The organism is Proteus sp. G2669 (assembly GCF_009915245.1).
Taxonomy (GTDB): Bacteria; Pseudomonadota; Gammaproteobacteria; order Enterobacterales; family Enterobacteriaceae; genus Proteus.
Genome location: NZ_JAABLX010000050.1, coordinates 288,358 through 458,724 on the forward strand (window position 1 = coordinate 288,358; position 170,367 = coordinate 458,724).

Annotated in this window: 135 protein-coding genes, 1 tRNA gene, 1 other RNA gene, 1 pseudogene and 1 riboswitch (1 of these 139 only partly in view); of the genes and pseudogenes, 56 read left to right on the forward strand and 82 right to left on the reverse strand. The window is 37.1% G+C overall.

Going from position 1 to position 170,367, the window contains the following annotated elements; all coding sequences use genetic code 11:
* The 3 genes from galK to galE all read right to left on the reverse strand — a co-directional run.
* On the reverse strand, positions 1-840 hold the 5' portion of the coding sequence (galK, locus tag GWI68_RS15310; RefSeq protein WP_166540834.1) for a galactokinase. The gene continues 321 nt to the left of window position 1, outside the view; 840 of the gene's 1,161 nt are visible here — the first part of the coding sequence; it begins with the start codon at positions 838-840; its stop codon lies beyond the left edge, outside the window.
* 131 nt (positions 841-971) lie between these two features.
* Positions 972-2,027: a UDP-glucose--hexose-1-phosphate uridylyltransferase gene (locus GWI68_RS15315; RefSeq protein WP_166540835.1), complete on the reverse strand. Its 1,056-nt coding sequence runs from the start codon at positions 2,025-2,027 to the stop codon at positions 972-974.
* Positions 2,028-2,072: 45 nt separating this feature from the next.
* Positions 2,073-3,089 (reverse strand): UDP-glucose 4-epimerase GalE, encoded by a 1,017-nt coding sequence (gene galE, locus GWI68_RS15320; protein ID WP_166540836.1) that lies wholly within the window; start codon positions 3,087-3,089, stop codon positions 2,073-2,075.
* A 579-nt stretch (positions 3,090-3,668) separates the two neighbouring features.
* Between galE and ghrB the strand changes: the two genes are divergently transcribed.
* Entirely contained in the window at positions 3,669-4,628 is a 960-nt protein-coding gene (ghrB, locus tag GWI68_RS15325) for a glyoxylate/hydroxypyruvate reductase GhrB (protein WP_166540837.1), read from the forward strand.
* A 76-nt stretch (positions 4,629-4,704) separates the two neighbouring features.
* On the opposite strand, the gene GWI68_RS15330 is transcribed toward ghrB, so the two are convergent.
* Positions 4,705-5,619: a cation diffusion facilitator family transporter gene (locus GWI68_RS15330; protein ID WP_166540838.1), complete on the reverse strand. Its 915-nt coding sequence runs from the start codon at positions 5,617-5,619 to the stop codon at positions 4,705-4,707.
* Positions 5,620-6,154: 535 nt separating this feature from the next.
* On the opposite strand from GWI68_RS15330, the gene GWI68_RS15335 reads away from it, so the two are divergent.
* The gene (locus GWI68_RS15335) at positions 6,155-6,592 is read left to right on the forward strand and encodes a universal stress protein (protein WP_023581562.1); all 438 of its coding nucleotides are present in this window, start codon (positions 6,155-6,157) and stop codon (positions 6,590-6,592) included.
* An 86-nt stretch (positions 6,593-6,678) separates the two neighbouring features.
* Here GWI68_RS15335 and eco read toward each other — a convergent pair whose 3' ends face one another.
* Positions 6,679-7,170: a serine protease inhibitor ecotin gene (eco, locus tag GWI68_RS15340; RefSeq protein WP_109407406.1), complete on the reverse strand. Its 492-nt coding sequence runs from the start codon at positions 7,168-7,170 to the stop codon at positions 6,679-6,681.
* Positions 7,171-7,422: 252 nt separating this feature from the next.
* On the opposite strand from eco, the gene GWI68_RS15345 reads away from it, so the two are divergent.
* Together GWI68_RS15345 and GWI68_RS15350 are read left to right on the forward strand one after the other, a co-directional pair.
* Positions 7,423-7,638 carry a DUF465 domain-containing protein gene (locus tag GWI68_RS15345; RefSeq protein WP_166540840.1) on the forward strand — a complete coding sequence of 72 codons (216 nt, stop codon included), beginning with the start codon at positions 7,423-7,425 and terminating at the stop codon, positions 7,636-7,638.
* A 111-nt stretch (positions 7,639-7,749) separates the two neighbouring features.
* Positions 7,750-7,989 (forward strand): YecH family metal-binding protein, encoded by a 240-nt coding sequence (locus tag GWI68_RS15350; RefSeq protein ID WP_109407408.1) that lies wholly within the window; start codon positions 7,750-7,752, stop codon positions 7,987-7,989.
* A 119-nt stretch (positions 7,990-8,108) separates the two neighbouring features.
* Here the strand turns inward: GWI68_RS15350 and GWI68_RS15355 are convergent, their stop codons facing one another.
* Complete coding sequence (locus tag GWI68_RS15355; RefSeq protein ID WP_162556965.1) at positions 8,109-8,354, reverse strand: DinI-like family protein; 246 nt, start codon at positions 8,352-8,354, stop codon at positions 8,109-8,111.
* 178 nt (positions 8,355-8,532) lie between these two features.
* Between GWI68_RS15355 and GWI68_RS15360 the strand changes: the two genes are divergently transcribed.
* Entirely contained in the window at positions 8,533-8,883 is a 351-nt protein-coding gene (locus GWI68_RS15360) for a nitrous oxide-stimulated promoter family protein (protein WP_166540841.1), read from the forward strand.
* Here GWI68_RS15360 and GWI68_RS15365 read toward each other — a convergent pair.
* Both GWI68_RS15365 and GWI68_RS15370 read right to left on the reverse strand, forming a co-directional pair.
* A complete protein-coding gene (locus GWI68_RS15365) occupies positions 8,861-9,418 on the reverse strand; it encodes a GNAT family N-acetyltransferase (protein WP_166540842.1) in 558 nt (185 codons plus the stop codon). The genes GWI68_RS15360 and GWI68_RS15365 overlap by 23 nt on opposite strands.
* A 74-nt stretch (positions 9,419-9,492) precedes the next feature.
* Entirely contained in the window at positions 9,493-10,008 is a 516-nt protein-coding gene (locus GWI68_RS15370) for a polymer-forming cytoskeletal protein (protein WP_227335824.1), read from the reverse strand.
* Positions 10,009-11,185: 1,177 nt separating this feature from the next.
* On the opposite strand from GWI68_RS15370, the gene GWI68_RS15375 reads away from it, so the two are divergent.
* Both GWI68_RS15375 and GWI68_RS15380 read left to right on the forward strand, forming a co-directional pair.
* Positions 11,186-12,022: an AraC family transcriptional regulator gene (locus GWI68_RS15375; protein ID WP_166540843.1), complete on the forward strand. Its 837-nt coding sequence runs from the start codon at positions 11,186-11,188 to the stop codon at positions 12,020-12,022.
* Positions 12,023-12,106: 84 nt separating this feature from the next.
* The gene (locus GWI68_RS15380; RefSeq protein WP_227335825.1) at positions 12,107-12,982 is read left to right on the forward strand and encodes a T3SS regulon anti-activator ExsD domain-containing protein; all 876 of its coding nucleotides are present in this window, start codon (positions 12,107-12,109) and stop codon (positions 12,980-12,982) included.
* Positions 12,983-13,037: 55 nt separating this feature from the next.
* On the opposite strand, the gene GWI68_RS15385 is transcribed toward GWI68_RS15380, so the two are convergent.
* Positions 13,038-15,878 carry a sugar transporter gene (locus GWI68_RS15385; RefSeq protein WP_166540845.1) on the reverse strand — a complete coding sequence of 947 codons (2,841 nt, stop codon included), beginning with the start codon at positions 15,876-15,878 and terminating at the stop codon, positions 13,038-13,040.
* A gap of 5 nt (positions 15,879-15,883) precedes the next feature.
* A complete protein-coding gene (locus GWI68_RS15390; protein ID WP_227335827.1) occupies positions 15,884-16,381 on the reverse strand; it encodes a hypothetical protein in 498 nt (165 codons plus the stop codon).
* A gap of 439 nt (positions 16,382-16,820) precedes the next feature.
* Here GWI68_RS15390 and GWI68_RS15395 point away from each other — a divergent pair, with 439 nt between their 5' ends.
* The 3 genes from GWI68_RS15395 to GWI68_RS15405 all read left to right on the forward strand — a co-directional run bounded on the left by GWI68_RS15395 (position 16,821) and on the right by GWI68_RS15405 (position 18,587).
* Positions 16,821-17,369: an NAD(P)H-dependent oxidoreductase gene (locus GWI68_RS15395; protein ID WP_166540847.1), complete on the forward strand. Its 549-nt coding sequence runs from the start codon at positions 16,821-16,823 to the stop codon at positions 17,367-17,369.
* 508 nt (positions 17,370-17,877) lie between these two features.
* A complete protein-coding gene (locus GWI68_RS15400) occupies positions 17,878-18,087 on the forward strand; it encodes a sigma-S stabilization anti-adapter protein IraP (protein WP_072069219.1) in 210 nt (69 codons plus the stop codon).
* A gap of 296 nt (positions 18,088-18,383) precedes the next feature.
* Complete coding sequence (locus GWI68_RS15405; RefSeq protein ID WP_166540848.1) at positions 18,384-18,587, forward strand: hypothetical protein; 204 nt, start codon at positions 18,384-18,386, stop codon at positions 18,585-18,587.
* 417 nt (positions 18,588-19,004) lie between these two features.
* On the opposite strand, the gene GWI68_RS15410 is transcribed toward GWI68_RS15405, so the two are convergent.
* The 8 genes from GWI68_RS15410 to xerD all read right to left on the reverse strand — a co-directional run bounded on the left by GWI68_RS15410 (position 19,005) and on the right by xerD (position 30,002).
* Positions 19,005-20,555, reverse strand: a complete 1,551-nt coding sequence (locus GWI68_RS15410; protein ID WP_166540849.1) for a methyl-accepting chemotaxis protein — start codon at positions 20,553-20,555, stop codon at positions 19,005-19,007.
* A gap of 373 nt (positions 20,556-20,928) precedes the next feature.
* The gene (locus tag GWI68_RS15415; RefSeq protein ID WP_166540850.1) at positions 20,929-23,193 is read right to left on the reverse strand and encodes a TonB-dependent receptor; all 2,265 of its coding nucleotides are present in this window, start codon (positions 23,191-23,193) and stop codon (positions 20,929-20,931) included.
* A gap of 355 nt (positions 23,194-23,548) precedes the next feature.
* Positions 23,549-23,622 (reverse strand) — tRNA-Gly (locus tag GWI68_RS15420).
* Between the two features lie 164 nt (positions 23,623-23,786).
* A complete protein-coding gene (lysS, locus tag GWI68_RS15425) occupies positions 23,787-25,301 on the reverse strand; it encodes a lysine--tRNA ligase (RefSeq protein ID WP_166540851.1) in 1,515 nt (504 codons plus the stop codon).
* A gap of 8 nt (positions 25,302-25,309) precedes the next feature.
* Positions 25,310-26,408 (reverse strand): peptide chain release factor 2 gene (gene prfB / locus GWI68_RS15430; protein WP_166540852.1). Its coding sequence is split into 2 segments (ribosomal slippage): positions 25,310-26,332 and positions 26,334-26,408, totalling 1,098 coding nucleotides; the frame shifts between segments, so codons are not numbered across the junction.
* Positions 26,409-26,579: 171 nt separating this feature from the next.
* Positions 26,580-28,313, reverse strand: coding sequence for a single-stranded-DNA-specific exonuclease RecJ (gene recJ, locus GWI68_RS15435; protein WP_166540853.1), 1,734 nt, complete (start codon positions 28,311-28,313; stop codon positions 26,580-26,582).
* Positions 28,314-28,322: 9 nt separating this feature from the next.
* Positions 28,323-29,030 (reverse strand): bifunctional protein-disulfide isomerase/oxidoreductase DsbC, encoded by a 708-nt coding sequence (dsbC, locus tag GWI68_RS15440; RefSeq protein WP_166540854.1) that lies wholly within the window; start codon positions 29,028-29,030, stop codon positions 28,323-28,325.
* A gap of 33 nt (positions 29,031-29,063) precedes the next feature.
* On the reverse strand, positions 29,064-30,002 hold the full coding sequence (gene xerD / locus GWI68_RS15445) for a site-specific tyrosine recombinase XerD (protein ID WP_166540855.1): 939 nt from the start codon (positions 30,000-30,002) through the stop codon (positions 29,064-29,066).
* A gap of 108 nt (positions 30,003-30,110) precedes the next feature.
* Here xerD and fldB point away from each other — a divergent pair, with 108 nt between their 5' ends.
* On the forward strand, positions 30,111-30,629 hold the full coding sequence (fldB, locus tag GWI68_RS15450) for a flavodoxin FldB (protein WP_109407553.1): 519 nt from the start codon (positions 30,111-30,113) through the stop codon (positions 30,627-30,629).
* Positions 30,630-30,645: 16 nt separating this feature from the next.
* Here the strand turns inward: fldB and GWI68_RS15455 are convergent, their stop codons facing one another.
* Entirely contained in the window at positions 30,646-31,053 is a 408-nt protein-coding gene (locus GWI68_RS15455) for a protein YgfX (RefSeq protein ID WP_109407423.1), read from the reverse strand.
* 465 nt (positions 31,054-31,518) lie between these two features.
* Complete coding sequence (gene sdhE / locus GWI68_RS15460) at positions 31,519-31,794, reverse strand: FAD assembly factor SdhE (protein ID WP_036938885.1); 276 nt, start codon at positions 31,792-31,794, stop codon at positions 31,519-31,521.
* Positions 31,795-32,058: 264 nt separating this feature from the next.
* Between sdhE and ygfZ the strand changes: the two genes are divergently transcribed.
* Complete coding sequence (gene ygfZ / locus GWI68_RS15465; protein ID WP_109407424.1) at positions 32,059-33,045, forward strand: tRNA-modifying protein YgfZ; 987 nt, start codon at positions 32,059-32,061, stop codon at positions 33,043-33,045.
* A gap of 27 nt (positions 33,046-33,072) precedes the next feature.
* Entirely contained in the window at positions 33,073-33,675 is a 603-nt protein-coding gene (locus tag GWI68_RS15470; RefSeq protein ID WP_109407425.1) for an HD domain-containing protein, read from the forward strand.
* Positions 33,676-33,742: 67 nt separating this feature from the next.
* On the opposite strand, the gene gcvP is transcribed toward GWI68_RS15470, so the two are convergent.
* From gcvP to GWI68_RS15505, 7 genes are all read right to left on the reverse strand, one after another.
* Positions 33,743-36,619: an aminomethyl-transferring glycine dehydrogenase gene (gcvP, locus tag GWI68_RS15475; protein WP_166540856.1), complete on the reverse strand. Its 2,877-nt coding sequence runs from the start codon at positions 36,617-36,619 to the stop codon at positions 33,743-33,745.
* A 129-nt stretch (positions 36,620-36,748) separates the two neighbouring features.
* Entirely contained in the window at positions 36,749-37,141 is a 393-nt protein-coding gene (gene gcvH / locus GWI68_RS15480) for a glycine cleavage system protein GcvH (RefSeq protein WP_166540857.1), read from the reverse strand.
* Between the two features lie 34 nt (positions 37,142-37,175).
* Positions 37,176-38,270: a glycine cleavage system aminomethyltransferase GcvT gene (gcvT, locus tag GWI68_RS15485; protein WP_166540858.1), complete on the reverse strand. Its 1,095-nt coding sequence runs from the start codon at positions 38,268-38,270 to the stop codon at positions 37,176-37,178.
* 414 nt (positions 38,271-38,684) lie between these two features.
* Positions 38,685-39,920: an FAD-dependent 2-octaprenylphenol hydroxylase gene (gene ubiI, locus GWI68_RS15490; protein WP_166540859.1), complete on the reverse strand. Its 1,236-nt coding sequence runs from the start codon at positions 39,918-39,920 to the stop codon at positions 38,685-38,687.
* Between the two features lie 201 nt (positions 39,921-40,121).
* Positions 40,122-41,294, reverse strand: a complete 1,173-nt coding sequence (gene ubiH, locus GWI68_RS15495; protein WP_166540860.1) for a 2-octaprenyl-6-methoxyphenyl hydroxylase — start codon at positions 41,292-41,294, stop codon at positions 40,122-40,124.
* A gap of 13 nt (positions 41,295-41,307) precedes the next feature.
* Positions 41,308-42,618, reverse strand: coding sequence for a Xaa-Pro aminopeptidase (gene pepP, locus GWI68_RS15500; protein WP_109407432.1), 1,311 nt, complete (start codon positions 42,616-42,618; stop codon positions 41,308-41,310).
* 51 nt (positions 42,619-42,669) lie between these two features.
* Positions 42,670-43,248, reverse strand: a complete 579-nt coding sequence (locus GWI68_RS15505; RefSeq protein WP_109407433.1) for a YecA family protein — start codon at positions 43,246-43,248, stop codon at positions 42,670-42,672.
* 176 nt (positions 43,249-43,424) lie between these two features.
* On the opposite strand from GWI68_RS15505, the gene zapA reads away from it, so the two are divergent.
* From zapA to GWI68_RS15535, 7 genes are all read left to right on the forward strand, one after another.
* Positions 43,425-43,754, forward strand: a complete 330-nt coding sequence (gene zapA, locus GWI68_RS15510) for a cell division protein ZapA (protein WP_036934918.1) — start codon at positions 43,425-43,427, stop codon at positions 43,752-43,754.
* 110 nt (positions 43,755-43,864) lie between these two features.
* Positions 43,865-44,048: non-coding RNA, 6S RNA (gene ssrS / locus GWI68_RS15515), on the forward strand.
* 172 nt (positions 44,049-44,220) lie between these two features.
* On the forward strand, positions 44,221-44,814 hold the full coding sequence (locus tag GWI68_RS15520) for a 5-formyltetrahydrofolate cyclo-ligase (protein ID WP_166540861.1): 594 nt from the start codon (positions 44,221-44,223) through the stop codon (positions 44,812-44,814).
* A gap of 121 nt (positions 44,815-44,935) precedes the next feature.
* Positions 44,936-46,996: an ABC transporter transmembrane domain-containing protein gene (locus GWI68_RS15525; RefSeq protein ID WP_166540862.1), complete on the forward strand. Its 2,061-nt coding sequence runs from the start codon at positions 44,936-44,938 to the stop codon at positions 46,994-46,996.
* Positions 46,997-46,998: 2 nt separating this feature from the next.
* Positions 46,999-48,360, forward strand: a complete 1,362-nt coding sequence (locus tag GWI68_RS15530) for an HlyD family type I secretion periplasmic adaptor subunit (RefSeq protein ID WP_166540863.1) — start codon at positions 46,999-47,001, stop codon at positions 48,358-48,360.
* Positions 48,361-48,378: 18 nt separating this feature from the next.
* Positions 48,379-48,843 carry a hypothetical protein gene (locus GWI68_RS20505; RefSeq protein ID WP_243733414.1) on the forward strand — a complete coding sequence of 155 codons (465 nt, stop codon included), beginning with the start codon at positions 48,379-48,381 and terminating at the stop codon, positions 48,841-48,843.
* Positions 48,798-50,498: a type I secretion system permease/ATPase gene (locus GWI68_RS15535; RefSeq protein ID WP_243733415.1), complete on the forward strand. Its 1,701-nt coding sequence runs from the start codon at positions 48,798-48,800 to the stop codon at positions 50,496-50,498. Before GWI68_RS20505 ends, GWI68_RS15535 begins: the two co-directional genes overlap by 46 nt.
* Before the next feature lie 70 nt (positions 50,499-50,568).
* On the opposite strand, the gene serA is transcribed toward GWI68_RS15535, so the two are convergent.
* Positions 50,569-51,819, reverse strand: coding sequence for a phosphoglycerate dehydrogenase (gene serA / locus GWI68_RS15540; RefSeq protein WP_109407437.1), 1,251 nt, complete (start codon positions 51,817-51,819; stop codon positions 50,569-50,571).
* Positions 51,820-52,091: 272 nt separating this feature from the next.
* Entirely contained in the window at positions 52,092-52,748 is a 657-nt protein-coding gene (gene rpiA, locus GWI68_RS15545) for a ribose-5-phosphate isomerase RpiA (RefSeq protein ID WP_166540864.1), read from the reverse strand.
* Between the two features lie 162 nt (positions 52,749-52,910).
* Here rpiA and GWI68_RS15550 point away from each other — a divergent pair, with 162 nt between their 5' ends.
* A complete protein-coding gene (locus tag GWI68_RS15550) occupies positions 52,911-53,810 on the forward strand; it encodes a LysR family transcriptional regulator ArgP (protein WP_166540865.1) in 900 nt (299 codons plus the stop codon).
* Between the two features lie 71 nt (positions 53,811-53,881).
* Here GWI68_RS15550 and GWI68_RS15555 read toward each other — a convergent pair whose 3' ends face one another.
* From GWI68_RS15555 to ampD, 11 genes are all read right to left on the reverse strand, one after another.
* On the reverse strand, positions 53,882-54,616 hold the full coding sequence (locus GWI68_RS15555) for an oxidative stress defense protein (protein ID WP_166540866.1): 735 nt from the start codon (positions 54,614-54,616) through the stop codon (positions 53,882-53,884).
* Positions 54,617-54,703: 87 nt separating this feature from the next.
* A complete protein-coding gene (argO, locus tag GWI68_RS15560) occupies positions 54,704-55,327 on the reverse strand; it encodes an arginine exporter ArgO (RefSeq protein ID WP_166540867.1) in 624 nt (207 codons plus the stop codon).
* Positions 55,328-55,467: 140 nt separating this feature from the next.
* Positions 55,468-55,692, reverse strand: a complete 225-nt coding sequence (locus GWI68_RS15565) for a hypothetical protein (RefSeq protein WP_166540868.1) — start codon at positions 55,690-55,692, stop codon at positions 55,468-55,470.
* A gap of 118 nt (positions 55,693-55,810) precedes the next feature.
* Entirely contained in the window at positions 55,811-56,671 is an 861-nt protein-coding gene (mscS, locus tag GWI68_RS15570; RefSeq protein ID WP_166540869.1) for a small-conductance mechanosensitive channel MscS, read from the reverse strand.
* 92 nt (positions 56,672-56,763) lie between these two features.
* Positions 56,764-57,135 (reverse strand): YacL family protein, encoded by a 372-nt coding sequence (locus tag GWI68_RS15575; RefSeq protein WP_109407443.1) that lies wholly within the window; start codon positions 57,133-57,135, stop codon positions 56,764-56,766.
* Between the two features lie 138 nt (positions 57,136-57,273).
* Complete coding sequence (acnB, locus tag GWI68_RS15580; protein ID WP_166540870.1) at positions 57,274-59,871, reverse strand: bifunctional aconitate hydratase 2/2-methylisocitrate dehydratase; 2,598 nt, start codon at positions 59,869-59,871, stop codon at positions 57,274-57,276.
* A gap of 514 nt (positions 59,872-60,385) precedes the next feature.
* Positions 60,386-61,813, reverse strand: coding sequence for a dihydrolipoyl dehydrogenase (gene lpdA / locus GWI68_RS15585; RefSeq protein ID WP_072063363.1), 1,428 nt, complete (start codon positions 61,811-61,813; stop codon positions 60,386-60,388).
* Positions 61,814-62,014: 201 nt separating this feature from the next.
* Positions 62,015-63,877 carry a pyruvate dehydrogenase complex dihydrolipoyllysine-residue acetyltransferase gene (aceF, locus tag GWI68_RS15590; protein ID WP_166540871.1) on the reverse strand — a complete coding sequence of 621 codons (1,863 nt, stop codon included), beginning with the start codon at positions 63,875-63,877 and terminating at the stop codon, positions 62,015-62,017.
* A gap of 12 nt (positions 63,878-63,889) precedes the next feature.
* Positions 63,890-66,556, reverse strand: a complete 2,667-nt coding sequence (aceE, locus tag GWI68_RS15595) for a pyruvate dehydrogenase (acetyl-transferring), homodimeric type (protein WP_109407446.1) — start codon at positions 66,554-66,556, stop codon at positions 63,890-63,892.
* Positions 66,557-66,719: 163 nt separating this feature from the next.
* Entirely contained in the window at positions 66,720-67,490 is a 771-nt protein-coding gene (gene pdhR, locus GWI68_RS15600; RefSeq protein ID WP_166540924.1) for a pyruvate dehydrogenase complex transcriptional repressor PdhR, read from the reverse strand.
* Between the two features lie 325 nt (positions 67,491-67,815).
* Positions 67,816-68,358, reverse strand: a complete 543-nt coding sequence (gene ampD, locus GWI68_RS15605) for a 1,6-anhydro-N-acetylmuramyl-L-alanine amidase AmpD (protein WP_166540872.1) — start codon at positions 68,356-68,358, stop codon at positions 67,816-67,818.
* Positions 68,359-68,569: 211 nt separating this feature from the next.
* Between ampD and ppdD the strand changes: the two genes are divergently transcribed.
* The 6 genes from ppdD (at position 68,570) to yacG (ending at position 73,263) form a co-directional block, all read left to right on the forward strand.
* Complete coding sequence (ppdD, locus tag GWI68_RS15610) at positions 68,570-69,013, forward strand: prepilin peptidase-dependent pilin (protein ID WP_109407448.1); 444 nt, start codon at positions 68,570-68,572, stop codon at positions 69,011-69,013.
* Between the two features lie 84 nt (positions 69,014-69,097).
* Positions 69,098-70,198 (forward strand): ATPase, T2SS/T4P/T4SS family, encoded by a 1,101-nt coding sequence (locus GWI68_RS15615; protein WP_208105209.1) that lies wholly within the window; start codon positions 69,098-69,100, stop codon positions 70,196-70,198.
* On the forward strand, positions 70,195-71,394 hold the full coding sequence (locus tag GWI68_RS15620) for a type II secretion system F family protein (protein WP_166540873.1): 1,200 nt from the start codon (positions 70,195-70,197) through the stop codon (positions 71,392-71,394). The genes GWI68_RS15615 and GWI68_RS15620 overlap by 4 nt, the downstream gene beginning before the upstream one ends.
* Positions 71,395-71,627: 233 nt before the next feature.
* Positions 71,628-72,251 carry a dephospho-CoA kinase gene (gene coaE / locus GWI68_RS15625; protein WP_166540874.1) on the forward strand — a complete coding sequence of 208 codons (624 nt, stop codon included), beginning with the start codon at positions 71,628-71,630 and terminating at the stop codon, positions 72,249-72,251.
* Positions 72,244-72,996 (forward strand): cell division protein ZapD, encoded by a 753-nt coding sequence (zapD, locus tag GWI68_RS15630; protein WP_166540875.1) that lies wholly within the window; start codon positions 72,244-72,246, stop codon positions 72,994-72,996. The genes coaE and zapD overlap by 8 nt, the downstream gene beginning before the upstream one ends.
* Positions 72,997-73,050: 54 nt before the next feature.
* Complete coding sequence (yacG, locus tag GWI68_RS15635; protein ID WP_166540876.1) at positions 73,051-73,263, forward strand: DNA gyrase inhibitor YacG; 213 nt, start codon at positions 73,051-73,053, stop codon at positions 73,261-73,263.
* A gap of 77 nt (positions 73,264-73,340) precedes the next feature.
* Here yacG and mutT read toward each other — a convergent pair whose 3' ends face one another.
* From mutT to GWI68_RS15650, 3 genes and pseudogenes are all read right to left on the reverse strand, one after another.
* A complete protein-coding gene (mutT, locus tag GWI68_RS15640) occupies positions 73,341-73,733 on the reverse strand; it encodes an 8-oxo-dGTP diphosphatase MutT (RefSeq protein WP_166540877.1) in 393 nt (130 codons plus the stop codon).
* A gap of 106 nt (positions 73,734-73,839) precedes the next feature.
* Complete coding sequence (locus GWI68_RS15645; protein ID WP_166540878.1) at positions 73,840-75,090, reverse strand: aromatic amino acid transporter; 1,251 nt, start codon at positions 75,088-75,090, stop codon at positions 73,840-73,842.
* 72 nt (positions 75,091-75,162) lie between these two features.
* A pseudogene (locus GWI68_RS15650) lies at positions 75,163-76,567 on the reverse strand (tryptophanase).
* Between the two features lie 1,046 nt (positions 76,568-77,613).
* On the opposite strand from GWI68_RS15650, the gene GWI68_RS15660 reads away from it, so the two are divergent.
* From GWI68_RS15660 to cueR, 4 genes are all read left to right on the forward strand, one after another.
* Positions 77,614-79,299 (forward strand): ShlB/FhaC/HecB family hemolysin secretion/activation protein, encoded by a 1,686-nt coding sequence (locus tag GWI68_RS15660; protein ID WP_166540879.1) that lies wholly within the window; start codon positions 77,614-77,616, stop codon positions 79,297-79,299.
* A 33-nt stretch (positions 79,300-79,332) separates the two neighbouring features.
* Entirely contained in the window at positions 79,333-84,066 is a 4,734-nt protein-coding gene (gene hpmA, locus GWI68_RS15665) for a calcium-independent hemolysin HpmA (protein ID WP_166540880.1), read from the forward strand.
* Between the two features lie 333 nt (positions 84,067-84,399).
* Positions 84,400-84,474, forward strand: a complete 75-nt coding sequence (locus GWI68_RS15670; RefSeq protein WP_243733434.1) for a hypothetical protein — start codon at positions 84,400-84,402, stop codon at positions 84,472-84,474.
* Positions 84,475-84,585: 111 nt separating this feature from the next.
* On the forward strand, positions 84,586-85,035 hold the full coding sequence (gene cueR, locus GWI68_RS15675; protein ID WP_166540881.1) for a Cu(I)-responsive transcriptional regulator: 450 nt from the start codon (positions 84,586-84,588) through the stop codon (positions 85,033-85,035).
* Positions 85,036-85,125: 90 nt separating this feature from the next.
* Here the strand turns inward: cueR and secA are convergent, their stop codons facing one another.
* Both secA and secM read right to left on the reverse strand, forming a co-directional pair.
* Complete coding sequence (gene secA / locus GWI68_RS15680) at positions 85,126-87,834, reverse strand: preprotein translocase subunit SecA (RefSeq protein ID WP_166540882.1); 2,709 nt, start codon at positions 87,832-87,834, stop codon at positions 85,126-85,128.
* 99 nt (positions 87,835-87,933) lie between these two features.
* Complete coding sequence (secM, locus tag GWI68_RS15685; RefSeq protein WP_166540883.1) at positions 87,934-88,461, reverse strand: secA translation cis-regulator SecM; 528 nt, start codon at positions 88,459-88,461, stop codon at positions 87,934-87,936.
* A gap of 45 nt (positions 88,462-88,506) precedes the next feature.
* Between secM and GWI68_RS15690 the strand changes: the two genes are divergently transcribed.
* Positions 88,507-89,022 (forward strand): DciA family protein, encoded by a 516-nt coding sequence (locus GWI68_RS15690; RefSeq protein ID WP_166540884.1) that lies wholly within the window; start codon positions 88,507-88,509, stop codon positions 89,020-89,022.
* Positions 89,023-89,056: 34 nt separating this feature from the next.
* Here the strand turns inward: GWI68_RS15690 and lpxC are convergent, their stop codons facing one another.
* From lpxC to leuO, 19 genes are all read right to left on the reverse strand, one after another.
* Entirely contained in the window at positions 89,057-89,974 is a 918-nt protein-coding gene (gene lpxC / locus GWI68_RS15695) for a UDP-3-O-acyl-N-acetylglucosamine deacetylase (RefSeq protein WP_036913397.1), read from the reverse strand.
* A gap of 98 nt (positions 89,975-90,072) precedes the next feature.
* Positions 90,073-91,239, reverse strand: coding sequence for a cell division protein FtsZ (gene ftsZ / locus GWI68_RS15700; RefSeq protein WP_072069264.1), 1,167 nt, complete (start codon positions 91,237-91,239; stop codon positions 90,073-90,075).
* A 70-nt stretch (positions 91,240-91,309) separates the two neighbouring features.
* Positions 91,310-92,566: a cell division protein FtsA gene (gene ftsA, locus GWI68_RS15705; RefSeq protein WP_006533748.1), complete on the reverse strand. Its 1,257-nt coding sequence runs from the start codon at positions 92,564-92,566 to the stop codon at positions 91,310-91,312.
* 45 nt (positions 92,567-92,611) lie between these two features.
* Positions 92,612-93,397 (reverse strand): cell division protein FtsQ, encoded by a 786-nt coding sequence (ftsQ, locus tag GWI68_RS15710; RefSeq protein WP_036934971.1) that lies wholly within the window; start codon positions 93,395-93,397, stop codon positions 92,612-92,614.
* A gap of 1 nt (position 93,398) precedes the next feature.
* Complete coding sequence (locus GWI68_RS15715; protein WP_166540885.1) at positions 93,399-93,755, reverse strand: hypothetical protein; 357 nt, start codon at positions 93,753-93,755, stop codon at positions 93,399-93,401.
* Positions 93,756-93,760: 5 nt separating this feature from the next.
* Positions 93,761-95,224 (reverse strand): UDP-N-acetylmuramate--L-alanine ligase, encoded by a 1,464-nt coding sequence (gene murC, locus GWI68_RS15720; protein ID WP_072069267.1) that lies wholly within the window; start codon positions 95,222-95,224, stop codon positions 93,761-93,763.
* 41 nt (positions 95,225-95,265) lie between these two features.
* Positions 95,266-96,348, reverse strand: a complete 1,083-nt coding sequence (gene murG / locus GWI68_RS15725) for an undecaprenyldiphospho-muramoylpentapeptide beta-N-acetylglucosaminyltransferase (protein ID WP_166540886.1) — start codon at positions 96,346-96,348, stop codon at positions 95,266-95,268.
* Positions 96,345-97,538 carry a cell division protein FtsW gene (gene ftsW / locus GWI68_RS15730; protein ID WP_109407466.1) on the reverse strand — a complete coding sequence of 398 codons (1,194 nt, stop codon included), beginning with the start codon at positions 97,536-97,538 and terminating at the stop codon, positions 96,345-96,347. Before ftsW ends, murG begins: the two co-directional genes overlap by 4 nt.
* Positions 97,538-98,848, reverse strand: a complete 1,311-nt coding sequence (gene murD, locus GWI68_RS15735) for a UDP-N-acetylmuramoyl-L-alanine--D-glutamate ligase (RefSeq protein ID WP_166540887.1) — start codon at positions 98,846-98,848, stop codon at positions 97,538-97,540. Before murD ends, ftsW begins: the two co-directional genes overlap by 1 nt.
* 1 nt (position 98,849) lies before the next feature.
* Positions 98,850-99,932: a phospho-N-acetylmuramoyl-pentapeptide-transferase gene (mraY, locus tag GWI68_RS15740; RefSeq protein WP_023581493.1), complete on the reverse strand. Its 1,083-nt coding sequence runs from the start codon at positions 99,930-99,932 to the stop codon at positions 98,850-98,852.
* Positions 99,926-101,308, reverse strand: a complete 1,383-nt coding sequence (murF, locus tag GWI68_RS15745) for a UDP-N-acetylmuramoyl-tripeptide--D-alanyl-D-alanine ligase (protein WP_166540888.1) — start codon at positions 101,306-101,308, stop codon at positions 99,926-99,928. The genes mraY and murF overlap by 7 nt, the downstream gene beginning before the upstream one ends.
* On the reverse strand, positions 101,305-102,792 hold the full coding sequence (gene murE, locus GWI68_RS15750; RefSeq protein ID WP_166540889.1) for a UDP-N-acetylmuramoyl-L-alanyl-D-glutamate--2,6-diaminopimelate ligase: 1,488 nt from the start codon (positions 102,790-102,792) through the stop codon (positions 101,305-101,307). Before murE ends, murF begins: the two co-directional genes overlap by 4 nt.
* On the reverse strand, positions 102,779-104,575 hold the full coding sequence (ftsI, locus tag GWI68_RS15755) for a peptidoglycan glycosyltransferase FtsI (protein ID WP_166540890.1): 1,797 nt from the start codon (positions 104,573-104,575) through the stop codon (positions 102,779-102,781). Before ftsI ends, murE begins: the two co-directional genes overlap by 14 nt.
* A gap of 11 nt (positions 104,576-104,586) precedes the next feature.
* Positions 104,587-104,904 carry a cell division protein FtsL gene (gene ftsL / locus GWI68_RS15760; protein WP_082151795.1) on the reverse strand — a complete coding sequence of 106 codons (318 nt, stop codon included), beginning with the start codon at positions 104,902-104,904 and terminating at the stop codon, positions 104,587-104,589.
* Positions 104,905-105,852 (reverse strand): 16S rRNA (cytosine(1402)-N(4))-methyltransferase RsmH, encoded by a 948-nt coding sequence (gene rsmH / locus GWI68_RS15765; RefSeq protein WP_109407471.1) that lies wholly within the window; start codon positions 105,850-105,852, stop codon positions 104,905-104,907.
* A gap of 3 nt (positions 105,853-105,855) precedes the next feature.
* Positions 105,856-106,314: a division/cell wall cluster transcriptional repressor MraZ gene (gene mraZ / locus GWI68_RS15770; protein ID WP_072069274.1), complete on the reverse strand. Its 459-nt coding sequence runs from the start codon at positions 106,312-106,314 to the stop codon at positions 105,856-105,858.
* 684 nt (positions 106,315-106,998) lie between these two features.
* Positions 106,999-108,006 (reverse strand): catabolite repressor/activator, encoded by a 1,008-nt coding sequence (gene cra / locus GWI68_RS15775; RefSeq protein WP_072069275.1) that lies wholly within the window; start codon positions 108,004-108,006, stop codon positions 106,999-107,001.
* Positions 108,007-108,228: 222 nt separating this feature from the next.
* Entirely contained in the window at positions 108,229-110,034 is a 1,806-nt protein-coding gene (locus GWI68_RS15780; RefSeq protein ID WP_166540891.1) for a long-chain fatty acid--CoA ligase, read from the reverse strand.
* A 519-nt stretch (positions 110,035-110,553) separates the two neighbouring features.
* Positions 110,554-111,498, reverse strand: a complete 945-nt coding sequence (leuO, locus tag GWI68_RS15785) for a transcriptional regulator LeuO (RefSeq protein WP_166540892.1) — start codon at positions 111,496-111,498, stop codon at positions 110,554-110,556.
* An 869-nt stretch (positions 111,499-112,367) separates the two neighbouring features.
* Between leuO and leuA the strand changes: the two genes are divergently transcribed.
* The 6 genes from leuA (at position 112,368) to mutH (ending at position 120,306) form a co-directional block, all read left to right on the forward strand.
* Positions 112,368-113,927 (forward strand): 2-isopropylmalate synthase, encoded by a 1,560-nt coding sequence (leuA, locus tag GWI68_RS15790; RefSeq protein ID WP_166540893.1) that lies wholly within the window; start codon positions 112,368-112,370, stop codon positions 113,925-113,927.
* 2 nt (positions 113,928-113,929) lie between these two features.
* A complete protein-coding gene (leuB, locus tag GWI68_RS15795) occupies positions 113,930-115,021 on the forward strand; it encodes a 3-isopropylmalate dehydrogenase (RefSeq protein WP_109407475.1) in 1,092 nt (363 codons plus the stop codon).
* A 1-nt stretch (position 115,022) separates the two neighbouring features.
* Entirely contained in the window at positions 115,023-116,432 is a 1,410-nt protein-coding gene (leuC, locus tag GWI68_RS15800; RefSeq protein ID WP_109407476.1) for a 3-isopropylmalate dehydratase large subunit, read from the forward strand.
* Between the two features lie 8 nt (positions 116,433-116,440).
* The gene (gene leuD / locus GWI68_RS15805; protein ID WP_166540894.1) at positions 116,441-117,046 is read left to right on the forward strand and encodes a 3-isopropylmalate dehydratase small subunit; all 606 of its coding nucleotides are present in this window, start codon (positions 116,441-116,443) and stop codon (positions 117,044-117,046) included.
* Between the two features lie 278 nt (positions 117,047-117,324).
* Complete coding sequence (sgrR, locus tag GWI68_RS15810) at positions 117,325-118,995, forward strand: HTH-type transcriptional regulator SgrR (protein ID WP_166540895.1); 1,671 nt, start codon at positions 117,325-117,327, stop codon at positions 118,993-118,995.
* Positions 118,996-119,628: 633 nt separating this feature from the next.
* Positions 119,629-120,306: a DNA mismatch repair endonuclease MutH gene (mutH, locus tag GWI68_RS15815; RefSeq protein WP_166540896.1), complete on the forward strand. Its 678-nt coding sequence runs from the start codon at positions 119,629-119,631 to the stop codon at positions 120,304-120,306.
* Positions 120,307-120,394: 88 nt separating this feature from the next.
* Here mutH and GWI68_RS15820 read toward each other — a convergent pair whose 3' ends face one another.
* The 3 genes from GWI68_RS15820 to speA form a co-directional block, all read right to left on the reverse strand.
* A complete protein-coding gene (locus GWI68_RS15820; protein WP_166540897.1) occupies positions 120,395-121,174 on the reverse strand; it encodes an acetoin reductase in 780 nt (259 codons plus the stop codon).
* A 346-nt stretch (positions 121,175-121,520) separates the two neighbouring features.
* Positions 121,521-122,441: an agmatinase gene (speB, locus tag GWI68_RS15825; RefSeq protein WP_166540898.1), complete on the reverse strand. Its 921-nt coding sequence runs from the start codon at positions 122,439-122,441 to the stop codon at positions 121,521-121,523.
* A gap of 103 nt (positions 122,442-122,544) precedes the next feature.
* Complete coding sequence (gene speA, locus GWI68_RS15830; protein ID WP_109407481.1) at positions 122,545-124,452, reverse strand: biosynthetic arginine decarboxylase; 1,908 nt, start codon at positions 124,450-124,452, stop codon at positions 122,545-122,547.
* Between the two features lie 690 nt (positions 124,453-125,142).
* Here speA and metK point away from each other — a divergent pair.
* The gene (metK, locus tag GWI68_RS15835; RefSeq protein ID WP_109407482.1) at positions 125,143-126,297 is read left to right on the forward strand and encodes a methionine adenosyltransferase; all 1,155 of its coding nucleotides are present in this window, start codon (positions 125,143-125,145) and stop codon (positions 126,295-126,297) included.
* A gap of 181 nt (positions 126,298-126,478) precedes the next feature.
* On the opposite strand, the gene bcsG is transcribed toward metK, so the two are convergent.
* A complete protein-coding gene (gene bcsG / locus GWI68_RS15840; protein ID WP_166540899.1) occupies positions 126,479-128,233 on the reverse strand; it encodes a cellulose biosynthesis protein BcsG in 1,755 nt (584 codons plus the stop codon).
* 862 nt (positions 128,234-129,095) lie between these two features.
* On the opposite strand from bcsG, the gene bcsR reads away from it, so the two are divergent.
* Genes bcsR through bcsC form a run of 6 tightly spaced genes read left to right on the forward strand, consistent with a single transcriptional unit; the run spans position 129,096 to position 138,312 of the window.
* On the forward strand, positions 129,096-129,287 hold the full coding sequence (bcsR, locus tag GWI68_RS15845; RefSeq protein ID WP_166540900.1) for a cellulose biosynthesis protein BcsR: 192 nt from the start codon (positions 129,096-129,098) through the stop codon (positions 129,285-129,287).
* Between the two features lie 8 nt (positions 129,288-129,295).
* Positions 129,296-130,033 carry a cellulose synthase operon protein YhjQ/BcsQ gene (locus GWI68_RS15850; RefSeq protein ID WP_109407485.1) on the forward strand — a complete coding sequence of 246 codons (738 nt, stop codon included), beginning with the start codon at positions 129,296-129,298 and terminating at the stop codon, positions 130,031-130,033.
* Complete coding sequence (gene bcsA, locus GWI68_RS15855; RefSeq protein ID WP_166540901.1) at positions 130,033-132,618, forward strand: UDP-forming cellulose synthase catalytic subunit; 2,586 nt, start codon at positions 130,033-130,035, stop codon at positions 132,616-132,618. Before GWI68_RS15850 ends, bcsA begins: the two co-directional genes overlap by 1 nt.
* A gap of 59 nt (positions 132,619-132,677) precedes the next feature.
* Complete coding sequence (gene bcsB / locus GWI68_RS15860) at positions 132,678-134,999, forward strand: cellulose biosynthesis cyclic di-GMP-binding regulatory protein BcsB (RefSeq protein WP_166540902.1); 2,322 nt, start codon at positions 132,678-132,680, stop codon at positions 134,997-134,999.
* Positions 135,000-135,003: 4 nt separating this feature from the next.
* Positions 135,004-135,978: a hypothetical protein gene (locus tag GWI68_RS20510; protein ID WP_243733417.1), complete on the forward strand. Its 975-nt coding sequence runs from the start codon at positions 135,004-135,006 to the stop codon at positions 135,976-135,978.
* Between the two features lie 6 nt (positions 135,979-135,984).
* Positions 135,985-138,312, forward strand: coding sequence for a cellulose synthase complex outer membrane protein BcsC (gene bcsC, locus GWI68_RS15865; RefSeq protein ID WP_243733418.1), 2,328 nt, complete (start codon positions 135,985-135,987; stop codon positions 138,310-138,312).
* A gap of 81 nt (positions 138,313-138,393) precedes the next feature.
* On the opposite strand, the gene GWI68_RS15870 is transcribed toward bcsC, so the two are convergent.
* The 3 genes from GWI68_RS15870 to GWI68_RS15880 are packed head-to-tail and all read right to left on the reverse strand — an operon-like array spanning position 138,394 to position 139,573.
* On the reverse strand, positions 138,394-138,807 hold the full coding sequence (locus GWI68_RS15870; protein WP_166540903.1) for a DUF6691 family protein: 414 nt from the start codon (positions 138,805-138,807) through the stop codon (positions 138,394-138,396).
* A gap of 4 nt (positions 138,808-138,811) precedes the next feature.
* Positions 138,812-139,246, reverse strand: coding sequence for a YeeE/YedE thiosulfate transporter family protein (locus tag GWI68_RS15875; protein WP_006533791.1), 435 nt, complete (start codon positions 139,244-139,246; stop codon positions 138,812-138,814).
* A 3-nt stretch (positions 139,247-139,249) separates the two neighbouring features.
* Positions 139,250-139,573 (reverse strand): metalloregulator ArsR/SmtB family transcription factor, encoded by a 324-nt coding sequence (locus GWI68_RS15880; protein ID WP_036912417.1) that lies wholly within the window; start codon positions 139,571-139,573, stop codon positions 139,250-139,252.
* 105 nt (positions 139,574-139,678) lie between these two features.
* Between GWI68_RS15880 and GWI68_RS15885 the strand changes: the two genes are divergently transcribed.
* Positions 139,679-140,194, forward strand: coding sequence for a SprT family zinc-dependent metalloprotease (locus tag GWI68_RS15885; RefSeq protein ID WP_166540904.1), 516 nt, complete (start codon positions 139,679-139,681; stop codon positions 140,192-140,194).
* Positions 140,195-140,264: 70 nt separating this feature from the next.
* Here GWI68_RS15885 and mgtE read toward each other — a convergent pair whose 3' ends face one another.
* The 4 genes from mgtE to hcp form a co-directional block, all read right to left on the reverse strand.
* Positions 140,265-141,338, reverse strand: coding sequence for a magnesium transporter (gene mgtE, locus GWI68_RS15890; protein WP_109407492.1), 1,074 nt, complete (start codon positions 141,336-141,338; stop codon positions 140,265-140,267).
* A 76-nt stretch (positions 141,339-141,414) separates the two neighbouring features.
* Positions 141,415-141,586, reverse strand: a riboswitch (M-box (ykoK) riboswitch).
* A 216-nt stretch (positions 141,587-141,802) separates the two neighbouring features.
* Positions 141,803-142,138, reverse strand: coding sequence for a DUF6694 family lipoprotein (locus GWI68_RS15895; RefSeq protein ID WP_166540905.1), 336 nt, complete (start codon positions 142,136-142,138; stop codon positions 141,803-141,805).
* Between the two features lie 271 nt (positions 142,139-142,409).
* Positions 142,410-143,414: an NADH oxidoreductase gene (hcr, locus tag GWI68_RS15900; protein ID WP_166540906.1), complete on the reverse strand. Its 1,005-nt coding sequence runs from the start codon at positions 143,412-143,414 to the stop codon at positions 142,410-142,412.
* A 57-nt stretch (positions 143,415-143,471) separates the two neighbouring features.
* Complete coding sequence (gene hcp, locus GWI68_RS15905) at positions 143,472-145,124, reverse strand: hydroxylamine reductase (protein WP_072069297.1); 1,653 nt, start codon at positions 145,122-145,124, stop codon at positions 143,472-143,474.
* Positions 145,125-145,616: 492 nt separating this feature from the next.
* Between hcp and GWI68_RS15910 the strand changes: the two genes are divergently transcribed.
* Positions 145,617-147,098 (forward strand): aldehyde dehydrogenase family protein, encoded by a 1,482-nt coding sequence (locus GWI68_RS15910; protein ID WP_166540907.1) that lies wholly within the window; start codon positions 145,617-145,619, stop codon positions 147,096-147,098.
* Between the two features lie 187 nt (positions 147,099-147,285).
* On the opposite strand, the gene GWI68_RS15915 is transcribed toward GWI68_RS15910, so the two are convergent.
* A complete protein-coding gene (locus GWI68_RS15915) occupies positions 147,286-148,692 on the reverse strand; it encodes a sodium:alanine symporter family protein (RefSeq protein WP_109407496.1) in 1,407 nt (468 codons plus the stop codon).
* A 196-nt stretch (positions 148,693-148,888) separates the two neighbouring features.
* On the opposite strand from GWI68_RS15915, the gene clcA reads away from it, so the two are divergent.
* Positions 148,889-150,310, forward strand: coding sequence for a H(+)/Cl(-) exchange transporter ClcA (gene clcA / locus GWI68_RS15920; RefSeq protein ID WP_166540908.1), 1,422 nt, complete (start codon positions 148,889-148,891; stop codon positions 150,308-150,310).
* 69 nt (positions 150,311-150,379) lie between these two features.
* On the opposite strand, the gene tehB is transcribed toward clcA, so the two are convergent.
* The 6 genes from tehB to GWI68_RS15950 all read right to left on the reverse strand — a co-directional run bounded on the left by tehB (position 150,380) and on the right by GWI68_RS15950 (position 155,517).
* Positions 150,380-151,234 (reverse strand): SAM-dependent methyltransferase TehB, encoded by an 855-nt coding sequence (tehB, locus tag GWI68_RS15925; protein WP_109407498.1) that lies wholly within the window; start codon positions 151,232-151,234, stop codon positions 150,380-150,382.
* A 78-nt stretch (positions 151,235-151,312) separates the two neighbouring features.
* Positions 151,313-152,485 (reverse strand): NAD-binding protein, encoded by a 1,173-nt coding sequence (locus GWI68_RS15930; protein WP_166540909.1) that lies wholly within the window; start codon positions 152,483-152,485, stop codon positions 151,313-151,315.
* A gap of 22 nt (positions 152,486-152,507) precedes the next feature.
* The gene (locus GWI68_RS15935) at positions 152,508-153,593 is read right to left on the reverse strand and encodes a linear amide C-N hydrolase (protein ID WP_109407500.1); all 1,086 of its coding nucleotides are present in this window, start codon (positions 153,591-153,593) and stop codon (positions 152,508-152,510) included.
* 237 nt (positions 153,594-153,830) lie between these two features.
* Positions 153,831-154,409 (reverse strand): YceI family protein, encoded by a 579-nt coding sequence (locus tag GWI68_RS15940; protein WP_109407501.1) that lies wholly within the window; start codon positions 154,407-154,409, stop codon positions 153,831-153,833.
* Between the two features lie 33 nt (positions 154,410-154,442).
* Positions 154,443-154,997, reverse strand: coding sequence for a cytochrome b (locus GWI68_RS15945; protein ID WP_109407502.1), 555 nt, complete (start codon positions 154,995-154,997; stop codon positions 154,443-154,445).
* A 319-nt stretch (positions 154,998-155,316) separates the two neighbouring features.
* The gene (locus tag GWI68_RS15950) at positions 155,317-155,517 is read right to left on the reverse strand and encodes a hypothetical protein (RefSeq protein WP_109407503.1); all 201 of its coding nucleotides are present in this window, start codon (positions 155,515-155,517) and stop codon (positions 155,317-155,319) included.
* Between the two features lie 494 nt (positions 155,518-156,011).
* On the opposite strand from GWI68_RS15950, the gene GWI68_RS15955 reads away from it, so the two are divergent.
* From GWI68_RS15955 to GWI68_RS15990, 8 genes are all read left to right on the forward strand, one after another.
* Positions 156,012-156,839: a MurR/RpiR family transcriptional regulator gene (locus tag GWI68_RS15955; RefSeq protein WP_109407504.1), complete on the forward strand. Its 828-nt coding sequence runs from the start codon at positions 156,012-156,014 to the stop codon at positions 156,837-156,839.
* 222 nt (positions 156,840-157,061) lie between these two features.
* Entirely contained in the window at positions 157,062-157,811 is a 750-nt protein-coding gene (locus tag GWI68_RS15960) for a hemagglutinin (RefSeq protein ID WP_166540910.1), read from the forward strand.
* Positions 157,812-158,048: 237 nt separating this feature from the next.
* A complete protein-coding gene (locus GWI68_RS15965) occupies positions 158,049-158,540 on the forward strand; it encodes an N-acetyltransferase (protein ID WP_166540911.1) in 492 nt (163 codons plus the stop codon).
* Between the two features lie 326 nt (positions 158,541-158,866).
* Positions 158,867-160,426, forward strand: coding sequence for a sulfatase-like hydrolase/transferase (locus GWI68_RS15970; RefSeq protein ID WP_109407507.1), 1,560 nt, complete (start codon positions 158,867-158,869; stop codon positions 160,424-160,426).
* A gap of 145 nt (positions 160,427-160,571) precedes the next feature.
* Positions 160,572-161,456: an OmpG porin family protein gene (locus GWI68_RS15975; protein ID WP_072069308.1), complete on the forward strand. Its 885-nt coding sequence runs from the start codon at positions 160,572-160,574 to the stop codon at positions 161,454-161,456.
* A gap of 36 nt (positions 161,457-161,492) precedes the next feature.
* The gene (locus GWI68_RS15980) at positions 161,493-163,658 is read left to right on the forward strand and encodes an autotransporter outer membrane beta-barrel domain-containing protein (RefSeq protein WP_166540912.1); all 2,166 of its coding nucleotides are present in this window, start codon (positions 161,493-161,495) and stop codon (positions 163,656-163,658) included.
* Between the two features lie 12 nt (positions 163,659-163,670).
* Positions 163,671-166,736, forward strand: coding sequence for a chondroitinase family polysaccharide lyase (locus tag GWI68_RS15985; RefSeq protein WP_166540913.1), 3,066 nt, complete (start codon positions 163,671-163,673; stop codon positions 166,734-166,736).
* Between the two features lie 54 nt (positions 166,737-166,790).
* On the forward strand, positions 166,791-169,841 hold the full coding sequence (locus GWI68_RS15990; RefSeq protein WP_166540914.1) for a chondroitinase family polysaccharide lyase: 3,051 nt from the start codon (positions 166,791-166,793) through the stop codon (positions 169,839-169,841).
* Positions 169,842-170,367: the final 526 nt, after the last annotated feature.

A 170,367-nucleotide genomic window follows, 5' to 3' on the forward strand; every position in this document is an offset into this window, starting at 1 on the left:
TGCAGCATCTAATGTACGACTATTTTCAGTAATAACATGGCGTGCCCGACGATAAACCACATCACTCATTACTGCTTTTTTAGCGAGTAGATCCTCTAATGTGGCATCTCTTAATGCAGTCACATTTAAAATATGAGCAACCTCTTCACACTGTTGGCGACGGGTATTGTATTCGCTATCAACTAAGCCACGCTTTTTATTGGTATTGATAATCATCACAACCATATTTTCGGGCATCGTTACGGCTGACGTTTCTAGTGAACGACAATCGATTAATAGTGCATGATTTTCTTCACCACAAGCCGAAATAAGCTGATCCATAATGCCACAGTTACAGCCAACAAATTGGTTTTCTGCTTTTTGGCCATTTAATGCAATCTCTTTTTGGCTAATAGGTAATTGATAAAGTGTTTTAAGCGTTTGACCAATAGCCACTTCTAACGCAGCGGAGGAGCTTAATCCCGCGCCTTGAGGGACATTTCCTGATATTGCGATATCCATACCATGAAAAGAATAATTGTCTTTTTGTAGAAAATGAATAACACCCCGAACATAATTCGCCCACATTTTATTAGGTAAAAATTCAATGGTGTTATCGAGGCTAAATTCATCAACCTCATTTTGGTAATCAACTGCAATCACTCGAATAATGTTATCTTCTCGTTTTGCTGCGGCGACGACCATTTGATAATTAATAGCACAAGGTAAAACAAAACCATCATTATAATCAGTGTGTTCACCAATAAGATTTACTCTTCCTGGCGCTTGAATAAAATGTGTAGGCGCATAACCAAAAATAGATGTAAATGAACGAGTCACATTATTAATAAGTGCCTGCATAATAAATCCTTAGCTTAAAATTAAGTAATAAAATCCCACCACATCATTATGTAAATAATGAGATGTTTGGTTTAATTTATTTGGTGCGCAAAAAGCAGATTAACTAAAATACCTTGCCATATTGCAGGTTATTAACGTTGCTCTTTATAATGAATGTCACTTAATTGACGTAAATTATTTGCCGCTTGTTCTGGTGTTAGGTCTCTTTGCGATTCCGCCAGCATTTCATATCCCACCATATATTTACGCACAGTGGCTGAACGTAATAATGGCGGGTAATAAAGTGCATGTAATTGCCAATGATCGGTATTTCTGCTGTCTTTAAAAGATGGCGCAAAATGCCACCCCATTGAATAAGGGAAAGAGCAATGAAATAAATTGTCATAACGGCTGGTTAGTTTTTTCATTGCAATAGCCAGATCATCGCGTTGAGCGCTATTTAACTCATTCATTCGACGAATATGCGTTTTAGGTAATAACATTGTTTCATAAGGCCAAGCTGCCCAATAAGGCACTATTGCCAGCCAATGCTCAGTTTCAACAACGGTTCGGCTTGCGTCTTTACATTCAGCATCAACATAATCAATTAATAAATTACGCCCGTATTTTTCAAAATACGTTTTCAAATGTGTATTTTTTTTCGCTAGTTCATTAGGTAAGAAATCACTCGCCCAAATTTGCCCATGAGGATGCGGTTGGGAACATCCCATTGTTTCACCTTTATTCTCGAACACTTGAACCCAAAGGTATTCTTTACTGAGCTCTTCTATTTGGTTATCCCAAGTATCGACAATTTTACGTAAGCTACTTAAAGGCAATTCAGGTATTGTTTTTCCATGATCAGGCGAAAAACAGATAACGCGACTAATTCCTCTTACTGCTTGTGTTTGAAATAAAGGATTTGATGAAGGATCAACATCATATTCATCTTGTAATAACGCGGAGTGATCGTTATTAAAGACATACGTTCCGGTATAATCTGGATTTTGATCACCAGAAACACGTATATTATTTGGGCACAAATAACAATGCGGATCATAAGAGGGAAGGGTCGCAATCTGAGGTTTTTCATCTTTACCATTCCAAGGTCGTTTCGCTCTATGAGGTGAAACCAAAATCCACTGATCAGTGAGTGGATTATAGCGACGATGAGGATGTTCAACAGGATCAAAAATCAGTTTTGACATAACCTTCTCTCTTATTTATTCAAGATTATCTGAATACTGTAAATCTTATTTCAGATAACCATTTGGGTTTTGTGACTGCCAACGCCAAGCATCAGCAGCCATATCATCAATTGAACGAATGGCTTTCCAATGCAAATCTCTCTCTGCTTTTGCGGGGCTTGACCAACATTCAGCGATATCACCAGGGCGGCGAGCTTGTAGTTGATAAGGGATCGGTTTACCACTGGCTTTACGAAATGCTTCAATCATTTCTATCACGCTCGTGCCGTTGCCCGTTCCTAAATTATAAATATGAAGACCCGCTTTTTTACCTAATGCATTTAACGCAGCGATATGGCCATCCGCCAGATCCATAACATGAATGTAATCACGAACGCCTGTGCCGTCTTTTGTTGGGTAGTCATTACCAAACACAGCAACGTGTTCACGACGACCAATAGCGACTTGAGAAATATATGGCGTTAAATTGTTTGGAATACCTTTAGGATCTTCTCCCATCGTGCCTGATGGATGGGCACCAACAGGATTAAAGTAGCGCAGTAAACTGATAGACCAGCTCTCATCAGCAACATATAAATCAGATAAAATACGCTCAACCATATATTTACTGGTGCCATATGGATTGGTTGTACCACCAACAGGTGAATCTTCATTAATAGGTACAGATTGAGGATCTCCATAAACCGTTGCTGATGAGCTAAAAATAATACTTTTAACACCAGCATCTCGCATACAGCGCACTAACACCAATGTGCCATTAACATTGTTGTCATAATATTCAATCGGCTTTTGAACAGATTCACCTACTGCTTTCAATCCCGCAAAATGAATAACAGATTGAATTGTATGTTTAGCAAAAATTGATGCTAATAATTGATCATTACGAATATCACCATTGTAGAACAGTGGGCGTTTACCGGTTAATGCTTCAACGCGGTTAAGCACTTCTTCATTCGCATTGCTAAGGTTATCTAAAATAATTGGGGTCATACCAGCTTCAATCATTTGAACGCAAGTATGACTACCAATATATCCCATGCCACCTGTCACTAATATTTCCACATTCACCTCTTTTGATTCAATTCAACGGAAAAGAGCAAGACGGTTTCTGTTCACTGACACAGAGTTTAACAAGATCAACAAAATAATTTCGTGATCAAACCGACATTTAATGTAAACGTTTACACTCTTTTCGCACACGCTTATATTTTATAAAAACCTTAATTTAGAATTGTATTACAGCAAGTTAATAAAGCATGTAATACATCTCACCTCTTTATCACTAAAAACAACACCTAGTAAAAGTAAACGATTACATCCAAATTAATCTGTTAATTACATGATAAAACTGACATTCAATACGTTTTATCATACCTTATTAAGCTCCCCGCTAATATGTTTAAGCGGAGTAAGAACACTCCCCCTCTAGATAATTCGGGGAAAAACGAGTCAACGACTACATACAATAATCACCATTAATAAGCACATTGAATATATACTCTAAATAATTCAAGTCACAGCTAGGCGACAAGTAAATGAGTTGCTAGGAGCATGTATTAGTATGTGACTAGTACGAATAAACGCATGTAGTTTGAAGTATGACGAGTATTGAAGTATGACAAGTATTGAATGGAGAACATAATGAAACCGATTGTCTTGCTCTACCAAAACCTGCCCGAAACACTGTACAAAAAACTGTCTAACTTTGCTGATATCAAACAATTTAATACGCTTTCTTTAGACTCGAATGATTTTCGTTCAGCACTTGCCAATGCTTCTGGATTACTAGGCGCTGGTGGCAATATTGATAAAAATTTTATAGACCACGCCCCTCATTTAAAAGCGGTTTCAACCGTTTCGGTTGGCTATGATAATGTTGATGTTAACGCACTAACTAAACGCAATATAAAGCTAATGCACACGCCAACCGTACTAACAGACACCGTTGCTGACACTATGATGGCATTAGTGCTTGCTGTATCAAGACGTATCCCAGAGCTTGCAGATAATGTTAAACAAGGTTTATGGGTTAAAGGTATCACACCAGATTGGTACGGTACTGATGTTCATCATAAAACCATGGGTATTCTTGGTATGGGCCGAATTGGCAAAGCATTGGCACAACGCGCCCACTTTGGTTTTAATATGAATATTCTTTATCACTCAAGGACAGAGTATACTGATGCAAATGACCGTTTTGATGCTAAGTATTGTGATTTAGATACGCTACTACAGCAATCTGATTTTGTGTGTATCACCTTACCATTAACACCAGAAACACATCATTTAATAAGCCAAAATCAGTTTTCGATGATGAAGCCCGACGCTTATTTAATTAATGCAGGTAGAGGAGCTGTCGTTGATGAAAAAGCATTAATTAATGCGCTAGAACAAAAAGAAATTGCAGGTGCTGGGCTTGATGTTTTTGAAACAGAGCCACTGTCGCTGTCATCACCTTTATTGAGCATGAAAAATGTGGTTGCCGTTCCACATATTGGATCTGCGACAAAAGAAACTCGCTACGCAATGGCCGAATGTGCGGTAGATAATCTGATTGCGGCACTGAGTGATAACGTAAAAGAAAACTGCGTTAATTTCTAAAGTAGTAAATAGATCTTTTTGAGGTACAAAAAAAGGTAATGGAAATTTACCATTACCTTTTTATTATATTTTTAATTTAAGCGGGATCTACGTGAGCCATCACACTTAATATCTGCTTATTTTGCAAAACATTATTGCGAGCACTAACGACAATCTCATGGCTTTCGCTAACAGTGAGATCCCCTTTTATTTCAAGATGTACATCTACCAATAAATAATCACCTGAACGGCGGGTTTTTAAATCATGCACACCTTGCACACCTGGGGTTGTAATCAGCTTCTGTTTAATTTCTTCCAAGGTTTCTTCGTCTGCCCCTCTGTCCATTAAATCTTGCAAGGCTTGATAAGTAAAACGCCATCCCATACGGCCAACAAATAAACCTACAATTAATGCTGCAAGCGGATCGAAGAACTTAAATCCAGCAAGACTACCAAGAATACCAATAGCAACAACTAATGAAGAGGCGGCATCTGAGCGCGCATGCCATGCATTCGCGACCAGCATATTAGAATCTACTTTTTTAGCGACACCAAGCATGTAACGAAAAAGCCCTTCTTTGGCCGCTAACGCTAATAAAGCAACATACAATGCAACGCGATGGACTTCAGGAATAGTTGAGGGATCTAAAACTTTATGGATTGCAGAAACCACCATGCCTAAGCCGACAATTAATAAAATAGTTCCAAGGATAAGTGAAGCTGCGTTTTCATAACGCAGATGACCATAAGGGTGATCTGCATCAGGTTGTTTTTGACTGCCTTTATTAGCAATTAAAACAACAAAATCAGCAATAAGATCAGAAAGTGAGTGAATACCATCTGCAATTAAGCCTTGAGAGTGTGAGAAAAAACCTACGGTAATTTGCCAAATGGATAAAAAAACATTAACAAAAATACTCACTAACGTGCTTTTTTTAGCTGCTTTAAACTTTTCAGACTGCGTATTACTAGCCCGATCCAACTCAATATCATCAATGTGATTATGTGTCATAATAATAATCTTATTTGGTTTTAAATAGCCTACTCTATTTATAATAGCTAAATAGAGTTCCATAGGTTATTTCAGGTTCCATAACTCATTGGTGAGGATAAAGGACGACTCTGAATAACAATCCAGTTTAGGGACTAAGATTGCTGTCCAGACATCATATTGAGATGTCATTACCTATTAATATGCCATATTTAATTCTTTATGTCTCTTATTTTTACTAATAAAATCTTATAGATACAGAACAATAATATAATTGATAATCATTCTTTTATGCATTTTCTCTTTGAGAACAAGGTAAAGATTTTTTATTTTTAAGACGATATTATTAATTGCTTTTCTGTCAGTAAGTTAAGGTGTATAACTTATTTTAATTATATTTTTGATATTATTTCAGCCAGTATTTACTTTTTTATGATTTATAATGTAAAGCAGTAAATAATCATTCTCACTCTTATTTAAAACACAGATCACAGCTATTTTTCACTATTATGTAATAATAGTAAATATTTTAAACTAACGCTAAGTGAGGTTTGTAATGTATAAGAAAATCCTAGTTCCTATTGATATTTTAGAAGATGAACTTTCTCAGGAACTGATCGCTCACATTGAACAAATTGCAAAGGTGGGTAAACCTGAGATCCACTTCCTCACCGTTATCCCTAACGCCGAACTTTTCTTTGGTATTGAATTTGCGGCTATTCCTGAAAAATTCAAAGATTCATCAGAACGCACTCGTCTTGCTTTTGTCGCACTACAAGAAATGATCAAAGATGCGAAAATTCCTGATGAGCAAATTATATGTAATGTGGGTGTTGGTAATGCAAAAGATGAAATTTTAGAATATGCCCGCCACATTGACGCTGATTTAATTGCGATTGCTTCGCATCGACCTAATGTTTCATCCTACTTATTAGGTTCAACAGCATCATCTATTGTACGTCATGCAAAAATGTCAGTTTTAGTTATCCGTTAATCTGTCACTTCAATAATAACAAAGCCCTTTGTTTCAATAACAAAGGGCTTTTAGTAAATTAAGGTCGTTTTAAATAAAGCTAGCTGTTATTTTTTAACTGAATCTTGGACAGTATCAGCAGCAGACCAAATACGGTATTTCACATCAACGTCTTTTGGTGCATAAATAACAATAGGTAATTTGCTGTTATAACGAATGAAGGCATCAGAGCCCATATTGGCCTGAACAAAAGCATCTTTCTTCGTGTTATCCGCACAACCCATCATAGTAGACATTGGGCCATTTAAATCACTAACAACGTAATAGCTATAGCCCCAACCTTCTAAATTCTTTTCATCTAGTTCAGCACCAAACCACTGATGATTACAATCTACTTTTAGCTCTTTACCAACGATTAGCTCAACTTGGTAATTACCTTCATTATCTTTTTGTTCTAACTCGATAACATGACGAACTTGATTTTCTTGAGCTTTAGGATAAGGCGCAACTTTATCTAAACTGTCGGTAGCTTGTGCACACGCAGATAAAGACATAGCTGCTACTAAAGATAATATTACTTTGTTCATCACTTTCTCCATTTTTACAGCGAACACTTCGCTGTTAATAAAATTAGTCAGATGTTTTTATTGCTCATTATCTGAATACTAATATTTTTAGTGCTTGAATGCTAACATCTTAGTAAATATCACTATGAGAGGATAATTCTGAATGTTTTAAAAAGAAAAATCATGTTTTTTTATGAAATGTAAATTTGTGATACTCCACCATGCAGATATCCAATCTATGATTATACTGAAATAGAGACCCAATTTCTTTTCATAGGAGGTTATATGTTCTCAGATCAACAAACCCTTGTTTCTCAATTAAGAAACAGTGATCCTCGCTTTCAGGCTCTCTACGATAAACATCATCGACTCAATCAAGAAATTGCAAAATTAGAAGGCCCTAATGGAGCAGGCTATAATGATGAAGTGGTCAAACTAAAAAAAGAAAAACTTCATCTCAAAGATGAAATGCAAAAAATACTTCAGAGAAGTGAAAAATAATGTTCTTTTTAAAGCGATGATAGATGTCATCGCTTTTTATGATTAAAAGCAAAGATATCACCCCATAAAGATGCATAATTAATGTATCTTTTGTTTTTTTAGGGGTTCAACATGTCATCGATCCACGGTCATGAAGTTTTACAAATGATCCTTTCTTCAGATACCGCTTTTACCAAAGCGTCACTTATTGATGCTATTCATCAGCAATTTGGCAATGACTCTCGATTTCATACTTGTTCAGCTGAAAATATGACAGCAACTGAATTAGTTGATTTCTTAGAAAAAAAAGGGAAATTTATTCCTGCTGAAGGTGGTTTTACGACAAGTGAAAATAAAATTTGTCGCCATTGATAAATATACAATTTAAAACTCGATTGCCAGTGATTTCCTTTTCTAGTTAATGTGCTTTTAACTTTAAAAAATAAAAGACCATTATTTCTGGCAATCGTAAGGACTTTATTTATTGAACTTTAATCATCATCTGTTTGTAACCAAGAATCATCTTCCCAAACACTTTGAATAAGTTCCATAATATGTTCGTGCTTAGTTTCATCTTTTATGCCTGTAACTTGAATTGAGTTCATGCTACTAAAAGCGATACGAAACTGCATATCTGGGTATTCTGGAATAATCTTTTTTCTTAGTTCGTGTTCTAAAAGCGGAAATAATGAGTCGGTTATCTTAGATTGTTTATTAAATAAAATTTCCACACGCATTGGTTTCACCATTTAAAGGCAAATAAACTGTATATAAATACAGTATTATATTCTAGGAAAAAAGAAAAGCCTTTTTACTAAAATTTTTTCATCATTGTTCATTAAATAATTTTTTAGCGTCTCTATAGGCTTAATGATAAGATGCATAATAAATACAACATTGCTAAGAGAGAAAGATATGTCAGGAAAAAGAATTTCTCGTGAGAAACAAACCATTCAAAAAATGGTTTCTCTTTATGCAAAATCACACTCTGAAACCGACTCAGATTATTATCAAAAATTAATCGATTACGCCTACAACAGATTAGATAAATGTCGCTATGGTGAAGACAAACCCGCCTGTAAGCAGTGTCCTATCCATTGTTACCAACCTATAAAAAGAGAAACCATGAAACAAATCATGCGTTGGGCTGGTCCACGGATGCTGATTTATCATCCAATTTTGGCAATACGTCATCTTATTGATGATAAAAAACCGGTACCTCCGCTTCCTGAAAAAAAGCGTACTATTCGTTCAACTGAAAAATAAAGTCAGATTTATTCAATCGATATAAAACATGTTCCGCTAAAGGGTGAGTTTTATCTAATGCGGGATGAAAGAAGTTATCAAATTGATGCATACCTAATTTTTGCATCACACCTTGAGACGGAAGGTTTGGAACAGCAGTAAAAGCAACAACTTCATCTAGTTTCAACGTTTCAAAAGCAAATTTAAATACAGCTAAAGCGGCCTCATAAGTATATCCCTTACGCCAATGCTTTTGTCCTATACGCCAGCCAATTTCTACACAAGGACTAAAAGGTAAAGAGGCAGCTGGAATATTTAACCCAACAAAGCCAATAAATTCTTGGATTTTTTTTAATTCAACCGCCCACATTCCCCATCCATTTTGCTGAATAAATTTTTCACGGATAGTCTCAACCATTTTATCGCTTTCTAATTGAGATAAAGTGCAAGGAAAGTAACGCATCACTTCAGATGAGGAGTTAACTTCATAAAAAAATGGCGCTTTATCACTTTCACGCCATTCTCGTAAGTGTAGTCTAGGAGTCTCTAAATTCATCGTTATTCTCTATTTATACAGAGTTAAGGTAATATCGATAAAATAGGACAAGCAAAAAATAATGAAAAGAAGACTTATTTTTTATTTTCTTTTAGTTGGTTTTCTACAGGTGCCGTTACTTTATCTTTATTTACATTAGCACTTTCTTTGATTGAAACCACTCGTTGTTGAGCAACGGATTTAGCTTGATGTTCAACTTGCTCTGATTGCCCTGTAAAAATACCACCACGCTTAATAGACATACTTCCACAACGACTGGTACCACGTAACTCACCATGCTCTAAAATATCTAGATTATTTGCAGCACAAATGCCTTTAACAAAACCATCAATAATAATATCAGGCGCAGTTAATTCACCTTCAACTTGTCCTGCATGCATAACACGAATAACACCATCTTTGACATTAATATTTCCTGATACTTTACCCCAAATTTGGATATCGCCATCGACATTAATATCACCTTGGAATACCGTTCCTTTCGCAATAATAGTATACAGTTTCTGCTCTGGCATCGGTTTTTTCTCTTCTGTTATGACTGGTGTAACAGGTTCTGCTACTTTTGGTGTTTCAGTTTTACGACTAAACATAGCGGTTTTTTTTAACCTCAAAGTCATGGAATAAATAATAATGCTAAAAATTAGGATCAAGATAATCAAAAACTCTCCTGCCATTTTAGAACGCCAAAAGGCGATTAATGCAAGAGTCCAAATTATCCATATCCCACTAAATATAATATTTCGCAGTGTCCGCTTATTCTCCATAATTAGCTATACCCTACCTCCCTGACAATAAATACACTTATGCATTCACTATTTTAATAAATTTACGCTAAGCATGATGCCAGTAATAAGGCTATTATTACCTTTTAGTTTATTGATTTGTCCCTTAAGAGAAATTGCATAAATAGAATAAAGCTATAAAGCTATTTATTTAAATAACCCAAATTTAATGTAAGTAACTTGTGAAAACATCACTCTTTTTTAGATAAATATTTTTTAATACAAATTAACATCATATGTACATACTTATCTTTTTATTTAGAAAAAATATTTAAACTTAACAAACTCTTCTCTATTTGCTTCTACTGAAAATCTGAGACTATAGTCGCATAAATGAAAAGCAGTGAGAAAAAGAACTACCTCTTCTTAATAAGAACAAACTTATTTTTTATTAAATTTTTGTTTTCCATTTTATAGAACTTATAAAAACGCAAGTTATAATAACGGAACGTTATTTAAAATAAATGAATTTAATTTAATTTAATCTTAAGTTTTCTTACACACAAAAAACGCTCAATTAATCTAAAAAAACAGCAACAAATCGATATCAAATAAACTACAATTAAAAAACAAAGAATATAGTTACATTTTAAATACACTTACTATCTCTTTACACTGTAAAGAAAAACAATAAATCCAACTATTTGTTATACAATACATTTAATAATAAAAAAATAAAGTGTAAATTATTTATTACATAAATATGTTTAGCATCCTTTATTGTTACTGATTAAATTTTTTCTATCTTTAATTTTCTTTTGCAAATCATTAATAACATCTTAAAATCAACAATGCTCCTTATCTTAAATTAGCAATAGAAATTCAATGTCTAATATCTAAAAAAAAACCACATCAAATTAAAGAAAACATTCTTTTTTTTATTTTTAATAGCATTTAAATAATAAAGAAGTGTTTTTATAAATACTATTATATTTATTTTTATAAAAACACAGTGATACTTATATAATGATTTTTTGGGCGAAAAATGAATACCATACAATGTGATAATAAAAACCAATATGATTGCTTGATTCAAAAGAAATCTTATTTTTATCCACAATATCAAATACTAGAAAATGAACAAAAAGCACTCTTTATAATACGAAAAAACACACTTATTTTACAAAACTGCACTGATACAGTAACAGTTAATCAAGATCAGATTATTTTTTTACAGCAAGGTAATTACACAATAAAAACACCCGCTACAGAACCAGCAGAGATTATTTACATACCTCTCTCTGATGATTTTTTAAGAGATTTCACATCAAAATACAATGATATTCTGAGTCAAATAGAAAGAGATGAAGATTTTTCGAGTGCATTTATCTGTTTCCAAAATTCGCCTCTTATACAGTTTTGTAGTAATGGTTTTGAATATATTACTATTCACTCTTGCCCTGAAACATTTACACAGTTACGAATTGAAGAACTTTTAATCCTTTTGCTTTCAACAGAACAAGGCTCAGATTTAATGGCATTATTGCGCCAACTCAGTCACCGCCAAATCGATCGCTTAAAACTGTTTATGGAAAAAAATCACTTAAAAAATTGGAAACTCAAACAATTTGCTCGTGAATTTGGTATGGGATTAACAACATTTAAAGAGCTTTTTAACCATGTCTATGGAACGTCCCCAAGAACATGGATTTGTGAAAGAAGGATCATTTATGCACATCAGTTACTACTTACCACTGAAATGAGTATCGTTGATATATCAATGGAATCTGGTTTTTCAAGTCAATCTTACTTTACACAAAGCTACCATCGTCGTTTTAACATGACACCGAGCAAAGCGAGAAATCTTAGATTAAAATTATAAAAAATCCGGTCGATTATCATAATATAAAAAAGCCATTCATCGTTAGAATGCTTAGAATTTATTCTTATGAGTGAGTTGTATATCGTGATAAAAGAAAATAAATTTCCTCCCCAACCTCATTATTATGACTACTTAGCATTACTAAAAAAAATGATGGCTGGCAATGATAAAAAAACTGTAGATAGACTATTTAACCTACAGTTTTCTTTGCATATCAATGAAAATATTACTAACGAATACAATATAAACGAGCAACAGATAAAAATATTATCTCGCGTACTATGCCGTGAAAGTTTAGATAGCTTATTACAATCCACTTGGTTTTTACGGAAAAAACATTGCTTTATCGCTATTACTAAAGAGGATATTCGCGACATCATTGAGATTTCCCGTTCTTTTCATCCACCGCGGTTATATTCTGCTTTTACTGTAATGGATTGGGATCAGTCATTAAGAGCAACCGTTAATATCAATGAGCATATGCGCTTAATTCAAGCCATTATAAAACCACTTTTTATTTGGTGGGCTCAACATATTACACCTCAATTATTCACCCTTTATGAAACAAAAAAAGAGCTTGAGCTTCAAATTAAGCAATGTGAAAACATTAAGTCATTTGAAAAAAAACAATTATCAAATATAAAAGACTCTTTTCTATCTTTAGATGATATCAATATTAAACTTAGTACAGATAATGTTAGATTGATTGTCATTAATGACTTATTACAAAAAAGTATTCAGTTACTCTTAGAACATTGGGAGACCGAACCAGTCTTTAATATTGAAATAACTAATACATTAGATTATATACGTAATGTGACACCGAATTCTGAACTATTAAAACCTTTATGGGAGATTTTAAATAGTATTCCAGAGGCTCCTGAAAATTGTCATATACTAAAACATTGGTTATTAGAAAGGGATCTTTGTTTAAAGAATGATCTATTTTTATGGAAATAAATAAAAATCAGCTCTTCTTTTAAAGAAAAAAGAGCTGATACTATCATTTAATCATTTATTTAACGTCTAAAACTTCAATTGTCACAATAGACATTGATTCCGGTGGTACTTGTCCAGGAACACCATTTTTCCCATAGCCACCACCTGGTTTTATATAAATTTTAGCTTTACCATTGATACCAGCTTTAGCAATAAAGGTATTCAGTGGTAATGGTAGTTGGCGGTAAGGTAAAGTAAGTGGTTTAGCTTTATCATAATTAAGCGTTACAGTTCCGTCAGTTAACTCTTCATGCATCGTAAATATAACCGTTTTACCTGCAATTGAATCAACAGGTTTACCTGCAATTGAATCAACAGGTTTACCCTGTTTTAAAATTTTAAAATAGGTATTATCGTCATACTGTATATAATTTTGTTTTTGAATCTCAGATAGAATAGACTTATTGCGTTGAGCATTATCTTTACCAATAATTGAATAAGCATAAGCAAGTTGCCCTGCGATCATTTGCCCTTCACCTGCTATTTTCTCAAGCTGCTCTTTCAATGTTTTATTTTCTTTTAATACATTGCTTGTCTCAGTATTAGCTTTCGCTAATTCAGCTTCTTTTGCCTTAATTTTCTCGTTTAATTGCGTACTCTTTTCTTCTAAAGATTGAGTTAATGCACGTTGAGTTTCAAGCTGTTTAGTGATATCAAGCATCTCTTTTTGGGTGTCAGCTAATGTCTTTTCTTGCTGTTTTGATTGCCCAATTGCTTCTGTTTGCTGTTGCTTTAACACACTAATTTGCTGTGTGCTTTCTATATTTTGTTTTTCTAATTGTGCTTTTACATCAGCTAATTGATTACTTAATTTATCAACAGCATTTTGTTTTTCAGTAAGCTGCTTTTCCAATAATGCAGAGGCCTTGGCACTTTCTGTTTGACTCACTGTTAATTGTGCTAATGCAATATTACTTTCTTTAAATTGCGTATCTAATGCTTGATATTTAGCTGACAATTCATTTTGTGCTTTTTCTAATTTAGCAATTAAATTATTTTTATCTGTAATTAAATTATCAACCGCTTTTTCACCTGCAGATAAGTTTTTTTTCAGGTCAGCTAATTCTGTTATTTTACTCTCTAATTGTAATTTTAATTCTGGTATAGCTTTCAGCTTTTCATCAGCCTGCTCTTTTTGCTGTTGAACAGCTAAAAGTGATTTATTAAGTTGAGTTTGTTCTTGGTTATTCTTTTCAACTTGTGTTTTTAATTGTGCTATCTCTTGACGTTGTTCATCAACAAGTTTGTTATTAGCATCTTGTTGTTTTTCTGCATCTGCTACTTTTAATGCAAGCTCTTTAGATAAATCTTCACGTTCTGATGTAATTTTCAATAATGTACTTTGTAGTTTCTCTATCTCTTTTTTCGCAGTATTATCTTTTAATAAAGATTGTGCCTGCACAAACTGAGATTGAATATCTTCTTTTTCTTTTTTAATGGTTGCTAATTGGCTCTGTACATCAGCCAGTTGCTTGGCCAAATTAGTTTGTTCATTGGTTATTGTCGATAACGACTTTTCTAATGCTATTATTTCTTTATTTTTTACAGCTTCTAGCTTGGCTAATTCTTGTTCTTTTTGTTCACGACTACCTTGGAGTAATTGTTCAGCTTGTACATATTGAGCTTGGACATTTTCTTTTTCTTGCTCGATTTTAGTCAATAATGTTTGTTTTTCATTTAATTGACTTAATAGTTTTTCTTGTTCGGCTTTCGTACTCTCAAGTAACTTTTGTAACTTATCAATTTCTTTTTTAGCACTATCATCTTTTAGTAGCGCTTGAGCCTGCAAATACTGAGATTGTAATTGCTCTTTTTCTTGCTCAAGTTGAGTAAACTTCACTTCTAAATTTTTAAGTGTTTCTGATTGTTTTTCGAAATCTTGTTGTTGTTTTGCTAGCTCTGTGTTTTTTGCAGTTGTTGCACTTAACACGTTTTCTTTATCGGCTAATTGCTTAATTAATAAATCACGTCCTTCTTTTGTTTCTTTCAGGTCTGTTTGTAGCTTGGCAACAGCTTGTTTCAATGTATCATCATTGAGTAAGTTATTTGCAGTCGCTAATTTTTCTTCTGTTTCAGCCAGCGATAGTTCCAATTGCTTAATTTGGTTATTCGCATTTTGAAGTTTTTCTAAATGTTCCTTTAACGCTAGTGTTTGCTCTGTATATTTCTGATACAGAGTTTGATATTTATTTCTTGTGTCGGCTAAACGATTCAACAACGTTTTATTAAAAAGAGGTTGTTTATGATCGAGCACAGAGCGATTAAATTGATATACAAAATGGAAAGGAATTGCAGTCACAGAATAAAATGTGCCTGGAATAATATCTAATAATAAATTTTGATTTTGTTGAGGTTTTGAATAGCTTTCTTTCGAATAAAGCGCTAATGGATTATAGACCGTCGCATTATTTCTATACTGATATCGATTAAGATCTTCGGGTGTAAACTGAGGTTTAATCGGAACAAATGAGAGTAATGGGGTCAAATAACGAGTATTATCACTCTTAAATTTAGAATAATCTGAAGGTAAGACTGGGCAATTTTCAGCCAGCGTGATATCAGGTGTCTTTACAGGCTCGACAACCTGATTATCTATTTCTGCTGGTGTAGAAGGCTTAACTCGTTGCTCTGGCTTGTTTTGTTGAGATACCGTTGTTGTACGGTTTACTCCACGATTAGCCTGACCAGTTCTCGTTGACGATGAAATTGTAGCAGATGTTTTAGGCTCAATTTTAATTGGCTCTTGCGTTTCAAAATAACGATCAAAATCTTCAATAACAGAATTAAACTCATTATTGGCAAACGACAGTGTTGGAAACAGCATAAAAGCGAGACAAACACTCTGCTTTAATTTCATAGTAATTATTCACCTAGTTTTTTCAATGTCGAATTAACTGACATAATCGACAGATAGCGAACTTTTGCACACAAAACTTCTGTTTTTGATTCAATACTCATTTTTAGTAAATCTAAGCTATCTTTACTTGCAGTACCTTGAACACTACGGTACATCGCATTAATTTCACTAATTTCTTTAAATGAACTCATCATGGATTGATAGTCCGATGGAGAAAAAGTTTTTAGAGAATCAAGTTGTTTAATACAAGCGCTTTGTGGTGCTAATCCTAATTTTCTTGCATCTACGCCACTGTCAACAGCCCCTGCTGTAGGTGTCATAGAAATCGGTTGTGCTGTTGCTACTGGCTGAGTCACAGCAACGGGCTGTGTTGCTGGAGCTTGCGCCTGTGCTGGCGTCTCAACTGGACGTGTTTGATCTGACCAAACACACCCAGACAAAGCGAGAATGCTGGTTGTTATAAATACAGCAAGGACATTCTTTTTATTTTGTAATAAGGACATCATTTTTCCTTAATCCCGATCAGACTTAAATAAGAGCATATGAGTTGTCGCATTTTAAGCCATTTTATTATAATTTTCTATTACCTACTGCATACTAAATAAATAGGCTAACACTCAAGGTTGCAATGAGTGCTCCTATCATTTCATTTATTTTTTCTCAAAACACTACCTACATCACACTAAAGATGTCATTTTTTGAATATCGGATTTATTTAGTAAAAATGTTGTCATATAAACTGGTTATTTTTTATTTCAGTAAAATAATACCAGATAATAATAAAAATAATAATACTAATTTTATCATTTATTTACACCATTTACGTGTGAAAATTAAGCTTATATTTTGTTATCGTTCTTTAACGACTAAGATAAAATCAAGAAATGAATATCAGATATTGTCACTGATATTTTTTCTATCCTTCAATATAGGAGAACTAAAATGAATCATTTTAAAATAGGTATTGTTGTCGGAAGTTTAAGAAAAGATTCGTATAATAAACAAACAGCAAATGCATTAGTTAAGTTATTTCCTAAAGAGTTTAGTCACGAATTTATCGATATCGGTAATCTTCCTCTCTATAATCAAGATGATGACAATAATACACCTTCTGTTGTTATCAGTTTCAAGCAACACATAAAAGAGTGCCAAGGCATTATCTTTGTCACACCAGAATATAATCGTTCTATTCCTGGTGTCCTCAAAAATGCGCTTGATCAAGCATCTCGCCCCTATGGAATGAATGCTTGGGATAAAATTCCTGCGGGTATTATCGGAGTTTCAACCGGTAATATTAGTACAGCTATAGCACAACAGCATCTACGTAACTCGTTATCTTTCTTAAATATGCCGACCTTAAATCAGCCTGAGTGTTATCTGAAGTGGTATGATGGGATGGTTGAAGATGGAGAATTTTCTGAAAAAACAGCACATTTTATGCAAAATTGGGTTGATGCTTATGTCGCTTTTGTAAAACAAAATAATCAATAATCAATACCACTAAAAAGAGCTTTGTTTTTAATACATGGCTCTTTTTATTTTCATTTTTTGACCATTAAAAAAAATAAAGTGTTCTATTTCTCATCTATGAATAAATCACCACTGATAGAAGTTTTAATATTTACTGAATAATATAACCACCTCATTTTAATATTAAACAACACATCAAGACTAATTTAGACCATCCTGAAAAGACGCGCATTACAATTATAATGAAAATGCTTACTATATAAGCAAAAGTAAAGTAGTTTAAATAAAAACAGAGACAAGATCAAAATACACCACATCGCTCAGTCACATCAAAGTTCGAAAATATCAATAAACTTCTATCGATATTTATTGGTGGAATTTAGAATTTGATAATTATTTCTAATAATTTATATTAGATTAGAATATTAGGCATAATGTGCGATACATCTCTAAATAATATGCTTCCATAATTGTGATAAACAAAAAAATTACCTATATTACTCATCCATTAAATACTGGCAGGTAAACCATGGATAAAAATTTAAAAGAAATTGAGTGTGAAATTGCGGCACTGAAAATTGTTATCAAATCTTTACTTTCCACGCTAAGTGATAAACAACGAAGAGATATGCTCGGCAATATATCTATTGTAATTGAAGATACATCAAATCGATATCCTCAGCTTAATGAAGTTATTAACTTAACAGAGCAATATGTAAAAAAACTCACTCAAGCTTAGTAAAGAGAGTTATTCAAATTTATATTTCCCAAAATATTATAGGGTGCATATTGCATCCTACTTATTTTGTTAAATAGAATATGCTTTAATTTCTTCCTGTTAATATAGCATTAAGTGAAATTTATTAACTTATTGCTCCCTAGCTCAAATATTCCTAATTTTATTTTTCAGCAAAAACATCACAAAACCCTTGTTCTTTTTAACTGATTTATTTTTTCCTTGGTTTTACTTAAACAATTAATTAATATAAAAAATAATTAATCATACAGTAATATAGCATTGTTTTTGAGGGTCATATGGAAAAAAAAGTTATCAATATAGAGTATGAAATTGCAGCATTAAAAGTAGTATTAAAGGCATTGTTATTGACTTTAACAGACAAACAAAAAGAAATCGCAATTCAAGATATAAACAAAACCGTCAATGATGCCTATATCAATCATCCTCAATACAAAGATGTTATAACCAAGACAGAACAATATATAAAAAAAATGATCTAAAAAGTTGGCGCTATATCATCCATACACCTCTTTTTATTATTATTTATTTTGAGGTAAATTATATTAGCGCCTTTAAAAAATTAAAATCATCTTAAAGATAACGTAATCAATGATTGATTGATTGATTATAAAAAACAAAATAGAAAATATTCTGTAATTTATTAAAAATAAAATAAATGAATTAATTCCTTATAAATAGCCTATTTTATAAAATTTTTTTAACTTTCAGATGGATTGAGAAAAATTATCATCATATTGATACTTCATCAATGACTGATTGGTTAGCTGATTGAGTAAATATCTTATCAATATTGAATAAATATAGAATAATATATATACCTTTGTTTATTTCATCTATGCGCCTAACGAGTAAAAACTTACCACCTTAGACACATGATTTATGGACGTATTTTGATATTAATGATGCACTAGATTGAATTTTTTTACTGATAATTGTAGTTCTTCGGTCTGTCTTTCTAACGAAATGGCAGCTGCTGAGACCTGTTCAACCAAAGAGGCATTCTGTTGTGTTACGCCATCCATTTGAGTAATTGCTACACTCACTTGACCAATTCCTTTACTTTGTTCCTCTGATGCAATAGTGATTTCTTTCATTATTGAAGTGACCTGCTTTACTCCAGTCAAAATATCTTCCATTGTTTTTTCCATATCACTCACTAAACTGGCACCTTTTCTTACACGCGTTGTGGAATCAGCAATCAGGACTTCAATCTCTTTAGCGGCTTTTGCGCTATCTCCAGCTAAATTGCGCACTTCATTAGCGACAACCATAAATCCTCGCCCATGAGCTCCTGCTCTTGCAGCTTCAACTGACGCATTTAAAGCCAGTATATTTGTTTGAAATGCAATGTTATTAATGACAGTGATGATATCTGCTATTTTACTTGAACTGTCAGAGATCCCATCCATTGTTGTTACAACTAATTCAGCTAATTCATTACCTTTTTCAACAGTCACTGATGCGACTTCAGCCAATTCTCTCGCTTGATAAGCATGTTCCATATTTTGGTTAACGGCAGCTGTGATTTCTTCCATACTTGCGGCTGTTTGCTCTAGTGCCGTCGCTTGTTCTTCAGTACGAGACGCCAAATCATTATTCCCTTTGGCAATTTCAGATGCACCTCGATAAATACTGTCACTTCCCTGACGGATAGTGCTTACTGCCTCATGTAAACTATTTTGCATTCCATTCAATAATGGTATTAATCGCCCAGCACAGTTATTACCAAAAGGCTCGAGTGGCTGACTCAAATCACCTTCTGTAATTTTCACAAAATGTTGGCGAATACTTTCGAGTGGTTTTTGTAACATTGACACTAAATAACGATCAGTTAGGATCAGAATAATTCCTCCTAAAATAGCGCTAATGATAATAACGATTTGTGTCACTTCGATAAGCTCATCCACTTCTGCAATGGTTCTATCAATTTTTATATTTGCGGCATTATTAAAGTTTTCACTCACATTACCCAATTCACGGCTCAACGTAGGCGTTACATTTTTTGCATGGTGTTCATATTGCTCAATAGTGCCATTGAGCGCTAACTCCATTTGCTTTTTTACTCCTTGCTCAAAAAGCGTTTGCCATACATCCATTAGCTCTTTTGATACTTTTGCATCCATCGGCCCCGGAGAAACAGATTTCATATATTCAATCTGTTTTTCCATGTTCTCCATTGCGATTTGTGCTTGTGCAAAGTCAACTTCTTTACCCTCTGCTTTTTGTTCAACCAAACGATTAAGCCGCGAAGTAAAACGAAAGTATTGGTCATTTCCCTGACTGAGTGCGGCCATTTGCTTTATTATTTGATTATCAGCCCGATTGCCTTCAGATATTTGTGATAGTGACCATGCGCTATAAAGACTCACACTGCCAAATAACACACATAAAGCCCCCAGTATGATTATCATCATCAGACGAATAGTAATGTTACGAAGTTTCTGCATCGAATTTCTCAACTAACAAGATAAAGTAAGCCCAATAGGGCGTAATGTACTCTTATCGACACTTTTTCAATTTATTTTAATTTTTTACTAAAGTTTTTTATAAATTGGTTTTTTATTTTCTATACATAAAAAGAGTTAGTTAAGAGAAGCAAAAATGTTACTTATGTATCATTTTTTATAATTTAATATAAAAAACAAAAAACACCGTAAAATCAACTAACTATAAATTTAGTGACTTAAATAACAAATAAGAAGTGTTAAAGAAATAAAAAGATAATTTGGGGAGGAAATAAATTTTGGAATATTCTTAATTTAATCAATTAATAAAAAACACCTCAAGTTATACGTGACTTGAGGTGTTCGTATTTAATAGTTAGAAAGTGGTTTCTATCCCAAATCTAACAGTACGTCCTGGAATTGGCATATAAATAACCGTACCAGGATCAAATGTATAACGATCCGTTAAGTTATCAATATTAAATGTGAAGTTGATGTTTTTTCTTAATGCGTACTTACCAAAAAGATCGACAGTCGTTGATGAGTATAATTTCTGAACAGGAGCAGCCGCCGTTCCAACTAACCATTTTTGAGGATAATCTTTTCCTGAATTATAACGAACCCTAACACCTGTTTGTAATTTTTGATCAAACATTTTGATACCCGCAATTCCGGAGAAAATTTTCTCTGGTGGTATTCTTGATGGCGATAATCCCCATGCAAAGCCAACAGAATTACAGGCTGATTCAAGACGACCTAATTCCATTTCAGCTTTTGAACATAAATTAGCTTTATTATAGAAAGTCGCATCAACGGAACCGAAAAGATAATTTGAATCATATTTTAATTCAACTTCATAACCTGATAATTTAAATTTATCGTAATTCTTAGTAATAACGTAAGACTCAGGATAATATCCACCATTTGGATTTACCCCTTGAGAAAGATAATTCTTAATATCATTGTTGAAATAAGCAATACGTAATGACGTATTATCTTCATCAAAAATAAGATTATCTTTATCTAAATGGATACCGACTTCGAAAGATCGTGCATTTTCAGGTTTAATCGGATACTTAGGGTTATAAGAATATGTTTGATCTGATACAGAGCTTTCAAATAAACTTGGTTCTCTATAAGTATCTGAATATTTACTATAAAGATCTAAGTCTGGTGTCACATGGAAACGGATCTCACCAAAGAAATCATTTTTAGGCCCATATGTTGTTGTTTTTCCAGCGATATGATCTTCAACTTTAAATGAATGAATACGCCAACCGCCCAATGTATCAATCCATTCACCTTTATAAGCAATATTGGTAAACAATGAGCTCGTTATCCCTTTTGCATTCCGATTTGCAGGAGGAAGCTCTTTACCTGGCGTTGTACCCTCAGGACTCCAATTAGATTCATATCTTTTGGTTAATGGTTTTGTCGTTTGGGTCATATACTCAATACCATAAGTGATATCTATTGGCTGATTCGCAAACTGAGATGTATTTTCTATATTAAAACCAATACGTTCATCATTGTATTTATGTTTATATTGATTTCCATTATGAGCAGTAACATCATCCGTTAAGCCATTTCTTTGATTAAATCTCCCTTTTGTCCACCAAACACCGACATTCATATCCACTAGAATCGATTCTGGTTTATAAGAGTAATTTACAGATGTTGTATCTATTTTGGCGCTACCGAGTGTCCATTGAGACATTTTTCCATCATATTGATACCAATAAGCGGCAAGAACTTCACCCGCCTTTTGTTCATGGTGACGATAATTAATTTCTAGGCTGGAATCAGCATTAAAATAGATATTGGATTTCAATAAAGTTGACTGGCTTTCATAACTGGTATTAACGACTTCCTGACCTGGTTTAATCGGCGCATCCGTCTGTTTATATTTATCATACCCATGTTTACCCGCAATAAAGTTACCTTGCGTACGGTCACTATAAGCGATTAAAAAGTCGAATTTATCATTTCTATATGCCACACCAGCAGTATAAGAACCATTATTAAAATGTGTACTTTTTAAATCTGTTGATGGCTGATAACTACCTTCATTTTCTTCACTCGAACTCACTGTTGGTCGCACATTATTATTATAGAGACTGCCTTTAAACAGAAAGCCGACTTGATCCCCTTGAGGGATAATGCTATTTGCTGAAATCGTTTTTAACTTAACGGTTCCGCCTATCGCTCCCCCAGAGAATTTACTCATGGAAGCGCCTTTTTCTATTTCAATAGAATCAATTAAGTCTGAATCAATATATGTTCGGTCTGCACTTCCTTGATAACCTCGCCAAGTATTGGTTGATTGTAGACTTCCATCAATAATGATAGGAACACGGCCATTTCCTTGTAATCCGCGAATACCAATATCAAGTGCCCCAGCTTCATTTCTAGAGTTATTGCTTTGAAGCGATGTTTCATTAGCAAAGATATCTGAATTAGTCGTTCCTCTTATCGTACTAATGTCTTTTGTATTAATATGCTTAATATCTGTTTTAGTTTTATTTGCGGTAACAACAAGTTTGTCTTCTTGATTTGCTGGCGTATTTTGGCTGGCTAAAGATGACGTTGATGTGCATAAAATAACCAAGGTTATTATATTTTTCTTTGCTTGAAATATCATTTAAGTAATGCCTTTCACTTATCAACTATCAATCGTTTTATATCATCAAGTAATTTGATGAATGTTAAAAACCCATCTGTCATTTATCTAATAAATTTGAATAACTATTAGCTTTTTGAACAATGAATGAAAACAAAATAACTATATTATTTATAGGGTTATATTCCTTTAATGGCTTATTTTGGGAATAGAAATATACTCCAATGATAATAATTATCAATATAATAATAACTATTATTATCATCTAGTTAACATTTAGATTTTTATTCTGAACATTTGGCTTATTGGTTTGATAAAATAAATGAAAATAGGATTTTAATAGTGAGTATTGAGATGATATTGAGGGAAGATAAGTTGGAGCGGGCGAAGGGAATCGAACCCTCGTATAGAGCTTGGGAAGCTCTCGTTCTACCATTGAACTACGCCCGCAGTTGGTTTTTCCAATTATACGCTCACCTAATCGAACAGCAATCCCCTTCTTATTTAAGTGATTATTTAATCATCATGAAAAATATAAACTATTAATAATAAACATAAAAAAGCCACCTATTGGTGGCTTTAAATTAATTATTATTCTAATTAAGAAGTAACAATTATTTATTAGGACGCATTGCCGGGAATAAAATGACATCACGGATAGTATGACTATCAGTAAATAACATTACCATACGGTCAATACCAATACCTAAACCTGCTGTTGGCGGTAATCCATGTTCTAATGCCGTAATATAGTCATGGTCAAAGAACATAGCTTCTGCATCACCAGCTTCTTTTTGACGAACTTGATCTTCAAAACGTTCAGCTTGGTCTTGTGCATCATTAAGTTCTGAGAAACCATTACCAATTTCACGACCACCAATAAAGAATTCGAAGCGGTCAGTGATAAATGGATTATCGTCGTTACGACGAGCTAATGGTGAAACTTCTGCCGGGTATTCAATGATAAAAGTTGGTTGAATTAAGTGGCTTTCTGCAACTTCTTCAAAAATTTCACACTGAACACGGCCTAAGCCCCAGCTTTTCTCAATCTTAATACCAATAGATTGGGCAATAGCAACTGCTTTATCCATATCATCAAGATCAGCCATTACAGTTTCTGGACGATATTTGCAGATAGCTTCTTTCATGGTTAATTTGGCAAATGGCTTGCCAAAATCAAACTCTTGGTCGCCGTATTTCACTAACGAAGAACCCAGTACATTTTCAGTTAATGTACGGAATAATTCTTCCGTTAATTCAATTAAGTCACGGTAATCTGCATACGCCATATAGAGTTCCATCATAGTGAACTCTGGGTTATGACGCGGTGATACACCTTCATTACGGAAGTTACGGTTGATTTCGAATACGCGATCAAAACCACCGACAACTAAACGTTTTAAATATAACTCAGGTGCAATACGCAGATACATATCAATATCTAACGCATTATGGTGAGTAATAAACGGACGCGCACTTGCTCCACCAGGAATGGTTTGCATCATCGGTGTTTCAACTTCCATAAAGCCTTTGTTCACCATAAATTGACGAATACCCGCCATAACTTGTGAACGAATTTGGAAAGTTTTACGTGATCCGTCGTTAGAGATCAGATCTAAATAACGCTGACGATAACGCATTTCTTGGTCAGCTAAACCGTGGAATTTATCCGGTAAAGGGCGCAGTGCTTTAGTTAATAAACGCACTTCTGTACAGTGAACACTTAATTCACCTGTTTTCGTTTTAAAAACACGACCACGAGCACCTAAGATATCGCCAAGATCCCATTTTTTAAATTGCTCGTTGTAGATGCCTTCTGGCAAATCATCACGAGAAACATAAAGCTGAATGCGACCACCCATGTCTTGCAATGTAGCGAAAGATGCCTTGCCCATAATACGGCGAGTCATCATACGACCTGCAATAGCAACTTCCACATTCGCTGCTTCTAACTCTTCTGCACTCATTGCATCATACTTTTGATGTAATTCGTCAGACAGTGCATCTCTGCGGAAATCATTTGGGAATGCGTTACCATTATCACGTAAAGCGGATAATTTTTCGCGGCGTGTTTGCAGTTCGTTATTTAAATCAGGTGCCTGCTCCGCACCTTGTTGCTGTTGCGACATGTTTTTCCTCACAGGCCCGCTTTTAAGCTAGCTTCAATAAATTTATCAAGATCACCGTCTAACACTGCTTGTGTATTACGCGTTTCCACACCAGTGCGTAAATCTTTAATGCGTGAATCATCAAGAACATAAGAACGAATTTGACTACCCCAGCCAATATCGGACTTGTTATCTTCCATTACTTGCTTGTCTGCATTTTTCTTCTGCATTTCTAGCTCGTATAACTTCGCTTTCATCTGCTTCATTGCCTGATCTTTGTTCTTATGCTGAGAGCGATCGTTTTGGCATTGAGTGACAAGACCTGTAGGAACGTGGGTTATACGTACCGCAGATTCTGTTTTGTTAACGTGCTGTCCACCCGCACCTGAAGCACGATAAACGTCAATACGTAAATCAGCTGGATTGATTTCAATATCAATATTGTCATCAACTTCAGGGTAAATAAAGGCTGAGCTAAATGAGGTATGGCGGCGACCACCTGAATCAAATGGGCTTTTACGAACTAAGCGGTGAACACCTGTTTCTGTACGTAACCAACCATAAGCGTACTCACCAATAATTTTGATAGTCGCTGATTTTAATCCTGCAACATCACCGTCAGATTCTTCAATAATTTCAGTTTTAAAGCCTCTTGATTCAGCCCAACGTAAGTACATGCGCATCAGCATACTTGCCCAATCTTGCGCTTCTGTACCCCCAGAGCCGGCTTGTAAATCAAGGTAGCAAGCCGCACTGTCATATTCACCTGAGAACATGCGACGGAATTCTAATTGCTCAAGCTTTTTATTTAACACATCTAATTCAGCAATAGCTTCGTTAAATGTTTCTTCGTCATCAGCTTCAACCGCTAATTCAAGTAAACCAGAAACGTCTTCTAGTCCTTGGTCTAATTGGTCGATAGTTTCTACAATAGCCTCAAGAGATGAACGCTCTTTTCCCAATGCTTGCGCCCTTTCTGGCTCATTCCACACATCAGGTTGTTCTAATTCAGCGTTAACTTCTTCTAAACGCTCTTTCTTGGCATCATAGTCAAAGATACCCCCTGAGAACATTTGTTCTTTCAGAGACTTCTTCAATTTGGTGTTTTACTGGGTTGATTTCAAACATGCTTTTTCGTCTTTATGTTGTTTTCAAAAACAATTGGAATAAATTTTGAACCGCATATTGTAACGGATATATCCACGGGTTTATAGCATTTATATACAATTGTCTACTCAATAGTTGTTGCCATAACAACGTTTTACTTTATATCACAATAAATTGCTTAAATTATTCGTATTAACAAGGCCAAATGTGCTCAACAAGCAGTTGCGCATTTCTTTGCCCTCTAAATTCATTCACATCTAATCGATAAGCTAATTCAACGGTTTTAATACTGTTATCAGGCCAAATATTGATATCAACATTAAATGCAATAGCATCAATCATCAGATGACTATTTACAGGCTGAAGCATCATTTTTAAATGCTTACTACCGACAATACGTTGTTGCAACAACGTAAATTTGCCGTCAAATAATGGCTCAGGGAAAGCTTGCCCCCATGGGCCTGCTTCTCTTAGCATTTCAGCGATAGGTAGCGATAATTGATTTTCCGTTAGTTCACCATCAGATAAAATAACACCTTGCAACTGCTCGTCAGAAACCAATTCAGACATTAAAGACGAAAAATGACGCTGAAATAGCGGGAATTTATCTTCTTCAAGTGAAAGCCCAGCAGCCATTGCATGTCCACCAAACTTCAGCATCAAACCTGGGTTTAAAGTATTTAATCGTTCTAACGCATCCCTGAGATGTACACCACTGATTGAACGACCAGAACCTTTTAATAGACCGTCACCGCTAGGTGCAAAAGCAATAACAGGACGATGTAGTTTTTCTTTAATGCGAGACGCTAAAATACCCACAACACCTTGATGCCATTCTGGATGATAAATTGCTAAACCATTCGGCAAGTCATGTTGAGTGCCCATAAATTGACGGAAAATAGTGGAGGCTTCTTCTTGCATACCCGCTTCAATTTCACGGCGAGTTTGATTTAAACCATCAAGTTCATTAGCAATTTCACGGGCAGAACCAATATTATCCGTTAAAAGTAGAGCAACACCGACAGACATGTCATCAAGACGCCCTGCAGCATTTAAGCGTGGCCCTAAAGAAAAACCTAAGTCACTGCTTACCAGCTGAGATAGCTCTTTACGAGAAACCTCAGTAAGTGCTTTTATCCCTACACAACAGCGACCAGCTCGAATACGACGTAACCCCTCATAAACAAAAATACGGTTATTTTCATCAAGAGGAACAACATCCGCCACAGTTCCTAATGCAACTAAATCGAGAAAATCAGCCATATTAGGACGAGCTAAATTGTGTTGCTCAAACCAGCCTAATTTTTCTAATTCAGCTCGCAATGCCGTCATTAAATAGAAAGTAACACCAACGCCAGCTAATGATTTAGATAAGAAATCGCAATCAGCCAAATTAGGGTTAATAATCGCATCAGCAACAGGCAATGTTTGCCCCGGCAAATGGTGGTCTGTTACTAGGACTCGAATACCGTATTCATGGGCAGTCTCCACACCTTCAAAAGATGAAATACCATTATCAACTGTGATAATGAGATCAACCCCTTTTTTTGCAACATCATGAACAACTTGAGGGCTTAAGCCATAACCATCATCAAAGCGATTAGGAATATGATAGCTTACTTGCTTAAATCCCATTTGGCGTAATGCTTTGATAGCCAATGCTGTACTGGTTGCACCATCGGCATCAAAATCACCAACAATCACGATACGAGATTGCTGTTTTAAAGCCTCAATGAGCAATGAAAGTGCCGTTTCAATTCCTGTTAATGCTTGGTAATGAAGTAAGCCTTTTAACGATCGTTCTAGTTGAACTTCGGATGTTATTCCACGATTAGCATAAATCTGTCGTAATAAAGGATCTAAATTATTTGGCAATTGAGTTGCCTGCGCAATTCGACGACGTAGTGTCGGTTCAATAGTGACCATAAAACGTGATTACTTCTCTTTTTTATCTAATAATTCAATAAGGTTTTTAGCAGAAATATATCCACCATAAATACTCGCATTAGGTAACACAATAGCAGGCGTACCTTGAATTCCCATCATGGTGCCTAATTTAAAATGTTCATTAATATTGATTTTTTTACATTCATCAATGGGAATAATTTTGTCACCTTTAAATGCACTGTCTAACGATTTATTAGGGAAACCGCTACACCACACAGCATTCATTTCTTTACTCACAATATTATTGCCAACACCATTACGAGGAAATGCTAAATAGCGTACCGTTATTCCCTGTTTATTCAGTTCAGGTACTTCTTGGTGAAGTTTTTGACAGTAAGGACAACTAATATCAGTAAAAATGGTGATCACATGGCGTTCATTACGCGCTTTATAAACGATCATTTCATTTTTAAGTGAATCTACTTTTTTCATAATAACTTGATTGGCAATACTAACAGGCTCACCACTGCTGATATTATAAATAGGGCCTGCTGTTAGGTATTTACCATCGTCAGTAATGTAAAAAATACCTTTATCGGATAACACTGCATTTAATCCAACAATCGGAGTTGGTTGAATGCTTTCTGCTTTAATTTGCATTTTAGCCAGTTGCGCTTCAATAGAAGCATTGTCAGCAAGCACAGGCATTGACACCATGCTTAATAGTATTGGCAACCAGAGTAATTTCTTTTTCATTTAAATTCCTATTTAATGCCAGCGTGTTGGTGGCTATCCCCTTGGATGATGTTGCTGATGAAGCACTTTCAAGCGCTCTGTTGCAACATGGGTATAAATCTGTGTTGTAGAGAGGTCACTGTGCCCCAATAACATCTGTACAACACGCAAGTCTGCTCCATGATTTAAAAGATGTGTTGCAAATGCATGGCGCAACACATGGGGTGATAACTTTTCAGTATCAATTCCAGCAATCACAGCATAATGTTTTATCCGATGCCAGAAAGTTTGTCGTGTCATTTTCTGCCCTCTTAGGCTAGGAAAAACAATATCGTCTGTTTTTCCTTGCATTAAAGTGGGTCTTCCATATTGCAGATATTGCTCTAACCAGTAAATAGCCTCTTCCCCTAAAGGGACTAATCTTTCTTTATCGCCCTTACCGATCACTCTTAATACACCTTGCCGTAAGCTGATATCAGAAAGAGATAATCCCACTAATTCAGACACACGAAGCCCACAGGCATAAAGCACTTCAAGCATTGCTTTATCACGTAATTCTAATGGCTCATCAATACAAGGCGCATTGAGTAAATCATCCACTTGCCGTTCACTTAAATCTTTAGGTAAGCGTTTCGGCAATTTTGGGGTTGAGAGCAATGCACTAGGATCATCTAAACGTAATTTTTCACGATAAAGATATTGAAATAATCGACGCATTGTACTGAGCAAACGAGCAGCACTACTGGCTTTATAGCCTTCATCAAGACGCGTTGCGAGAAAAGATTGTAAATCCAAGGTGGTCACAGATAACCAATCCAATTGATGATGTATAAGCCATTGACCTAATGCTTGTAAATCTAAACGATAAGAACTGAGTGTATTGGCTGATAATCCTTGCTCTAACCAAATATTGTCGAGAAATTGCTCAATGATAATATCTGTATCTTCATGAGTCTGCGTTGTTTTTTTTGTCGATAATTTGGTTTGTGGCACAGTCTTACTCTCCTGCTCTTTAGTTTATTACCTTTACATTATGCCTTATAAAACTTTTTTTCTGATACAATAGTGACCTTTATTGGCAAAAATATCCTAAAAATCTTTATGAAAATTGGTCTATTTTACGGTTCTAGCACCTGTTACACCGAAATGGCAGCAGAAAAAATTCGTGATATTCTCGGTGAAGAGTTCGTTGATCTTCATAATGTTCAAGAGTGTGATATCACGCTTATGGAGCAATATGACATTCTTATTTTAGGTATTCCCACTTGGGATTTTGGCGAGATCCAAGAAGATTGGCTCAATATTTGGGAAACATTGCCAACATTAAATTTAAAAAACAAACTTATTGCAATGTATGGAATGGGCGACCAAATCGATTACAGCGAATGGTTTCTTGATGCACTAGGTATGCTTTACCATCATTTATTGCCAAGTGGCGTTAAATTTATTGGGTTCTGGCCTGTTGATGGATATGAGTTTGTCAGCCCAAAACCGTTGTCAGATGATGGTAAGTATTTTGTTGGTCTTGCATTAGATGACGTTAATCAATTTGAAGAAACTGATGAACGTTTATCACAATGGTGTATGCAAATTTTACGTGAAATAGAAGAAAATCTATAAATATAATGCCCAGAGATTAAATATCTGGGTATTGCATTAATAATTGCGAAAAATTACGCCATTCATTTTCAGTCATACTATCAAAAGCGACCCATAACGTGATTTGTTTTTTATTCAAAATAGAGGTCAGTGTTATTCGAGTACCAAATCGACTAATCCAAGGGCGCTTTGTTATTTGCCACTCATGAAGTTTCCATTGCACTCTATTGCCATTCAGTAAAGCAAAATCGCCTTTGATTCGACTAATGTTTTTTTGCGTAAAATACCAGCTTCCAATCAAAAATAGTAATAAAGGCACCCAAATATAAATAAAATCAGGAGGCCATGGATATAGCAATAAGCCTATTTCGAAAGCAACATAAATTGCCGTTGAAAAGAGTTGTGTAAACCATGACACTGTAAGATGCGATTTCCATAAGATCACGAGTTATATTAACTCCTGCTTTAGTTCTATACCGATATAAATAGCGTTAAAGAATAACCTATTTATAATGTAACTTCTTTTTTAACCTTGTAAATAGTTTACCTTATATTTTAGATTTAATTTTTTATTATTTTTGACTTTTTTATACTTAATCAAAAAAACACAATTTAATAATAAGTACGTAATTTTTATTCTTTTTTAATTACTGTTTTAATAAAATGAGCATACCTGATTGACTAAATATTCAGAAGATAATCGTGAAAAAAAAATCATTTAAACGGTAATTTATAGAGATAACACGCATTTTTATCGTAAACTTGTTCTTTATTTCATCACATTTTAGAACATGACTAATATTATTTTTTATATAAAAATAAAAAACGCCTTTATTGGATAATAAAAGCGCCATTTATAATCAACAAAAAATTATTATTTAGCCTATCGCTGATTTTATACGTTTTTTTATTAATATTTATCAACGATCTCTGCCATTCTCGCCCTATTACGCTCTTGGATTAACTTCACCATATAATAGAGCGATTCATCGTCAGGACGACCATGGTTCATTAACCAGTTAAATAAATCAGGATCTGCACATTCGAGTAAACGAACAAAAAGCGCTTTATCGTTATCAGATAACGTATCGTACTCATTTTCGAAAAAAGGCATGATAGAAATATCCAGCTCGCGCATTCCACGGCGACATGCCCAGTTAATTCGTGCTTTATTCTCTATATCGATAGTCATACTCTGCTCTTTACATTGTTCAAATCAAGAAATACTACGATTTCTTCCTGCTTCCGATGATAGTCTTATCACGAAATTTTTAACATCAAAATGATCACAGTTTGCAGGTTTCGTCTCATAGACACCATATTGAACACACATTTATTGATTATTTGTCAGGTTCATTTTCTGTGCGTTATAAATAATAATGACTTGCATTGTCTTGTGACTCTTTTACCATAACTGATGTATCTGATTAATTTAATCGCTGGTGACATCATGACTCAAAATTCGACTCAGGCTAAACGCCCTCATGCGGCAATCAATTTACCGTTAACACTGATTTCTTTAGATGAATGGTCACTGATAACAGCAACCGGTGCTGACAGTGAAAAATATCTACAAGGCCAATTAACTACCGATATTACAGCACTTCCTGCAACCACGCATACACTATCAGCACACTGTGAAGCAAAAGGAAAAATGTGGAGTACATTACGCTTTTTCCATATGCAAGACGGCTTTGCTTATATTTTGCGTAAAAATGTCGCACAAAAACAACTGACTGAATTAAAGAAATACGCAGTATTTTCAAAAATAACCTTAGCAGAAAATACACAAGCCGTATTATTAGGATTAGCAGGACAAGGCGCAGCTCAGGCTTTAGCTGACTATTTTCCTAATATTCCTCGCAAAGCGAACGAAGTCGTTAATCACGACAATACTTATATTCTTCAACTGCCTTTACCTACTGAACGTTTCTTAATTGTCACGGACGAAGAAACAGCAAAAAATCTAGCCACGACATTAAAAGCGCAAACAAGTGATAGTGAGCAATGGTTAGCTTTAGATATTGAAGCTGGATACCCTATTATTGATACCCCTAATATCGAACAGTTTTTACCTCAAGCAACAAACCTACAAGCATTGCCACTGAGCATCTGCTTTAAAAAAGGTTGTTATACAGGGCAAGAAATGGTCTCTCGTGCAAAATTCAGAGGTGCCAATAAACGTGCTATGTATCTATTATCTGGTGGTAGTACTGAGTTACCAGAAATTGGCGGTAGTATTGAGTGGCAATTGGGTGAAGATAAATGGCGTAAAACGGGCACTGTATTAAGTGCTGTACGTATGGCTGACAATACTATTCTTGCAGAAGTTATTATGAATAACGACATGGAAGCTGACAGCGTATTTCGTGTCCAAGGCGATAACATCAGTCGCTTATCCATTAAACCTCTTCCTTACTCTTTAGAAGAAGAGTAACGCTTATTTAAATCAGAATGGATTTTTATGACACAACAAACTAATGGGGCTTTTGGCCCCTTTTCAGAAACTATTAATTTCATTATGGAATTAGATAAACTTAAACGTGTTTATCGTAAAAATAATGTATTAGACAATAGCCGTTCTGAAAATACGGCAGAACATAGCTGGCATTTTGCGGTTGCTGCAATGAGTTTCCAACCTTATGCGGGCGATATTGATATGGGCCGTGCTATTCAATTAGCTTTAGTCCACGATATCGTTGAAATCGACGCTGGTGACGTTATGGTGTATGACGTTGCTGCTCGTGAAGCCATCAAAGAACACGAGCAAAAAGCGGCAAGACGCATTTTTGCTTTATTACCTTCTCCACAAAGTGAATATTTCCTCAATTTATGGCTGGAATATGATGCGGCTGAAACACCTGAATCTCAGTTTGCTAATATTCTTGATCGTGCCATGCCAATGCTGATGAACTTACATAATGAAGGTCAAAGTTGGGTAGAAAATAATATCCGCTTAGAACAAGTATTAGCGCGCAATCTGTTTATTGAAAAACAGTGGCCAGAGTTTTGGCAATATCTCTACCCTCAATTATTAGAGGCGCAGAAAAAAGGTTGGTTAAAATAACAACAAAAAATACCGATGGCTAACTTAACCATCGGTATTTTATTTAGGAATATTGTTAGATTAAAGCTTATTCGTAATCACTAATTGGCGCACATGAACAATGTAAATGGCGGTCGCCATACACATCATCAAGACGTTTAACCGCAGGCCAATATTTGCTTTGTTTCGTTGCTTCACTTGGGAATACAGCACATTCTCGGCTATAACTGTGTGGCCACTCTTGCACTAATTCATATTGTGTATGAGGTGCATTAACTAATGGATTGTCATCAATTGGCCATACACCTTTATCTACCTGTGCAATTTCAGCACGAATAGAAAGCAGAGCTTCAATAAAGCGGTCAATTTCTACTTTACTTTCTGATTCTGTCGGCTCAATCATCAATGTACCCGCAACAGGGAATGACATGGTTGGAGCGTGGAATCCATAGTCAATTAAACGCTTAGCCACATCCATTTCACTGATACCGTAATTCGCTTTTAATGGACGAATATCGATAATACATTCATGTGCGACATAACCATCAGCACCAGCATAAAGAATGTCATAGTCATTTTTCAGACGTTGCGCGATATAGTTCGCATTTAAGATTGCCACTTGGCTTGCTTGTTTAAGCCCTTGTGACCCCATCATACGAATATACATCCAACTAATTGGTAATATTGAAGCGCTACCGAACTGGGCCGCAGAAACGGCACCTTGTGTAGTGACATTCTCCATTTCAACAACAGAATGTCCTGGTACAAATGGCGCTAAGTGTGATTTCACACCAATAGGCCCCATACCTGGACCGCCGCCGCCATGAGGGATACAGAAGGTTTTATGTAAGTTTAAATGAGAAACATCAGAGCCAATAAAGCCTGGTGTAGTTATCCCTACTTGCGCATTCATATTGGCACCATCAAGATAAACTTGTCCGCCATATTGATGAATGATCTCGCAAACTTCACGAATACCTTCTTCGTAAACACCATGTGTTGATGGATATGTCACCATCACACAAGAGAGTTCAGCTTGATGTTTTTCTGCTTTGGCTTTTAAGTCTGCAATATCAATGTTGCCATTGTCATCACAACCAACAACCACCACAGTCATGCCTGCCATATGGGCAGACGCAGGGTTAGTACCGTGTGCAGAGCTTGGAATTAAACAAATATGACGTACATTTTCACCACGACTTTGGTGATAACGGCGGATTGCTAATAGACCCGCATATTCCCCTTGTGCCCCAGAGTTTGGTTGCATACACATTGCATCATAACCGGTTAATGCAGCAAGCCAATTAGCCAATTGCCCAATCATCACCTGATAGCCTTTCGCTTGATAGGCTGGGCAGAATGGATGTAGCTCTGTAAATTCAGGCCATGTAATTGGGATCATTTCAGCAGCTGCATTTAGTTTCATCGTACATGAACCTAATGGGATCATGGCTTGATTTAAAGCTAAGTCTTTATTTTCTAAACGATGCATATAACGCATCATTTCAGTTTCACTGTGATAATGATGAAAATTTTCATGTGTTAACACAGTGTCTTTACGTTGCATAGACACGGGAATAGATGCTGAAGATAAAGCGACTTGTTTATCAAGTGCATCAATATCACCCACCAATGCTTTACCACTGATGATCTCAATAAGCTTTGATACATCTTCACGAGTTGTAATCTCACTTAATGTGACACCAACGGCACCCACAATATCAGTACGCAAGTTAATTTCAGCGTCTTTTGCACGTTGTAATACAGCGGCTTTGTCTGCTGTTTCAACTGTTAAGGTATCAAACCAAGTTTGGTGGCGTAAGACCATACCATTTTGCTGTAAACCGGCAGCCAAAATATCTGTTAAACGATGAATACGTTGAGCGATGGTTCTTAACCCTTCTGGCCCATGATAAACCGCATACATAGCAGCAATGTTGGCAAGTAAAACTTGAGATGTACAGATATTGGAGTTGGCTTTTTCACGACGAATATGCTGTTCTCGAGTTTGCATTGCCATGCGTAATGCACGATTACCCGCGGCATCACGAGACACACCGATGATACGACCTGGCATTGCTCGCTTATATTCATCACGACAAGCAAAGAATGCCGCATGAGGGCCACCATATCCCATAGGTACACCAAAACGTTGTGCTGAACCTAATACGATATCAGCGCCTTGATGACCCGGTGCTGTTAATACCACCAGCGCCATTAAATCGGCAGCAACACTAGTAATGATTTTACGTTCTTTCAGTTCAGCCAATAACTTACTGTAATCATGAACTTCACCCGTTGTGCCAACTTGTTGTAATAGCACACCAAAAACACCTTCAAGCTCTAATACCTTTTCCGCTTTATCAACAACAACCTCAAAACCAAAGGTATCTGCCCGTGTTTTTACCACATCTAGGGTTTGGGGATGAATATCATCAGCGACAAAGAAACGATCTGCATTTTTTTGTTTGCTTACACGTTTTGCCATCGCCATTGCTTCAGCGGCAGCCGTTGCTTCATCAAGTAACGACGCAGAAGCAAGATCCATTCCCGTATAATCAATAGTGACTTGTTGGAAATTCAGCAGCGACTCAAGACGACCTTGAGACACTTCTGGCTGATACGGTGTATAAGCAGTATACCAGCCCGGATTTTCTAATAAATTACGCAAAATCACTGGAGGTAATACAGAAGGCGCATAACCCATACCAATATAAGAAGTAAATCGCTTATTTTGGCTGGCGATGGCTTTAAGTTCAGCCAAGGCTTCTTGCTCTGTTGCTCCAGCTCCCACATTTGGTGGAGTATCTAGTTGGATATTATCTGGAACAATTTTTTGGGTTAATTCATTTAATGAGGAGACGCCAACAGCACTGAGCATCTCTTTAATCTGTTCTGGTGATGAACCAATATGGCGACGAATAAATTCATCACGATACTCTAACTGATTTAAAGTCTGTGTCATTGCAAGTAATTTCCTGAATTCACGATGAATGGATAGGTAATAGCCATGGCTTAAAGAACGTAGTGATAGCTATAAATAACAAGCTAATAAATAAAAACGCCCCGGCATGGTTTGACGGGGCGTTTAGTTTTATTCTTCGCTATCTACCAGCTCTTGATAACCAGCAGCATCAAGTAGGTCATCTAATTCGCTTTCATTATTTGCTTTAATGCGAAATAGCCAACCTTCTCCGTAAGGTGCGCTGTTTACCAGCTCTGGAGAACCATCTAACTCTTCATTTACTGCGATAATTTCACCTGATAATGGTGAATAGATATCTGATGCAGCTTTTACTGATTCCGCTACTGCACAATCATCACCCGCTGCCACTTCTCTACCCACTTCAGGTAGATCAACAAACACCATGTCACCTAATAATTCCTGTGCATGTTCAGTAATACCGATAGTGTATTCACCATTTCCTTCTGAACGGACCCACTCATGAGACTGCGCGTATTTTAATTCACTAGGTATTTGACTCATTGACCTTACTCTCCATTTAAAATAATTGTGCGTGTTATACCAATGCTTTACCTGAACGAACAAAACCAGGTTTAACAACTTCTACTGGCATTTCACGATTACGCATTAATACAATTGCGCTATCTTTAATACCTGCGGGAACTCTTGCTAATGCAATACTAAAGCCTAATGTGGGCGAGAAAGTACCACTTGTAATCACACCTTCTCTTAATTCCCCCAAATCATCAGTAAAGTGTACGGCAGTACCTGCTCGTAGCACACCTTTCTCTCGCATAACAAGTCCAACAAGTTTATCTGTGCCTGTTGCGCGTAATTTTTCTAATGCTTCTCGACCAATAAATTGACGATCTTCAGGTGCCCACGCAATCGTCCAGCCCATATTAGCTTCAAGTGGATTAATAGTTTCATACATCTCTTGGCTATAAAGATTCATTCCAGCTTCTAAGCGTAATGTATCTCTTGCACCTAATCCGGCAGGTTTAACACCCACCGCTAATAATTTTTTCCAGAAATTGACGGCTTGCTCTTTTGGCATCGCAATTTCATAACCCGCTTCACCGGTATAGCCTGTTGTTGCGATAAACAAATCATCAAGCTCTACACCATAAAAAGGCTTCATAGCTGAAACAACTTGGCGTTGCTGTTCAGTTAATAAACGTTGAACCTTTTCTTGTGCGTGAGGGCCTTGAACCGCGATTAATGCCAAATCATCACGAACAGTAATATCAACCACGTAATTTGAAGCATGTTGCTCAATCCATGCCAGATCTTTTTCACGAGTAGCGGAGTTCACCACAAGGCGATAGAAAAAATCATCAAAGTAATAGACGATAAGATCATCAATTACACCACCTGAAGCATTAAGCATACCGGTATAAAGCGCCTTACCTTTTTCGGTGAGTTTAGCGACATCATTCGCTAATAAATAACGTAGGAAATCTTTAACTTGCGAGCCATGTAAGTCAACAATGGTCATATGAGAAACATCAAACATACCTGCATCACGGCGTACATTGTGATGTTCATCTATTTGAGAGCCATAATGCAGTGGCATCATCCAACCATGAAAATCGACCATACGAGCACCGCAGGCTACGTGCTCATCATACAACGGAGTCTGTTTTGCCATTCTTCCCTCTTTCTACTTTTACTTTAGATTATTCAGAGAACGCAATTTGTTAAATATAAAATTAAACTTGATTAGAAATCAGCGTATTAATCACGAGTTTAAGTTTATTTTTAAACAGGGATTTAACAAATACGAGCAATTAACGTACAACGCAAACGATACCACCTTCTTGAACTTAGCATTGTCAGAAAAAATAAACCATAAGTTAAAATAGGGTATTGTGTCTCTCAATCATAATAGAGAGATATGAGTATGCAGAACTAATGATTGCAATTATGCGTATCAGCGCTCATTTTTGGCGAGGAATTCCTGTGAAAAAGGAATTAGTGCAAAGAATAGACTGAAAAAATAGATTTTTTTAGTTCTATTTCTTCAGTCAGATATAAATAAAAGTAATGTGAAATAAGAGAGAAATTAGATTTTTTCAACTGAAGTGAAATTTTTATCACTTAACCATTCAGGTAAATCAGAAAGCCCCATTGCTTGTTCAAGTAACTTTGGTTTTACGCCCGGTAAACTATCTGCTAACGAAAGGCCGATATCTCGAACCAGCTTTTTAACTGGATTGTTGCCAGCAAAAAGTTCACGAAATCCCTGCATACTGGCTAACATCACGGCAGCCGCATGTTTGCGACGACGCTCAAATCGTCTCAAATAGAGATATTCACCAAAATCTTTACCCTCTGCTTTTAAGCGACGGATCTCACCAATTAACTCTGCAACATCCATAAAACCTAGGTTAACGCCTTGCCCTGCTAAAGGATGAATAGTATGTGCCGCATCTCCTAATAACGCTAAACGAGGCGCTGCAAATTGGCGTGCATAACGACCAGTTAGTGGTATTGTCATGCGATCACTGATTAATTCACATTGACCCAAACGCATATCAAATGTCACACCTAATGTGCGCTCAAATAAGGTTTTATCTGCATTTTTGTAGCGTTCAGCTAGATGGCTTGGTAAAGACCAAACAATAGAACAAGTATGAGGTTCAGAAAGAGGTAGAAATGCTAAAATACCTTCACCATGGAAGACTTGGCGAGCAACATTGTCGTGGGGTTGTTCAGTACGAATAGTAGCAACTAAGGCATGATGTTCATAATCCCAAAAAGTCAGAGGAATATCTGCATGTTTACGTAACCATGAATTAGCACCATCGGCTCCGACAACTAATCTTGCCGTCAACATTTCACCATCATTAAGGGTAATAAATGCATCATTTTCCCCCCAAACAACACGTTCAATTTGTGTCGATGAATAGAAGGTTATATCACTGTGGCTTTCACATTTTTGCCAAAGCACTTCTCGAATAAGGTTATTTTCGATAATAGAGCCTAAATGGCTGAACCCTTCTTTTTTTGCCAAAAATTCAATACGACCAAAACTATCTTGATCCCAAACTTCCATACCTTGGTAAGGCGTTGCTCGTAAAGCATTTAAGTTTTCCCAAACACCTAATTTTTTCAGCAACATCTCACTGGCAGTATTAATAGCGGATACCCGTAATGAAAAATCATCTTGCGGGTGAAAATGTTTTGTTACTGGGTGATTTTCTATTATCGCTATACGTAATCCACACCCGTGTAATCCGCTGGCTAATGCAAGCCCAACCATTCCACCACCAGCAATAACAACATCAAATGATTTCATAATAAAATATCCTAAAAAGCGATTATTTTAGAGCGCGCTGTTCTTTTCTGCTTATTTTTAAAACAAAAAAAATTTATAAAGCAACCTATCTATTATTTTAAGTATTGATTGATATTAACAATGACCACTTAAAATAAAAATAGACGTTAAAAAACAGCCTTATAGGTTCGATGAAAATTGACCATCAAAGATCAACACGCTCTAGTCTGTCCAGCCCAGTGTTTGATGCGCCAATTTATCTCTCATCATTGGGAGCAACTCCATCGTCATTAATCCTAAGTTGCGAGAAACAATCAGTGGCACACAACGATTTGCAAACACTTTCACCAACCCATCAGTAATAGAGATTGTTTTTTCTCTATCTTGTTGGCGAAGTTGTTGATATTGATAGAGCACTCGGTAACTACCAATATCAGTATTAGTATTAATCGCTTGAGTGAGCGTATTGGCGAGTGCCATAACATCACGTAAACCAAGGTTAAAGCCTTGTCCAGCAATAGGATGGAGTGTTTGTGATGCATTGCCTACTAAGGCTAAACGGTGACTGATAATTTGATTGGCTTTTTGTAGCGCTAAAGGATAGCAATTTCGTTTACCGATATGCTCTATTTTTCCTAAACGCCAGCCAAAATCACGTTGTAAATGTGCGATGGTTGTTTCATCATCCCACCGTGAAATTTCATCCCATTTTTCAATCGGATGACACCACACTAATGAGCTACGCCCTTCACTCATCGGTAGCATTGCTAATGGGCCAAATTCAGTAAAACGCTCGAAGGCTTTTCCCTCTGGGTTTATTTCTGTTTTGACATTAGCAATTACGGCGACTTGATGATAAGGCTCACGTTGCCATTGAATATGGCATTGGTGGCCTATAGGCGAATTTGTACCATCTGCTGCAATCAGTAAATCACCTGTTAATTGCGTACCATTATCAAGCGTTACCTCAACGCAGTCTATATTACGCTGAACTTGTTCAACTTTAGCAGGGCAATAAAGCGTGATATTAGATTGCTTTTTTAGCTTGGCAAAGAGTTGCCGTCCTGCGTCATGCAGCTCAATCACATAACCCAGTGCGGATATATCATAGTCTTGTGCATGAATATTAACAAAACCACAATGACCTTTATCTGAGACATGAACGTGATTAATGGGGGTAACAAAAGGTTTTAATGTTGACCAAAGCCCAATTTGTGATAACCGCTTTGCGGTTCCATGGGCCAATGCAATCGCTCTTGCATCAAATCCAGGGTGCCCATTATCAGGCTCTCTTGCTTCAACTAACGAAATTGAAATATTGCCTTTGTTTAATGCAGAAAGAGCCAGTGCTAATGTTGCACCCGCCATTCCACCACCCACAATAATCACATTCATACTGATTTTAGCCTTAAATTTTTCCTGCCATCAGAGCTTCAATTTCATCAGGATCTTTAACGACAGATGCCGTTAAGTTCTCATTACCCGTTTCAGTGATAACAATGTCATCTTCAATACGAATACCAATACCGCGATACTCTTGTGGTACATCGGCATCTGGCGCGATATATAATCCTGGTTCGATAGTCAGCACCATGCCTGGTTCTAAAATACGGTCACGATCTGTGCCATAATGTCCAACATCATGAACATCAAGGCCTAACCAATGGCTTAGGCTATGCATAAAGAAACGCTGATAAGCTTTTGTTTCAATAAGATGCTCAATTTCACCGTGCATAATGCCCAGTTTAACCAATCCTTCGACCATGATATACACGACATGCTCAGTGACTTCTTTGATGCTTGTACCAGGTTTGTACAATTCCAAAGATACATTGATGGATTTTAATACAATGTCATAAATTTCACGTTGTTGACGGCTAAATTTACCATTGACAGGGAAAGTACGAGTGATATCACCTGCATAACCTTCATATTCACAGCCTGCGTCAATGAGTACTAAATCCCCATCACGCATTTTGGTTTCATTTTCGGTGTAGTGAAGAATACACCCATTTTCACCACTCCCTACAATACTGTTATATGAAGGGAAACGAGCGCCGTGAGAAACGAACTCATGTTCTATTTCACCTTGCAGCTGATATTCATACATACCCGGCTGACATTTTTGCATCGCTCGAGTATGTGCTAACGCTGTAATTTTTCCTGCCTTACGCAGTAATTCAAGTTCAAAGTCAGATTTAAAGAGACGTTGCTCATGAACGAGAGGACGCCAATCAATAATAGTTTGAGGCGCTTTTAAATTCCGACGAGAGCCTTTTCTTAAGGTTTCTAATGCATTAAAAACGATTTCATCAGCAAATGCATATTCGCCCTGAGCGTGATAAACAACATCTAATCCGTTTAATAATTGGTAAAGTTGCTCACCAACATCTTCATAAGGAAGTGCCTTATCAACACCTAATTTTTCAGGTGCAGCTTCTTGTCCAAGACGACGACCAAACCAGATCTCAGCCGTTAAATCTCTTACACGATTAAAGAGCACACTATGGTTATGTGTTTCATCACTCTTAATCAGTACAAGAATAGCCTCAGGTTCGCTGAAACCAGTTAGATAAAGGAAATCACTATGCTGGCGATAAGGATACTCACTATCCGCATTACGTTGCGCTGGTGGTGCGGCAAAAAAGATGGCGGCACTCGCAGGCTTCATTTGAGCTAATAATGCCTGACGACGGGATAAAAATTCTTGCTTATTCATACCCACTCCTGTCTTTCGTTTATCTTTATGATTATCTAATGAATGATGCCATTAATGTAGTATACGTTGCTCATTTTGTTCATTATTTTCTTTGTCTTTTGGTGCGACAAATGTGATATAACAAAGTTGAACAGATACTTTCACATATTCGCTAACTTCTTCTAGCGCATCTTCAAGTTCTTCTTGGTTTTCATCTTCTTCATAACCTAGCGCACCAATATTACGTAAATCGGTGATAACTTCAGTCAACTCTTTATGCTCAGATAATTTAGGTTGTGCAACACCCAAGCCTAAAAGAAAATGATTAACCCACCCTGCAAGAGCATCTGCTCTTAGAAAAACGGATTCGGATTCATCGGGAACTAACATTGAGAAGTTAAATACACTGTCATCAAGTTGTTCGTAAGTAATGTGATAAAGCGCTTCGAGTGGGTCTGATAACGTTTTAGGGAAAGCTAAACCTTCATTGGTTAAATCATGCAATAAGGTTTTCCAACTGCTGTCGCGCACAGCGCCACAAATAAATCCTGTAATCAATCCGTGCATTTCAGCTGCCGTTAAAGGCACAGTATGTTGCTGTAATAAAGCATCAATAGATTGATAATTTGGTAATGTGTTTTGTTTTGACATAAGAATAAACGTCGCATTTAGGGGAATAGTTCAAGATATGCTACCATCAATAGAAGTCGCTGTACCAGTTAAGCCATGTTAATCATTGGAATTTTTGTAGTAATAGCGTTTAATACAGCGTTATAACCGTATACACTACTCAACACGTAGCACAGATTTTATGTCAGGAAGGAATCATGTCCGCACAACCCGTTGAACTTCAAATTTTTGGGCGATCATTACGTGTCAATTGCCCACCAGAACAAAAAGATGCTTTACTGGCTTCTGCTGCTGAACTTGAACAACGATTACAAGATCTCAAAGAGCGCAGTGGTGTTTCCAATACAGAGCACTTAATTTTTATCGTGGCATTAAATATGAGTCATGAGTTGGCAGAAGAAAAGTTAAAAACTAGAGACTATGCCTACAACATGGAAGAGAAGATAAAAATGCTACAACAATCTATTGAACAAGCTTTACACGATCAAGGCAAGCACCACGATCGCACTTTTTCAACTGCGAAGTAGATTTGTTCAGAAAGCATGCGTACGCCACGAAATTCACAGATAATAGGTTGCTTTCTACAATTAAAATAATACAATAGTTCATAGATAAGGTGCTTAACAGCATCCACCAAATTTCTCTGAGATGTTTGCCAGTGGGCCAGTCCCCTGAGCCGATATTCGAAACACATAGAATGTGGTGATCTGTTACTTGTGAGCATACCTGATTCGTTCAGGCAGCCTAATGGTAACAACACTATGTTCACCTTGGACCATGGGTTCAAGGGTTACAGCCTACGGCGGCATCTTGGAGACCTCTACTAAAGTTCTGAATACTGAGTATTTTATAAATACTTAATATTTAGAACTTTTTTTATGCGTCTAATTCCTTAATTCTTCAACTTCTTCACTTTCTTACCTCTAAAGTGTGATAAATTGACTAAAATGATAATTCCCACTTAATGACCACTACTTATTGATGGATTGATGAATGACTCAGACATCACTGTTTCAACAAAGAGATGAGATACGTAAAGCAATTCGCCAAAAAAGACGTTTACTCACATCACAACAGCAGCAGCGAGCTGCATATCAATTATGTGAACGCGTTCTCAGTCATCCCAAAATCCAACATGCACACACCCTTGCCTTATTTCTCTCTTTTGATGGTGAAATTGATACATCACCTTTAATTTCACAATTATGGGCAATGAAGAAACAGATTTGTTTACCCGTTTTACACCCTTTTCATCGCCATCATCTTCTCTTTTTACGTTATACACCAACCACTGTTTTAGTGAAAAATCGCTTTGCAATTTCAGAACCGCCTTTAAATGTAAATGCAGTTATTCCCCCAGATAATATCGATATTATTTTTACACCATTAGTGGCTTTTGATGCTCAAGGCCAACGATTAGGTATGGGAGGCGGTTTTTACGATAGAACGTTAGAAAACTGGCAACAAAAATCATTTTATCCAATAGGGCTTGCTCATGCTTGCCAACAAGTTGAACATCTCCCTATTGCAAATTGGGATGTTCCATTACCTGAGATCATCACTCCAGAAAAAATATGGAATTTTTAATATTCTGAACAACTCATTTTAAAACACCGAACATTATCTGTGTTTTTTTATATTTTTTATTTTAGAAAAAACTTTAAATACCTTTTTATACCCCAACCAATCTAAAGGTATTTTTATTTAAATGAAAAATGAAAAAGATGTTCATCTTATAAAATGCATTAACATTATTATCAGCCTAACTAAAAACAAAGAAATAGAAATAAAAAACAATCACACAATAAAGGATTTAGAAAAAGAATATAAATTTAAATTAAAAAAAATAAAATCATCACTTATATTTAAAAAACAACTTAATCATAAAATTATTTTTTATGACGAAAGTAAAAATTTATTCATATTATTAAAACAAAATAAAAATGATTTTCTTATTTATAATTATCAAACTCATAAAATAGAGAAAATTAATAAAGATAAAATCATTAAGATAAATATAATCCATGCTTATCACCTTGATTTTAAAGCACAGCATCATTTTGATATCAATTGGTTTTTCCCTATATTCATACGCTATAAAGCTATTTTTTATCGTGTTTTATTCTATTCATTAATCTTACAGTTATTATCTTTGGCTAGTCCTTTAGTTACACAAATCATTATGGAAAAAGTAATTGTACATCAAGCATTATCAACACTTGATGTATTAGTAGTTGGATTGATCTTTATTGCTATTTCAGAAGGAACTTTGAAAGGAATTAGAGAATATATATATCATCATACCGCAAATAAAATTGATATCAGCTTAAGTTTAAAAATGGCTAACCATTTATTAAAATTACCCATAAGTTACTTTAAGTCTCGACAAACAGGGATCATTGTAACTCGAGTAAAAGAGTTAGATATTATTAGAGATTTTATCACCAATACATTATTAATGTTATTTGTCGATTTTTCTTTTATCTTTATATTTATCTTTGTCATGGCAATTTTATCAATAAAGCTAACATTATTTTTTATGGCAACTCTTCCACTTTATTTTATTTTGGCTAAATTGCTTGCCCCAAAGATAGAACAAGCCGTTCAACAGCTTTATCAAAAAATAGCGACTAATACGGCATTTCTTACCGAAAGTTTAAGTGGCATCGAAACCATTAAAAGCCTTTCTCTGGAGCCTAGATTTACACAACAATGGCATACACAAATTCATCAGCTTACCTGTAAAAATTTAACACTTCAGAGTATAGACTCACTCTCTCGCTTCATTGTGCTATTTATCAATAAAACAACAACAGCATTACTGCTATGGCTAGGTGCTTATGAAGTGATTTCACACTCAATGACAATTGGTCAGCTAATTGCCTTTATTATGCTACTAGGATATTGCCTACAACCTTTAGCAGTCGCTATTGATGTTTGGGGAAAATATATCAGAACAAAAACAGCCATTTATAATTTACAAGATATTCTTAATCTACCTAATGAGCAAAATATCATAGGCTCAAACACCAAACTTCAAGGTGACATTACGTTTGATAACGTAAGTTTCTGTTATCAAAATAATACACCACTTATTTTACGCAATATTTCATTACAGATAAAAAAACATGAAGTTATTGGTATTGTGGGAACTTCCGGTTCGGGGAAAAGCACCTTAGCGCGTCTGATTTCGGGTCTGTATACACCACAATCAGGTTGTATAAAATTTGATAATATTCCGCTATCACAGCTTCATTTAAAGTGTGTACGCCAACAAATTGGTTTTGTACTACAAGAAAATTTTTTATTTCACTTAACGATCTTTGACAATATTAAACTGATGCACCCCCAAGCTTCTTTAGAAGAAGTGATTGATGTTGCAAAAATCGCAGGTGCACATGAGTTTATTTTAAAATTACCGTTAGGATATGACACCTTGATCACCGAGGGAGGAACTTCCTTATCAGGAGGGCAACGCCAACGTATTGCTATTGCTAGAGCCTTATTAACATCACCTAAAATTTTGATCTTTGATGAAGCTACCAGCGCGTTAGATGATGATTCTCAAACGATTATTCAAAATAACCTTCCACTTATTACACAAAATAAAACCGTAATTATCATTGCCCATCGTCTGTCAACAATACGAGATTGTCATCGTATTATTGTGTTAAATAAGGGACAAATTGTAGAGGAAGGGAGACACGAAGTTTTAATTAAAAATAACGGTGATTACAAAAAACTTTGGCAAATTCAACAAGGATGTTGAGCATGAAACTAAATATAAAACACTTATTATCGACGGTCTTTCAACCTAATAAAAAGTCGCTCTACTATGATTTTTATCCTAATCATATAGCTCTTATAGAAAAACCATTGACCCCTTATAGTCGTTATATTGCTTCTATCATTTCACTCAGTATTGTGGCTTTTATTTTGTGGATTTATTTTGGGAAATTAGATGTGCAATCCCCTGCAATGGGTAAGCTTGTCGTTACTGGTCGTTCCCAAATAATTCAAATACATGAGCCTAGTCGATTGGCTATTCTTCATGTAAAAGATGGGCAAAAAGTTAATCAAGGTGATGCTTTATTAACACTTGATATATTGGGTATTGATGAGGAAATTAAAGGGATAAGAAAAAAAAGGGATGATCTACTATTACTTAAAATTCGCTATCAAGCCTTGAGCCAAGAAGTATCACCTAAAAATCTTTATCATTTTAATAAATTAGATAATAAAATAAAAAAATCAATCTTATTAGGTTATCAGAAAGAGAAAGATGAATTTGATAGCAACATAAATGTATTAGAAACCGAAATTGAAGTAAATAATAAAAATCAAACATTAACTTACAATGATCTATTGTCTTTAAAAAAGATACAAAAAAACATAAAGCAACGATTTATTATTAGAGAAAATCTTTACAATAAAAAAATAATTAGCAAAATGGAATATCTTGAAAGTGAAAAAGAATTATTAGAAATAAATCGTTCAATAACAATAAAGAATGCAGAATTACATATTATTAAAAGCCAAGAACAACAATTAAATAAAAATTTAAATCAATTAGAAAAACAAAAAAAACTAGAATGGCATGATAAGTATAAGAAATATGAGAGCGAGTTATTAATTTATACTCAAAATCTTAATCATTTCCAAAAGCGACAGCAACTCAAAATAGTACGTTCACCCATCACAGGAACAGTGCAACAAATTTCTATTTATACACTCGGCAGCGTATTACAACCTTCACAAAATGTCATGACGATAGTACCCAATCATCAAGAGAATTTTGCAGAGGTTAATCTTCTCAATAGAGATATCGGTTTTATTCATATTGGACAAAAAGCGATGATAAAAATAGATGCTTTTCCTTATACTCGTTATGGCACAATTGAAGGGGAAATTATTAATATCGCTAAAGATTCTATTCAACATGAACAATTAGGCTTAGTTTACCCCGCTACAATTAAATTAAATAAACAAAACATTGAAAAGAATAATCAATATTATCAACTTACTCCGGGGATGTCTTTAGTCGCTGAGATAATTACAGATAAACGCCGTGTTATTGATTATATTTTAAGCCCAATAGAAGTTTATCGATATAACGCACTGACTGAAAAATAGGATTGGGTATTTAATATCATGAAAAACATAACTAATGTAGCAAAAATGAAACAATATCCTTGCTCTATTATTGATGGATTAATTTACTTTTCTAAAAAAAATAATAGAAACATAAAAAGGGAGAACATTTTTCATTTTCTTGGAAATGACACTTCATTTAATGAATGGAACATTCTAGAAGCAGCTCAATTACTTAATTTAAACTGTAAATTCGATATTATTGATTATGAGAGTAAAAAACATCATCTTATTGATACCCTTATTGAAATAAATAACAAATGGTATGTTTTAAAAGAAAAAAATGAAAAGTTTTTGATAATATTCGATCTCGAAAGCAATATTACCATTGAATATAGAATAGATAAAAAACAAAAATTAAGTATAGTATTAATAAGCAATCAACAACACAGGTCATTGCGTAATAAATTTAATATTAATTGGTTTATTTCTACTATTTTAAAACAAAAAAATCACTCTTACTGATTTTTATTTTATCATGTTGTAGCCAACTCTTCGCATTAGTTAACCCTTTAATTTTTGAAACATTAATTGATAAGGTATTAACTGGAAGAAATTTATCAAACTTACATCTATTGGGTTATTTATTACTCTTAATAGCAATTACCGAACCTGTTTATCTTTTTCTAAGAGACAAATTGTATACATTTATTTCTTGCCAATTTAGTGCCGATTTTTCAGGAAAAATTTATCAGCATCTTATTCGCTTACCGAGTGCTTTTTTTAATCAGCGACAGTCAGGCCAAATAATTGCTCGTATTCAAGAGCTTTCACATATTCGTCAATTTATTACTGGTTCCGCATTAATGTTAGTGCTCGACCTGATTTTTATTATTGTGTTTATTTCTGTAATGTTTACTTATTCCACACCATTAACTTGGGTAACGTTAGGGGCATTAATTATTTATTTTACACTTTGGCTGATCCTTGGCCCTCTTATTCGTTATTGGGTTGAACAGGAATATCAAGCTGATGCTGATAATACCAGCCTATTAACCGAAACAATGAACGGTATAGAAACTATCAAAATTACAGCAACAGAAAATCGCTTTATCGACAAATGGCAATATAAACTCACCGACCATATTAACAAACGATTTTCAGCTACTAAAAAAACTTTATTAGCTCAGCAGCTTATATTTATCATTCATAAAATCACAACGGCGATTATTTTGTGGCAAGGTGTTAATTTAATTATTAATGCACAAATGACCGTGGGTGAACTTATTGCATTTAATCTCTTTACTGCGCATATCATACAACCTATTTTACGTTTAGCACAATGCTGGCAGGATTTTCAACAAGCAACGATTTCTCTACGTCGTATCGGTGAAATTTTAAATACGCCGACAGAACATCAATATTATGGATTAGCAACAGTACCCCAAATCATAGGTCGTATTGATTTTTCAAATGTCTATTTTCGTTATACCGCTCATACGCCAGATGTTATTGAATCACTCTCGTTTTCTATTCCTGCTGGACAATTTATTGGTATTACCGGTCGCTCTGGCTCAGGAAAAAGTACCGTTACACGTTTAATTCAACGTCTCTATACGCCTCAACAAGGACAAATTTATATTGATGGCATGGATTTGGCTATCGCCGATCCTCTCTCATTACGCCAAAGTATTAGCATTGTTTTACAAGAAAGTTTTTTATTTAGTGGATCTATTATCGAAAATATTCGTTTATCAAAACCCAATGCAAATGAAAGAGAATTAATAGAAGCATGCCAACTTGCAGGCGCTCTAGAATTTATTGAGCAACTTCCTTTGGGATTTAACACTCAAGTCGGAGAGCGAGGAGCTAATTTATCAGGAGGGCAACGCCAACGTATTGCACTGGCAAGAGCTTTATTAACAAACCCACGTATTCTTATTTTAGATGAAGCCACATCAGCATTAGATTACATCTCTGAAGCGCAAGTTTTGGCAAATTTACCTCGGATTTGTAAAAACAGAACCGTGATTAGTATTGCACATCGTCTCAATACCTTAGCACATTCAAATTATATTTATGTCATAGATAAAGGACGGATATTAGAAGAAGGAACACATTCTAATTTGCTTGAAAATAGAGCGCTTTATTACCAATTATGGAAACAGCAAATTCAATAATAATGTTTAAAAAACAAAAAAGGCTCGAAATACCGAGCCTTCAATATTTTACTGATGATTACATCAATAATTAGTACAGCATACGAGCACGAATAGTACCAGGTAATGCTTTAATTTTTTGCAACACTAACTCTGCTTGAGCCTTGGTTTGCGTTGTAATATCAATCACAACATAACCGACATTGCCTGAAGTTCGCAGGAATTGTGCTGCCACGTTGATGTTTTGTTCAGTAAACACATTATTGATACTATTCATCATACCTGGGCGGTTTTCATGAATATGCAGTAAACGGTTTACATCATCGCCGTGGCTTGGTAATGAAACTTCAGGGAAGTTAACCGCAGATAGCGTAGAGCCATTATCTGAATATTTAGCTAATTTACCAGCAACTTCATAACCAATATTTTCTTGCGCTTCTTGTGTTGAACCACCGATATGTGGCGTTAATATCACGTTATCGAATTTAATAAGTTCAGAGACAAACGGATCGTTAGGATCGTTATTTGCACCTGGCTCAGATGGGAACACGTCAACGGCAGCACCAGATAAATGTTTTGATTCTAACGCTTGTGCTAATGCAGGAATATCAACCACAGTACCACGAGAAGCATTGATAAGAATTGAACCTGGTTTCATGCGCTGAATTTCTTCATGACCAATCATATTCTTGGTTGATGGTGTTTCTGGTACATGCAAGCTGACAATGTCACACATATTTAATAGTTCAGACAGATGACGAATTTGTGTTGCATTACCCAGTGGCAGTTTATTTTCAATGTCATAAAAATAAACATCTAAACCGACACTTTCAGCCAAAATACCTAACTGTGTACCAATATGGCCATAACCAATAATACCTAGTTTTTTACCACGCGCTTCAAAACAGCCTTTGGCTTGCTTATCCCAAACACCACGATGTGCTTTCGCGTTGGCTTCCGGAATACGGCGCAGTAATAACAGTAATTCACCTAGCACCATCTCAGCCACGGAACGAGTGTTTGAGAAAGGCGCATTGAAAACAGGGATACCGCGACGAGCTGCCGCATCTAAATCAACTTGATTGGTCCCAATACAGAAGCATCCTACAGCAACTAATTTTTCAGCGGCTGCAAAAATTTCTTCTGTTAAATGAGTGCGGGAACGAAGACCAACAAAACGTGCATCACGGATAGCTTCTTTTAATTCTTCGTCCGATAACGCACCTTTGTGATATTCAATGTTGGTATAACCCGCAGCTCTTAAATTTTCTACTGCACTTTGGTGCACACCTTCAAGGAGTAGAAACTTTATCTTTTCTTTTTCCAAAGATACTTTGACCATTTACCCTGCCCTATCGTTGTTACATTTAATGAAAAACAAAATCCTGTCTCAACAACATAACAAAAATAGAGTTTGTGGCAATACAACCGATTGCAGTGATGGCAGAATAAGCGATAAAGAAAGCGATTTTCTACCGAGTAAAATGATTTTGACTTTGAAAAAGGCAGGATTTTAAAGAGAGATATAACTATGGTGTGATATATATCACTGAATTTGCAGTTTCTAAAATAATTTTAAAAAGAGGTCGCCATCGCCACCTCTTTTTAGTCATCTTACTTAAGAGTTTTAACGCCTTCAGACGTTCCCATTAAAACGACATTTGCACCACGATTAGCAAATAATCCTACTGTAACCACGCCTGGAATACTGTTAATTTTATTTTCCAGTTCAATAGGGTTAAGAATTGTTAAGTTATGAACATCTAAAATAACGTTTCCATTATCTGTTACCACGTTTTCACGATATTCAGGCAAACCACCCAATTTAACCAATTCACGAGCTACATAAGAGCGCGCCATTGGAATAACTTCAACAGGTAGAGGGAATTTACCTAATACATCCACTTGTTTAGATTCATCAACGATACAGATAAATGTTTTTGCCACACCTGCAATAATTTTTTCTCGCGTTAATGCAGCTCCGCCACCTTTGATCATTTGCATATGGTGGTTGATTTCATCAGCACCATCAACATAGATATCTAAAGAATCGACTTCATTACAGTCAAAAACAGGAATGCCGTAACTTTTTAGTTTTGCTGTTGATGCTTCTGAACTTGAAACCGTACCTTCAATTTGACCTTTCATTGTCGCTAATGCGTCAATAAAATGAGAAGCTGTGGAGCCTGTTCCCACTCCCACGATAGTACCGGGTTTTACATATTCAAGCGCCGCCCAACCTACTGCTTTTTTCAATTCATCCTGAGTCATTTAAAAAAACCTTATTTATCACGTTAATGGACTAAGAATAGCATATTGCATTCAAAACTAGCACGAGACACATCAAAAACTGAGAAGCAACATTTTAACTCATTACAACAAAAAAATATGGCATAGTAAGCAACAGAATATAAAATCAAAGAGAGTCTGTTAATGAAACGCCCTGATTATCGAGCATTACAAGCCCTTGATGCCGTCATTCGCGAACGTGGTTTTGAAAGAGCTGCACAAAAGTTATGTATTACACAATCTGCCGTTTCACAGCGTATTAAACAATTAGAAAACTTATTCGGCCAACCATTATTAGTGCGAACTGTTCCCCCTAAGCCCACAGAGCAAGGGCAAAAACTATTGGCATTATTGCATCAAGTAGAATTACTTGAAGAACAATGGTTAGGTGATGAAAATAGTGGCTCCACACCGCTTTTACTCTCTTTGGCGGTGAATGCTGATAGTTTAGCAACGTGGTTATTACCCGCTTTGCACCCAGTTTTAACACAACTGCCTATTCGGCTTAATATACAAGTTGAAGATGAAACGCGAACACAAGAACGCTTAAGAAGAGGCGAAGTAGTTGGTGCAATCAGTATTCAGCCACAAGCATTACCAAGTTGCCTTGTTGATCAATTAGGCGCTCTTGATTATCTATTTGTGGCCTCTCCTGATTTTGCTCAGCGTTATTTTGCAAATGGCGTAACTAAGTCATCGTTATTAAAAGCCCCTGCAGTCGCATTTGACCATCTTGATGATATGCATCAAGCATTTTTACAGCAAAACTTTGGTTTATCTCCGGGTAGCGTACCTTGCCATATCGTTAATTCTTCTGAAGCATTTGTGCAATTAGCAAAACAAGGTTCGACATGTTGCATGATCCCTCATCTACAAATTGCTAATGAGCTAAAGAGTGGAGAGCTGGTTGATTTAACTCCGGGACTTTGCCAGCGGCGTATGCTTTATTGGCATCGTTTTGCACCAGAAAGTAGAACGATGAGAAAAGTGACAGATGCACTGATTAATTTTGGCCGTAAGGTTTTAAAACAAGGTGAAGAGTAGCACGGCTATTTCATCTTTTAACACAAAAAATAGGCTTCTCTAAGAAGCCTATTTTTTTTACCGTAACATAATTATTTAGTGCGTTTTAGTTCAAAAACAACATCCACATAATCTTTAAATTCGATACTTTGTTGTTCATAAGTTTCTTGCACTGCTGCTGGTGCTTGGGCTTTTAATGCCATTGCATCCATACGTACTTGTGCGATTGGATAAGGTGTCGCTTCTGGCGCACGATAGCTTACACTATAGACTGCACCTAAATCAGCACCAAAACCTTTTGCAACAGAAGTTGCTTGATCAATGGCATTTTTAATGGCCACTTCTCGTGCTTTTACTTTGTATTGTTCTGGATTATTTACGCCAAACTCAACGTTATTAATTTCATTTAAACCAGCCGCTAATGCGCCATCAAGTAACGTATTAAGCTGTTCTAATTTCTTAATTTTGACATTCACAGTACGTGTTGCTGTATAACCATTAATCACCGAACGCTCTGCTTTTTTATCATACTCATAGTTTGGTTGAGTACGGATATTAGCAGCGTCGATATCTTCCTTCACAACACCATTTTCTTTTAAGAAGGCAAAATACTTTGCAACACGCTCATCGACTTGTTTCTTAGCCTGAGCCGCATCTTTTGCTCTTTCATTAACCTGAATATTTAATGTCGCCATATCAGGAGCTGCTTTAATTGTCGCATTACCCGATGTTGTAATATGTGGTCCTTCTGGCTCCGAAGCAGCTAGCGCAATGGAAGGTAATCCCAGCGTAAACATGGATGCTAATACAATCGCTCTTAATTTCACAAAAAACCCCCTGACAAAATTAATTTTAATGTCCTGTTTTTAGGACTAAGAAGAACATTAGCATATATGATGTAAAGTTCTTTAAGATTAAAAGAGAGTTTTCCATCCTTGTGCTACTAATTGAACAGCAATAAACCACATCACACATCCTACAAACATATTAATAATGCGTTGAGAGTGTGTTTTGCTTAATATTGGAGAAAACCAAGCCGCAAGTAGTGATAATGCGAAAAACCAACTTATAGAGGCAAATACCGCACCAATTGTAAACCAAGGGCGAAGCTCTGTGGTTAATTGTCCACCTATACTGCCTATCACAACAAAAGTATCTAAATAAACATGAGGATTAAGCCAAGTTACGGCAATTAATGTCACAATCACACGCCAACGGTTTTTTACCTGATTTTCACTTTGTGATAATTCGATATCTTTTGAAAAAGCTGTTTTAAATGCTTTCCAACCATACCAAAGTAAAAATACCACTCCTCCCCATGTGATCAATAATAAAAGTGTTTCTGATTGACTAAGCAATGCACTGCCACCAAAGACACCTGCTGTTATTAATACAACATCACTTAAAGCGCATAAAAATGCGCTCATTAAATGAAATTGTTTTTTACTCCCTTGCTGTAAAACAAAAGCATTCTGAGCACCTATAGGTAAAATCATGGCTGCACTCAATAAAAAGCCCTGAAAAAAAGTTGTAAACATGCAAAATACCTTAATAATTATTCGTTAGATATTAGCTGAATAATAGAGGGATTTTGATATTAGAGGAAATGAATCATTCTTATTGATAATAAGAAAAACTAATGACCATAAAATAGATAAAAATAATAATTTCAGTAAGGTTAATAAGATGAAATAACCATATTCATTAATAGAATAAAAATAAAATTAGACCAGATAGTAACATGAGGTGTTACCACAATTAATGCAGTAATAAATAAGATAATACGTGTTCGCTTTTTAGCTACTTTATGTGAATACCACAATAATAATAGCGCCAAAGAAAAAACAAGATAGCCATCAGCATAATGAAAAACAAAAAAGAAACTCCTTAAGATTATCTCCATTTTTAATACTTAATCCCTTTTATAGTCTGTGTTATCTCATTATTCTTCCTTTCTTATTTCTTATCATACAAAAAAGCCACGTTATTAACGTGGCTCTATGTCATCTATTCTTGTGAGACTATTCTGCTTTTGCCGTCGCACTTGGTGTTTGATGCATATAAACATCCATTTGTGGGAATGGAATACCGATATTATTCGCATCTAATGCGCGTTTAAAATCTTCCATCAAATCCCAATAAACAGGCCATGCATCTCCATTGGTTGTCCAAACACGTACCACAAAGTTTAATGAAGACGGTGCCATTTCATGTAAACGGATAGTCACACCTTTATCATGTTGAATACGTTTGTCTTTAGCAACAACATCACCCAGTACTTGTTTTACTTTATCAATATCAGCATCATAAGCCACACCGACAATAATTTGTGTACGGCGATTAGGCTCACGCGTTAAGTTGATAACCTCGCTACTGATAATTTTGCTATTTGGAATAACGATAATTCTGTCATCGGCTGAGCGTAATGTGGTAGAGAAAATTTGTACATCTCTTACCGTACCTTCTACAGAGCCAATCATGACATATTCATCTGTGCGGATCGGACGGAAGATAACAATTAATACGCCCGCTGCAAAGTTAGATAGTGATCCTTGTAAGGCTAAACCAACCGCCAAACCAGCAGCACCTAATACCGCGATAACCGACGCAGTTTGAACACCTAATCGTCCTAATACGGCAATTAAGGTAAAAGCAACAACAGTATAACGAACTAAAACAGATAAAAATGTCACAACAGTAGCATCAATATGACGCAATGTAAGAACTCTTGCGACACCTTTACCGATCATTTTTGCGACAAAAAGACCAATAAATAAGATCAAAAATGCGGCTACAATATTCACAGCATATTGAATAAAGAGATCCTGATTTGCGGCAAACCAACCTGATGCTTCATCTAAACTAACAGGTAATTCATTCATTAGACCACCTTTTAAATCTTAAAAATATAATAGAAGAATAGCAATTCAGTAATATATTGTGGCAGATTTATTCAAAAAATATATAGTATTTGTTAATTTTCTTTATTTTCCAGAATAAATAACCGATATTTCTGTAGCATGGTAGCAAAATCATCTAAACCACAAAAAGAGATACTTTCGTTATCGTAATAGCTCATGCCCTCTTCCATTTCATCTGTTTCAAAATGCAAAGTATTGGCTCTTATCATTACTTCTTCATCATCAATCGAAAGGCTATATTCTTTACCAATTAGCTCCCACTGTCTTTCACTGCCTTTAATACCATCCATCTCTTCAAGAATTTGATCTATCAGACTAATATCGCCCTGAATTTCATCATTCAGCCAATAGCCTATCGCTTCATGATCCATCGAAAAACGGGCTAGTATACCGCCAGTGAGGTCTCGCTGAAATTCATAGTCCATGGTGTACGCCCCTTATTAAGCTACCGCTTTTTTAATAAAAAAATACCTTATTTTTATTATGACAAAAATAACAAAAAACGGGAGGTATTAGCCTCCCGTTTGTTCATATTAAATACGTTTAAAGCAATAAATTAATCGTTATACCGTTGTTTGGAAAATAACTTGGTCTGCTTTATCTGTATATTGAGCAAGTTGATCAAAGTTCAGATAGCGATAAGTATCTTCTGCGGTTTCATCAACTTTATTCATAAAGTCGAGATACTCTTGTGGCTCAGGCAAACGACCTAATAATGACGCAACTGCCGCAAGTTCTGCTGAAGCAAGATACACATTTGCACCTGTACCTAAGCGGTTAGGGAAGTTTCGTGTCGAGGTTGAAACAACAGTTGCACCATCAGCAACACGCGCTTGGTTCCCCATACACAGTGAACAACCAGGTACTTCGATACGTGCTCCACTCTTACCAAAGACGCTATAATAGCCCTCTTCCGTTAATTGTGCCGCATCCATTTTTGTTGGTGGAGCAACCCATAAACGTGTTGGTAATTGACCTTTGTGTTGATCAAGCAGTTTACCCGCAGCACGGAAGTGACCAATGTTAGTCATACAAGAACCAATGAACACTTCATCAATTTTGCTGTTTGCCACTTCAGATAGTAAGCGAGCATCATCTGGATCGTTAGGCGCACATAGAATTGGCTCTTTGATCTCATTTAAATCAATTTCGATCACTGCGGCATATTCTGCATCAGCATCCGCTTCAAGTAATTGCGGATCTTTCAACCAGTTTTCCATTGAAGTAATACGACGTTCAATAGTACGACGATCGCCATAACCTTCAGATATCATCCATTTCAATAAGATAATGTTAGACTGGAGGTACTCAATGATAGGCGCTTTATCCAGTTTAATGGTACAACCCGCAGCTGAACGTTCTGCTGATGCATCAGCAAGCTCAAATGCTTGTTCTACTTTCAGCTCTGGTAAGCCTTCAATCTCAAGAATGCGACCAGAGAAAATGTTTTTCTTACCTTTTTTCTCAACTGTCAGTAAACCATCTTGAATTGCGTAATAAGGAATAGCATGAACTAAATCACGCAGTGTCACACCCGGTTGCATTTTGCCTTTAAAACGAACCAGAACAGATTCTGGCATATCTAATGGCATAACCCCAGTTGCTGCAGCAAAAGCCACTAGGCCCGAGCCTGCTGGGAATGAGATACCAATAGGGAAACGAGTATGCGAGTCACCACCTGTACCAACAGTATCAGGTAATAACATACGATTTAACCATGAGTGGATAATACCATCGCCCGGACGCAGTGAAACACCACCACGATTCATAATAAAGTCAGGCAAAGTGTGATGCGTTGTAACGTCTACCGGTTTTGGATAAGCCGCAGTATGACAGAATGATTGCATTACTAAATCAGCAGAGAAACCAAGGCACGCCAAGTCTTTTAGCTCATCACGAGTCATTGGACCTGTTGTATCTTGTGAACCTACTGAGGTCATTTTTGGCTCGCAATATTCGCCCGGGCGAATACCTGTACGACCACAAGCACGACCTACCATTTTCTGAGCTAGTGAGAAACCACGGTTGCTTTCTGCAACAGGTTTAGCATGACGGAACAGTGTGCTAACGGGTAAACCTAGTGATTCGCGCGCTTTTGATGTTAATCCACGACCAATGATTAATGGAATACGGCCACCAGCACGAACTTCATCAATTAATACTTCGGTTTTTAACTCAAAGGTTTCCAGTAACTCATTCGTTTCATGGTTACGAATTTCACCTTTATATGGGTAAATATCAATGACATCACCCATATTTAATTTAGAAACATCAACTTCGATAGGCAATGCACCTGCGTCTTCCATTGTGTTAAAGAAGATAGGTGCAATTTTACCACCGAGAACAACCCCACCACCGCGTTTATTAGGAACGAATGGAATATCATCCCCCATAAACCAAAGCACGGAGTTTGTCGCTGATTTACGAGAAGAACCAGTGCCTACAACGTCACCAACATAAGCTAGTGGGAAGCCTTTTTTATTTAATGCTTCGATTTGTTTGATAGGACCAACACTACCCGGTTGATCTGGTTCAATCCCTTCACGCGCATTTTTTAACATAGCTAAAGCATGTAATGGGATATCTGGGCGAGACCAAGCATCTGGAGCTGGAGATAAGTCATCGGTATTGGTTTCACCAGTGACTTTAAATACGGTAACAGTAATTTTTTCTGCTAATTCTGGACGTTCAGTAAACCATGTTGCATCAGCCCAAGATTGCATAATCTGTTTAGCATACACATTGCCTGCTTTGGCTTTTTCTTCAACATCATAGAAGTTATCGAACATCAGTAATGTGTGAGAAAGCGCTTTGGCTGCAATTGGGGCTAATTTGTTGTTATCCAGAGATTCAATTAAAGCATGAATATTATAGCCACCTTGCATGGTACCTAATAATTCAACGGCTTTTTCTGGCGAGATAAGAGGTGATGTGGTTTCGCCTTTCGCGAGGGCAGTTAAAAAACCCGCCTTAACATAGGCAGCTTCATCAACTCCGGGTGGAACACGGTTAACAATTAAATCAAGAAGAAATTCTTCTTCACCTTTAGGGGGATTTTTTAATAGCTCAACAAGTGCGGCTGTTTGTGTGGCATCGAGAGGTTTTGGAACGACACCTTCAGCTGCACGCTCTGCTACGTGCTTACGGTATTCTTCTAGCACGACTGTCTCCTCGCTTCTTTGTCATTTTGTATAACCCGGCTGTCTGCACCTTGTTAATAAGGTGCCAGGTCAGAGGATCTTTTGCTCGCATAAAACATAATAGGTTGTGAAATTATGCCCAGCTAAGGGCTATCAGCATAGCAAATCTTCAACACGATGTTAATTCGTTCACATAAAAGTAACATTAATCAGATTCAAATATCCACTTATTCAGATTAAAACACTTAAACAAAATATATAACAGAGACTTTTAACCAAGATTTTGGTTAATAACCACACTTTTTATAGTTTTTTTCATACCCAAATTAGCACTAAAGTAAAATTTACGGCCAAATAAACATCAATCACACAAAATAACCAGCATCACACAGTAGAAGACGATCAGCATTTCAATAAAAAATATAAAAAAAGAGCCAAGTTCCATAAAGAACTTAGCCCTTATCATTTAAACTACTTTAGTAAACTGTTTTCAGTAAAGCTATTTTCAGCAAAACCGTTTCCAGTAAAAAGTCGCTTATTTTTTCTTTTTCGCTTTTGGATTTGGCAGGTCAGTGATACTACCTTCAAATACTTCCGCAGCCATACCAATTGATTCGTATAACGTTGGGTGAGCGTGGATAGTTAATGCGATATCTTCAGCATCACAACCCATTTCGATTGCCAGACCAATTTCACCTAACAGTTCACCACCGTTAGAACCAACAATTGCACCACCGATAACACGGTTAGTTTCTTTGTCGAAAATCAGTTTAGTCATACCATCAGCACAATCTGATGCGATTGCACGGCCTGATGCAGCCCATGGGAAAGAAGCCACTTCATAGCTAACGCCTTTCTCTTTCGCTTCTTTTTCTGTCATACCAACCCATGCAACTTCTGGTTCAGTATAAGCGATTGATGGAATAACTTTAGGATCGAAGTAATGTTTTTTACCAGAAATAACTTCTGCTGCAACGTGACCTTCATGAACACCTTTGTGAGCCAGCATTGGTTGACCAACAATGTCTCCGATAGCAAAGATGTGAGGTACATTAGTACGCATTTGTTTGTCAACATGGATAAAGCCACGATCATCAACTTCGATGCCTGCTTTACCTGCGTCTAATAATTTACCGTTAGGTACACGACCGATAGCAACTAATACTGCATCGTAACGTTGTGGTTCTGCTGGGGCTTTTTTGCCTTCCATCGTTACGTAGATGCCATCTTCTTTTGCTTCAACCGCAGTTACTTTGGTTTCTAGCATCAGGTTAAATTTCTTGCTGATACGTTTGGTAAATACTTTAACCACGTCTTTGTCAGCAGCAGGAATAACCTGATCAAACATTTCAACCACGTCAATCTGAGAACCCAGAGAGTGATAAACCGTTCCCATTTCCAGACCGATGATACCGCCACCCATAACCAGTAAACGCTCTGGTACGGTTTTCAGTTGCAGCGCATCTGTTGAATCCCATACTCGTGGGTCTTCATGTGGAATAAATGGTAATTCGATTGGACGTGAGCCGGCAGCAACGATTGCATTTTCAAAAGTGATGGTAGTTGTACCTTCACCACCTTCAACAGACAATGTATGAGAACCAGTGAATCGTGCTTCGCCATTAACAACAGTCACTTTACGGCCTTTAGCCATGCCCGCTAAGCCACCGGTTAATTGAGAAATAACTTTGTCTTTCCAGATGCGAATTTTGTCGATATCTGTTTTTGGTGCATCAAAAACAACACCATGTTCAGATAATGCTTTCGCTTCTTCGATAACTTTAGCAACGTGGAGTAACGCTTTAGAAGGGATACAACCCACATTCAGACAAACACCACCTAAAGTAGAGTGACGTTCAACTAAAACTGTTTCTAAACCTAAGTCAGCGCAACGGAACGCCGCGGAATAACCCGCAGGGCCTGCGCCGAGAACCACTACCTGTGCTTTAATTTCAGTACTCATCGTGACCTCATTATTTATTTGTCCGGCGAGTCAGACGAAAATCCATATTTAACACCGAGACTTACATACCGCATGCAGTTTACAGAAATGTTAATAAACTGAAAAGCGCTCTAACATGACGGATCTCACAACCTAAGATGTATGACTGTAAAATCCATCATCGTAATCAGAGAAACCGGCGCTAAGCACCGGTTTAAATAATTACATTACCAAACGACGTAAATCGCTCATGTACTGATTAATCAGAGTGATGAATCGAGCACCATCAGCACCATCGATCACACGGTGATCGAAAGATAATGACATTGGTAGAATCAAGCGTGGTACGAACTCTTTACCATTCCATACAGGTTTCATAGAAGAACGGGAAAGTCCCATAATCGCAACTTCTGGTGCGTTAACGATTGGTGCAAAACCGGTAGTACCGATACCACCAAGGCTAGAAATTGTGAAACATCCGCCTTGCATATCCGCAGCTGTCAGTTTACCTGCACGTGCTTTCTTAGAAACTTCAGCTAACTCATAAGACAGTTCGATAATGCCTTTTTTGTTAACATCTTTGAAAACAGGAACAACTAAACCGTTAGGTGTATCTACAGCAATGCCGATATTGATGTATTTTTTCAGGATCAGTTTCTGTCCATCTTCAGAGATAGAGCTGTTAAAGCGTGGCATATCTGCCAGTGCTTTTGCTGCTGCTTTCATCACGAAGACTAACGGAGTGATCTTAACATCCAGTTTTTTCTTCTCTGCTTCTTTATTTTGCTGTTTACGGAATTCTTCAACCTCAGTGATATCTGCTTCATCGAACAGATTTACGTGAGGGATCATCACCCAGTTACGGCTTAAGTTAGCACCAGAGATTTTCTGGATACGGCTTAATTCAACTTCTTCAATTTCACCAAACTTGCTGAAGTCAACTTTCGGCCAAGGTAACATGCCTGGTAATCCGCCACCTGCATTTGCTGGCGCTGATTCAGCACGTTTAATTAACTCTTTCACGTAAGACTGAACGTCTTCACGTAAGATACGGCCTTTACGACCAGTACCTTTCACTTTCGCTAAATTCACACCAAATTCACGCGCTAAGCGACGAATAACAGGTGTTGCATGAACGTAAGCATCATTTTCAACGAATTCTTCTTTTGCTGCTGGTGCAGTTGCTTGTGCTTTAGCAGGTGCTGCTGGTGCAGAACTTGCTGGCGCAGGTGCGGCTGCTGCTGCTTGAGCAACAGGTGCTGCACCGGCAACTTCAAACGTCATGATCAGTGAGCCAGTTTTCACTTTATCGCCCACTGCAATTTTGATCTCTTTAACCACACCTGCAAATGGTGCTGGAACTTCCATAGAAGCTTTATCACCTTCAACGGTGATCAGTGATTGTTCTTCAGAGATGGAATCACCTACTTTAACCATCACTTCAGTAACTTCAACTTCGTCACCACCGATATCTGGAACATTCACTTCTTTCACAGCAGATGTTGCTGGTGCAGATGCTGCTGGAGCTGGAGCTGCTTGAGCAACAGGTGCGCTACCTGCAACTTCAAATACCATGATAAGAGAGCCTGTGCTCACTTTATCACCAGTTGCGATTTTAATTTCTTTCACAACGCCAGCAAATGGAGCTGGAACTTCCATAGAAGCTTTATCACCTTCTACAGTGATCAGCGATTGTTCTTCAGCAACGCTATCGCCCACTTTTACCATCACTTCGGTAACTTCAACTTCGTCACCGCCGATATCAGGTACATGAACTTCTTTTAATTCTGCCGTTGCAGGCGATGCTGCTGGCGCAGGAGCTGCGGCTTGAGCTGGTGCAGCTTGCGCGGCACCTTCTGCTTCAAAAATCATGATAAGAGAACCAGTTTGGACTTTATCGCCCACAGCAATTTTGATCTCTTTCACTACACCCGCTTGTGGTGATGGGACTTCCATAGAAGCTTTGTCACCTTCTACAGTAATTAAGGATTGTTCTTCCTCAATACGGTCGCCCACTTTCACCATCACTTCGGTGACTTCAACTTCATCAGCACCGATATCTGGGACTTTAATTTCAATAGACATTCACTTTACCTCTTACGCCAGACGTGGGTTTACTTTTTCAGGGTTGATGTTGTATTTATTGATTGCTTCTTCAACAACCTTCACATCAATCTCACCACGTTTAGCTAATTCACCTAATGCAGCAACAATCACATAAGAAGTATCAACTTCGAAGTGGTGACGCAGGTTTTCACGGCTATCAGAACGACCGAAACCATCTGTACCTAATACGCGGTAATCATCTGCTGGTACATAAGTACGAACTTGTTCAGCGAACAGTTTCATATAGTCAGTAGAGGCTACAGCTGGTGCATCATTCATAATTTGAGCGATGTAAGGTACACGCGGTGCTTCAGATGGGTGTAGCATGTTCCAACGTTCACAATCTTGACCATCACGAGCCAGTTCTGTGAATGAAGTTACGCTATAAACATCAGAACCAATACCGTATTCAGTAGACAGGATTTGTGCTGCTTCACGAACGTGACGCAGAATAGAACCTGAACCCAGTAACTGAACTTTACCTTTCGCGCCTTCCAGTGATTCCAGTTTGTAGATACCTTTACGGATACCTTCTTCAACACCGGCTGGCATTGCTGGCATATGGTAGTTTTCGTTGAGTGTAGTGATGTAGTAATAAACGTTTTCTTGTTTATCACCATACATACGCTCTAAACCATCTTGCATGATAACAGCAACTTCATAAGCAAATGCTGGATCATAAGAGATACAGTTAGGGATAGTCAGCGATTGAATATGGCTATGACCATCTTCGTGTTGTAAACCTTCACCATTAAGTGTTGTACGGCCTGAAGTACCACCCACTAAGAAGCCACGAGCTTGTTGGTCACCTGCTGCCCAGCATAGGTCGCCAATACGTTGGAAACCAAACATTGAGTAGTAGATATAGAATGGGATCATTGGCAGGTTGTTAGTGCTGTAAGATGTTGCAGCTGCTAACCAAGATGCGCCAGCACCCAGTTCGTTGATACCTTCTTGCAGAATTTGACCTTTAACGTCTTCTTTATAGTAAGCAACTTGCTCACGATCTTGAGGCGTATATTGCTGGCCATTCGGGCTATAAATACCGATTTGACGGAACAGGCCTTCCATACCGAAAGTACGTGCTTCGTCAGCAATAATTGGAACTAAACGATCTTTGATAGATTTATTTTTCAACATTACGTTCAGTGCACGAACGAATGCGATAGTTGTAGAAATCTCTTTAGATTGTTCTTCCAGTAATTGGCTGAAATCTTCCAGTGTCGGAATATCCAGTTTTTCTTCAAAACGAGGACGACGTGCTGGCAAGTAACCGCCTAAATCCTGACGACGTGCGTGCAGGTATTTGTATTCTTCTGACTCTTTGTCAAAAGTAATATAAGGCAGGTCTTTGATTTGCTCATCAGCAACTGGAATATTGAAACGATCACGGAAATGGTGAACGCCATCCATGTTCATTTTTTTAACTTGGTGAGCAATGTTTTTACCTTCTGCTGTTTCACCCATACCATAACCTTTAATGGTTTGAGCTAAAATAACAGTTGGTTTGTTTTGAGTGTCTTTTGCTTTTTGGAATGCAGCAAAAACTTTCTTCGGATCGTGACCACCACGGTTTAATGCCCAGATTTCATCATCAGTCATATCTTTAACTAATGCAGCAGTTTCTGGGTAACGATTGAAGAAATGCTCACGAACATAAGCGCCATCACGAGATTTAAATGTCTGGTAATCACCATCCAGGGTTTCATTCATTAATTGAATGAGTTTACCAGAGGTGTCTTTACGCAGAAGCTCATCCCAACGATCGCCCCACATTACTTTGATAACGTTCCAGCCAGCACCAGCAAAGATACCTTCTAATTCGTTAACAATTTTGCCGTTACCTGTAACTGGGCCATCAAGACGTTGTAAGTTACAGTTAACAACGAAGCACAGGTTATCTAATTTTTCGCGAACTGCGATGGTGATTGCACCTTTAGATTCTGGTTCGTCCATTTCGCCATCGCCTAAGAACGCATAAACAGTTTGTTTAGTCGTATCTTTTAAGCCACGGTGATTTAAATATTTCAGGAATTTAGCTTGATAAATTGCAGATAGAGGCCCCAGACCCATAGAAACAGTTGGGAACTGCCAGAATTCAGGCATTAATTTAGGGTGTGGATAAGAAGATAAACCTTTACCACCAATTTCTTGACGGAAGTTGTTTAATTGTTCTTCTGTTAAACGACCTTCTAAGAATGCGCGTGCATAGATACCTGGGGAGATATGTCCTTGGAAGTAAACTAAGTCGCCGCCATCAGTTTCATTTTGAGCACGGAAGAAGTGGTTAAAGCACACTTCATATAACGTTGCAGAAGATTGGAATGACGCCATGTGTCCGCCGAGTTCCAAATCTTTTTTGGATGCACGCAGAACCATCATTACTGCGTTCCAGCGAATAGCAGAACGAATACGACGCTCTAATTCCAGATTGCCAGGGTAAGCGGGTTCATCTTCAGCAGGAATGGTATTGATATAATCACTGTGTACAGAGCCGCCTAAAGCAATATTAAGACCGCCATTACGGGCTTGTTTTAATACCTGATCAATCAGGAACTGTGCACGCTCAACACCTTCTTCACGGATGACCGAGTCGATCGCTTGTAACCAGTCGCGAGTTTCGATCGGATCCACGTCATTTTTCAGCATATCTGACATGGTGTATTCCTTATCTGTTATCTGTTTTTAATGGTTATGGGAGTCTATCTTCCCGTTATACCCATTTGATATGACGGGAAGATAGACCCTGCTGTTATTACCGCTATCCCTGAAAATCACAGGGAGATAGGTAGTACAGACTCAGCGGTCAGGATCTGTGCTACTAAAATAAATCAGGGTGTTGTTGGAGCCGGCGCAAAGAGCGCTCACGGCGAGTATGTTCACGACTCATATCCAACAAAACATCTTCAATAAAGGCTAAATGGCGATGTGAAGCTTCACGCGCTACCTCTGGCTCTCTATTAATAATAGCCTGATAAATCTGACTACGATGCTCACTTACGGCAGTTAACATCTCTTTACGAGTGTAAAGAAACTCAAAATTCTGGCGGATATTCTGCTCCAGCATAGGTACCATGCATCTTAATAAATGTAATAGAACAACATTATGAGCAGCTTCCGTGACAATTAATTGATATTGCAATACAGCTTCAGACTCAGCGACCAAATCACCCTTTTCGTGGGCCTTCAAAATACAATCATGGCTTGCCTTGATACGAGCAAGATCTTCATTAGTACCGCGTAACGCTGCATAATAAGCCGCAATACCTTCAAGGGCATGGCGCGTTTCTAAGAGATCAAATTGAGATTCGGGATGTCCGCTAAGCAGTTGAGCTAAAGGATCACTAAAACTTTGCCAGAGATTATGCTGAACAAATGTTCCACCGCCTTGGCGACGAAGTAAAAAACCTTTAGCTTCTAATTTTTGGATAGCTTCACGCAATGAAGGGCGGGATACATCAAATTGCTTCGCCAGCTCACGCTCAGGTAAGAGTTTTTCTCCTGGACGCAGAGTGCCTTCTAAAATCAGATGCTCAAGCTGTTGCTCAATGACATCAGAAAGCTTAGGTTGACGGATTTTTGTATAAGCCATATTGCTGGAAGCCATTATTGGATAACTATTACCTTTGTGATTGAGTTGTCAATTGGTAATACCAATTTAATATAACGGATAATAAAGTAACAAAGTATTCACTAACTGTCCATACAGTTGTTGAGCGAAATCATAAAAACCTGCAAATTTTAACAAATTATTTTAAAAATTCATCAAAAGTGATAACTAGATCGCATTATACTGAAACGTTAAAAATAAATTTTTTAACGTTTTTTAAACACATAAACAGTCAAACTGAAGCGTGACAGCAATAATTAATTGAATAAATAATCATTACAATCAGATTTTAATTCACTCATCTCTGTTATTTCGTTAACAAACTATGAAAATAGTCCCAATCAAAGTGAGGCCCTGGATCTGTTTTTCTATTTGGTGCAACATCACTATGCCCTGTAATGTTCTCTTTAATGGCAGGATAAAGCGTAATAAGTGATTGAGTTATCTTGGCTAATTGCTGATATTGGTTTGGTGTAAAATCACAATTATCAGTGCCTTCAAGCTCTATACCAATAGAGAAATCATTGCACTTTTCTCTATCTTTATATAAAGAAACGCCCGCATGCCACGCTCTATCTGTAAAAGGCACATATTGCACAATTTCACCATCACGCCGAATAAGACAATGAGCAGATACTCTTAAGTCGATTATTTCACTAAAAAAAGGATGATCTTCCTCTGATAACGTATTGGTAAATAACCTATCAATATAAGGCCCACCAAATTGACCTGGTGGCAAACTGATATTGTGAACAATCAGTAAAGAGGGGGCTTCGCCTTCAGGCCTTTTATCATGATTTGGTGAAGGTACTTTTCTTACATCAATAAGCCAACCTTGTTTAATTTCCACATCAACCCTCTTCTACTATGTTTTAGCTATTATCAATAATTTTATTAACTCATATTCATCAATAAATGCGAACTTTCTCTCAATAATAAAGGTTAATTTTGTATAACTCTGTTTTCTTTTCGATATTTTACTCAAATTTTATTTTATCTATTCGCCAATAAAGTCCTTTTTTTTCATACTTCTAGTGTCTATTAATCAAGGAGGACGCTAGATGAACGCACTTAATTATCACTCATCTGAAAATGGCTTTACCCTTATGGAACTCATGATTGTCATTGCCATTATTTCTATTCTAAGCTCTGTTGCTATTCCTGCTTATCAAGGTTATATCCAAAAAGCGGCTTTAACCGATATTTTGCAAACGCTCTCCCCTTATCGTTCAGCCGTTGAATTATGTCGTTATGAAAATGAACTTCACCATTGCGATTCTGACTCAACATTTATGCCACCACAATTTCGCAGTCGATATCTTTCTGAAGTATCCGTATTAAATGGTGTCATTAATGCAACCGGGAAAGCACAACTTGAAGGCCTAACTATTGTTATGTCTTTAGAAAAAAATGCGGGAGATTATCTTCCTATATGGAGGACACAATGCTCCGCCACTAATACTAGGTTACAAAAGCAATGCACTGAAATATTCAAATCATATTAATACATTATGGATATTGGGGAGCATTCGTATCGAATGTTCCTGTATTAAAACAACGCAAATAAAGTAAATATAAAAAGGTGAATAATGGATATCACATACTCAGCAACAGAATTTATTGAACATCTATTACGCCATAGCATTTTAATGCGTGTTTCTGATTTACATATTGAACCTCAACAATTCAATTTTAGAATTAGAGCCAGAATAGATAACCATTTATATTTATTTTCTCCACCTCCGGATGAATTTTCAGAAGAAATAGTGACACGTTTAAAAATATTGGCTAACTTAAATATTACAGAAAAACGATTACCTCAGGATGGTCAATTTACTTGGTCTTATCATGATAAAAACTATTCAATACGAATAGCCACACTTCCCACTCTTTATGGTGAAAAAATCGTTTTGCGCCTTATTAATAACCTCCAACAACCTGAATTAAACCATTTAGGATTTCAACCATCTCATTTAACACTATTAAAAAAATATTTAAATTTACCGCAAGGTATGATTTTAGTCACAGGCCCAACAGGTAGTGGAAAAACACTAACTTTATATAGTTGCTTACATTATTTAAATAAAGATAACCGTAATATAAATAGTGTTGAAGATCCCATCGAATTACCACTAGATGGTATTAATCAAATTCAGATTTGTGAAAAAATGGGGATCACATTTACTACAATACTACGCGCATTATTACGTCAAGATCCCGATATTATAATGGTAGGTGAGATTCGCGATCCCCCCACTGCTGAAATGGCAATAAAAACAGCACAAACAGGACATCTTGTTTTATCCACATTACACACTAACTCCACAGATGCCACCTTAATGCGCCTACATAATTTAGGCATTGCAAAAGATCTTATTCACTCTTGTATTAGTTTGATTATTTCACAGCGATTAGTGCGCTGTTTATGCTCACATTGTAAAACCTGCTTACCCAATAAAAAACAGATTAATATCAATGAAGAAATCATTGAATTACCGAATTGGCAAGCAATAGGTTGCCAGCAATGCAGTTCTGGTTATAAAGGAAGAACGGCAATCTATGACTGTTTTGAACCAACAAAACAAGCACATGCATCTCCCTATAATTTACTCCATTCAGGTTTTCTATTAATAAAACAAGGGATAACAACACTTGAGGAGGTTTATCAAACACTGGGGGATATTGAATGAGATTACAGCAAATTTATCATTACGATGCATTGAGCTATCAAGGCGAATGGTGTTCAGGAAACATTCTCGCATCATCAAATAATGATGTTTTTATTAAATTAGTACAGCAACAAAAAATTCCCATAAAAATACATTTATACAAAATCGTGATATTCCAAGAAAATGATAAAAAATATCGTATTCAATTACTTGAACAACTCGCATTATTACTTCACTCAGGTTTAGCACTTTTACCTGCTTTAACGCTATTAAAAAATGAGTGTCGTTATGTTCATTGGCAATGTGTATTAGATGATATTATTTTTAACTTAATGCAAGGCGGTACATTATCAAAACAGTTAAGCCGTTATCCCGTTTATTTTCCACTTTCATTAGTACGCTTTATTTTTATTGGCGAAGAAAGTGGAAAGTTAAATGAAGTCATAACACTTCAAATAACACAATTAAAAAAACAACAAGAAATAGTTAAAAAAATAAAAAAATCTTTTAAATACCCACTTTTTTTATTGGTTATTTTATTTTCTATTACCAGTATTATGTTGTTATATGTTCTACCAGAATATCAATCCTTATACAGTGCCTTTAATACTGAGCTTCCTGATTTAACATTAGCATTAATTTCTTTCTCAAAATGGTTTTCTAACTATATTTTTATAATGCTCGTTTCCTTTATTGGGCTAATATTGCTTTATCATTTTATCCGGCATTATTCACCACTCTTTTATTATTATGAACAAGCTATTTTGCTTCATCTACCTTATTTCGGTACGCTATTAAAATACCATCAACTCTATCTTATTTTTCAGATAATAAGTATTACACAACAAGCTGGATTACCGTTATTACAAGGCTTAACGATTATTATAGAACAACTTACACATCCCATTTATAAACGCCAGCTATTACAAATGAGTGAACACATTACGCAAGGAAAATCATTAAGTTTATTTATGAAAAATGCGTCTTATTTTCCACCCATTTGCCATCAATTTATCATTTGTGCAGAAAATTCAGGACAGTTACTCTATTTTTGTCAACAATTAAGTGATTGGTTTTATCATCAGCTTGAAGAACAATTAAATACTATCAGTACATGGTTAGAGCCGATGTTAATGGCGATAATTGCATTGATTATTGGTACATTAATCATGGCTATGTATCTTCCTATATTACAGTTAGGTGATACTATACAGTGAATCACAAATTTTATGAGTAATATGCTATTGTGATCTTTCTCGCTAAGTGATTGATTGATGATAATTCTATTACTGATTATGAGGTAGGATGTCAGGGTAGCAGAAAATCATCTATCATAATAACCGAATAAAACCTAAATATTGCGGTTATTATCTTGTGATAAAAACAAAATTAGGCTTTAGAATATCCATACTAATAGCAAATTTTAATTCATTAAAAATAGATAAACACAATGGCTTATACGGTTGCTCTTACAGGCGGAATAGGTAGTGGTAAAACCACTATTGCTAATGCTTTTGCCTCATTAGGTGTACCTCTTGTTGATGCTGATGTTATTGCTCGATTAGTGGTAGAACCTCATTCCTTTGGGCTAAATGCGCTACATCAACATTTTGGTGACAACATTTTATTGCCTGATGGTTCATTAAACCGAGCTCAGCTACGCCAGATTATTTTTCAAAATGATGAAGAAAAAACTTGGGTCAATAATCTTCTTCACCCTTTGATACAGCAAGAGACTCAAAAACAAATACAACAAATTAAAACCCCTTATTTTATTTGGGTTGTTCCTTTATTAATTGAAAATAAATTAACTCACTTAGCCTCTCGTGTTCTTGTCGTTGATGTCACCCAAGAAGAACAAATAGCAAGAACAATGAAACGGGATGGCGTAAGCCGAGAGCAAGTACTCTATATTTTAAAGGCACAAGCTCAAAGACAAGAACGATTAGCCGCTGCTGATGATATTATTGAAAATCACGATAATAGCCAAAATATAATTGGCAAAGTTAAGCAACTCCATCAGCATTACTTAGAATTAGCTCAACAAGCGTTACAGGACAACAGCCATGAGTGATGACATCACAACTATCATCTTCGAACATCCCTTAAATGAAAAAATGCGTTCATGGCTTAGAATTGAAAACTCATTAATTCAAATTAACAGTTTTCGGACAATTGATTCATTACCCACCGCACTCTCTTTTTTCCGCGCGATATCAGAATTTATTGAAGTGCTTGATCGTGGTGAAATTCGTGCTGAACTACTTAAAGAATTAGAAAAAAGACAAAAAAAATTACAACAATGGCTTTCATTTCCCAATGTTGATAAAGAAATTGTCACTCAAATTATTAATGAACTGGCCGAAAATGCAGCGGTATTAAGTCAAGCTCCGCGAATTGGTCAGCACTTAAAACAAGATAAAGTGATTAGCTTAGTCAAACAGCGTCTAAGCATTCCTGGTGGATGCTGTAACTTTGATGTGCCAGCATTGCATTTGTGGTTAAGTTTACCTCAAACCACCCGTGATGAAAGATTACAAAACTGGATGACAGGTTTGTTACCATTACAAAATGCATTAAATAGCTTACTAACGCTTATTCGACAATCAGATATTTTTAAACCAGCGTTAAGCCATCGTGGTTTTTACCAAGATAGTGCTGAAGAAGGTGAATTGCTACGTCTTAAAATTGCCATTGACCACCAGATCTACCCTCAAGTATCTGGTCATAAAAATCGTTACGCGATCCGCTTCTTACCACTTAATAGTGAAAATGGAACAATACCGCTAGAACTACCCTTTGAGATTGCTTGTTGCTAACATTGTGTTGATTACCATGAACACCTATCGCGCCAATGAAATCTAGGAGAGATGATGAGCGAAGAATTAATTGTGAAATGTCCAACCTGTCAAACAGAAGTTATTTGGAATGAAAGTAGCCCTTATCGTCCTTTTTGTAGTAAACGTTGCCAACTTATTGATTTAGGTGAATGGGCTGACGAATCAAAACGCATTCCAAGTCAAAGCGATATCAATGACAGTGACGACTGGAGTGAAGCGCCACAATCTGAGCCTAAAGATTTTTAATGCTCCGATTAAGAATATAAAAAATAGCCACTCATTGGAGTGGCTATTTTATTTATTACTACATCATTTATATACTTTTATTTTTGTAACAACGCCACAATTGTGCGGTTAGCCGGTGGAAAATCATCAGCATTTAATGATGCGATAGAAGTCCATTTTGAATCTTGCCCTTCTTTACCGTATGGCTCATTATCCCATTGAGTCACTAAGAAAAAAGATAATGTGATGTGCCTATCTGGAAAATCATGCTCTACCGTTTCAAAAAGCGAGCACTGTGTTACATCAATACCAATTTCCTCTTGTAACTCACGCACTAACGCCTGCTCCGGAGTTTCTTTATCTTCTAACTTTCCCCCCGGAAATTCCCAAAATCCCCCCATATGCGATTTTAGAGGGCGTTGGGTGATAAAGACATTATTGTTTTGATCACAAATAATACCCGCAGCAATATGTAGCTTTTTTTTATCCATTATAGGCAACCTATTGAATAGTCCAGTTATTATAACAACTTAACGTTATTATAACGTATATCCAATGGCGCTACTCTGGTTTTCTTTCCCTGATTATATCGATTAATTAACGATAAATAGGCAAGAAACCAAACTGTGCTAATGTTTGGCAAATAATACCTACAGCACCAAAAGCGATAACAGAATAAATTAACCCTTTCCCCCCCCACACTTTAAAACCTGAGTTAGGAAATTTTTCTCGCGCTTTCAATGCCATAACTGCAGGACAAATAATTGCCCAGACACAAGCCGCCGTACCTGCATACGCAATTGCAATTAAGAAACCATTAGGGAAAAGCAAGCAGAGCAATAAAGGTGGTGTGAAACATAAAACACCTGATTTTAAGCGCCCTGTTTTGTTATCTTTAAATTTCAGTGATGCTAAAATATAGTCAAACAAACCAATCGCTACCCCTAAGAATGAACAGAATACGGCACTAATTGAGAACCATAATAAAAAACCTTCAATATATTTACTATTCAAGACGGTATATAACGAATCAATAAAGGCATCTAAGTTACCACCTTTTTGAATAATGGTAATAAATTGTTCACGGGGTAGATTCCCCATAGTACCAATCATCCAAAGTAAATAAATCACTAGCGCTAATACACAACCAATCACACAACTCTTAACAACCTTTCTTTCATTTTCATGATAAAGCTTATAAAGGCTACAAACGTTTCCATGATATCCAAATGAAGTTATCGCATAAGGAATAATGATAAAAATAAATGGATAAAGATATAACTGGCTTTTCCCTTCAAAAGTTGCGCTAAATAATAAGTCGCCACTTGCTTTAAAAAATAAACCAGAAAAAGCGAATACAAATAGAACAATTTTAATAAATAAGAAAATGGAAGTTAAGCGACTCGCACAAGCGCCTCCCCACCATATTGTTGCTCCAAGCACGATAGTGAATACAAAAAATATTGCTTTAAGGTTTAGATTAATGCCATATAATAATGACGCCTCATAAATAATCGAACCCGCTGCAGAAATATAAGCATAAATTAATATATATAATACAAATATTAAAGATGCATTAGCAAGATAACAGGCCCATGTTGGCAATAACTCTTTTGATATATGAAAGTAGTTTGTTCCTGCCCCATATTTTGAAATACATTCCAGAATATAAATCCCTGAGTGAAACATAAAAAAACAAACAATAAACAATATAAAGAGTGAGTTAATAAACCAAGCGCCAGACATTATTGTTGGGAGGCTAAACATTCCCGCACCGATCATGGCGCCACCCAACACAAATCCCCCTACAATAATTGAGGGTTCTTTATTTACCGACTTATTTTCCATTTTTTAGTCCTTACTGAAATAAGGATAGGGCTCTCGCATTGCACGAGAGCCATTATTATTGTGGAGTATTATTTATTTGATAGGTTTTAATCTAGCAGTAAAGTGTCTTAATACAGGTGGTTCATATTCGAACTCAAGACCTTTAAGCGTTTTAAACTTCTCTTTTAAGCCAATAAGCGCATCAGCAATATAATCCATATGGTCGTTAGTATAAACACGACGAGCAATGGTTAAACGCATAAATTCCATATCTGCATGTTTTTGTTCACCTGTTGCAGGATCACGACCCAATAAGAACGAGCCAATTTCAACTGCACGGACACCAGATTCTAAATAAAGAGCATTAATTACCGCTTGAGCAGGGAATTGATCACCAGGGATATGTGGCACTAGTTTTTTACAGTCAACGAAAACAGCATGTCCGCCTGTAGGATATTGAATTGGAATACCCGCTTCACGTAGGCGATCGCCTAAGTATTGTACCTGACCAATACGATAGTGCAGATATTCTTCCTCTGTACCCTCTTTCTAAACCTTGTACCATAGCAGCCATATCACGACCAGCTAAACCACCATAAGTGACAAAACCTTCCATCGGTACACAACGCTGTCTTGCTAATGTAAAGACTTCTTCATTATCACGAATAGAGACTAAACCACCGATATTTAACAATGGATCTTTCTTCGCTGACATGGTTAATGCATCAGCATATTTATACATGTCTAAAATAACTTCTTTAATTGTGGCATTTTTATATTTCGGATCACGCTGTTTAATAAAATACGCATTTTCACAGTAACGAGCTGAATCCATCACAACAAAAATACCGTGTTGTTTGGCAATTTCATAAACTTCTTTTAAATTATCCATTGAAACAGGCTGACCACCAGCACTATTACAGGTCACGGTTGAAACAATGGCAACAACGTTATCAGCACCATGCTTAGCAATATTTTCTTTTAATTTAGCAATATCAAAATTGCCTTTCCAATCATCATAGGTTTCTGAATCAAATGCTTTTTCAGTAACAATATTAATTGCTTTACAGCCATTTAATTCAACGTGTGCTGCTGTTGTGTCAAAATGGAAGTTAGAAATGAAAACAGGATTTTTCGCTTTTCCATCTTTTTGTTTATATTTTAATAATACTGGGAAAAGAATATTTTCAGCACCACGACCTTGGTGAGCAGGAATAATATAATCGTAATTAAATAGTTCTTTGGCTTTATCTTTTAAATCATAATAGTTTCTTGAACCTGCATAAGCCTCATCACCTGTGATCATCGCTGCCCATTGATGATCACTCATTGCGTTAGTACCAGAGTCTGTTAATAAATCTATATAAACGGCATGACTTGGTAATAGGAATGGGTTATAACCAGCTTCTTTTAATGCAGCCTCACGTTCTTCTCTTGAAGGAACACGGATTTTTTCTACCATTTTAATGCGGAATGGTTCTACAATTCTTTTAGCCATGATAATACCTTTAATATATATTAAATTATAAAATTACGAATAAATAAAATAATCTTTCCATTTAAATTAAACGGAAAAAGAGTATTAAATTATTTTGATAGATATAAAAAAGGATTATTTTTCAGGAAAGAAGAAGGCGAGTTCAGAATCAATATTAAACCATTTCTTCAATCTGAAGAAACCTCTTAATATTATCAAGACATTAAATGATGAGAACATACTTTAACCCTTATAGTCAGGAAATAGTACAATTTACATGCTAATTTATATAACAGTTAAACACGATTAGTAATATAACAATAGTATATTTTGGACAGTTATCACACTATTTATGATAAATAATATATTAACGTGATCACTATCACTTACTTCAATTTTTAATAAACTATTTTTTATAGTTTAAATTTTTATTGATATCATTAAGTGGTAATACCTGTATTTATATTACATTTTCATAATATTGAAATAAAACCCCAATAACCTTACTTTTAATCATGACTAATTATTTAACAATGAAAACATGATGTCTTTACTTTTATAAATCCTATTTTATTCATTAAAATGAAATAATAATTCATAAAATCTTTATTTCATAATACAACATTAATAAACTTGCAAATAACAAATGAAAAGGGATTACTTTAAATTTCTTCATTTACTAGAACTTCCTCTCATTATTTACACTCTCTTAATAAAAAACGAAATTTTATTAATTAACACAGAAAAATTGATGTTAACTTAAACAGAGAGAAAAATAACATGATAGATTATAACTATGAAAATCAATGTTATAGATAGCATTCAATTGAATCATTTGTTTAATTAACACTATTATCAATATTAATCATTTTAGTTATGGCGATATTTTATGTTAAAAGAGATAAAAATTTATCTTTATTTCATTGATTTTTAATTTCTTTTCATATTGAGAGTGACTGGTATTTATTATTTTTAAATTAAAGATAATATAAAAACATTAATTATTATCTTACTATATTTAAGCCATATTATTTATATTTGAATTAATACCTTTATATTGAGGTAAAATGAGAAAAAAAGTTATTTTATTAACACTATTAAGTGGATTTTCAACCAGTGGATTAACAGCAAATGACGCCGGTTATTTAGGCTCGATGGGAGAATCGCGGCGCGCATTACAAGATAGCCAACGTGAAATAAATCAACTTATTGAACAAAATCGCTATCAGCAACTTCAAGAAAATGCATTAGAGGTTTCACCTACCCCCACACTTATTACTGAATCAGAACATTGTTTACCTATTAATGGTGTTTATGTTCAAGGAATTACTTTACTTAATGAAAAAGATCTTGATTCATTAACACCAATACCAGAGCAATGTATAAAAAGTGCAGACGTTAACCGATTAGTCAAAGAGTTAACTCAACGCTACCTTCAACATGGTTATATCACAGCCAGGGTCCAATTTTTACGCCCTAATGAAGAACAACAGCTTGGATTATATGTTATTGAAGGCTTTATTGAAAAAATACAGGGTGGTGACCGAGGTGTTAACACAACTTTACTTTTTCCTCATATTGAAGGAAAACCGCTAAAACTGTCAAAGCTTGATCAGGGACTTGATCAAGCTAACCGTTTACAATCCAATAAGGTCAAACTGGATATATTACCGGGTACACAATTAGGTGGCTCCATTATTCAGCTTACCAATCAACGCCAAGCGCCTTGGCACTTGAATATTTCAAGTGATAATTATGGGCAAAAAAACTCAGGACGCTGGTTAGTTCGAACGAATGCAAGCTTAGACAGCCCTTTGGGGCTATCCGATTTTATCAGCTTAAATACTAGCATCACCACAGACAATCCAAATGCACGTTTTAATCGTGCTTATACTCTACTCTATTCTTTACCTTATGGCGCATTAACATTAAGTGCTTTTGGTAGCTATTCAGAGTACGAATTTCATCAAGCATTACAAACACGTACGATACGTTTATCCGGGAATACCACACAAGTAGGTTTAAGGGGAGATTACGCTTTTTATCGTAGTCAAAAACAGATAGATACCTTAAACATGCAGATAACACATAAACGGATACGCAACTATTTCAGCCAAATCCGCTTAGATCTAAGTAGTCCAGCACTCACAACCGTAGAGCTAGGCATCAACCATTTACACATTATTTCCAACGGCGTTGTCAGTGTTAATTTAAGCGCAGAAAAAGCCATTGGTTGGTTTGGTGCAGACGGCTCACCTCATGTTGCTAATGGTGGTGGTAATGACTATCGCTTTACAAAAGTTAAACTTTTTGCCAATTGGCAACATCGCTTTTCATTATCGGATTCTACATTTTTATTCAATAGCGCTTTCATTGGTCAATATAGTCCTGACACCTTACCGGGAGTTGAATGGCTCAGTTTAACCGATAAAAATGCGATCCGCGGTTTTGATCAAAGCACGCTTTCTGGCGATAACGGAGGGTATTTACGTAATACCCTTTCTTATCCTTATCGAAGAAATACCTTTTCAATCACCCCTAGAATTGGCCTAGATGCAGGTCGTGTTCAACAACATGGCAACTATGAAGGATGGCGTAATGGTTATGGACTCAGTTCAGGCTTAAATCTTCAATATCAAAAAGCACAATTTGATATTGAAGTTGCTAAGGGGCATTTGCTTTACAACCAAACGAATTCCAATAAAACCAAAGACCCTACTCAAGTGTTAGTTAGATTTTCATATTTATTTTGATTCACACTCATAGCAATAAACGGAGAAAACTCTATGAACTCAAAAAATTTCAAGCTCTCTCCTTCGGGTAGGCTTGCTGCATCTTTAGCGATTATTTTTGTATCATTAAATGCATATGCTGGCGGTATTGTTCCTGATTCGGGCAATCAAGGACCGAATGTTTCATCAGTCAATGGTGGCACTCAAGTCATTAATATCGTTACACCAAATAGTGAAGGTATTTCTCACAACCAATATCAAGATTTTAATGTAGGCAAACCTGGCGCAGTATTTAACAACGCCTTAGAAGCCGGGCAATCACAACTTGCAGGGCAATTAAATGCCAACAGTAATTTAAATGGGCAAGCCGCGTCTTTAATTTTAAATGAAGTTGTTAGCCGTAACCCATCATTCTTATTAGGTCAACAAGAAGTCTTTGGTATTGCTGCGGAATATGTTCTGTCTAACCCGAATGGCATCACTTGTGATGGCTGTGGTTTTATCAATACAAGCCGGTCTTCTTTAGTCGTGGGTAATCCACTGTTTGAAAACGGTGAGTTAAAAGGATATAGCACACTTAACAACACCAATTTACTTTCTATTGGTAAAAACGGTTTATATGCTCCGGGTCTTTTAGATTTAATAGCGCCGCGTATTGATAGCAAAGGAAAAATAACTGCTGCTGAAATTTCAGCGTTAACAGGACAAAACACCTTCTCTCAACGTTTTGATATTCTTACATCACAAAAACCAACTTCTGCACTAGATAGCTATTTCTTCGGAAGCATGCAATCTGGTCGTATTCGTATTATTAATACCGCAGAAGGAAGTGGTGTTAAGTTAACTGGTAAATTCATTTCTGATAATGAATTAAGTGTAAAAGCAGATAACATTCAAACAGATAGTCAAGTTCGTTACGATAGTTTCGACAAAGATGGCAGTGAAAATTACCAAAATTACCGTGGTGGTATCGCAGTTAATAATAGTGGTTCAAGCCAAACTCTAACAAAAACAGAGTTAAAAGGTAAAAACATCACATTAATTGCTGATAATAAAAACCAAATCAAAGCCTCTGATTTAATGGGTGATGATATTTTATTACAAGGCGCTCATTTAACTGTTGATGGAAAGCAGCTACAACAAAAAGAGACTGATACCGACAATCGCTGGTTCTATTCTTGGCAGTATGATGTCACTAAAGAAAAAGAACTCGTACAACAAGTTGGTAGCCATATTGATGCCAAAAACAATGCCACACTAACAGCAACTCAAGGTGATGTCACTCTTGAAGGTGCAAAAGTTAATGCAGGTAATACTCTGGCAATTAATGCCAATAAAGATATTAATATCAATGGATTAATTGAAAAAGAAAATCGCAGTGAAAATGGCTATAAACGTAACCACACTTCTCGTCTAGAGACAGGTAGTTGGAGCAATAGCCATCAAACAGAAACGTTAAAAGCCAGTGAATTGACTGCAGGTAAAACACTAGGCTTAAATGCTGAAGGCTCAGTAACAGCTCAAGGTACAAAATTACATTCTAATGAGAATGTTGTGGTTAACGCCAAAGAGAATATCAATCTTAATGTTCAAAATACCAACAATGATAAAACCGTGACCGACAATCATGTTGTTTGGGGCGGGATCGGCGGTGGTAATAATAAGAACAATAACAACAAACAAGAAGTCAGCCATTCAACACAATTAACGGCAGATGGACAACTGTTACTTGCGGCAGATAACAGTGTCAAAATCACTGGGAGCCAAGTCAAAGGCAATCAAGGTGCTTTTGTTAAGACAATCCAAGGTGATATCGTAATTGATAATGCAATTAGCGAAACCATCACTAAAACGGATGAACGCACAGGTACAGCTTTTAATATTACTAAAAACTCCCACAAAAATGAAACTAATCAACAACTTTCAACTGGTAGTGAATTAGTTTCTGATGCGCAATTAACTGTTGTCAGTGGGAAAGATGTCAATGTCATCGGTAGCCTAATTAAAAGTGCTGATGAGTTAGGTATTGAATCTTTAGGTGATATCAACGTTAAATCGGCACAACAAACTACAAAAATCAATGATGAAAAAACATCATTAGAAATCACTGGCCACGCTAAAGAAGTTGAAGACAAACAATATAGCGCTGGTTTTCATATCACTCATACATCCAATAAAAACAATAGCACAGAGGCAGAACAAGTCGGCTCTACTCTCAGTGGTGGCAGTGTTAAAGTTCAAGCGGATAAAGATGTCACTTTTGCTGGTTCTGACCTAAAAACAACAGCAGGTAATGCCACCGTTTCTGGTGACAATGTTGCCTTTGTTTCAACAGAAAACAAAAAAGAGACTGACAGTACAGATAGAACCATTTCAGGTGGCTTTAGCTATACTGGTGGCGTTGATAAAATCGGTAACAAAGCTGATTTCCAATATGACAAACAACATACAACAACCGAAATCACCAAAAATAAAGGTAGCGAAACTCAAGTTGCGGGTGATTTAACTATCACTGCAAACAATGATGTAACCCACCAAGGTGCATCACACAAAGTTGATGGCGCTTATAAAGAATCAGGTGAAAATATTAATCACCTTGCCGCCAATGATAGTGCAACATCTAAAACAGATACTTTAAATGTAGGTGTCGATGTGGGTGTTAATCTTGATTATAGTGGCGTCACTAAACCAATTAAGAAAGCCGTTGAAGATGGTGTTGATGCTACTAATCCAGACAGCAACAAAGGTATTGATAAAAAAGTTACCTTTAGAGATGCCATTAGCAATCTTGCTAACTTAAGTAGCTTAGAAGCACCTAATGTGGGCGTTGAAGTTGGAGTGAAAGGTGGCGGAAGTCAGAAATCACAAAACGATACCCAAGCGGTTTCAACATCGATTACTGCTGGTAAAATTAATACTGACAGCAATAACACCTTACATGATCAAGGAACTCATTATCAATCAACCCAAGGTGATGTTGCACTAACTGCTAACACTCATACTAGTGAAGCAGCACAAAATAAACACCAAGGCTCCTTCCATGAAACAACAGGTGGTGGTCAAGTAGGTGTCAGCACCAAAACTGGCTCTGACATTACCGTAGCAATTAAAGGTGAAGGTAAAACCACTGACACTAGTTTAACGACAATAAAAGCTGAAGGTAGCCAATTTAACTCAGCAGGCAATATCAATATTAATGTACGCGAAGATGCACATTATGAAGGCGCTAAGTTTGATGCTCAAGAGGGTAAAACTGTCATTAATGCTGGCGGTGATTTAACGCTTGCACAAGCAACAGATACCCACACTGAAAGTCAACATAACGTAAATGGCAGTGCAAACCTGAAAGTAGGTACAACACCAGACAATAAAGATTATGGTGGCGGCTTTAACGCAGGTGGTGCAAATCATCAAAAAGATCAGACAACAGCAAAAGCGGGTTCAGTAAATGGTTCTCAAGGTATTGAGCTAAATTCAGGCCACAATCTGACATTACAAGGTACACATGTTACCAGTGAAAACGATGTCGCTTTAACGGCAGCTAATAAGGTTGATTTCCAAGCAACTGAATCTCAACGTACTGAAACAGGTAAAAACTTATCAGGTGGATTACAAGCAGGATTTGGCCAAAAAACGGGAGAGAAATCCTCTTCTGTCAATGGGTTAGGTGGCGCTGAATTTGCTATTGGTAAGCAAGATGAAAAAACAGTCTCGCGTGAAGGTGGCACAATCGCTAACCAAGGTAATTTAACCGTTAATGGTAGTTCAGTTAACCTTCAAGGTACTAAAGTTAATAGCAAAGATACGCAATTAACGTCTCAATCTGGAGATACTACACTCACATCAGCACAATCAACTGATTACAAAAACAATTGGGGTACTGATATTTCTTTAAATGGCAAACAAACCAATACTACGCCAAAAGAAGTGACTGAAGAAAATCCAGCAACCTCTATCCATAATATTGGTGGCAAAGTTTTAGTAAACGTTGAAGATCAGCAAAAATCTACTCACCAAAATGCCTCTGTAGAAACAGGCACATTAACTGTAAATAGCGATAAAAACCTCGCTCTTTCTGGTGCAAATGTTTCTGCGGATAATGTAACGGGTAATGTGGGTGGTGACTTTACAGTAACTAGCCAGAAAGACAGTGATCGTCATGTTAATGTTGATGTAAATGTCGGTTACAACCACAACAATAATCCTAAATCTAGCCAAGTTGATAAAACAGCCAAAGCAGGCGGATCATTGTTAGAAAATACGATCAAAGAGACTATTGATTCAGGAATTAAATCTGCAACAGATGTTATTTCTGATAAATACAATTCTCTTTCTTCCACTATTGCAGATAAAACCGGTATCAGTGGTGAGACAAAAGCAAAAATTGATAAAGGTGTTGGTACAATAGGTAACGGTATCAAAAATATCGTTACTGGAGCGGAAGGTCATACCGCCAATGCCGATATCAATGTCTCTCATATTGATAATGATGCTGTAGCCCAAACCTCGACCTTAACCAGCAAAAATGACATTTCATTAAATGTAAGTGGCACAACTAAACTTACAGGTGCAGAAGTGAAAAGTGAGCAAGGACAGGTTGATTTAGGTGGTAGCAACGTTCAATTAAATAATATTGAAGGCCATCATTATGAAGCGGGAGCAGATCTTGATCTGAAATCATCAGCCGTTGATTTAGTGAAACAACTGGCAGGTGGTGATTTATCATTAAAATCACCAGTTAAAGTCAATGAGACTGTAAACACAAAATCATCTATTTCTGAAAAGTAATAGATACCTGATAAAAGAGTAATGCCTATTCTTTTATAAGCCAACCCCGCTTGTTATTACAGTAAGCGGGGTTTTTATCTTTTTGTATTTTAGCCTTTTCTTCTCCCATAAATTTACATTTTCTAATATTCCAAATAGCCTTATAAAAACATAATCATTTGAATTAAAGTAAAAAATTACTCAACACTGTAAAAGATAAATAACACACAACCCTTGACCTTCCCCTAATGGTAAAGCCTAAGCTTTATTTCATACCATATTTAGAAGGGGAATTTTAATGAATGCGAAGACAGCATTATCTCTGCCAGCCGGCTGAGCTTACCAGTGGAAGGCATGACATGTGCTTCATGTATTGGTCGTGTTGAACGAGCATTAAAAGCGCCCTATCATTGCCGTTACTGCCATTGAGCATTCTGGTTATAAAATAGATAGATCACCTCTATGACCAGACTCAATACTATAAAGCGACTATCCTATACTTATAAAAGCACGCTTCATTATTCTAATAAGGAAAATATGATGAATATTGGTCAAGCAGCAAAAAAGTCCGGTATTTCCAGCAAAATGATCCGTTATTATGAGCAGATTGGCTTAATTCCAAAGGCTATTCGTACTGGTTCAGGCTATCGAGATTACACAGATGCAGATGTGGCTTGCTTTCGTTTTATTCGTCATTCTCGGGCACTTGGCTTTTCAATCGAGCAAATATCAACGTTATTAGTTTTATGGAACAACAGAGAGCGAGCTAGCGCAGATGTGAAATCCATAGCCATTTCTCATATTGAAGAGCTTAACCGCAAAATAGCTGAACTTCAGCAGATGACACAAACACTAGAACATTTAGCAAAAGATTGCCAAGGTGACAATAATCCAAATTGTCCGATTATTGCAGGATTAGCGGCGACTGAAGAGACTTCTGAAAAGAGAATAACCAAAAGCCATCTCTCTCGCCTTCGCTCTTCAATCTAATTTATTTGTGATAAAAAAATCCCGCTTATTACTCAGCGGGATTTTCTTATTAAAAGCTCGATTAAATAGCTATTATCATCAGTTCGTCAATTAACCTAATTGTCCATGACAATGTTTAAATTTCTTACCTGATCCACAAGGGCATGGTTCATTACGACCCACTTTTTTACCCGCAGCCACTTGACCATCAACCGCTGACATTTGAGATTCTTTTGTCACTTCATGGCTTAACTGCTGTTGTTTAGCTAAACGTTCTGCTTCTTCACGACGGCGACGTTCTAACTCTTCAACTTCTTCCGGTAAACGAACTTGGACTTTGCTTAGTGTGCTGATCACTTCGTATTTCAGTGATTCCAACATATTAGCAAACATCGCGAACGATTCACGTTTGTACTCTTGTTTTGGATCTTTTTGTGCATAACCACGTAAGTGAATACCTTGACGCAAGTAATCCATTGCGGCCAAGTGTTCTTTCCACAATGAATCTAGCGTTTGTAACATCACGCCTTTTTCAAAGTTACGCATCATTTCAGCACTAACAATTTCTTCTTTCGCTTTATAGACTTCAATAGATTTTTCTAAAATACGTTCACGTAATGTTTCTTCGTGTAACTCAGGCTCTTTATCTAACCATTCTTTGATTGGTAAATTTAAATCAAAGTCTTTTTGTAGACATGCCGTTAAACCTTCGATATCCCACATTTCTTCCAGTGATTGAGGCGGAATGTAGTTATCGATCATTGTAGTGAAGACATCTTGACGAATACTGTCGATAGTTTCGCTTACATCTGCCACATCCAGTAATTCGTTACGTTGAGTGTAGATTGCACGACGTTGGTCATTAGCTACGTCATCATATTCAAGCAGTTGCTTACGAATATCAAAGTTACGGTTTTCTACTTTACGTTGCGCATTTGCAATTGCTTTAGTTACCCAAGGGTGCTCAATCGCTTCGGTTTCATTCATACCTAATTTACGCATCATGCCAGATACTTTATCTGAAGCAAAAATACGCATTAAGGAGTCTTCCATAGATAAATAGAAACGAGAAGAACCTTCATCACCTTGACGCCCCGCACGACCACGTAACTGGTTATCAATACGACGAGATTCGTGACGTTCAGTACCAATGATATGTAAACCACCTGAAGCTAATACTGCGTCATGGCGCTCTTTCCATTTAGCTTTGATTTCTTCAATTTGCTCTTCAGTTGGCTCTTCAAGTTTAGCCACTTCAGTTTGCCAGCTACCCCCTAACACGATATCAGTACCACGACCCGCCATGTTAGTTGCAATAGTTACCGCTGAAGGTAAACCTGCGTTAGCAATAATATCAGCTTCCATTGCGTGGAATTTCGCATTCAGCACGTTATGGTGAACATTCGCCTTCGTTAACGCATTAGAGATTTCTTCTGACTTTTCAATTGAGATAGTACCAACAAGTACAGGTTGGCCATTTTTGGTACGCTCACGAATATCTTCGATAATGGCAGCAAATTTACCTTGTTCATTCATATAAACTAAATCAGGCAGATCTTTACGCACCATTGGGCGGTTCGTTGGGATAACAATCGTTTCTAAACGATAGATAGAGTTAAATTCAAACGCTTCAGTATCCGCAGTACCCGTCATCCCTGCTAATTTTTCGTATAAACGGAAATAGTTCTGGAATGTGATTGACGCTAATGTTTGGTTCTCATTTTGGATCTTCACACCTTCTTTTGCTTCAACTGCTTGGTGTAGACCATCTGACCAACGACGACCTTGCATTGTACGACCAGTATGTTCGTCAACAATGATAACTTCGCCATCTTTAACAATGTAGTCAACATCTTTAGTAAATAGAGCGTGAGCACGCAATGCCGCTGTCACATGGTGCATTAACATAATATTAGCTGGTGAGTATAAAGACTCGCCTTCTTTCATCATGCCCGCATCTGCTAATAATTCTTCAATCTTAACCAGACCACGTTCTGTGATATTTACTTGACGTGTTTTTTCATCAACAGAGTAATCACCTTCGCCTTGGAAAGTATCTGAATCTTCTTTTTCTTGAGAAACCAAATGAGGGATCACTTTGTTCATTTGGATATAAAGCTCAGAGCTATCTTCTGCTGGGCCTGAAATAATCAGAGGTGTACGCGCTTCATCGATTAAGATTGAGTCAACCTCATCCACTAATGCATAGTGTAATTTACGTTGAACACGCTCTTGTGGGCTAAATGCCATATTATCGCGCAGATAATCGAAACCGAATTCGTTGTTAGTACCATAGGTGATATCAGCGTTATAGGCTTCACGTTTTACTGGTGGTGCCATATTCGGTAGGTTGATACCAACGCTTAATCCTAAAAACTCAAATAAAGGACGGTTATTTTCGGCGTCACGTTGTGCCAAGTAGTCATTGACGGTAACAACGTGAACCCCTTTACCTGATAACGCATTTAAATATGCCGGTAATGTTGCAGTTAATGTTTTACCTTCACCTGTACGCATCTCAGCAATACAACGTTCATTTAGCACCATACCACCGATTAGCTGCACATCGAAATGACGCATACCAAAGACACGTTTACTTGCTTCACGAACAGTTGCAAACGCTTCTGGTAAAATATCTTCTTCTTTTTCACCCTTTTTTAAGCGCTCACGAAACTCATCTGTTTTTGCTTTTAATTCATCATCAGTCAGTTTTTCAAATTCTGGCTCTAGTTTATTAATTTCAACAACTACTTTACGCATACGGCGGATAGAACGATCATTACGGCTACCAAAAATCTTGGTTACAATTTTACCTAACATAAATCTTTATTCTCATTTATGGCGTGAAAACGCTGAAAAAAGCCTCTGTTTTATGTATTAACAGAGATAATCATAATCTTATTAGATTAAGTGACTCAATTAAGCAGTTAGGTAAGGCCCAGCGCGGATCCCACGGATTTGTGCAAGCCACAATCCGGTATGATAAGAAGTGGTGTTCTGTACTAAAGCATAGCCAGAAAGCGGTAAATGAGTTAATGCGGTTGATGATGTGTTTGTTAGTAACGCATACAGAGTATCAAGCATGACCTCTGCAACATTAGAAACAGGAGACGGCTCATCTTTGGCTTTAACCATCAATTCAGGAGAATTAATGGTGAACGCAAAAGAAAGCTGTTTAATAACATTTTTTACTGCATGCTGTTGCCAGTAATTAAAGGTGAAGGATGAGGCAGGATTCTGTACACTTTGACGTAAGAATAAGTTATCAAATGCAATGAGTGCCTGACTTTGACGATTCTGTGAAGAAGGTGTATCTGTTTGCTGTGGATTTTCGGCATGAGCAGACAACAGCGAAGGTATTCCAATACCTGCTGCTACCATCCCTAAAAGCAGATGCGACCAAAAATATCGCCTGCCAAACTGTCGCCAAAAACTTATAATGCTCATTAATCTTTGTTGCTCATTAATTTTTATTTTGTGGAGTCAAAATCTATGCGGGATAGTTACCCACAATCATTGGAAAAAATCTTCATAGAACTTGAAGGTTCCAATAAGAATACATTACAACTCATACAACAGCGTGCAACGATTTTACTAAAATTAAATCGCGCCGTCATGGCTCTTTTACCTGTTCCTTTACGAGATAAATGCCGTGTCGCAAATTATCGCAATGCTATTTTAATTATTGAAGTAGCAAACGCAAGTTGGTTAACGCGATTACGCTATGAAACTCCATCATTACTTTCTGCATTAAGACAAGAAATTTTACCATCCTTATCCTCAATAGACATCAAAATTAATCCGACTTTAGGAATAAAACCGGAAAAAAGATCTTTAATATCATCATTAAAAGAACAAGAGCCTACAAAGAGACGTCACTTGAGTTTAGAAAGTGCTCAATCATTAAGGTATTTGGCGCAGAAAAGTCCGAAGAAGTTAAGAGAGAAATTAGAACGGTTGGCTGCACTTGCCGGAGAGAGTACAAGTGCAACCAAAGATGAACGTTAATTAGAGATAATTAACGTGCTTTCCATTACTGGAATTAAGCAAAAACCATTGAGGGAGCTTTAAATGCCACTGGCATTTGTGCTTCGTCTTCAAATGTGACGAATTCCCATGCAGATTCTTTTGCTAATACAGCTTGGAGTAATTTATTGTTTAATGCGTGACCGGATTTAAACGCGGTAAATTCACCGATAATGTTATAGCCACACATAAATAAATCACCGATTGCATCCAACATTTTGTGACGAACAAATTCATCTTCAAAACGTAAACCATCATCGTTGAGAACACGATAGTCATCAACTACAATCGCACAATCGAAGCTTCCGCCTAAACACAATCCTTTAGATTGCAGATATTCAATATCACGCATAAATCCAAAAGTACGAGCACGACTAATTTGGCTCATGAAGGATTCAGCAGAAAAATCTAATTTATAACGCTGTGTACTTGCATCAATGGCTGGGTGATTAAAATCGATAGTAAAATCTAATTTGAACCCATTGTATGGACGCATTTCTGCCCATTTATCACCATCTTCTACACGTACTGTTTCTTTGATACGAATGAATTTCTTCGCAGTACGAAGTTCTTCAATTCCTGCATCAAGTAACAAGAAAACAAAAGGTGCTGCACTTCCATCCATTATTGGAATTTCAGGTGCATTCACTTCAATTACGATATTATCAATGCCTAAACCAGCCAGTGCTGCGTTTAAATGCTCAACGGTTGATATACGCACATCATCTTCGTTAACTAAGCAAGTACATAGCATAGTGTCACGAACTGATTTTGCGTCTGCTGGAAAATCCACCGGTGGATTTAAATCAGTACGACGGTAGATGACCCCAGTATTGGCTGGCGCCGGACGCATTGTAAGCGTAACTTTTTTACCCGTGTGAAGTCCCACACCAGTTGCTTGTACAATTCGTTTTAATGTCCGTTGTTTGATCATCATTTTATCTCGCAATGTTATCCGTCCTACCAATCATTATACTTATAATTGGCAGGACAGTTTAGCACAAAAAGCGGAGATGCCAATCTTTTTGGCGATTAATCAGCCTGTTTTCTCAGGAACGCAGGGATATCTAAATAATCGGGCTCTTTATTCGCCTGAGTAGATTGTTCGTTAACTGCTTTTGCTGCTGGCTTGCTTTCTTCTACAGCGGTAAAAGAAGACATGCTATTTTGCATTTGCTGATAACGATTCTCCATTGCGCTTTGCTGATTTTGCTTATTCGTTACCAGCGTAATTTCTGGACGTTTGTCCATGCCGATACCTGTTGCAACGACAGTTACACGCAGTTCATCATTCATTTCTGGGTCAAGGGATGTACCGATAACCACAGTCGCGTTGTCTGATGCAAATGCACGAATGGTGTTACCCACTGTTTCAAATTCATCAAGACGTAAGTCAAAGCCAGCGGTAATGTTGACTAACACACCACGCGCACCAGACAGGTCGATATCTTCCAATAATGGACTTGAAATCGCCATTTCTGCGGCTTCCTCAGCGCGATCTTCACCTTTAGCAGCACCAGAGCCCATCATGGCATAACCCATTTCAGACATCACGGTTCTTACGTCAGCAAAGTCAACGTTCATTAAACCAGGGCGGGTGATTAGCTCAGCGATACCTTGAACTGCGCCTTTTAAGACATCATTAGCCGCGCCAAACGCATCTAATAATGAAATTCCACGACCCAATACTTTTAATAATTTGTCATTAGGAATAGTGATTAATGAGTCAACATGTTTTGACAACTCAGTAATACCTTGTTCCGCAAATGCCATACGTTTTTTGCCTTCAAAATTAAAAGGCTTAGTTACTACAGCAACGGTCAAAATACCTAATTCTTTAGCAACTTCAGCAACAACTGGTGCGGCACCTGTACCAGTACCACCGCCCATACCTGCTGCGATAAAGACCATATCGGCACCTTCAAGCGCTGCACGCAACGCTTCACGGTCTTCTTCTGCGGCATTACGACCCACTTCAGGGTTTGCACCTGCACCTAAGCCTTTCGTAATGGCATTACCAATTTGGATAGTTTGTCCGACCGCTGTTTTACGTAGCGCTTGAGCATCCGTATTGACTGCAAAGAAATCTACGCCTTCAATACGTTCACGAACCATGTGCTCAACCGCATTACCGCCGCCGCCACCAACGCCGATGACTTTGATCACCGCATCGTTGGTTAATTCCATAGGTTCAAACATAATTTCTCTCCGTTTTGTGCCTTCTCAGGGTCGCTTGCTCAAACGACCTCTTTTTAAATTTGTCTGATTATTAAAACTCTCTTTTCAGCCAGCCGGTGAGTTTCTTAAACAAACCACTGACAGCAGAGCGTTTTTCGGTTTCTGTTTCCTCACCAAAGTGGGATTCTTTACCGTAATGCAAGAGCCCAACCGCTGTTGAGTAGTAGGGATCCTGCGCATAATCTGTTAGCCCGGTAATATTTAACGGTTTACCGATCCGTACTTGCGTGTGAAAAACACGTTGAGCACATTCAACAAGTCCATCAATCTGTGCAGCACCACCTGTTAGCACAATACCTGCGGCTAAATGATGCTTAATCCCTTGCTGACGTAATTGTTCTTGAACTTTTAAAATCTCTTCATTAACAAGATTGAGCAATTCGGTATAACGAGGCTCAATCACCTCAGCAAGAGTTTGTCGTTGCAGACTTCTTGGTGGCCTGCCTCCGACACTAGGAACTTCGACATTTTCATCTTTACCAACTAAAGAGCCTAATGCACAACCATGGCGAACTTTGATAGCTTCAGCGTCATTTGGGGGTGTACCAAACGCATAAGCGATATCACTTGTTACTACATTGCCAGCATAAGGAATAACGCGAGTGTGTCTTAATGCTCCACCAGTATAAATGGCGATGTCCATCGTACCGCCACCAATATCAACAACACACACACCAAGTTCACGTTCATCTTCTGTCAATACAGCGAAACTTGAAGCTAGTCCCGCAAAAATCAGTTGATCCACTTTTAACCCACAGCGTTCAACTGCTTTTACAATATTCTTTGCCATATCGTTATGGCAGGTAATTAGATGAACCTTAGCTTGCATACGTACACCCGACAATCCAACAGGGTTTTTGATCCCTTCTTGATAATCAATGGCATACTCTTGCGGTATAACGTGTAAAACACGATGTTCATCTTTTACTTTGACGGATTTCGCAGTGTGAACCACGCTATCAACGTCATCTTGAGTCACTTCTTCTTCTGAAATTGGCACCATACCAATCTCATTTTGGCAGCTGATATGCTTGCCTGATAACGCCAAATATACTGAAGATATTTGACAGTCAGCCATCAATTCAGCCTGATCTACCGCCCGTTGCACACATTTTACGACGGATTCAAGATCGTTAACGCCACCTTTATCCATGCCTCGAGATGGACAACTTCCCACCCCAATAATATTCACAACACCATCAGGCAGGATCTCACCGACAAGGGTGGCTACTTTGGCCGTACCAATCTCAAGACCAACTACTAATTTTCTGTCCGTCGCTTTGATCATTATTGTTCTGCCTTCGCCTTCATCGTGTCATCTGCCACGTCTTGTTTATTCATTCTCAAGTAATAAAGGAGCCCATCCGACTGCACCACCACTGTCATAACGCAGATCAACATAATCAACTCGTTTATCTGTTTGTTGTTGCAGTATCGGATACAACTCAATAAAGCGAGCGATCCGTTTTTCGTTATCCTTACGACCTAACTCCAATCGGACATCATTGTCTAAAACTAATTGCCATCCTTGACGTGCAGACATTGACGCTGCTTTTAAATTCAGGTTACTTGCAAGAAGTTGATCTCTCATTGCTACATAACCTGATAACACCATTTTTTCACTTCCTTGAGGGCCATATAACAAAGGGTAATTACCTTTGGTTTCCAATTGCGTTGGCAGACTGAAAACGCGCCCTTCTTTATCAAGAAAGTAAGTATCATTCCAGCGGGTAAAGGGAACATACTCTACCAGATGGATCTTAAGCTCATCAGGCCACTGTTTACGCACAGTGACTTGCCTAATCCATGGCATACGTTCAATTTGTTGCTGAATGATATTCACATCCTGTGTCATAAATGTGCCTGGCTGTCCTAAAGATAAAATCGCCTGACGCACATCATCATTCGTTGTGTAATGCCTCTCACCGGTTAATACAAGTTTTGAGATAGGAAGACGATTTGCATCTTTCATCCAGTTAACTACTTGTATTCCACCCCAAACGATAGTGGCAATCACACATAAGAAAAAGATTAATCCTGATAAATAAGTACCATTACTCGGTCTGTCAGAATGCTGTTTCTCTTTGTGTTCTTTTATATTTAGCGCTGCTTGTGACATATTAACCCACTAACTCCTGAGCAACGTTTAAACCAGAGAATCGCCCATCCTTTTGTCCGATGTTCCTTCGATTAATACTTTTCCTACATATATATACTTTATGAACACCTTTAGGTTTGATAATTAAATCACTAAATTGTTCAATCTGTTGAGAATTATTTACTTTAAAAGAAGAAATTGCGAATTTTTCTGCGTTTTTCTTGCTTTTTAACTGAAATTTTCTCTCAACACGGTTTTGAGCAAGCGAATTCTTGTTCATTTTTTTCGCCAATACAGTGCTATTTTTCTCATAACACCTCATCATTACAGCGAGTTGATTACCCATTTCACCATAAATGATGTTCACTTGCTCAAACATCCGTCTTAATCCTCGCTTAAAGATGGCTGTAATTTTGTATCTGCTAAGCGACGCGCTATTTTACCAATATTTCCAGCACCTTGAACTAAAACAAGATCATTATCTGTTAATACACCCGCTAATATTGATGAAATATTATCGACATCAGATACCCAGATAGGATCTAGCTTGCCACGCTGACGAATTGTTCGACAAAGTGAGCGACTGTCTGCGCCTGCAATCGGAGTTTCTCCGGCAGAATAAACGTCTGTTAATAATAAAATATCAACTTGGTTGAGAACAGTAGCAAAGTCCTCATACAAATCACGTGTACGTGTATAACGATGCGGTTGGAAAATCATTACAAGACGTTTATCTGGCCAACCGGCTCTCGCTGCTTTAATCGTTGCGTCAACTTCTGTTGGGTGATGACCATAATCATCAACTAACATCACCTCACCTTCTTGACCGTTAACATGTTCAAGACCGTAATTACCTAAGAAGTCGAAACGGCGTCCTGTACCTTGGAAGTTAAGTAATGCAGCTAAAATATGTTCGTCAGCAATACCTTCTTCAGTAGCAACCGCCACTGCCGCAGTTGCATTTAATGCGTTATGACGACCAGGTGCATTTAATACAACTTGTAAATCAGGCATATCTTCACGAGAAATAGTGAAGAAACCTTGAGCACCTTTTTGTTCATAATGCGTAATACGAACATCTGCATCCTCACTAAACCCGTAAGTCGTAATATAACGACCCACTTTAGGGATGATAGAACGGATAACATCATCATCAAGACACATCACTGCACGACCATAGAACGGTAAATTGTGCAAAAAGGTAATAAACGTCTCTTTTAAATTGTCAAAATTACCGTGATATGTATCCATATGGTCTGCTTCGATATTCGTAACCACAGCCACCATAGGTTGTAAATGTAAAAACGATGCATCACTTTCGTCAGCTTCAGCGATTAAATAACGGCTACATCCTAAACGAGCATGCGTACCCGCTGATTTAACTAATCCGCCATTTACAAAAGTAGGATCTAATCCTGCTTGTGCATAAATATTTGAAATCATTGCTGTCGTGGTGGTTTTACCATGAGTTCCTGCAATCGCCACACCATGACGATAACGCATTAATTCAGCCAACATCTCAGCACGACGAATAACTGGAATACGTGCCTCTCTCGCGGCAATAATTTCAGGATTCTCAGCACTGATTGCAGTCGAGACCACAACAACACTAGCGCCACGAATATTTTCAGGGCGGTGATTAAAATAAACAGTTGCGCCCAAAGCAACGAGCTGTTGTGTAACGGCATTTGGCGCTAAATCAGAACCACTGATTTCATAGCCTTCATTCGCTAGCACTTCGGCAATCCCACCCATACCGGCACCACCGATGCCAATAAAGTGAATATGCTTAACTTTTCTCATTTCAGGCACAAACGATCTTAATTTTGCCAGTTGTTGTGTATTCACTATTTACTTCTTCACTCTAAGTTAATGGTTACAAGTTACGTTTATTTCTTTGCCACTTCGATTATCACATTTGCTACACGCTCTGTGGCATCCGTAATCGCAACACTTTTTGCTTTTTCTGCCATCGCTAACAATGTTTCTCTATCCCACTGCTTTAGGGTTTGTGCAATGACTTCTGGAGTTAAATCATTTTGCTCGATAATTCGCGCTGCCCCCGCTTTTTCTAATGGCAGGGCATTCCAATATTGCTGTCTATCTTTGTGCTGGAAGGGAACAAAAATAGCGGGTAATCCCGCAGCGGCAATTTCACTGACTGTTAATGCGCCGGAACGACATACGACAACATCAGCCCATTGGTAAGCTTGCGCTATATCATCAATAAATTCAGTAACTTTGTATTCAGATTTAACTGAATTTTTCGCTAATTCATTCTGATAGCGTGTTTTTGTATCACTTTCGCCACCTTTTCCTGCTTGATGCCAGATTGTAACATGTTCACCAAGCAAACCAGCGACCACCGGCAAGGTATGATTTAAAATTCGAGCGCCTTGGCTACCACCAATAATCAACACTCGAATCGGACCAGTTCTCTCTTTTAATCGTACCGATGGCGCTTCAAGCGCTAATACATCTTCACGTACAGGATTCCCAACAACTGGCGCTTTAGGAAATGCGCCCGGAAAAGCCTGTAATACACGTTTAGCAATCTTGGATAGCCAACGATTGGTTAATCCAGCAATCCCATTTTGTTCATGCAAAATAACGGGGATGCCACACATCCAAGCCGCAACACCACCGGGGCCTGAAACATATCCCCCCATACCAAGTACAGCATCGGGTTGATAACGTTTCATAATGGCGCGCGCCTGAAAAATGGCTTTAATTATACGAATTGGCGCTGCTATTAATGCTTTAATACCTTTACCACGTAAGCCAGAAATACGAATAAATTCAATATCAATACCGTGTTTGGGTACTAAATCAGCTTCCATTCTATCCGCCGTTCCTAACCATCGGATTTCCCAACCTTGGGATTGTAGATAATGAGCAACAGCTAGCCCGGGGAATACGTGTCCCCCCGTACCACCAGCCATTACCATTAAACGGCGTCTACGCTCGCTCATTTCGGGCTCCTTACAAACGCCTGAGCTTGTGCTAGACGTGTTTCATAATCTATTCGTAACAACATCACGATGGCTGTTGACATAATAATCAAACTTGAACCACCGTAACTAATAAGAGGAAGAGTTAATCCCTTCGTTGGCAACATGCCTGCTGCTGCGCCTACATTGACCAAGGATTGGAATGTAAACCAGATCCCAATTGAACACGCTAAAAAGCCTGAAAAGCGCTGATCGAGTATCAATGCACGTCGCCCAATTTGCATCGCGCGAAAAGCGATGAAGAATACCATTAAAAGCACTAAAACCACACCGATATAACCAAGTTCTTCTGCCAAAATGGAGAAAATAAAGTCGGTATGTGCTTCTGGCAAATATTCCAGTTTTTGTACTGAGTTTCCTAAACCTTGTCCAAGCAAATCGCCCCGGCCAAATGCCATCAAAGATTGCGTTAATTGGTAACCACTACCAAATGGATCCTCCCAAGGCTCTAAGAAAGAAGTGATCCGGCGAACACGATAAGGTTCAACAATGATAAGCATAACCACAGCGGCAATACCTGAACCGATAATCGCTAAGAATTGCCAGATCTTAGCACCCGCTAAAAATAAAAGTGCCAATGTGGTAACAAACAACACAACCACGGTACCTAAGTCTGGCTGCAATAACAGTAAAACAGCCAGTACTAACATAACGCCCATCGGCTTACAGAAACCCCAAAAGTTGTTTCTGACCTCTTCAACTTTTCGAACTAAGTAGCTAGATAAGTAACAAAATAAAGCCAATTTTGATAATTCAGCAGGTTGAAAGTTTAATGGCCCCACAGCAATCCAACGTGAAGCACCATTAACCGAACTTCCGACGCCCAATACCACTAATAAAAGTAGTATTGAACCAAACAGCATTAGACTGCTATAACGTTGCCAAATTGCCATAGGAATACGCATAGTGACTAACGCAATACAAAACGCCACTATAAGGTAAATTCCATCACGCTTTGCAAATAGGAAAGGATCTTCTGCAAGTCGTTGACCAACAGGCATTGAAGCTGATGTCACCATGACAAAACCGATAACCGCTAATCCGAAAGTAAACCAGAGCAAAGTGCGATCATACGGCACAAACGCCGTATTCTCAGTTTGATAACTGCCCACTAACCACTGTTTTAGTCTTCGCATTGCGAATATGCTCATCAGCCAAGCTCCCTTGCCAAGCGCGCAAATTCATCACCACGTTGCTCAAAACATTTAAACTGATCTAAACTTGCGCAAGCTGGTGAAAGCAACACCATATCCCCTGGTTTAACAGTAGGGGCTAATGCACGCATTGCCTCTTCCATTGTCACTGTTAATAAAGAGACATCTGGTCGTAAACTAGCTAGAGCTTGCCCGTCTTGTCCAAAGCAATAGAGGCGAATATTGTCACCACTGATATAAGGCAATAAAGCTGTAAAATCGGCTGATTTTCCATCACCACCTAATAAAAGGTGCAATGTACCTTCGACGTCGAGTCCTCGTAATGCCGCTTCTGTACTTCCCACATTGGTCGCTTTCGAATCATTTATCCAGCGTACATTTTGATGTGAATAAACTAATTGAAAACGATGAGCAAGACCGTGATACGTTTTCAGTACTTCAGTTGCTGCTTGACGAGAAATCTCCACTGCATCTGCAAGTGCTAGTGCCGCTAATGCATTGGTATAGTTATGCTGTCCTGAAAGATACATTTCGGACGTTGAAAGAACTTTTTCACCATTTACTTTTAAGACGCGATTTGTGTTATCAAGCTGATAATCACCTTGTCCTACTCCAAAACTGACACAACGGCCATCTTTACCCATTAAAGGTAATGTGAGTGTGTCATCTTGGTTATAAACGCAGGTATTAGCATTATCATAGATACGTAATTTCGCTTCACGGTACTGTTCCAATCCTAATGGATAGCGATTCATATGATCTTCGCTAATATTTAAGACTGTCGCCGCAGCTGCTTTTAAGCTATACGTGGTTTCTAGTTGGAAACTTGATAGCTCTAATACATAAAGATCATGAGGCTCAGTTAGCAAGGTCAGTGCAGGAACACCAATATTCCCCCCAACACCAACTCGAATACCATCCGCTTTTGCCATTTCACCCACAAGCATTGTAACTGTGCTTTTACCATTAGAGCCTGTAATAGCCACAATAGGTGCTTTTGCTTCGCGACAAAACAGTTCAATATCCCCCACAATTTCGACACCATGACTTGCAGCTTCAACAAGCTCAGGAGTCGAAAGGGCAATACCAGGACTTGAGACAATTAAATCAGCATCGTTAAGCCATGCTTGGTGAAAGCTGCCTGTATGATATTCAACGTCAACAGGAAGCTTATCTAAGCCTCCTGGTTTTTGGCGCGTGTCAATCACTTTAGGTGTAACACCTTGACGGATAAAAAAGTCAACGCAGGAAAGACCTGTTATTCCAAGCCCAACAACAACGACTTTTTTTCCCTGATAATTTGCCATCTTAACGTACCTTTAACGTCGCCAGACCAATAAGCACTAACATCAGTGAAATAATCCAGAAGCGGACAATAACACGAGGTTCAGGCCAGCCTTTTAATTCATAGTGGTGATGAATTGGAGCCATACGGAAAATACGCTGACCACGTAATTTAAATGAACCGACTTGTAAAATAACGGAGAGTGTTTCAACAACAAACACACCCCCCATAATCACTAATAAGAATTCTTGGCGTAATAACACAGCAATCGTACCTAACGCACCACCCAATGCGAGAGAACCAACATCTCCCATAAAGACTTGCGCTGGGTAAGTGTTAAACCAAAGAAAACCTAAACCCGCACCGACGATAGCGGTACATACAATCACTAATTCGCCCGCATGCATTAAATAGGGGATCTTCAAGTAACTTGCAAAATTAACGTTACCTGTCGCCCATGCGACTAATGCAAAACCAGCGGCGACAAAAACAGTTGGCATAATGGCTAAACCATCTAAACCATCCGTTAAGTTAACGGCGTTACTTGTTCCCACAATGACGAAATAAGCCAGTAAAATATAAAGCATGCCTAATTGAGGCATAACATCTTTAAAGAATGGGACGACTAGCTGTGTTGCAGGAGTATCTTTACCAATAGCATACATACTAAATGCAACGACTAACGCCAACACGGATTGCCAGAAATATTTCCAACGTGCAATCAAGCCTTTGGTATCTTTACGAACGACTTTGCGATAATCATCAACAAAGCCGATAACGCCATAACCAATTAAAACCAATAACACACACCAAACATAAGGGTTGTCTAGTCTTGCCCATAGTAATGTGGAAATGGAGATAGAGAACAGGATCATAATCCCGCCCATTGTTGGTGTGCCACGTTTGCTAAAGTGAGACTCTGGCCCTTCACTACGAACCACTTGTCCAATTTGCATTTTTTGTAACCAAGCAATGAGGTGAGGCCCCATCCACAAAGCAATAATTAATGCCGTCAATAAACCAACAATCGCCCTGAATGTCAGATAAGAAAACACATTAAAAAATGTATGGTATTTAACCAAATATTCGGCTAGCCAAACTAACATTCAAAGCACTCCTTTAATGCGTTCACGATATCTTCCATTGCGGAGCTTCGTGAACCTTTTACTAAAACTGAAACAACATCATGCTGCTGTAATAATGGAATTAATTGAGCGAGTAAGTCGGCTTTAAATGTAAAATGCTGACCACCTTGGTTTTCATCACTAATAAAGTGGCTGTGATCCCCTACGGTAAATACACTATCAATCCCTGCATTGTGTGCAAAACGTCCCACATCACGGTGACATTTCTCTGAGTCTTTACCTAACTCAGCCATATCTCCCGCAACAAAAATCTTATATCCCGGCAATTGAGAGAGCACTTGTAAGCCCGCAATCATCGAACCATCATTCGCATTATAAGTATCATCTAACACCATTTTCCCGGTGGTTAACTCCACAGGGTACAATCGCCCAGGTACCGCTTTTAATGTTGATAACCCAAGGCGAACCGCATCAAGCGTTGCGCCTGCTGAAAGTGCCAACGCACTAGCAGCTAAAGCATTGGCAATATTATGACGTCCCGGCAATGGAAGAGTGACTTCAACACAACCTTCTGGTGTATGTAAGGTGAAGTTAGTGGTGAATTGCTTAATAGCGATATCCGTCGGATAAAAATCAGCATTACTGTGAGCTGATAAAGAGAAAGACCATTGCGTTTGACGCGCATTAAAGTGGCGTTCCCATAGAGGTAAGTCATTACTATCAAGATTAATAATGGCAGTACCTTGCTCTTTTAGATGTGTAAAGATTTCGCCTTTTGCTTGGGCAATGCCTTCAAGTGAGCCGAAACCTTCAATATGAGCAGAAAAGAGATTATTTACCAAAGCGCTATCAGGTTTAACCATATCCACGGTATAGGCAATTTCACCAATATGATTTGCACCTAGCTCGATAACGGCAAAACGATGCTCTGGTGTTAAACGAAACAGTGTTAGTGGCACACCAATATCATTATTTAAATTACCGTAAGTATATAAAGTTTCACCACAATGACGCAAAATCGAAGCCGTCATTTCTTTGACAGATGTTTTTCCTGAAGAGCCTGTCAATGCCACAATTTTAGCATTGCTCAGTGAACGGATATGAGTAGCAATCGCCCCCATTGCCAAACGAGTATCTTTCACAATGATTTGCGGACAATCAATATCAATTTCACGGTTAACCAATACGGCAACGGCGCCCTTTTCTTTGACATCAGCGATAAAGTCATGCGCATCAAAACGCTCACCTGCTAATGCAATAAAGAGGCAATATTCATCAATATTGCGGCTATCTGTTGAAATTGATTTAATCGTTAACTGATTAGCTTGGCTTTGAGCAATATGGCTCAACTGACCATCTGTAACTTGTGCAATGATTTCTAGTGATAAAGGGATCATGCTATCACCCCTAATAACCGTGCAACGGTTAATCTATCCGAATAATCAAGGCGGCGTGAACCGACTAACTGGTAATCTTCATGCCCTTTGCCTGCGACTAAAATCATATCATTAGCATCGGCTTGCATAATCACGTTAGTCACTGCTTCTGCTCTGCCTTCAATAGCAATTGCACGGCCAGGTTCCATTAAACCAGAAAGAATATCTTGAATAATGGCTTTTGGCTCTTCACTACGTGGATTATCATCAGTGATAACAACTTTATCTGCTAATTCTTCTGCAACTGCACCCATTAGTGGGCGCTTACCTTTATCTCTATCACCACCACAACCAAACACACACCACAATTTACCAGTGCAGTGTAAACGAGTGGCTTGGAGTGCTTTTTCTAGTGCATCAGGAGTATGAGCATAATCGACAATAACGGTAGGACGATTATCTGCACTAAACACTTCCATTCGACCACAAACAGGAGTAAGTGCAGACGATGCTTTAATCACAGCATCTAATGGATATTCCAGTGCTAACAATGTCGCTAAAGCACATAATAGATTACTGACGTTAAATGCCCCCATTAATGGGCTTTCAATTTCCCCTTCACCCCAGCTTGAGCTAAAGCGAATAGTTGCACCTTCATCGTGGTAATTAATGTTTGTTGTTTTAACGAAGCGACCTTGCCAATTTACAGGCAATTTATTATCCATTGTCACTGCAACAGCGTCAGGCAAACGTAATAACCATTTTTGACCAACAGTATCATCCGCATTAATGATTTTCTCACCACTATGATGTGTGGAGAACAATAACCATTTGGCCTCTTCGTAATTTGCCATATCACCATGATAATCAAGATGATCACGACTTAAATTAGTAAACACACTGGCCACAAAAGGTAAAGCACTAACGCGACCTTGCACTAAGCCATGAGAAGAGACTTCCATCGCTGTAAATGTCGCGCCTTGATTTAATAGTTGTTGTAACTCTAATTGAATATCAACCGCAGAGCCTGTGGTGTTCATGGCTGGAACAACGTGACCTAATAGCCCGTTACCTACTGTTCCCATCACAGCACTGGTTTCGCCTAATCCTTGTGCCCACTGCGCTAACAATTGTGTTGTTGTTGTTTTTCCGTTAGTTCCAGTAACACCAATTAATTTCAGTTTTTCAGCTGGTTGATGATAAAAATATCCAGCTAATTTTGATAATTCCGCATTGAGATTATCAATATAAATAACAGGTATGCCGTGGCTTTCACGAATTTCACCATGCGTTGCAACATCTTGTGCTTCCGCTAATACCGCAGAAACACCTTGAGCAATTGCTTGAGGAATATAGCGTCTACCATCAGTTTCATGACCCTTAATGGCGATAAAAAGATCACCGCTTGCCGCTTTTCGGCTGTCGAGTGTCATGTCTTTGAGCATCAATGACGGTGCTTGTATCCCTAGTGCCCCTAATAGGTCACTTAAGTTAGGATCGGCCACTTGTATCCTCTTCTTTTTTAATTACAAATTCATTTTTATCGTCTGGCATCAATGCATCTGGTTCTACGTTCATTGTTCGTAAAACCGCGCCCATGATTGTGCCAAACACCGGTGCAGATACTGCGCCCCCGTAATATTTACCCGCTTTAGGTTCGTCGATTATCACAACCAACGCAAAACGTGGACGACTCGCAGGCGCAACGCCCGCCGCATAAGAGATATATTGATTGATATATTTTCCGTCTGGTCCTACTTTTTTCGCCGTACCTGTTTTAATCGCAATGCGATACCCTTTAATAGCCGCACTTACACCGCCGCCACCGGGCAATGCAACACTTTCCATCATATGCACGACCGTTTTCATTACTGGCTCAGGAAATACGCGCGTTCCTGGTACAGGAGGATCAACTTTTGTAATTGAGAGTGGACGGTAAATACCAAAACTACCAATCGTTGCATAGACACGCGCTAATTGTAACGGTGTTACCATTAGCCCATATCCGAATGAGAAGGTGGCCCTTTCAAGATCGGACCACCGTTGTTTTTTTATTGGAAATATGCCACTACTTTCACCAACTAGCCCCAAGTTAGTTGGCTTCCCGAATCCAAATCGTGAATAAACATCCACAAGTTCAGATGCAGGCATCGCTAACGCTAGTCGTGAAACACCAACGTTACTCGATTTCTGTAATATTCCTGTTATCGATAACTCATGATATAACGCCACATCTTTTATTTGATGTCCGTTAAGACGATAAGGAATTGTATTAATAACACTATTTTCTTTAACAATATGATTGTGCAGAGCACTCATCACAACCATCGGTTTTACTGTAGAACCTGGTTCAAAAATATCGGTGATAGCACGATTACGCATCGCATCTTTAGGCGTTCCCGCTAAATTATTCGGGTTATAAGATGGGCTATTCGCCATTGCTAACACTTCGCCTGTATTGACGTCTACTAAAACAGCAGTTCCAGATTCTGCTTTATTCTTGATAACAGCATTGGTTAATTCACGATAAACCACGGATTGTAGGCGTTCATCAATACTTAACATCAAGTTATGAGCAGCTTGACTATCTGTTTGAGCAATATTTTCAATGACTCGATTGAAACCATCCTTACGAACGACACGTTCACCAGGAGCACCTGTTAGCCATTGGTTAAAACTTTTTTCAACACCTTCAATGCCATCACCATCAATATTCGTTACACCAATAATATGAGCAGTTACTTCACCCGATGGATAATAACGTTTGGATTCTTGGCGCATGTTAATCCCAGTAATTTTCAATTTACTAATGTAATCACTAATTTCGGGATTAACTTGGCGAGCAAGATAGATAAAACGTGCGGAAGGTGCGGCAGCAATTTTCTGTTCGATTTGACTGACGGAGATCTTTAGTGCGTCAGCAAGCGCTAACCAACGAGAATCTGTCATATCTGGATTGGCATCCAATACAACTTTAGGATCTGCCCAAATAGCATACACAGGCACACTGACTGCAAGAGGTCTTCCCATTCTATCGCTGATCATCCCTCTTGCTGTTGGGACTTTTTGTACACGTAAAGAACGCATATCCCCTTCACGAATTAGGGGATCTGGATTAATAATTTGTAAATAGGCAACACGGATTAATAGCGCGGCTAAAGCGATACCAATGCCTGTGCAAAGCAACGCAAAACGCCAACTCACAAATCCTGTTTTTTCTTCAGGCTTGCGTAGTTTGGCATTTGACTTTGTCTTTGCTTTCGCTTTTGCCGAACGTGAAAATTTCATACTTGCCTTAATTATTTAGTAACCACGATGTTCTCTTTTGTTGGATCAACATGAACCATCCCCAAACTATCACTTGAAAAACGCTCTACTCGGCTATGATCGGCCAGTGCATTTTCTTCAAGAATGAGGTTGCGCCATTCGATATCCAATACATTTTTTTCCAGCACTAAACGCTCTTTTTCTGCTGTCAATAAACGTGTCTTGTGCGCTGTCGTCACGACATACACCGCAGAAATAATCACGGCTATCAGTAAACATACAGGTAACTTGCCATGACGCAGTAAATCCTGCCCTATAACTCCTGGTAGTGTGTGTCGTTCTGTAGACATTTATTCCTCAATACGTTGTGCTACACGTAATACAGAGCTTCGTGCCCGTGGGTTCTCTTCCACCTCTATACCTGTCGGTTTCATCTTGTGAATACTGGATAAGCGAGCACTTCCTAACTCTTTTATCTGCGCTTCTGTGAGTGGAATACCCGCTGGGACAACTGGCCCTTTGCTCTCATCACGAATAAAGCGTTTTACTAATCGGTCTTCTAATGAATGGAAGCTAATCACAGATAAACGCCCTTCTGGCGCTAAAACTGAGACTGCACCTTTTAATGCTTTTTCAATTTCATCTAATTCGCTGTTGATATAGATTCGAATTGCTTGAAAGCTTCGTGTTGCTGGATGCTTATGGCGTTCTTTTACTGGGCTTGCTTCACTAATTAAATCAGCTAACTGCTTAGTTCGTGTCAACGGCTCTTCTGTTTTATTACGAGCAACAATGGCGCGTGCAATGCGCTTAGCGAAACGTTCTTCACCAAATGTTTTCAGTACCCAAGTAATGTCATCTTCTGCAGCTGTCATTAGCCATTGCGCAGCAGATTGCCCTGAAGTGGGATCCATACGCATATCAAGTGGTCCGTCTCGCATAAAAGAAAAACCACGTTCAGGATCATCAAGCTGAGGAGAAGAAACGCCTAAATCCAGCAAAACGCCATCAATCTTCCCAGCTAAACCTAACTCTTTGACATACTGTTCAATATTTGAAAAAGGCCCATGAACAATAGAAAATCGTGCATCATCTATTTCATTGGCAACTGCAATAGCTTGTGGATCTCGGTCTATCGCTATCAAGCGACCTTGCTCACCTAATTGCGATAAAATTAAACGGGAGTGGCCTCCGCGACCAAATGTTCCGTCGATATAGATACCTGAAGACTTAATGTTCAGGCCATTCACTGCTTCATCCAGTAGTACACTGGTATGGCTAAAATTATTTGTTGTCATTATTTAAAGTGATAAATCCAATAGTCGTGTCGATAACGGTTCCTGAGAGGTTTGCTCGGCAACAATGTCTTTTTCAATCTGGCTATACCAGACCTGTTCATCCCACAATTCAAATTTATTGAATTGACCGACTAACATGACCTCTTTGGTTAGCCCCGCATGCTGTCTTAGCGTGCTAGCTAGCAAAAGACGTCCTGCACTATCCATTTGGCATTCGCTGGCATGTCCTAATAACAGACGTTGAACTCGACGTTCAGCCGGGTTCATGGAAGACAAAGCCGCCAATTTTAACTCAATCTTTTCCCATTCAGGAAGTGTATAAAGCAATAAACACGGCTGATTGAGATCAATGGTACAAACCATTTGACCTTCAGAAATCTCACTCAGCGTTGTTCGATAACGGGAAGGAACTGTTATTCGCCCTTTGCTGTCAAGATTAACGAGTGTTGCTCCACGAAACATCCTCATTACCCTCAGCTTTGTAATTTACACCACATTATCCCACAAATCCCCACAAATAGAGTTTACGGATGGTATGAAAACGTTGTCAAGCCAGATGTAGGAAGCTTTATTTATATTTACAGTAATTTGATGAGTACACCGAAATGTTGAAATTATTGACAAAAAAGAAATAAGGAATATTAACACTATGATTAATAGCGATTATTTTTCATTTTATATTTTTAATTACGAAAAGTAATTATTTATAACGATAACAAGGAAGAAAACCAGATAAAGAAATCATAATGAGTAAATAATAATTTTAATGATAAAAAACTAATTTATAGCAGTTCATTTACCTTTAGCCAACATAATCATTTGAGGATGCTTTTATATAAATAAAAATAAAAAGGCTTAAAAAAATAATTCAATATCAGGCAGATAGTTATTTATTTTCTTCTCACTTTCTCTAAAGTAAAATCTGTTATTTATTAAAGTTAAGCAATATCACTTATGGGTATGTCAAAATTTAATCTATTAACTTAGAAAAATGAGAGAAATAGTAAAAAAAGGCTTAAGATTAATCTCAAATTTAATATTCTCTAAGCTATTCGACATTCTTAAATCAAATAAAGCATCCCCGTTTTAATTTAATAAAACAGGGATGAGTATAAATGCAGGTAATTATGATAAAGCAATATCAAATTAACGTGCGCGTCCTAAACTGCCTCGGCGACATAAATCACGACGAATACGTGTAATTCCCGCTTGCGGTTTTTGTTCTTCTTCCAGACTAGCAAGAACAAGTTCTAATACACGTTCTGCAATATCACGATGTCGTTGAGCGACAGATAAAACAGGGCATTCAAGGAAATCCAATAACTCATGATCACCGAAAGTCGCAATAACCAATTGTGTTGGTAAACGGCCACTTCGTTGTAACGTCACATCCATAACCCCTTGCAATAAAGCAAACGAAGTTGTGAATAATGCATCTGGCATTGGATTATTGTTTAGCCATTCTGAGAAAGCTGCTGCTGCGGCTTCTCGCTCATAGCTATTAGCATAAAGGTAGGTTACTTCTCGAGGATCATCTTTCCAAACACTACGGAAACCTTGTTCACGTAAAAAACTCACAGAGAGTTCAGGAAGGGCCCCTAAGTAAAGTACAGATTGCGAAGGAAAAGCTTTCAGTTCAGTTGCCAACATTTTGGCATCTTCTAAGTCATCACCAACAACGCTGATAAAATGCTCACTTTCTAATGCCCTATCTAGCGCGATAATCGGTAATGAGCGATTAGCCCAACGCTGATAAAAAGGGTGTTCTGGTGGCAATGCCGTTGAAACAATAATGGCATCAACTTGACGTTGTAATAAATGCTCAACACAACGAATTTCGTTGTCAGGTTGGTCTTCTGAACATGCAATTAGCAACTGATAACCGCGTTGGCGTGCTTGTCGTTCAAGGTAATTTGCGATCCTGGTATAACTGGTGTTTTCCAAATCAGGAATAACCAAACCAATAGAACGCGTACGACCAGCACGTAATCCCGCGGCAACAGCGTTCGGGTGGTAATTATGCTCTCTGACCACCGCCATCACTTTTTCAACAGTCTTGTCACTTACACGGTACTGTTTCGCCTTACCATTAATGACATAACTTGCTGTTGTTCGTGAAACACCAGCCAAGCGGGCGATTTCATCCAGTTTCACATTAGCCTCTTTTAATTATTAAATGTGTTATTTATTACATATTGCTATGAACTTCAGTCATTATGCTGATCTGATTTTGCATTTTAACACAATTTACTGATAAAACCGTATGCGTCAACGTTTCCGTTTATGCCTTTTATCAATTATTTCAATCATCATTATCTATCAATCAGTAATTTCACAAGAAAAAAGCACCTTAAAGGTGCTTTTTCTTGCTTAAATTTAATCTTGATACATCAATTCAATTTCATTTCGATAACGTTCTGAAATAATTTTACGGCGAAGTTTTAATGTCGGTGTTAACTCACCTGATTCCATTGAAAAACCTTCAGCAAGCAACGTAAATCGCTTAACCTGATGAAAACTAGAAAAGTTTTTTTGCATTTCACGTAAACGCTCATCAAACAGTTCTTTAATTTTTGTATGACGTAATAATTCGATGCGATCATGGTATTTTAGATTTAATGCTCGGGCATGTTCTTCAAGAGCATCAAAACAAGGCACAATCAGCGCAGAAACAAATTTACGCGTATCAGCAATCACCGCAATATGCTCAATAAAACGGTCTTGCCCTAAAGTACCTTCAATCATTTGTGGTGCAATATATTTACCATTCGACGTTTTCATTAAGTCTTTTAAACGTTCAGTGATAAATAGTGCACCATCACTATCAAGCGCGCCGGCATCACCAGTACGTAACCAACCGTCTTCTGTAAAAGCAGCCGCGGTATCTTCTGGTTTATTGAAGTACCCTTTCATAACAATGCTACCACGGACTTGAATTTCATTTTCAGCCCCAATACGAACTTCAATACCTGGTAGTGGTGTACCAATAGAGCCTAATTTATACTTATTTTCTTCCCAGCATGAAACAGTGGCACAGGTTTCGGTCATACCATAACCGTATTTAATATTAATCCCTGTTGCTAAAAAGAAACGAATAACAGCATCATCTAAACGCGCACCAGCTGCTGGTAAAAAGCGGACCCGTCCACCTAAAATTTGGCGTAATGGTTTTAAAACCTTCTTATCAGCAAAGCGATAACATAAACGAGAAATGAAACTGAGATTACGCTGATTAAGTTGTGCTTCGCGCTGTTTTTCACCCTGCTTGATTGCCCATTTAAAAATAAATCGACGTAATAGTGAAGCCTGAGACACTTTGTCTTGAATTGCGCTATATACTTTTTCATAGAAGCGCGGAACAGCACACATAACGGTAGGCTTAACCTCACTCATTGCTTCTCTAACAGCATGAGTATCCGTTAAATACACATTGACAGCTCCCGTGTGCATGACATAAAAGCTCCAAGCACGTTCGAAAACGTGAGAAAGCGGTAAGAAACATAATGAAACGTCTTTATCTGATAATGAAAGACGTTCGTCATGCAGGTAAAGTTGAGATGCTAAACTCGTGTAATCAAGCATTACACCTTTAGGTTCCCCTGTTGTTCCTGATGTATAAATCAAGGTAAACAGATCGTCTAAATTACACTCACCAATGCGTTGTACTAACACGTCATCATACTGATATTGAGTGTTATTAATTAAACTATCGAGATAACATGAAGCTGGATTTGTGTTTAATACGACATCAGAGTTAAATACAATAATATGTTCAAGTTGAGGACATAACGCTAATAATTCAGAAGCAATATCGTATTGCTTTTGGTCGCCAACAAAAAGAATGCGAATATTTGCATCATTTAAAATATAAGCGGCTTGTTCAACATTGCTGGTTGCATAAAGAGGAACAGTTACCGCACGTAATTGCAAAGAAGCAATATCAGCCAAAGACCAATCAATGGTATTTTGAGAAAAGATCCCTATATTTTCTTGAACACTCACACCCATTTCTAATAATGCATTTGAGAGCGCGCGTGTTTTCTTTTCAACCTCTGTCCATGACATTTCGATATTGCGCTTAGCATCCCACTGACGATAAGCAATATTATTCCCGCTGTGCAAAAACCGCATCTGCAACCTTCTAATTATATGATAATTTTGAAGATTATTATTAGTTATCATAATTTTCCTGCTATTTATGGAAAAGCGACCGTGTTATCAAACTGAAATGGACAAAATACGCCACTTATAATTTCAGCTTACACTTGTTCGCTGACTCGGATAAAAGTCTAAGTGATCCACCAAAATAAAGGAATTCAATTTTACATAAATTTGTAAAATTGTGAGTTATGAAAAGTTTTGTCAAAAGGAGCTATCTCACCTCAGTGAGGGAGTTCGACATTACAATTCTATTTTTTTATGGAAGATAAAAAGAAAAATAGATGAATAACAACAAGTAACTGTTATTACGTAATCAGTGACAATATATAGAAAAGAGTATTGGTGTAGAAAATCACCGTTGAGCGAGTAAAATGCGAATAATAGTCATTATTATAAATAAAGGGCAAAAATAGTGACAGCAATCCAATTTATTTTATCTAACCGCATAAAACTCATGTTGGTTATTAGTCTAACAACTAATGTTATCTGCCACTATTTCTGCATAATTAGAAATAAAAACTAATTATGAGCGAAAACACTCTAGTTCTGACAAACTTCACTAAGTAAATTTTTCATCCATAAGTGACCTTTGTCACGCTCGGTTGATTCATGCCAAATTAAATAACATGGACGCAGTGTCTTTTCCCAAGGTAACGAAATGGCTTTGATGTCTAATTGCTCAGCATTGCATTCCACTAACCATTTTGGTGCAATAGCAACTAAATAAGTTTTAGAGACAATATTTAATACGCTATTTAAATCAGTTCCCTGATAAGTGATAAGATTTTCTAAATGAGTATCTTTATAATAAGGAGTACTAAATGAACCAACATCATCTAAAGAAACAATTGAATGTTGTTCATTTAATAACATCTCTTGTGTCACACTTTCTTTAATACGTGGATGCTTATTAGAAACAACTAAAACAAGTTCATCATTAAACAATGGCTGTGAATGAAACTCTGCTCTATCAAATTGTTTATAATTAATAAAGAATTCGACTTCTTGATATTTTAATTGGTGTTCTATATTACTATTTAAGTAAGATTTAATATTAACATTAATGTTAGGTGTTTTATTTTTAATTTGTTCAACTATTTTTGGTGCTAATTTAATATCTAGCGGGCTACAAATAGATAAATTAAATATACGTTCACTTTGTTCTGGTTCAAACCCAGCCCCTGGAAGTTCATTATGTACTAATTGCAATGCTTGTCTAACAGGACCAAAAAGCTGTTTTGCTCTTAATGTAGGTTGAATACCACGACCATAACGAACAAATAATTCATCATTAAACATTACTTTAAGTCGAGATACTGCATTACTAACTGCGGGTTGTGACATGCCAAGAACCTGTGCGGCTCGAGTGACATTTTGCATTTGCATAACAGCATCAAATACCGTTAATAAATTAAGATCAACATTACGTAAATGCATATCTGCTGATTCTTTACTGGTAACTGTTGCTGATGTGTAATCCGTCATTTCTTACTCCACTATGTTATTATAATGGTTAATTAACTATTATTAACAAAGGCATTATTAATAATAGATATGTCTTAACTATTACTTTAACTATTTATTAAAATTTATTATTCATCGTCCATGCATATAACTAAACACATAAGTTTCATATCAATAAAAAAACATTTTTCATATAAAGATGAAAAATTGATATTAAAATTACATGTATAGAAAATGATTATATCAATATATATTACAACCTGTTTTACCTTCTGCCTTGCAAATAATAAAACAAAGTATGATAAAAATCATAATAAAATGATGTATTTTCATTCCTAAAATAAGTATCCAAGAGCTATCAACTCTAATAATACAATGATTTTTATGCTTACATTCAAAACCTTGCTTACATTTATTAATCTTTACTATCTCATTGATACTCTTTTTCCTTCTCATTTAGCTGATTAAAAAAAAAGCAAACAGTTGTTTAATTTTTCATTTCACTCTTTTTTAAACAATGTACGGAACATTAACCCAATCAATGATTTGCTGATAGTCATAATCATTAGTAAAAATTTAGATATTAGTCAAAATCACTGTGAAAATTTTATAAATAATATGGCTAAATGATTTTATAAATTCCAATGCTTGACATCTTTATTGGTATTAGGTATCAATAAATAAAGATTATTGAGAACTTATCTAAGGGTGTTTCATGTTAAACGCAATTTTACTATCAAGCCTACTACTACTCGCAACTTTTATGCGCGGTCGGCTTATGGGTAAAAAATGAAACACACCTACCCTTAAAGAGAAAACCCGCGCTAGTCGCGGGTTTTTTTATACCTGGGAGAGCGCAAACAGCAAATAAAAAGAGAAAGGAACAGATTATGAGCAACAACGTGATTATTTTTGATACCACATTGAGAGATGGCGAACAGGCATTGCAAGCAAGCTTAAGCGTAAAAGAAAAATTACAAATTGCTTATGCCTTAGAGCGTTTAGGTGTGGATATCATTGAAGCGGGCTTTCCTGTTTCTTCTCCAGGTGATTTTGAATCAGTGCAAACTATTGCACGTGAGATCAAAAATAGCCGTATTTGTGCATTAGCTCGCTGCGTTGATAACGATATTGATGTTGCAGCAGAGTCTTTAAAAGTCGCAGAAGCTTTTCGTATCCACGTATTCTTGGCGACCTCGGCATTACATGCTGAACATAAATTGAAGAAATCGTTCGAAGATATTATTGAAATGGGTGTGAATTCCATAAAACGTGCTCGCCGTTATACCGATGATGTGGAGTTTTCTTGTGAAGATGCCGGTCGTACTCATATTGATAATTTATGTCGGATCGTAGAAAGCGCCATTAATGCTGGGGCAACCACAATTAATATTCCTGATACTGTAGGTTATACAACACCTTATCAATTCGGTGGCATTATCACCAACTTATTTGAGCGAGTACCTAATATTGATAAAGCAGTTATCTCTGTCCATTGTCATGATGATTTAGGCATGGCTGTTGCTAATTCGATTACTGCAGTACAAGCAGGTGCAAGACAAGTTGAAGGTACTATTAATGGGTTAGGTGAACGCGCAGGTAACTGTGCATTAGAAGAAGTTATCATGGCAATAAAAGTCCGTGAACAAATGATGAATGTTCAAACACGCATTAATCACAAAGAAATTTATCGTACCAGTCAATTAGTCAGCCAATTATGTAATACACCTATTCATGCTAATAAATCGGTTGTCGGCTCCAATGCATTCGCCCATTCATCAGGTATTCACCAAGATGGCGTACTGAAAAACCGTGAAACCTACGAAATCATGACACCTGAATCAATTGGATTAAAAGAAGTGCAATTAAACTTAACTTCTCGTTCTGGCCGAGCTGCAGTCAAACATCGTATGGAAGAAATGGGATATCGAGAAAAAGATTATAACTTAGATAATTTATATGCAGCCTTCTTACGTTTAGCAGATAAAAAAGGCCAAGTCTTTGATTATGATTTAGAGGCATTAGCATTTATTGGTCAGCAACAACAAGAGCCAGATGAATTTGTTATGAACTATTTTAATACTCAATCTGGTTCATCAACTGTTGCCACCGCAAGTGTCAGCATTACACATGGTGATAAAGAAATTACTGAAGCAGCAACCGGTAATGGCCCCGTAGATGCAGTATATCAAGCAATATCCCGTGCAACGGGTTACCCATTAAAGTTAGTAACTTACCAATTAACAGCCAAAGGTGAAGGTAGAGATGCTTTAGGACAAGTTGATATTGTCGTTGAGTATCAAGGCCGTAAATTTCACGGAATGGGGTTAGAAACAGACATAGTTGGTTCATCCGCCAATGCCATGATCCACGTTATCAATAGTATTTGGCGCTCAGAGCAAGTCGAAATAGAAAAACGCAAACAACATACAACACAAGAAGCGGTTTAATTATGTCAAAAAATTATCATATTGCAGTATTACCCGGAGATGGTATTGGTCCTGAAGTTATGGCTCAAGCACACAAAGTGATGGATGCCATAAGTGAGCGTTTCTCACTCAATATCACTACAAAAGAATATGATATCGGTGGTATTGCCATCGATAATCATGGCACACCATTACCAGCAAATACCTTAGCAGGTTGCGAGCAAGCCGATGCTATTTTATTTGGTTCTGTCGGTGGCCCTAAGTGGGAGCATTTACCCGCTAATGAACAACCTGAACGTGGTGCGTTACTGCCTTTACGCAAACATTTTAAATTGTTCTGCAATTTACGCCCTGCTCGCCTATATGAAGGTTTAGAAGCTTATTGTCCATTACGTGCTGATATTGCACAGCGTGGCTTTGATATTTTGTGTGTACGTGAATTAACAGGCGGTATCTATTTTGGTCAACCTAAAGGCCGTGAAGGCGAAGGTGCTCAAGAACGCGCTTTTGATACTGAAGTTTATCATCGTTACGAAATCGAGCGTATTGCCCGTTTTGCATTTGAATCAGCGCGTAAACGTCGCCATAAAGTAACGTCTATTGATAAAGCGAACGTTTTACAAAGCTCTATTTTATGGCGTGAAGTCGTAACTGGTATTGCCAAAGAATACCCAGATGTTGAAATTCAGCATATGTATATCGATAACGCCACAATGCAGTTAATTAAAGATCCATCTCAGTTTGATGTATTACTGTGCTCCAATATTTTTGGCGATATTTTATCTGATGAATGCGCCATGATCACTGGTTCAATGGGGATGTTACCATCCGCAAGCGTTAATGAAGAACGCTTTGGCTTATATGAGCCAGCTGGTGGTTCAGCACCAGATATTGCAGGTAAAAATATCGCTAACCCGATTGCACAAATTTTGTCGGCTGCATTATTACTGCGTTACAGCTTTAATGAAGACAAAGCGGCCCAAGCCATTGAAGATGCTATCACTCAAGTATTAGCAGAAGGCTATCGTACCGCAGACTTAGCGGGAGATGGTAACGCAATTACAACGACAGAAATGGGTGATCGTATCACTCAATATATTCGTGAAGGGGCATAACATGGGTAAAACATTATATCAAAAAATCTACGATGCACATGTTGTCAGAGAAGTGAGTGATGAAACACCGATTTTATATATCGATCGCCATTTAGTGCACGAAGTGACATCACCTCAAGCCTTTGATGGATTAAGAACAAAAGGTCGTCCTGTTCGTCAACCCAATAAAACCTTTGCAACGATGGATCACAACGTATCAACACAGACTAAAGATATTAATGCTTGTGGTGATATGGCGAGAATTCAAATGCAAGAGTTGATGAAAAACTGCCAAGAATTTGGCGTTACGCTGTATGACTTAAACCATCCATATCAAGGGATTGTTCACGTAATGGGGCCAGAACAAGGCTTAACCTTGCCCGGAATGACGATTGTTTGTGGTGATTCACATACAGCAACTCATGGTGCTTTTGGCTCATTAGCTTTTGGGATCGGCACATCTGAGGTTGAACACGTTTTAGCAACTCAGACGTTAAAACAATCACGAGCTAAAACATTAAAAATTGAAGTTCAAGGCAAGACTGCCATTGGGATCACCGCAAAAGATATCGTATTAGCGATTATTGGCAAATTAGGTAGTGCTGGTGGTACTGGTTATATCGTCGAATTTGCAGGTGAAGCTATTGAAGCCTTAAGCATGGAAGGTCGAATGACTTTATGCAATATGGCAATTGAAATGGGTGCTAAAGCAGGTTTAGTGGCGCCTGATGACACCACTTTTGCTTATTTAAAAGGTCGTCAATTTGCCCCTAAAGGCCAATCATGGGATGAGGCTGTTGCTTATTGGAGAACCTTAAAGTCTGATGATGATGCCACTTTCGATGCCACTGTCACGATTAATGCTGCTGACATTGCACCACAAGTTACATGGGGTACCAACCCAGGGCAAGTTATTGCTATTGATCAAATCGTACCGTTATTAGATAGCTTTAATGATCCTGTTGAACGCGCTTCTGCTGAAAAAGCCTTGGCATATATGGGATTAAGTGAAGGCGTTAATTTAACAGATATCGCTATTGATAAAGTCTTTATTGGCTCTTGTACAAACTCACGCATTGAAGATTTACGTGCTGCAGCTGAAATCGCAAAAGGCCATAAAGTTGCATCCCATGTTCAAGCTATTGTTGTTCCGGGATCTGGGCCGGTTAAAGCACAAGCTGAAGCCGAAGGTTTAGATAAAATCTTTATTGAAGCAGGTTTTGAATGGCGTTTACCGGGTTGTTCGATGTGTTTAGCTATGAATAACGATCGATTAAATCCAGGCGAACGTTGTGCATCCACCAGCAACCGTAACTTTGAAGGACGTCAAGGCCGTGGAGGCCGAACACATTTAGTCAGTCCTGCAATGGCAGCAGCTGCGGCAATTAATGGCCATTTTGCAGATATCCGTACATTTGCAGTGGCATCCTAAAGGAGAACATGATGAATAAATTTACTCAACATACGGGTATTGCGGTTCCTTTAGATGCAGCAAACGTTGATACCGATGCCATTATTCCTAAGCAATTTTTACAAAAAGTCACTCGTACTGGCTTTGGTAAGCATCTGTTTCATGATTGGCGATTCTTAGATGATGAAGGTACTCAGCCTAATCCAGCTTTTATTTTGAATCAGCCTATTTACCAAGGCGCTTCTATTTTATTAGCACGAGAAAACTTTGGGTGTGGATCATCTCGTGAACATGCTCCTTGGGCATTAACAGATTATGGTTTTCACGCCGTTATCGCCCCTAGTTTTGCTGATATTTTTTACGGCAATTCATTTAATAACCAACTGTTGCCAATCAAATTAAGTGACAATGAAGTTTCACAATTATTTGATTGGGTGAAACAACACACAGGTACCCCTATTACTGTCGATTTGGTGGCACAAGAAGTCAGAGCCGGTGAATTATGTTTCTCTTTTGAAATCGATTCATTTCGCCGTCATTGCATGATTGAAGGATTAGACAGTATTGGATTAACGCTACAACACCAAGATGACATTAGTGCTTACGAGGCAAAACAACCTGCCTTTATGCGCTAATAAAGACAATTTCTTACCTTCTTCTACTTTCTGTGATGTTTACTTTGTCATTCTTGCCGTAAATTCGTTTACGGTTTTTTTTTATCTCAATAAATAGCCAATAAAAAAGCCAGTGATCAATTATCACTGGCCGGCAATCACCGAATGCTCAAATGGGGGAGTCTGTCAGTATTCATAATTTGTGATAACTAACATGAGAGCTAACTTTAAACACAAACATTATCGGTCTAATATAAGGAAATTAAAATTGATCACTTTATTAAGGGATTTCCTCTTTTATGACTACACCCCGCTTAGAGTTACAATTTATTCGCCTATGGCAAGCCTTTCAGGGAAAAACATCTGAAACTACCTTACAAGAATTAGCACAAACGCTACATTGTACGCGCCGTCATGTCCGTTCTTTATTAAATAAAATGCAAGAAATAGGCTGGATAAATTGGCAAGCAGAAGTAGGTAGAGGCAAAAAGTCCACATTGAGTTTTCAATCTAATGCGCAGGAAATTCAACAAAATCGAGCTGAGCGATTAATAAAAGAGAACGATATTGAAAAGCTTGTTGCACTAATGGGTGACAAAGACTCTGTGCGCCAAATGGTGCTCTCTCAAATTGAAAAAAGTTTTCATCCTGGTCAACAGTTGCTTCGTATTATTTACTATCGTCCTTTTAGAAATTTATTGCCAGGAACGCCTTTAAGGCGATCTGAATTACATTTAATGAGTCAAATATTTAATTCTCTGGTGTATTTAAAAGAGGAAAATGGGGAAGTTGAAGCAGAATTAGCTCACCATTGGCAAATGATCACAGAGCAACATTGGCGATTTTATTTACGCCCTTCTATCTACTTTCATCATGGTCGCGAGCTTACTTTTGAAGATATCAGCACTTCCTTAATGCGTATGAAGCACTGTAATCCACTTTATGCACATATAGAACGTATTTCCTCACCTCAACCTTATGTGCTTGATATTTTCTTAAACGAAGCGGATAAACAATTTGCTACATTATTAGGGAGCCCTCAAGCCGTTATTTTGCCACAAGAATGGGCATCACTCTCAGACTTTGCACAGCACCCAATAGGAACAGGTGCTTATCAAATCATGGCTAATGATCAGCATAAACTGCAAATCAAAGCCTTTAGTCGCTATTTTGGGTTACGAGCATTATTAGATGAAATTGATATATGGGTTGTACCTGAACTGAATAAAAAAATGGTCTGTTCAACCATTCATTTAACAGATGATGATACAAACAAAGATTCACTGGAAAGTCGTAAAGAGGAAGGATGTTATTTTTTACTTTACGATAGTCGCTCAGCACAATGTCAGCAAATAGAAATAAGAGAGTGGTTAAGCAGTGTATTAACTCCAGTTAATATGCTGACACATTGCGATCCTTTCTATCAACGCCATTGGTCTCCTGCTTATGGTTTACTACTTCATTGGCATCACAGTAAATTAATACGTCAACATCCCAAACCTGCATCATTAACCAAACTGACTGTCACACTCTATAAAGAGCATCATGAATACAGCACTATCGCTGAACTCATCAAAAATATTTTATCTCAGTATGGTATTGAGCTCACCATTCAAGTTCTTGATTACGAACAATGGTATTACGGCCAGGCAGAAAGTGATATCTGGTTAGCAACGGTAAATTTCTATAAACCTTTAGAATTTTCTATTTTCGCTACTCTTTATGAATTACCTCTTTTTCATCACTGTTTAGGGCGTTCATTTACACACGAGCTCTCTTTATGGCATCAAAAAAAGCTACCACTAGAAGAGTGGTGTCGTCAGTTAACACACAATATTTGGCTTTATCCTTTATTCCACCATTTACTTGAGTTACAAGGACAAAGAACCATACGTGGTGTCAAAATGAATACTTTTGGTTGGTTTGATTTCAAATCAGCATGGTTCACACCCGATATTGAGCCACAGTAACCAGAATAAGAGATAACGAACTTTTTCATCGTCATGATTGTGACGATTTAAGTTAATTCACAGAAAACTTGAAAGTTATAAACACCCACATAAATGCTTAGGGGATTTATTCACTTTTTCTGTGGATATCTATGTGAAAAAGAGTGAGATAATCAGGGTATAGTTTTTATATCATAAAAAAGACTGTTGATATAAATTTTAAAATATCACTTATAATTCAAATTAGTAGCTAGTTTTTAATGCCTATTTCAGCGATTAGATAAAACAATTAAAAGACTCACCGCCTTAAATCGTACAAAAAACAATCACAGGATGTTTTATCCACAGGTTATGCCGATTAGTTAGACAAAATAGGATAATTTTGAGGAATATCTGCAAAAGTCAAGGCTGTAAATCAGAACAGTGATCTCACTTTCTGTGAGTTATCCCATAAAGCTGTGGATAACCTAGTGTAAAAGCCTGTTTATGATTTCAGGATAACCGTGCACAACTTGATATTATAAATTTCAATTGAAGGATTAACTCAAAAAAATGATGATATATCATGCTATTATGATTTAAATAAAATAAAGTGAAATACATTATCAACAACCTTTTTTTTCTGTCTATTTTTTAAACAAGAAGATGATAACTATGTTTACGCCACCTGTAGCACCTGAAAATGAGCAAGTTTTATTTGAGCGGGCAAAAGCCCTAGCAGGTTATACATTTGGTGAACTTGCTGCTTTTGCACAATTGCCTATTCCTGCCAACCTAAAAAGAGATAAAGGCTGGGTAGGAATGTTGTTAGAATATTATTTAGGTGCAAGTGCAGGCAGTAAACCCGAACAAGATTTCAGTGAATTGGGTATTGAACTTAAAACAATCCCGATTGACAGACTAGGTATGCCTTTAGAAACCACCTTTGTCTGTGTTGCTGCATTAACAGGTAATAGTGGTATTACATGGGAAAACAGCCATGTAAAACGTAAGCTCTCTAGAGTCTTATGGGTTCCTGTTGAAGGTGAAAGGGAAATACCATTAGCACAACGTCGTGTCGCTTCTCCGTTACTTTGGAGCCCTAATAGTCTGGAAGAAGAACTCTTACGCCATGATTGGGAAGAGTTAATGGATATGATTGTGCTGGGTAAAGTAGAAAGTATTACTGCACGCCACGGACAAGTGTTACAAATCCGTCCAAAAGCCGCAAACAGTAAAGCATTAACAGAAGCTATTGGTGAAGATGGAAAACGTATTATGACCTTACCCAGAGGCTTCTATTTGAAAAAGAATTTTACCGCCCCGCTGCTGGCACGGTATTTTCAGCTTTGATTTCGTTATAAATCGCTCGCAATAAATAACCCTGTGTCATTCTTTTAAATCACACAGGGTATTGATAAATAACTTTTTATTTTATTGATTAACGATAAACAATACCGCCATCAGTTAAAATTGCTTGGCCTGTAATATAGTCAGAATCATCACTTGATAAGAAAACAACGAGGGCAGCAACATCATCAGGGGTTTGAGCACGACCCAATGCAATACCTTCAACATATTTCTTATAGGTTTCGCCTTTTGGTGCTCCAGTTATCTCAGCAAATCGCTCATCAATTTCAACCCACATATCTGTGCCTACAATACCTGGGCAGTAAGCATTTACAGTAATACCAGCACTAGCATACTCTTTTGCTGCGGCTTGTGTCAGCGCACGTACAGCAAACTTAGTTGCGGAATAAACACCTAACATTGCAAAGCCATCGTGTCCTGCAATAGAAGAAGCATTAATAATTTTACCTTTATGACCTAATGCTTTAAATTTCTCTGATGCTGCTTGGATCCCCCACATGGTGCCATTTACGTTAATTTTGAAGATCCTATCCATATCTTCAGGTGTTACGTCAGCCAGAGGCTTAACTTGGGCAATACCTGCGTTATTGATCATCACATCAAAGCCACCTAATGCCTTTTCAGCATGTTCAACAGCAGCAAAAACTTCATCACGATGACTAATATCTGCAGCAAAAATTGTTGTTTTACGTCCGAGAGCTTCAATTTCTTTTGCAACATCCGCTAACTTATCTGCTTTCAAGTCAACCAGAGCAATATCAGCACCTTCTTTTGCTAAACGCAATGCAATGCCACGGCCAATTCCCTGAGCAGCGCCTGTAACTAAAATTACTTTACCATTCAAAGCCATTGTCTTTCTCCTGAATATTTACAGATGAAAAAGCTCTTCTAAAAAAGAACTTTGTTAATAGATTAACAGTAGCAATTAAACAGGCGGGTGACAAAATAACGATCATTCGCTAGTAAACTCAATAATAGCGATCAAACACTCTGTAAATAATTATCATTTAGAATAAGTGCTCGATAAATGATAAAATAAGCACTAAAAAGAGCAGAAAAGGCATTTGAGAAGTAAGTTTATTTATTAGCAAAAAATGCTTAACTTATTCATAGATAGAAGAAAAATAGAAATAGAAATAGAAAAAGCGATACCTACAAGATATCGCTTTATCTTTATTTTCTGGGGTTAACAGAAATTATTTTTTTGTTGCTTGCAGATATAACATATCAAGTGCAATTGTAGCTCCAGCAAGTGCTGTAATATCAGATTGATCATAAGCTGGAGAGACTTCAACTAAATCCATACCGACGATATTTAACGGTTGTAATGCACGTAAGATCTTCAGTGCTTTATCGGTTGTTAAGCCACCGACGACTGGTGTTCCTGTTCCAGGTGCAAATGCAGGATCAAGACAATCAATATCAAAAGTCAGGTAAACAGGTAAATCACCCACGATTCCTTTGATCTGATCGACAAGATCAGTCACACCACGATCGTTAACTTGTGCAGCATCTAACACGGTAAAGCCGTTATCACTGTCATGCTCGGTACGAATACCAATTTGAACAGAATGATTAGGATCGATTAATCCTTCATTAGGTGCATGGAAGAACATGGTACCGTGATCAAATTTACTGCCATTACCATAAGTATCTGTATGCGCATCAAAATGGACTAATGCCATTTTGCCAAAATGTTTAGCATGAGCACGTAGTAAAGGTAATGTGACAAAGTGGTCACCACCAAAGGTTAAACATTTTTTACCTGCGGCTAATAGCTTCTCTGTATGAGCTTGTAGTTTATCGCTCATATCTTGTGCATCACCGAAATTAAAAACTAAGTCACCACAATCGACAACGTTTAAGCGCTCACGCATATCAAAATCCCAAGGCCAGCGGTTTCCTTCCCACGCTAAATTGGTTGAGATTTGGCGGATAGCGCCTGGTCCATGACGAGTCCCCGCACGACCCGATGTTGCCATATCGAAAGGTACACCCGTAATAACCCAATCCGCATCACTACTATAAGGCTGAAAATTCAGTGGAAAACGTAAAAAACCAAATGCATTAGAGATCAATGAATTATCAGTCTCATTACCTAACGTACTATTTTTCATGCTATTACCTCTGTCACTTATTTTAAATAAGTAACATACAAATCAATATGATAGATAAAGAGTGATGTTTAATAACATCACTCCTGCATTGGAAAATTAAGAATTACTCTTCTTCTTCCAGATACGTATAACCGTATAAGCCACTTTCAAATTCAGTCAGGAATTGTTCTTGCAACGCTTCATCTAACTGTGCATTTTTTACTTGGGTACGGAAACGATCTAACAACACCGTTGGATTTAACTTAACGTACTGAAGCATATCGGCAACGGTATCGCCCTCTTCGCTTTGGACGTAAGTAAGATTACCTTTTTCATCAAGATAAACGTCAACAGCAGCAGTATCACCAAATAAATTATGCATATTGCCTAAAATTTCCTGATAAGCCCCAACCATAAAGAAGCCAATCATAGGCGGGTATTCAGGATCATAAGCTGGCATAGGCATCGTTGTTTCAACGCCATCACCATCAACATAATGGTCAATAATACCATCTGAGTCACACGTAATATCGAGTAGTACCGCACGACGATCCAGTGGTTTATCTAACCCTTCAATCGGTAATACAGGAAATAATTGATCAATACCCCATGCATCAGGCAAAGATTGGAATAATGAGAAGTTAACATAGAACTTATCTGACATACGTTCTTGTAACTCATCGATAATCGGGCGATGAGCACGATTACTTGGATCTAAATCATATTGGATACGACGACAGATATTTAAATATAACTCTTCTGCCCATGCACGCTCTGTCAGGCTTAACATGCCATGAACATATTGAGTATGCACATCATGCAAGTCTAATTGGCTATCATGCAACCATTCACGTAATGAACGACTATGCCCTTTGGTTTGCATCTCTTCCCATGTTTCCCAAAGGCTAGCGATTGGTCTCGCTGCATCTTCCTCCGGTGGCGTAATCGCGGTAAATTCATTACGCTCAACACCAATGACATTAGAAATCAATACGGTATGATGTGCAGTTAACGCACGGCCTGATTCGGTAATTACGGTTGGATGTGGTAAATCATTTTCATCACACGCATCACCAATTGCCCAAATAACATTATTTGCATATTCATTAAGGCCATAGTTAACCGAGCAATCAGATTGTGAACGAGTGCCTTCATAGTCCACACCTAGCCCGCCACCCACATCAAAATATTGAATATTCACGCCTAATTTGTGCAACTCAACATAGAAACGAGCAGACTCACGAACACCGGTTGCGATATCACGGATATTCGCCATCTGAGAGCCTAAATGGAAATGCAGTAATTGCAGACTCTCTAAGCGATCAGCTTGACGTAACATATCAATTAATTGCAGAACTTGTGTCGCAGCTAAACCAAATTTTGATTTTTCACCACCACTTGCCTGCCATTTGCCTGATCCTTGAGAAGCAAGACGAGCGCGAACGCCTAAACGAGGAATAACCTCTAAACGTTCAGCTTCTTCAAGTACCATTTTTATCTCAGACATTTTCTCAATCACTAAGAAAACTTTATGCCCAAGCTTTTCGCCTGTGAGTGCTAAGCGAATATACTCACGATCTTTATAACCATTACACACAATCACAGAGCTTGTCATATTGGCATGAGCAAGCACGGCCATTAATTCAGCTTTAGAACCAGCTTCTAAACCTAAAGGCTCTCCTGCATTGACTAATGACTCAATAACACGGCGTTGTTGGTTAACTTTGATTGGGTAAACTAAAAAATAGTCACCTTTATAACCATAAGATTCACGCGCACGATGAAACGCCGCATTAATCGAACGTAAGCGATGCTGTAGAATTTGAGGAAAACAAAAAAGTGCAGGTAAGCGCAGATGTGATTGCTCTTCTTGAACCCGTTTAACCAATTCAGTTAAATCAAAAGTGGCATCAGGAACATCAGGATTAGGGCAAACGCTAATATTTCCCCGATTGTTCGCTAAATAGTAACCGCCACCCCAATATGCAATATTATAGGTCTGCTGCATCTTACGAGCGATGTTATCATTCATGACATTCTCCTTAGGGAGTATGAGTTTATACCTTGCCTGTCACTATAGTAGTCAATAATTTATTGAAAATCTGAAACGACTGATAAATAACAGTTAGAAGTAATGACTCACTATATATTTTTATATGATTATCCAGCTATTCGCCGGACATAATAGTAGAAAGTTCTTGAGTTAACCTATAACGAGTTAACACAATCACCTATTGGCAAGTAACAGACAACTTCGCTCTAAAGATAAAGAGCTCAGAGAGGAAATCACTCTAGATATACTACGTGTATAGTATTGACGAGTGCTGTTTTGGTTTTTGAAAAGACTAACCTGTAGACAATGGATCATTACCCATTCACTCCACACATGGCTTAAACCTATAAGCCATTTCCCTAACAGAGAAACAGAATTAGAAATTCTGCGGTTTACACTGTGTTCAGATTTCACAGTAACCGCGAGTTTATACCTGTAGTTAACATAAAATGCAAAAGCAAAATGCACAAAAACCTTTTTTTTCTTATTTTCGATCTTTTATCATCAGAAAATAGCACACAATAAAAAACAAGATTAACTGTTTGATTCTATTTTATCCCTATATTTGATTAAAAAAAGCTGGAATTAAAGAGAGAAGAGTCATAAAATAGACGTCTAGATGTTAAAACATCCATCCTTAAACCGTTTGTATTAAGGTAACGAGATATAATGACTACACACCTATTTACTTCTGAATCAGTCTCAGAAGGTCATCCAGATAAAATTGCAGATCAAATTTCTGATGCTGTTCTGGATGCAATTTTAGAACAAGATCCAAAAGCACGCGTTGCCTGCGAAACTTACGTTAAGACAGGCATGGTTATGGTAGGCGGAGAAATTACCACCAAAGCTTGGGTCGATATCGAAGAAATTACACGTAATACCGTTCGTGAAATCGGTTATACCAGTTCCGATATGGGCTTTGATGCTAATTCCTGCGCAGTTATCAGTGCGATTGGTAAACAATCACCAGATATCAACCAAGGTGTTGACCGAGCTGATCCTTTAGAACAAGGTGCTGGTGACCAAGGTTTAATGTTTGGTTATGCAACAAATGAAACTGACGTATTAATGCCAGCACCAATTACTTATGCTCACCGCTTAGTTCAGCGTCAAGCACAAGTACGTAAAAGTGGCACTTTACCTTGGTTACGCCCTGATGCGAAAAGCCAAGTTACCCTCCAATACGACAACAATAAAGTTGTTGGTATTGATGCGGTTGTATTATCAACTCAGCATTCTGAAGATATTTCACAAAAAGACCTGCATGAAGCGGTGATGGAAGAGATCATTAAACCTGTTCTGCCAGCAGAATGGTTAAATGAGCAAACTAAATACTTCATCAACCCAACGGGTCGTTTTGTTATCGGTGGCCCAATGGGTGACTGTGGTTTAACAGGTCGTAAAATCATTGTCGATACTTACGGCGGTATGGCCCGTCACGGTGGTGGTGCTTTCTCTGGTAAAGATCCATCGAAAGTAGACCGTTCAGCAGCTTATGCAGCACGTTACGTTGCTAAAAATATCGTTGCTGCTGGTTTAGCAGATCGTTGTGAAATTCAAGTTTCTTATGCAATCGGTGTGGCAGAGCCAACATCAATTATGGTAGAAACATTTGGTACTGAAAAAGTCCCAACAGCACAACTTATTCTGTTAGTACGTGAATTCTTTGATTTACGTCCTTATGGATTAATTCAAATGCTAGATTTACTGCACCCAATCTACCAAAAAACAGCGGCTTATGGCCATTTTGGTCGCCCTGAATTCCCTTGGGAAGCAACAGATAAAGCAGAAATCTTACGTGAAGCTGCGGGTTTAAAATAATCCTCTGCTATTAACATCACGCTATTGACTATTTGATAAAACCACATCTTTTGAGATGTGGTTTTTTATTGTTCTTCATTTTATTTCTAAATCTATAAAAAAAACCCCGCAATCAACACGGGGATCTCAAAAGGAGAAAACGAGAACATAGACTTATAATGAAATGATTTTCTATAACAAGTTAGTTAGGATAATTAATCCACTCACCTCCATTTAACTTGATATAAGACTGACCTTGATAATCAACCACAATGGTAGCTTGGTTTTCTGCAACATTGGCTGTTTGAGGTAATCCGCTGGCTAATGCATTCCAATCGATAGAAGATTGATTAAAAACATCACCATTCACATTACGAGAGATAAATTCAGACAAGGCCAAATAGCTACTTGGCTCTTCAACAATCACAGGTGGATAAAATTGTGCTCTATCTTTGATCCCTGTAAAACGAATACCGACAGGTACTGTGGTAATACTTTGACTAGGAATGTCTCTTAAACCTGACATCTGTGTTTTATCACCTAGTAAAGCGGCGCCATGTTCCGGCACAATGACTACCATCACTTTTCTTCCTTTTTTATCTAACTCATTCATAAAGTTATCTAAACTGTCTAATAAAGTGCTGGCTCGCTTACCGTAATCAGCGGTGTTATTTTCCCCTACAAAACGATTACCATCATGTAATGACACTAAATTCACAAACGTCACACTACGACTCTCATTTGATTGTTCACGTCCTTGCAACCAACGCATCAACGTCTCTTTGTCGTTATAAATTTTAGTGCCGTCAAAGGCCGTTATTTGATGAGAAAGATTCTCTTGATCTTGTAAGGCGATATTAAGATTACCAAGTTGCTGAACTTCTTGAAGATAATTGCCAAACTTCCCGTTATGATCGAGCACCAATTTCTTTGCAAAACCTAACGAAGATAAATTGTCCATTAACAAGCATTGTGTATCGGTCGGATCATATAAATCAGAATGGTGAGTTTGACCACAACTAGCACGTAATAATCTTAGTGATGCAGGGCCACTATAAGAAGATACGGTATTAAAGTGACTAAATAGCACATCAAAATTTCCCCAAATAGGATGCTCTTGTAGCCCTACAGCTGCGGCATCCGCTGTTGAAAGTGAACAAATATTAATAATTAAGATATCAAAAGGTTGAGCATCTGCAGACAACTGCACTGGGAATGGCGTTATACGTTTTTTCTCATAGCTATAAAATTGAGTTAACCAATCATCTAATACTTTATTATTAAACTGATGTTTTTGGGGAGGATAAAGTGTTCCCATTACTGTTTGTTCTACAGGTTTCGTAATAACTTCAGGCGCTACAGGCGTCACAGCTGGAGATCCAACAGTTGCGGGTAACACTTCAATTTCACTGGCTCTTTCACTACTTATCTCATTATTGACACTATTTTCTTGGGTAAAGCTATTGGCTGAAACAGCAGGTACCATACCTTGCGAAAAATGGGTAAACCCTCCAATATTTAACCAAAGGACCCCCGCAATGATAAAGACAGAAACCCTTACCCACTGCTCAATAAACAGGTAAGCCACCAGCAAAATAAAGGCAACACCGATCATTTTAATGTTGATAAAATTAACTGATAATTCAACAAGATAATCAAACGAAAACTGTTTAAGTTGCCCACCTTGCGCTAATACCGTTGAAAAGCTGGGCAACCATGTATCATGATAAAATAAAATGGCTCCGATAGGGATAGCAATCCAATTGCGCATTTTATGCCAAATGTTTTTAGGTAATGGAAACAATAAAAATGCGAGGAAAAGTAGATTACTAAAAGCATCAAAATTTAAATAACCATACCAAAGTAAAACAAACTTTAGTAAAAAATAGAAATTCCATGCTCCCAACCCATGCCAGTAATGTAAAAAATCGAATTGGGTTGAATTAGACTTGTTCATTTTGATTTCCTACTTATTAGTATAAATAAATCCAACTCGACAGTTATATGATGATTCATATCTGTCTTTTTATTACTTCTGATATTAAATTAACTACTAAATAAAGATATAAGAGAATATTTATTTAACCACTTAGTAAAAACCCTTAAATAAAAAAAACAAAAAAGAAATTAACCAGACGGATACTGGCCTCTTATATAAAAATAAAGATAATAATAAAAACCAACTTATTTAAGTCGGTATTAAAAGAAAATACTCAAGCTTCTATTTATATAATAGCCACTATTTTTAAAAATGGTGCATTATTTTCATTAATTAATAAAACACAGAGTTATCTTATTTTTATATTTCTAAACAAAAACAAAATAAACAACAGATAAATAACAATTAATAACAATTTAAAAACACCAACTACGATAAATAAATAATTCACTTAATATAAAAACATAAATAATCAAAAAGTGACTATCTAATAATAACTTTTTGATTAAAAATGATTAAGATCAATATACAATAATGAACATCATAATTAAATAATTTAATATATTGTTATAAACAGGCAATTTACAATTCTTTTTCTTTGCCTTATTTTGCAGTTAAACTCATTTGTTCATTATTTGAAAAGTCAATTATTAAAAAAACAAAATATAAATTAAAAAGAAAAACCAATAACCACCCATTACATAAAAAAGATAATAAATATCTATTTTATGTATTTTTACGTAATTGAAATAATTATTTTTAAAGCATATTCTAAAATGGAAGTTTTAAATAATTAGTAAACAAGATTAATTAAACATTCTTTTGCCGGGAATTTAATCCTGGAAAGGATTTATTTTGTTTTTATCTAGAGGTTATTAATATGAAAAATGAAACTTTTATTAACTCAAATATAAAAATAGAAAAAAATAATCTAAATAAGGACATCGATAAATTAAAAAAATTATTTTCATTAAATAACTATCACTATCAGGATATTAATAAAGAAGAAGAAAATAGTGTGCTTATTTATCGATGGCCATTACTCAATGCATTTCATTACATGACTAAATGAGGCTAACTATGCCACTTATTGTATTAAAAGGGATACGAGGCGGAGTGGGTACAACATCCACTGCAATTGCTCTTGCTCGGCAATTTAACCAACAAAATAAAAAAGTGCTTATTATTGATAATTGCACTGAAAGTATTTTGTCTTTTTATTTCCCTGCACAGCAAGAAATGACCACATTAAGTCAGGCATTATTGGCACAAACCCCTATAGAGGAGTGTCTTTTTAGCTATCGATCACACTATCAAGTTTTACCCTTTGGTTTGGTTAACACGAAGGATAATTTACTCTTACAGTTATCATTTTCAGCAAAACAGCATTTCAATCACTTTTTATCATCCTTTATTCAACTGCATCCAGACGCCATTATTTTAATGGACTTGCAACATACACAAGATACGTTATTTACCCCTTGGATAGAAAAAGCAGCTATTTTTTTCACTGTTGCAATGGCTGAAAGCAACTGCCATATCCGCCTAAATCAACATGAATTTAGTAAAAATGAGTACATACTCATTAATCAATTTCGAGCAACTAGCCAAGTTCACCAAGATTTTTATCAATTTTGGCAAACTACTTCTTTTCCCTTATGCCCAATGGTTCTTCATCGAGATGAGGCGTCATTAGAAGCCTGTGCCTCACGTTTACCTTTATATGATTATCGAGCCAATTGCATGTTAGTTGAAGAAATTACACAACTAACCCAATGGTGTATTCCGTTATTAGAGAGGAAAGAAGGACAGCCATAATGCCATCATCTTTCGATGCCAAGCAAAAAACAGAAAAGAATGTGCCACAACACATTCTTATTCGTTATTACAAATTCTATCGCCATAACGGAGCCTCTCGTAGTGCAGCCATTGTTAACGAGCTATTTATCGGCATTATGTGGATTTTTTTACGGATGGAATCACCTTTTTGGCGAAAAATAGCTAGAAAACAGCGTGAGTTATTTCCTCATATTAACCCTCGTTGCCCTAAAATTTTCGATCCCTTACGCTATTTATTACAAAGTATTTGGCTAACATGTCATTACATTGGATATTTATTGGTAAAGAAACCAACTCAGTTTATTTCCCATATTCGAAATCTATACAAAAAATTCTTTGTTCAGGTTTCACCTATTGCAATTGAAATCATTCAACACAAGAAAAAAAACACCCCCATTTGGCAATATCTGCTTTACTCTGCCATTGCTGTTTTAGCTATTTTCTTTATTTTACTGAGTATTACCCAACCATTTGATCTCACTTTCCAATTTGTTTTTGTCATTGTTCTTTGGTTAGTAGCTTTAGCGATCCGTGAGATCCCTGGTCGCTTTGCCTCCATTGCCATGATTATGTTGGCACTCACCATTGCATGTCGATATATCTGGTGGCGTTATCAATCTACGCTGTATTGGGTTGATAATTTTAGTCTTTTTTGCGGTTTACTGCTGTTACTTGCTGAAACTTACGCATGGTGTGTGCTATTTCTCAGCTTTATGCAATGTATTTGGCCACTGCATAGAAACCCTGTTTCTATGCCTGAAGATATTACAAAATGGCAAAGTGTCGATATTTTTATCCCCACCTATAACGAAGATCTGCAAGTGGTTAAACCCACTATTTATGCCAGCTTAAATTTAGATTGGCCTAAAGATAAACTCTCTATTTATCTACTTGATGATGGTAATCGCCCTGAATTTAAAGCATTTGCACAAGAAGTGGGTATTCGTTATATCGCACGTGAAAAACATGACTTTGCCAAAGCAGGTAATATCAATCATGCATTAACACACGCAACAGGTGAGTTTGTCGCTATCTTTGACTGTGACCATATTCCAACACGTTCATTTTTACAATTTACGATGGGTTGGTTTTTAAAAGACGAAAAAATGGCATTAGTACAAACACCTCACCATTTTTTCTCACCCGATCCATTTGAACGTAACTTAGGCAATTTCCGTGAAACACCAAATGAAGGCACACTATTTTATGGTTTAGTTCAAGATGGAAATGATACTTGGAATGCGGCATTTTTCTGTGGCTCTTGCGCAGTTATACGCCGCACAGCACTAGATGAAATTGGCGGTATTGCTGTTGAAACTGTCACCGAAGATGCGCATACCTCATTACGTTTACATCGCCATGGTTGGCGATCTGCCTATATCCGTATACCACAAGCTGCTGGGCTAGCAACTGAATCATTATCAGCACATATAGGGCAACGTATTCGATGGGCAAAAGGTATGGTACAAATATTTCGCCTCGATAATCCTCTATTCGGTAAAGGACTGAGCATTCCTCAACGCCTCTGTTATTTAAATGCCATGTTGCATTTTTTCTCAGGCATTCCTCGTATGATTTTCTTATTAGCCCCTCTGACATTTCTTATTTTTCACGCCTATATCATTTATGCGCCTGCTATCGCTATCGCCTTATACGTTGTGCCATATTTGATCCACATATCTCTGGCAAGTGCGAAATTACAAGGTGCTTATCGCCACTCATTTTGGGGTGAGGTCTATGAAACAATTTTAGCGTGGTACACCACTAGACCTGTATTAAGCACACTATTTTCCCCATATAAAGGCAAATTCAACGTCACTGAAAAAGGCGGAGTGATGGAAGAAGGGTTTGTTGATTGGAATATTAACCGCCCTTACTTAATCTTTTTCAATCTCAATTTATTGGGCATTTTATTTGCTTTTTGGCGTATAGCAACTGGCGATCCTGACGAAGTTTGGGCGGCTGTCATGTGTTTATTATGGGTTTGCTATAACCTTGTCTTACTAGGTGTTGCAATTGCCGTTTCTGTTGAAACCAAACAACAACGCCGTTTCCCTCGCGTTAGAGTCAAGGTTCCGGCTATGTTGTTGTTAAACAACGGAGCTCTCTACAGATGCTATCTCTATGATTTCTCTGATAATAGCTGCGCTATTTTATTGCCTGATAATGTCACTCTCTCTTTACCTCAAAATGAAAATATCACGCTACTGTTGAGCCAAAATCAGCGAGAGCATGCTTTTAAAGCCAATATTTCACGTATAGATGGACAAATTATTGGGTTGCAACTACTTGAAATGACCACGCAAAAAGCCATTGATTTTACAGCTTGTACCTTTGATAGAGCTGATACTTGGGCTGATTGGCAACACGATCTTCCTGTAGATAAACCTTTAAATAGTCTAAAAAATATTATTTTCATCAGCATGCAAGGCTATAACACCTTGTTAAAACGAGCACCTTACTTTATTTATGCCACTTTCCGTCTACTTGGCCTCTTTTTGCTGTGGCTTTCATCTTTACTCCCTCAACACGTTAATGTTTCAAAAATATTGCATCAGTCTTAAAGGAAAACTCCGTTTTTTGGGAATTTATTAATAAACAATAAGATCATTGGGTAACAATAATGAAAAAACGTTTTCTCATACTTGCCTTATTTATGCTGACTTCTTCAGTTCATGGAGATGAAACGCAAGAAGTGCAAACGAATACTTCAGTGCCACCGGTCACAATAACTGAAGCAACATCTGAAGTTATTTCTCAAGCAGAGCCAGCAAATACACCATTGTCATCTGGTGATATAACACCTTCTGTACGTCAAAAAATACTAAAATTTGCAAATACAGCCCCTAGCTATGGCGCTATTCATTTAACCGGAGTCAGCCCAGATGGCTATTTAGAATTCGGTGTACGGAGTGATGAATATGTTTCAAAGGCGACCCTAGATTTAGAATTCACTCCTTCGCCGTCGTTACTTCCTGTCGAGTCTCATCTTAATGTCTATTTAAACGATGAAATGATGGGGGTTATTACTCTAAAACCAGAAGATTTAGGTAAGAAAAATCAGATTACCCTACCGATTGATCCACTTTTCATTCAAGATTTTAACCATATAAAACTCTCTTTTATTGGTCACTATCGTGAAATTTGTGAAAACCAAGCCAATACTACGCTTTGGCTTGACGTCAGTAAAAGTAGTCAATTAAATCTGACCTTTCAGTCACTCCGTTTAAGTAATGAATTAGCGCATTTTCCTGAGCCATTCTTTGATAGTCGTGATTTCGGTTCAATAACTCTACCGATGGTTTTCAGCCAATCACCTAACCTCACTCAACAAAAAGCGGCTGCAATACTCACCTCTTGGTTTGGTACTCAAGTCGATTGGCGTCAGCAAAATTATCCTGTGTATTACGATGCATTACCAAATCAACACAGTATTGTTTTTGCGACCAATAAACAAAAACCTGAATTTTTAAAACAGCATGCTGATGTTAATGCTCCCACTATCGAGATGCTGACACATCCAACAAATCCTTATATCAAATTACTTCTTATTATGGGACGTGATGATAATGATTTGATCACTGCTGTAAATGGCATCGCTCGTGGGCAAGTTATTTTTAGAGGAAATGTTGTCACTATCAATGAAGTAGAAAAGCTTATCCCTCGCGAGCCTTATGATGCACCAAAATGGGTACAATTAAATAAACCTATTTATTTTAATACGTTACAAGATTATGAAGGTCAACTGCAATCACGGGGATTAAAACCTAATCCGATTACGTTAAATATGACCTTACCACCTGATCTCTTTATGTTTAATAATACGGGATTACAAATGCAATTGCGTTATCGCTATACCGCACCTGCATTTCAAGATAATTCTCGTATGTCTATTTCAGTAAATGACCATTTTATTAAGTCCTATCCTCTCGAAAAAGATAAAAAAGACAATCTTGTCATTGCTTATTTACCGCTTATTCAAGGTTGGATTGAGCATAAAAATTTATTGAATATCCCTGCAGTAAAATTAGGTGAACGTAACCAAATTACATTTGCATTTGATTACACTAATCCAATACCGGGAGGTTCAGCTGACCAGTGTATTACTTATCAACCCGTTCCAAACGCTGTTGCTATTGATGATTTATCCAGTTTTAATTTTACAGGTGATTATCGACATTATATTGCCTTACCTGATTTACGTGTTTACAGCCACGCAGGCTTCCCGTTTAGCCGTTATGCCGACCTTTCTGAAACACTAATTTTTGTCAATCAGCAACCGTCACCGACGCAGTTATCGACTCTTTTGATCTCTACAGGGAATATTGGTGCTCAAACAGGCTACCCAGCGCTTAATGTTTCACTAACTGATTCATTAGAAGAGCTGCAAAAAAGGGATGCCGACCTACTCCTCATTGGGACTATTCCACCCGCATTAAATAATGACAAACAGATGAACGTATTGATTGATAAGGCACGTAGTGAAATTACATTGCCTTCTCGTGAGATCAGTATATTTAGTCATACAAGCTATCAACCGACAGATAAACGTCCTGATAGTCGGATCTCATTGACCTCTAAGGGATCAATGGGCGCCATTATCGGATTCCAATCACCGTTCTTTTCACAACGTAGCGTAGTCGCGCTGTTAGCTGACAGTACCCAAGGTTACAAGCTATTAAATGAAGCTATCAGTGATAGCGGTAAACGTGATGCAATGCATGGCTCCGTGGTATTAGTCAGAGAATCTGGCGTTAATAGCTTACGTGTTGGTGATACATATTACGTAGGTTACTTACCTTGGTGGGAGGAAGTTTGGTATGTCTTTGCTTCTCACCCAATCTGGCTTGGTTTAGCGGCAATCATCGGTATTATTCTTGTCTCTCTTCTTATTTGGCGAGCAATGAAAATAAGAAGCCAACGTCGTTTAGCGGCTAAGGACTAAGGCTATGTGGCATTTTGGTCACTCGCATCGACAATCTATTATTGCTCTCTTTGTGCTGACAGGCTTCTTGCCTGTCACACAAGCCAGTGAAGAAACAACTGAAGCCTTTTTGCAAGAGCAAGTGAGATTAGGGACATCCACAGGAAATGAAGCTTTAGTGGCTCAATCGCTACATCGTTTATCTTTAATTAAACCCAATGATCCTAATATCCTATTAATGCAAATTCAGTTTGCTGTAAAACAGAAAGACAGTGCAAAAACACAACTGTTATTTACTCAATTAGGCACTCAATTTCCACAATCAGAGCAATATCAGCGTGCAATAAAAACGTTATCATTAACAACAGATGAAAATCGGCAAAAACTACAAAGAGCCCAGCTTTATCGCACCGCTGGGCGTTATGATGATGCCTTAACTTTATACGATGAAATCTATCGGGGAATGCCACCTGATGAAACCTTAGCACTAGAGTATATCCAAGTGCTAATGCAATCCTCACACGAGGATAAAATAGAGCGACTCAATCAGGTTTATCGTCAATACTCTCAAAATGCAAAAATAGCGAGTATTTATCAGCAACAAACAACGATGGCAACAACAAGTAGTATGGCAAGCATAAAGCCTAAATCTGATGTTTCGTCATTGCCTCTCGTTACATTGAAGCAAAAAGTACGCCAGCAGCCTGATAATGCTGATATTGTAGGTGCCTTGGGGATACGCTATTCTCGTGCTAATCAACGTGGTGCAGCAATTTATTATCTTTCTCAGGCGTTAAAATTAGCGCCAAATCATGATAATAGTGGTCAATGGCGAACAATGTTGCAGTCTAATCAATATTGGTATTTGCTTTCAAAAGCAGATGATGCCCTATTAAAACAAGATTATGAAACAGCTGAGCGCTATTTCAATCAACTTAATAAATTAAGCCCTTATGAAAGTGAACCTTATCTTGGCTTAGGTGATATCGCTGTCGCATAACGCCAATTGGAGATAGCGGAAAAACATTATTTACAGGCATTAAAATATCAACCCAATCATCCTGCCACTTTACATAGCTTAGCGAAGCTTTATCGCCAACAGTTCCATGAAAAGGCACAACAATTTATTTCCCATTTAACGCCAAGACAATATAAAAATTTAGCGGAAGATTATAGTTATATCATTTCAGGTATCAGACAAGATTTAGCTGCCGATGATGAGCATAAAGAGCAATATCTAAGTGCCATTGAAAAACGCAAGGCGATCGCTAAAGATTATCCTAATGATGTTTGGAATATTTATCGTCTTGCTGATGATTTATTAATGACACAACAAACCACTGTTGCCGAAGAATATTTTAATCAATTAAATCGTCGTCTCCCTAATGACGCATCTCGCCTTTATGCTTATGCGCTATACCTGAACAAAACAGGCCGAGAAACACAGGCTCTTGATACGCTAAAAATGATCCCTTTATCTCAACGTAGTGAAAGTATGAAAGCGTTAGATAGCCGATTACGTTCTGGTGAAATATTTGCACATGCTGAGTCTCTACGTGCAAAAGGACAAGAACAACAAGCCGTTGATTATCTTTTTGCTCATATTCCACCAGAGCAAAAAATACAGACTTATTTACTATTAGCCAATTGGGCTGAAGAACGAAATAACCTTGAACAAGCCTTAAGTTATTATCATACCGCACTCAATTTAGAGCCCAACAATGAAACTGCATTATTAGGCGCGACCGATATTGCCTTAGAGCAAGGGAAGAAAGCACAGGCAAAATATTATCTTGCTAAAATTGAAACCCTTTCACCCAACCAATTTAATAGCAATTCTCTTAGGCGCGTTGCTAATGCAGAAAAAGAGGTGGGTAATACAGAAAAAGCACAACATTACTTTGCGTATTTAACGCAACAAATCGAAAAAGAGCCGGATAGTGCTGATGCATTAGTGTTACGCGATATTGCACGTTTTCAGCGTGATGGACAACACCGTCAACAAGCCCACTATTATTATCAACAAGCCATGATCAAAGACGGAATAACAGATAGATTGCCCAACGATAATATTGAATACACCACATTAATGCGTAATGACGAAAAAGATAATTGGTTATCTCGAAGCTTACGTGCCGATGCAGAATCACTCTATCGCCAGCAAGAATGGCGTTTTACACTGGAACATGATTATTGGGGCTCTAGTGGAAGTGAAGGCTATTCAAAATTACGTGCTCACACTACGATGTTACAACTTGATCATCCTGTTTATGATGGCCGTTTTTTTTGGCGGGCAGATTTAGTCAATCTCAACAGTGGTAAACTTGGCACATCACCTTATGACTCTAAATTTGGAACTTGTTACCGTACAGGCTGCTTTCCTCTAGAGCAAAAAGCCTTCGGTGTCAGTCCTGCAATTGGTTGGGAAAATGAACAATGGCAGTGGGATCTGGGTACAACACCATTAGGTTTTGAAGTGACAGACTGGGTTGGTAAAATTGCCTATAGTCATGATCTTTTTAATGTTGGTTGGACACTTGATATTCATCGTCGCCCGGTTAATAGCTCTTTACTTGCTTTTGGTGGGCAAAGAGATATTTGGACAAACCAAACGTGGGGGGGGGTAAGAAGAACCGGTATCCGTTTGAGTGGAAGTTATGATCTTGGTGGAAAAGACGGTTATTGGGGGGAGGTTTCTGTTGATAAACTCACTGGTAAAAACGTTGAAGATAATAGTAGTATCCGAGGTATGGGCGGCTACTATTACAAAGTTATCAATGAAAATAATCGTCGGGTTTCCGTAGGATTAAGTTCGATGCTTTGGCATTACGATAAAGATTTAAGTGGCTATACCTTAGGCCAAGGTGGTTATTATAGCCCTCAAAAATATGTTTCTTTGGGAATACCGATTAATTATCGTGAACGCACTGAAAACTGGTCTTGGGAATTATCAGGTTCTGTTTCTTGGTCCTACTCCCAAACTGATGACAGAAAACGCTATCCCTTACAAAATCTCGTCTCCGTCGATAAGTTTAATCGCTATATGAATGAACTTAGCCCCGAAGATCGAGAAGAAATGATGAAACTTTATTATCAAGAGCGCAATGCGGTTGATGAAGGTGACTCAGGTACTGGCGTTGGTTATACCGCAAGAGCATTAGTTGAACATCGCATTACACCGCATTGGTTTATCGGTGCAGCTATCGATATTCAACAAGCTAAAAACTATACCCCTAGCCATGCATTAATGTATTTACGTTATTCTTTTGATGGCTGGAACGGAGATTTAGATTTACCACCGAATCCGCTGATCCCTTACGCTGACTTTAAATAATGTTCAACTCGTCAGACACAAACGGGAAGCCTAGAGCTTCCCGTTTAATATTTCCACAAATATAGACAGATTACATTACCATTACGGTGCTTTACGCAAAAAACCGACTAACAACCAACCAGTAATCATGGCAAGAACAAATAAAATACCTTGATAAAATCCCGCACCCGCTAATACCAAACCTGGGCCTGGGCAAATCCCAGCTAATCCCCAGCCAATCCCAAATAACACACTTCCCAATACGAGAGGTTTATCAATAACCTTATTGGTTGGAATATTTAAAGGGCAGGCTAATATGCTTTGTTGTCTACGGCGTGTTAATTGGTAGCCAATAATACTGACAACAAGACCCACCCCCATGATTATCAATAAAGAAGGATCCCAGTTTCCTGTAATATCCAAAAATCCTAAGATTTTTTGCGGGTTACTCATCCCACCCACGATCAACCCTGCACTAAATAGAAGGCCACAAAGAAAAGCAACGAACTTTGTCATTTTATTAGCCTCCTATTACATGACGCTGAATATAAACAGTGATAAAAGCCGTCACCATAAACACTATCACAGCAACTATAGAACGACGCGATAATCGAGCTAATCCACAAATACCATGACCGCTAGTGCAACCATTACCTAAACGTGTACCGGCTCCCACCAGCACACCTGCAATAATCAACATCCAAGGCGATGTTTCAATCACTGGCGCTAAAGGTTTATCAAAAAAATAAAACAGTGTCGGTGCGATTAACATGCCAATTAAGAATGCCCAACGCCAACCATTACCCTGCTGTTTTGTTGATAAAATACCACCTAAAATTCCACTTATTCCTGCGATGCGACCATTAAATAACAATAAAATAGCGGCAGCCGCACCTATCATTAGTCCACCTATTGCCGCACTTAAAGGCGTAAAGTGAACCCAATCTATATTCATAACTTAACCTGCTATAGGACAATAAAGCTGATAAAGCGTATTAAGAAGCACTAATACTTTTTCATCAGCAATAGAATAGAAGATACGTTTCCCATCACGACGAGTATTCACTAATCCTTCATTGCGTAAAACAGTCAGTTGTTGAGAAAGTGTTGGTTGACGTATACCTAAACTTTCTTCTAATTCACTCACACTTTTTTCGCCCTGACTTAATTGACACAATAATAAGAGGCGATCGCCATTCCCTAGCGTCTTAAGCATGCTAGACGCTTCATTAGCCGCCAATTTCATTGCATCTAATAAATCAGGTTGAACTCGTTGTGTCATGGTAAACTCCATAATCAATATACTTTTTAATAATATGTTAATTTATATATTGTGCAAGTTTTCTTTTTATTGCGTGTTTGTATAAGGCGCTATATGCTCTGTAACATGAAAACGGTAAGAGTCCCCATCGCCTTAGTGCAAAGCGTTATGCGAACACTGCGTGAAAAATTGCAGCAGGCTAATCTTTATCTTAATACAAATTACCCAGAACCTACTCTACATTATAATCAGAGAGGAACTATTGCAGGCAGTGCCTATTATGCAAATTGGGAAATCCGTATTAATCCTACATTATTGATTGAAAATAAACAGAATTTTATTGAGGAAGTTATTCCTCATGAACTGGCGCACTTATTAGTTAATCACCATTTCGGTCGCGTAGCACCTCATGGAAAAGAGTGGAAATGGATGATGGAAACAGTATTAGGCGTTTCGGCTAAACGTACCCATCATTTTGATGTTAGTACCGTTAAAGCCAAAACCTTTCGTTATGCTTGCCAATGTGAAGAAGAACATCAGCTTACAATTCGACGTCATAACAAGGTATTACGTGGTGAAACTCAATATCGTTGCCGTCATTGTCAGTCAATTTTGCAATTTAAAGAACACGAACTCGTGTAGATAAAAATAAAGCCGATGTGTTAGTTAAATCACATCGGCTTTATCTTGAAAATGAATATGTAGGATTGTCTTAGGCAAACTCGCTCATCACATGAGATGCAATTTCAAAGTAAATAATAAGACCTGTACCATCAATTAACGTTGCGATAAACGGTGCTGATACAACGGCTGGATCAATCCCTAAACGCTTTAATACCATTGGAATAACAGACGAAACAATTGCACTCCAAACGGTAATGGAAACAAGTGTTAATCCAACAACAATCATCACTTCCATTCCAACGCCTAAGAACCAAGCTCGTACAAAACCTGCGATCCCCATGGTTAACGCAACCATGATAGATGTTGTTATCTCTTTTCTTAAAACAGACCACACGTTGCGTAAGCTAACTTCACCTAACGCCATCGCACGAACAAGCGTTGAGGTAATTTGTGTTCCGCTATTTCCCCCAGTACCAATCAGTAATGGAATAAAGAATGCCAATGAAATAGCGGCTTCTAGTCTATCTTCAAAAGCATGTAATACCGTACTGGTATACGCTTCTGCCACAAACAGCATCAATAACCATACAACACGTTTACGCCATAATGTTACTGGACTGGTTTCTAAATAAGGCTGCTCTAATGGTGACGTTGCCCCTTGCATCTGTGCATCAAGGGTATTTTCATCTTCAATCAATTCCGCAATATCTTGAGGACGTAACACACCCACTAATTTTCCAAAATGCATCACAGGCACACTGTCTAAACCGCTATGGCTAATCAATTGATACACATCATGTCGATTCTGTTCAGGTGATACAGAGAAAAAAGTTTGACGCATAACATCAGACACAAACAGATCATTTGCCGCGGTTAATAATGATTTAACAGGTAAAATTCCATTAAGATAATTATCTTTATCAACAACATAGAGATAGGTTGGAATTAATTCATCTTTTAAATCATTAACCAGTTGGGTTTTTACATTCTCAACTGAATCGGCAACAGAAACCGCAATATAAGACTGACTCATATATGCGCTAACCGTTGTATCATCTTTTAAACGATTGTATTGATCTTGTGTTGAATTATTTTGTGGTGTGTTTAAGGATGCATCTGCAACTAAGACAGCATCCATTTTGTTTTGAGTATTGAAAGTCATTTTTGTGGTTCCCTATTACTGTTTGTGTTTAGCAAATCAGTTCTCCATAGGGGCGAAACCAGAAGCGAGAATGCAAAAGCTATCTACACGTCTCGGTTTTAGCACTATACAACGTATCCGATGAATACTGGAAGTTACATGGAGATATACCTTCGGTCGATATATCCTGTCCTAATCTTGGGCGTCTCTCGACGTCGTCAGATCAGTAACCTGTGTTTGTATAGGAGCCTCGCCTAACGAGATACTGCCATTTTCTTGCGAATGCGGCGCGCATTATAACCACTCACACTATAATGGAAAGCACGATAACGATTTTGTTTAAGTTCTATTGAAAATGACGCCAAGAATATTCATCATACAATTAAATAATATAATTCCATTTGGAACTAATATATAAAAAAGAAATAAACCGCTTCTACGAAAGTGAAAATCGCATAATCAGAGATAATCTGTTTATTAATTGATTATTTAAATGCTAATTTTTGCACTCTTATTTCTTCTGCCTGTAAAAATATCTCTTTTACTGTTTTACCATCTAATGATTGGCACATTTTTCGGGTGATCATATCGCCATTCTTATGACGCCCTGCAATCACTAAATCATTAAAATTAATATCATTAAGGATCGCTAATTCTATTGCTTCATCAAAACGCGCTTGCTCATCGAGGGGGAGAGAATTACGCATTTCAACAATTGACATACGTAATGACTCTACATTAGAGCCATCAAGGGTTTGTTGAGGTTTTTCACAGCCAGATAACATGACACTAAATAAACAAATAACTAACAACTTTTTCATATATCCCCCCTTACCCAATCAATGGTTTAAATAATAGCAGAATGTTTATAAGGAAACTCCACACTGATTAAAATATATTTTTATTAACTCTCCCATTTCAATATTCTTATTATTCTGAATAAATAAAAATGGAGTTTAAATTAAAATAAAGGGGGGTATTTTCCAGATTAATGCCACATTTAATGGGAAGAATAGACATAAAAAACCCCGTTAATAAATTAACAGGGCAAAAAAATAGAAGAATAGAAGGAAAGAGTTTAATAAAAAGCGATTATGCTAGCTCAACATCACCCTTTAAACGGCAACTACACGCTAACACGTAACCTTGCGCAATCTCTTCAGGCGTTAATGTACTGGTGCTAGAAACATCATAATCACCACTAACAATTCTCGTTTTACAACTGCCACAAACACCTGCACGACAAGCAGCAAAAACGGGTACTTTATTCTCTTCCATTGCCGTTAACAAAGTGACACCAACAGGAACTTTAATTTGCGATAATGGATGACGAATAGTCATGGTTAATTGTTCATTTTCATCAACGCAAACGGGTTCATCACCAAAACGTTCCATAAAGATATTCTCAGCAGGTACGCCAAGATTTCTTGCAAAACGTCCTGTATCTTCCATGTAACTATTTGGGCCACAACACATAACAGTGCGACTCGCAATATCAGGTACTAACGCAGCTAATTTTTCTTGAGAAATGCGACCACTAAATATCCCTTTATTGTCAGGTAATTTAGGCATCATAATAAAATTGAGATTATAGGGATACGCATTGGCTAATTCGATCCACTCTTTCTCAAAGATAAACTGGCTTTGTTCACGAATATTAAAAATAACAGTGATATCTGCTTTAGGTTGAGTATTTAGCAACCAGCGTGTCATCGACATCACTGGGGTAACACCACACCCTGCAGCTAACATTAAATAGCGAGCATCTTCTTTTCCTGCACAAGTAAACTCACCTTGGGCATCAGATAACCAAAGATAATCACCAGGTTTTACTTGTGATGTTAACCAACCTGACCCGATACCATTTTCTAAACGGCGGACAGTTAAAGTGACAAAAGGACTTAATCCTGGAGAAGATGAAATGGTATAAGCACGCATTGTTTCATCACTATTATTGATACTAACCAATGCAAATTGGCCTGGTTTGTATGAATAAAAATCGTGATTAATTAAATTTAGTGTCCACACTTCAGGGGTTTCCTGAACAATTGAGTGAACCTGCATACGATTAGGACAAAGGGAACTTGGCATCGTCATGGATATTTATTCCTTACCGAAGCCCGTAGGCTTCGGCAATGATGATGAATTAAACGATTAAGCTGAAAGGATCTCTTTAAGATCTTGTTCTGGTGTAGTAATAGAGCGCATACCGAACTTCTCATTTAAGACCGCCAGCAGATTATCTGTTAAGAACGCAGGTGCTGTAGGGCCGGTATAAATGTTTTTTACGCCTAATGAAAGCAGAGTTAATAAAATAACAATCGCTTTTTGCTCAAACCAAGACAAAATTAAGGACAATGGTAAATCATTGACACCACAACCTAATTTTTCAGCTAGATTAACTGCTAGCATAATCGCAGAGTAAGCATCGTTACACTGACCCACATCAAGTAAGCGTGGTAACCCTTCTAAAGTACCAAAATCTAATTTATTAAAGCGATATTTACCACACGCCAATGTCATAATTAAACAATCTTGTGGTATTTCTCTTGCTAAATCAGTGTAATAACTACGCTCACCACGGCTACCATCACAACCACCAACTAAGAAAACGTGACGTAATTTTTTCTGTGAAACTAAATCAATTACTGTATCAGCCGCATTTAATAGTGTTTCACGACCAAAACCAACCGTAATTAAATGCTCAATTTCGCTATATGGGAAACCTTCTAATGATTGAGCTTGTTCAATCATTTCAGAGAAATCATCACCTGTGATGTGTTTTACACCCGGCCAGCCAACAATACTACGAGTCCAAATACGATCACCGTAATTACCTACATTAGGATCAATAATACAGTTTGATGTCATTAGTACAGGGCCTGGGAATTTCGCAAATTCAATTTGCTGATTCTGCCAACCACTACCATAGTTACCCACTAAGTGTTTGTATTTTTTAAGTTCAGGGTAACCATGAGCAGGTAACATTTCACCATGGGTATAAATGTTGATGCCTTTACCTTCAGTTTGTTCAAGTAGCATTTGTAAATCTTTCAGGTCATGGCCTGAAATTAAAATAGCTTTACCTGCAACAGGACGAACGTTAACAGTAACCGGCGTTGGGTTGCCGTAAGCTTGAGTTTCGCCTTTATCAAGAATAGCCATAATGCGGAAGTTCATTTGGCCAATGCCCATCGCATTTTCTAACAACTCATTCATATCAGCAGGATCAGTACCTAACCACGCCATATAACGATGATATTCTGCATAAATTTCATTGTCATACTGACCTAAAACATGTGCGTGCTCCATATAAGCCGCAGCCCCTTTTAAGCCATACAAGCACAGCATACGTAATCCATGAAGATCATCACCAATCTGTGCTTTATCACCATTTAAGGCAAAAAGCTGGGCTTGTTTTTGTAAACTGTCTAAATCATTTCCAGCTAATTGAATTTCAGCTCTTGGATTAGTGACTTGAATCGCTGCATTTTTTGCTAAGGTACGAGATTTCAGACTTTCACGGAAATAGATAGCTTCTTTCGCATAGCCAACAATACGATCAGAATCAAAATTGACGTTAGTTAACGTAGAGAAAAAAGCGCGAGGCGCAAAGCTGTCTACATCATGATCAATAATATCAACACTACGTGCCGCTAATGCCCAGGCAGAAAGTCCTTCTAATACAGCAACCAGTAAATCTTGAAGATCTGAAGTTTCTGCTGTTTTACCACACATACCTTGCGCATAGGCACAACCATTACCTACAGGCGTTTTCATTGTTTGTTCACATTGCACACAATACATATCGTATTCCTTCTAATATAAGATAACGCTTTATTTTTATAAGTTGCATTTCATATGCAACATAAGAATACGCCATTTTTATCAGAGAGAAAGTGCAATATTGAACAATTTAAATGTTGTTTGATCTAACGCAATTTCTAGTGGATCTTTTAATATCTCTTTTTTTATCTATTGATTTCACATAAGTCTAAAGCCTGTTTTTTAAACAGTTTGCTTAATCGCATTACACCTTTGATGAGAAAATAAGAAAGAATATTGAAGAATAACTGATGGGTATTTTTTGTTTAATCATATAAAGACTGAGAGATGAAACGATTAAGTTAATTCATTTTTGTTAAATCAGTAATATTCATTACTATTTTTTATAGTTAATATCACCTATTGCATCAATAGCTAATCAAATTATTTCATTTGATATATGTTATTAGCACGAGTATTACGAAATGAAACTATAAGTTTAAATGATGCTCACCCCTACATTGGAGATTAAAAATGATTAAATTAAATAATGTTCCATCAGAATTTCGCCCTCTAGAAAGCTACAAAATGCTAATTGGAGGAGAATGGGTAACTAGCACATCGCAAAAAACAACTAAAACCTATAGCCCTGCAACTGGTGAATTATTAAGTGAATACCAATCAGGAAGTGCCGAAGACGTTGATCGTGCAGTCACTGCCGCACGTAAGGCATTCAAAACATGGAGTAAAACATCTCCAGCAGAGCGCCAAGCCCTCTTATTAAAAATTGCAGATCGCTTAGAGCAAGAACAAGAACGTTTTGCTTGGATTGAATCATTAGATAATGGTAAGCCACTCAATGAGTCGAAAAACATAGATTTACCAGCCTCTATTGACCATTTTCGATATTTTGCAGGCGTGATACGCTCTCATACCGATGAAAGTGCCATCCTAGACGAAAATACCATTAGCCTTGTTATTCGTGAACCCATTGGCGTAGTTGGACAAATTATTCCATGGAACTTCCCATTATTAATGGCAGCATGGAAATTGGCGCCAGCAATTGCCGCGGGTGATACTGTCGTAATTAACCCAGCAACACTGACTTCCCTTTCATTATTAGAGCTAGGTCGTATTTTAAATGAAATATTACCAGCTGGTGTAATTAATATTGTTACGGGACGTGGATCTGTTGTAGGACAAGCTATTTTAGAACACCAAGATATTGATAAACTGGCGTTTACAGGTTCTACCAATGTGGGTTATACCGTAGCAGAAGCTGCCGCGAAAAAAATGGTTCCAGCAACACTGGAGTTAGGCGGAAAATCAGCCAATATTGTTTTCCCTGATGCAAACATGAAAAAAGCGGTCAAATATTCAGCATTGGCAATATTAATGAACCAAGGACAAGCTTGTGAATCAGGTTCACGTCTGTTCTTGCACAAAGATATTCATGATGACTTTTTGAAAGCATTAAAAACTGAATTTGAGAGTATTCGTGTCGGTGATCCCCTTGATCCTAATACACAAATGGGCACACAAGTTAGCCAAGATCAAATGGATACTATCTTAGGCTACGTTGAACTCGCAAAAAAAGAAGGTGCTACTGTTTTAACTGGTGGTGAACGTATTACGGGTGAAGGTTACGATGATGGATTCTTTGTTCGCCCTACTATCATCATCAACGCAACTAACCAAATGCGCGTTGCACGAGAAGAAATTTTTGGACCGGTATTATGTGTTATTCCATTCGATAATGAAGATGAAGTGATCGAAATGGCAAATGATTCAGAATATGGACTCGGTGGTGGTGTTTGGACTCAAGATATTAACCGTGCCTTGCGTGTTGCAAAAGCAGTAAGAACTGGTCGTATGTGGGTTAACACTTATCATGAACTCCCCGCTCACGCACCATTTGGGGGTTACAAGAAATCAGGTTTAGGACGTGAAACTCATAAAATGATGTTAGATGCTTATAGCCAAGTGAAAAACATCTTCATCAGTATGAAAGAATAAGATTTCTCTCTTTTCTAAATTCTTATAAATATAATATCTATACTCATCTCTTCGCCTTCTCCCCAGAAGGCTTTTTATTATCTGTAATTTCTCACACTTTAAGTTACCACCATAAAAAAACCGTATGCCAAACTCTAAATGCATACGGTTTTTTGTTGTGTTTTTTTAGCCAATAAGTAAGAACGAGTTACTCTGCTTCGGCTTCTTTTTTGTTCACTGAATGAGTTTCTTTATCTAAATCTAACCCGATATTGTCAGCATTAACATCTTTTATATGATCTTTTGTTAAGCGATAAACTACTGGGCTCAATAAGGCTAATGCAATTAAGTTAGGAATAGCCATCATTGCATTAAGTGTATCGGCTAATAACCATACAAACTCTAATGATTGTGTTGCCCCTACTGGTAATGCAATCAACCATGCAATACGAAATGGCATAATAGCTTTAGGTCCAAAAAGATATTGCACACATTTCTCACCGTAAAAACTCCAACCTAAAATAGTCGTAAATGCAAAGATAGCTAAAGCAATGGCCACAATATAGTTACCACCCGGAATAGCGATAGAGAATGATGCAGCAGTTAATGTCGCTCCACTTTGTCCTGTTAGCCATTGGCCAGTAATAACGATGGTTAATCCCGTAACAGAACAAACGATGATAGTATCAATAAATGTCCCCAACATCGCAATCAAACCTTGCCGAACAGGATTTTGTGTTTTTGCTGTTGCGTGTGCAATAGGCGCACTACCCAATCCCGCTTCGTTAGAGAAAACACCACGAGCTACACCAAAACGGATCGCGGCCCAAACGGCAGCACCAGCAAACCCGCCTTGAGCAGCAACTGGGGTAAATGCTGATTTAACAATAAGGACAATAGCATCAGGAATAGCTGTCACGTTTAGCGCTAAAACAACAATACCAGCACCAAAATAACCGACAGTCATGATAGGAACTAATTTACCCGCAACATCGGCAATACGTTTGATCCCACCAATGAGTACCGCGCCAACTAAGACAACTAACACAATGGCTGTAATAGTAGTTGAAATGCCAAAATTACTTTGTAATACATCTGCGACTGAGTTAGCTTGCACTGTATTACCAATACCGAAACCAGCAAAACTACCAAAAATAGCAAAAACAGTACCTAACCAAACCCAATTTTTACCCAAACCATTTTTGATGTAATACATTGGGCCACCAACATAGTTCCCGTATTTATCAACTTCACGAAAACGTACCGCTAGTACAGCCTCAGAATACTTTGTTGCCATCCCCACTAATGCCGTCATCCACATCCAAAACAAAGCACCGGGGCCACCTAATACAACGGCCGTTGCAACACCAGCTATATTACCTGTTCCGATAGTTGCTGAAAGGGCCGTCATTAGTGCATTAAAGGGCGATATTTGTCCTTCGCCTCTTTTATCATTTTTTTCAAATAGAAGCTTAAATCCTGTACCTAATTTTCGAATAGGTAAGAAACCGAGCCGAAACTGCATAAAAAGACCAATACCTAGAATACCGACAAGCATCGGTACTCCCCACACCACGCCATTTATAGCGCTTAATATATTCGTGATGAAATCCATAAATTACCCTTTCTCGTCCAAAATGTTATATAAATATGTATTTTTTGTTATCAATTACACTAAAGATGAAAAAGTGAAAATATGCTAGAAAAAAAAACGACTAACTCTAAAATTGATTACGTTATGTGAGAAATATCACTTCAATACAAAATTACGCTATCATTATGTTCATTGTTACAATACATAAATCAAAGTTATGCATAACCGTAAATCTATCCAAAATAGCCAAAATGAACGACGTTTTAATTTATTCAGAAAAGCACAAGAAACCAATCTTGCGCCACTGAAAGTCCTGCTACTGTCTGCCATAGTCGGTTCGCTTGCTGGATTTGTGGGTGTTTTATTTGAAAAAAGCGTGAGCTGGGTAATAAACTTCAGGCAAGAAGAACTCGTCAAAACCTTCACCAACCCTTATGTTCTAGCGATTATTACATTGCTCTTTTCCTCTATTTTAGCCATGCTTGGTTACTATTTAGTGAAAAAATTCTCACCTGAATCAGGGGGATCTGGTATCCCTGAAATTGAAGGTGCAATGATAGATATTCGCCCTGTTCGTTGGTGGCGAGTATTACCAGTAAAATTTATTGCCAGTATTGGAACATTGGGCTCAGGCATGGTATTAGGTCGTGAAGGCCCAACGGTTCAATTGGGTGCCAATATTGGTCAATTAGTAAATGATATTTCTCGCTTAAAAGATAAAGAATCACGTCACACATTATTAGCAACCGGCGCTGCTGCCGGATTAACCGCAGCTTTCAATGCACCTCTTGCGGGTATTTTGTTTATTATTGAAGAGATGCGCCCTCAATTTAAATACAGCCTGATTTCAATTAAAGCGGTTTTTATTGGAGTAATTATGTCATGCATTGTCTTTCGCCTATTTAATGGTGAAGGCGGTGTTATTCATATCGGTAAATTTTCATCAGCCCCACTTAATACGCTTTGGTTATATTTAGTCTTAGGTATGTTATTCGGCGTTATTGGTGTCATTTTCAGTAAATTGCTTTTTTATGTTCAAACTCAATTCCAACATTTTTACCAAGATAAAACTTCACGTTTTGTTTTAACCGGCGGTATTATTGGTGGGCTTTGTGGCCTATTGGCACTAATTATTCCTGAAATTACGGGGGGTGGATTTAGCATTATTCCAGCACTCAGTACCGGACAATATTCTCTTATTGCACTGTTACTTTTCTTTATTTTACGAACTATCACATCTATTATCAGTTTTGCCTCAGGTGCTCCTGGTGGCATATTTGCTCCCACTCTCGCATTAGGTACTCTGTTTGGTAGTGCATTCGGATTAATGGCAACATTACTTTTCCCTGATTATCAAATTCAAATCGGTACTTTTGCCATTGCGGGTATGGGCGCTTTATTTGCCGCAACCGTAAGAGCACCTCTAACCGGGATTGTCCTCGTATTAGAAATGACTGATAATTATCAACTTATCCTACCGATGATCATTACCTGTTTAGGTGCAACAATGTTGGCTCAACTATTAGGTGGTCGCCCTATTTATACGGTTTTATTAGAACGAATATTGCAAAAGTCTGAGGCAAAAGAACAAACAAACCAAGCCGATGATATTAAAAGTGATAAATTACCACAACAATAAAACTCGCTTAAACAGACAAAAAAATACCCCAATTATTTGGGGTATTTAAAAAGAAACGATTGAACTTAACTATTTTTTACGGGCAATTAACGTCGCAAAATTCAAAGCAATACGATTACCATTGGCATCTGTTTTATGTAAATGCCCAGGATTTTCATTATATTTAATAATTTCCCAGTCTTTATAGTAATCCGCTAATTCACCTTGGCGTAAAAAGGTTTTAAAAGGAATTTCAGCAGGATCACTATTTGCTGTTTCAACCGGACAAACAATCACATTAATACCATTATTATTGGTACATTCTTGCATATTTTTAATAATGCTTTCGATGCGTTCACGTTGACAGAACATCAATACAACGGTTGAAATAATGATGTCATATTTTTCAGTCAGTGAAGCTTCATTTATATCGTATAAACCGCTTTTTACTGCCAAGCCCGTTTTAGCTTTAACGGATTCAATTGCATCAATATGAGAAACATTAATATCTAATGCGGTGACATCATACCCTTGAGACGCTAAATAGAAGCTATTGCGCCCACGCCCTGCACCTAAATCCAAAACCTTGCAAGGTTGAGTCAATGTTGCCATGTAACGAACTTCTGAGTGTGGTAGTGATAAGTCATTTTCTTTAAAAAGTTTATCTTCTGGGGCACATAAAAATGAAAGCTGACAACGTACATCATCGCTCGCTTTATCAATCTTATGCCATTGTTGAGGCTGGATTAATGGGGGTTGATTTTCCGTATCACAATCCACCGAAATTTGTGAACCATCATCATTAAATACAACAAATGTCATATTACCTTGCAGGACTCGCATTTGAGCATAAGTGCCTTCCTTTGTATTGTGGCGTTCTAATAACGCCAAAGGAATTGATGTTCGTGTCCACTCTGGCATTGTTTTATAACTAACAAGTTCCATAATCCAACCTTAATTAAGATGCATTTTAAATACATCTTATGGTAATCATTATCGTTCGTAAAGATAGTTTGAACAAAATTATGATTTTAAATATTTGTTTAAAAGCAGATCTGTCACATCTGATGAAGAAATAGATTCACCACATAATACCTTCATCATAATTTCTTTACCTAACGACGCTAAAGAAAACAACATATCAGGACGTAATCGACTGATTTTATCTCTATTTTCATCCTGATTAATAATAGTAATTAACTTGGCATCAACATTAGAACATTCTTGGATAGTGAGTAGGATAAAGGTATTTTCAGCGTCACTTTCAGATAAAGTTGCTACCCAGCTGGCTTTCGCAATATTAGCGGATTCAAGTGTTTTAAGGTTAGTCGGATCACCTTCAATAATATTTGCTTGTGCATCATAAACAGCTTTACTTTTATCAGTACAAATCGCAATAACTGGTTTTCCCTGCTCTCTTAATCCTTTTTCTAATTGTGATGCCAGTGCCGAAGATCCAATAATAATAAAATGATTATGCATTTTAGCGATCCTTTTCTTAACAATCTCACGAGTCCCTCGAGCAAGAAATCCCATGACATAAACAATGGATGTGGTAAAAACGGTTATTCCCAAGATCACAACAGTTAGTGTAAAAATACGTGCATTTGTACTAATTGGCACAATATCGCCAAATCCCAATGTCGTCATACAGACAATAGAAAAATAAAATGCATCCATCAATGTTGTAATATGAGGCCTGAACTCATTCCCAATATAAAGGCTTCCTAACATTGAGAATAACAGCAAAGAAAGGATACAGATAAAAGCCACAAAGCCAGCACTAGTTAAACTATGATGTGGAAAGGCTCGCCAACTGATTAATAATCCAACCACCAAAGCAAAAGAAAAGTAAGCCTGAAAACCAATTTGCTGGTAAACCGCAACATCAAGAAAAACAATGGTAGCTAATAAAATAATAGAGACACACCATGCGATCCTTGCACCTAAATACATAAATATTGAAAGCAAGATCAACGCACAAGCTAACATCACTTTAGGTATATCAAGAAGCTTTAATACACCCAATGATTTAAGCCATGCAGAAAAACCGTGTATTTCCCAATCCAGATAAATACCACGGGACAACAAAATTGAATAAATGATAAATATACCATTTAAGATAAGTAATAAAGACATCATCTTTCTTGTCACTTTAGATGTCTCTATCACATTTAGTATTACGGATAATTTCATATTAGGTATCGTGAATACTAGACTAGTTATTTAAAGGAATATTATCTAATCCTTGAAATTTAAAAGGCTCTGCTGGTTTAAAATGGCTTGTTGCATTAGCTGAATAAATGATTGATTGCTCTTCACCTAATGATAGCACCATGACTTTCCCGCTTTCCTTTGAAAAATCAATTTCCTTTAAATTAACCCAAAAGGTATTTGGTGATAATGCTGATTCGAAAAAATATAATTGATTCTTATGATCAGCCACCGTTCTCCAGCGTGTAGATGAGATTTCAGGCGATTCAACGGTACTTAATCCATAAGGAACAGAAACATTTCTGATCACACCAAAAACACTAGCAAGCGATTTTTTACTCGATTGAGCCTTAGGAATAGCATTCACATAAAAAGAAGCTCTGGCAAAACGATCAGATGCACGATTTGTTCCTGGTAACATCACGGTTCCGCCAATTTGTTGCCAATAACTATTTAATGCTAACTGCTCTGAAAAAATAGGCGAGTTCGTCATCACTTGATACTCTTTGCTGTGATGAATTACTTGTTTGCCGTTGATATATTCAATAATGGCACTATCACCTGTAGCATCCGAAAGAGAAAGATGTAACGTTGCCATCCTATCCTGTCCTGGCACTTTATCCGTTAAAACAATAAAAGGTTCACTTTCTAATGCTGTCACGGCTTCTTCTACGGTAGCAAAATTATCTAGCACATACTGAGCCCATGCTGAAATCGAAATAGCTGGTTTTTCTTTGGTATAAGCTGGGTAATCTGATTCTGCCAACCATAATAAATTAGCAACCAATCCCTTTTCATTCATACCATCTGTTGTTGAAATATCATAACCGGATGCAACAACACTTCCATATTTAGATGTCCATTTAATTGAATTATCACCCGCCTCTCCTGAACGTTGCATACCTTGTGGAAATATCCATAAATTGGTTCCAATATCGTATTTCCAATCCATTGAACGAGCTGTAATAACTTGATTATTATCACCTAAATAGACAAGCCGAGTACACGCATCAACCTCTGACACTCCTGCTGTAAAAAAAGCAGAAATAAGCAGAGTACCCAAAAAAGTATGACGTAGTTTTTTCATTATTGACTCTTTCCCGTTAAATGAATGGATGAGATGGCGAAAATTTTTCTTTTTTTATCCTTACATAAAATAGATTAGCTAATAAATAGACTTTTATTAACTGTATGAAAAAATAAGAACTATTGCCTAAGTATAAAACAACTCACCTTAATTGCGCATAAAAAAACCGATACACTAAGGTATCGGTTTATAAATTATCTAGGTGATAAGAGGCTTTATTGCCCTACAGAAAGCATTTAATTACGCTTTTTTTACACCTTCAACTGAGATAATTAGTTCAGCTTCTTGTGATTTTGGCCCTAAATCTGATTTAATATTAAACTCTTTTAGGTTTACTTTACCTGTTGCTTCAAAACCAGCACGGTAACCTTTCCAAGGATCAGTCCCTTCGCCAATTAATTTTGCATTTAATGATACTGGCTTAGTCACACCATTTAATGTTAAATCACCAACCACTACATAGTTCTCACCTTCACGAGTAACGTTGGTTGATACAAATCGTGCTTCAGGATATTTGCTCACATTAAAGAAATCAGCACTGCGTAAATGTTTATCACGTTCAGCATGATTTGTGTCTAAGCTTCCAGTTTTGATCACAACATCAACTTTATCTTTTGATGGATCTTCTTTGTCATAACTAAAAGTACCATCAAAATCTTTAAATGTGCCATATAACCAGCTATAGCCTAAATGTTGGATACGAAACTGTACAAATGCGTGCTGACCTTGTTTATCAATAGCATAATCAGCTGCTAAAGCAGTGCTCGCATTAAATAACAACGCACCTGCGGTTAAACCCAATAAAGCTTTCTTAAACATGGCTATCTCCATAATTTTGTTTTATAAATTTAATTATTTAGTTCGCATTCCTAGCATGCGTTTTAACGTTACATCTTTATCAATAAAATGATGCTTTAAGGCACCAGCCATATGTAATAGTGATAACAAAACAACTGACCATGCTAAATAAAGATGAATATCACCTGCTAAATCTGCTTGTTCGGCTTCCCCTGTAAAAATAGCGGGCACAGAGAACCATTCAAATACAGATATCGCTTGACCATCAGCAGTGGAAATTAAATAACCGCTAATGAGAATGGAAAATAAAATTAAATATAAGAGCATGTGCGCGATATGGGCACTAATACGAGTAAATTTACTGTAGCTTGCTAATGCTTTAGGTGGTGGCGATATCCAACGCCATATCACACGTACTATCAGAATAATAAATAAAAGAATACCGATACTTTTATGTATTTCAGGTGCCGAATGATACCAACTATCATAATAACCTAGCGTCACCATCCATAATCCTAAAGCAAACATACCGTAAACAGTAAGTGCTGACCCCCAATGCAAAAGGAGTGACAAGTGCCCGTAGCGAGAAGTGTTATTTCGCCATTGCATAATAAAAACCCAATAGTTTCTAATTCATTAAAATAATGTTATCTAGTTTAGTGTATTGGGAATAAAATGTTAGTCCATAATTCAACAAATAATTTGCTTATCTTTATCAATAATAATCAATAAGTAATAAGCTCTTATTAGTCACTTAGTTGATTATCTAATCAATAGTATTGTTGAAATCATCGCTTATGGGCAAAATAGAATAAACACATTGCTGATTTATAACACTCAATAACAGAAGAAAATATAGAGAAAAACAATGCCTAAAAATAAGATTTATACAACTATTGTTCAACCTTCATAACAATTGTATATTTACTTATCCTAAATTAGAACTAATTAAACAAAATACAATGATAATTAAAGGTACAGTAAAAAAAACAGATAACCAACGCATTTCACGTACAACACCAAAAATAATTCCCACAATACATACAAAAAAAATAACAGGCATCATTTCTGAGTAGTGATCATGAAAATAGTGCATTAATAAATTAATCCACGAATGATCGTTTTGCATATAAAAATTTCAACCAATATAAGTATATTTAAATTAAGATAGTGATAAATTACTATCATTAACAAATAAAACAAGTGTTGTATTATGAATATCAATCATTGCGCACAAAGATATTAAAACACTTCAATCTTCAATTTACAACAACATCAATAATAAAAAATATCATTCTAAGTTAAATTAACAATAATATGAAATGAAATAGGTTAAATAAAACAAAATCGAATAAATAGAAGCGATATTGTTATTACCCCAACCTTAACAAAATGAAATAATAATTTCATTTAATTTCAAATAAAGAAAATTAATTTCGATAAGTGATAATAAAACTAATAAAGAATAAATAAAATAGAGTTTTAAACATCAAATAATTACCTTTAGTTTATTCATTTACTTTGAATTAACTCTATATTTCATTTTAATTGCTATTAGCTAAAAACATTCAATTTCGACTCAAAAAACACTACAATTACAGCAGTATTTTTATTGAGGGCACTATGTCTACTGCAACAAATCTGAATGAACTACAGGAACAAGTTCGCTCCCGCTATAATGGATTAAGTAAAAGGCTACAGCAGGTTGCACATTATCTACTTGATAATAAAAACAGTGTGGCATTTGATACAATTGCAATCCTTGCAGATAAAGCAAATGTTCCTCCATCGACATTAATTCGTTTTGCCAATGCGTTTCATTTCAATGGTTTTAATGAAATGAAACAATTATTTCAACATCACTTGATGAATGAAATGGTAAATGAAAATGAAAATTTAACTTATAAACAGAAATATAAAGAGGAACCACCTAATCTGAATGAGCCTGCCTACATTTTGCAAGAATTTGCACAAGCAAATAGCCATTCATTGCAACAATTGGCAAATCAGACTCACAGAGAAATGTTAAATAAAACATTACAATTACTCGAATATGCTGAAACAATTTATATTTGTGGATTTCATCACTCATTCAGTGCTGCGAGTTATTTTTTTCATGCGCTCTCGCACATTCCTTGTGAAACTGTCTTTGTAAACAGCTTAGGAGGAATGTACAAAGAGCAATTGAGAAATATTACGCATCGGGATGTGCTTTTTGGCATTCATTTCCATCCATACTCAGATGAAATGCAAAAAATGTGTGAGATGGCAACATATAAAGAAGCTAAACAAATTATTGTTACAGACAGTCCCATTAGCCCATTGGCGAGTTTGAGTGACGTTTGTTTAACGGTAAAAGAAGCTCAAATAAAAACCTTTCGCTCTCAAACATCAACAATGTGTTTGCTACAAGCGATTTCTGTTGCTTTTGCCTTTAGGAAAAAACATTAGTTAACATTTATCCAAAACTGCATTTTAATAAAAATGCAGTTTTTTATTTAATAACTTATCAAATATAATTTTATTTAAAAATAATTAATAATACATTAAAAAATATATAATTTTATTTAAAACTATTTTTAAGAGTAATTCCAGAATGTTTTATTTGTGATGAAAAAAACAATCATTTAGCATTGATTTACGCCAAAAATTCCTTTCAAAGGGTTAAATTAAATGTTATTTAAAAAGTTATTTTTATTCTTTATATTATTTCCTTCATTTTCTTATTCAAATGTAGACTCAACAAAAGGAAAAGAAGAAATACCTATTATCGTTAACATCCCTGGTGTTTCATTAGGTGATAATAGTAATGCTTCAGGTAATGGTTCAATTGCCATAGGTGTCAATAGCCAAGCTAAAAATACACACTCTGTTGCTATTGGTCATAATGCATTAGCCACAGAAGAAAATACGGTTTCATTTGGTAATACTGAAAAGAACCATACATCTCGATTAGTTAATATTAGTGATGGTAAAAATAATACAGATGCCGTCAATCTTATCCAGACTAAAAAAATGGTAGATAAAAACAGAATAACAACAAATAACGCCATCAATCAGCTAAAAAGAAGTATCAGTACAGATATTAATGATCTCAAAACTCATGTTAATACGTTTGATCAATATTACAGGAAAAGACAAGCTGAAATCACAGACTCGGTTGCAAATTTAGATAAAAAAATCATCGCATTAGAAAAGAAAGTATTTGCAGGTATTGCCTCATCTGTTGCAATGACGAATATTCCTTATCTTAGCCATCACACCTTAAGTGGGGGAATTGGTATTAGTAATTATCGAACTGGTACGGCTTTTGCCGGAGGCATACAATATAAACCTAATAACGACATTGCATTTAGATTAAATTCGTCAATAAACAGTGAACAAGAAATCATTATCGGGGGTGGTTTAGCCTATGGTTTCTAATTACGTCTATTTTCTATAAATAAAGAATAAAAATCATGTTATTAATTAAGCAGTAATAAATATATTCTATTGCTGCTTTTATTACATTTCTTTCAAAAAGAGATTTTTTAGATAGTCAAAATTAAATAACCGCTCTTAAATTAATAAATTTATCTTTAGCATTATTAATATGTTTTTGTATTATAAAATATTTTTTATATACTAAGATTATAATTTAGCATAAAAAGGAATAAGAAAATGGATTATATATTTCGAAAAATGACATCTAAAGATATCAGTTCAGTGGCAACATTATTACAGTCAAATTCAGAATCTCAACAAGGCGGATTATATGGTGAATATCCCCAAAACAAAGTTGAGGCAATGTATCAAAGTAGTACAAATACTATTGTTGCACTTAATCAAGAAAATATCGTTGCGGTTGTTTTCAGCTTCCCTGTCACATCATTCTCAATTCCGCCTATTGCTCAAGAAATTAATCGACGCTTTCCAGAGATAACACAAAATAATTGGTTTTATGGTCCAGTCTGTATTGATAAATCACATCGAGGAAAATCACTATTAAGCGATCTTTACCAACATATTTGCGCTTTATATGGTGGACATCCTATTGCATTTGTTAATGGTGATAATATTCGATCTCTAAAAGCTCACCAAAAGTTAGGCATGAAGATAGTTAAAAGCATTGAGTTTAAAGGAACATCTTGGTGGGTCATAAAGGGACAATGAAAACAAACGAAAGAAAAAGACTTACACTTTCTGTTATCCAACTTTCTAGCTAAAAAATGAAACTTTAAGGTATTTTTGCAACCATCATCACAAAACAACAGATATCATTTAAAATCAATTAATTATATTGTTTTGTAAAAAGTTAATCTATTCTTAACAATATTCCAACTCCTATTTTAGCTGTCAAATTACTTACAATTTGACACCATTCTGTGATCTCCCTTTCAATTCTTGATCTTTCGTTAACTTACTTTTTGATCTTATGTAAAAGTATAAATAAGATAAAAGACACCAATTCGAAAGTAAACGTAAAATAGGAGGAAGCAATGACTGTTTCCCGCAGAACTTTTATAAAAGGGCTTGCAGCCAGCGGAGCAGCAATGACTGTTTCTACCCCTGTTATTGCTAATTCAGGAAGCACTGCCTCTAACACGCGATCTCGTCCGGAAAACGCCCCTAATCTATTAATTGTTTTTCCTGATGAAATGCGGGCACACGCATTACAGTTTATGGGAGAAGATCCCTCAATTACACCAAATCTGAATAAATTTGCGAAGCAAGCCAAAGTAATGACACAAATGGCTTCAAATTACCCTCTTTGCTCTCCTTTCCGCGGCATGTTTATGACTGGGCAATACCCTGTTCGCAATGGCATTACAGGAAATGCACATGATTATGGTGGCAAAGTAGGTATTGATTTATCTCCTTATGCAAAATGCTGGTCTGATGTTTTAAAATCACTCGATTACAGCACTGGCTATATTGGAAAATGGCATCTTGATGCACCTTACGAACCATTTATTGAAAGTTACAATAATCCAATGGAAGGTCGTTATTGGAATGAATGGGCAGCTCCTGATAGACGTCATGGTTTTGACTTTTGGTATTCTTATGGTACCTACGATTTACATTTAAAACCTATGTATTGGGCAAACGATACACCTCGTGATAAACCAATTTACATTGATCAATGGGGGCCTGAACATGAAGCTGACATGGCAATCAAGTTCCTCAAAAATGAAAACAATCAATTTAGGGATAATTCAAAACCATTTGCATTAGTGGTTTCAATGAATCCACCGCATTCGCCTTATGACCAAGTACCGAAGAAATATCTCGATGCTTATCAAGGTAAAACGTCTAAAGAGCTCAACACTCGCCCGAACGTACAATGGGAAAGTGAATACCAAGAAGGCTATGGACCTCAATATTTCAAAGAATACATGGCAATGGTCAACGGTGTTGATGAGCAATTTGGTCGCATCGTCGATGAATTAGAAAAACAAGGCCTTGCAGATAATACTCTCGTTGTTTTCTTCTCTGATCATGGTAGTTGCTTAGGGTCAAATGGGCAGGCAACAAAAAATAACCCTTATGAAGAATCCATGCGTGTTCCTATGATGTTTCGTTTACCGGGTAAAATCAAACCAGGATCTGATGACGCACTAATGTCAGCGCCTGATATTTACCCAACTATCTTAGGGCTACTTGGCTTATCCGAATGGATACCTGATTCTGTCGAAGGCAGTGATCTTTCAGACCGAGTGGTCACAGGCAAAGGCGACACAGCAAACTCGCAGCTTTATCTTTTTATTCCTTATGGAGAACCTTCATTTGGTAAACGAGGTGTCAGAACCAAAACTCATACACTGGTTATCGATAGACAAGATGGTCATCCATTGAAATATACCTTATATGACAATGTGAATGATCCCTATCAAATGAAAAATATTGCCAAAGACAATATGCCTTTAATTGAGAAATTAATTAAAGAAGAATTAACCCCTTGGTTGGAAAAAACAGGAGATTCTTGGCGCGCCTCTGAATTTATTACGGCAACAACCAATAAATTAAATAAAACAATATCGACATGTAAAGAAAAATAATAAAAATATCTGCGCCATTATTTTATGGCGCTATATATAAACCCAATTCGCTTATATAAAAATCCTTTTAATAGAATAAAAGGAAAGACGTCCTACACCTAAAAATTGACATTAATAAAAGCGAATAAAGAATTGGATATATACCATGAACAAACTTCGTATTGCTCTTTTCTTACCTCTTCTTGGCTTAGGTTTAACTTCTTTTCATTCTCAGGCAGCTAATGTCAACGCCATGTTTTCTTGGGAAACAGCAGATTACGACACACCCAATAACTATGCTGGTTATCGTGTTGATTTTAATATTAATCCAGAAAAATCTAACTGGTATTTCGATGTTGGCTTTCGCCAACGTGAACATGATAATAAAAACCGCTACCAACGTTATGATTTACAAGGTAGTTATCGTTTTAAATTAAACAATGGTTGGATCCAACCTGGTTTAAAAATCCGCCAAGATCTCACTAATTATGATAACGGCAGTCGTTTAACTATTGATTTTTATGAATCAAAAACCAATTACCAATTTCCAATTAATAAAGATTGGGTTTTAACAGGTAGTGTTTTATTTGGCTTACAAAAGAAAGAAGACAAACGTAGCAATGGTGTCACAAATACGGATTATTTAGGCTGGGAAATTGAACCTGGTCTACGTTATTTTGTTACCCCTAATATTAATACTACTGTTGCTTATTTTGATGGTGGTAAGCAAGCAATACGACATGAAGAATACGACACAAAAGAAACAAACCATAATCAACAATTACGTATGTATGTGAACTGGACAACACCAATAGGATTAATAGTTTCTCCATCAATGCGTAAATCTATTTTTGGAAAAATAGAAGATAGAACAAATAAAGGCGTTTATATCGAAAAAGATATGACACGTTATACCCTACAAATGGCTTATCAAATATCACCTCAATGGCGTGTCATGACGGAATATTATAATGAACGAGTTGAAAATAAAAATGATGGTAGTAAATCGACTCAGGATTATTTCAAAGTTTCATTCCGAGCAACATTCTAATAATTAAAATCATATAATTGTTCATGGAGTTATATTGTGAAAAATAAAAAATTGTTATTTTTGAGCGCTGCTATTTTATCAGCTATTTATGGTTCAGCATGGGCGACAGAATGTGATCCTACTTTAAATATCTGTGAAACGGTTAATGTTAATGACGGTAATACGGCTCAAATAAATAAAGATGTTACGGTTTCTCAAGGTGATGGTGTTGTATTTAATGGCTCATCAACAGAATATAAAGCTCAAGCAATCACAAAAAACATTACTGTTACTGGTGATGGCGCAAGTGGCCTTAAGATAAATCAAGGTGCTTCTTTTAGCAGTAATATCAACCTAAATGGCGCTAATGTGACTAGTGAAAATGGCACAGCCATATTGGTTGAAGGCGATTTTCCTAAACGAGGTACTGGCGTTTATGTAAGAGACGGTGCCATTATTCGTGGAAAAACCGCAGCCATTGATTTTAGAACACTAAAAACAGGTTTTAGAAGTGATGTAAATGGTGAGATCCACGGCGATATATTAGGAAATGGTCACGCAGATACTAAAATAAACTTTGCATATCAAGGTGGGGCTCAAAACGCCTTATTTGATGGATATCAAATCACGGGTGTTCCATTAATTGAAAACCATGGCAATTTAACTATCCAAGGAAAAGATAAAACGATTCATTGGGAAGGTAATTTCATGAATAAGGAAAATAGCCAGTTAATTTTCCGTCTCGATGATAATACCAATACTGATGAAACCATTCTTCATGTTGACGGTGATGTCACTTTTAAAAAAGGCAGCCAAGCCAAATTAGATTTTAAAGGCACCAGTGTCGATAACATTATAAATAAAGATATTATTTTGATTTCTTCCAATTCAGCGATTAAAGATGAAGCTGGAATTACGGTTACTGACGCCAATGCCATTGCACCAGATGTATCTCCTTTATTAGAAAAAACAGATTCATGGTTAGAAACTACACCGCCTAATATTAGTGGTGGTGTTAGCGGCAATCAATTAGTTGCACGTTATGGCATTAGCTATGAAGGTGGTAATAACTTTATTAGTGCTGCTGAACGTGGTGGCGTCAATGAAAATGGATTAACAGCAGCTAATTTTATTATTCCAACTGTTTTAAATGAATTTAATAATACCCGTAGTCAAATTTCAGATGAGGCTTTGAGTTTATTAGTTGCAGCTGGAAATGACGATAATAATATTGCTGCATTATCAAATGATTTAGCCCCTATTGCTGATGGCAGTGATATTCAAGCGGGATTAATCATGGTTGAAGATATGCGCAATAATATCGCACATCGCTATTTACGCTATGATAACCAATTGCCAATTGAAGAAAGAGAAGCTGGCTGGAATAGTTGGGCCAATTTACTGTATGGTTATGGCACACAAAGCAATCAGGGTGGAATTAACGGTTACAACACTTATCGTACTGGTATTCAAATCGGTACTGATTATGAAATTAATCAAGATGCTCTTATTGGTGTTTCTTTTGCTTATAACTACGCAAAGGCTGACGCCAAACAACGTAACGCAAGTAAAGAAATTAACCATTTTGAATTTATGCCTTACACCGGTTGGTATAGTGACACATTATTCCTAAACGGTAATTTAAATATTGGTTATTACACTGTCGATAGCGAACGAGATATTGGTGATAATACTGGATGGGAAGGAAATACCAAAGCAAAAGGTGATTATTCTGGTGTGCAATTAGGTTATCAAATTAACGCTGGAACCTATTTTGATTTTGATTTCATCTATATTAAACCGATGCTGACTTACCAATATCAATGGCTCAATATTGATTCTTGGGAAGAAACAGGCTCCGCCTTATCTATGCGTACTTATGGCCAACGATATGCTGTTAATCAATTAGGTGGCTCTGTTGCTTTATGGAATAGCTATCAAACTGCTTATGGAAAATTAACCCCATCCCTTAATCTTCGTTATTTCAAAGATATCGCAGGTGACAATAATATTAATCAACGCCACAGTCTGACTTATTTTAATACTGGAGGAGATACCTTTGATATTAAAGGAAATACTGTTGGTGGTGACATTATTAGTGCGGAATTAGGTGCCAATCTCGATATCACTCAATCATTAAATTTAGGCACAACGATGGGCTATCAGCGTTATGACAAATTTAATGAAGGACGCATTGGTTTCACTTTTAGCCAGCGTTTCTAAGGAGAAAAAATAATGCCGATATTTCGTTTTACTGCACTTGCAATGACATTGGGGCTATTATCAGCCCCTTATAACGCAATGGCAGCCACCAGCAATCCTGCATTTGATCCTAAAAATCTGATGCAGTCAGAAATCTATCATTTTGCACAAAATAACCCATTAGCAGACTTCTCATCAGATAAGAATTCAACACTGACGTTATCTGATAAACGTAGCATTATGGGAAACCAATCCCTTTTGTGGAAATGGAAAGGTGGCAGTAGTTTTACTTTACATAAAACGTTGATTGTCCCAACAGATAAAGAAGCATCTAAAGCATGGGGGCGTGCATCTACACCCGTTTTTTCATTTTGGCTTTATAACGAAAAACCCATTGATGGTTATCTCACTATCGATTTTGGGGAAAAACTCAATTCAATCAGTGAGGCTCAAGCTGGATTTAAAGTAAAACTAAATTTCACTGGTTGGCGTGCAGTGGGTGTCTCTTTAAATAACGATCTTGAAAATCGTGAGATGACCTTAAATGCAATGAATACCTCCTCTGATGGTACTCAAGACAGCATTGGGCGCTCTTTAGGCGCTAATGTCGATAGCATTCGCTTTAAAGCCCCCTCGAATGTTGGACAAGGTGAAATCTATATCGATCGTATTATGTTTTCTATCGATGATGCTCGCTACCAATGGTCTGATTATCAAGTAAAAACGCGTTTATCGGAACCTGAAATTCAGTTTCATAACGTACAACCTCAGTTACCGGTGACACCTGAAAATCTAGCTGCAATTGACCTTATTCGCCAACGTTTGATAAATGAGTTTGTTGGCGGCGAAAAAGAGACAAATCTCGCACTAGAAGAAAATATTGGTAAGTTAAAAAGTGATTTTGATGCTCTTAATATTCACGCTTTAGAGAATGGCACAATACAAGGGCGACACCTGATCACAGACAAACAAACTATTATTTACCAACCTGAAAATCTCAACCCTCAAGATAAACAACTATTTGATAATTATGTCATTTTAGGTAATTACACAACATTGATGTTTAATATTAGTCGGGCTTATGTGCTGGAAAAAGATCCCTCACAAAAAGCTCAACTAAAGCAGATGTACTTATTAATGACAAAACACTTATTAGATCAAGGCTTTGTTAAAGGAAGTGCATTAGTCACAACCCATCACTGGGGGTATAGTTCTCGTTGGTGGTATATTTCCACATTACTAATGTCTGATGCTCTAAAAGAGGCAAACTTACAAACTCAAGTTTATGATTCATTGTTGTGGTATTCACGAGAGTTTAAAAGTAGTTTTGATATGAAAGTGGGTGCAGATAGCTCCGACTTAGACTATTTCAATACCCTATCTCGTCAACACTTAGCCTTATTACTACTAGAGCTTGATGATCAAAAACGTATCAACTTAGTTAATACCTTCAGCCATTACATCACTGGCGCATTAACTCAAGTACCGCCGGGTGGTAAAGATGGTTTACGCCCTGACGGTACTGCGTGGCGACATGAAGGCAACTATCCAGGCTACTCTTTCCCTGCCTTTAAAAATGCCTCTCAACTTATTTATTTACTACGTGGTACCCCATTTTCAGTAGGTGAAAGTGGTTGGAATAACCTAAAAAAAGCGATGGTTTCAGCGTGGATCTACAGTAATCCAGAAGTTGGATTACCTCTTGCTGGAAGGCACCCTTTTAACTCACCTTCGTTAAAATCAGTCGCTCAAGGTTACTACTGGCTTGCCATGTCTGCAAAACCGTCTCCAGATAAAACACTCGCGTCTATTTATCTTGCAATAAGTGATAAAACACAAAATGAATCGAAGGCTATTTTTGGAGAAACTATTGCACCAGCAGCGTTGCCTCAAGGTTTCTATGCCTTTAATGGCGGGGCTTTTGGTATTCATCGTTGGCAAGATAAAATGGTGACACTGAAAGCTTATAATACCAATGTTTGGTCATCTGAAATTTATAATAAAGATAACCGTTATGGTCGTTATCAAAGTCATGGTGTCGCTCAAATAGTGAGTAATGGTTCGCAGCTTTCACAGGGCTATCAGCAAGAAGGTTGGGATTGGAATAGGATGCCAGGAGCAACCACTATTCATCTTTCTCTTAAAGAGTTAGATAGCCCTAAACCTCATACATTAATGCAACGTGGCGAGCGTGGATTTAGCGGAACATCTGCCCTTGATGGTAAATATGGAATGATGGCATTCGATCTTATTTATCCTACTAACCTTGAACGTTTTGATCCTAATTTCACTGCGAAAAAGAGTGTATTAGCCGTTGATAATCACTTAATTTTTATTGGTAGCAATATAAATAGTAGTGATAAAAATAAAAATGTTGAAACGACTTTATTTCAACATGCCATAACACCAACATTAAATACCCTTTGGGTTAATGGACAAAAAGTTGAGACCTTTCCTTATCAAGCAACACTTAAACAAGGTGATTGGTTAATTGATAGCAACGGTAATGGCTATTTAATTACGCAAGCTGAAAAAGTAAATATTAGCCGTCAACACCAGACTTCGGCTGAAAATAAAAATCGCCAACCAACAGAAGGAAACTTTAGCTCGGCATGGATTGATCACAGTGTTCAACCTAAAGATTCCAACTATGAGTATATGGTCTTTTTAGATGCTACTCCTGAAAGAATGGGAGAAATAGCACAAAAATTTCGTGAAAATAATGGGTTATATCAGGTTCTTCGTAAGGATAAAGACGTTCATATTATTCTCGATAAACTCAGTAATGTAACGGGATATGCCTTTTATCAGTCTACTTCAATTGAAGATAAATGGATCAAAAAAGTTGATAAACCCGCGATTGTGATGACTCATCGACAAAAAGATACTCTTATTGTCAGTGCTGTTACACCTGATTTAAATATGACTCGCCAAAAAGCAGCAACGCCTGTCACCATCAATGTCACGATTAATGGTAAATGGCAATCTGCTGATAAAAATAGCAACGTAAAATATAGCGTTTCAGGTGATAACACTGAACTGACTTTTACCAGCTACTTTGGTATTCCACAAGAAATCAAACTCTCACCACTCCCTTGATTTAATTAAAAGGAACGCTCTTGCGTTCCTTTTTTATTTGCAGGAAATCTGATTATGCTAATAAAAAAACCTTTAGCCCACGCGGTTACATTAAGCCTCTGTTTATCATTACCCGCACAAGCATTACCCTCTCTATCTCATGAAACTTTCGGCGATATTTATCTTTTTGAAAATGAACTACCTAATACCCTTATTACTTCAAATAATAATCAATTATCGCTAAGCAAACAGCATGCTAAAGACGGTGAAAAATCACTACAATGGCAATATCAACCACAAGCAACATTAACGCTAAATAATATTGTTAATTACCAAGATGATAAAAATACAGCAACTCCACTCACTTTTATGATGTGGATTTATAATGAAAAACCTCAATCTTCCCCATTAACGTTCGCATTTAAACAAAATAATAAAATTGCACTAAGTTTTAATACTGAACTTAATTTTACGGGATGGCGAGGTATTGCTGTTCCTTTTCGTGATATGAAAGGCTCTGCAACAGGTCAATTTGAACAATTGGTGATCACTGCCCCAAACCAAGCCGGAACACTCTTTTTTGATCAAATAATGATGAGCGTACCGTTAGACAATCGTTGGGCTGTTCCTGACTATCAAACACCTTACGTAAATAACGCAGTAAACACGATGGTTAGTAAAAACTGGAGTGCGTTATTGATGTACGATCAAATGTTTCAAGCTCATTACCCCACTTTAAACTTCGATACTGAATTTCGCGATGATCAAATAGAAATGACTTCGATTTATCAGCGTTTTGAGCATTATCAGGGAATTGATAGTGATAAAAAAATCACCTCTGACATGCTCAATAAAAATTTAGCACTTTGGGAAAAATTAGAATTAACGCAACACGCTGATGGATCAATCACAGGAAGAGCACTTGATCACCCTAACCGACAGAATTTTATGAAAGTCGAAGGTGTATTTAGTGAGGAGACTAAAAAAGCATTACTTGATACCAATATGCTAAGAGATGTAGGTAAAACGCTTCTTCAAACTGCTATTTATTTGCGTAGTAATTCATTATCAACGACTGATAGGCAAAAATTAGAAGATCGTTATTTATTAGGCACTCGTTACGTTCTCGAACAAGGTTTTACACGTGGTAGTGGTTATCAAATTATTACTCATGTTGGTTATCAAACCAGAGAACTTTTTGACGCATGGTTTATTGGCCGTCATATTCTCGCAAAAAATAACCTTCTAGCGCCCACTCAACAGGCCATGATGTGGTACAACGCTACAGGACGAATTTTTGAAAAAGATAATGAAATCGTTGATGCAAATGTCGATATTCTCAATACTCAATTGCAATGGATGATAAAAAGTTTATTGATGCTACCTGATTATCAGCAACGTCAACAAGCCTTAGCACAACTGCAAAATTGGTTAAGTAAAACGATACTAAGCTCAAAAGGTGTTGCTGGCGGTTTCAAATCTGACGGTTCTATTTTTCATCATTCACAACATTACCCTGCTTATGCGAAAGACGCATTTGGTGGTTTAGCGCCCAGTATTTATGCGTTAAGTGATTCACCTTTTCGCTTAACTACTTCAGCACATGAACGTTTAAAAGATGTTTTGTTAAAAATGCGGATCTACACCAAAGAGGCACAAATTCCTGTGGTATTAAGTGGTCGTCACCCAACTGGATTGCATAAAATAGGGATCGCTCCATTTAAATGGATGGCATTAGCAGGAACACCAGATGGTAAACAAAAGTTAGATACCACATTATCCGCCGCTTATGCAAAATTAGACAACAAAACGCATTTTGAAGATATTAAAGCTGAAAGTGAACCGGTTGGTGCATGGGCAATGAATTATGCATCAATGGCAATACAACGAAGAGCATCGACTCAATCACCGCAACAAAGCTGGCTCGCCATAGCGCGTGGTTTTAGCCGTTATCTTGTTGGTAATGAAAGCTATGAAAATAACAACCGTTATGGTCGTTATTTACAATATGGACAATTAGAAATTATTCCAGCTGATTTAACTCAATCAGGGTTTAGTCATGCTGGATGGGATTGGAATAGATATCCAGGTACAACAACTATTCATCTTCCCTATAACGAACTTGAAGCAAAACTTAGTCAATTACCTGCTGCCGGTATTGAAGAAATGTTGCTTTCAACAGAAAGTTACTCTGGTGCAAATACACTTAATAATAACAGTATGTTTGCCATGAAATTACATGGTCACAGTAAATATCAACAACAAAGCTTAAGAGCTAATAAATCCTATTTCTTATTTGATAATAGAGTTATCGCTTTAGGCTCTGGTATTGAAAATAACGATAAACAACATACAACCGAAACAACGCTATTCCAGTTTGCCGTTCCTAAATTACAGTCAGTGATAATTAATGGTAAAAAGGTGAATCAATTAGATACTCAATTAACCTTAAATAATGCAGATACTTTAATTGATCCTGCTGGAAACTTATATAAGCTCACAAAAGGACAAACTGTAAAATTTAGTTATCAAAAACAACATTCGCTTGATGACAGAAATTCAGAACCAACAGAACAATTATTTGCAACAGCCGTTATTTCTCATGGTAACGCGCCTAGTAATGCAACTTATGAGTATGCGATAGCGATTGAATCTCAAGATAATAAATCCCCCGAATACACAGTATTACAACATAATAATCAACTTCATGCGGTAAAAGATAAATTAACCCAAGAGGAGGGATATGCTTTTTTTGAAGCCACCCAGTTAGATTCAGCGAATGCAACATTATTATCCAGTGATGCACCGGTTATGGTCATGGCTAAAACACAAAATCAGCAATTAACATTAAGTATTGTTAACCCTGATTTAAATTTATATCAAGGTATAGAAAAAGATCAAATTGATCATAAAGGTGATCAAATTGAGGTCAGTGTTTATTCTCGAGATTGGCTTACAGCAGAATCTCAACCAATAAACAGCACTATTACCGTAAAAGGAATATGGAAATTAGCAACACCTCAAGCCGGTGTTATTATTAAGCATCACAATAACAACACTCTTATTTCGACAACAACAATACAGGCAGCACCTATTGTTATTAATCTAGTTAAGTATAATTCATAAAATTTAAACTAAAGAGTCTCGATATGAAACATCGAGACTCTTTTATTATTAAAAGATATTAACGAATTAATTAGTTATTTAAAATAACCAGAAGAAATCGATAACTTTATTATTAATAATAAATGTGTTGTCTCATTTAAATAATTTGTTATTCTCTGCGCGAGTGCTTGGATCAATCTGGTTCAAGCATATCGCAAGCACCAGAAAGAGAAAAGCCCCGGATAATATATTCATATTAACCGAGGCGGACTCAAAAACAGACAATTTGATTCTGCCTCCATTTTTAACGGAGTGCAAGAGGAAATGAAAAAATATTCTTTAATCGGACTAGTGATCGTGACGATGATATTACCAACTCACGTATTATTAGAGCGTAAATATCTTATTTACTCATACCAAACAATGGATATTTAATTATTTAAAATAGCAAAAACAAATCGATAAATTTATTATTAATAATAAATGTGTTGTCTCATTTAAATAATTTGTTATTCTCTGCGCGGGTGCTTGGATCAATCTGGTTCAA

Coding starts and splice junctions, on each gene's coding strand:
- argO (WP_166540867.1), bottom strand. CDS start 55,327: ATGTTTACAACTTTTTTTCAGGGCTTTTTATTGAGTGCAGCCATGATT.
- GWI68_RS15405 (WP_166540848.1), top strand. CDS start 18,384: ATGGAAAAAAAAGTTATCAATATAGAGTATGAAATTGCAGCATTAAAA.
- GWI68_RS15970 (WP_109407507.1), top strand. CDS start 158,867: ATGACTGTTTCCCGCAGAACTTTTATAAAAGGGCTTGCAGCCAGCGGA.
- aceE (WP_109407446.1), bottom strand. CDS start 66,556: ATGTCAGATATGCTGAAAAATGACGTGGATCCGATCGAAACTCGCGAC.
- lpdA (WP_072063363.1), bottom strand. CDS start 61,813: ATGAGTACTGAAATTAAAGCACAGGTAGTGGTTCTCGGCGCAGGCCCT.
- leuD (WP_166540894.1), top strand. CDS start 116,441: ATGATGAATAAATTTACTCAACATACGGGTATTGCGGTTCCTTTAGAT.
- GWI68_RS15505 (WP_109407433.1), bottom strand. CDS start 43,248: ATGTCAAAACAAAACACATTACCAAATTATCAATCTATTGATGCTTTA.
- ftsW (WP_109407466.1), bottom strand. CDS start 97,538: ATGAGCATATTCGCAATGCGAAGACTAAAACAGTGGTTAGTGGGCAGT.
- aceF (WP_166540871.1), bottom strand. CDS start 63,877: ATGTCTATTGAAATTAAAGTCCCAGATATCGGTGCTGATGAAGTTGAA.
- ygfZ (WP_109407424.1), top strand. CDS start 32,059: ATGACTCAAAATTCGACTCAGGCTAAACGCCCTCATGCGGCAATCAAT.
- leuO (WP_166540892.1), bottom strand. CDS start 111,498: ATGACGGATTACACATCAGCAACAGTTACCAGTAAAGAATCAGCAGAT.
- rsmH (WP_109407471.1), bottom strand. CDS start 105,852: ATGACAACAAATAATTTTAGCCATACCAGTGTACTACTGGATGAAGCA.
- GWI68_RS15415 (WP_166540850.1), bottom strand. CDS start 23,193: ATGATATTTCAAGCAAAGAAAAATATAATAACCTTGGTTATTTTATGC.
- mutH (WP_166540896.1), top strand. CDS start 119,629: ATGTTTACGCCACCTGTAGCACCTGAAAATGAGCAAGTTTTATTTGAG.
- GWI68_RS15370 (WP_227335824.1), bottom strand. CDS start 10,008: ATGTTTAGTCGTAAAACTGAAACACCAAAAGTAGCAGAACCTGTTACA.
- ghrB (WP_166540837.1), top strand. CDS start 3,669: ATGAAACCGATTGTCTTGCTCTACCAAAACCTGCCCGAAACACTGTAC.
- clcA (WP_166540908.1), top strand. CDS start 148,889: ATGCATAACCGTAAATCTATCCAAAATAGCCAAAATGAACGACGTTTT.
- GWI68_RS15375 (WP_166540843.1), top strand. CDS start 11,186: ATGAATACCATACAATGTGATAATAAAAACCAATATGATTGCTTGATT.
- rpiA (WP_166540864.1), bottom strand. CDS start 52,748: ATGACTCAGGATGAATTGAAAAAAGCAGTAGGTTGGGCGGCGCTTGAA.
- leuA (WP_166540893.1), top strand. CDS start 112,368: ATGAGCAACAACGTGATTATTTTTGATACCACATTGAGAGATGGCGAA.
- GWI68_RS15965 (WP_166540911.1), top strand. CDS start 158,049: ATGGATTATATATTTCGAAAAATGACATCTAAAGATATCAGTTCAGTG.
- GWI68_RS15955 (WP_109407504.1), top strand. CDS start 156,012: ATGTCTACTGCAACAAATCTGAATGAACTACAGGAACAAGTTCGCTCC.
- gcvP (WP_166540856.1), bottom strand. CDS start 36,619: ATGACACAGACTTTAAATCAGTTAGAGTATCGTGATGAATTTATTCGT.
- murG (WP_166540886.1), bottom strand. CDS start 96,348: ATGAGCGAGCGTAGACGCCGTTTAATGGTAATGGCTGGTGGTACGGGG.
- ftsL (WP_082151795.1), bottom strand. CDS start 104,904: ATGTCTACAGAACGACACACACTACCAGGAGTTATAGGGCAGGATTTA.
- metK (WP_109407482.1), top strand. CDS start 125,143: ATGACTACACACCTATTTACTTCTGAATCAGTCTCAGAAGGTCATCCA.
- bcsG (WP_166540899.1), bottom strand. CDS start 128,233: ATGAACAAGTCTAATTCAACCCAATTCGATTTTTTACATTACTGGCAT.
- GWI68_RS15880 (WP_036912417.1), bottom strand. CDS start 139,573: ATGACACAACGAGTTCAACCTGATTTATTAGATGCAATGAAATTGGCG.
- secA (WP_166540882.1), bottom strand. CDS start 87,834: ATGTTAGGTAAAATTGTAACCAAGATTTTTGGTAGCCGTAATGATCGT.
- GWI68_RS15985 (WP_166540913.1), top strand. CDS start 163,671: ATGCCGATATTTCGTTTTACTGCACTTGCAATGACATTGGGGCTATTA.
- GWI68_RS15330 (WP_166540838.1), bottom strand. CDS start 5,619: ATGACACATAATCACATTGATGATATTGAGTTGGATCGGGCTAGTAAT.
- ubiI (WP_166540859.1), bottom strand. CDS start 39,920: ATGAAATCATTTGATGTTGTTATTGCTGGTGGTGGAATGGTTGGGCTT.
- GWI68_RS15940 (WP_109407501.1), bottom strand. CDS start 154,409: ATGTTTAAGAAAGCTTTATTGGGTTTAACCGCAGGTGCGTTGTTATTT.
- coaE (WP_166540874.1), top strand. CDS start 71,628: ATGGCTTATACGGTTGCTCTTACAGGCGGAATAGGTAGTGGTAAAACC.
- speA (WP_109407481.1), bottom strand. CDS start 124,452: ATGAATGATAACATCGCTCGTAAGATGCAGCAGACCTATAATATTGCA.
- zapA (WP_036934918.1), top strand. CDS start 43,425: ATGTCCGCACAACCCGTTGAACTTCAAATTTTTGGGCGATCATTACGT.
- GWI68_RS15850 (WP_109407485.1), top strand. CDS start 129,296: ATGCCACTTATTGTATTAAAAGGGATACGAGGCGGAGTGGGTACAACA.
- GWI68_RS15315 (WP_166540835.1), bottom strand. CDS start 2,027: ATGTCAAAACTGATTTTTGATCCTGTTGAACATCCTCATCGTCGCTAT.
- ubiH (WP_166540860.1), bottom strand. CDS start 41,294: ATGAATGTGATTATTGTGGGTGGTGGAATGGCGGGTGCAACATTAGCA.
- mraZ (WP_072069274.1), bottom strand. CDS start 106,314: ATGTTTCGTGGAGCAACACTCGTTAATCTTGACAGCAAAGGGCGAATA.
- GWI68_RS15530 (WP_166540863.1), top strand. CDS start 46,999: ATGAAACTAAATATAAAACACTTATTATCGACGGTCTTTCAACCTAAT.
- mraY (WP_023581493.1), bottom strand. CDS start 99,932: ATGTTAGTTTGGCTAGCCGAATATTTGGTTAAATACCATACATTTTTT.
- GWI68_RS15870 (WP_166540903.1), bottom strand. CDS start 138,807: ATGACAAAGTTCGTTGCTTTTCTTTGTGGCCTTCTATTTAGTGCAGGG.
- GWI68_RS15895 (WP_166540905.1), bottom strand. CDS start 142,138: ATGAAAAAGTTGTTAGTTATTTGTTTATTTAGTGTCATGTTATCTGGC.
- GWI68_RS15395 (WP_166540847.1), top strand. CDS start 16,821: ATGAATCATTTTAAAATAGGTATTGTTGTCGGAAGTTTAAGAAAAGAT.
- hcp (WP_072069297.1), bottom strand. CDS start 145,124: ATGTATTGTGTGCAATGTGAACAAACAATGAAAACGCCTGTAGGTAAT.
- GWI68_RS15990 (WP_166540914.1), top strand. CDS start 166,791: ATGCTAATAAAAAAACCTTTAGCCCACGCGGTTACATTAAGCCTCTGT.
- mutT (WP_166540877.1), bottom strand. CDS start 73,733: ATGGATAAAAAAAAGCTACATATTGCTGCGGGTATTATTTGTGATCAA.
- murF (WP_166540888.1), bottom strand. CDS start 101,308: ATGATCCCTTTATCACTAGAAATCATTGCACAAGTTACAGATGGTCAG.
- GWI68_RS15565 (WP_166540868.1), bottom strand. CDS start 55,692: ATGGAGATAATCTTAAGGAGTTTCTTTTTTGTTTTTCATTATGCTGAT.
- GWI68_RS15945 (WP_109407502.1), bottom strand. CDS start 154,997: ATGCAATGGCGAAATAACACTTCTCGCTACGGGCACTTGTCACTCCTT.
- ftsZ (WP_072069264.1), bottom strand. CDS start 91,239: ATGTTTGAACCTATGGAATTAACCAACGATGCGGTGATCAAAGTCATC.
- GWI68_RS15410 (WP_166540849.1), bottom strand. CDS start 20,555: ATGCAGAAACTTCGTAACATTACTATTCGTCTGATGATGATAATCATA.
- cueR (WP_166540881.1), top strand. CDS start 84,586: ATGAATATTGGTCAAGCAGCAAAAAAGTCCGGTATTTCCAGCAAAATG.
- GWI68_RS15975 (WP_072069308.1), top strand. CDS start 160,572: ATGAACAAACTTCGTATTGCTCTTTTCTTACCTCTTCTTGGCTTAGGT.
- GWI68_RS20505 (WP_243733414.1), top strand. CDS start 48,379: ATGAAAAACATAACTAATGTAGCAAAAATGAAACAATATCCTTGCTCT.
- murD (WP_166540887.1), bottom strand. CDS start 98,848: ATGGCAAATTATCAGGGAAAAAAAGTCGTTGTTGTTGGGCTTGGAATA.
- GWI68_RS15550 (WP_166540865.1), top strand. CDS start 52,911: ATGAAACGCCCTGATTATCGAGCATTACAAGCCCTTGATGCCGTCATT.
- GWI68_RS15660 (WP_166540879.1), top strand. CDS start 77,614: ATGAGAAAAAAAGTTATTTTATTAACACTATTAAGTGGATTTTCAACC.
- recJ (WP_166540853.1), bottom strand. CDS start 28,313: ATGGTCACTATTGAACCGACACTACGTCGTCGAATTGCGCAGGCAACT.
- GWI68_RS15910 (WP_166540907.1), top strand. CDS start 145,617: ATGATTAAATTAAATAATGTTCCATCAGAATTTCGCCCTCTAGAAAGC.
- GWI68_RS15820 (WP_166540897.1), bottom strand. CDS start 121,174: ATGGCTTTGAATGGTAAAGTAATTTTAGTTACAGGCGCTGCTCAGGGA.
- GWI68_RS15470 (WP_109407425.1), top strand. CDS start 33,073: ATGACACAACAAACTAATGGGGCTTTTGGCCCCTTTTCAGAAACTATT.
- hpmA (WP_166540880.1), top strand. CDS start 79,333: ATGAACTCAAAAAATTTCAAGCTCTCTCCTTCGGGTAGGCTTGCTGCA.
- ftsA (WP_006533748.1), bottom strand. CDS start 92,566: ATGATCAAAGCGACGGACAGAAAATTAGTAGTTGGTCTTGAGATTGGT.
- GWI68_RS15645 (WP_166540878.1), bottom strand. CDS start 75,090: ATGGAAAATAAGTCGGTAAATAAAGAACCCTCAATTATTGTAGGGGGA.
- GWI68_RS15355 (WP_162556965.1), bottom strand. CDS start 8,354: ATGCGTGTGGAAATTTTATTTAATAAACAATCTAAGATAACCGACTCA.
- GWI68_RS15525 (WP_166540862.1), top strand. CDS start 44,936: ATGAAAAATGAAAAAGATGTTCATCTTATAAAATGCATTAACATTATT.
- lysS (WP_166540851.1), bottom strand. CDS start 25,301: ATGTCGCAACAGCAACAAGGTGCGGAGCAGGCACCTGATTTAAATAAC.
- GWI68_RS15930 (WP_166540909.1), bottom strand. CDS start 152,485: ATGAAATTATCCGTAATACTAAATGTGATAGAGACATCTAAAGTGACA.
- leuC (WP_109407476.1), top strand. CDS start 115,023: ATGGGTAAAACATTATATCAAAAAATCTACGATGCACATGTTGTCAGA.
- serA (WP_109407437.1), bottom strand. CDS start 51,819: ATGGTCAAAGTATCTTTGGAAAAAGAAAAGATAAAGTTTCTACTCCTT.
- GWI68_RS15960 (WP_166540910.1), top strand. CDS start 157,062: ATGTTATTTAAAAAGTTATTTTTATTCTTTATATTATTTCCTTCATTT.
- eco (WP_109407406.1), bottom strand. CDS start 7,170: ATGGAGAAAGTGATGAACAAAGTAATATTATCTTTAGTAGCAGCTATG.
- gcvH (WP_166540857.1), bottom strand. CDS start 37,141: ATGAGTCAAATACCTAGTGAATTAAAATACGCGCAGTCTCATGAGTGG.
- dsbC (WP_166540854.1), bottom strand. CDS start 29,030: ATGAAAAAGAAATTACTCTGGTTGCCAATACTATTAAGCATGGTGTCA.
- GWI68_RS15950 (WP_109407503.1), bottom strand. CDS start 155,517: ATGCAAAACGATCATTCGTGGATTAATTTATTAATGCACTATTTTCAT.
- GWI68_RS15715 (WP_166540885.1), bottom strand. CDS start 93,755: ATGTTTGAGCAAGTGAACATCATTTATGGTGAAATGGGTAATCAACTC.
- GWI68_RS15620 (WP_166540873.1), top strand. CDS start 70,195: ATGAGATTACAGCAAATTTATCATTACGATGCATTGAGCTATCAAGGC.
- ppdD (WP_109407448.1), top strand. CDS start 68,570: ATGAACGCACTTAATTATCACTCATCTGAAAATGGCTTTACCCTTATG.
- gcvT (WP_166540858.1), bottom strand. CDS start 38,270: ATGGCAAAACAGACTCCGTTGTATGATGAGCACGTAGCCTGCGGTGCT.
- leuB (WP_109407475.1), top strand. CDS start 113,930: ATGTCAAAAAATTATCATATTGCAGTATTACCCGGAGATGGTATTGGT.
- GWI68_RS15885 (WP_166540904.1), top strand. CDS start 139,679: ATGAAAACGGTAAGAGTCCCCATCGCCTTAGTGCAAAGCGTTATGCGA.
- mgtE (WP_109407492.1), bottom strand. CDS start 141,338: ATGACTTTCAATACTCAAAACAAAATGGATGCTGTCTTAGTTGCAGAT.
- GWI68_RS15915 (WP_109407496.1), bottom strand. CDS start 148,692: ATGGATTTCATCACGAATATATTAAGCGCTATAAATGGCGTGGTGTGG.
- fldB (WP_109407553.1), top strand. CDS start 30,111: ATGAAAATTGGTCTATTTTACGGTTCTAGCACCTGTTACACCGAAATG.
- tehB (WP_109407498.1), bottom strand. CDS start 151,234: ATGGAACTTGTTAGTTATAAAACAATGCCAGAGTGGACACGAACATCA.
- hcr (WP_166540906.1), bottom strand. CDS start 143,414: ATGACGATGCCAAGTTCCCTTTGTCCTAATCGTATGCAGGTTCACTCA.
- zapD (WP_166540875.1), top strand. CDS start 72,244: ATGAGTGATGACATCACAACTATCATCTTCGAACATCCCTTAAATGAA.
- GWI68_RS15615 (WP_208105209.1), top strand. CDS start 69,098: ATGGATATCACATACTCAGCAACAGAATTTATTGAACATCTATTACGC.
- bcsB (WP_166540902.1), top strand. CDS start 132,678: ATGAAAAAACGTTTTCTCATACTTGCCTTATTTATGCTGACTTCTTCA.
- GWI68_RS15385 (WP_166540845.1), bottom strand. CDS start 15,878: ATGAAATTAAAGCAGAGTGTTTGTCTCGCTTTTATGCTGTTTCCAACA.
- GWI68_RS15780 (WP_166540891.1), bottom strand. CDS start 110,034: ATGATAACTAATAATAATCTTCAAAATTATCATATAATTAGAAGGTTG.
- mscS (WP_166540869.1), bottom strand. CDS start 56,671: ATGAATGAATTACCTGTTAGTTTAGATGAAGCATCAGGTTGGTTTGCC.
- bcsA (WP_166540901.1), top strand. CDS start 130,033: ATGCCATCATCTTTCGATGCCAAGCAAAAAACAGAAAAGAATGTGCCA.
- GWI68_RS15690 (WP_166540884.1), top strand. CDS start 88,507: ATGCGGGATAGTTACCCACAATCATTGGAAAAAATCTTCATAGAACTT.
- GWI68_RS15350 (WP_109407408.1), top strand. CDS start 7,750: ATGTCATCGATCCACGGTCATGAAGTTTTACAAATGATCCTTTCTTCA.
- GWI68_RS15360 (WP_166540841.1), top strand. CDS start 8,533: ATGTCAGGAAAAAGAATTTCTCGTGAGAAACAAACCATTCAAAAAATG.
- GWI68_RS15335 (WP_023581562.1), top strand. CDS start 6,155: ATGTATAAGAAAATCCTAGTTCCTATTGATATTTTAGAAGATGAACTT.
- GWI68_RS20510 (WP_243733417.1), top strand. CDS start 135,004: ATGTGGCATTTTGGTCACTCGCATCGACAATCTATTATTGCTCTCTTT.
- speB (WP_166540898.1), bottom strand. CDS start 122,441: ATGAAAAATAGTACGTTAGGTAATGAGACTGATAATTCATTGATCTCT.
- lpxC (WP_036913397.1), bottom strand. CDS start 89,974: ATGATCAAACAACGGACATTAAAACGAATTGTACAAGCAACTGGTGTG.
- GWI68_RS15400 (WP_072069219.1), top strand. CDS start 17,878: ATGGATAAAAATTTAAAAGAAATTGAGTGTGAAATTGCGGCACTGAAA.
- yacG (WP_166540876.1), top strand. CDS start 73,051: ATGAGCGAAGAATTAATTGTGAAATGTCCAACCTGTCAAACAGAAGTT.
- pdhR (WP_166540924.1), bottom strand. CDS start 67,490: ATGGCTTATACAAAAATCCGTCAACCTAAGCTTTCTGATGTCATTGAG.
- ftsQ (WP_036934971.1), bottom strand. CDS start 93,397: ATGTCACAAGCAGCGCTAAATATAAAAGAACACAAAGAGAAACAGCAT.
- bcsR (WP_166540900.1), top strand. CDS start 129,096: ATGAAAAATGAAACTTTTATTAACTCAAATATAAAAATAGAAAAAAAT.
- GWI68_RS15520 (WP_166540861.1), top strand. CDS start 44,221: ATGACTCAGACATCACTGTTTCAACAAAGAGATGAGATACGTAAAGCA.
- sgrR (WP_166540895.1), top strand. CDS start 117,325: ATGACTACACCCCGCTTAGAGTTACAATTTATTCGCCTATGGCAAGCC.
- ftsI (WP_166540890.1), bottom strand. CDS start 104,575: ATGAAATTTTCACGTTCGGCAAAAGCGAAAGCAAAGACAAAGTCAAAT.
- GWI68_RS15875 (WP_006533791.1), bottom strand. CDS start 139,246: ATGAATATAGATTGGGTTCACTTTACGCCTTTAAGTGCGGCAATAGGT.
- secM (WP_166540883.1), bottom strand. CDS start 88,461: ATGAGCATTATAAGTTTTTGGCGACAGTTTGGCAGGCGATATTTTTGG.
- GWI68_RS15345 (WP_166540840.1), top strand. CDS start 7,423: ATGTTCTCAGATCAACAAACCCTTGTTTCTCAATTAAGAAACAGTGAT.
- GWI68_RS15575 (WP_109407443.1), bottom strand. CDS start 57,135: ATGGACTATGAATTTCAGCGAGACCTCACTGGCGGTATACTAGCCCGT.
- GWI68_RS15365 (WP_166540842.1), bottom strand. CDS start 9,418: ATGAATTTAGAGACTCCTAGACTACACTTACGAGAATGGCGTGAAAGT.
- GWI68_RS15390 (WP_227335827.1), bottom strand. CDS start 16,381: ATGTCCTTATTACAAAATAAAAAGAATGTCCTTGCTGTATTTATAACA.
- pepP (WP_109407432.1), bottom strand. CDS start 42,618: ATGAATAAGCAAGAATTTTTATCCCGTCGTCAGGCATTATTAGCTCAA.